A 217,553-nucleotide genomic window follows, 5' to 3' on the forward strand; every position below is an offset into this window, starting at 1 on the left:
ATCTATTCTATGATAGAAACGGCAAAAGCCAATGAACTTGATCCACTTAAATATCTGAGCTTCCTTCTGGAGCATCGTCCTGATGCTGAAATGTCAGACGAGGAATTGGAACAATTTGCCCCGTGGAGTAAATTGGCTCAGGAAACTTGTAAATAAAATGTAGTGAAATACTCGCATGTCTGGCATCCTAGCGCGGGGTGTCAGATTTCATTTATAGGATACGCCCTAAAACTATGCGCTTACTATCCATATAAGCTTCTTGCCATCCAGCAATTTTACTTCTGAATATTTTCCAATCCTTTTCTGAAAATTTGTTCATGCTTATTATCTCCTACATTACATCCACTTCTACACTTTAATATACCTTCTTCTTTTTGTAGTTCCAATACAAGCTAATAACTCCATATTTACCAATTCATTTAATAACTGCCTTGTCCTAGGACCTTTTAAACCTATTTTTTCTGCTACCTGCTCTGTACTATATTCAACCCCAGCATCCATATAGGTTAAAATCTGCCTCTGCCTTTCTGATAAATCTATTACTTTCATTTTTTTTGAATCCGCTGATTTTTCTGCTGAATCTGCTGATTTTTCTGCTGATTCATCATCAGATTCCTTTTCCATCTTCATCATAAGTGTAACCTGATCAAGATTTGTGTCTTCAATCAATTCCGGTTTTATCCATCCTTCCGACTTCCACACATCAAGAATCGTTGGAAATCCCGAACCCGCATTATCACCAAATCCAACCAGTCTAAGCATAGTCTGCATATGTGGATTTCTTGATTTTGAATTACCGCCTCGGTAAATATCTTCAAGTGGAAGTTTCAGAATTCCTGGGTTTGTAAATTCAAATGCATCTGACTTTTCCTGTATTTTCTGTTATCTCATAGTTTACAAATGCTGATTGAAGCACCTCCTGTAATCGCTTACTCTGTGCATTATTTAAGTATGGTAACATTCCTTGAATAATGTCCGTAATTAAATTTTGTTTCATAGTCATTCTTCTTTGAAATTATTTTGGAGAACGACTAGCAACGGCAGTTCTTTTATTGCTCCTGCCGTTGGTAGGAGTAAATATCTACAAATTCTCAGCTTTGTATATCACATAGCCTTCATAATAATAGCTATAATCTATACCTTTCATATAAACTTCTCTATCATTAACTTTATCTGTCAAAGCCTGTTTTAAAATATATTTTATTTCAATATCTCTAATTGGACTTCTTTCCATTGCTAACAGATAATCTTCCTTATCTACAAGACTCCAATCAATAACTTTGTTCAACTCTTTCTTCAGAATCAAATCAAGCCATATCCTGGTGCTTCTCCCATTACCCTCTCGAAAAGGATGCGCTATATTCATCTCAACATATTTTTCAACAATTTCATCAAATGTTGATTGTGGCATCTTCTCAATATTCTCGATTGCAGCCTGTAAATACATCACCGGAGCAAATCGGAAGTTGCCTTTAGCAATATTTACATTTCTCACTTTTCCCGCAAAATCATATATCTCACCAAATAAATATTTGTGAATTGCCGCAAGTATCTCAAAAGATCCTGCTTTATATTTATTCAAATATCCATTTTCAAACAACTCCACTGCTTTTTTCTTACTTATCTTTTCTTCCATCCTTGCTAGTTCTGTGGAGTCTGTGATATTAAGCTTATTTTCTAAAACCATATTTTTCCTTTCATCAGTGTTAAGCATTGACTAATAAACACATTATACTCCACACACATCAAAACAACAATTTATTCTCTGCCTTTTTCCGCCCCGCCAGATATCTGTGCCGGTATTTCAGCTCTGCATACTCTGTGATCCGTTTCATATAGACTGCATCATAAGCTCCGCCTACAGCACCAACCACTGGAATCCCCTGTAAGAACTTCATATAGAGAAGCTCTTTTGACAAAGATCCCGCTGTTTGTTCGATCTGCTCCTTATCCTGATATTCTTCCGGCAGCATTCCGTTTCTGATAAATTCATTTACTTTCCCGTCAATCTCACAAAGTGTATCCCCATAGGATACTGCTCCCCGGATCAATAATAAGATAAAATATTTTTCTTCCCTGGTTTCGTAGCTGTATCCATACTGCAGGGCAGTCTCGTAAATATTCTTTAAAATCATCCCTGTAAATACCGGAATATCCGGCAGACCGATTCCCAATACGCCCATCCCGATTCCAGCCACACCGGATAGCAGTAAATTCTTCGTTCCCGTATCTCTTGCCTTTTTAGAAAAGGAGCGCAGGGATTTGGAATTCTGCTTTACATCCGCCGTATACTGCCGCACCTGATAATCCTGCTCCAGTTTTGCCCGCTGATACGTCTTTTCAATAACCCTGGTTCCTTTCTCGAAAATCAGAGCAAATGCCTTCGCAAAAGCAGTATCCAATGTTTCCTGAAGTTTCGGCGGTATCTTTTCCTCCAGTTTTTGATTCAGAATGTTCTCCCTTTTCTCAGAACGCTTCTGAAGGAATCTCTGCTCCTGTACTTCCAGCTTTTCCCACTCTTTCTGAAGCGGCGTCCTTTTATCAAATAATCGCATCTTAATACACCTCCGCATTCATTCGATTTTTCACATCAGCAAGTATCTTTTCTATCCGGTTGATGGCATCATCCACCTGTTCTCTTGCATCTGTAATCTTGCTCTGCACCATGTAATCTGCCACCAGCCCGTCCAGAAAGAAATCCGCAAAGGAAAGGAAGCTGCCGATTTCCATGCGCAGATCCAAGGAAACCTGCACATCTCTTAATTCTCTCTGAAAACGCTGAATATCGCTTTTCGCCTGTTCCATCAACGCAGATGCGTCATTCATTTTAGAATGCTTCACAAGGTCACTGATAAAGCCTCCTCCAAGCATATCAAAAATGCCCCAGTTTCTCGCACTTCCCAACTTATCCCTTGCTGCGTAAAGGGTCTGAAGTACCCGCTCCCCTGCCTGTACTGCTTCCTGCATTTCCCGTTTCATCGTAAGCGATGAATAACACACCGCCTACCCAAAACAGTAAACGACTACCATTTACTTTAGATTTTCCCTGCTATCTACATGGCAGGGGAATTCTGTTTTCCGGGACAGTGGACTCCACATCAATGATCCCCGAACACTGCTCTTTGATAAAATCACTCCATGGCATCAGCTGTTCTATACCTGCGGACGAGTTCATATAATCCGTCATATACAGCAGTACCATATAGAGATATTGGAAAATATTCAGATTGTTTGCTTTTGCTGTTTCCACAATGCTGTACATTACCGCACTTGCCCCAGCTCCAGCTTCTGATGTATCCACGATTAGCCTGTCTGTCTCCGGAATCATACATGATTTCTTTCTCAGCCTTGTGACAGTATTATAAAACGTATTGATAGAGATATCATTCTGCTCACACCAGACACGGTCAGAAAATCCACTGCTGCGACATTGCTGAATCAATGACAGCCATTCTTCGTCTGTTCTTCTCTTATTACGCATAAGCTGCTCCTCCTGTTAGCTAAAGTAGTTAAACACCGTAAACGGCTACCTTTGCTTAAGAAAAGAAGAGTGATACGTCCGCATCCAGATCTGAAAATAGATAAAGTAGTCATTTACTGTTTATTGACTGTATTATCCCAAATCTTCAATTAAATTTGGAACGGTATGTTATTCATCGCTTACGTTAAAAATAATGATTCAGCAACAAGAATTTTTCTGGATAGAGCAACCTCTCCGCCTCATTTGTAAAAGTAAATTCATCCCTATCTAAAACATGGAATCAACTTATTCCTAACTCACATTCTAATTCTCTATCTTGGCTCTTTCCTGTTTGAGAAACAGATATAATGATGTTCTAGAAATTGATCAATGTGACTCAGGAGAGCTTAATTATTTTCTTCCGCATCCTCTATAAGTAACCTATCCATAATAGACTTGGCTTCGTTAACATATTCATTTTTTCCCCAAACCTTTTGATCCCCTACCATGTAAAACCTATATTTTGCCCTGGTAGCCGCCACGTTAACGATATTGCTATTTACGAAACCTTTTACAGCATATCTATTTTTCTGCGACTCATCACATCCGAGAACAAAAATCACCTCGTTTGCCTCTTTTCCCTGAAATTTATGAACTGTACCAATATTATCATATAACCATTCATCAAGAGATGTACTAACCCCTAAAGCAGAGTTTTTGTTTCTAGTTGCATATGTACCAATTGCCTTCCGTAATCCACTCACCACAGTAGTAAAAGGAGTGATAATATAGAGACTTGGCTTGGTGTCAACCTGCATTTTTGATATCTTAATTGCCTTCTGGAAAGAAACATTTACCATTTCGCAGACAACATTACCTTGTTCAGCTACATAATGATCTCCATGTCCGTTTTCAACCCCAGTTACATTTATCCACTGCGATTTTTCGTAAATAAAAGACTCAACCTTACCATCTGATGGTGGCAAGGTTTGTTGCTTCATAATTCCATTGTATGAAATACGATTCGATATTTCATACATAGGAGAAATACACCTTCTATGTACAAGCAGCGGACATCCAACCCAATCAGGATAATCCGTTCCGTTATCATAGGAAGTACCAAAAGGATTCATTATATCCGCACAGCTTTGTACCGATAATGACTTGTTTTTATAGTTTGCAAATACAGGTTCTGAATACGCCTCTTTCAAGAGCTTAAGATCATCTGTTACCACTGGCTCCACTTGCTTTGGATCGCCTACTATTATAGCTTTCCTCGCTCTGTATAATGCACCAACAGCCATCTGCGGTTGAGCCTGCCCTGCCTCATCTATTACAAGTGTGCCTATGCACCCCGGTGTTTTCATATCTCTTAATAATCTTCCAACGGAAGCAAACGTAGAAGATATAACCGGTGTAATCAAGAACAATGTCTGGAATAATGAGGCTATCATCGCTTCTCTATCCTGCTTATGGAATTTGATTCTATCTGTATCATTTTCTGTTCTAAACCCCCAATATTGACCTAAAATACACAAATTTGTTCTGCACGACTTAGAACTTAGGACAAACTCCTTTGTCATTTGAAGGGCTAGATAAAATAATTTTTCCCTTTCTCGATTAAATTCTTCCGTAGACCATGGATTAGAAATCTGCGCTTTAGTAGATACTTTATCATTCTTAGAAAGAACATCCTCAATAAATGTATCATCCAGAACTTTGCCTGTCTTCATATCTCCAGCACTAAGATATTCCCTTAAGTCTCTTTCGCATTCTGACTTGGCTGCTTCAGCTCTGACTTGTGCATTATTAATTTCTCCCTTCAACCGAAGAATTCTCATCTGAGTAGTAGACTTATTTCCCTCTAGCTTTTTGAGTCTTTCCTTTGACTCATGTAATCGTTGTAAAGCATTATCTTTATCAATACGGTATTTTTCGACTTGCGCTCTTTCTACGCCAATTTTATGTGAGGCTTGATTAACAGCAATCGTGCATTCTTGTGCCTTCAATCTAAAGCATTCAGCCAAATCAAGCGCAGATTGATATTTGCTTTTTCTAAAAATTTTTGTAAAGAAACCGACAGAATTTTCCACATCTAAAGCTTGTTTCTTATAACTAATTTCCTGTTCTGACAAATCTTTCATCCTTTTCTCAGACTCTTTTAATTTGAAATCAGCTTCTGAATATAATGTTGTAAAGTTACTGAGATTGTCTTCTTCTTTTTTTATTTCAGTATTTGTATAAACTATCTGATTTTCAAAAGACTTAATTTCCTCATCACAACAAATAATCAAAGAAATATTTTTAGCTCGTATTTGCTCAAAAGAAGCACATAACTGATGTGCTTTAAGAGAAATATCGCCGTAACTTTTTAGTTGACTTTGAAGAGAACTAACTACTTCCAGTTGTTTAGAAAACGCATCTCTGGCTTTTCTATATTCAGGAATTCTGTCTTCAATGTCAGCATTTTTTATCATGAAGTCCTGCAAAATTGGATTCAGAACATCATAGTAAAAACCACTTATGTTAGATTTTTTACCAAGTGGAGCAGCAACCATTCCCCATGCATCTGCATCCTTTTCTGCATTTCCAAAAAATTTCTTTGCATACCCAGTGAAATATATCTCTGGGTATTCACCCTGTCGCTTAGTATCTTTTTGATAAACGTTTAATTTTTTCTCTGTTTCAGAAGTAGAAAACATCTTACAGATCGTTCTTAATTGTTGAGCCTTCTCCGGACTATCTGGCATATTTCCGTCAGAAACAATTTTTAAATTATCAAGAATCCCTTTTTCAAGAGGGAGTTCCTTTGTTATATTTTCTACAGCCGTATTATTGCTGGATGTAACAAGCACTCCAAAGTCAGCAATATGTTCATCTTTGAACCTAAACCACTTCGGATAATACTGTGCATACGCCCCATTCAATTCGCCACACACAAACTTCACACCTTCAAAGGCATCATCCGGTGTATCGTATTGGCTGAGAGCTCTGGCCTTTTCAACAATATTATTTGCAATAATCTCTTTTAATAGTGTCGTCTTACCAGTTCCGGGCGGACCATTCACAGAAAAAACATTCCCACTTTCTTCAAATATTCCTCTCTGCCGGTTTGATATTGCTATATTTATAGCAATCTGCTGCATTAACGCAGGCATATACCTGGACGGCCATTTACCAAGAGGAGCATTCTCCATGTTGAGAATTTCGGCTATTTCCTTATAAAATACCTCTTTATCTTTAGGTCTGACGAAATCATGACGTTGTCTTTCTTCTAAGACATCATGAGGTGCACAGATATAATCAATTAGGTTAGACAACATACCTGTTGAAAAATCATCTTTTCCTGCTTCTATGGATTCTTTGACCATCTTCAGATCATTAGAAAAGAAATCATGGCTCAATCCCATATAATTATCATCGTCGTATTTATCTTTAGCTTTTGAATTCTTAAACAACTGATATTTAAAACCATTTCTTTCCTCAATCACATTCTCCGGGAAAAATTTTCCATACATTTTAACAATTTCAGAATGTATACTCATAATTTTCGAAGCTACTATAGCATCATCAGCAAAAACTGGCATACCTTCCGAATTCACCTTAACAGACGCCTCCTCTATAGCCTCTTGTTCGTTGAAATTATCTGATTCAAAGAACTCCCTTTCCAACTGTTCTATCGTATCAGAATACGCCCTACTTGATAACAGATCAGATAGTTTTCCGTTTTGTTTTCCTTCTACCTGAGATATTGCCCATATAACAGTAGAGAGAGAAAGTGAATGTTCTACATAAGCTCCGTTCGTAGTGCACTGAAAACTAAGTATTGGTATATACTCTGAATTTCTCTCCTCCTGCTCTAGCTTTGCACCAAGTTCCTGAGCAAGTTTTTCTATGCACGCCTGTCTAGACACCCTGCCAATATAGAATGTCAGATTTCCCCAAATCGTCATATCACATTCCTTTGCTTGATTCACAATTTGAGAATATATGTCAGATTCGCTATTTACAAGTTCAAAAACAGAGATTTGCCTACGCTTATTCTTTGTAGACTGATCAGCTTTTTTAAATGTTTTTAATGCTCGAACAAGTTTGGATTCTTCAGTACATACATCATAAGAGTCCTGCCCCAAGAACTCAATCGCAAACCAATAATCCAACACCTGACTAGCTATCTCTTCGTTTGCCATAATATTCCATCTCTCCTTATTACCAATTTCTTTATGTCTTAATCAATACTGATTCCGCCACTAAACGCGAAAGATTCCTCATATGTCACGTCAAATGTTTCTGCTATTTTTCATCAGACTAATCGATAGTATGTTTATTCTCTATGTGTGCCCGAAAATCTATTATCTTAGCGGGCGCCCTCTTTGGCACTATACCTATCCTTTCCATATCCAGATGAAATAACTCGAATGGATGCCCATACGCATCAAATCCTTCGGGCTGACATATATCCCTTTGCAGGCATACTTTAAGCACAATCTCCAATAGCTAAATTTTTCCACCATTACCACAAATACTTTGCAATGTCCTTTGGTAACATTCTATCTATTTCATTCGCCTATCGCAAATTTTGTAGAATGAAATTTCAGTTTCGGCTCTAAAAACATTACCATTTTATTACCACCTTAGAAGCACGAAGTCCGCAAAGCCTTGATTTTACTGGCTTCGCGGACTATAAATGTACAAAAATATCTACTCAAACTCGCAAAGTTTGATGTGAATGATATTGTTTTTCATTGATTTTCTATACATATTTGTATTGCAAATATGTGTTTTTGTTCCTATTCTATTTCGTTCAAATCGAATGTAGTACCATTTTAGTACCGCAATTTTCGACTCAGCTTTCGATCATTTATGAACGATTTTTTATCATTATAAATGGTTCCGTTGGCTTGAAAATGATTCTTTACCTCTTTTTTCCCTGATTTGGCGTGCCAATTGACACTACCCAAAGCAATAAGTTCATAATCCCTTTCCAACCACGATTTTATTATAGAATCCATTTGGGTAAATTACAAGAAACATTTTCACTTATACTGAAATCCTTATAAAACAATGCATATCCGCATCACTGCCAGCACTGCAAAGCCACTTGCAAAAAACAACAGTAAAATAACAGTACCAAACGCCTCAATTTTCAAATCTACAATGTTTCTTTTGACATTTATTATGTGGAGAATCCTTTTTCTCTGTTGTTGTTAGTACCAAGAAACATAGTGGGTTCCGATGGCTTTCAGTGGGTATTGCAAATAATGCAACAGCCAAGTAACACTTACAATTTCCTCTCTACCTTTTGCAGCTCGTCCAATAACGCACTTCTTCTAGGATACGTTGCCTTAAATTCATCCACAAGCAGCTTGGCAGTAGCATTTCCTTTCCACTTAATCAACTGTAATAAGTCCTTACATACTTTCTTATATAATCTTCTATCTGTTGCCTGCGCACATTGTTCTCTTATGTAATTTGCACACAATTCATAAATTTCATTCGGATAATCCATTACAAGAAATTGAGCATAATAGAACAAATTATATGGATTTTCTGTAACGGCTTCTAATAGCAACTTCTTTTCGTTTTCCTCAACCAATACAGACCGATAACATACTGAATATTTGCATTGCTTTAATTCTTTAAGTATAATTGGCTTCTGACTTTCCCATGTTCCCAAGCTTTGGTACAGCCGCTTTAAAACATCCCAGAATCCTGCATTCCCCAGGAACAATATTTTCTTTGCCTGCTCAATCTGTTTATCTGTTATGCCTGACTGCACATAAACATCAAACAGTATATTATTCCAATCCTCCGGAATGTTTCTGTAAAAGCGACCGTCCTCTTTCTTTATCTGTTCAAGGCACAACTTTTCTGCTTCGTTATAATTCCTCGCATCTGTTGCATCTTTAACTGCAATTATGCGTATTTCTCTTATATGTAGATTTGCATATAACTCGTCCTTAACTGCGTCTGCCCCCTTTAAATGTCGATGCAATTTATAACGTAAAATTGTATCTTCCTGCCTTTTGTATTCCGGCGTATAATCATTCTCAATATCTTCTAAGAATACATCCAAAAGCTTTTCCAATTTTACTGCCAACTTCTCATCACACAAACAAACCGCCTTTCCCAATAATTCATAGCGCCATGAGTCCCAGCCGTCAAATGCTTTTTTCTTTGCTTCCTTTATAATCAATGACAGCGCATGTTTTCTCATTGCTGCATCCAGTTTGGCAATTGTCTGTGTAGATAAATCTATTAGTTCAAATGCACGCATTATTACATCCGTCAGCATACCGGAACTGCTATCTGCACAAGAAGCCAATTTCACGCCCGAAACAAGCACATATGTATCTGCCTCAAGAGATTCCTGATATCTTTCCCGCTTAAAAGCATCTTCGCACATATCCAATACATCATGCATATCCATGCAAATATTATCGCAACTGTGCCAGCCAATAAATCCTCGAACCGTATTGCACTTTATCGATGCGTTAATTGTCATCTTCGCAACTTCTAAAATATCATTTGTCCCAGCCATACCTATTCCTCTATCTCTATCCCGAACCGTTCACACCAGTCTCTTGCTATTTGCTCATAGCAATCATCCCTGTACTTATACCATTTCTCCTGAAGGTCAAAATCGTACAGCCTATCCTTAAATCTACGGAATGCACCCTTGCCTCTAATTGCTACATCCAATGCGTCCTGTGCTCTTCCAGCCGGTAAGTCATAAATAAATTCTTCCATCATCCGATATTCATTCATATCATACTGCCGTGGCAACGGGATATAATCTTCAATAAAACCCTCTTCGATATCTTCTATCAAATCAGGATCCGTTTCTCCATTAACCATACCATCAAATATCATCAGGATTTCTTCATTTTTCGTGTCATAATAATATTCCATATCCATTCCGACACCATCAAGTGCCTCGAGAACTTCTTGTAATTTTACTTTCATGTGTACCTCCTGCTGTTGTATTATCGAATTTTTGAGAAAAAACGACTTACGAGTGATGAACTGTATAATAATGCTTTCCATTCAAAAACACGTAATTAGCGCCAACGCAAAAATTGTTCATCTGCATCATTAGCCAATGTGCCGGCAAATCATAATCGTCAATCAATTCATCTTCCTCATAACCATCCTGAATATCATCAGCCGTCGGAGTTCTATGTAATTTAATATCTGATTGAAACCCAATATCCCAATCATCGAGAATAAATCCTTTTCCCACAGCTCAGACTCCGTCAAACCTGTTAATTCGCATAATTCTTTCTCTGTATCAAAAGCAATTAAGTTTACCATATTTCAATTTCCTCCAATACCATTTGAGTATAATTTTTAACTCGGCATCTATCTCGACACTGACAAGTTAAACAAGTACATTGCAAAGTCACGTATTTCAAGGCATTTTGGATACTTTATCTTTTAACTCGGCATTTAATTCGGCATAGCCGAGTTAAAACAACAAGTTAAATTAGTGTATACTTCGCATACCGGCCCCCATTAGCTAATTTTATAATGTATTCCTTTTGCATTTTTTCCAATGTACGTCTAGCCTGTTGCTCACTAAAGCGTTCCTGTGGGTTACAAACATTAAATAATTCCATTATTATTTAGCACCATTAATTAAAGCGCATATGTGATATAAAATTGTATTCTTCCCATTTCTTTTATGAGTTGTTTTTACTACTCTTATGCTTGAATACAGAATTTTATACTCTTTACATTTTTCATCTAAATCAACCATCGGGGAACGCCACTTACGTTCTTTCATATAAGTAATATAATTAGTAATAAATTTATCAAAATCACTAACTGTAACATAGTTTAAAATTATATTGATATCATTTCCCAAAACATCATAATCAAATATCTTATCTAGATGTGTGTCTATATATTTTTTACTTAAACAGGATAAATTCAGTGCTTCTATAAGTGTGTATGTCTTTCCCTCTTTAAAAATAGAAATGTCAACTTTTCCTGCATCCTTTCCTTGTGGCGATAATCCATGTCTTGTTTGATCTCTTACTACATATCCCTTTTCATCTAACAGATCTCTTACATATGTGTTCCTTCTATCTTCTGATGCATCATAATAAATCTCATTAGAGATAAGTTTTGCACAAACTAATATAACATCCTTTACAATATCATTCGTTAATGTAACCATTTCACCCTTATTGCCGATTTTCTCCCATATAGAATCAATTCTATATTCTATTCCCATCTTTTTTTCTAACATCTCTTTAACATGATTTTTTATTTGTGGTATATCCGATGGATTTGTAAAGAATTGTTTTTTCCATTGTCCTATTTTTTTTAAATCTTTTCTTATTTCTTTATCTTGAATCTGGTCTTTTTTCTCTAAATATGTACTTTGCCCAAACAAAACTGACTGTATAGCCTCTTTTTCACTACATCCAAGTCTACACGCTCTCTCATTCAAGAAATCATACAATTCAAAATACATTCGCTCCTGCTTGAAAGGTAACAGTTTCTCTTCAAGTTTTTGTTTCTGCTTCATTAAGTTCTCTTGTTCCAATACACGTTGCTTTAAAAACGAGTACATATCTTCACTGTGATTTAATGAAACAACACTATAACAATTTCTTTCTAAATTCCAAATGAATAAAACCGGAAGTTGTTCTTCTCTAATATCATACTTCCTTATAAATTCAGTAACCGACTGAGAATGCTTTTGTTTCCAATCTATATCAGCTGCTCCATATGTATGAATATAAAAATCTTCTTTTCTATTTGCTATTCGTTCTTCATTAATAGTTTCAACGTAAGGACACATTGTGCCTACATAATTTTCTTGTCCTTCCGTATGAAAGAAAGAATTATTTTCCAAACTAGCTCCAAGTGAAAATACAAACAAAACATTGTCATATGTCAAATCATTAATTGATGCCCAATCTTCTTCAATATGCTGATATAACTCCTTAGCATCAGCATGACGCGCTATCACCGAAATAACCCATTTGTAATTTTTTCTTTTTGCTCTCGGAATTATTTTATCATAATACTCTACTAAACTTAGTTCCGTAATGACCATTTTAAGTCCTCATTTTCTGTCATTGTATTTCTGCAAGCATTTTGCAAGCATTTTGCAAGCACGCAAAACGGGAGTCCGCTTAAATAGCGGGCTCCCGTACTTTATACGTTACTCAAACTCGCAAAGTTTGGTTTGATTCTGGTTGTTTTAATATGGTTATCTATACATTCTTGTATTGATAGTCCACATCTTTTCTACTCATTATTTTTCATTCCACACATTTTTAGCACCAATCCAGTACCATTACATTCTTTCATTATTGTGTGTAGTTCCGGTGGCTTGCAGGTTTGTGTTTTATTCACAGAATAATATTCTATCGGTTTGCTTGTCCACCTACGAAAATTATAATCTGCAACCGCTAATTCTGCAATAAGAAATTTTGTGGTACTAATGGATAGCATCATCCTTTTCCATATCATTCATCAATTTATCAAAATCACTTTCATATAGTGAATCCTGTATAACTCTGTATTTCTCAAATTCGCTTTCTGCAAATTCCTTTGCAATAGCTGCTGTTACTTTCCCTTTATCCTGAAGTACTTCTGCATCATTAAATCTAAGAAATGCGTCAAGCTTTGTTTTCCAATCTTCCATAGTCATAGGAATATGTCTTCGTGCCTGTCTTGTTGCATAATCAAGATACATTGTCACAATCTCATTTAATTCTGCAAGTTCTTCTTTTCCTAAGTAGTTTTTTGCAATTGACACATCTGTTTTTACTATTTTACCATCAGGCGCATTTTTCCATGATTTAAGTCCCATATGTTTCTTATTATGATCAGCTCTTGCCACTATCACTTCTGCTGCTGTATTACCATGAACTGCATAATGCATCTTATTCTGAACTGTTGCATAAAACTCTCTTGTCACCTGTGAATTCTTATCATAATCAACTGCTGTTGCATATATATCTGTGATTTTTTGGTAAAATCTTCTCTCACTTGCTCTAATTTCCTGAATCTCAGCAATAAGATGCTCAAAATAATCTTCGTCGAAAATCTGTCCATTAATCAATCTGCTTTTATCAAGAACATAACCCTGCTTTGTAAATGTATCCAACACTTTGGTTGCCCATGTCCTGAACTGTGTTGCCCGTTCTGAATTAATGCGATATCCCACAGCAATAATAGCTGCTAACGAATAAAATTTATATTTGTATGTTTTTCCATTGTCGGCAACTTGTGCAAAATTTGCACAAGTTGAATTTTCATCTAATTCTCCCTCTTTAAAAATGTTGCTCAGATGTTTTGTAACCACACTTCTATCTACATCAAAAAGCTGTGAAATTGCCTTCTGCGTAAGCCATACATCGCCATTCTGAACCCTAACTTCTATTCCGTCTTCTCCTGCATCTCGTGTGAAAACCAAGAAATCAACAGTGCTATTTCTTATCTGTAATTCTTTGCTCATAAAAGCATTCCTTTCTCTAGATTCTATCAATACATCTCTATAAAACATTTTCCCCGGTTTCTTTCAAATATCAAGAAGGGAATTTCTGCTTTTGCCAGCATACTATTATTAACTGGAACATATTCATAATTTTCAATATCTGGTATACACTTTATAGCTTTCTTTTTATCTATACCATATAGATTATTTTCACTGCTGTTCCATAAAGCCTTAATCTTCAAAACAACACATTTTGTTTGAACCATCACCTTATATTTTTCAAGCCTGCTTTTTTCTATCTCCTTTGATTTATCACCATAAGAAATAGTAATATATCTGGAATTGGATTTTATAATGCGAACATCTCCATTCCTTACTGCCTCTTTAGGGAATCCCAAATCTTCAAAAAAACTATCATAATCTGTAATGCATTCTGGGAGTTCCATTTTGACTGCATAACTGCTATTTATAATATTCTGTATATCCTTATCATCGACCCTGAACATATAAATATTCCATCCCGTGCTATCGCCATCATCATCTAATATTGGAATAGAACCATAAGGATTAAACATATGTAAATTAGACAAATCATCTTTTGTTGGCTTTTTAAATTTGACTATTTCAAATGTTATGCTCATAAATGTTCTCCTTTTCCGTCGCTTTTTTCGTCACTTTTTTAGCGACGAATTATTTTATACATCTTGCTTTTCGTCATTGCAAACTAACTTCTTATGCCCAAACAATTGTTTTAACAATTCTTTTGCGCTAATGGTTAGAACTGCGATTAGTATCTATGTACCTGGTAAAATCAATTACCTTTGCAGGCTTTCTCTTAGGAATAATTCCTAATCGTTCCATGTCTAATTTAAAGAGTTCACTTGGATATCCATATGCATCGAATCCCTCTGGCTGACAAATATCTCTGTTAAGATACTCACTCAGTTCCCACTGATATTTTGTATCTTTCTCCAGTTTCTTATCAAAATACTGCGCATCCGTTACCATTCTATTAATGCCGCCAACCGATTTCTTCCCATGTGTCTTTGTCACAATCATATCGCCTGACATTTTAAAATATTGTGCTATCTGTTCTTCAGAATATCCCATTTCCTGCATCACGCCATGGATCACGCGGCTGATATACATTGCATAGTAATTCCAGTTTCTTGGTTCAATATCTGTCATTGCTATTGTATAACGATTACTGGCATTTACAATAAACAAGACATTTCTTCCTTTTATTTTCGTCAAATGTGTGTCCCAGCAGAACACAAGTGAAACACCTTTGCTTTCTGCAATCTTTGTGGTTTTTAGTCGATCTTGAACTGCCTTTGTTGCACCAATCTCCATATGTATCACCTGCTCATTTCAAGTATTCTCTTCACTTCCAGCTGTAATTCATCACTAAAGTCTGATAAATCATCATATGTAATTACTTTCAATCTAATAAGACGAACGATATCCCATATCACCTCTGACTTACTCATCTCCATGATAACTCCCGGATGACGCTTATCTTCTTTTATCCGTTTTTCAAGTTCCCAGAATTTCTCTGATGCAGGCTTTTTATCATCATTCAGAAAATTTGCATACTCTTTAACAAGACCTTCCATATAATTTTCCTGCCAGCCTGATAATCTTTCTCGAAATAATTTCCAATCCTTTTTGCTTATGTTCATGATTTTGAACCTCCTCAGTCTCATGTTAGTCTCAACAAACAATTTCAAAAATGAGACTGTCTTGAGACTACAACTTTATAATTTACCTGCAAATACCAATTTTTATCGCATTTTGCTATATCATAGAGTCTCACTCAGTCTCAAATCTCGTGAGACTTCGTTGAGACTAACTTTGAAATATTCGTTTTTCAGAAAACTCTTTAAGCGTCTCTCACGCTTTAGAAAGCTTCTTCTTTGGCAATTCATCTGCTTTATAAGGAAGCTTTGCTGTCTCTATCCTTCAAACAAATCACCTATTATATATTTGCCCCACTTTACATTTGACAGCATGTCCTGATTATCAACCACATAATCAAACGCAACGAAGTATTCATCTCCATCTTCAGTCTCCAAGTCTATTAATGCATCCAGTAAACCCTGATTGCTCCATTTACTCTCAACTACAAGTTCATTGTCAAAAAAAGCTGATTAACTAATTTCTAGAAGTGAAGTCCTGCACCGATATCCTCTGTCCATAAATATCTCATATCACAACTCCTCTTCCAGTGTTATCCTGTTATTATCAAACTTCAGCACCTTAAAGCTCTTATAAGATACATTGAGTCCGTCACAATTTCGTAGAAAAAGCATATACTGATTAGACAACTCAAAATTAATGAATCTCCTGACATCATCATTAATCATACAATCTGCATTATCTATCACAATAAAACTATCTCTACACTGTTTGATTGCTTCTAAAAAATCATCTGATTTGTAGTTAAATAGCTTGATTGCTTTGTATTCGTCTGTCAATCTTATATCTTCCAGCATTTCATAAAGTACTGTTTTACCTGTACCGCTATCTCCACCAACAAGAGTAATCCTGTCATCAAATGTCAAATCATATGAAAATGGAGCTGCTTTAAATGTTATATTCTTATAAATCATCTGCTTCTCTCCTTTGATACTCCTTACTCCACCAAGCATTATATCCTCTGCCACCGGTAACTATATCAGAATCATTAAATCTGATTTTGGCATCATCCGGAATATCAAAAAGCGTTGGTCTTGACATATAAATCTTAATATTATCCATAGTAAAAATTATTTTAAGAACATTCGGTCCACATTCCTCAACATTTACCACCTTATCGGGGTGCTTCACAATATTAAGCAATGTCTTGCAGCCTGATGATAAATTTCGGATCGTACCTAAGCCATATTTTGTTTCTATATGCTTGTCTGGTGTCAGCTTCGCTTCATCCACTTGTTGAATCAAATCAATTTCTTTTTGTGACATATCTTCATTACCTGTATTCAAGTTGAAGTACAAGTCATTGTAAAAAATCCAGTCTTTTGAATCTTTCCTCTCCGTATATATATCTATCATTACACTGTTCTCCTTCTGCAATATATGTTTAGCATCTGATTTTCCATATCTTACTTGGATAAGGCTTTGAATCAAATTTTCATATAGATATATTCCAGTATACCACACATAAATAAACGGTCCCAGAAGATCTCTTAAAATATCCTGGAGCCTTCTTCATTTACTATTGAAAAATAAATCCTTCTATATTTTATTAAAAAAAAATTATTCAAACTCTTTTTTGGGTTCAATTTTTCACATAAATCTGCTGTGAATGTTGTTTTATATCACTGCTTTAATTATACATCTTTCTAGCATCTTCTAATGCAATTTCTTCAAACAACAATTTTCTTAATTTACTTTGAATACTCTCCAAATACTCCTCTTTTTCTTTCATAAATGTATCTCGTTCTGCCGACAATTTATTTTATAGTTTCATTTCCAATTCTAAGCAATTCCATTCTTCTCCCATTACAGTATACTTTTCTATTTCATCTTGAGATACATCCTCAAAACCTATTGCCTTATAGCAATAATAAGCTGATTCATTATTCTCAAAAACACCTAATGAAACTTTATTAGCACCAAATATTTCTTTAGCATATTTTAAGCCTAATTTCAGCATATTTTTTCCATATCCCTGCCCACGTTTTTTCGAATCAACAATTACAAAGCCAAACCGTAATTCCTCATAAAATTCATTCGGTCTTCTCATGGTAAAAAATCCCACTATCTCATTATCATCAATAGCAGTAAATGCCATAAGATTACTTACCATATTGAACTGCTCCGCAGAAATTGGATATTCACCTAAAACTCCTGCTGTCCATTTATAAAAAGCATTCTCTCCCTTTATCCACGACATAATTATTTCTGCATCATTTTTATTGTATGGTCTTAATCTTAGCATATTTACATTACCTCACATTTTATTATTTTCCTTTTCATATCCACTCTAGCCATAGCACCATACTGCAAAACGCATCTTGGAGTTGCATGTCCAAAATTCACATTGTAAACAATCGGTAAATCCGGATCATTTACTACCTTCACAAGAATATCCTTATATTCTTCGTAATATTCCTCATCCTGTGGCTTTCCAACCAGAACTCCGCTGACAACATCAAATACCCCCTTCTTTTTAATCATAGCAACTTCTTTTTCAAACTGCTCTGGCACCGGTTTTTCTTCACAGGTTTCAATAAAAAGAATCTTCTCTTTCCATTCCGCTATATCAGGAAACAGTCCATATTTTTCACATACTGCTTTTTCGTTTTCATATCTCGTTGTTGTCAAAATATCATATAAACTCTCTAAACACCCACCTAACAATCTACCCTCAAAGTAGTCTTTTCCTTGTAAAAGCTCAAATCCATGCTCTTCTTTATGTGAGATTCTCTCTGTCCCAACTGCCTCTTTTGAAAAATCAGTTCTTTTCTGATACCATATTTCACTTGATGTAATCTCACGATATTCATTTCCTTCTATATAGCTTTCAAATGCCTTCTTACTATATGGCAGCATTTCATCAGAGATTTCTGCTAAGTCGCATATAAAATTAGGTCCATAATATGTAGATAGTCCCAGCTTATAAAACATCAAATGATTAATCGTAGTATCTGAAAAACCCGTGAACAATTTTGGACTCTTGTGAACTGCATCAATAAATTCCTCATCCTCTAGCAAATATGGCAAAAGTCTGTAAGTATCATCGCCGCCTATTGCACATATAATGCCAGCAATTGAATCATCCATAAAAGCATCTTTTAAATCTTTTGCCCTTGCTTTGGGATTAGCCTTCAAATATTCAATTCCTTTTAGCGAATTTGGCATAAACGATGTTTCTAAACCATATTCCCTTAATCTCTTAACACCGATTTCAATATTATGACTACAAAATGCTTCACCTAGCATTCCACTCGATAAACTCACTATTGCAACTTTATCACCTTTTCTTAATTTCTTTGCATATTTCATAACTGGTCTCCTATAAAAAATTCAAAATATCAGATAGATTATTAACTTCAATATCAGCTTTTTCACTCTCATCTGTTATATTCCACAAACTTCCTAATCCCTGTTTTACCCATATAGTTTTCATACCCAACTGTTTTGCGGGTACAATATCATTATCAATACGGTCACCAATCATGACTGCATTCTCTGGCTTACAACAGCTTCTTTCCAATGCAATTTCAAATATGCGCCTATCAGGTTTTGAAACGCCTTCTTCTGCTGATGCGATAATCAAATCAATATATTTTCGTACTCCAAGATTTTCTAATCTCTCAGAAGTTCCTAATGATTGGTTTGCAATTACACCAATTTTATAAATTCTACTTAACTTTTTCAAACAATCTTTAGTATCTGTATACAGCCTCTCGTATTGCGATTCCCATTTAGGTAATTTCACCCCCAATTGCCTTGCTACCTCTAAATCTCCTTTTTTGTTTTCTTTATAAAACGACATGGCATATTTATTAATTTGCTCGTAAGTTAAACCTGATAAATCCGCTATCCTTTTCATCCTGTCTTCATAAACTTTGCTTTCATCAACCAACGTCGAGCCAACATCAAAAAACAGCCATTTTATTTCTTCCTTCTTGGGCAGAAATCCTCTTTTCCTTGCTTCTTCCAGCAGTTTGGGTTGAATTTCCGGATAAGTCCAATTAATCGGTAGTTCATCCATAATTGCTATTTTTTCAATTTCACTGTGAAGCTCTTTTTCAAATGTATATATATCTGAGAAGAATAATTTTCCAAAAGTCTCCATTCCATCGAAATTATCTGGTGCAGTCACAGAATATATACAAATTGGAGTAATATCAAAAGTTATTGCTCCTGTTTCTTCATATAGTTCTCGTTTGGCTGTTTCAAGAATATCCTCACCATCTTCTCTATGCCCTCCCGGCACTTCATATGTATCTCTTTCTTTATGCTTGCAAAATACCCACTTGCCGTTACTCTGTGAGATAATTACTGCAAATTTCAATAGTTCGTCATTAACTGTATCATAAAATCTTACTTCCACCATATTTCCTCTCCATGTACATATCTATAATATTTCATTCTCAATAAAATCCGCAATTCCCTCTTCATCATTTGAACCAATTACAATATCCGCTCTCTCTTTTACCTCATCAATCGCATTCCCCATTGCAACACCTGTTCCACATAATTCAAGCATTCCGATATCTGCATAATCATCTCCAAATGCAATAATTGAATCTGTACTAAATCCACATACTTCCGTAATCTTCATAATTGCGTTTTCTTTCGTCACATTCTTTTTTGTAAACTTGTACCAAAATCCATCAGAGAAACGAATACAATCACAATCAGAGAGACTTCGAGCTAGCTTATCTGCCTTATCTTGATTAAATATCTCAACACACATTTTTAATGAACATTCGTTAAAATCTGAAAAATCTGTATAAATACTATCTCCCCAACTCTTATCTAACTTCTTAGGATCTATTTTATAATTCCAATAATGTGCATCTATTGTATCTATCGTAATTTCGCAATCATTTCCACAAATATTTCTTGCCATGTCAATCATCACATTAGTTTCTTCTTCGGAAAATTCTGCCCTATAAATATATTCTGTTTTGTATTTTACTAATGCCCCTCCACTCGATATTAAAATATCGGGCATCAATTCATTTAAAAATACCAAAGAGTTTTGCTCACTTCTGGAGGTAGAAACACCTATCAATATATCATTTTCCCTGCATTTTTTTAGAGCTGATAACGTTCTAGTTGATATTGTTTTGTCACTCTGTAATAAAGTTCCGTCTAAATCAAGTAAAAGAAGTTTGCATTTCTTCATATCATTTTTTCCTTTTCATTCATCTCAATAATTACATTTGCATCAATTACTCTCCCCACAAATAGAGCCAAACTAGAGCCATTTGATAAAACAAATGCCGGAAGCCCGCATAAATTACAGGCTTTCGGCATTTCAATCCGTTATTCAAACTCAATCGTCCCAGGCGGCTTACTGGTAATATCATAGAAGCAGCGGTTTACCCCCTTCACTTCATTGATAATCCTGCTCATAACCTTCTGTAACACCTCGAACGGTATATTGGCAGCTTCCGCTGTCATGAAATCAACCGTATTGACCGCACGCAGTGCAACCGCGTAGTCATACGTTCTCTCATCGCCCATGACACCCACGCTTCGCATATTGGTGAGCGCGGCGAAATACTGGTTTGGCATCCACTCCGGTGCCTCTCCATGCTCTTTGCGGTATTCCTCTACCGCGGCATCCACTTCCTCACGGTAAATGTAATCGGCATCCTGCACGATACGAACCTTCTCTGCAGTTACCTCACCGATAATACGGATACCAAGTCCCGGTCCCGGGAATGGCTGACGGAAGACAAGTTTCTCAGGGATGCCAAGCTCCAGACCCGCTTTGCGGACTTCATCTTTGAAGAGGTTGCGCAGCGGCTCGATGATTTCCTTGAAATCCACATAATCCGGGAGACCGCCGACGTTGTGGTGGGACTTGATCACTGCGGATTCTCCGCCAAGTCCGGACTCTACCACATCCGGGTAGATGGTTCCCTGTGCCAGGAAATCCACGGCTCCGATCTTCTTTGCCTCTTCCTCGAAGACACGGATGAATTCCTCTCCGATAATTTTACGTTTTTTCTCCGGTTCTGTCACACCGGCAAGTTTTCCATAATAACGCTCCTGCGCGTTGACACGGATAAAGTTCAGGTCAAACTGTCCGTTCGGTCCGAAGACCTCCTCAACCTCGTCTCCTTCGTTCTTTCGGAGCAGACCGTGATCGACGAATACGCAAGTAAGCTGTTTTCCGATTGCACGGGAAAGAAGTCCTGCTGCAACAGAAGAATCCACACCTCCGGATAATGCAAGGAGAACCTTTCCATCACCGACTTTTTCACGGATCTCTTTGATTGTATGCTCCACGAAAGAATCCATGCGCCAGGTGCCGGCACATCCACAGATATTTCTTACAAAGTTGTGAAGCATCCTGCTTCCCTCTACGGTATGCAGTACTTCCGGATGGAACTGGATTGCATAAAGTTTTTTCTCCGGGTTTTCATCTGTCGCTACCGGACAGTCAGCAGTATGTGCTACCACCTGAAATCCCGGTGCCGGCTTGGAAATATAATCAAAATGACTCATCCAGCAGATGGTAGATCCTTCTGCCGAATCCGTTGCCACTCCCTCAAAAAGCGGAGAAGACTTGTCCACGAACACTTCCGTTTTTCCGTACTCACGTACCGGTGCCTTTTCTACTTTTCCACCGAGGATATGATTCATCAACTGCGCACCATAGCACAGACCGAGAACCGGGATGCCAAGTTCAAATAATTCTTTCGTGTATGTCGGGGAATCTGCCTCATAGCAGCTGTTCGGGCCGCCGGTGAGGATAATTCCCTTTGGATTCATTGCCTTGATCTGTTCGATGTCGGTACGGTAAGAATAAATCTCACAGTACACATTGCACTCGCGGACGCGGCGTGCAACCAGCTGATTGTACTGACCACCGAAGTCAATGACGATGACTTTCTCCTGATCCATATTGTGTTTCCTCCTGTTTTCTAAAATGCATTTTTGCATTTATGTGGTGCATTTTTCAAAAGTACACCATTTTTCTACCATTATAATAAAGCCCCTGTGATTTTACAAGTCACAACCTCACGTTTTCTCGTAAAATGCAATCACATCCGCGTAAACTTTTTCATTTTCTTTCTCATTCAGTATTTCATGGCGCATATGCGGATAGGTAATTGTGGAAATATTGGAAAAACCTGCCTGTTTCAGCGTGTCCACACTGTCTTTGGCACCTTTTTCATACCCGGTGCACGGATCTTCGCTACCGCGGATCATCAGAATCGGTAATGCCTCATTTACGTCCCGGTAATTTGACACCTGATGCATGGCTGTAGTCAGCATATACAGATCGTGAAAAGCGGAGACGCTGAATCCATGCCCACAATACGGATCTTTCAGATATGCCTGTACCACCTGCTCATCGGAACAGATCCAGTCCGCTTCGGTTTTTGCATGTTTTACCTGCTTATTAAAATTTCCCACTGACAGTTGCTGCACCAGCTTGGAATGATACATCGGTCCACGCGCCCTTGTGAGCAAATTCGTCAGGAAAAACCCTATGCGGATAATCTGTGTTCCCGGATAATTCGGGAATCCGCTCAGTACCACCTTTGCGTAACTGTGTGACTGGGTACAAAGCAGATTCCTTGCAATGATGGTTCCCATGGAATGTGCAAAAATCATCACCTTTTCCGTTTGAAACCGCTCCCTGATATATGCCGTGATCTGTACCTGATCCGACAACAGATAACGGTCACCGTCTTTTTCTTTAAAGAACCCCAGCTTTGGAGCATGTTCCCCATGCCCCCGCATGTCCGATGTCACCACCGTAAATCCCGCCTGCCACAGCTGTTCAGCGAAAGCCTCATAACGCTCCTTATGTTCCTCCATCCCATGAATGATCTGAATGTATCCCCGCGGATGCTCACGTTCAAATACCGCCAGACTCAGCGCGTAACCGTCGGACGCTTTCAATACTATATTTTCCATTTATATCCACTTCTCCGTTCGTACTTTTAAAACCAGTCCACATCTGTTCCATGTTCCAACTGTTCCGGTGTCATCAAAGACACGGCATCAATAAACCAGTTGCGAAACGTCATCGTCCCTCTCTTTTGCGCGGTCATTTCTTTCGCCGCAAGTTCTCCTGCAATGCCAGTAAACGCACAGCATGCCACTACACTCTCCACCGAATTTTCCGCACTTAAAAAAGCACCAAGCATCACGGTGGACATACAGCCGCTTCCCGTAATCCTTGCCATCATCGGGCTTCCATTATGACACCGGTAGACGCAGCTTCCATCCGTGATCAGATCAGTTTCTCCGGATGCGACAAGAATCATCTGATTTTCCTTTGCATACTGCTTCATCAGCTCCGGCAAATCCGTTTCTTCTGCTTCCGCCAGCGCATCCTCGGCTGCATCCACCCCAGTAACCGTTCCACAGTTGTGCAGCAATGCCTGTATTTCCGAATAATTTCCCCGGATACAGGTCGGATGGATTATTTTCATCAACTCCAGACATTTTTCACGCCGATAGGAAGACCCCGACACCCCGACCGGATCAATCACGATCGGATGTCCCAGCGCATGCGCCCGCTTTCCGGCAGTCTTCATCGCCTCATAATCCGAGATGGCCCCGAAATTACAGATCAGTGCCGCTGTACCTGCCGTGATCTCTTCCACCTCACAGGGATGGTGTGCCATCGTCGGTGACGCACCTGCCGCCAGAAGGATATTCGCACAATCGTTGACCGTCACGGCATTTGTGATACAGTGGATAATCGGACGTTTCTGTTGTATTTTCTCATAAATTTCCACCACTTTTTCCCCGGAAAATTTCATCACAGTTTCTCCCGTCTTTGTATTTCACCGTCCAGAATTCCTGCCTTTTTCATTGGAATGGTCACGATAATTGCAATGATCGTACCACCACAGGTACTGATCAAAAACGGCACTACAAATGTAAACAATGCCGCTGCTTTATTCCCCATAATCAGATACGCAATCGGATAAGAAAGCATTCCGCCGATGATACCGGTTCCAAACACTTCTCCCACATATGCAAACGGAAGCTTTTTCCCATACTGGTAAAGTAGTCCTGCAAGCAGTGCACCACACATACTTCCCGGAAATGCCAGTGGGCTGCCAAGCCCTGTCAGATTACGGATCAATGCCGCCATAAAAGCCTGTGCCAGCCCCCACCATGGTCCGACCGTTACCGCGCACAGTACATTCACCAGATGCTGTACCGGCGCACATTTTGAGCCCAATACCGGGAAAGAAAACATACTCCCGACCACAGCCACCGCCGTGAAAAGTGCCGTCAATGTCAATTTTTTTATCTGCAGATGATTCTTCATTTTACTTTTTTACTCCTCTTTTGTTTCCTTTATATGATCTGTTCTACAAGTTCTCCAAGATGCCGGGTGCCTGTCTCAATATCCTCGCAGGCAAAAATGCCGCTGACAACTGCGACACCCGCGATGCCTCTGCCTTTTAACTGCAAAACATTCTCTGCCGTGATTCCCCCGATTGCCACAACCGGAATTTTCACGCTGTGGCAGATTTCTTCCAGCAGCTCGTGCTTCATCGGAATGGCATCCTTTTTGGTTGTAGAGCCAAACACAGCACCACTTCCCAGATAATCAGCGCCTCCCGCTTCTGCGGCTTTCGCCTGTTCCACGGTTTTTGCCGTCACACCAATGATTTTATCCGGTCCGAGAATCTCACGCGCGTGCGCCAGTTCCATATCGGACTGTCCGATATGAACCCCGTCCGCGCCGACTTTTGCCGCCAGTTCCACATCATCATCCAGAATGAGTTTCACCCCGTAACGATGGCAAAGTTCCAGCAATTCTTCTGCCTCCTTCTGCACATCCGCTTCCGGAAGTTCCTTCTCACGCAGCTGTACCAGAGTGGCGCCACCTTCCAGTGCTTTCTCTACCTGCTCATATAATGTTTCATTGCCCAGCCAGGTGCGGTCGGTCACCGCATAAAGGCGGAGCTGTTCTTTTTTCATATTATTCACTGTTTTTTCCTCCTGCATGTTATCCCATTATAACACGCACGACAGGAGAAAATCTATACTGCATGCAAATGTGCATATTTTTCCTTTGTTGCCATTCCTCCGCGGATATGACGTTCGGATTTATTCACATCAATAATCTTGCGGGTTTCTGCCGCAAGTGCCGGATTCACCTGGCACAGCCGATCCGTGATATCCTTGTGAACGGTCGATTTTGAAATCCCGTAATGTTTGGCAGCCTGCCGCACAGTTGCCTTATGTTCAATGATATAGTTTGCGATTTCCACGGCTCTTTCTTCAATATAAGCTTTCAAAAAAATACCCCTGCATTCCTGTGTTTGTACAGTTTATGCAAGGATATGTTTGCTTATTACTTACTTCCCACAAAGACTCTTCTGTCACAACCTGTCCCACAACAGTTCCATCAGGTTTGACTCCAAAATAAAGTTTCCTTTTCAATACCAAGATTCAAATCAACACCTGCCTTCACGCATATAATTAAATTATATACTGCTTATAATGATATGAGGTCATATAAAGCAAATATTCTTGTCTATGTCCCATGACGAACTGAATAAGAGGACATATGGCAAAAAAATAGCCGTCCATGTCCCATGACGAACTAAATAGAGGACATATGATAAAAAAGTGCTCATTTATGTCCTGTTAAACAGATCCTGTGGGACTTTTTCATGCGCTTTTTCTACATATGTCCTTTTACCAACTTCTCTCGGGATTTTTCAATGCACTTTTTCTACATATGTCCCTTTGCCAATTTTTCCCGGGATTTTTCAATGCACTTTTTCTACATATGTCCCTCCGGCAACTTTCACCGAGACTTTCTGGCTTACTTTTTCTCTATATGTCCCCAAAACACAAAGAAACGCACAAGAAAAAGGAATGTTCCCACACAGAAACATTCCCTCTTTCATTATGTATTTATTTTTCCAGTTTTGTCAGTTCATTGCTGTCCACATCCGCCGCATGACCGCCCTCATTATGGCTTGCTGATCCGTTCTCAAACCACCATGCCACACCTGCGGCCAACACAACAACTGCTACTACAACTACGATAATGACTTTTTCTAACATGAAATTTTCCTCCTGAACTCTTTGAAAATGGTCGCTTATTTCAAAGAGTCAGAAGCTTTTTCCCCGTCCTGCCAGTGTATGTATGCCATGATCCACGCATGGCTGCGCACAAATATGTTTTCGATACGGCAGGATGCCAGATAAATCCGGGTAGCATTCCCGGCAAATCCGCTTGCAAGTCCTGCCCACAAAATGATGTTGCGTTCTGCATTCAGCCGCGTGACCCGTGCACTGACGGTCAGACGCGCCTGTTCGGACTGTGTCAGTTCGGAACGTCCGAGGATATCAAGGAAGGAACCCTGCTGCCGCTCCATCGTATGTACCGCAAGATGATCCGGCTCCGCCTGCGTGATATCGTACATATTTTGCACTCCATAGCTCTGCTGCACCGCAAAAAAACATATGACAACCGCCAAAAAGATGCCTACACACCTCATCCGGCTTTTTTGTATCCGCATGATTCCCTCCTTTCCCGGGCATGCCCGTGTTATGTAATCATTCCATCACTACTTTGTCAGTCCAGCCTTCTTGCGAAGCAGGTGATACAGCCACTTGCCCTCGTCACTCAGCTCACTTTTCTTGAAACCGCTGACTTTCGAACAGCTGCTTTTAATAATAGAAGAAGATTCCTGTTTGTTTGACAGATTCCATGCAATGTAGCTGACACCATATTCATCCATCGTCTGTACCCAGCGGTCTGCCTCTTTTTTGTCAATGGCTCCGTTTCCGGAAGCATCACAGATTCCATATTCCGTGACAAATACCGGAAGTCCTTTGTTGATGGCTGCGGTCATTTTATTGCGCAGATCTGCTTTGTGTGTGGCTGCATAAAAATGCAGCGCATACATGATATTATCCCCCTTGATCGGATCTGCTGCCGCCTGATCCACATCCTGTGACCAGGTCGGTGTTCCTACAACGATCACCGCCTTTTTGTCATTTTTGCGAATGGTGGAAATGACACTCCTGGCATAGGATTTGATCTCTTTCCAGCTTGTTCCGTTATTCGGCTCATTGCAGATCTCATAAATCACATTGTTGTAACCCTTAAATTCCCTGGACATTTCCCTGAAAAAGGCCTTTGCTTCTTTCTTATGGGAATTCGGATTTCCATCGCTTAAGATATGCCAGTCCACGATCACATACATTTTATGTTTCTTTGCCAGTCTGACTCCCTTTTTAATCAGTTTCTTTAAGTCACTGCGGTTCTTTGCATCTCCACTGCAGTATCCGTTATACTCTTCGGTATACATGGCTAGGCGCACGACATTTGCTCCCCATTTATCATGCAGCTGGGCAAAACACTTGTCATTGACGTACTGCGGATACCAGCTCAATCCATGTGTGCTGACTCCGCGAAGCTGTACTTCATGCCCCTTTTTGTCCACAAGTTTTGTTCCTTTGACGTGCAGCCTGCCTGCCGATGCGTCATAATACGTTGTTGTTTTTGCCTCTGCTATTTGCAGTCCCCCTGTCAAACACAATCCCAGCGCAAGCACACATACCAGTGCAAACCCACGCAGGATTTTTATTTTTTTATTAAAAAAATACATGTTCCACTCCACCCTTCTCCGACGGAAACAGGCGGCTCCACGTTCCATTGGACCGCTGTAACATTCTTAATCAATCGCTGTAACCTTGTAATCTTTCTCTTCTACCGTTTTCTTTAATACATCATCTGCCACTTCCGTGGATGAGGTCACAACGGCAGTGCCAGCCTCATGGCTGACTTCTGCGGATGTTACTTCCGGAAGTGCCTCTAGTGCTTTCTTTACGGTTGCCTCACAGTGTCCGCACATCATTCCTTCAATATGCATTGTCTTTGTCATTTTTGTTTCCTCACTTTCGCTTATTTTCATTTCTGTCGGTTTTGCTGCCGGTACAGCCTTTTTATTTGCTTTTCCATGTACGGAAAACAGGTTCAGCCGTAATGCGTTGGTCACGACACAAAAGCTCGATAAACTCATGGCTGCCGCGCCAAACATCGGATTTAATTTCCACCCAAATATAGGATACCACACTCCGGCTGCAAGTGGAATCCCTATTACATTATAAAAGAATGCCCAGAACAGATTTTCATGGATGTTCCGCAGCGTTGCCCGGCTTAGGCGGATGGCCGCCGGAACATCCCGCAGACGGCTCTTAACCAGGACAACGGATGCCGCATCGATTGCCACATCGGTTCCGGCACCGATGGCGATTCCGGTGTCTGCACGCGTCAGTGCCGGTGCATCGTTGATACCGTCTCCGACCATGGCAACTCTGCCGTGTTCTCTGAGTTTGCGGATCTCCGCCTCTTTTTCTTCCGGCAGAACACCTGCGATCACCTCGTCCACTCCTGCCTGTGCGCCGATGGCTTTTGCTGTGCGCTCGTTGTCCCCGGTCAGCATAATGACTCGGATTCCCATCTCACGCAGCTTAGCTACCGCCTGCGGACTGTCCTCTTTGATCGTGTCTGCTACGGCAACCAGACCGGCACAGGTATGGTTTTTGGCAAAAAGCAACGGTGTTTTTCCCTCTTCTGCCAGTTTCTTTGCCTGTTCTGTCATGGCCACGTCCACGCTTACCTTCTGCTGCATATAAGAAACACTTCCACCCAGCAGCAGATCTTCTCCGCGCACTGCGGAAAGTCCGTTGCCCGGCAATGCCTGAAAATCGTGCACTGCAGTATTGGAAATACCGCTTGTCTTTGCGTGCTCCATAACTGCCTTTGCCAGCGGATGTTCACTGGAACTCTCCAGATCCGCGGCAAGCTGCATCAGCTCCCGCTCCGTATATTCCTTTGCTGGGAGAATGTCCGTCACACGCGGTTCCCCGGTTGTGATTGTACCGGTCTTGTCCAATGCCACGATCTGCGTTTTTCCTGCATTCTCCAGTGCCACGGCATTTTTGAACAGGATTCCGTTTTTAGCTCCCATGCCGTTTCCGACCATGATCGCTACAGGTGTTGCAAGTCCCAGCGCACACGGACAGCTGATAACGAGCACGGAAATGCCACGCGCCAGTGCAAACCCGACGTCTTTTCCGGCAATCAGCCAGACGATGATGGTGATCCCTGCAATGATGATGACCGTCGGTACAAACACACCGGATACTTTATCGGCGATTTTTGCAATCGGCGCCTTGGTGGCTGCCGCATCCGACACCATTTTGATGATCTGGGAAAGCGTGGTGTCTTCTCCCACACGGGTTGCCTCACAGCGCAGGAACCCGGACTGGTTCGTCGTTGCCGCGCTGACGGAGGAGCCTTTCTGTTTGTCGACCGGAATACTCTCTCCGGTGAGTGCTGCCTCGTTGACCGCACTGCTACCTTCTATAACAATTCCATCGACCGGAATATTTTCCCCCGGACGCACGACAAAGATATCCCCCTGCCGCACTTCTGCAATTGACACGGTAACTTCCTGTCCGTCCCGCACCACCGTTGCGGTCTTCGGTGCCAGCCGCATAAGGCTCTTTAAGGCATCGGTTGTCCTGCCTTTTGCGTGGGATTCGAGCATTTTTCCGACGGTGATGAGTGTCAGGATCATTGCCGCAGACTCGAAATAAAATTCATGCATGTAGCCCATGACCGCGTCCATATCGCCGCGCACCTGCGCTCCGGTCATGGCAAACAGGGCATACGTACTGTATCCAAACGATGCTCCGGCGCCGAGTGCCACCAGTGTATCCATATTTGGTGCGCCGTGGAGCAGGCTGGTAAAACCGCTCACAAAGAACTTCTGGTTGATCACCATGATGATGATGGTTAAAAGCATCTGCAACATTCCCATTGCCACATGATTGTCTTTCATGGCAGCCGGTACCGGCCAGCCCCACATCATATGTCCCATGGAAAAATACATCAGCACGACAAGAAAGATGACCGATGCGATCAGACGCTTGCGCAGTTTCGGTGTCTCGTGGTCTTTTAATGCTTCTTCCTCTTCTGCTGCGGTCTGTTCTTTTTTTGCGCCTTTGGGTGCTGCGCCGTATCCGGCTGCGACAACTGCATTTACGATTTCCTGATCGGTTGCCGTGCCTTCCACTCCCATGGAGTTGGTCAGCAGGCTGACAGAGCAGGAAGTCACACCCGGCACTTTGGAGACGGCTTTTTCCACGCGGGCGGAGCATGCCGCACAGCTCATGCCGGTCACTTCATATTGCTTCATAGTTGCCTCCTACATTTCTTACTTCATTAATTTTTGTAACATCGTTACTAATTCGTCTACTTTATCGTCCTCGCCGTTTCGGATGCCATCTGCGACGCAGGTACGGATATGTTGTGCCAGCAGGACTTTATTAAAACTGTTGAGTGCCGCATTGGCAGCCGCTACCTGTGTGATGATATCCGGGCAGTAACAGTCTTTTTCTACCATGCCTTTGATGCCGCGGATCTGTCCTTCAATGCGGCTCAGGCGATTGATCATATCTTTCCGTTCCTTCTCGGAACGCTCTTTTTTCTTACAGCATTCACAAGTATGTTCTTTTTCCATTCGGATTATGTCTCCTCTCTCTCCGATACCCTGTATGGGTATCCTTCTGCATCGCATTATATACCCCCTGTGGGTATTATGCAAGAATTATTTTTCTCAATAAAAATGAGTGTCTTCCGGTTTTTGGAAAACACTCATGTATTATTTATTATTCCTCTATGGATACAAAAGGAAATTCTTTTGTGAGATTTCGATCCATCTCCATCATATGCAGAAGACGGCTTGCTGCACCTGACGGATGATTGATTCCAGATTCCCATGCCTCCACAGTCTTACAGGAAACACCAAGATAACTTGCAAATGTCTTTTGCGACATTCCGGTTTCGTTACGAATCTTCTTTACTTCGCTGGCATTGTATTCCTTAACAGGAACAACTGTCACGACACGGCGCGGAAGTTTTTTTTCTTTACTTTTTGCATCCTCAATGGCTTCCTGTAATCCAGCCACAATACTTTCATATACATCGCTCATATTATTTCTTCTCCTATAACTTCAATTTCAATTGTTCAATTAAACTTTTGATACCATTACGTTCAGCTTGCGACAGATTTTCTTTTTCATTTTTAGAATACACGGTAATCAAATAAATAACCTCTTGAACCACAAAATCCACATAGCAAACACGGGCACTGCCACTTTTCCCTTCATTTGCAAAAGGAATTCTGATCTTTCGAAGTCCTCCTGTTCCCTTTATTACCGGATGTAAATCAGAATTTTCCAGCAATTCTAATTCCAGCTTTCTTAAATCTTCATCCTTAAACCCAAGTTTATCCCAATTCCTGGAAAATTCGCGTGTCTGTATAAATGTTCTGACCATCTTTTCTCCTTTACATTACCCTATTCAATAGTAGTATGTCAAGTTATCATGTAACCCTTCATTCTGTTTTTTAAATTTCATGGAGTCGTGGGAGAATCCCCCGTGATTTGTTCCTGTTGACATTTACTAATATAATATTCAGAAACAATATAACTTTATGAAATAACATTATCAAACACGTTTTTACCTGTCAAGAACAATTTCTATTATTTTCTCCAAAAGTGTGGTATGCTCTGTCATAGATTATATTTAAATGAGGAAGAAAACATTGAAAAAATTAGTACAAAGATTATTATTCGGAATCGGCATCCTATCCCTTGGCATCACGTTCACCGGTTGTCATGCCAGCCATTCACAGACGGATTCACAGAAAACTATTTCCAGACAGACAGAACCGCAGGCCGGACCAACAGAAACGGAAACTTCTTCCACGCTTTCTCTGATTGACGCTTCCGGCATGACATTAGAAAGCCGGATCCACACATCGGACGGTTACACAAGAACCAAAGAAGCCGACGGAAGTCTTGCAGAGTTTTTGCGAAACTATGCCATGGAGCCTGATCAAAGTCCCGTTCTATTATATGACGGCAGTAAAAAACGCAATCAAAAGGCTCATGTTGCCGTATTTGATCTCCCACTTGAACATGAGGATCTCCAGCAATGCGCGGATTCCGCCATCCGGGTATATGCAGAATATTTTTGGAGTACAAAGCAATACGATCGCATTGCTTTTCATTTTACGAATGGATTTGACGCCCAGTATACGAAGTGGGCAGACGGTTACCGTATCCGTGTAAACGGAAATAATGTAAGCTGGATCAAAAGTGCACAGCCGGACACTTCCTACGACAGTTTGAAAGACTATCTGCGTATCGTTTTTTCTTATGCCGGTACCGCCTCCATGGATACCGAAGCACAGCCGATCCCGCTATCTGATCTGCAGGTGGGAGATGTGTTTTTAAAAGGCGGAAATCCGGGGCATGTTGTGATGGTCGTTGATCTGTGCGAAAATGCAGACGGCAAAAAAGCCTTCCTGCTTGCACAGGGATATATGCCGGCACAACAATTTCATGTATTAAAAAATCCGGCGCACGAAGATGACCCATGGTATTATGAAGATGAAGTCACCTATCCGTTTCACACGCCGGAATATACCTTCCAGAAGGGAAGCTTAAAACGATTAAATTATGGGATTACCCACACTGCTCCTGAATAAGCCTGTGGATTTCCTCTGTGTCTTTATCCAGTGCCACTTCCAGTTCCCCATACAGCAGATTCTCTGCCAGTTTAAAATAACGCCCATCCACCGCCGTAACTTTTCTGCCCTGCCGGACACGCTCTTCTTTCCGGTCGCAGATCAGTTTGATGATCCCCACCAGACGCTCCGGATCATTGCTGGTGATAGTACAGTTTTTTAGAATCTGTATCTGAAAAATCCAGATGCACCAGATCCTTTACCTCACATACTCCGTTTGCAGCTTTGACAATAAATTCTCCTATCTGATACAAGATAATTCCCCCTTTTCCCTGTATTTCTATTGTACCACAAGGAAAAGAGGGCATTCAAAGGTCGAATTCAACGAAAATTTCTCATTATGAGGTTGGGGACGTTGCACAATTTTTCAAAATCTGTCTCACTTTTGAAGCTGCTGCAACACGGGCTTTCTTTCCCTTATCGATCTGCGTAAGTACCTCTGACCACGCATCATACAACCGATCTAAGTCACCATTCTTTGCATTTTTCCACTGTGTTTCATCGGACTGTAAATTTTCCAGATACCCTTCAAACTCAGACACCATCTGTTGAAGATCATGTTCCTTCCATGATGCCCCATAACTTGTTGTTATATACGCGTTTACAGCCTCACGGCAATACCCAAACGCCACCCCGATCCTAAAATCTTTTTCGTCCGGCTCACATGTTTGTAAATATAAAATCTCCTCCTGTATGTGTCCCAGAATACCCTGAAACATCTGATCCTCTGTCGTTTGGTTCCATACAATCTGGGCGTCTTTGTTCCGTATCACCCTGTACTGATAAACATTTGCTGATACGGATACTATGCATACCGCAATTGTGATTACCAACGCAATTTTTTTCTTCATCTTATCCCTCCCACCAAATGAAAATCTTCCATTTTGATATGCCCTTGCTATCACATAGGATGGTTCATAAAATGCACTACAATTATAATTATCATATTTCCTCTTCCAGTGCATAGTCTTTTATCCAGTCATCTTCTACTTTTAGCGGATTTTCACAAAATCTGGTAATACTGTAGCATTTTTCAAACAGAAAATCAATCGTTTTCCTCACCTTGGTTGTTTTTGGACGGTAACTATAAATTTTCATGTTCTACTATGAATAGTACCCACAATTTCACGTAAAATCAATGTAAATGATTTATAATGTTGAACTCAAACGTACATTCCGGGTCACTACAGTGGTATTTTGGCTTAAAATGGGCAATCTTAAGAAATTACGAGAAAAGAAAAAACTTTCACAAGGTCAATTATCAATCAGATCCGGTGTAAACCTTCAAACGATAAAGGCGTACGAACAGCGTACTCGCAACATCAATCATGCACAGGGAGATATTTTGAACCGACTGGCAAATGCTTTGGATTGTGCAATTGAGGATCTGTTAGAAGATGATCCTGCTTCGAGGGCATAAGAAAAGGACCACCTCATCACTGAGATGGTCCTTAAATAGGCAATTATACATTTACGTGTTTAGAAGAAACAAAACGTTTCTTTCCAGCTTCAAACTGTTCTGGGTACATTCGCTGTACCACGGATTCATCCACATTTGCAACAAGCATGTTATACACTGCTTCAATATTGCTTTCATTCCTGCTTTCATTCCTGATCCGTTTTGCTTCATAATCAAGTATTTCTCCACCCATAACAGAATCAACTCCTTCCTTCACGTTATCGTATTTATTGGTTAATGATTGTGCTACCTTGTCACACATTGCTTTGATTGCAGATTTTTCAAATTCCGATATTTTGCCTTGTTGAACCAACGATTCCAACTGATCCCACAACTTAAGATATGTATTTTTCATATCTTCAATCAACGCATGATCTTTTTCCATTTTTTCAAGTGAGTAATTGAAAAAATAAAACGGAATTAAGAAAAACAACTTCTTACTAAGCATATCATCCAAACTGTAATCTTTGATCTTTACAATTGGAATTTTATAGCTTACAGTTCCTCCAGGTGTATTTACCACAATTTCATGGGAATCTGGTGTACTATCATTGCATCTTAAATATAAAATTCCAGATGCAGGCATTGTGAATACCGTTTTTGAAACATCTGATTCTGCAGTAGTAATTGCAATCTGCGTCGAATACTCAAAAATCCGTACCGTCATTGTGCCGTCTACGCTACTTTGACATTCAATGTGATACCGTCTTGAGTTACCGATTGTAAAATTTGAATCTGTGATTCGCTTTTCATCGGCTCCTGTTGTGATAAACACTTCATTCTGATACAGTTCCACATTCTCTGTTTCCTGCCAATTTTCTCCAAACATTTCGTTTACCAATGGGACAATCAATCGTTTACAGTCCGTCAGTAATGTGCGAAATGAGTCATCATAAGGTGTTCCATAATTGCTCATATCTTAGATATCCTCTCTTTCCCTACTTAAGTAGAATTATAATTTTATCTATATAAACAGGGAAAGTTTGGGCATCCCTGATTGTTTTCAGGGAATATCCCTTATTCATTTAGTCTTTATCAGACTTTGTTGTATATGCAGCCACGAGCATCTGCCGAGACTACATTTCTTGTACTATAATACTTTTACTTTACACATATATTATAGCATATGCCGTGAAATCTGCAATATACATTCACCGGCATTCAGACTTCAAGACCGTATCGGTATCTACAGACTCTTTTTCCTCGACTCAAACTTAATACATATTCATTATAAGGCAGAACGCGTGTTCTTGCAAGAAAAATCCTTTTCAACTTCTCCATTCGTTTACTCTATTGATAATAGTATGAACTGGTTTTTTGTCGCATTTCGACTTCTCAAGGTAAATGCAAATTTTTAATCCTTTTTGCATTTACTTTGAGAATAAGTCCTAACATCATTAGATGCCATGAGCTTTGCCCTTGATTTAAGCGGCAATTTTGAATTTTGTTCATAATAAAACAGGCACAAAGTAGAGCCAAAAAACCTATTTTATGCCTGTCATACTAAATGCAAACCTATTTTGCATTAGGTTTGCAAATTAACCTTTTTTTCATAAACATTACCTCTTTTATGTGCAATTATTTAACATTAATTCCGCAGTGTCGTAAATCTACAACCGACACGTTCTTAACTTTAAACGTATATTTATGAATACCTTTTTTAATTACTTTATTTGCCGGGGATCTGTACTGATAAATCAGTTTACCCGGACAGGAAGCATAGGTATAAAACGGATAAGCCAGATCTGCTCCCATCGTATTTACAGTATATCCCTTTACAATAATGGTATTTCCACTGTAGGAAAGAGATTGGGTTACAAACTTGATTTCATCTTCTTCATAGTCGCTCAGCTTGGTGCTGACCTTCAAGGAATATGTATTTGCCTTTGGAGACACTGCCTTACTCGTCTTTGCATCATTTTTGTTTTCGATCATTTCGACTTTCGCCTTATATTTTGCCGAACCTGCTCCTTTTGCCTTATAAGTAAATGTGTATTTACTTGTGGCAGCACTTGTAAAAGTCTTGATCTTTTTTGAGCCTTTATAAACATAAATTTTGGAAACACCACGGACTCCTGCACCGCCATTATTGACATCCACCTGAATGCCAGCCTGATCCGCAGACATCTTCGTCACTTCAATCTTCGGCTCTTTTTTTACGACTGTTTTATACACCGGTTCATCCGTAACGGTGATTTTTGCTCTAACCTTAAGGCGTGGCAGCGTTTTCACATTCTTGTTTTCTTCTTTTATATAGCCATACTGTACGGATACCTCTTCGCCAGGCTTTGCGGTCTGTCCTGTAATAACGGCTGATTCACTCCGATTGATCGTCTGACTCATTAGTGCCGGTCCAAAATCAGCAAACCAGGTTAGTGTAACCGGGCTTTCCGTAGTCACATACATACCTACCCGGATAACTTTATCCGTGTCATTTTTTACAACAAATGTATCCGGTTTCTGTCCGATATAAATGTATCCGGTAGTATTTGCTTCACCAAATATTACACTGCCACTTTTTGCTTCTGTAAGTGTGTAAGTTACCTTATTTGCATCCAGATCCATTTCGAAGTTCTTTGCAAAAACAGGCTCTGCATGACAGATTACCATGACCAGCATAAGCATACATGCTGCTATCCCCAAATGCAGTAACCTTCTTCCTTCCATTTGTGTTTCCTTAAATTGTTTCATCATAACCAGTCCTCCTTTTTCGTCCATTTACTTTAAAATTATTTATATGCATAGTAGATAAATTTTGCAAGTTCCACGCGTGTAACGGCATCGTCCGGTCTGAATTTATGATCACCATTGTCTTTGATGATGCCCTTGGACTCGGCCCATGCTACTGCATCCGCATAAAATACCCAGTCCTTGTAATCCGTAAACGTTGATTTTTGGGATGCTTTCGGTGCACCGATGCTCTGCCATACGTAATACAGTGCATAGCCACGCTGGTAAGCATATTTTCCTTCAAAGATTCCGTACTCAATCAGCCCCTTATCCACTGCCCACAATGCAGCTTTATAGTAACTGTCCGTACTCTTGACATCCGGAAAATGATTTAATGCTTTCGGTGTCGGAGATCCGTTTGCCTTGTACAAAGCGTTAAATACATCACCCTTGGTGCAGATTGCCTTGGAATAAAATTCGTTCTTGCTGGTAGGCTCCATGATCTTGTTTTTTACCACCCATGCAACTGCCTTAGCATCGGCAGCATCCACATCGGTGTACGAGGAGGTGGAAGATGCATTTTTAATCTTGATCTTCACGGTCTTTGTCGCATTCAGATTGATCGTATAGCCGCCCTTTACTTTTTTCATATAGTTTGTATCAAGTGGCAGATACGATTTCACACCTGCCTGATCCGTACAGATCAGATATTCGCCAGCCATTGCCTCCTCATCTGCAAAAGTGGTCTTTCCGGTGCTTGTTGTGTAGGACTTGATCTTCTTACTGGAAGATGCAAAGATCTGCACTGCCTCTGTCTCATAAGTTCCAACGCCCAGATACTGATAATTTTCCCGTAAAATGTTTGCCTTATGACTGGCACTGTTCATCCATCCACGCATCGCAAGCTGTGCCGTAACCTTTTTTGTACATTTGTACATATTCTCACCGAGTCCGGTATTCTTAAAAGAAGACGGAACGGCAGTCTTGTAGCTGGTTCCATTTGGTCTGGTATGTGCTGGCTGTGTATTGTTGACATTTTCCTTTGCACGGACTGCGGTTGCTTTTTGCAATGCTGCCGGCATGGTAAGAAGTTTTTTCCCTTCCTTTGCACGCTCTATATTGGTCAGCCGCAAAATGTTCCATTCATCCTCAGAAACGGCAATTCCTTTTTCCGGCCGGTTGTTTCCCAATGTCGGAATCACTTCATTGATATAAAGTTCCCTTGTCTTTCCATCCAGTGACAGATTCAGATAGGCTGTAACGCCTCCCTTACTTTCATAAGTTGCATCTACCTTGCGGAACGATTTCCACTCTGCTTTGGTTCCGTTTTTTGCTGCAGCAGTAATTACTTTCATGACCTGTGCTTTGGTTGTTGTATTGGTCATATTCATTTTGCCGGCTGCTGAACTCATTGCCCCCCAGTCTTCCTCGAGTTTTTCCTCTGTCGTACCCACATTGTCTGCTTTTACGGTCATCTGCGGTAGGATGCAGATCATCATAATAAGTACCAGTGCCAGACTGCACAAATTTTTTCCTATTTGCAGGATTATTTTTTTCTTTGCTTTCATATACATTCCTCCTATGCTTCTTTGTTGTTCTTTAAGATCAGCCTTTTATGTTTGTTTGAGTATGTCCAGTATTTGGAAGAAAGCTTCGGGCAGTTTCCGAATGTGATCGAAGATACTTTTTTGGCTTTGGACTGATATGGTTTCCAGGATGTGCTCTCCGATCCGCTTTTTTTGCCGGAACCGGTATAATAATTATCATAGACCGTCACACCGTCCAAGTAGCTGTATCCGGCATTTCCGGCAATCTCACCTTTGTAAAGCGTTTTGCCTTTTCCTGAGATTTTACCGGTATTATAATTGCTGTAACCAGAATAAAACTCTGCCGCGATACCACCGACCAGACCATTTCCGGTCAGGCTTACCGCTCCGGTATTATAACAATTTTTAAGTTTTGTTCCGGCATAGCTTACACCACCCACACAAGCCGTTCCGCTTGTCAGCTTAACTGTAATTTTTCCAGTATTATAGCATTCACTTGTTCCATTTCCGGTGCCAACGCCCTCAACCCTGATCGCTTTATCAAGCGAGTAATCCGTACAGGCACCTTTATAGGAAATATTTCCCGTGTTATAGCAGCGGCTGGCTGCTTTCCCTGACGAACTGAACACACCGGCTATCGTTGCCCTTGTCGTTGATTTTTTACCGCCTTTATTTGTCACTGAGATATTTCCGGTATTGCTGCATCCTGTAATCTTTTTTCCACACTTTTTCCCTTCGGGTTATTCTGCATGGCGATCAGATCCTGCTCTGAATTGATCGCTGTCTCCTGTGCCGCGTATACGGTCTCTGTTCCTGTCTGTACATGCAGATTAGCCGGAACATTGGTACATACCAATGCCAGTGCCATCACAAAAGCTGTCATTTTTTTCATAAGCATTTCCTCCGTTGTGTCCATTTTTCAGACGATCTGGCACATCTGGTCTGATGTGCATTCACTTTTGGAATATAGTACCACATTTTAAAAAAGTTCTGCTGTTAATTGCGCGAATTACAGTTATTTCGACATGAACGATTTTAAAATGCCGTCATTTATGGTTTATTGTTATGAAAAAAACAGGGAACACCTCTGCTTTATGCAGGGTGTTCCCCATTTTTCTCTATAACAGCCACTTCATCTCCGCGAAAAATTCCCGCAGCATATTGTTCGGCAGATATTTTGGTGTGGAATCCGCCGCAATTCCACATACATCGGAAAGTCCGTACTTTTTGGCAATCTGTAAGGCACGGAATACATGAAAATTGTTGGTCACAATGCCAACAGATGCGCCTTCTTTCATCAGCTTTTTACTGTTCGTGATATTCTGCTCGGTTGTCTGCGATTTATCTTCCGGCAAAATCCGCGCAGTATCAATTCCTTTTTCCTGCAGATACCGTGCCATTCCCTCTGCTTCAGACCACGGCTCGTTGCTTCCCTGTCCTCCGGAAACAATGCAGACCGTGTCCGGGTTTTCATTCAGATATTCCACAGCCTTATCCAGACGATATTTAAGAACCGGACTCGGACCATCCTTTCTCACCTGTGCGCCAAGTACGATAATATAGTCGAGCCCCCCTCGTCCATCCGCGTGCATCTGGCTGATCACACAGCCCTCTACGATACAAAACACAAGCAGTCCGATACAGACAATCATTCCTGCAAAGATTTTTATCGGATGCGGTGCCTTTTTCCACACTTCCATGTACACGGAAATTCCAAACAGAAACACCACGATCCCGATGCCAATCCATATAAGGAAAAAAGCTGTGCCGGAACCGGTCGCATGAACCATTACCGCATAAATCACACTCAGGATTCCAAGCAGTAAACATATCCAAAATACCATCATATTCTTTTTCATTTCTCCATCCCTTTTCACTCCGCTAATACCGGATATGAAAGCCATTTTCCTGTTCATCCGGTGGTATGTTTTTCCGATCCATTCCGGTAACATCAATATATCTGTCCTGTTTCAGCTGTTGGATGATCTGGTCAATTTCTTCCGGCAGACCCTGCAATTCGGCACTGACCGATCCGTCGTATTCATTCCGTACCCAGCCAGTCACACCGTAGTGCTGTGCCAGATGGGACAGGCGGTAGCGGAAACCTACGCCCTGCACGTATCCGGTAAAGCGGATATGTTCCCTTTGTTTTTCTGCCATTTCGTTTTCTCCCTATATTTCTTTGCGATAGCTCTGATACAGCTTTTCAAATGCAGAAAACGACCGCTCGATCATATCATAATCCACACAGTAGGACACACGCGCATAGCCCGGACAGCCAAATCCCGTGGCAGATACAATCAGAAGATCCTGCTCCTTTGCCCGCTCACAGAAAGCATCTGCATCCGGCTCCAACGCCTTGACAAACATGTAAAACGCGCCCTGCGGCTTGAAACATTCATACCCAATCTTTGTCAGACCATCGTAGAGCAGATCACGGTTTTTCTTATACAACTCGATATCTCCGGTATTCCCTACACAGGCAGCGATTACTTTCTGGAACATGCTCGGTGCACAGACATAACCCAGTGCACGGCCGGCTCCGGCGATGGCTGCATAGACGGTCTTGCTCTCAGTCACTTTGTCTGGCACAATCACATAGCCGATACGCTCGCCCGGCAGTGACAGGGATTTGCTGTAGGAATAGCATACCAACGTGTTGTCATAGTATTTTGTCACATACGGCACTTCCACGCCATCATACGCGATCTCGCGGTATGGTTCGTCCGCAAGGATAAAGATCGGTGTACCGTTTTCCTCAGATTTCTTTGTCAGAAGTGCAGCAAGTTTCCGGATCGTCTCTTTCGAATAGACAGCTCCGGACGGGTTGTTCGGGGAGTTGATGATCACGCCTTTGGTGTGTGCGCTGATGGCTTTTTCCAGGGCTTCAAAATCGATCTGGAAATCGCTGGTGTGAGGCGGTACCACAACAAGTTTCGCTCCGTTGGCTTCCACAAACACACGGTACTCCGGGAAAAACGGTGCGATCGTGATGAACTCATCTTCCGGTGAAGTGGTAAGTGCACGGAAACATACCGACAAGGATGCGGCAGCTCCCATGGTCAGGTAAAAATTGTCTGCCGAAAACGCAGTCTCATACGTCTTGTTCAGGTAATCTGCGATTGCCTGTCTCGTCTCGATATCTCCCTGTGCAGAAGTATATCCGTGTAAGGAAATGGAATCCAGTTTCTGTGTCAGGTCACGGATGGTCTCATTGACGCAGTCTGGTGCCGGTACGGTCGGGTTTCCAAGGGAAAAATCATAGACATTTTCCGCTCCCACAACTGCTGCGCGCTGCTTGCCATACTCAAATAATTCACGGATTGCCGAACGCTGGCTTCCTAATTGATACATATCTTCTGCTACGAACATTTTATTTTCCTCCTCATATAATCAGGTGTCTTTATTAAAATTCAAGGCTTTTCAACCTTTTATATCTCCTGTTTTTCCAGTTATTTTTACAGATAATTTCTTGTTCTTTGTATTTTTAATGACATTGTATGTAGATTCTTCAAACTTATCTCTTCTGACTTGCCAGATAATTTTCATACTCCAGCCGGCTCAGCCGCTCGATCTCCTCCCGGAGATTGTCCGCCGACATGCGAAGCGCCCCCTGACTCATGACCGTAAGCTGCTCCAGCCCGTCATTTGTCGCAACCGTGACACGGTACTTGTGCCCGATCTCATGCACGGTGCGCTCGATAAATGCATCCGCGGTCTCATCGGTTTTCGTGTAGACCACATCCAGATTGTGATATTTGCTTTTGGCACCCGGATGTTCCTTGCGCTTATAGGCATCAAACACCACCAGCACCGGACAGCTCTTGTATCCCTGATAATTGCTTAAAATATCCAAAAGCTTGTCCCTTGCGGAATCAATATTGACACGGGAAAGTTCGTTTAAGTCTTTCCATGCAAAAATAATATTGTAACCGTCCACAATCAGATATTCTTCCTGCGGTCCCTTCGCCGGATAGATCGGATTGCCTTTTTTATCATATTTTACCACATTCGGCTTCGGCGCATCGGATTTCTTTTTCAGCCACTTGCGCCGTTCCTGATCTTCCATATCTTCGCGGCTCATGCCAAACTCGCGGGCATAAATCTGCTGCAGCTCCTGATCTAACTCCCAGCCGGTCTTGCCGGAAGACTGCTGCCGGTGCACCGGACCAAAACTCTGCCCGTCGGTCTCATAACTGCGCCCGTCCGCAGGTGTCTGGGTTTCCTCCTCCGGCACAAACTGCCGCGGCAGATGCATATAATCATCCACCTGATCCCACGGCACGATAAATCCGGCACCATGCGCACAGAATACCGATCCGGTCGGATTTGCCGTATCCGCTTCACTGTCGTATCCGGTTTCCGCGATCACTTCCTCACTGTTGTGACAGACATCATAACCGGAAAGTTCCAGTGTCAGATGCCCGAGTCCACGGGTATATGCATGTACCTCACTGCTGTAGTCCTGCATCGTTGCGACCGGAACTGTGCCCTGCAGCACGGCGTAGTCCATGCCGTTTCCGGTGCCAAATTCCGGCGAATCAAACTTGCCTGCACGCTGCTTTAAGTCGGTCATGGCACGGCCGACCATCTCCTGCGGTACTTCAAGCGTAAATGCGTATACCGGTTCCAGCAGTACGCTTTCCGTGCTCTTTAACCCCTGCCGGATCGCGCGGTAAGTTGCCTGCCGGAAATCACCGCCCTCGGTGTGTTTGATATGGGCGCGTCCGCTTAAAATCGTGATTTTTACATCGGTGAGTGCTGATCCGGTCAGTACGCCCGGATGTTCCCTCTCCATAATATGTGTTGCGATCAGCCGCTGCCAGTTGAGGTCGAGCACATCCTCACTGCACACGCTCGCCACCTCGATTCCGCTGCCCGGTTCGCCCGGCTCCAGCAGCAGATGCACTTCCGCATAGTGGCGCAGTGGCTCAAAATGTCCCACACCCTCCACCGGCTTTGCGATCGTCTCCTTATATACAATGTTGCCCTGTCCAAAGACAACCACAACACCAAAGCGCTCTTTGATCAACTGCGTCAGAACTTCGATCTGCACCTGTCCCATCATCTGCGCATGGATTTCCTGCAGTTGCTCATTCCAGAGGATATGAAGCTGTGGATCTTCCTCCTCAAGCTGCTTTAATTTTTCCATCATCTCCACGGCATTCACTTCGTCCGGCAGATAAATCCGGTAGTTAAGCACCGGCTCGAGTACCGGCACACTGCTCTCCTGCTGCGCGCCGAGTCCCTGTCCCGGTACGGTTGTGGTAAGTCCGGTCACAGCACAGACTTCCCCGGCCTCCACCGCCTCCGCGGTCTCAAATTTTTCTCCGGAATACAGACGGATCTGGTCAACTTTTTCCTCCAGACCATCATAGGAAATCCGGTCTTTGACATGCAGCGTGCCTCCGGTCACTTTCAGATAGGTCAGCCGCGCTCCTTTTGTATCTCTGCCGATCTTGTATACACGGGCGGAAAATTCGTTTTCATACTCCGGTGTCCTGTGATATTTTGCAAAGCCTGCAAGCAGTTCTTTCACACCCTTCACTTTGAGTGCCGAGCCATAGTAGCACGGAAACAGTTCGCGCTTTGCCACCGCATGCGCCAGATGCTCCTCTGCAATGCTGCCCTGATCCATATACTCATCCAGCAGTGCTTCGCTTCCCATCGCAGCTTCCTCGAAAAATGCTTCTCCGCTGTCCTGTGTAAAATCCACACATCCATCGGACAGTTCGGTTTTTAACTGCTGCTGCACGACTTCCTTGTCCGCCCCCGGCAGATCCATCTTGTTGACAAACAAAAAGGTCGGAATGTTATAGTGCTGCAGGAGTCGCCAGAGTGTCCGCGTGTGTCCCTGCACGCCATCGGTTCCGCTGATGACAAGAATTGCATAGTCGAGCACCTGTAACGTGCGCTCCATCTCCGCGGAAAAATCCACATGCCCCGGCGTATCCAGAATTGTCAGACCTATTGTCTGTTCGCTATGCAAATTTTCATCCGTCATTTGCAGCCGAAGCCGCGCCTGCTTGGAAAAAATTGTTATTCCACGCGCCCGCTCCTGCGCATCCGTATCCAGAAATGCATCCTGATGATCCACACGCCCCAGCGCACGGATCTGCCCGGTGGCATATAACAGTGCCTCCGACAGTGTGGTCTTTCCGGCATCGACATGCGCCAGCAGACCGATATTTATATTTTTTGCGGGATTTTTTCTGCCCATAAAAAAAGCCCCTTTCCATGTATCATAATCCAATAGATTTATGATAGCACAGAAAGGGGGAGAAGTCACGAATCTTACACCGTCGTATTCACTCCATTGATCGTGGCGTGCTCATCCTCGCCCATCGGGATCACCAGACATTTCTGCCCATTAATCACCTGTGACTTGATCTGCGATGCCTTCTCCGGCTTCACGCGCAGTACCACATCATACGTCTTTGTCTCAGCGATATAATTGTCGATTTCTTCCTGCTTTTCAATCAGCTGGGAGGTGCGCTCCGCAAGCGCCTCGTCCTTTTCGGTAAGCTGCACGGTCAGTGTGCCGACCTGATCCTCGAGTGCCATTTTTTCCACACGCAGTTCATTCTGCACAAGCGCCTTGGAGTCGATCACATTCTCTGCTGCAGGCGGTTTCTCGCCAAATGCCTCATCCACAGACTTTTCGATCTTTGCAGCCTTTTCCTCGCTGATCTCACTGTCTGCAAGAAGCTTTGTGACCACTTCCTTATCGAGCAGGAAAACATCTTCGTCATCGTCGTGTGTCTCGGCATATTCATCGATCATATCACTTAAATTCTGCTGCAGATCCAAAAGCACATCATCCGTGTGCTCATCCTCTGCGCCAAGCACGTTTCGGACGATGGAATGGAATGCCATCTTCTGCTCGGTTGCAGTGCGCTCAATGCCGCAACCCAATCCGTTTGCCATAAATTCAGAATGTGGCTCCTTGGTATTTTTCGTGTAAAACAATGTCGAATGGATATCCGTACTGCGGTCATTGAATGCCGGGAATAAAAATGCAGTGTCCACAGCTCCTACCACCCAGTCGCGCACGCGCGGCCCGATCCGGTGCTCCTCCTCGAGAAAGCCAAGCCCCGGCTTTGACAGATCGACCGGACAGATCGCACAGATCAGATATTCGTACACTTCCTCGGACTCATCGAGATTGTTATTGTCACTCGTCCGGCTCATCACATCGTATGCATCGTGAAACAGCACGATCAGATAATTTCCGGCATGATCATACGTGTCGATTACCAGATCATAAAAGGTATCCAGCAGATTTTCATCTTCCAGCTTCGATGCGCGCAGTGCCATCAGAATATGCTGACGACCACCCACTTCCTCTTCCTCAATCGGAAACTTCAATTCCAGAAGGTTATTTCCGATGGTTCCGGACAATGCCTTATTTGCAATTTCCAGATATTTGTAAAATTCATCTTCTTCCAGATTCAGAAATGTATTTCCAAACTTACAGACTTTATTGTGATTTCCGTCAACGTAACAGCCACACACGCGCGTAAACGTTGCCGCCTCTTTCTTGAATCTTCTTTTTAACTCCAGGACTTCCTTTTTATTCATTTCTTGGATTCCTCTTCCCTGATTTTCTCTTTCAGTTCCTCAAACAATGAAAGAAACTCTTTCTCCACATCAGCCATCGGCTGAAATTCATAGCTCGGTGTGCTCACCATAACCGGCTCCACCGAATACATTTTTTCATCCATAAAATGAAGGAACTCATAATACAGGCAGCTGTCATCAATGTTCGTAATCAGTTCTGCCTCTTCCCCCTCCGGCACATATCCCAGAAATTTAGTGTAGATCATATGCTGCAGCTGTTCTTCGATCTGCAGATACATCGTCATGTTTTTCTTGACCGGGCGGGTAATGTCCGCCAGATAAGCTTCACTTCCATCGTGAAGCAGACAGGCAAGTGCCGTCTGTGGCAGATAGTTTCTCGCAGTTGCCTCATGGCAGCACTGGATGCAGTGCTGACCTACAGAAAAAAACTGCGGGAAATGCCCGTTTGCCCGCGTCATCATCGACAGGGCATGTGCAATATCCTCAATTCGTATTTTATCCTCTTCCGGCTCAAAGGTATTAAAGTCAACCTTTGAAAATGTTGTCAGACAATCCTTTTTCATCTGTACTCCCCCATATTACACGCATACATCAAAGATGTATGGCATACGTGAACCTTTACCAGCTAAGTACTTCATGGCCATCCTCAGTGACAAGAACCATGATCTCCCACTGTGCAGATGGCATTCCATCCTCGGTGTATACTTCCCAGTCGTTCTCTTCGTCAATGAAAATCTCCACACCGCCCATGTTAACCATCGGCTCGATGGTAAAGATCATACCTGGAGCAAGCACCATCTGGGTTCCTCGTTTGGAATTATAACCAACCCACGGCTCCTCATGAAATTCCAGGCCAACACCGTGGCCGCCAATTTCACGTACAACGGTATACCCGTTAGCATAAGCATGATCGTGAACTGCCTGACCCATATCACCCAAAAAACCCCAGGGCTTTACTTCCTTAAGTCCAAGTTCTACACATTCTTTCGTTACCTGAACCAGTTTCTTTTTCTCCGGGCTTACTTCCCCAATGCAGAACATCCGGGAAGAATCGGAAAAATATCCGTTCAGAATGGTAGAACAGTCTACATTGATAATATCCCCCTCTTTTAAGATCACCTTCTCGGAAGGAAATCCGTGACATACCTGCTCATTCACTGAAGTACATACACTGTATGGATATCCTTCGTAGTTGAGCGGTGCCGGAATACCTCCCATGGAAGTGGTCATATCATAGACAATCTTATCAATTTCCGCTGTATTCATTCCTGCGTGAATGTTCTTTTCTATGTAATCAAGTACTGCTACATTGATTTTGGCACTCTCCTTTATCCCTGCAATCTGATCCGGCGTCTTGATCAGGTCATGTGTCGGAACAACGTGACCCTCCTGTGCCAAACGTGCAAGTTTATCATCGAAAGCCGCATGACACGCCTTATATTTCTTGCCGCTTCCGCACCAACATGGATCATTTCTTCCTAATTTTACTGACATTTTTTAATCTTCTTTCTTTTTATTATTGTATGTGACATTTCCAAAACTCACACGATTCCATACTTTAGCATTCACTTTGTATTTTTGCTTTTTCAAAAGCTTCTGATAGGAATCCTCCATATACGCATAATCGTCATAGGTACGGTTATGCAGCTGTGCATACACCTCCTGATATTTCTGGGCGTATGCAATTCTTTGGATCGTCTTTTTTGCATCTTTTCTGGAAATCCCCAGTGCCGTTTCCCCCTGACGTTCCGTCAGATCCTCCCAGAAATCCTCCAGTTTATTGTCCATATGTTTTTGGTCATTGTCATCCAGTGTAAGGCCTTCCTCCATGGCCATCTGATAAAAAAGTTCATCATGAAGTGCCATCTGCATCGCATTTTTGCGTGCAACGGCATTCATAAATCCCCCTTCTACGCGCATACTCCAGTAACGGTTCGGATCATCCGGATCGTATACCAGTGCCTCCTGCTGAATCTGATATTCCTCATATCCGACATAAAATGCCATGTCTCTGAGGGTCAGTTTTTCACCATTGATCTGCGCTGCCACTTCATCCAGAGACTCCCGGTACACAAGCGGCCTTGCATTCGTCATGCTATTATTATTTCTCATGAGCATCACAAGCACAACTGCAATCAGAACAATGGATACCAGATGTTTTGGTCTCATCAAAAACTCCTATACCAGTCTGCGTATTGCGGTGATCGTGTGACAGTTCACCGGACGGCTGTTTGTAATGCCGGCTCTTGTTGACTGCGCCTCCACGATATTTCCGTTTCCAATGTAAATTGCCACATGTCCCGGATATACCACGACATCTCCCGCCTGGATATTCTGATAAGACACCGGCTGTCCCACACTCTTAAATGCCTGGGAATACCGTGGGGTACTGATTCCAAAATGTGCATAGACCTGATGTACAAATCCGGAACAGTCAACCCCATTGGTCAGACTGTTTCCTCCCCATACATATGGGTTTCCGACAAACTGCTGCGCATAAGCCACAATATCCGCACCGCCCACATTTGTTGTCTGTGAAGGATTGCAATCCGGATCTTTCAGATAGGAATCGCTTGCAATTCCACCACTGGCACCGGTACCTCCACCGTCATAGGTGTTGGCATTGGCACGCGCTGCCGCTGCCTCCTGCGCACGGATAATTGCCTCCTGTTTGGAAATTGTCTTTTTATAGTCCTGCGCCTGCTTCTGTGCTTCTGCCAGCTGCTGCGCATAGGCATCTTTTTGTTGTTCGAGCTTTGCCATGAGGGTTTTCAGTTCCCCCTGCTGGGTCTGATACTTATCCTGCAAAGCAAGCAGACTGTCCATCTCATCTGCCAGCTGCATCGTCCAGTCCTCAACCTTCTTTACCGCATTCTGATAAGAAGTCATAAGTTCCCTGTCAGATTTGTACAGATCGGTCGCATATTCAATACGGTTTAACATATCGGAAAGTCCATTGGACTCCAGAATGGCAGACCAGATGGAATTATCCGTACTGTTCTCATACAGATACTGAATCCTGAGCTTCATGGCATCATACTGGTTCTGTTCTTCTTCCTTTGCTTCTTCCAGCTTTTTGTTTGCCTGCTCCACTTCATTCTGCTTGTCCTTAATATCCGACTTCAGCTGTTCCTGCTTGGAAAGAAGTGTTTTCATCTTGGCTGCGGCAGCAGTGATGCTGTCTTTTACATCCGACTGACTGTCTTTGATATTTGCAATATCGCTGTTTTTTGCTTTCAGTTTTTTCTTGTACGCATCACGCTTCTTTTCTGCCTCGGTCTTTGCATACACATTCGGCACCGCACACGCACCTGCGGTAAGTGACCCGGCCAGAACAAACACCAATACTGCTGCACAAATCTTATTCTTTGTTTTTACATGTATTTTCTTATGCATATTATGCCTCCAGACTTATCTTCCATGGGAGTGCTCCCATACCTTCCTTTATTGTGGCACAAAATACATATTTTTTCTACTGGTTTTTCTTACTAATTAAGGAAAAATTCATAAATTTTTTCAAAAACAGCCATTAATTCCGCAAATCAGCATTATTCATTAACCAGACCGTACTCAGTTTTCCATCTTCCCCATATTGTGCCTGCAGGCTGGTATAATATCCCTCGTCTTCAAAATACCACTCATAGGACGTATAATTGCTCATGCTCACATAATTTGTCAGTTGATATCCCAATACCTGTCCAAAATCATCCGGCTGACTCTCAAACCCCAGATCCCCTACCAGTTTCAGATCATTTTTTCCCACCGGTGAACCCGGATTTAATGTAAGTCCTCCAACGATTCCCTTTTCCGGCACAATATCCTTATCTGATGTATTAAAAATAAAGATCGTCCCGCGGTAAGTTCCATCCTCCTCATAGTATGCATAACCATCAGATTCTCCCGGCTTAATCTTTTTCTCTTCATCGTTACTGATGGTAAATCCGGCTTTTTCAAACTCCGAAAATTTACACGGAATCGAAAACTCGTTTCCGGAAAGGGCGAATGTATGAAATCCATGCACATAAGACACATTCTCCCCATTCAGATTCTTAAATTTTCCATCCGGCGTCTTACTTTTTGAATCTGCCTCAGCATCTTTGTGGGAATTTTCAGAGGTATGGGAACTGTCATCGTCCCGAATCGTCTGAATTGCCTCACGAATCAGACCCACAGTACGGTTGTCGGACTTTAAATACATTCCCACGATTCCGAAGATTGCAACCACACCCAGAACAATCACAACAATTGCGATGGCCTTTTTGACTCCCGAATTGTCCTTGACCGGATTTCCCTGCGCATCAACCTCACTTTCTCCCTGCTCCCGTTTCGCCCGGCAGTGTATTTTTTCGCGCTCCGCGCGCTCGTATTCCCGCTGGCTCCAGCTCTTCTTTGGCTGATCATCCAGCCGCTGTCCGTCACGCGAATAATACACCCCGTTTAAGTTATATCCCCCCGATGGTTTCTGCTCCGGTGGTGCATAGTCCTGAAATTTCTTTTTTCTTTCGTTTTCCATAACTTTCTCCTTTTGACGCTTTCTATCATCAATTCTAACATTCACTCACTTTCTTTACAATGAGTAACTTATCGCCCTGCTGCACATCTGCCGATTTGAGTCCGTTTGTCTCCATAATTTCTGCCTCGGTAGTATGAAAATGTCTTGCAATGTCCCATAATTGTTCTTCTTTTTTAACAATATAGCCAACAATTCCCGGCTGCTTCATCAGTTCCACCGCGTCTAGCGGTTCCTTATGGATATCCACAATTTTTTCCATGCACACTTCCTGCTGTACAATTGTCTGCAGGGAAATAACCGCCTTGACCTCAAATCGTTCGTTATCCAGCAGATTCACCGCAAGCTGATCAATCGCCGGCTCGATTTCATAAGAAATATCTTCCGTGTGCCCTTTCATGCCGGGAACATCAACAATCTGTGTAAACGGAATCTGTTCCTGCGTATGTGCAATCGGAAAACTGTCATCCGTCGTTGCATACAAAATATCAACCGTCAGGATTCCTTCTACCTGTAACCCGTTTTCCACCGGTTCCACATGATCCATCTCTGCATGCCCCTCAAAAGAACACAGCTGTAAGATCCGTTCCTGTTCTTCCGCCAGCTTCATCTGTTCAGAGATCCGCAGTTTTGCTTCATTTTTAATCAGCAGTTTTTTTGCACAGACCATTTCTTTCTGTGGCACAAGATTTGTTTCCAGCGAATAGACATCTGCCAGAAGTTCCACATTCCTTTCTTCCCACAGCTTCATTTCCACATCCATGGAAAGATTCAAGCTCAGCGCCCTCATTTCGCCATCATAATCTTCTGCCGGTTCCACCTCATATTCTTTCGTCTGGCAATGTACCCAGCAGACCGGCTGTGTTCCGGTCATTCCCCCTTCTATTGATTCGGAAAACGGAACCATCGTTTCATACCACTCCATTTTTCCTTCCGGACTGCTGTACAATACATTCACATACGCTTCTCCCTGAATCTGCATCTGCTCCCCGGTGCAGATCACCTGCCGGTTACGCACTTCCACATAATCATAAAGCAGATGTCCGATATTCGGACTGGACTGTGGCAGTGCAATATCACTGTGCACACGCAGGATATCCTTTTTCGCGGATGTCAGTGCCAAAAGCTGCATCGTCCGGCTTTTCTGCTGAATATCCGGATCATTTTCAACACCACTTACAATTTCTTCTTCCACCGGCACCTCACACACGGCATGAATGCCAAGCAGAGCACGCACGGCAAGCTTTCTGGAATTGATGGCACTGATATTCAGATCCTCCAGATCTCCGCTCAGATTGACGGTATCGCGTTCTTCCACCTCATCCATAAAAATTTTTTCTCCGAAATTTATACTGTCCGTAAAAGATTCCAGCCGGTTATCTTCACTGCGGTATAACACGACAAAACGCAACTGTCCGGTAACCCACACCGTCTGGCTGCTCACCTTGACATCCTCAAAAATAACAGAACCCCTGGTATGTATAATGTTCAACAGATCCGGTTTGTTGTCTTTTACAATACAGTCATCATCCAGCGTAATCTGGGTAAACGCCTTGCTCCTTAGTAAATTCTGTCTGAACAGCTGTCTCTTCAATTCCAAAACAAAAAAATCCCCTCTCTTTGAAGTAAGTATACTAATACTTATTCAAAGAAAGGGAATTTTATTCATTCCTAACAAAGTTTCATTCGAATGTCCTTTGTAATAATATCAGTGTAACTGAATGACAATAACTGTGGAGGATTTTCCTCTCGCTCGTCATCTACAAGTACTGTAAAAACGCTTGGATATGCGCCCTGGATAACGCCTTCCTGAATATCTACCTTGTTACGTCCACGGTCTAACTGAATTTTCACTCTGTTACCGCGCTGCCGATGAACGGATGCCCGAACCTTGCTAATCTGTGCCTGTTCCATTGTTGCCTCCTCCATTTGAGTTGAATATTCTAGAAAATACTATATCTAGTAGCTTTAGTATAGCAGAGTGTTAAACTTTTTACAATAGTTCTTAAGTACCCTATTGAAACAGTACCTCTTCCTCCCGCAGTTCCAGCTTCAATACAATAAACGGATAACTAGGTGCTTTTGTCACCTCTTCTCCGTTTTCCGGTCCCTGCAGTCTCGTCTTTACACAGATGGCGGTATCACTCAGATAACAGTCTTCCACGGAGATGCTGTATCCTCCGGTCTCCTGTATTCCATAACCTCTGGCAACGTATAAATATTCATTATCGCTGTATGTAAAACGGAAATCCCCCTCCTTTTTTTCTTCAATCTGTTGTCTTAAGGCTTCCGGAAGTTCTTCCTCCTTTGTCACGGTAAACTCCAGATCCTTTACCTTCTCCTCACATTCTTTTCGCACACACCCGCTCAGCAGCATAAGCACCCCCAGCAAAATGATCATCAGGATATACTTTCTTTTTTTATCTTTCATGGTTGACCACTCTATTTTCGTTCTTATGCTATCCTATGCAGCGGTCGTGCGATCTATTCTTTTGTATTTTTGTGTTCCTGCAGCATTTCATGAATCACATTCTGACAGTATACACCGATATGTTTCTGATCTTCCTTGGAAAGCTCCGAAAGAATAATCGGTTCTCCATACGTCAGTTTTACCTCTGTACTGTGCAGCCACGGAAAATGATTTTCAAAAATATCTGCCGTCCCGGTAAGTGCCATCGGAATAATCGGGCATCCCGTCTTCTGTGCTATTTTAAAAGAACCGTCCTTAAACGGCAAAAGCGTCGTTGCATCCTCCCGGTCACGATTTCTCGTTCCCTCCGGGAAAATACAGATAGAAATGCCGGACTTCACCTGATCGATAGCGGTCAGAATGGTCTTAAGTCCCTGCTTTAAATCCTTGCGGTCAAGAAACAGACAATACAGACGGCGCATCCATATTCCCAGCAGCGGAACCTTATTGACACCATCTTTGGAAATATACCCGGTCAGATTCGGACACTGTGCATAAGTAATGACAATATCAAAAATGCTGCGGTGATTTCCAATATAAAGTACAGCCTGATCCGTTGGTACATGTTCTTTTCCCTCAACAGTCAGATGAACCCCCGCCAAAAAAGATACACAGCGCAGTCCCCACTGCACAATCCGAAGCTGGCTGATATCGGCTGCATGTTTATCAAATTTTGCGATAATCCATTCGATTCCGAGAACCGGCAGTCCAAGAATCAAAAATAAAAAAACATAAATGACTACGATAATTGTCCGCATTTTCTTCCTCCATAAAAAAAGCCTGAAGCATTTCATCTTCAGGCTTTTTCACTTTTTGCTTAAACCTGGAACGTTGACAGTGCATCCAGCAGGCTCTGGGCCTTGGTCGTAAGACTCTGGGATGCTTCATCCAGATTCTTGATTGCATCCAGCTGCGTACCTGCTGCCGAATGTACCGATGAAGAACATTCTGCCGTCTGGGTGGACGCATCGGAAATACTCTCAATTGCACTGAGTGTCTCGTTTCGTGCACCATTCATTTCCTGCACATTATTCGAAATCGTCTGCAGTGCCTGAATCAGCTGCGCTACAAGCTGGTCAATCTGTTTAAAGGAATTTGTGGTATCCTCTACAACGGAAGACTGGGAAGAAACTGCATCTTCCGCCTGTCTTGCGATATTTACCACTTCTCCCGTCTTGGAAACGATTTCATCTACAATGGAAGAAATCTGGGAAGAAGAAGCAAGACACTGATCGGCAAGCTTTCGGATTTCTTCTGCGACCACAGAAAATCCTCTGCCGGCATCTCCCGCACGCGCTGCCTCAATGGACGCATTCAGGGAAAGTAAATTCGTCTGTTCCGCAATATCATTGATCGCAGAAACAATGTTGCTGATGGATTTTGATTTTTCTTCCAGTTCCTGTATTGACTGAATGACATTTCTTGTAATGTTTGCAGTGGTCTCGGATGTCTGCGTAAGTGTCTGTACAGAAGATATACCGGTGGTAATGGTTTCTCCAGTTGCAGAAGTAAGTTTTCCCAATTCATCTGCATTGGAGCTTACATTATTAATCTTTCCCGATAAGGAATCCATCTGACTCATACAGTTATCGGAACCGGTATCCAGTTTGTTCACACCACTCTCAATCTCTTCAACTGCACTCTGAATATTCTTAGAGGTTTCAAGGAATGTTCCGGATGCCTCTGCCACATGAATTGCCGCTTCTCCAACCTGCTGACTCACATCATTGACATCCAGAATCAGCGATTTCATATGCTCTACGGTATCATTGACACCATCACACAGTAAACCAAACTCATCTTTGTGCTTTGCGGAAAGATGAACCGTAAGGTTTCCATTGGAAACTTTGCGCAGCTGACGCAGAATATATTTGATGGTTCCTGTCATCTGACTCGAAAGGAATAATCCAAGTGCAAGTGCGATGATCATACAGACAATCACAAGTACGGTTGTCAGCTGTTTGATTCCGGATGACTGCTCAAGCAGACGGTCAGAAGGAATCAGTGCCGTAACCATAAGATCTCCGGCTGAAAGTTTACTGTATACAAACATGTATGACTTTCCATTAAATGTAATCATCTGGTTTCCGGAATCTTTTTTCCCGTTCAATGCTTTCTTATAAAAACTTGTACCGTAAATCAGTGCTTTTTCCGTCTTGACGGATTCATCGGAATAAAACTCTTTTCCATCCGTATCCGTAATTAATGCTACATAGCCTCCCTTTCCAGGGTCCAGTGACTGCATGGCGGAACGGATAAAGGAATCACTGATGTTTATGATCATCATGGCCGGCTGATTGTTCATTTTTTTGGCAATTCGCAGACAGTAGGAATCAATTCCCAGATCCAGTACTTTATCCGAACTTTCATCTGCCCCGAAGAAAAACCAGTTTGTTGCACTTTCGCTGACCAGTTTTCCCTGATCGCATCCGACATAGTCCGTATAAACATTTCGGTCACGAACAATTCCCTGACAGTCAATCGTACGCTTGTTGTCCGCGATAATATAGGCTCCCTGAATCTTGCTGTCGAGTGCCATCTTATTGCGCAGTCTGCTCTGATAGTCTTTGCGCACGGAGCTCTCATCATACACCTCCATCAGTCCTGCAAAATACTTACGCAGATCCGACTCGGTCAGATAGGTCTTAAATTCGTCCTTCTCACTCGTGATAACCAGATTGATATACTGCTGCATCGTATCAGCAGTCTGCTGTACAGATTCTTTGTATGTATCCACAATGGCATTGGAAGCGTTATTGTAAGAGGTAATACCAAGAACCAGCACACCTATCACCGGGATTAAAAAAGCCCCAACCAGCCGCATCGCAATGCTGCGATAGAATGGGATTTCCGATTTTTCCCTTTTCTGCCCACCGGGTGACGCTTTGATGTTTATCTTTTTTTCCTTCCGGGAAGCATTGTCACGTTTCGGTATTTTCTTTGTTTTCTCTTTTTTGACCTTTTCTTTCTTTAGTTTATTTACTTTCTGCTCATCGTTTTTTTTCATATTGCATACGCCTCCGTTAATTCAGACGATTCCTCCCCGCCTATAATATAGATAATATACTACAATCTGACAAAAAACTCAACTTGAAACTACTATAATTTGTTATACTTTACTATTTTAACACAGCAATACTGCATGCCGGCATCTCCAGTTTCCCATCTTTCAGCTGTACCGTCTCTTCTTTCAGTGTCAGGCTTCCCTCCAGGTTCATATTTTCAAGTGCTGTTTTCTTCAGGTCAACCGTACCGTTTCCTTCCCCAAGATTATACACAATTCCGATGGTACTGTCCTGATACGTTTTCGTGATTGCCGCCTGTGAATCTTTACACAGACTTTCTACTTTTTCTATGGTTCCCCTTGCAATTTCCGGATTCTGATTCCGCAGACGAAGCGCATTTTTATAGTAACTTAAGATAGAATCCTTATCCTTTTCCTGTTCATCTTCTGCCGGAAACGGAGATTCAATTCCAGCATCCATATCTGCCGGTCCCTTTGTCATTCCTGTGGTGTCAGTTTTTGACCACACCATCGGAATACGCTTATTTTCATCCTTTGTTCCGGAACTGTTCATGCCAATTTCTTCCCCATAATAAACAAACGGACTGCCGTTCATTGTCATCAGGAGACCTGCTGCTGTCTTAATCTTATCCGGATCATTCACCAGCGTATTGGCAATCCTTGCCATATCGTGATTGGACAAAAACGGTGCATCAATATAATCCGGATTTTTTTGGGAGAAATCATTCTGATATTTCAGCATGGAATTCACAAGGCTTACCGGATCGCCCTTTCTTACCGCATTGACCAGTGCCCCTTTTGCCGTTCCCGCATCAAAATTGAACATGCTTGGTGTTCCACTCGCATAATAATCCGCAATGACATTCTCACTCGCCCACACTTCGGATACCATATAAAACTGTGGATTTTTTTCTTTACAGTATGTGTACAGTTTATTTAAAATATCACAATTCGCATTGGTTGCATTTTCTTCATAATGCATGGCCGCATCCATCCGGAAACCATCCACACCGAGATCTATCCAGTAATCCGCAACTTCTTCAAATTCCTTCTGTACTGCCGGGCTTTTCAGGTTCAGATCCGGCATTTCCGACCAGAAGGATCCCTCATACCACCAGCTGCTGCTTCCCGGCACTGCATAGTAGGTTGTTCCCTCCTGCTTGTCAGAAAAATGATAGTAATCCACATACGGACACACTGTATCGTCCGGTTTTTCTCCTGCCTTCAGACCGGCAAGATACTCACATGCCTGTGTAAACCATGGATGCTGGGAAGAACTGTGGTTCATTGCCACATCAATGATCAGCCGGATACCTTTTTCATGACACGCACTTGCCAGCTCTTTAAAATCATCCGCCGTACCATATGCCTCGTCCACCGCTTCGTAATCCGTTGTATCATATTTATGATAGGTTGGGGAAGGCATGATCGGCATGAGCCAGATTCCGTTGCATCCCAGATCTGAGATGTAATCCAGCTTTTCTTCCACACCCTTTAAATCCCCCATGCCGTCCCCATCACTGTCATAAAAGGAGCCGACAAAAATTTCATAGTAATTACGGTAATTATCATCCATAATATTTAATTTTGCTTCCTGTGTACCGTGCCCCGAAATACAGCCTGCAAGCACCCCGGCAAAAAGCACCAGCACAACAACTGCCGACAAAATTCTTTTTTTCATAACCTTTCCTTTCTTCATCGGATGAAAAAACCGGCGGTCAAACGACCACCGGCTTTCTATCTTTCATCATTAACCCTTTACAGCGCCTGTCAGACCATCTACATAGAATTTCTGCATAAATACGAAGAGAATAGAGATCGGAATAGACACAATAACTGCGGCTGCAGCCCATCTTGTAAACCATCCGTTTACAAACTCTTTCTCCAGCATATTGTACAGGAGAAGTGATACCGTCCAATACTTATCCTTTGGTCCAACAATGACACGTACAAATACGAAGTCAAGCCATGGAGCAAGGAATGCCGTAAGGATCGTATATACAACGATTGGTTTACTGAGCGGAAGGATGATCTTGTAAAATACCTGGAACTGATTACATCCATCCAGAATCGCTGCCTCTGACAGAGACTTTGGTACCGTATCAAAGAATCCCTTTGCGATATAAAATCCAACACCAGATCCTGCAGAATAAATCAGAATCAGAGCGATACGAAGCCCACTTCCCTCGGTCAGTCCAACTGCTTTTAAAATAAAGTATACTGCAACCATGGACATGAATGCCGGGAATAATCCAAGGATCATTGCCAGATTCATAAATGCTTTACGCATTCTAAAGCGCAGTCTTGACATACAGTAAGATACACTCAGCACAAATACCGTAGAGATCAAACATGAAAAAACGGAAATAATCAGCGTATTTATAAAAGCTCTCGGGAAGTTCAACAATGTTGTCTCCGTAAAGAGTCTCTTATAGTTATTAAATGTCAGTTCTTTTGGGAAGAAATATGCGGTATATGCACCACTTTCCCCTCTCAAACTTGTCATGATAATCCAGAAAATCGGGAATAACCAGATCACTACCAGGATGGCAAGGATTATATGTACCAATGAATTTTTTGCAATTTTCTTTGCCCGGCCAGCGGTCATAGGGCGTTTGCTTACTTTTGCACTGCTCATTACATGAATCCCTCCTCATCTTTGTATGCTTTCGTATTTCTGTAGGTGACTAATGCCACAATAGAAAGAACTACGAATGTTAAGATACCAATCACGGCACCGATGTTGTAATACTGATAATCGACGGTTAACTTGTACAGCCATGTTACCAGCAAGTCTGTCTTACCTGCGGTCTCTCCGACTGGTGTAGGCTTTCCTGCAGATAACAGATAGATAACGTTAAAGTTATTGATGTTACCTGTGAACTGTGTAATGATATAAGGTCCCATAATAAACATAATATATGGCAATGTAATTTTGCGGAAAATCTGTGCGGCATTGGCACCATCAATCTTGGCTGCCTCATACAACTCTGCCGGTACATTCTGCAATACACCGGTAACCTGAAGCATGGTATATGGAATACCAACCCAGCAGTTAATTAAAATAACCGATACACGCGCCCACATCGTATTGGTCCAGAATGGAAGCGGATTCTGGATAAGTCCCCACTCCATCAGCAGGTTGTTGATCGCCCCATGTTCCTGAAGCATCTGTCTCATAACCAGTAAAGATACAAACTGTGGTACTGCAATGGAAATAACAAAACAGGTACGCCAGAATGCTTTGCACTTTGTCTCTTTGCGGTTGATGACAATCGCAAGGATCAGTCCCAGGAAGTTACATAAGAATGTTGCACATACTGCCCAGACAATGGTCCATCCTAAAACCCTCCAGAATGTCTTGCCTATCTTTCCGCCAAGTCCAAGTACCGTCTTAAAGTTCGCCAATCCAACCCAGTCAAATAAGGTCAGATGCTTGTTGATCGTAGAATAATTGGTAAATGCCATTGGAATCATGAATAACAATGGTAAAACTGTAAAAATAAGAATTCCCATCAATGGGAGAAACATTAATGTCTTGTATAAATTTTTATCAAATAAACTTTTGACATCCTTGCCAAAAGAATTGATTTCTTTCCCCTCTTTTGCGAGGCACTCTGCCATATATGCGCTTCTTAAATTTTCAGCCCACATATAAATAAATAAAAGAGTGATCGCAATCGTAGCAACACCGTATAACAACAATAATACGGAATTGTCACCCTGTACATACTCATATATCTGTTTCTGTTCATTAAATACCTCTTCCTGTTTTCTCCATCCTAATGAAGGAAGCATGGAAAGATAATATGCACCTGCATTGACCATAAACATAATATAGCCAATCTCAATTGCCAAAAAAATTAAACCTTTGATAATCTGCTTGTGGGCGATGTTTCCCAATCCCATTATAAGCGCTGATAACTTAACTGCAGCCCCGCCCTTCGTAAGCGCATTGGATACAGTGTACGGTGTAGCGAAGTCCGACTTCTTTTTGTTTGCACCTATCATACTTATCCTCCCGGCACATGTTACTCTATGCCATATTTATAGACTCATGTATTCCAAGATTCCGGGGAATCCCCAGAACCTTGGAATTGTTTCTCTGTCTTTTCCTTTTGGAAAAAGATTACTCTGTAAGTGAGCTGTTTAACTGCTCGTTTAATGCTTCTGTCTTTTCCTTAGCATTGTCTGCTGTGATCTGTCCTTCAGCACCGTGTACAAATGCATCACCGAATGGTGTAGCTGCATCCCAGTAAGCCTGCATTGGGATGATTGGCTGAGCGATAGAGCAATTTGTTGCTACGTTTGCCAAAGCTGATGCAACTGCATCCTTAGCAACTTCTTCGTTAGAAACAAGGTTTGTATTAACAGGAGCCTGCTTTCTTAACTCAAAATGCTTTAACTGTGCGTCTTCGCTTCCTAAGTATGCAGCAAGCTTAACAGCAACTTCCTGATTCTTGCAGTTCGGGTTAACACCAATAGCCTTAGAACCAAGGAATGCCTTCAGCTGGCAGTCTTTTCCGTCAACGTTGATTGTAGGAAGGGCTGCAACACCAACGTTCTCCTCACCAAGGTTCTTAACTACTGCATCATAATTCCAGTTACCATTGAAGTAAGCATTTACAGATCCATCCTTTAATCCGGCAAGACCAAGGGATCCTTCGTTATTGTCCATTACGAAATTCTTGTTGTTGAATAAGTCAACAATGTACTTTGTTACTGCTACAGCGTTGTCTCCGCCGAAGTCATATCCCTTAGATGCATCTGTACCATCTCCGAAGATTGTACATCCGTTTGCTGCATAGAAGGAAGCAAGATACCAGCCATTGTCAAATGGGAAAGAAACTTTTCCTTTCTCAAGCATTGTATCAAGGCTCTTTACATCATCTTCTGAGAAGACTCTCTTATCATAATACATAAACCATGTATTTGGTGTATAAGGAACACCATAAATATCTCCGTTGTATGTAACAGTTGCTGCCATAGCTTCTGGGTTGGAGCTCTTAACATATTCTGCTACATCTCCACCGAGCTTTGTTAATGCTCCGGCATCAACCAGATCAGCAATCTGGTCATTTGCAAACATGTATACATCCGCTGCACTTGCAGGATCCTGTAATACGGTGTCTTTTGCATCAGACTCTGAACATGTTACATATTCATATTTAATGTTCCACTCCGGATGTTCCTCGTTAAATGCCTCACACTCTGTCTTTAACCATGCCCCCTGTGCATCATCCTGATCCTCGGAAGGTCCCATAACAGTAAGTTTTACATCAACCGGTTCTGCTGACTCGGAAGTGCTTCCACTGTTTGCTGCCTGTGTTCCATCATTAGATGCTCCGTTGTCCTTGCTGCCGCATCCAGCGAACATTGTAGCTGTCATTGCTGCGACAAGCATTGCTGCTAATACTTTCTTTTTCATCGTTTTCCTCTCCTTTTTCAAAAATGATAGTTCAAAAGTATCTATATAAAACGCCTCTGCGCTCTATATCGTAATTTCTGCGTCATCTGCGGTATACCGCCGCAAGATTCCGTATCCACGCCCGACGGCTTTCCGCGAGCTGTTCTTTGTTCAATCTCCACCGCCAGTTATAACCCACGGTAGACGGTGCATTCATTCTTGCCTCGTTCCCGAGCTTCAGCAAATCCTGCATCTGTATGACCGCGATGTCTGCAATACTTGCATATGCACACCGGATCAGTGCATCCGGGATTTCTTCCTGACTGCTGATGTTGAGATATTCATACAGATAAGCCAGTTCATATTCTGTCTTGTCCCTGAAATATCCTACAATCGTATCATTGTCATGCGTTCCCGCGTATACCACTGTGTGGCTTCCCGGATAATTATGTGGCAGATGTTCATTGGACGGATCTCCGTCAAATGCAAACATCAGAACTTTTGTGTCCAGCCACCCTGTCTTTGCAAGGAGTTTTTTCACTCCCGGTATCAATGCCTTGCCGCCGTAATCATCGGCGATCACTGTTGTTCCATTCAAAACGGAATTCAAAGCGTCGGTCAGTTTGCGCCCCGGTCCCTTCATCCACCGTCCGCCTGAAGCATCCGTGGCATCTTTCGGAACCATATAATTTTTGACGAACCCGATGAAATGATCCATCCGGATTACATCAAAGAGCTTTGTACTGATCTGCATTCTTCGTTTCCACCAGGAAAACCCATCCTCCTGCATGAGAGGCCAGTTATACAGTGGATTTCCCCATACCTGACCTGTTTCGGAAAACTTATCCGGAATTGCAGCTGCCACATAAGCAGCTTCGCCATTCTCATCCAGTAAAAACTGTTCCGGATGCATCCAGGTATCCACGCTGTCCTTTCCCACATAAAATGGTACATCTCCGATCAGCTGGATTCCTTTGCTGTTGGCATATTCCCTAAGTTTTCCCCACTGCTGGAAGAACTTATATTGGCAAAACACCCAAAACATGATGTTATTATACATCTCTTTTCGGCACTTTGCAAGCGCAACCGGTTGTTTTTTTTGAATATTTTCCGGCCAGCTCTGCCAGTTCTGGTTTCCATTGGATACTTTCAGTGCCATATACAGTCCATAATCTTCGACCCAGTCCCTGTTTTCTTCTACAAACTGCTGAAATTCCGGTTCGTGTTCGTCAAACCGACCAAATGCTTTCTGCAGAACCAGCGTCCTGTTTTCAAAGAGTGCTGCATAATCAATGGCAGATTTCTGTGTTCCCCAGTAATAGTTCCGGATTTCCTCCGGCGTCAGAAGCTTTTCTCTGGCAAGCTGATCCAGATCAATCAGATAAGGATTTCCGGCAAATGCCGACAAGCTCTGATATGGGCTGTCCCCAAAACTTGTAGGTCCGACAGGAAGCACCTGCCAGTACTTTTGTTTCAGATCCACCAGCAGATCCACAAAATGGAATGCTGCATCACCCAGAGTGCCAATACCATACTCTGACGGTAGGCTTGATACTGCAAGAAGGATTCCGGAACCTCTTGCTACTTCTTGTCCTTCCAAGATTCTTCACCCCGTCTTTTAAATCACGAATTCTCCTTCGGATTATTGGAAAAACCATCTAAAAATCTTTTTGGATTGTTTCGTGTTTTTTCGTATCTGTCTTAATTTTAGTTTCTCTACGTCATTTTGTCAACGATTTTGCGTTTTCGGACACCATTTTCCCCACTTTTCACGTATTTTATATTGTGTTTTTGTACATATTCACAACACTATTGCTCTGTTTTTTCGAAACTTTTTTTGAGAAAGAATTGCACAGTTTCCCAAACTGATTTATAATCATTTAAACATAAGGAATCACAGGAGAAAATATATGGCTACAATCAAAGATATTGCCAATCGTCTTGGAGTTTCTGTAAGCACAGTCTCCAAAGGTTTAAACGGCGCAAGTGACATAAGTGATGAGCTGCGGCAGATGGTTCTCGATACCGCTGTGGAGATGGGATACAGCACCAAGCGTTCCAAGAAAGTGGAAAACCGCAAGCTTTGCATTTTCATAGAAAACATGAATTACGAAACAATTGATGAATTCGGATATGACATAGTTCTCGGTTTCAAACAGAATGCGTTCCGCCGCAAATGGGATGTTGATATTCTCCCCATCACCCCGGCATTTCAGGAAGAGGAAAAATACGATACCTTTCTGTTGAAAAACGGCTATTGCGGAGCCTTTCTGATGGGTCTTGCATTGCATGATTCCTGGATCAAGCAGCTGGAAAACACTACCATGCCAACTGTGCTTTTTGACAATTTCATCTCTGGAAATCCAAATGTCTGCTATCTTGGAACCGACAGCTACGAAGGCATCACCATGGCAGTAAATCATCTGGTTAATCTCGGGCATAAAAACATTGCATTCTTAAACGGTTCCTTATACTCACTGGTTTCTGACCAGCGGCAGGAGGCCTTTGAAAGTGCTATGGCTGCTGCCTCACTTCCTGTACAGAAGGATCTGACAGCTTACGGCTACTATGTATCCGACAGTGCCAAATATCATGTTCCCGGATTTCTTTCCGCCGGTGCCACTGCCGTGGTCTGCGGCAATGACCTGATTGCCAAAGGTGTCATTGACGAATGTACGAAGCGCGGATTCCGCGTGCCGGAAGACGTCAGTGTTGTTGGTTTTGACGACATATCCATTGCTGCCACTTTTGACCCGCCGCTTACCACAATCCGTCAGGAACGCAACGAGCTTGGCCGTTGTGCTTACGATATTTTAAATTCCCTGATCCATCACATTCCGATCAGCAAAACGCTGCTGCGTCCTAAGCTGATCGAGCGTGAATCTACTGCGCGCTGTGCGCACCGCGACTGACAATATTTTATTATATTATCCGCATAATTGCTTATGCTTTATGCGCATTCTTTTTAAGATTTTCCAACAATACCTTATTTCATTTTTTAATAATCTGCACAAAAAAAGACCGACACAATGTCGGTCTTAAAAGAATGGGCAGAGGTGGATTCGAACCACCGAAGCAATTTGCAGCAGATTTACAGTCTGTCCCCTTTGGCCACTCGGGAATCTGCCCATTTCCATCAGAATGCGAAGCACTCTGACAATTTGGAATTATAGCATAATTTTTATTCTGTGACAAGTCTTTTTTCTTTTATTATTTATCCAGTGCCACCGGATCCCAGCCGTAATCTTTGTAATATTGGATGTCTAGATGATTCTGCTTTACATAATCACGAAGCATTTTTATACGAATTTTTTTATGTGCCTCCGCGGTATCCATCAGTTTCTGCGGATCTACCTGATATCCTTCGCAGAATTCACGAATACTTGTGCCATAGTAAGATCCGTCCCCTGCCACTTCTTTATCCTTAAAAATATAACTGCCATTTCCATACGAAACAAAATGTAACCGTGCAGGCATTTCACTTCCACTGTCACTCATCAGCGTATTTCCGTTCCGGTAGTATGTTTCCCACCAGAAATTCCCAAAAATAAACAGATCATTTCCGGTTCTGACTGTTTTCACAATGACCGGCTCCGGCACATAAATATAAATTCCACCGTTTTCCAGATATTCATACTCGTTTCTGTTTTTAATCATGTAATCACAGACAAGTTTCATAATTTCATCGTCTCCCTGATAAGCAAATTCCGGCAGTCCTGTATGCTGCGTATTCTCTTCCGTCGCAGTTTCCGTCTGTATCTCATCAGAATACGTCTGTACCAAAAGCTTTTCCTTCGAAATTTTCTCCGTGTCATCCGCCGGGCAGGAATACAGTTCATAATCATCTCCACCGATAATAACTAAAGCACTGCGGTACTGTCTGCCAGCCCTATCCGTCCATACAATACACTGCTGACTGTAAACGCCCGTTTCTTTCCCATCTTTACCGGAATTTATCAGACTGTTCCAGTAGTCCCCGTCTGCCATACCAGAAAATGTGTCCAGGGAATTTTCTGCGGAAAACGTTTTCCACTCCCGGTAAACCAGTTCCAGTTTTCGAACATCCTCCGTCACGGAAAGCGCGGATGATACATCAGTCTTTTTAAGATCATACACATACATCTGCGTTGGCTGCTGTTCCTTTTTCTCATTAAAAATATATATCGTGTCTTTCTGCAGCAGCGCACGGGTATGGATACTGTCGGTATTAAAATAATTGCAGTCCATTGCCTGCAGATCCAGTGCCGCCAGAAGCTTTTTTTCCTGCCGTTCATATACTATCAGTGCGCGTTCATTGGCAAATACCACATATTTTTCAGAACATCCTGCCAGTTCCGGTGCATACACTTCATTTTTCAGCTTCAATCCTTCGTCTGCCGTTTTCTTCTGCTGTACCGGAAGTCCGCAAAATTCCCGGATAGAATCCAATAATGCACCATCCGTTGCGGCATTGACACCTACGCCGGTCAACAGGCAGACTGCAATCACACAGGTTCCGGCCAATGCCGCTGCAAATGTTTTCCGGCCATGTGGCTGCCACCCGAATCGTATGACCTGCTTCCGCTTCTGTCCTCTTCCTGAAATTGTACTCTGAAGCCGGTTCCACATCTGCTCTTTCCGTTCCTGATCCGGTGACGTCTGATCAATCGTATATTTGAAAATTTCTTCCCATTTTTCAGGATCACTCATCATTTTATTTTCCCTCCCTTTCCCAATTTTGTGGAATCTCCCCTGCTTTTTTGAGCTCTTCTTTCAATTTCCTGCGTCCTGCAGCAAGCTGCGTCTGCAATGTACTTTCTTTTCGTTTCAGAATCGCAGTCAGTTCCCGTATGGAATAGCCTTCATAATAATACAGATACAGCAGAATCCGGTATTTTGGTTCCAGCGACTCCAGTGCCAGCCACACAACATTTTCCATATGGTTTTCCGATGCAATACCCGGTTCCGGCATCTCTTCGAGTGTACCGCAATGTTTCCGCTCATAACTTTTTAGTACATCTTTGCACTGATTTTTCGTTGCGGTCAGAATCCATGCCGTTTCATGATCTGTGTCCCGGAAACTTATTTTTTTCTCCCAGACTTTCAGAAATACCATCTGTACCATGTCTTCAGCATCACTTTGGCTGCCCAGCATAACCAGCGCCAGTCTATAAACACGATTCACCTGTCGGTTATATAATGCCTGAAAATCTTCCATTGGAGTGTCATTTGTTTTTTTCATGCCTGCCCTCCTGTTTCCAACTATTATATACACGATTCATCATGGGGAAATATCTTTCAGAATAAAATTTTTGAATAATTTCAGATAATAAAAAAGACAGCTTCGAACGCTGCCTTTTAGGAGAAGGTATTTTTACTATGGGGTATAGCAAAAACTATATATAATGTATTGGGGGGTTTTTACGGTTATTATAATAGCATGAACCCCTGCGAAAGTGTGCACAAACCTCACAAAAAGTATGACTCGTTTTTGGTTATTTTGTATAAGTGAAAACAAAATAAAAAAGACAGCTTCGAACGCTGTCTTTTTAGGAGAAGGTATTTTTACTATGGGGTATAGCAAAAACTATATAATGTATTGGGGGGTTTTTACGGTTATTATAATACCATGGACGGCCGGATAAGTGTGCACAAAGTCGAAAAAAGTTCCTGCGTTTTTCTGGTCAGTTCTACGGTACTATATTCCCAGTTTTAAGAAAAAATACGAAAAATTGCACAAACGCGCAACCGTTTATTCCTGTTTTTTGCACATGTGTTTCCTGTGGGTTATTTTCATACCCAATTTGCATCCTTTCCCGAATGTGGTCGTACACGATGCACTTTATAAAATAAAAAAGACAGCTTCGAACGCTGCCTTTTTAGGAGAAGGTATTTTTACTATGGGGTATAGCAAAAACTATATAATGTATTGGGGGGTTTTTACAGTTATTATAATACCATGGACGGCCGGATAAGTGTGCACAAAGTCGAAAAAAGTTCCTGCGTTTTTCTGGTCAGTTCTACGGTACTATATTCCTAGTTTTGAGAAAAAATACGAAAAATTGCACAAACGCGCAACCGTTTATTCTCATTTTTTGCACATCTACTTCTTTATAATTAGTTTTACATGTATAAAAGAAAAGTCCCATAAACGCATCGTTTACAGGACTTTTCCTTTTTATTTGGAAATATACAATTAGCAAACACCCTGAGCAAGCATAGCATCTACTACCTTCTCAAATCCGGCAATATTAGCACCTGCCACATAGTCTGTCTTTCCACCAACGGTTGCATTGTATCTCTTAGCAGCATCGCTGATGTTAGCATAAATAGTCTCCATGATTCCCTTAAGCTTTCCGTCAACTTCTTCGAATGTCCAGGAAAGTCTCTCAGAGTTCTGGCTCATCTCAAGTGCAGATGTAGCAACACCACCGGCATTGGCAGCCTTACCACCTACGAAGAGAACACCGTTCTCCTGAAGATACTTTGTAGCCTCAAGAGTTGTAGGCATGTTAGCACCCTCTGTTACAGATGTAACACCGTTAGCAACGAGCATCTTGGCATCCTCAATGTCTAACTCGTTCTGAGTCGCACATGGAAGGGCAAGATCTACTTTGTACTGCCATACACCATGCTCACCGTTCTGCTTTGCATGATACTCAGCAGATGGCTTAGCAGCTGCATACTCTGTAAGACGTGCACGCTTAACTTCCTTAACATCCTTAAGAAGAGCAACATCAATTCCGTCTGGATCATAAATCCATCCGGTAGAATCAGAACATGTTACAACCTTAACACCTAACTCCTGTGCCTTCTCGATTGCGTAGATAGCAACGTTACCAGATCCGGAAACTGCTGCTGTCTTTCCCTCAAGGCTCATACCATGATCTTTCCATAATGCGTTAGTAAGATATAACAGACCATATCCGGTAGCCTGTGTACGTGCAAGAGATCCACCATAGGTAAGACCCTTACCAGTCAGCACACCTTCGTATGATCCACGAATTCTCTTATACTGTCCAAATAAGAAGCCGATCTCTCTTGCACCTGTTCCGATATCTCCGGCCGGTACGTCAACGTCTGCTCCGATATATTTGCAAAGTTCTGTCATGAAGCTCTGGCAGAATGCCATGATCTCTCTATCAGATTTACCCTTAGGATCGAAATCAGAACCACCTTTACCACCACCGATTGGAAGTGTTGTAAGAGAATTCTTAAATACCTGCTCGAAACCTAAGAACTTGATAATACCCAGGTTTACAGAAGGATGAAGTCTTAAACCTCCCTTGTATGGTCCAATGGAATTATTGAACTGTACACGGAAACCTCTGTTAACCTGAACCTGTCCGTTGTCATCTACCCAAGGAACACGGAACATGATCTGACGATCCGGCTCTGTGATTCTCTCAAGAATCGCATTCTTTCTGTATAATTCCTCATTTGCATCGATCACAGGTCTTAAAGAATCAAGAACCTCTGTTACTGCCTGTAAAAACTCAGGCTGATCTGCGTTTTTCTTCTTTACTACTTCGAGTACTTCATCAACATAACCCATTTCTCTATCTCCTTAATATTAATTTTTAACGTCCGGAACCAGTAAAATCCCGAATCGTCATGTTCTGATCATAATCTGTTGCCTGTTTCTACAACAACCTTTTTTATTGTAACGAAAAATGCAGGATTTTGCAATAGAAAATTCTTTATTATTGTAATTTTCTACCACTACGGCGTAATAAAGCGACTTTTTGAGTATAAAATGAAACAGGGCGATTCAAAACTTGCATTCTGAACCGCCCTGTTATAACACTAAATAAGTATATATTTTATTTATCCCTGCTTATTTTCGACCAGTCAACAAATTCAGATTCCTCGTCCGTATCATAGTAGGTCAGTTTAAAGTAATCCACCAGTTTTGCCAGGGCAAAGACAAGTATCTCTTTTTCAGAATCGTTCATCTCATCCGCAACATTTTTAATCATCTGGCGGTGAAACTGTTCGTGATGATAATAGGCAGCTTTCCCTTTATCTGTCAGGCGCAGCTTTATTACTCTTTTATCCCGCGTACTCCGTTCCCGGACAACATATCCTTTCTCACACAAGGCATCCATTGCTTTCGTGAGTGTGCCTGTTGTAACGGACATCAGTTTTGCAACGGTTTTCATATTTCGCGGCTCATCAATTCCCACTGCCTCAATAATATGCATATCATTATAACTAATGTCTTTAAACTCTTCTGTGATCAGGCTTTTCGCCTCAATTTCCAAAATATCCTTGAATAATTTTACAAGAAGATCATTTAAGGTCTCTTCCAGCGTCATGTTAAACTCCTTCATGATCTGGTGTGACCTACCACTCGACTGCACATGCCCCCCAGGTAAGTCCGGCACCAAATCCAGCTAATACGATTTTATCGCCCCCGCTTATCATACCATGTTTGTGGACATTATCAAGTAAAATAGGTACGCTTGCGGCCGAAACATTTCCACACTTCTGTAAATTACATGGGAATTTTTCCATTGGCTGATGCAGACGCTTTGCCACTGACTCAATAATCCGGATATTTGCCTGGTGAAGCAGAAAATATTTTACATCTTCAATTGGAAGTTCTGCCTGTTCAAGTGCTTCACTGACCGCCTTTGGAACCGTGCGCACGGCAAACTTATAAATCTCTCTCCCATCCATCTGGGTGAACGCATAATGCTGTGCACCAAGCTGGCGGTAAAGATTATTCACCGGACGGTTCTCACAATGCAGTGCCATGCCACCGGCTCCGTCTGATCCCTGCACCATGGAAAGCAACTGGCTTCCTTCTGCACTAACTACAGCAGCTCCGGCTCCATCCCCGAAAAGCACACAGGTACTGCGGTCTGCCCAGTTCATCATTTTTGACAGGGTTTCTGCCCCGATAACCAGTGCATGTTTGTAACGTCCGGTACGGAAATAGGCATCCGCCGTAGCCAGTGCAAATAAAAATCCGGAACATCCCGCACTCAGATCAAATGCCGTTGCACTTTTTGCTCCAATTGCAGCCTGTACTTCACATGCCAGCGATGGAAATATGTAATCCGGGGAAATTGTTCCCGCGATGATCAGATCAATTTCACATCCGGATATTTTTGCATCTGCAAGCGCCTCCTCTGCCGCCTCTACCGCCATGGAAGTCGTTGTCTCTTCCACCGCAATATGACGCATGCCGATCCCGGTGCGGGAACGAATCCACTCATCTGAAGTGTCCATAACCTGAGCCAGGTCATCATTGCTTACAACTTTTTTCGGAAGCGCACTTCCGGTTCCTAAAAATTTCATTTTATGATTCTCCTCTATGGAACAATTAGAACTTTCTGAAGCGATCATACCGCTCCTGTGCAAACTGTTTACCACTCTTGTGATTCTGTGCACGTAAAAATTCTTTCATATTTCCTTTCATCCATGCCGCAATCGAAGTCAGCGCATCGTCATCAGCTCCGCCATACTCCGGAATCACCTTATCCACAACAGACAGTTCTTTCAGATCCTGCGCCGTGATCTTCATGACCGTTGCCGCTTCTTTTGCACGTTTTCCATCCTTCCAGAGAATGGAAGCAAATCCTTCCGGAGAAAGAATCGAATAGGTGGCATTTTCCATCATCCATACTTCATTACCAACCGCAAGGGCAAGAGCTCCGCCACTGCCGCCTTCGCCAATCATCAGGCAAAGAATCGGCACCTGGATTCCGGACATTTCATAAAGGTTTCTTGCAATTGCCTCACCCTGTCCGTTCTCCTCGGCTTCTTTTCCCGGATATGCGCCGGATGTATTTACAAAAGTAATGATTGGCCGATTGAATTTTTCTGCCTGCTTCATCAGACGGATTGCTTTGCGGTATCCTTCCGGCGAAGGCATACCAAAGTTGCGTTCCTTGCAGTCCTTTAAATCTTTTCCCTTATGCACCCCGATCACGGTTACCGGCTGTCCATCCAGATAGGCAATACCACCGACAATTGCCGGATCATCACGGAAATAACGGTCTCCGTGCAATTCCATGAATTCGTCAAAAATCTGCCCCATATAATCGACAGATGCCAGACGTTTCATCTGACGTGCCGCCATCACTTTATCCCACGGTTCTAACGGTCTGGAAAACGTATTTCTCTCGCGCATCAGTTCGGTCGGCTCATAACGGTCATCGTCATGTGCCGGATCAAAGTTTGCATAGCCTTCGGTCGGACGATGCAGACGAAGAATTTTCCCCAGCGTATCTTTTAACTCTTCACGCTCTACAATTGCATCCACAAATCCGTGTTTCAGCTGAAACTCAGCTCTCTGGAATCCATCCGGAAGCTTCTCCCCGATGGTCTGCTCAATCACACGCGGCCCGGCAAAACCAATCAGCGCTCCCGGCTCTGCAAGGATAATATCTCCAAGCATTGCAAAACTTGCGGTCACACCACCGGTTGTCGGATCTGTCAGAACCGGAATATAAAGAAGTCCTGCATCCGAATGCCGTTTTACAGCTGCAGAAGTCTTTGCCATCTGCATCAGGGAAATAATTCCCTCCTGCATACGTGCACCACCGGAACAGCAGAATAAGATCACCGGAAGTTTCTGTTCCGTTGCCTTTTCCATTGCACGTGTAATTCGCTCACCGACAACGTGCCCCATACTTCCCATCATGAAACGGGCATCAATCACACCGAGAACTGTCTTCTCTCCGTTGATTGTACAACTTCCCATGGTTACGCCTTCGTTTAACCCGGTTTTTTCCTGTGTTGCGGCAACTTTTTCTTCGTATTCCGGGAAATTCAGCGGATTTCCGGTCTTCAGATCGTTGTCCCAGGTTTCAAAAGTTCCTGCATCCGCCACCATACGAATACGGTTTTTGGTGCGGACACGGAAATAATATCCGCACTCGTAGCAGACATATTTATTTTTGATGACACGCTGTTTATCCAGTTCTTTTTTGCAAATTTTACAGGTAACGGTCTCTACAACAGGTGCTGTTTCCTTTACCTCTTCCTGCTTTGGCTCTTCTGCCTGTGTTTTTTCTGGTTCTTCGTTGTGATTTACTTTGATATATTTTTTATTAAAAAACATTGCCTTTCCCCTATCCGATTGCAAATGTCAGTTCTGCGGAACATGCCAGTTTTCCATTTACTTTTGCTGTTGCCTGCCCCACACCGATCGGTCCCTTCACCTTGATAATTTCGGTTTCAAGCACCAGAGTATCCCCCGGAACAACTTTCTGCTTGAATTTTGCTTTATTGATTCCTGCAAAATATGCCGTCTTTCCTTTCCATTCCGGCTGCGAAAGAATCGCAACCGCACCGGTCTGTGCCAGTGCTTCCACGATCAGCACACCCGGCATAACCGGATTTCCCGGAAAATGACCGGCAAAAAACGGTTCATTGAAAGTTACATTTTTCTTTGCTACCGCGCGCACGCCCGGCTCCACTTCTTCCACTGTGTCAATCAGCAAAAACGGATGTCTGTGCGGCAGGATTTCCATAATTTCCTGTGTTGTCATACTCATAGCTTCTACTCCTCGTATTTGCGAACCAGAAGACTTGCGTTATGTCCGCCAAATCCAAGAGAGTTTGACAGTGCATAGGTAAATGACTCGTGGGATTCTTCTTTACAGTAGTTCAGATCCATCTCTTCATCCGGTGTCTCATAACCAACTGTACGGTGAATGTATCCTTCTTCCAGCTCTTTGACACAGGTGATAAATTCAACCGCACCTGCGGCACCAAGAAGATGACCGATCATAGACTTTGTAGAATTGATCTTAATGTCCTTTGCATGATCCCCAAACAGTAACTTAATGGCACGGGTCTCAAAAAGATCGTTGTGATGCGTTGCAGTACCATGCGCATTGATGTACGTGATCTCGTTTTTGTCTACCCCCGCATCCTCGATGGCATTCTGCATAGCGCGTGCTGCACCCGCACCGTCTTCGAGTGGGGAAGTAATATGGTAAGCATCTGCAGAACATCCATATCCCACAACTTCTGCATAGATTTTTGCGCCTCTTGCCTTCGCATGCTCAAGTTCCTCAAGAACAACAATGCCGGCACCTTCACCCAATACAAAACCGCTGCGGTTTTTATCGAAAGGAAGGGAACATTTTTCCGGATCATCGGATGGAGAAAGTGCCGTCAATGCACCGAATCCGGCAATCGCACATGGACATACGGCTGCCTCGGTTCCTCCGGCTACCATGACATCTGCCTCTCCGTACTGAATGCTGCGGAACGCATCACCGATATTATTCGTACCGGTCGCACAGGCAGTTACATCATTGGTACATTTGCCCTGCAATCCCAGCTGGATAGAGACATTTCCTGCTGCCATGTTTGAGATCATCAATGGAACGAAAATCGGATTGACTCTGCCTGGTCCTTTTTCCACAATCTTTGTGTACTCACGCTCGATTGCCTGAAGACTTCCAACACCGCATCCAACAGCTGTACCACAACGGTAAGCGTCCTCTTTTTCCATATCAAGCCCTGCATCCGCAACGGCTTCTTTTGCAGCTGCTACCGCATACTGTGCAAACAGTTCCATACGCTTTGCTGCCTTAAAATCCATATGCTCTTTTCCGACAAAACCTTTGACTTCTGCCGCAAGATGTGCTTTATATTCACTTGCATCAAACTTCGTGATAGGACCAAATCCAATCTGTCCGGCATGGATTCCTTTCCAGAATTCTTCCACGCTCAGACCAATCGGTGTGATTGCTCCCATTCCCGTCACAACGACTCTTCTCATTTTCCTTTTCCTTTCTTTCTATCAGGTTCCTTAAATGGCCATACCACCATCTACAGAAAGTATCTGCCCGGTAATATAATCCGACTCCGGTGATGCAAGAAATGCAACTGCATGCGCAATATCCTGTACCTGTCCGGCTCTGCCAAGCGGGATCTGTTTTTTTAATTCTTCCTGCGTCTTTTCCGGCAATACTGCGGTCATCTCTGTCTCTACAAATCCGGGAGCAACCGCATTGACGCAGATTCCTCTGGATGCAAGCTCCCTTGCAACCGATTTTGTCAGACCGATCACGCCCGCCTTGCTTGCTGCATAGTTTGACTGTCCCGCATTTCCAAGGATTCCGGACACCGAAGAAATATTGATAATTTTTCCGGCACGCTGCTTTAACAGATAGCGTGACAGATGACGGATGGTATTGAATGTTCCCTTGAGATTGGTATTGATCACAGCATCAAAATCGCTTTCCTTCATGCGCATCAGCAGATCATCCCTTGTAATTCCGGCATTGTTCACCAGAATATCCATATGCTTATATTCTTTGATAAGGGATTCTATCATCTCCTGACATGCTGTAAAATCAGAGACATTGCAGCGAACACTCACGGCATCTCCTCCGGCCGCTTTGATTGCTGCAACCGTTTCATTAGCAGCATCTTCGGAACCATTGTAGTTCACCACAACAAATGCTCCGCGTTTTGCCAGCTCCAGCGCAATGGCTCTTCCGATTCCCCTGGAAGCACCTGTAACAAGTGCATTTTTACCGGTTAACATATTTATTGAAATCCTCCATTTTGTCGATGTTGCATGTGGTAACATCGCGATTGATCTTTCTCATGAATCCGGAAAGGCTACGTCCCGGTCCGATCTCCACAAATTCCTCTGCTCCATCTGCGATCAGGCGCTCAATTGTCTGCTGCCAGCGCACGGAAGAAGAAACCTGACGTACCAGATAATCCTTAACGTCTGCCGGATCTTTGACATAATCTGCAGTCACATTGGTCAGATACGGAATCGTGATCGGCTGAATCGTTACATCTTCGAGTGCCTCCCCGAGTTTCTTTCCTGCTTCTGCTAAAAGTGCAGAATGGAACGGGCCACTGACTTTAAGCGGAACCACGCGCTTTGCTCCGGCTTCCTTGCAGGCATCTCCTGCCTCACCTACAGCATCTGCTGCTCCGGTGATAACGATCTGTCCCGGACAGTTGTAATTTGCAATGGAAACAACTTTGTTTGTTTTTGCAGCGGTTTCCTCACAGATTGCTGCGATCTTTTCCGCATCCAGTCCAAGAATTGCAGACATACCGCCGCCTACCGGATATGCCTGTTCCATATAAATACCGCGCTTGCGGACAACCGCAAATGCATCCCGCATTGTCATCGCTCCGGATGCAATCAGCGCACCATATTCGCCAAGGCTTAAGCCTGCCGTAACGTCGCAGCCAATTCCCGCTGCTTTTAATGCTGTATAAATAGCCGCCTCGGTTGTGAGCATACAGATCTGTGTGTACTCTGTAATGTTCAGCTTATCATTTTCTTCAAAGCAAAGAGCTGCCACATCCAGACCTGTCACTTCATTTGCCAGATCATAAACCGCTTTTGCTTCCGGCATGGCGTCGTAAAACTCTTTTCCCATACCAATATACTGAGATCCCTGTCCAGGGAACATAAATACTCTCTTCACTGTCTTCTCCTATTTCTGTCCCAATAACTTTTCGGCACCACGCATAACATCCCGGATAATTTCCGCACAGGTCTCTTCTTTTTTTACCAGACCCGCAGACTGGCCTGCCATAACGCTGCCGTACATGACATCGCCCTCGACAACTGCTTTGCGCAGTGCTCCGAGTGTCATCTGCTCCAGTTCTTCGAACGGTGCACCTTCTTTTTCTTTCTTTAAGTACTCGCGGGTCATTTTGTTACGAATAACGCGAATCGGATGGCCTGTGGACATGCCGGTCACTTCACTGTCAATATCTTTTGCTTTGACCACGCGCTGCTTGTAATTTTCATGAACCGTGGATTCTTTTGCAACAACAAAACGGGTTCCCATCTGTACTGCCTCTGCGCCAAGCATCATAGCTGCCGCAAATCCACGTCCATCTGCAATTCCACCGGCTGCAATGACCGGAATGGATACTGCATCTACTACCTGTGGTACGAGTGTCATCGTCGTCTGGGCACCGATGTGTCCACCGGACTCCATTCCCTCAGCGACCAGTGCATCCGCACCGCCACGCTCCATCAGCTTTGCCAATGCCACGCTTGCCACAACCGGGATTACTTTGATTTTGGCTTCTTTCCACATGCTCATATATTTGGCCGGATTGCCGGCGCCGGTTGTTACTACCTTAACGCCTTCCTCCACAATTACTTTTGCAATCTCATCCGCTTCCGGATTCATCAGCATGAGATTTACTCCAAACGGCTTGTCGGTTTCTTTTTTTGCTGCCTGAATCTGCTCACGCACCCAGGAAGCCGGTGCTCCACCTGCTCCGATGATGCCAAGTCCGCCGGCATTGGATACCGCACTGGCCAGTTCATGTGTTGCGACCCATGCCATACCGCCCTGAATGATCGGATATTCGATTCCCAGAAGCTCTGTCACTCTTGTTTTCATAGCTTATGCCTCAACACCCTTATTTTTCATATAATCAATGACATCCTGAACGGTAAGGATCTTCTCTAAATCCTCAGAAGGAATCTCTACACCGTACTCTTCTTCCAAAGCCATAACCAGCTCAAACAGATCTAAGGAATCTGCCTCAAGATCCTCTTTGAAACGGGACTCTGCGGTGATAGAATCTGCGTCTACGTTTAACTGGTCTGCAATGATTTCTTTTAACTTTTCTAACATAATGGGTTCTCCTTTTACTGTCTTCAATTTTGTTTGATTGCGAAATAGTTTGATTGTCAAACAGTTTCTTAGTCAAAGTATATGCAAAGATAGTTTGATTGTCAAGATATTTTTTCAACAGGGTAATGATAAAAGAGTACAAAAAAGCACAGCAAACACTTTCTTCCTACACGAAAATGTTTGCTGTGCATATGGTTCTGTTTTTTGAACTTATCCGATAATGAGTTGCATTGCCCCGTATATTCCGGCATCATTGCCAAGCTGTGCCAGTTCAAAGCGGGTATCACGACATGCATGGAAGCAGCTTTCCTTAAAGTGCTTCTGGATCGTATCGATTAGAATCTGTCCGGCTTTGGACACACCACCACCGATCACGATAACTTCCGGATTGGTCACGCATGCAATATTCGAAAGGGTTGACCCTAAAATTTCTCCCACTTCATCTACCAGTCCAAGAGCTACTTCATCGCCTTCTTTTGCCACATCAAAAATGTCTTTCGCAGTAATATCTTTATAATCACGAAGCTTTGTCGCATCCTGTGTTTTGGCAAGTTTACGTTTTGCCATGCGTACAATACCAGTCGCAGAAGTATACTGTTCCAGACATCCATACTGCCCACAGTTACAAGGCTCTATCTCATCATGATTTACGGTAATGTGTCCGATTTCTCCGCCTGCACCGTTATATCCGGCAACCACATGTCCGTCCACGATAATTCCACCGCCGACACCGGTACCAAGCGTTACCATGATGACATCTTTACTTCCTTTTCCACCGCCCTGCCACATTTCGCCAAGACCTGCAACGTTCGCATCATTTCCGACTTTTACTTTCAGACCTGTCTGTGCACCGAGTTCCTCCGCAACATTGATCACTCCCCAGCCGAGATTGACACACCCGTTAACAACGCCATCACTCCGCACAGGACCCGGAACACCGATTCCCACACCCTCTACATCACTCTTACTGATGCCTTCCTGCGCCAGTTTGTTATCAATCGCCTGTGCAATATCCGGCAGTACTGCCTTTCCGTTATCGCTGGTATCTGTCTTGATTTCCCATTTGTCAAGAAGCTCTCCGCTTGTCTCAAAAAATCCCATTTTTACGGTGGTTCCTCCCACGTCTACGCCAAATCCATATTTCTTCAATTCCTGATTCCTCCTTGATCTATGTGATATGTATTTTTCTTCTACCCCATGTATCTATATTCTACCATATTCCGGAATTTCTGCCTAGTATCGATAAAAAAAATCAACCGATGTATCCATAAATACATCGGTTGCACTGTTTTATATATGTTTATTGTACGTTTCCACCACCGGTATCTCCACTCTCTCCGGTATCACCGCTATTATCCGTGGTTCCGCTATTGTCCGGTTTATTGGTATTTTCTCCATTTTCCGGCGTATCAGTGTTTCCTCCGCTTTCTCCGGAATCGTTGTCCCCACTATGTTCCGGTTTGGAATTGTTATTCTGATCACCGGCATTGCTGTCGTTATTGTCCGGCTGGTTATCATTTTCGGAGCTTCCGTCCGTTGTATTATCTTTCTGCTGGCTCTCGGAAGTCTGCTGGTCATCCGTCTGGTTTTCTTCTATCTGGTTTTCTTCGCGCATCTTGTCGTGTTCTTCCTCTTCCTGCTTCTGCTGATTTTTAAAATCATCCGAAAGCTGAGCATAAGGAAGGAAATCAAGCGAAGATAATCCCTCGTGGGCCGCAGACATATATGCTTTCCAGATCTGTGCCGGATATGTGCTTCCACTCAGATTGGAAATGGCTTTTGGATAATCACATCCCACCCAGACTGCGGTTGTATAATATCTGGTAAATCCGCAGAACCATCCATCTTTGTGATCGTTTGTTGTACCCGTCTTTCCGGCACACGGCATATCGGCAAGCTTTGCAGAACGTCCGGTTCCACTGTCCATAACGGAGGTCATGATATCCGTCATCATCCGCGCCGCATCCTGCTTATAAACCGTTTTTTCCGTCAGGCTGGACGTATAGACTACATTTTCGTCAGAATCCACAATTGATTTTACACAGGTCGGTTCCCTGTAAAGTCCGTCATTTTCAACCGCTGCATACCCGGATGCCATCTCAAGTGGAGAAACACCTTTGGTAAATCCACCAAGAGATGTGGCGAGGGTATAATCTCCGTCCTTGATCTGTGCAAAATTCATATTTTTTAAATACTGCAGGCCTGCTTTTGGTGTCAGTTCATCATACAGCTGCCAGGCAATCGTATTAATGGAATGTGCAACCGCATATCTGAGCGGAATCTTTCCGGCATATGTATTGTTTGCATTCGACGGTCCGTCTTTTAGTTTATGGTCATCCACAACGGTATCCGGAGTATACCCGCGCTCCAGCTGCGGAGTATATACCAGCAATGGCTTAATCGAACTTCCCGGCTGACGGTAACTCTGGTATGCACGGTTTAACGTATAATTATCCGAATCCTGCTTACGGCCGCCCACGATTGCCACAACATATCCGCTGTTGTTATCAATTGATACTGCTGCCGCCTGCATCTTGTAAGTTCCGTCTTTGGATTTGTCTTTAAATCCTTTCAGGGTATCATCAATGGCAGACTGCAGTTCCTTTTGTTTTTCCATATCAATCGTCGTATAGATTTTGTATCCTCCGGAAAACAGTTTCTTCTGACACGCACTGTAAAGTTCGTCATATGCTTCCCCATAAGACTTCTTTTCCTTATCCGAATCAAAATAATATTTAAACTGGAAACCTTCCTGTTCCATCAGTGCACGGGTTGCGCAGTCATACGTGTAAGTGTCAATCGAACTGTTAATTTTCTCCGTGTCACTCTTTTTCGGCCGGTTCAGTGCAATCTCTTCTTTGGTTGCCTCATAATACTCTTCCTGGGAGATTTTCCCGTCATCCCGCATATTCTTTAAGATCAGATTCCGCCGGGTAATGGTATTGTCCGGGTGTGTCACCGGATCATAATTGGACGGGCGGTTCGGGATCGCACACAGATACGCGGTCTGCGATACATCAAGATCTTTCAGTTCACAGTTAAAATATCCATGACAGGCAGCGTCAATTCCGTAATAGCCGTTTGCAAAATACACGTTATTCAGATAAAATTCCATAATTTTATCCTTACTGTAACGTTTTTCGAGTTCCCACGCAAGAAACATCTGCTTCACCTTGTACTGCCACGTCTGTTTCGGCTGCATATAAATCAGCTTGGCAAGCTGCATGGTAATCGTACTTCCACCCTGCGTACCACCCTGCGATTTTTTCAGTTTCGACATGACTGTGGCTTTGACCGCGCGCACAAGTCCTTTCAGATCCACACCGTTATGCTGGTAAAACTTCTTGTCCTCAATACTGATAATCGCTGCGACAAAATTCTTTGGAATATCCTCGTATTTGACATACTGCGCATTCTTGTCTCCCCTTCGTTCAGAGATCAGTTTTCCGTCTTTATCAAAAACGGAGCAGGTCTGTGAAGGGATAAACGTAGAATCGTCGGAAGCAGATACTTCCTGCACTGCCTCACGGCGCATCTGCTGTATCTGATCCGCATATCCGCCAAAATAGTAGTATCCAAAACCTGCCAGCACAACAAGCATCAGCACGATCTGCAGCTTTATGACAAACCAGAAAAAGCGATGCTGCTTTTTCTTTCTTTTCTTTTTCTTCTTGGTTGACATATACTCTCCTCCATATTTATTTTGGAAACATACATCATACATTTTATCTCTTTTGGACAGTATATGCAAATTATCTTTTTATTAAGATTTTATTATTTTCACTGTTCCATATTTTTCCCCAGAAAATTTGCAGCTGTGGCAGACAATGCTTTCAACAGTCCAAGTGTTTCCTTTTGTCCGCTGTTATCTGCCAGAATCACAGCACCCTGACAGTCTCCATTGCACAGAATACTTGAAAGCACAATTCCCTTCGGAAGGGTTGACATTGTTTTTTTTGTAATGGAGCAGGCCTGTTCTTCTCCTGTTTTCACAACTGTGCTGCGCTTTTCAATCATTTCTTCCATTTCTTCGCTCAGCTGTTCCCCCTCAACTTCCTTTTTCCCGGTTCCCGCTGCTGCGATCACATATTCCCGATCCGTAATGCAGACCAGAGCCTCTGTGGTCTGTGCCAGTGCCTGTGCATAACTTCGTGCAAACTCGCCCAGTTCCCCAACCGGTGAGTATTTTTTGAGCATAATTTCGCCCTCCCGGCTTGTAAAAATCTCTAGGGGATCCCCCTCCCGGATGCGCAGTGTCCTGCGAATTTCTTTCGGAACCACAATTCTTCCCAGATCATCGATTCTGCGCACAATTCCAGTTGCTTTCATATGATAAATTTCCTCCTGTTTTCCAGATTACTTTCCATATTCATGTTGTATGGGTAGTATGCCGGAATCCCGGAAAAATTATGCACAGAAAACAAAGCATTTTACTTGAAAAAACGTTCATCCCGTCATACAATAGAATTAGCATTCACCTAGGAGAAACGTATTATGGATTATAATGAAAATGAATTTAAGGCCAAGGCCAATATCAAAGCCAGACGCATCTGGCTTGTATTTGCCCTTCTTCTTAGTGCAAACTACGGCACAGATGTATCCCAGGGTGGGTATCCTTCCACAAATTTCATCATTTTTTTAATACTGTGCTGGGTTCCTTTTTTTGCCGGTGATCTTCTTTTGCGCATCAGGGGAAAGGCTGATGACCGCTATCGGTATGCGCTTGTCGTCGGTTACGGTATTTTTTACACGTTCCTGATCTGCACCACCGATTCACCGATTGCCTTTACCTATATTCTTCCGGTTGTCAGTCTTCTGGTTCTTTACAAAGACCGGAAATTTATGGTGGGATGTGCAATCGCCAATATCGCCAGTGTCATTATCAGTGTCATTTATCATCTGGTCGTTCTCGGTCAGAATACTGCAACGGACCAGAAAAATTATCAGCTGCAGATTGCCTGTCTCCTGCTCTGTTATATCGGCTATATCATGTCTATCCGCCATCTCATCGAATCCGATGGTGCCCTGACAAACAGTATCAAAGCCGATTTAAAACGGGTTGTTACAACTGTTGAACAGGTTAAAACCGCCAGCAATACCATCATGGATGGAATCACCGTTGTCCGCGAACTTGCCACGGAAAACAAACATGGTTCTGACATTGTCGTAGACGGAATGAACAAACTGACCGACCATAACGGCCAGCTGCAGTCCCGGACAGCCTCCTCGCAGGAAATGACAGGAGATATTAATTCCCAGGTACAGAATGTTGTTTCCATGATCAATGATATGGTATCCCTGACTGCGGAATCCGGCAAACATGCAAAAACAAGTTCCGTTGATCTGGAGAGTCTGGTACAGACTGCCGGAACGATGGCAGATCTGTCCAATGAGGTAGAACATATTCTGGACGCTTTCAAGGCAGAATTTGAAACCGTAAAACAGGAAACTGGAACCATTGACAGTATTTCCAGCCAGACCAATCTGCTGGCACTTAATGCTTCCATTGAAGCTGCCCGCGCAGGGGAAGCCGGAAAAGGATTCTCCGTCGTTGCAGAACAGATTCGCAAGCTGAGTACCGAAACCAAAGATTCTTCCGGACAGATCAGCGAAGCACTCTCGCGACTGGATGAAATTTCAGGAAAAATGACTTCTTCCATTGAAGAAACCTTAAAACTTATTCAGGTCACTCTGGAAAAAGTAACCCAGACCGGTGAAAATGTAAATAAAATTACACAGGATTCTTCTCTTCTGGGTGAACACATCCAGACAATTGATTCCGCCATGAAAGAAGTGGAATCTTCCAATCGTCAGCTGGTAGAAAATATGGAACAGGTATCTTCCATCGTGGAAACCATGACCACATGCATCAGTGATTCCGATGAAACAAGCAAACGCATGCTCAGCAAATATGAGGAAAGTGCTTCCAACATCAATAACATAGAAAATGTAATTCAGGAGCTGATGTGTGAACTGGGCATCGGTGGTTTCATGGGTCTGGATGATATTCATGCCGGTATGAAAGCAAAAGTTATTCTTCCAAAACATCTGGAACGCATGGAGTATCACGGAGAAGTCAGATCTGTTGCGGAAAATAGTATTTCCCTGATTTTGTCTGACAATCCACAGTTAAACGGATCCGAAACCTGTAAGGTTCAGGTCACGGTTGACAATGTTCTCTACTGTTGGGATCAGGCGCAGATACAGGCTGACACGGCATCCGGTTCCCATGCCTATGTATTGCAGCTTTCCGCACGTCCGGAAATCAAAAACCGCCGGAAATACCCACGGGCAGATGTGTCCAATCCATGTACCATCACGCTGAAAGATTCCGACACAACGTTCTCCGGTCAGCTTGACAATATCAGTGCCAATGGATTTGCATTTCTGATCCGGGATCCGTTTTTCATGGATCACAAACATGCAGATGTTGCTATCGATATCCAAAATTTTGCCCTTTCGGATCAGTCCCATCTGGAAGGACATGTCATCCGGTGCTCGGATGATGAAGGTGTATATATTGTGGGATGTCAGATGCCGGAAGACAATTATGCAATACGCAATTATGTAGATTCCCTTCTCGGTCAATAAATAAAACAGGGAAAACTTCTATGATTCCATAAAAGTTTTCCCTGTTTTCTTATCATTTAAGCTGTCAGCAAAAGTTTTTCAAACTCTTCCTTTGGAAGCGGTCTCGAATAGTAATATCCCTGAATACTGTCACACTTCATCTGTTTGAGGAAATCCACCTGTTCTTCTCTCTCAACACCTTCTGCCGTAACGCACAATCCAAGTTCCTTTGCAAGTAAAATCGTATGTTCCAGCAATCGTTCCCCACTGAAATCCCCGATGTAATCAATCAGACTTTTGTCAATTTTTAACGTATCGAAACATTTCATGTTCAGTGTTGCAAGGGAAGAATACCCCGATCCAAAATCATCTACAAGTAATGGAAAACCATTATCATGGAACTTATCTGCCAGCCCCTTGATATTGTCATTGTCAATTGCTGCGCTCTCTGTAATCTCAATCGGAACCAGATGGGTTTTTACTCCGATTTCATCAGCGATCTGCTGATACCGGCTGACCACACTGTCAAAATACAGACTCGCCCTGGACAGATTGATGGATACCGGAATAATCTCCTTTCCCTGTTTCTGCCATTCTAACTGTTGCATACATACTTTTCGGAAAACATACTCATCCAGAACTTTTATCAGTCCGTCTCTCTCAAACAACGGAATGAATTTGCCGGGTGGAATAACATTTCCCTTTTCATCTCTCCAGCGGATCAGACCTTCTGCCCCTACCATCCGCTCTGTTTCCGGATCATATTTCGGCTGATACCACACCTCAAAACAGTTATTTTCCAGAGAATGTTTAAATTCATCCTCCATGGCTTTATCTTCAAGCATGCGGATCGTATCTTCATGGCTGTAAAACTGATAGCTGATATCTTTGCGATCCTTGATCTGATTCTTGGCAAAATTTGCTTCGCTGTATACCTCTTCCACTTTGGAATCCGGTTTCCACTTCGTCACTCCAAAATAAGGGATCAGCTTCGGAACCTTCAGTCTTTCCGACAATTCTGCCAGTATGGTCTCCAGCTGCTGTAACTGCCGGATCGTCTTTTCCCGATCCTTTCCACTACTGTAAATCACAAAACGGTCTGCATTGATATGTCCTGCCAGATCATCTTTTTCCAGTATCCCCTGAATACACTTCCAGATTCCTTTGAGTGTTTCATCCCCTTTGATAATTCCACAGATCGAATTGATAATTTTAAAGGAGTGGATGTCCATGGACACCAGATATCCCGGTTGCCGGAAATCCCGGATTTTCTTCTTAAAACTTTCGTAATTATTTCCACCGGTTACACTGTCCACATATGCCATGCGCTCAAGTTCCCTCTGTTTTTCGGAACTGATATCGGAAAATCCTGCTACCATCCGGTGCAGCTGTCCTCCATCCGATGTATTTACAAATTTTGCACGGCAGTATTTTACTTTCCCATCCCGCACAATCCGGTAATCATACTGATATGCTTTTTTCAGGCTCAGCTGCTTACGGAGATTTTCAATGGAGGTCTCATACAGCATTGTCTCACGGTCTTCGGTAAGGACAACCTTCCCCACATATTCTGCCATGATAGCTTCATATCCCGGAATTGCCTTAAGCGTATCATTGAGCACAGAGCGCACTGCGGAGTTCACTTTATATGCATATACCTTATCATGATCCACATCTACATAATATACACTGTTAAAATTGCTTCCCAGTGCCTGAATAATCTCATTCTGGCGTGTGTCTGCCCTGATCTGTTCGATCAGGCCCAATACATATTCCGGCTGTTTCTGTGAACCGCCCTGAATCCCACCCATAGAGATCTGATATACCACGTCTTTTCCCGAAGACTGAATCTTTGCACTTACCGTCTTTGCGCCATGGTCAATATCCTGAAACAGTTTTAACAGTTTTTCTTTTTCCATAATTCTGTCCATGAGGATACTATGCTCCAGATCCGCAGCATTCTCAACGATTCCCATGTGACGGGCTGCAAACTCTGATGGTCTGATCCTGTGTTCTTTGGGATAATAGTAAAAAAAATACTTTCCCCATTTTGCCAGAATCTCCTGAATCTCTGTTGATATATCCCTGCACTTCTTCTGATCGATTTTTTCTACCATAGGCCTGCCTTTCCCTGGTAAACTGTAAATATTGTCTGATTATTTCTGTACAAATATACTATAGCATAAACTATTTTCCTCGTAAAGGTAGTAAATTTTCACAAAAACACACGAAAAGCGCATGCAACAGAGATGTCACATGCGCTTTCCAACTACACAGCATTCGCTTATGTTCTATTTTATTTTACGGTTTCTACCTTAATCACATTCGTATTTCCTACTTTGCCATTGATCAGACCACCGGTCAGAACAACAGCATCTCCGGTCTGTAATGAAAATACTTCTTTTGCCTTTTTCATTGCATGGTAGAACATAACTTCCATCGAACTGAATTCCTCGCAGAGAACCGGAGTTACGCCCCAGCTTAAGTTCAGTTTCCGCCATACCTTCTCGGAAGTCGTCATTCCGATGATATCTACCGGACAACGGAAACGGCTGACCATACGTGCGGTAGTTCCGCTGAGTGTACTTGCGACAATACATTTTGCCTGGACATCAACTGCCATCGCACAGGTTGCATGCGAAATAGCATCCTGAATGCTTCTGGTCTCAAAATCAGAAGTGCGGAAACGCTTGGTATATTTGATCTGGGATTCTGTATACTCAGCAATCTCTGCCATGTTCCGCACGGCATCTACCGGATATTTACCGGCAGCTGATTCCCCGGACAGCATGATCGCGGATGATCCATCGTATACCGCATTTGCCACATCGGAAAGCTCTGCACGTGTCGGACGCGGATTGTGAATCATGGACTCGAGCATCTCGGTCGCGGTTATGACACGTTTTCCGAGCATACGGCACTTACTGATCAGATACTTCTGAACCGCAGGCACTTCCATGCCCGGGATTTCGACTCCGAGATCTCCACGGGCAATCATGACACCATTGGCAATCTCACAGATTTCTTCAATGTGCTCCACACCCGAACGGTTCTCAATCTTTGCAATAATATCAATATCTTCGCCGCCGTTCTCGTCAAGGAATTTACGCATATCCTCGACATCTTTCTTTACGGAAACAAAAGATGCCGCAACGAAATCCACGTCGTTTTTGATACCAAACAGCAGATCTTTCTTATCCTGCTCGCTCAAAAATGCATGATCCATGACCTTGTTCGGGAAATTCATGCTCTTTTTATCCGACACCTCGCCTCCGACAAGAACCTTACAGATGGCATCCGGTGCTTTCAGCTTTTCTACTTCCAGAATAATCAGACCATTGTTGATCAGGACATGATCTCCCACCTTCAGATTGTTGATCAGGTTTTTGTAGGTTACGGAAACTCTCTCCTGATTTCCCACAATATCATCCGTTGTCAGTGTAAATGTATCTCCATCTTTTAACGTGATCTTTCCGTTTTCGAAGGTTTTGATCCGGTACTCCGGTCCTTTGGTATCCAGCATGATCGCAATTGGAAGACCTAACGCCTTACGCACTTTTTTGATCGTATCAATCTTCTTCTGATGTTCCTCATGGCTTCCATGGGAAAAGTTTAATCTGGCTACATTCATGCCGGCTTTACACATCTGTGTCAGTACAGATTCGCTTTCGCTTGCAGGTCCGATGGTACAAATAATCTTTGTTTTTCTCATAATGCTTGTTCTCCTGTCTCTATCCAAATTTTTTTGTATCCCCTGAGTTTCATTCTGTCACACACAGACGGGATTTGCGCGGATATACCGCCCGACGATCAGCCGACGCGCCGGTGGAACAAGAAATTTGGGCTTCGAGGTCAGAATTCTCTGTACCAGCAGCCACTGCTGTGTCATATGGCTCACCGGAAGGAAACGAAGCCCGATTCGCCTGACTTGCGGAACAACGGACGGTTTCCCTTCCCTGAGCACTGTCTGGGAAATGCAAAACTCTCCTGCATCATTCAGGTAATCCTCCGCCTGCCGGTTATGCATACTGCTGCTAAGCACATTGACCTTCTGCTGCATTCCACAGGCATCTGCTACATTCATCTCCACCGGCATGCGAAGCACAAACGCCGCAATGACCACAGCGGAACAGATCAGCACAATATGATGTTTCTTTTTGGTCCGTTTTCCGAAGTGCTTATGCATTTGCAATCACATCTGCCAGAGCTTCCATCGCTGGTAGGTCGGACTCTTTCATGGCGGAACGGATCGTTACCATCGGCTCCACAATGGTAATATTTTTCATGGTTTCCAGAATTCCCTTCATCGTTCTTCCGGCCGTCGGTCCCCAGGTACCGTTCTCAATAATACCTACGGTACGGTTCTGGAATGCCTTGGACTGTAAATGATGCAGGAAGTCCTGCATACATGGGAATACACCGCCATCGTAACTTGCTGCTGCAAGAACCATACGGTCATAACGGAACGCATCTTCCACAACTTCTGCCATATCATCACGGGAAAGATCCATGACAGAAACTTTCTCTACTCCTTTGGCACGCAGCATCTCAGCAAATTTCCGTGCTGCTTTTGCAGTATTTCCATGGATCGATGCATATGCTACAAGAACACCCTTATCCTCCGGCTTATAGCTGCTCCAGGTATCATATAATCCAATGTAATAGCCAAGATTTTCATTTAATACCGGACCATGCAGCGGACAGATCGTCTGGATATCCAGTCCTGCTGCTTTCTTTAACAGTGCCTGTACCGGTGCACCGTATTTTCCTACAATATTAAAGTAATATCTTCTCGCTTCACAGGCCCATCCTTCCGGATCTTCATAATCCAATGCGCCGAATTTTCCAAATCCGTCTGCAGAGAATAAAATCTTTTCACTGCTCTCATAAGTTACCATCACTTCCGGCCAGTGTACCATCGGTGCCATATAAAAATTCAGCGTATGGGTACCGAGAGACAAAGACTCTCCTTCTGCCACTGTAATTTTATGGTTCTCATCCACCGGAAGCTCGTCAAAAAACTGTGGAAGCATGTGAAATGTCTTGGCATTTCCCACCAGGGTCACTTCCGGGAAAAGCTCTACCAGACGTCCGATACTTCCGGCATGATCCGGCTCCAGATGGGAAACTATCAGATAATCCACTTTCCGTCCGTCTAATGCGGCCAGCAGATTTTTCTCCCACTGCTCCACACCTCTGGTGTCTACCGTATCCATTAAAGCCACTTTTTCATCCAAAATCAGATAAGAATTATAAGATACACCATGCGGAACCACATACTGGCTCTCGAACAGGTCAATTGTCTTGTCATCTACTCCGATATACTTTACTGCTTCTGAAATTGTTACACTCATTTTTTCTCCCTCTCTTTTTGTTTTTATTTATGTATTATGATGCATACATATCATTTTCTTCTTCACGCGCTAAATCCTCCGGACTCATATAGCGGCGGAACAGGCGCTCTAAAATAAAATCAAATACAATCGATGCAACTGCCGGAATCACCACAAGCAGTACCGGTATAATATAAATCGACAGAGCCGATGCAATCAAAATCACCAGCAGCAGCAATGCCCATGGCAGATGCCTTATCATCAGCAGAAATGCATTTTTCAATGTCTGCTTTACGGTATTTTCAAATCTTGCAATATATGGGAATAAAAATGCGCTCCACATAATCGCAACAGCAATCATAATCAGAAAGAAATAGAAAAATGCGCCCTTCATACTGCCGGTTTTTAATACCTGATAGGTGATATAGGCATCACAGCCCAGAACAATCATAACGGCCAGCCATATAAGATATGGCAGTGTTGCAGCCTTAAAGTTGTCCCTGAACGCTCCGAAAAAGGTTCTTGTGGTATATCCGCGGTCACCGCGGATGGATTTATGTACCGTGTAATACAACGCGGTGGTCGATGCCCCGATCGTAAAAACCGGAATGCAGCAGATCACCCATAAAATGCTGACCCACACGCAGTCCACAAGTTTTCCCAGCATCTGAAATACAATATTATCCCAATTAAATTTCACGCTTATTCCTCCAGTCGCCCAATAATTTCTTCTGCGATTTCTTCTTTTGTTTTTCCATCCGTAGCTACGAGAATGTCTGCAGCCGCCTCATACTTTGGCCGGCGTACTTCCATCAGTTCAGAAATGTATGCAACATTCATATGACCGTTTAAAAGTGGACGGTCCGTACTGTTTTTTACACGTTCGTATATGGTCTGCGGTGTTGCCGTAAGAAATACAACGCTTCCCCCATCCCGCATGCAGTCTACATTTTCCTGTCGCATTGCCACACCGCCTCCACAGGATACGATTGTCGGCTCCTGCTGATTTAGTGACTGGATCAGTTTTGTCTCAAGCTCCCGGAAATAAAGTTCTCCGTATGTTTCAAAAATTTTGCTGATCGGCATTCCCTGTTCTTTTACGATACGCTCGTCCATCTCCACAACCGGATAACCCAGCTTTTGCTTTATCGCACGTGCAATCGTGCTTTTACCAGCTCCCATAAAACCGATCAGGAAAATATTTTTCTTTTCTTTATTCATGAAAAAATTTCTCCTTCACTTCTTCTACCGGCATATCCATACCTGTATATAACCGGAATGCGGCCACTCCCTGCCACAGAAGCATTCCCTTGCCTCCAATGCAGGTACATCCTGCTTCTTTTGCTTCCCGCAACAGTTTTGTCTCTGCCGGATTATAAACCGCATCACATACAACCAATCCCGGGCGAAATGCAGATAAATCTTTTACCACACTCTGGTCATCCATCGGTTTCATACCAACGATCGTCGCATTTGCAAAAATGTCACTGGATGTGATCTCCTCTGTCATCTTTGCCGTATCCGCAATGTCATATACATTGACAACAATTCCCGGCACTGCTTTTCGGATCTTTTCTGCGGTCTGAAGAGTACGCTCAAAAAATGCATCCTTAATATTGAAAATCGTGATCTCTCTGGCTCCATCTAATGCACATTGTACCTGAATGGCTGTCGCAGCTCCGCCACCGCCTGCGACCGTGATCTTTTTTCCTTTAATATCTACGCCATGGTCTTTGAGGTTGTGTACAAAGCCTTCTCCGTCCGTGATATATCCGGTCAATCTGCCGTCATCGTTTACAATCGTGTTTACAGCTCCGATAATCTGTGCTGCCGGAGACAGCTCATCCACATACTTTGCCGCCTCGGTCTTATCCGGCATCGTCACATTGATTCCACGCATATGAAACAGTTTCACCGCGTCAAGTGCTTCTTTTACCTGATCTTCTTTTACATCAAATGCAACATATGCATAATCCAGCCCCAGCTTTGCAAAGCTGTAATTGTACATTGCCGGGGAACCGGAATGTCCTACCGGCGAACCGATCAGTGCAAGTAACCCTGTATGTCCTGAAATTCTTTCTTCCATCTTTTTTCTCCTGTCCTTGTATGTTGGTTATATGATACCATAACTTTTAAATTAAGTACAACAATTCCAGTGGCCTTTGAATAAGTACCTGTGCTCTGTTTTTACGAAGGAACTCCGCATCGCGGAATCCCCACATGACCGAAACACATGGAAGTCCCGTGTTTTCCGCGGTCTGAATATCCACCTCGGAATCTCCTACATAAATGGCCTTCTTCGTGTCCGTTTTTAAAATTTTCATGGCTTTTTGTACCATATCAGGTGCCGGTTTTTTTGCCACACCTTCCATCTCACCGATTGCCGTAGTCATATAACCCCGGAAAAAACGTTCATCCAATTCTTTTACTGCCGAGTCCAGCTTATTGGATACAATTGCTGTCTTCACTCCGCGCGCCTTTAATTCAGTCAAAAGATGCATGATATCCGGATATGGCTTTGTATGATCCAGACAATGCTCCCCGTAATATTTTTTAAATTCCGCAAATGTCTCTTCAAACTTCGGGTTTTTCTCCCCATCCGGCACGGCACGCACCATCAGCATGCGCACCCCGTTTCCTACATATCTGCGCACCTGATCCAGCGTACAAGTCGGCATATTCTGTGACTCCAATGCCGCGTTGGTAGCGTTTTTTAAATCTTCCAACGAATATAACAAGGTTCCGTCCAGATCAAAGATCACACTTTTTTGCTCTTCCTGCTCACCGGAATCCCGATAGATTTCTTCAAACAGATCTTTACGCATAATCCGGATATTGTTGATCGTATCACTGCTGTCAACCATGTAATCTCCAACCCGGCCAAGTGTATACTGTTCGTTTTCATCTTTATCCCGGAACAGTTTTACCTTGCGCGCCAGCCTGCGTGCACGAACAATTGTAGTTCCCTTTGGCACGCAGACCTTTGCACATTTCATCGGTTCTACGATGATTCCTTTCTCTACATCTTTGATGGTAGGTTCATACTCTGCATTTCTCAGATCAAACTTCCAATCCGTGTAAATCCGGAATTCTTCCATAAAAGCCTCTTCATTACGAAAGAAACATTCCCCTTTCGGTCCAATGATAAAAACAATTCCTGCTTCCACTGTAGCTTTCATATCTCCCTGCAGAGTCCGCACAGTCACCTGCGTTCCCTCCGCAAAGAGATCCGTTGCCCGGACATATCCCCACGGAACGGAGCGTCTGCAGTACGTCTTTACATCCTCTGCCTCTATTCTGCAATCCTGTGCATACACAATATCGGTATTTCCCATATAGTCCCGCATACGCTGCTCGATAACAGATTTAATACCCGAAGCTGCCGGCTGTTCATGTCTTCCCTGTGCATCATACTCCATGCGCGGTGCAAAATGATGTTCTTTGCAAAACTTTAAATATTCCTGTGTCATCAATTCCATCGGAATCAGGCCACCCGCTTTTTCCAGATGTCCTCCGCCGGAACCAATTCCTTTGCACAACTCTGCCGCAAGTTCACTCGCCTTGACTTCTTTCACACAGCTTCTCACTGAAAACTTCACACCTTCTGGTTGCAGATTAAATGCCACACAGATATCAATCGCATCCACTTCCAGTACCAGATCGGAAATCAGTCCGAGAATATTCGGATCACACTGCCCCACTTTTACAATCGCGGCACGAAATTCTTCTACATAATCCGTATGAAGAAGTGCTGCTCCAGCAACTTCCAGTTCTTCCAGCGAAAGATTGGCATTGCGGAGTTTCCTCATGATTGCCGGGTCAAAGTTTGCCTCGTCACGCAGATCCCGGTCTAGCGGATGTACAATTTCCGTCAAACTTCCAGTATCCGTATATAATCCATAATACAGTGCTGTTGACAACTCACGATTACCCCGTACATCAAATCCTTCTGTTTTGAGCATATTCCAGACCAGTGTCGAGCACGCGCCCAGATTAGAACGCACCTCGGAAAGCTCTGGTAATTCCGTGCAGATCCGGTGATGGTCAATTACAGCAATATGTTCTGCTTCAAACACTGCAGAATTTCCGGAATGGTACTGGCAGTCCACCATCACCAATAACTCTGGTTTGTGCAGATAATCCACATGCTCGATTGGTATTTTCAGATCCCGGATCAGCATCACCAGATTCGTTTTCCGGATCACATTCTGCCCTCCGTAAATCAGACGTGGTTCTTTTCCTTTGGATTTCAAATACAGATAGACCCCAAATCCACATGCAATGGTATCTGCATCCGGATTGTCATGGCACTGTATTACAATATTGTCATACGCTAATAACTCACTCAGTTTCATCTTAATTCCCCTTGCCTGATTGTTCTACTTGCTTTTTAGATTATATGGGAAGAAAAAGCTGCTGCGGTTCTTTTTGTCAAACATCGAATTATATTGCAACATATGATACTTTTCAATCCATTCTTTTTCTTCTCCCTCGGCCTCATCGATATGCAGGTAGCAGCCTTTACTCTTGGAATAATAGCCTCTGGAATTGATGGCTGGAACAACCTCCTGCATATCTGCCAGAAACTTATTGTATGCCGGAAGCTCAATTCCAGCCCGTTCCAGTGCCATGGTAGACAGATAATCAAGACTGGTAATATCTACCGTTTCTTCCGGTGTATCATAATTGGTCCAGATAAAAAACGGAACTGTGTACAGTTTTTCCAGCTCATCTTCCGTCAGCCCTGTGAGTCCTTTTCCATTCAGAATCGGATAAAAATTACTGTTTAAGCTTGGCTGATGATCTCCAAAGAAAATGATTTCTACCGGATCATCTACCTTTGAAAAATAACTGATCAGGTTTTTTACTGCCTCATCACTCTCGTGTACCAGGGACAGATACTGGTTGGCATCCGTATAAGAACGTCCAACTTTATAATAATTCTCCGGAAAATTGTCATAGGTTTCCGTATAACCACCGTGGTTCTGCATGGTAATTCCCATAAAGAACAGTTTTTCATTATTTTTACGGTTTTCATAACGCTTGATAATCTTATCATACAGTTCCTGGTCGGTAATATATTCCCGTAGGATCTTTGTCTGGTCAAAATAATCAATAAAGTGCATTTCGTCAAACCCGATATGCGGATACACCAGATTCCGGCTCCATCCGGTTTCATAATATGGATGCATGGCAATGCACGTATACCCGTCATCTTTCAGATTTGACACAATCGTTGTCGGAGTATCACTGATATACTGCTGATAAACAACGGATCCCATCGGAAGAAATGCCATGGAATTTCCGGACATAAATTCCCACTCCGAATTAGGAGTCTTCGCGCCAAATACCGACGAAAGTGCATATCCCTTCGTTGTATTCTCTTTCAAAGAATCGATAAACGGTGTGAGCGGCATGTTGGTCTGCAGATCCCCCAACACACTCAGATCGGAAAACGATTCATTCATAATGGCAATGATCGTCGGATTTTTTGCTTTTTCATTTGTTGTGCTGTAATCCTTTTTATCGGATTGATAGGTTTTCTCCAGTTCTTTGATCTTATCTTTGGAATATCCTTCCGGAGCAGAAATAAAACTGTCACGAATCCCCAGTACGTAATTCAACAGATATCCATTGCGATAAGTTCCCTTCTGTTCCCACGTCTCTGTGTTTACATCATAAGCATTTGCTGCAATGATCACACAACTTAAGGCAATCGCCATCACAGAAATTACCCGCATCTGAATTTTTCCGGTAAACCGGACATGCCATTTGCGGACAAAAGCAATAAACAATGCTGCCAGAAAGATCACATATACTCCACGATCGTTCAATTGCAATTTATAATTTCCTGCCACACTCAGACCGGTTCCAATGGATCTGATATCGGAAAACGTAAATTCATTTCCGCGGAACAGATATACAAAATAGTCTACAAATCCAAACGAAAGCAGCGACACATGGGCAATGATGCAGGTCAGCCCACTGTTGTTCGTAAAAATCTGCACAACAAAATAGACAATCAGACAGCAAAGCACATTTAAAAAGAGCTTCTCGTACGTTGTCCTCGTAAAGTTTTCAGGATCAAGCAGCATATACTGTATCGAAAAAGTGGTGAGACAGGAACCTCCGATAAACAGAATCAGTGTCCAGAGCCACGGACACCGGTCATCCAGTTCCAGATGCAGACTTTTTACCAGATAGTACAAAAATCCATATGCGATCAATGCAACGATGGAAAAATCAATGGTCACATACATTACGACTGCCAATATAATTGCAATCGCCGCCCATATGTTATTTTTTTTATCGTATTGAAGTTTGATTTTAAATTTTGGTTTCATGCCATTACAATACAACAAAATTCCCGGCATGTAAACCGGGAATCCTGTCTGAAATCTTAATTTTGTGTGAATTATGTTACTGTTCACAGGTTACCCTGCGAACAGTAACCGAATTATTTCTTTTTGAAGTTTGTGTATCCTTTCTGCTTATATGGATGTGCAGCCCAGAGTTTATCTGCTGTTTCTTCCCAATCCTTTGCGTAATCTACGCACTTTCCACACAGATGCTCAACCGGCTCCTCCTGTTCTACATCTGTAGAATGAGCTCCGGTCTCATGAACCATCTTCTGTAAAATCTCCGGATTCTCAAGCATCGGACATGGACGAAGCATGTTTTCGTTGAATGGCTGGTTATCACGGTAAGCCATAAACAACGGCTGCTTCAGACACTCAAGCAGGGATTTCTCGCGGATGTTTGCTCCAGAGTAGTGAATAAATACACATGGCTCTACATCACCCTTCGGGTTAATATGACAGTAGTTACGTCCTCCGGCAATACATCCTCCAACATATTCTCCATCGTTCTGGAAATCCATAACGAAGATTTCTTTTCCACCTTCAAATCCACGAACTTCACGCAGTCTGTGGTAAATATATTCTCTCTGCTCCTTGGTCGGCATCAGTTCCGGTGAAGCCTTCATTCCTACCGGCATCAGATGAAAATACCATGCGAAACGGCTTCCATGCTCGATCAGAAGATCAAAGAACTCATCACTGGTAACCGCATCCATATTCTTGCTTGTATAACATACACTGTTTCCAAAGATCAGTCCGTTCTCATGTAACAGATCCATTGCGTGAAGGACTTTATTGTATACACCTTCACCGCGGCGGAAATCGTTTGCATCCTCAAATCCCTCAAGGGAAATAGAAAGAGAAAGGTTTCCTACACGCTTCATATCCTCGCAGAATTTCTCATCTACAAGTGTTCCGTTTGTGTAGCAATGGAATGCACAATCATTGTGCTTCTCACACAGACGGATGATATCAGCCTTGCGCACCAGTGGTTCTCCACCGGTCATCATATAAAAATATACGCCCAGTTCCTTACCCTGTGTAACAATGTTGTCTAACTCATCAAATGTCAGATTTAATTTATGACCATACTCTGCTGCCCAGCATCCTGTACAATGGAGGTTGCATGCACTGGTCGGGTCCATAAGAATGAGCCACGGAATATTGCAGTTCTCAATTTCTCTCATTTTACGAATCTTCTTGGTTCCTGCAAACGCTGCCTGATATCCAAGATTCAGTGCTGTCATCTTGGCAACATGCGGATCTGTCTCATCCAGAAGACGATTCACATAACGCATCCACTTGCTGTCCGGATTCTGAATCATTTTCTTTGCGCCTTCGTATGCCTCAGAACGGAAATTGCTTCCCATAAACTTCTGTGCGAGGTTTACAATATTGAGCAAACCTTTCTCTCTGTCCTTATTCAGACTCTTTAACGTAGCATCGATAGCGAGCGAAAACGCCTGTCTTTCTGCCGCATCTTTTAAACTTGCCATTTTCTTACTCCTCCGTTTTCTTTCTTGTGTAAATAAATCATAAGATATTTCATCCATTGGAAGTATAGTTGTTTTTCCACCGAATGAACATATTCAATCACAAAACCATGTATGTTTGCAATATACAATCTTCTGAAAATGTCTAAAAAAACATGATTTGTGCATTTTTCCAACGATTTTTGGATATAATTTTTGTTGCAGACTCAAAACGTAGTTTTGAATACTACGTGACATTATACCACTATCTTATGTAAAGTCAACATAAAATATTTACATCTGCTGAAAATTGACCGAAGCAATAAAATATACTATAATGCTGTTGTTTCTTTAAAAAATTGATTATTTACTGAAGATTGGAGTGATTGTATGCCGGGTTTTACCACCCACTATCTGTTTGGCGTAGACGCATGCAGACGTCTGACCTCCACATCCATGCACAATATGATCCGACGCGATCACAGCGCATATGCACTTGGTCTGCAGGGACCTGATCTGTTTTTTTACTATCTTCCCTCTTACCTGATGCATCGAAAAAATATTGGAGATCTGGCACATCGCAAGGATACTGGCCAGTTTTTTGCCAATCTGCTGCAAAGCCGCAAACTTTTTGCAGGGAAAAAACATTCCCTCTCTATTGCAGACGCTTACATCTGTGGATTTATGGGTCATTACACACTGGATTGTACGATTCATCCCTATGTATATGCATTTACAGGCTATAATGCCCAGACCCCACCTTCCAATACGGAATATTTTGGTCAGCATGCTTATTTCGAAACGGAACTCGATTCCGAACTTTTATATGAGAAAAAGCATCTGTATCCTTCCCAGTTTCATCAGAACGCAACGATTCGTCTGACGACGCTCCAGCGGAAAGTCATTGTGCGAATGCTGTGTTACGCATACCGGAACACCTATCCGGATATTTCCGTGAGTGAACTTTTCCTGAGCGGTGCACCATTCTGGATGAAACTTGGAACCCATTTACTGAATGATCCAAGCGGACAAAAGAAAGTCTTATCCCGTCTCATCGAGAAAATTTTCCTTGGACGTGCTTTTTTATCACCGATGGTTGCCAGCGATTATTATCGTTTTATACAGGACCCGATGAACCTCAAACATCACACCTGGATTCATCCATGGACAAAGGAATCTTCCAATGCCTCTTTTCCGGAGCTCTATGAACAGGCTGAGAAAATTTATCATAAACGTCTGGTTGATTACGCACATTTGCAGCACTCTGGTTTCCCGCAAAAAGAAACCGCACGCTTTCTATCCGCGTACGGTAATCTTTCGTTTCTGAGTGGTCTGCCTTGTGATGAATAAAAGAGTTTCTTCCTATTATATAAGAGACATATGATTATAATATAATCTGATTTTGGAAATCCGCAATCTGCTGACAGATAATTTTCATCAAACGCGTGCGTGCTTCCACGCTTGCCCAGCCAATATGAGGAGTGATAATCAGCCTTTCGCTGTCTTTGATTTTGCGAAGCGGATTATCCTTCCGCATTGGTTCTGCGGAAAGGACATCCAGCCCCGCACCCGCGATTTCTCCGGTCTCAAGCGCATCCGCCAGATCCTGTTCCACAACAATCGGTCCTCGTCCAAGATTCAAAAAAACTGCAGACGATTTCATTTCCCGAAATGCTTCCCGGTTCATGAGTCCCCGCGTATTTTTATCAAGAGGTGCATGAACAGAAACAATATCTGATTGTTCCAACAACGCATCAAATTCCACACGTTCATATCCCTGCTGAGAATTCTTACCGGAAGTGGAATAATAGATCACCCGGCATCCGAATGCCTTTGCAATATCCGCCACACGTCTCCCGATATTTCCCAGACCAATGATTCCCCAGGTTTTTCCGCTCAACTCATGAAACCTTTTCTCAAAATGGGTAAACATAACATCTCCCACATATTTCTCCGATTTGACATACTGATCATAATACGCAAGCTTTTCCCAAAGATAAAACAGCATGGCAAACGTATGCTGGGCTACGCTTTCCGTGGAGTATCCTGCGACATTACGCCATTCTATGCCACGGCTTTTTAAATATTCCTTATCCAGATTGTTTGTTCCCGTTGCCGTCACACAGACAAGTTTCAGTTTTTTTGCTTTTCCAATCGAATGCTCATTAATCTCCACTTTGTTTAACACGATCACGTCTGCATCCACGGTCCGTTCCAAAGCTTCTTCTGTAGTGGAAAAATTATATGTTACCACCTCTCCCAGTTTTTCAAATGCAGACAGATCAATATCATCTCCAATTGTTTTTGCATCCAAAAATACGATTTTCATTTTATCCTCCTACCCTATTCTGATTCCAAAAGAAAAAGAGGCTGCCTTTTCTAACATCCTCTTCCCCTTTACATCCTGTATTTATATCTATGCAATCGAAAATGCATAGACCGTTTTTGTATCATATGATTTTCCGGCTTCTGTCAATGGTGTTGTAAAATTTGGCTCATTGATGGAATTTGGAAAATACTGTGTTTCCAGACAAAAAGCATCCCGCTCTTTGCATACTGCTCCGCCCTGCACTTTCTGTCCCTGAATGAAATTCGCCGTGTAAAGCTGCATACCGATACAATCCGTAATCACGTCCATCTTTATGCCACTCTTTGTACTGTATGCGGTGGCAATCTTTTCAAGTCCGGCGCGTTCCTTATCCAGAACAAAATTATGATCGTATCCATGGCCGTAAGAAAGCTGATCATTTGCCTGCTCAATATCTCTGCCCATCGGCTTTGCTTCCCGGAAATCAAACGGTGTTCCATCCACCGAAGCAATCTCACCGGTCGGAATGGATTTTGCATCAATTACCGGTGTGTAATGAGACGCGCGGATCTGCAGAATCTGTTCCATGGCACTGCCGCTTCCGGCACCATTCAAATTGAAATATGCATGATTTGTCATGTTAAAAATCGTTGTCTTATCCGCTGTTGCATGATATGTAATGGAAAGTTCGTTCGCTTCAGTTACTTCATACGTTACTTTCATAACTGCATTTCCCGGATATCCCTGCTGACCTTCTGCATCCTTAATTACAAATGTAATTTTGTCTGCCGTCTGTTCCTCAGCATCCCACAGACGTCTTGAAGTCGCCTGTGAACCACTGTGCAGATTATTTTCATTATCGTTTTTCTCAAGCTGATAGGTAACTCCATCGATCACAATTTCCGCATTTGCAATACGATTGCAGTTTCTTCCAACAACTGCTCCAAAACTGGCCATCTGCTGCTGATAAGTCTCTGCATTTTCATAACCAAGGACCACATCTGTATTTTTTCCGTCCTTATCTTTTACCACAAGTGATACAATGGATGCTCCAAAATCTGTAATCTGTGCATACATCCCCTTCGTATTGGAAATAGTATAAAGTGTTGCCTCTTCTCCATCTGCAAGCTTTCCAAATGCTTTTCGTTCCATAACTGTAATTGCCTCCTGAATTCATCTACTCTGTTCCTGTCTATATAAAATATTTTACCTTGTTTGGGTTAAGAAGTAAAGAACAAGTGCCGATGTAAATAGTAAAAATATAGAAATTATAACCTTTTTAAGAAAGGATGTTTATTATGTCCACAAAAGTTTCCTCTGGGGTATCATTATCCACGAATTATTTTTTAAGAAACTTCTATACAAATAATCAGAAAGCAGCCAAAACCTCCGGTCGGTCCGGTTACAGTAATGTGGAGCTTTCCTACGAAGACAGCCGTGCTTTAAACAGGGCTGCCAAGCGGCTTTCCAAAAGTGATTTTGGTTCCGACACGGATGAGAAAGACGATGATCTCAATGATACATCGAAGGCTGCCATTGAAGCCTTTGTGGATACTTACAACTATACGGTCACTTCCGGGAAATCCAGTTCCGACTACGAAACCAAACGTTATGTCAAGCAGCTTAACACGCTGAGTAAAAAACACGCAGACGAACTGGAAGATTTAGGTATCACGATAAACAGTGATGGCACTTTGGATCTCAACAAAGACCTTCTGAAAACCGCCAATAATTCCAAGGCACGAAAGCTGCTCTCTTCGGATCAGGAATATCCGCAGAAGCTCGTCAAGCTTTCCCGTAAGATGAATTCTGCTGTACAGGAGAACATTATGTCCTTGATCAGCACGCAGAATATGCATATTGACATCTCCTTATAAAATGCCAAGCAAAAGCAGGTGATACGGTTCGTATCACCTGCTTTTGTTATTTCACTGTTTTTATAGGAACTCATCTTCTTTTGGCCAGAGATCTCCCTCATTTAATCCGTGCTCAGTCAGCCAGCTGTCCTCCACAGAAAAACAGGTTTCTTCTTCTTTTTCATTAATCAGAGTCACTGACACCTTCGGCCGCTGCCCTTCTGCCAGTTCCTCACACCCATACTCTCCGTCAAAAATGTGCTTGATCTTCCACATATGACACTCCTTTTTTCCAGACATTAAAAGATTTTTCTAAAATCGAACGCTTTCTATTGTACCACATGTTCCTTCACAATCACAGTTGTCAGATATCCTTTTGCCTGTTCCAGTTCATCCAGGCCACAATACACCTGTTCATTCTCCATGCCGCAATTGGATATTCCATAAATGTCCTGGTGCACTCTGCTCTCTTTATCCTGCATCGATTCCCGGAGCACCCGTAATAACTCTTCGAGTTTTTTCCCGGATTTCATATAAATGCGTGTACCGTGAAAACCGAGTGACTCACGCACGTCATATGCCGCCGGGATAATATGAATCTCCTCGTTTTTTTCTCCCAGGGAAATTCCCAGTCTTGCCGCTACTGCACAAAACGACGGCACACCACTTACGATCCGCGCCTCCCAGCCGGCATCTGCTGCACATCTGTGCATATACATATAGGTAGAATATACTCCAGGATCTCCAATTGTGAGCATTCCTACCCGCAGTCCCTGCCGGAGATAATCTTCCATGGCATCATAAATCCGTTTGTGTGCCAGTTCCAGTTTCTGTGCATCTTTGATCATCGGAAATGGCATGCAAAGAAGCGGCATATCTGCAATTTCCGGACAAACCTGCTCCACGATCCGATACGCATAACATTCCTCTTTTGACACTGCCGGAAGCACAATGAGATCACAGCTGCGAATCGTTTCCAATGCCTGTATGGTCATAAGTTTCGGATCTCCCGGTCCCACACCGATTCCATAAAGGATACCCGGACGATTTTCTGTTGTTAAATCACAAAATAATTTTTTCGTTACCTGTCGCAAATGAGTCAGATACACATCCCGGACAGCCGGATACTCCCCAATTCCCCGAATCACACATTCCGGCTGGTATCCGGCCGTCTGCAATTTTCCGGCAAAGGAATCCGCATCCGGCTGCTCCCCGTCCTGCATGCCGCCTGCCATATCATTATTTGCATGGTCTCCCGCCACCAGCATAAACGGTGTAAGAAGCACTTTCCCGTTCTGTCTGCTCTGCAGCCCGGACTTCATCCGTGCAATCACGTCTTCAATGGTAATACTTCCCTCCACTGTTGCGATATAGATTTCATGCTTTGCATAAGCACGCAGCGACTGTTCCATCATCGCATAACTGGCATCTGCCGCATGTTCGGTTCCATGCCCCATCAAAATCAATGGGAAATCTCCCACCTCTTCCTTCAGCGACTCCCACAGTGCTTTTGCCACATCCTCATAATCCTGCGGTTTTGCCAAAAGCGCATCGGCAACTGCAATCTGTTCGAAAGCACCGGCATATTTTTTCGCCGCTTCCTTGAGTCTGTGATTTTCAATTCCGTCAATCACATGGGTAGGAAATACAGCTACATGCGTCACTCCCTGTTTTTTCATACTTTCAAGAGCTTCCGCCGGACTCTTTGCTTCTATATGCTCGCGCTTTTTCATTGCGTTACGCACAATCGTACTCGAGACAGCTTCCTCTACCACGGCATCCGGATACAATGCCCGGACCTGCCGCGTGATGGCTGCAATATTTTTCTGCCGGGTATCCGGATAGGTTGTTCCAAAACTCACAATTAAAATTGCTTTTTTCATGTTATTTTGCATTCCTCTCTCTGTGATATAAGCGTGCTGCCTGTACAAAGTGTTCCACAAATGCCGGATTGGACGGATAATACAAATGTGGATAACCCCACCAGTTTCTGTCGTCCTCGTGGATACATGTCCAGGATGTTCCGCTTACCGGTTTGACCGCCACGCAGCTTTCTCCATTGTTATCACTGTCATAGTAATGAAATTCATGTGCACGGACAGGTTTTCCCGCCAGGAAATGGGACGTCTGTTCCATCACATTTACATAGCCAAAACGTACAAGTTTTCCCCGGTTATGACAGCTGCCCGTTATGACCCCTGCCATCGGCCAGTTTTCTCCTTCTTCATCTGTCATGGATTCATGCAAATACATAAACCCGCCGCACTCTGCCACGGACGGCATACCATTTTCAATTGCCTCCCGGATGGAATTGCGCATGGAGACATTTTCTGAAAGCTGCCGGGCACACAGCTCCGGATAGCCTCCTCCCAGAAGAAGCGCATCCGCTTCCTCTGGAATTTTTTCCTGTCCAAGCGGCGAAAACCAGACGAGTTTTCCACCATACGCTTCCAGAAGCCGCAGGTTATCCTCATAATAAAAACAAAATGCCTCATCTTTTGCAACTGCAATAACCGGACATTCCTCCTGCTGTTTTTCCTTTTTCTGTAAAACCCCTTTGTCTTTTCCCGGTTCCTGTAATTTAGGCAGTTTCGTTTTTCCGTCCCGAAACGCATGTAAAAGTGCCCAGCTTTGCAACAGCTGCAGCATCCGATCCAGATCTGCGGTCTCTTCAAGTTTTTCCGCAGCCTGATTGACCTGCTTGCGCAGACCTTCCATTTCCTGTGGCATTTTCAAACCCAGATGCCGGCTCTCCAGATGCAGATTTTTCTGTACCGGAAAACATCCCAGCACCGGAAGGCCCAGTTCTTTCTCAATCACCGGCGTCATTGTCCGGCAGAACCCTTCCGATGTGCGGTTTAATATCACACCAATGATCCGGTGATCCCTGTCATACTGTAATATCCCTGCCAGAAGTGCCACCATCGTGCGCCCCATCCCACGGGCATCCAGCACAAGCACAACCGGCAGATCCAGGGTCTGTGCCAGATGATAGGCGGAGCCCTCTTTTTGTGTGCCTCCTAGGCCATCGTATAATCCCATGGCTCCCTCGATCACCGAATAAGAGAAGCTCTCCCGGTCATATCCATACAGTTCCCGGATCTGATCTGCCCCTGAAAAAAACGTATCCAGATTGCGCGACGGTACACCAATCACCTGACGGTGAAACATGGGATCAATATAGTCTGGTCCGCTTTTGAACGCACGAACTGCAAATTTTCTGTTTTTCATTGCTGCCAGCAACGCACAGGTGATTGTCGTTTTTCCACTGCCACTTTGCGGCGCTGCCAGTACCATTCCACTGTGTAACATAGTTCTCTCCTCATTATGCCATCGTCAGCACACAGATATATACGGGGTTCTCAGCCTGCATCAGATGATAGGTTCCCACGGTTTTTGCCCTGCTGACCTGCACCTGTATGATTTCTGTCTGCATCTGCCCGGCAGCAAGTTCTGTAATCTGAGCCACAGTTTCAAGACTTATGGCATTGACAACCACACGTGTCCGTGGATTCTTCTCCCAGATGACATGCAGAATATCCGCAAGGCGTCCACTGCTTCCCCCAATAAATACATGTGTCGGAGGTTCCAGGGATTCCAATATTTCCGGTGCTTTCCCATCCACCGGAATCACATTTGCCAGATGAAATTTTTCCAGATTCCGGCGCAGAAGCTGCTGTGCTGTGGCTTTTTGCTCAATGGCGTACACACGAATCCCCGGACTGCATTTTGCGCACTCCACTGCAATTGATCCGGTACCGCTCCCCACATCGTATACCACAGCATCTTCCGTCAGGCCAAGTTTACATAAGGAAAGCGCGCGCACTTCTTCCTTGGTCATCGGAACTGTTTTTTCCCCTTCCACGACACGCAAAAATGATTCATCGGACATTCCTGGAACAAGACGTCTTTTTTGCACATTTTCATTGCATAATAACAGGGTATACAGGCCCTCTTCTTTTGTATTTTTTGCCTCTTTGCACGATAATTCGCGGATTTTTTCTGCGTCGTAAGAAAGCTGAAACCCAGCAATCATGCGGGTTTGCGTCAATTTTTCTTCTTCTATCCAGCATCCGATCCGTCGGACATCCTCCACCCCGGAAACCAGCAGAAACGTCTTGGGAAAATGCCGGATTGCATCGAGAACGAGCTCTCTGGTCTCCGCGGTATCCTTTTTCCCATGAATACTTAAAATTTTTGCATCCTGCCAGGCAATTCCTGTTGCCGCAGAGAGGTAGGAAACGGATGAAATTCCTGGAAAAATACGAATTTTTTTGTAATTATTTTTATTTAATTCTGTTTTTATTTTTTCTGTTCCACTGTAAAATCCAGTATCTCCGGAAAATAATATGGAGACTTTCAGTTTCTGGCCATCCATTTGGGATTCCTTTTGTCTTAAAACCGGTAAAATATCTTTTGCGAGATAAAAAGGATAGGTTTCCTTACTGTTTTCCACCACTTCGAGCATCCGTTCTGCCCCAAAAACCACATCAGACTCTTCCAGCGCTCTTTTTGCTTCCTGTGTCAGTGTCGCTGCACTCATACCGATGCCAATCAGGGAAATTTCCACCTCCGGACAACCGGAAATCGTATGTCCAAGCAGACGGGAAAGTGTTTCGGTTACCTGTGCATAAGACATTCCCTGTTCCTGTTCCTGTTTCCCGATCACGCATGCCGTAATACCTGCTTTCTGCGCTGCCGCAAGTTTTTCCTGAAATCCGCTGTGCGCACCGCTGGCTTTTGTAACCAGATAGCGGATCGAAAACTGATGGATCATTGCCAGATTCATTTCCTCCGAAAACGGGCCCTGCATCGCAAGAATCTGCTTTCCGCGGATACCCGCCTTTTCACAGAGACCGATACTCTCCAATCCGGGAAGCACACGCACAAACAAACGCTCCTTCAGGGGTGCAAATACCGCCAGCTCTTTGCTTCCGGTTGTCAGAAGAATGTTTCCGGATGTGTCCGTAAGTGCCTGGACACAGCTTTCATAATCGGCAAACACATGCACGGTTCCAGCGCGCTCTTTCATGCCTTCGTTTTCCGGTATGCTACAGATTCCATCGTCCATTCGCCGCTGGAGCCGCAGATATGGAATTCCACTTCCTTTTGTACTCTCCCGGATGTTGGCAGACACTTCTGTGGCAAACGGATGCGTAGCATCCACGACTGCCGCATAGTTGTTCTGTCCGTTTTTTTTCAGCAGGGCGCGCATTTCCTCTACGTCCAGTCTTCCTACACAGACCTTCACCCCGGCAAGTTCCGGCATGACCATCTGACCGTATTCGGTTGCTACATGCACATCACAGGCAATATGTGCCCGTGAAAGTTCCTGTGCGAGAAGACGACCTTCCGTTGTTCCCGCATAAATTAACACTTTCTCTGCCATCTTATTCCTCTTCCCCGTTTTCTGCTGCTATATATGGTATCCTCTCGGTGTCACAAGCTTTCCATCAATAATTTTTGTCTGGGAATTCCCGATAAATACCGTGGTAAACATGTTCACCGGTGTATGCACCAGTTCCTCCATGGGAAGTGTTACGGCTTTCGTATCATCGCGTCCGATATTTTCCACATACCCACAGGCACGCTCCGGTTCCACCCCGTGTTCCATCAGAATTCTGCAGGCACGCTCCAGATAGTCTGCCCGTTTATGGCTCGACGGATTATAAATTGCCATTGCAAAATCTCCCTCTGCCGCTGCAATCAGCCGCTTTTTAATCCTCTCCCACGGGGTGAGAAGATCACTCAGGCTGATCACGCAAAAATCATGGTTGAGAGGAGCCCCAAGCACTGCCGCACCGCTGCTTGCTGCTGTTATTCCGGGAATTACTTCAATGATACAATCATCATATAATTTTCCGATTTCCAGCATCAGGGATGCCATCCCGTAAATTCCGGCATCTCCGCTGCAGATCAATGCCACTTTTTTGCCTTCTCTTGCCTTCTCGAAACACATCTGGCAGCGTTCCCGCTCCTGCCGCATCGGTGTAGACAATAATTCTTTGCACCCGAACCGTTCCCCAAGCAATTTCAGATATACGGTATAACCGATGATCACATCACTGGCTTCTAACACCTGCATGGCTTCCTGCGTCATCATATTTTCCTGTCCCGGTCCCATACCGACCACATAAATCCGGTGTTTCATTTCTTTCTCCTTCCTTTCATTTCACGCAAACGCCTGTTTCACACAAACTGCAATACGATTTTCTCCCGTTTTGCCACGGCAATTGTCACGCCATCCATAGCCTGCTTATGTATCAGCAAACTACCTCCGTCTGCTGCAGCGACCGCAGCACGCTCACACACATTATCCACTCCCACTGTCTGAGCCACAAACGCGGATGCGGTGAAATCACCCGGCACTTTTTTCAGTTCTCCGGCAGAAAAAACGACAAACGGTACCCGCAAATGCTGTGCCAGTTCCTGCAGACCGGGTTCTTTTTCCTTCACATCAACCGATGCCAGGGCATAAATATCATCCAGGTCTATTTCTCTGCTATCCACCATTGTTTTTATCATTTGTTTTATCTCGTTATAACTTTTATTTTTTCTGCATCCCATGCCAAGTACGGCTGTTTTCGGAGCTAAAACAAGCGTTTTACGGTCTTCCTGTGGCTCTTTTTTTGTAATCCACACATCCACAGCATGTTCCGCCTGTGCTTCGTTCCACGAAATCAGCTTTACTTCCTTTGGCGGCTGTAATTCTGCCATCTCCTCCGGGGACATGCATGCCGGGTCTACCGCCATCACAATGATTTCGCCCTGTAACAGTTTTCCAGACACATGCCGGATCGCTTCGGGGTTACACACCCGCAGGCCATTTTTTCTTGCAAACACATCAACGGCAAAAAGCCCATTCACGTCTGTTGCCGTCGTCACAACCGCAGCGGAATGCAATGATTCTGCGATCTGCTGCGCCAGTTCATTGGCACCACCCAGATGTCCGGACAACACCGGAATCACAAACTGTCCGGCCTCATCCAGCACCAGTACCGGACTGTCCACGGTTTTGTGGCGGATCAAAGGTGCGATGGCCCGTACGGCAATCCCGAGAGCTCCAATGAAAATCACGGGAAACTGTTGTGCAAAAGCCTCCTCCAGAAAATCCGGAAGTGACCGGTTTCCTCTTTCTCTTATCTGTATCTTTGAAACCGCAGGGTGACCACCGTAACGGCTCTGCCAAAATCCATACGAAACAGAAAGTGAAAGTTCTGTGATTCGTGCCACAAGCTCTCTTCCACGTTCCGAAAACCAGGTCATATACAGGATCATTCCGGTAACTCCTTTCCCGCATGGATGTTACACATTACTCCCTCATTTTCTACAGTGTTTTGGGTTTTCGCCTTGCGGAATTCGGTTGTAAAATCCGGCGCGTAGAGTCTGGAGCGCGTATAATGCTGATTTGATATTACATCTCCGACCAGCACCAGAGCGGTTTTTGTAATATTATGTTTCTTTGCCACCGCCGCCAGCTCCTGCACAGTACAGATATATGCTTCCTCGTCCGACCAGGTTGCCTTGTACACCAGTGCCGCAGGTGTATCCGGCTCATATCCACCATTTACAAGGCGCCGTGATAATTCCTCCAGCATTCCGGTACTCAGATAAATTGCCATGGAAGCATGGTGTGCGGCAAAACTCTCAATACTCTCCTTTTCCGGTACCGCCGTCCTTCCGGCCATCCGGGTGATGATCAGTGACTGTGACACATCCGGAAGGGTATATTCCAGATTCAGCGATGCCGCTGCTCCAAAACAGGCACTCACACCCGGACAACTCTCATACGCAATCCCCTTCTGATCGAGAATATCCATCTGTTCCCGCACCGCTCCGTATATACTGGGTTCTCCCGTATGAAGTCGAATCGTGATTAAATTATTTTTTTCTGCCTGTTCCATCACCGAAATAACCTCTTCAAGTGTCATTTTGGCGCTGTTATGAATCTCACAGCCCTCTTTTGCATAATCGAGAAGCTGTGGATTGACCAGCGAACCGGCATAGATGATGACATCTGCTTTCTGCAGCAGACGCATTCCCCGCACAGTAATCAGATCCGGTGCTCCGCTTCCTGCTCCGACAAAATAAATCATAGCAACCTCCTGAGTAATTCTTCTGCTTTTGCAGTCATCCCAAGCAGCCCGTAGGTATTGGAATAGACAATACAAGCAATCTGTAACCGACCGGCCGCACGTTTTTTCAGATAGAAATCAATTTTTTTCATGATATCTTCCATAACATCTTCTTTTTTACCTTCGGCATCAATAAACGCAAGTGCTTCCTCGGTTGTGACGCAATCTAAAATCTTCTTTAAACATTCTAAAGATACATTTTCACGGATGCCGGCTGCCGCTAAAAGTTCCATCCGACAATCTCCCTCATGGGAATGGGTGTTCATAATGCCTCCCGCCACCTTAATCAGTTTTCCAATATGTCCGGTCAGAAGCATTGCACAAAATCCCAGTTCCGCCGCCATATCGATCGTCTCACCGATAAAATTACTGCATTTCACACTGCGGTCAAGATCATATCCATAGGTCTGCTGCATGAAATCCAGTCCATAATTTCCCGGTGAAACCGCCGCAATATTCCTCCCCTCTGCACGCTGCTGGCGGAGTTCCACACGAATGGTCTCCTTAAGTGCCTGACTGCTCATCGGTTCCACAATTCCTGTCGTTCCCAGTATTGAGATTCCCCCGACAATCCCCAGTCTTGGATTAAACGTACGCTCTGCAAGTGCTTCCCCATCCGGCACGGAAATCAGAATATGCAGCGTTCCGTGAAAATCACAGAGCCGGCACACTTCCTGCACTTCCCGGGTGATCATTTCCCGCGGCACATGATTGATTGCGGCATTGCCTACGGGCTGATCCAGTCCGGGTCTCGTCACACGGCCCACACCCTTTCCTCCGTCAATCTGCAGAAGTTCTTTTTCTCCATCCCCACGGTTGTCCGCGGTGACCGTGGCACAGATTTTACTTCCGCTGGTCACATCCGGATCATCGCCGCCATCCTTGACCACAGCGCAGGAAACCTGAGATTCCCCGCGCACGATATCCGTCACTTCCGCGGTGTATGGAATTCCTTTTGGGGTCTCAATCGTTATACAGTTTTTTATTTTTCCCGTCAGAAGCATATATGCCGCAGCCTTTGCAGCAGCGGCAGCACAGCTGCCGGTTGTAAATCCGTACCTCACACCAGATACGCCTCCTTCTTTCCTTTATACCGGCCGGATCTGATATAACAGTGCGTTTACGATTGCTGCCGCTACATTGCTGCCGCCTTTTCTACCGCGGTTGACAATATGTGGCACATCTGTTTTTAAAATCAGTTCTTTTGCCGCCTCTACATTTACAAATCCCACCGGAACTCCAATAATAAATGCAGGACGCCAATCACTTTTCTGCATCAGTTCATAGAGCGAAATCAATGCCGTCGGCGCATTTCCCACGGCAAAAATTACAGGTTTGTCAATATTTGCTGCATGTTCCATGCTGACCGTCGCACGTGTCACCTGCCGCGCCTTTGCCTCCCGCGCCACATCCTCATCTGCCATAAAACAATGCACCGTTCCTCCAAATTCCCCTAACCGTTTTTTGTTGATGCCTGCAAGCGCCATATTGGTATCCGTGACAATGTCAGCGCCACCTGCAATCAGTTCTTTGGCAATCTGCACGGCATGGGGAGAATACGTCATCGTCTTTGCATAATCAAAATCCGCACTTGTATGGATCACGCGCTTTGTCACCGGCTCCTGTTCCGGTGGAAGCACGATACCACGCTCCTTTAGTTCTTCCCCTATGATGGCAAAACTTCTTTTTTCAATCTCTCCCGGAAGAACATATTCAATGTTTTCCATAACGTTTTTCTTCTCCTTTCTTCTTTATATCCAGCAATGCCTCAATCAGTTGTACATTTTCCGGATGACCTTTTACGGCAATTCTGTAAAAGTCCTGTCCCAGTCCTGTATAGTTTGCGCAGTTTCGGATCAGAATTCCTCTTTCCAGCAATAATCTGTACAGTGGAATTTGTGTTTTCAGCAACAAAAAATTAGCTTCCGAAGGAAAAATTTTCATTTGATTTCCAAATATTTTTGTTAACTCGTGTTTTAAAAAGTGCTTTTCTTCCTGAATCAGCCCAATCGTATTCTTCAGATACTTTCTACGACTCCAACCAGGAAGCGAATCATTCAGAATGTCCATGCCGATCCGCTGCGCAACCACAGATACATTCCACTCCGGCAGCTGATGCGCAATTTTTTCACAGATATCTTTCTGCGCCAGCAGATACCCCAGCCGGATTCCCGGAATCGCATAGATCTTTGTATATGCCCGCACGACAATCAGATGCGGATATTTCCGGATCCAGGAAACATATCCTTCCGTCCCCGTGAATGCAATGAAACATTCGTCCAGCACCACAGTAATCTGTTTCTTTTCACACACGTCAAGAAGCGTCTCCAAAAGAGACGCTTCCATTTTGTTCCCCACCGGATTCGCGGGGTTCGCCAAAAATAATAAACCGATTCCATCCAGCTGCCTGCACAATGACTCCATCTGTGCCATATCCATGGCAAAATTATTTTCTTCCCGCAACGGAATACTGCATATCTCGGCTCCCACTGTCTGAGCCGCCCAGGCATATCCCGAAAAAGAAGGAGCCAAAATGCCCACCCGCTTCGGGCGCAGTGCATGCACAATCGCAACAAATAATTCGGATGCTCCGTTGCCACACACTACTTCTTCTGTTGAAAAACCATAAAGTGCTGCAAGCCGTTCCCGCAACAGCACATTGTCATACTGTGGATAACGGTTGCTGTGAACAGCCGCTTCCGCCATCCGTTTCTGCAATATCTCCGGCAGCGGCAGCGGATTGGTATTTACAGAAAAATCATATGTGATCTGATTTTGATAAATATCCCCACCGTGTGCGGCCACCGTCATGCTGCGTGTTCTCCTTCTTTCCTGTTTTCCCGTATCTGCATTACTGCTTTACTTCTTATTTTACTACAGGAATTCTTTGATTCCAAGGGAAAATCACACAAACCATTTTTTATTGTAGATCTCCAGCCAGCTCCTGCATCAGATGATGTACCGTAGTGATCTCATGAATCCGCCCCGTATTCGCCCCACAGAATACCAGACCGTTTTCCACATCCCCGCGCACGGCATCGATCAATGCTTTCGTAATACAGTAAGGAACTTTCTGCGGACTGCATTTTTCCAGACAGTTGTAACATTTACTGACTGGCAGCTTTGCGCGCTTTACACGGTCGATAAACTTATTACGCAGTGCACGTCCCGGCATACCGACCGGGCTTTGGATAATCTCGATATTTTCCTCACTGGCGTGAATATACGCCTCCTTGTATGCCTCCGATGCATCACATTCTTCGGTTGCGACAAAGCGGCTGGCAATCTGCACACCATCCGCGCCGAGATCCAGCGCATGCGAAATATCTTTCTGATCAAATATCCCGCCGGCCACAATGACCGGAATATTTTTCTGATACCGCTGTTCGTATTCCTTTTTGCAGTCGATAATCTGCCGGATCTCTCCGTCAAAATTAATGGCATCCATATGTGCCAGCTGTTCATTGGAAAACCCCAGATGCCCGCCGGCTTTCGGTCCCTCCACTACAATAAAGTCCGCCGTGCGGTCATAGCGGTGCGCCCACATCTTCAATATCAGCTGGGTTGCACGCTTCGAGGATACAATCGGAGCTATCTTTGTCCGGCAGGTTCTGCTGACAAACTCCGGCAGATTCATGGGAAGCCCGGCTCCGCTGATAATCACATCTGCCCCTGCCGCAACTGCTGTCTGGACATGCTCTTTGTAATTCTTTAATGCAACCATAATATTGACACCCACAAGTCCGTTTCCACAGGCAAGCTCCTTTGCTTTCCGGATATGTTTTTTGATGGCTTTTAAGTTACAGCCTGCCTGATCATTCTCGAAGCCTTCTTCATCGTAGCCGATCTGCGCAGTAGAAATGATACCGACACCGCCCTCCTTTGCCACAGCTCCCGCCAGATGACTTCTGCTGATTCCTACCCCCATGCCACCCTGGATAATCGGAATTTTTGCAATCAGATCCCCGATCTGCAGTTGTTTCAACTTTGATGTATATGTGCTTATCATGCACGTTTCCTCCATATTTCAAAATTGTTTGACAATCAAACATTTTTCAGTATATGGCAATGTGGTTTCTTTGTCAACATGTATTTGTTTTCATTTCTTTTATACGTAGTTTTATTTACTACTTCCATATCTGATATTTGTTCTAAATGCAAAAACCGTGGGTTTCCGATTTCACTGAAATCCTGAAAACCCACGGTATCCGGCATGTCGTCTTATCCTTTGACAGCCCCCACAATTCCGTTTGCAAAACTTTTCTGCAGAACAAGGAAGAGGATGCCCGTCGGAAGAGAACAGATGAGTACTCCGGAAAATTCATTTTTGGCACGCTGTATTTTTTCGCATAGAAGTTCTGCTGTTTCTGCCGCCCGTTCACTCCCATGCGCAATCGTAACCGCATACATGCAGTAATAGGATGCGGCAAATACCTTTTGCAGTTCTTCTCCTGTTTTTGTTTCCCCGAGCAGCAATTCTTTGAGCAGTTCCTCCGCGGTTTCCCCGGTCATTGCATGATCCGGATGCCAGCCGGGAATCCGCGCTGCCGCTTTTTGAAGCACGCCAAGAAGCTCATGCGGTGTGAGGGTTGGCTTTAAGATATAATCCACCACCCCCTGCATGAGCGTCTGCTTTACATATTCAAAATTATCGTATCCACTGAGAATGATCATCTGGATGTGCGGATAGCGGTGATGTACCGCCACCGTAAAATCGACACCGTCCATCAGCGGCATTACAACGTCACTGATAACAATCTGTGGCTGAAGCTTTTCGATCTGATCCATGGCATCTTTGCCATTTGCAGCTTCCCCCATAGTAAATATCCCCCCAAAACGTCCTTATCCTCTATCGTGCATTTGCCGGCTCCACGTTGACCGACTTTCCTTTGATCTTTACATTTTTCATGGCTTTTAATACATCTTTTCCATACTCCTGCGGCACCTCGACAAATGTGTAATTATCATACATGTCAATTGCCCCCACAAGTTTGCCCGGAATCTTTGCCTCTCCGGCTACAGCCCCGAGAATATCTCCCGGGCGGATCCGCTGGCTCTTTCCGATGTTAATGAACAGACGTACCATCCCTTCCTCGGCTCCGGTATCTCCTGCTAATGCATCATCAAATTCGTGATCCTCCTTTGATAATTCCACTCCGCCGATTGCCTGTTTTAAAAACGCAGCTGCAATATCCATCGCTGTATAATCAGAGTTGTTCACCTGCTGCTCTATCAGTTCGATCATATCGCGCAGATCTCCGTCCTCGATAATCTGTCCGATGCCGTCAAGAATCTTATCCGCCTTGATCGCTGCCACATCATCCGAAGATGGGATTGGCTGCGCCTTGATCTTTGTCTTGCAATAGCGCTGGATCTCTTTGAGTTTGTATACTTCCTTGCCCTTAACGAAATTAAACGCTTTTCCGGTACGGCCGGCGCGTCCGGTTCTTCCGATCCGGTGCACATAATATTCATTGTCCTGTGGCAGGTCATAGTTGAATACCGCTTCAACATCATCCACATCAATTCCACGCGCTGCGACATCGGTTGCAATCAGGATATCTGTTTTCCCATTTCGGAATTTTTTCATCACTCGGTCACGCTGCACCTGTTTCATATCGCCATGAATTCCCTCGGCTGCATAGCCGCGTCCCTGTAACTCCGATGCCAGTTCATCCACCATGCGCTTGGTATTACAAAATACCAGTGAAAGCTTCGGATTATAGTAATCCAGCAGGCGTGTCAGCACTTCCATCTTATCATTTCTGCGCACATCATAATAATACTGGTCAATATTCGGAACCGTCAGTTCTTTCTTCGTCACCTTGATCGTAGTCGCATCATGCTGGAATTTTCTTGTGATTTCCAGAATCGGCTTTGGCATAGTTGCCGAAAAAAGTACTGTCTGCCGGTCTTCATCCGGGATATAGGATAAAATTGTTTCTATATCCTCGCGGAATCCCATATTAAGCATCTCATCCGCTTCATCCAGCACGATCGTGTTAATATAATCACAGCGAATGGTTTTGCGGCGCAGATGATCCATCACACGCCCCGGTGTTCCGATGATGATGGTTGCCCCACCTTTTAATGCCTTGATCTGACGGGAAATATCCTGCCCTCCATAAATGGGAAGCACTTTGATCCCATGCATATATTTTGCAAGTTTCCGGATTTCTTCCGCGCTCTGGATGGCCAGTTCTCTTGTCGGAGAAAGTACGATTGCCTGCGTTTTTTTATTATTTGGGTCCACTTTCATCAAAAGAGGGATTCCGAAAGAAGCTGTCTTTCCGGTTCCGGTCTGTGCCTGACCAATCACATCTACCCCACTCATCACAACCGGAATCGCCTGTGACTGGATAGGTGTTGCCTCTTCAAATCCCATCTCTTTGATTGCCCGCAGAAGCTGCGGATATAACCCTAATTCTTCAAATTTAACTGTTTCCATTTTCATCCTTTTCTTTTTGCCAGGTTTCGACTGCCATGCCGTTACAATGCGGTTCCCATGGTCACGTCTTCAGTTTCATCAAGCCCCCCTACACAATAATTGTTCCGGCTGAATTTCTTCACCCGGTAAAGCATATTATCTGCTGCATGCAAAAAATCCCAGCTGCGGTTTCCCTTGCGCGGGATTCCCCAACAGATTCCCTGCGAAATCGTCACTACCGGAAGTGCCTTGGAAAACCGGTGTTCTATTTCTAATGCAAGTACACGTCTGCGCAACTCTTCTGCAAAGGAAACAGCCTGTTCCCGTGTCACATTCGCATAGATAATGACAAACTCATCCCCTCCATACCGTGCACAGAATCCTTCCGCTTCCTCCACCAGATTACGGATCGTATTTGCGATACTTACCAGACACCGGTCTCCTTCCTGATGTCCGTAATTATCATTATATTCCTTAAAATAATCAATATCGAGTATTTCCATCGCAACCGGAATATCATTCTCCTGCGAATAGGCAAACACCTCTTCTGCATAATCATTCAGACGGAACCTGTTTGCCATACGCGTCAACGGATCCTGCTCGGAACGCTCCTGTAATACAAGATTCTTTCGTTCCGCCTTCATTCTGGCTTTGCGCATATTCTCCAGATTTTTGCGCAACGTAATCATACTTGAAAGCATGTTGCGCGTCACTGCTTCGTTCCGTTCAGACAATTCATAGTAAAGCCCGGCAGCCTGCAGATATTCCGCATTCTGGTTATGCTTCCGGTAAAATTTCATCTTCAGGGACAGAACTTTCAGCTGCAGATTAATGATCTTAAAATTCACCACCTGTGGTTCGATTACTTCAATGATACGCCAGAACGATTCATCCTGGTCCGTTTCCAGCAACACCAGACAGCAACGGTAATAATCCGAAAAAAAGTCCAGCACCGTCAGATTATCCGGAAGATTCTGATGGATCATCTGAATACTCTCATTCCGCTTCTGTACATCTCCCATCTTGTGATAATAAATTACATCCACGATGTCGATAAACAGCCGGTCTGTAAGGGCAACCTGTTCCCAGCCATCTTTATGCAGATACTCCAGATATGGTTTTGCTTCCTGTAGACGATCCTGCAGGATCAGACATTCTGCCATATTTCCATAAAAAGCATACATATAAAAATTATACTTTTCATCCTTCTGTTTTGTCTGCAAAATCTGATAAGCTTCTAAAAAAGAATTCTCGGAATCTACATAATGCCCACACTCCAGATACAATAACCCCATATTGATCAGAATCATAATCTTTTGCATTGGAAGATCATATGTATCACTGTCCTTAAGACCATTCATATAATAGTCAAGCGCAAGCGATGGATTTCCTCTGCTCATGGATGCGATTCCCAGAAAATTGTAACAACGCACCACAAGTTCCCATTCCTCTGCACGGTCCAGATACGTCAGTGCCTCTGTCATCATATGGAAAAAATGTGCTCCGTCATTTAATTCATAATAGATTTCCCCACCATAAAAGAAACCGAATCCCATCAACTTTGGATCATCTGTTTTTCGTCCATACGCTATGATATCCCGACAGCATTCCAACACCACGTCCGCATTGGTTTCCCGATTTTCCAGAACTGTATGAATCCACTGTTGTACGGTTGTATTGTACTGGTTAAATTCCATATTTTATCCCTCTTAAGCTGAGATACCTCTTGATTATGTACGGTTTTTTCGCATAAAGCTCCAAAACCGTTTACATTTTATTGTATTAGAAAAAACTATGAATGTCAATCCAGCGTATCCATCGCCATCTGCGGAAGATATTCTTTCGGATCCACAGCTTTTCCATCTTTTTTCAGCTGAAAATAGACGTTACTGCCTTCGGTTGTATAATATTTTGTCGGCTCACTGACATATCCCAGCACCTGACCAGCTTCCGGCGTATCCCCTTTTGCAAAATTCAGTTCCTTCAACTGTCCGTAAACCGCAGCATATCCGTCACCCAGATCCTGTATCACCGTACATCCGGTTTCTTCATTTTCCTGAATATCCGTTATTTTTCCCGTTGCCATTGCAAACACTTTATCATTGACATTGCCACTGATCACCATGGCAGGATTGCATCGGTACTGCTCTAACGTGGGAAAATAAATGGTGGAATCCATGCTGTAATCCAGAAGAACATCTCCCTCAATTGGCCAGACCGCAGAACTCTTGTCAAAATGCTGTGTCACGGTGGCTGCTGTCTCTACTGTTTTTTCTTCGTCCTGTTTCTTCTCTTCCTCCTGCTGTGTTTCTTCCTGTTTCATTTTTTCCTGCTCTGCCAGCTTTAACGCCTGTTCTTCCGCTTTTTTCGTTGCATCTTCCACACTTATTTCCGGTTTCACTTCATAGGAAGCCGGTGCCTCCTGCTGGGTCTGTGCCGCAATTTCCTGTTCTGCTTCCCTGCGTTCTTTTCCTTTATCCGTGGCATATACACTGACAAATCCAATCACTCCCGCTACCAGACACGCGACAGTAGCTATATACTGTTGTTTTCTCATTTGGCTTACCTCCATCATCATTTCGTTTTATGGTCTTTGATGATAGTATGGACTGCCCACGCTGTTTTTATACAGCACTCCTGTGATCATAAATAATATTGGAGAGCTGTGCAAACTGCTCTAAAGAAAGTGCCTCTCCACGAATATTAACCGGTACGCCAAGTTTCTCAATACATGCCTGCAGTTCTTCTTTCGGAAGACCGAATGCACCATAATTGGCAAGCCCGTTTGCCAGTGTTTTCCTGCGCTGATTGAACGATGCCCGGATCACCTGAAACAGCAGTTTTTCGCTTTTTACGGTAACCGGCGGCTCACTATGACGTGTCAGACGGATCACGGCACTGCCGACTTTCGGCTGCGGCATAAAACAGCTTGGCGGAACATTGACTACGATTTCCGGTTTTGCGTAATATTGCACCGCCAGGGAAAGTGCGCCATATTCCTTGCTTCCCGGTCCTTCCTGCATACGATCCGCTACTTCTTTCTGTACCATGATCGTGATACTGTCGATCGGCACATGGCTTTCAAACAATCCCATGATGATCGGAGTCGTAATGTAATACGGAAGATTTGCAACGACCTTGATCGGTTTCCCGTTATTTTTTTCTTCCGCAAGCTTTGAAATATTTACTTTTAAAATATCTTCATTCAATACATCAACATTATTATATTCCGCAAGCGTATCTTTTAGAATCGGAATCAGATTGGTATCTATTTCCACTGCCACTACCGCGCGTGCCGCCTCACAGAGATATTGTGTCATGGTTCCGATTCCCGGACCGATTTCCAGCACAAAATCATCCTTTGTGATCTGCGCAGCTTCTATAATTTCCTCTAAAATTCCTGTATCAATCAAAAAATTCTGTCCAAATTTTTTCTGAAAATTAAACTGGTATTTCTGCAATACTGCAATCGTGTTCTTAGGATTTCCTAATGTAGCCATGTTATTCCTCTCTTTCTATAATCGAAAAAGAGCTGCCTCCGTGGTTTAAGAGACAGCTCTTCGTTTCGTTTTATTATGTGATTAGCCCTGAGAGATTGCTCCAGTTGGGCAAACACCAGCACATGTACCACAATCAACACAACTATTTGCATCGATCTCGTACTGAGAAGCACCTGCAGAGATTGCTCCTACAGGACACTCGCCTGCACATGTACCACAGCTAACGCATGAATCAGAAATAACGTATGCCATAATAAAATCCTCCTTATGAATAATGATCATTATTGCCTTATTGGCTTAATGGTATTCTAGTACAAACCCGTCCAAAGCGCAAGCATTTCGGCAAATGTATTTAATTTGATGCATGATCATAAGAAAAATTTTATCGTTCCAGATTTGCAAACTTCGTGTATTCCGGCAGCCATGCGAGGTTCACCGTACCGATCGGACCATTACGCTGTTTGGCGATAATGATTTCTGAAATTCCTTTCAGTTCAGTATCCTTGTTATAATAATCATCACGATAAATAAACATCACGACATCGGCATCCTGCTCGATCGCTCCGGATTCTCGCAGATCGGAGAGCATCGGACGATGATCCGGTCTCTGCTCTACTGCACGGGAAAGCTGGGACAAAGCAAGCACCGGTACATTCAGTTCACGGGCAAGTGCTTTCAGGGAACGGGAGATGTCCGAAATCTCCTGCTGCCGGCTGTCTGTACTCCTGCCGGACCCAGACATCAACTGCAGATAGTCAATGATGATAAGTTTCAGATCATGCTCCAGCTTATATTTACGGCATTTACTGCGCATCTCGGAAATACTGATTCCTGGCGTATCATCAATGATCAGTTCGGAATCCCCTATGATTCCGGCTCCTTCGACGAGTTTCGCCCAGTCAGCATCCGACAGATTACCGGTACGAAGTGCCTGTGCATCTACACGGGATTCCAGGGAGAACAGTCGGTTTACCAGCTGCTCCTTCGACATTTCCAATGAAAATATCGCCGTGCACATGTTTTCATGAAATGCCACATACTGTGCAATGTTTAAAACAAACGCTGTCTTTCCCATAGACGGACGGGCTGCAATCAATACCAGATCCGATGGCTGTAATCCCGCTGTCCGGTAATCCAAATCAATAAACCCTGTCGGTATTCCCGTAACATTTCCGTCCTGCTGTGACGCTTTTTCAATCTTTTCCAGTGCGTTCATGACAACCTGACGAATCGGCACATAGTCTCCACCGGTACGGCTTGACAACAATGCAAAAATATCATGTTCGGTCTTATCCAGAACACTTTCGAGCGATTCTTTGCCCGCATAGCACTCATTCTCTATCTCTTCCGTGACCCGGATGAGTTTCCGCTTCATGGAATTTTCTTTTACAATATTACAATAATATTTGACATTCGCGGATGTCGGAACCGCACGCACCAATTCTCCAACGAATTCCAGACTGGAGACTTCCTGTGGTACATCCTTTTCCTTGAGTTTATTCTGCAGTGTAACCAGATCCACCGGCTGTCCGCTGCTGTACAATTCGATCATCGCATCAAAGAGAATTCCATACTGCTTGTGATAAAAATCTTCCTGCAGAAGGATCTCCATGGCTGTGACAATGGCATCCTGATCCATGATCATGGAACCAATGACCGACTGCTCGGCTTCCAGACTGTTCGGCATCACCCGCTTGATCAGCGTTTCTTCCAAGCGAACTTCCTCCTATTCCTCAACAACCTGAACACGCAGTGTTGCGGTTACCTTTGGATGAAGCTTCACCGGAATCTCATAAGTTCCAAGAGCCTTGATGGATTCGCCCAGCTGCATCTTCTTTTTATCCAGATCCAGCCCTGCCTGCTCTTTTGCAGCCTGTGCAATTTCCTTGGTGGAAACAGACCCGAAAATACGTCCGCCCTCACCGGATTTGATCTTTACAACAACTTTCTTTGTTCCGATCTCTTCCGCCAGTTCCTTTGCGTGCTCTAAATTTTCAGCTGCCACTTTGTCTGCATGCTGATTCTGCAATTTGAGGTCATTCAGATTCTTTGTCGTTGCCTCTACTCCAAGTTTCTTCGGCAGAATTGCATTGCGTGCATAACCGTCACTCACATTTACGATTTCGCCCTTTTTCCCAAGAGCTTTCACATCCTGTAATAAAATTACTTTCATTCCTGTATATCTCCTTCTTCAAGCATTTCATCAATGGTCCGCATAATGGCATGTTTTGCCTCGGAAATCGTACATCCCGTCAACTGTGCACCAGCCACATTCAAATGACCGCCGCCACCCATTCGTTCCATGATTAACTGTACATTGATCTCATCAATGGAACGCGAACTGATGTATATTTTTCCTGCGTACTCTGTCAGCACAAAAGATGCCTTGATTCCTATAATATTGAGCAGCTCATTTGCTGCCTGCGCGCCGACAATCGTCGGACTTTCCACGTCCTCACTCGGACAGACAGAAATTGCAAATGCCCCACGGTATACTTCCGCATGACGCACTGCCTCCGCACGGGCTTTATAGCATGCCATATCATTTCGCAGCATTTTACGCACACGGGTCACTTCTGCCCCGGAGCGTCTGAGATATGCTGCCGCCTCAAATGTACGGACACCTGTTTTGGTCATAAAGTTATTGGTATCAATCAAAATACCTGCATAAATGCAGTCTGCCTCTGCCGGAGAAAGCTTGAATCCCTCCTGGAAGTACTGTAAAACTTCTGCTACCATCTCACAGGCAGAAGACGCATACGGCTCAATATAGGACAGAAGCGGATTTTCAATCACTTCGCTGCCCTGACGGTGATGATCAAACACAACGATCGTATCTGTGCGCGTGAGCAGTTCCGGGCACTCCGTATAACTTGGCCGGTTGGTATCTACCACCATAACCAGGGAATTGCGGCTTACTTCCTCGATTGCAATCTCACTGTTGATAAACATGTCTTCCGGATAGCCTTTTTCCGGAGTAAAACATTCCATAAGCGGCCGGATGGAAGTTGTTGGCTCATTGATCACGATCTGTGCCTTTTTTCCAAGCACACGGGCTGCACAGAAAATTCCAATTCCCGCACCAAGGGAATCGACATCTGTCAGGCTGTGCCCCATGATAATCACGTTCTCACGGCTCTCAATAATTTCATGCAGCGCATGTGCCTTGACCCTCGCTTTTACACGGGTGTTGCGCTCCACCTGTTTTGCCTTGCCGCCAAAATATGCAATATCCTCACCATTTTTGACAACGACCTGATCCCCGCCTCGTCCGAGTGCCAGATCAATTGCCGCACGTGCCTGCTCATAGTTTTCGTTATAAGAAGTCCCCTTGATCCCGACACCGATACTCAGCGTGACCGCCATCTCATTGCCCACTTTGACCGTCTTGACATCTTCAAGTACACTGAACCGGTCGTCCATAAGCTTCTGTAAATATTTATACTTAAATACCACAAAATACTTGTCTTTTTCAATTTTGCGGACAAGCGCATCCATCTTTGAAAAATACTGGTTCACTTTCCTGTCGACAAGGGCAATCAGAAGTGATCGCTTCACATCCTCGATACTGTCAAGTGCCTCGTCATAGTTATCAATGTAAACAAGTGCCGATACCTGTTTCTGATCCAGATTCTCCTGTCTGCAGTGCTGCAGTTCCGTCTCATCAAACAGATACAATGCCGTCAGGAATTCATCGGAACCTTTCACATCAATTTCTTTACTCTCCTCCATGATATCGTCAAAATAAATACGATTCAGGGAAATCCGGAAAATGCGCTCCTTTTTTTCAATTGTTATATCCTGTGCATCCTCATGTTTCTGAAGAAACTCACGGGTAATATTGGAAAAAAGGGTTGTAATTGATTTATGATAGTTTCTCCCCACTCCCGTCAGTTCGGAAAAACGTTCATTCACCCAGAGAATTTTCCCCGTATAATCCAGCAGCGCATATGGAATTTCAAACTCATTCAAAAGCTTTTTTTGTACCGTTGCATACTGTGTGGCAAAATTGATAATTTCATTTGCAAGCCGGGGTCTGGTATTATAATATAAGCCCAGTTCCAGTACAAAATAGACAGCAATAAATACCGTCAGCAAAAAGCCTGCCGTCACATCGTAAAAATAAAGCCCCACATCTGCGAGTGTCATCGGGATCGTCAGCCACAATGGCCAGCAGAGATATGATCTCAGTTTTCCCTTAAACCGAACCTTTGATTTCATTTACGCTCCTGTTCTTTCCACATCATCGCCCAACTGTGGAATATACCCCCACATCAATAATCTATAGTATAACATTTTCCCTGTGCAAAATAAAGACCTTACTGAGATAACAAAAACTGCCCCATTTTCATGGAGCAGTTTCGTCCAATGCATCACAGATGTATCTGTGTTATCCGTTTTCTTTTGCAATTTCCACAATGGATTTGCTCAGTCCTGCAATCCCCTGAATATCCGATGGGATAATAATCTTGGTTGCCTGACCGTCTGCTGCCTTGGCAAATGCCTCCAGACTCTTAATCTGAAGTACCGCATTATCCGGAGCAGCTTCTTTGAGCATACGCAGACCATCTGCATTGGCCTGCTGGATCTTTAATGTAGCCTCTGCCTGACCTTCTGCCTCTTTGATGGTTGCTTCCTTCTGTGCCTCGGCACGCAGGATTGCAGCCTGTTTTTCAGCCTCTGCATCGAGAATTGCAGACTCCTTATTTCCTTCTGCAACCAGAATTGTAGATTTTTTCTCACCTTCTGCACGCAGAATGGCTTCACGCCGCTCGCGCTCTGCCTTCATCTGTTTCTCCATGGCATCCTGAATTGCCTTTGGCGGAATAATGTTCTTTAACTCCACACGATTTACTTTGATACCCCACGGATCTGTTGCCACATCCAGCGTTGCACGCATCTTTGTGTTAATGGTCTCACGCGATGTCAGTGTCTCATCCAGTTCCAGATCACCAATGATATTACGAAGCGTCGTAGCAGTCAGATTTTCAATTGCCATGATTGGATTTTCCACACCGTATGCATACAGCTTTGGATCCGTGATCTGAAAATATACAACTGTATCAATCTGCATTGTTACGTTATCTTTTGTGATTACCGGCTGTGGTGGGAAATCAACCACCTGTTCCTTCAACAATACCCTTTTTGCAATACGGTCAATAAACGGCACCTTAAAATGCAGCCCTACCGACCATGTGGTAAGATACCCTCCAAGTCTCTCCACAACTACCGCATGCGCCTGTGGAACAATTTTCACACAGTTCACAATAACGACCAATGCAATGATCACTACAATGAGAATTACAACAGGCATAACTTTTTCCTCCTTTACCTATACCTTTTCTACTATAAGTTTGACACCACTGATTGCCAGAATTTTTGCTTCTTCTCCCGGTTCAATGATCTCATTATCATTACGGGTACGCACCGTCCACTCCTGTCCATGAACAACTGCCATCCCGGTCTGATCCATATTACTGACGCGCTCGGAAATCCGTATATTTTCCCCAATCAGGCTATCCGCGTTTGTTCTTTGCATTTTGGCATTTACATATTTACGCGCCCACGGTCTTGTCGCAGCAAGCAAAAGAATGGATACCACTAAGAATACCAGAAACTGCACCACCGGATTTACCCCTGCCATTGCCATAACCAGTGCCGCAAGTGCACCTGCGGCAAACCATATGCACGTTAGTCCGATTGTTGCAAGTTCTCCCAGAACAAACACAATCAAAAGTACTATCCAAAGCAATTCATACGGATTCATCGCTCTTATAATTATCATAGACTCTCCCTCTTTTCTGCCACTTTTTTATTTTGGCGAATGCACAGAATACATACCGGCATTTTCCATCCGGATCACAAATGCTTTTGCAAATCCGGCTGCTTTTGCATAATGCTGAATCTGTGGCTGTTGCACCAGTTTTAAGTCCCATCCATGCATCTGCACGATTTTTGACACGATGGAAAGTCCAAGTCCGTTTCTCCCATCGCTTACCCGCGCTTTGTCCCCACGCGTAAAAGGATCAAACAAATGCTGCGCCTGTTCCTCTGGAATCAAAATTCCGCTGTCTGCCACCAATACATAAATCCGCTCCAGCTCCCTATAAGCAAACAGTCCGATTCTTGTTCCCTTTGGATTGTGCTGCATGGCATTTGTCAGAAGGTTTGTCACTACACGGGATAACTGAAGTTCATCCGCCCAGACCGGTATCGTTTCCTCCGGAATATCTGCTGTCAGTGTCATTCCGTTTTCTTCCATCTCTGCATACAGCATTGCCGCATTTTCTCTGAGAAGTTCACACAAATCAAGCATTTTTCCATTTAATGCAAACCCTTCACTATCCAGTTTTACATATTCAAACAACAAATTGATCAGATTTCCGATCCGAACCGATTTATTCTGGATGGCGTTCAGATATTCCTGCTGTTTTTCCGGTTCCTGTACCATATGATCCGCCAATGCTTTTGCGTAACCGGATACGGTCGTGACCGGTGTCCGAAGATCATGTGCGATATCGGAAAGCATCAGATTCCGCTTGCGGTCAAACTCTCTCTGCTGCTGTTCGCGCTCCTCCTGGATCTGATGAAACTCCGCCATCACAATCCGCGCGAACGTTATCGCACCCAAAATATAAGGAAGCAGCATACACACCATTAACAGCAGAAGAACCACAAACAGCAGGATGGCTTTCCATCCTTCCATCTCCTGTACGACGACGGAACTCCTTGTCGCCGGAAGTGCATTGCCCAGCCAGTCCTGTAATCGTTCCCCTGTCCACTGCATCATTCCCTGCAGCGGTGATGGCAAAAGCATCCGGACGGCATTTACTATCAGCAATAACAGAACACATATGATAAAAATAAACAGATCCGTCTTTCCAACGGATGACTGCCTCTGGTAATCCGGGAAAAAAACTTTCATCACCACAGGCATAACCGCCTGGCTGATCAAAAAACTGATCAGCGACTGTGCAACTGTCACCAGTACAAGGATATAAATAAACCGTTTGATCAAAAATGCCTGTAAATCACGCATTGCTATTTCTCCAGCCGATAGCCCAATCCGCGGATGGTTCGAATATAAGCTGCCGGGTCTTCATCAAGTTTTGCCCTCAGCTTGCTGATGCAGACCATAATATTATTGTCTGCAACCACATAAGTGTCACCCCATCCCTGTTCATAGATCTGTTGTTTTGTAAACACTTTTCCCGGATGCTTCATAAATAACTCCATGATCCGGTACTCTACCGAAGTCAGTTCAATCGGTTCTCCATTTTTTTTGAGTACGCAGCCTTCCGGATCCAGTTCCAGATCCCGGACGGTCAGTATATTGGATGACAGTTCCGCTGTCCCCAGCGCATAAAACCGACGGATATTTGAATTGACACGTGCTACTGCCTCCAAAGGATTGAACGGTTTTGCCAGATAATCATCTGCCCCGAGATTTAACCCCAGAATCTTCTCGGAATCCGCATCCTTTGCCGAAAGTATCATAACGGGAATATTGCTTGTTTTACGTAATTCCTGCAACACATGGTATCCGTCCATCTCCGGCATCATAATATCCAGCAGACACAGATCCACATGTTCTTTCTTCAGCAGTTCCAGTGCCTGCTTCCCGTTTTCTGCCTCAATAATCTGATAATTTTCATTTTCCAGATACAGCCGGAGAAGCGTCCGTATCTCCGGCTCATCATCTGCAATTAAAATCGTATAATTCATACATTCTCCTGCCGGAAAGGTGAATTCACCGGATCCTCCTGCTGTGTAAATCCGTTTGAACCAGCCGGGTTTGCATAGCACAGTGCCTCATACAGTGCGGCATGTGTTGCATTCACATATGGTGACACATAAAAGATTGCAAGAATTCCAAGTGTCAGTCCGGATAAAATGTACCATCCGATAAAGGACAGATCCAAAACAAATGCTTTCCATTTCTGTCCCTGCATCATACGCTTGCTTTCCGCAAATGCCTGCTCTTTGGTCATCTGCGGGTTATCTGCCAGAAGGTACGGAATCATCATATATTCATATGCTTTTACAATACCCGGAATGATAAAAAGCAATGACCATAAAACCGTAAACAGATCACGGAAAAACATTGTCTTTGCAACATTCCTGTAATTATTGTCAAATCCATATCCAATGTTCCCAATCTGTGCCGGCTCGTTTAAGTTGCGGATAAAGAATCTCCTGCACCCAACCTCCAACGGATTTATGATAAATACATCAACCAGAAGTATAAGGACAAAAATCACCAGAAAAACAACTATGAGTATGCCGATGGCGATCGCTGCTGCGACCATACCGCCCATCATTCCCCTGTTTCCTGCTTTCAGTCCGTCCTTAAAGCCTTCTTCAAGCCCAGCCTCAAAATCGCGTAGTGAACCATCATCACTGTCATAACTGCTGTCATAATCATAGGAACTGCCTGCCTGATTATCCGATCCATGTAAGGAACCGGTTGCACTGCTGATGTTGCCCGAAGCAGCTCCGCTTCCCCCTGCAATCAGTGTCAGCAACAGGCTGATCAGAATACATTTCCAATAATTTCGTTTAAATGTTGCTTTCGCCCTTCCCTTTAATTGTGCGCGACTCCACATATCAAATTCCTCCATTTCCTTTTGATGATATCATCATAACACCAAATCCTTATCTTAAAAATCGCTGCACCTTAACGTTACCTTAACAACGTGTATTTAATTTGCCTGTTTCTTCTTCGGCAAAAGAAGGCTCAGCAGAAGGGAAACAACAAACACTCCTGCGTAACCAGTCCGACATTCTGGCTGAACGATGTCAGTGGCAGGCATCCAAAGCATCCGGAAATTGCACTGGAAAATCCATCCACAGCAAGTGAGCCCTGAAGTTCCTCCATTTTAAGGTCACGTCCAAGTGCTCCGGTACACACAGCAGTTGTCGCGCCAGTTGTCTCTGCTGCTGAAACCAGAAAGACAATCGCAATGGTTAAGAAGGATCCAAGATTAAATACCGGCTTATGGCTGGTGAAAAACACAAGTTTTGGAATGCTGAAAAATCCTACCTGGTCAATGGTCTCCTGAATTCCGGAAAAATCCACCATAGGTGCAATCCCTGCAACCGTAAATATAATAGAAAGAATATATCCGAAAATAAGTCCCACCAGAATATTCAGATTCTTATAAACACCCTTTAACACATATCTTGCCACCAGACACACGATAAGGGTCAGGGCACCTACCAGCAGATGATACCATGCCCCGAACCAGAGCTGCACTGCAGACGATCAGGACGGGTGCCAGATTTGCTACAAACATGGCAAGCACATGTTGAAGGCCAAACGGAATTGCTTTTCTCATGTATAGACAAAAACAGTTTATCATCTTATTGCCCATAGTGTCAAACAGGATTTCCCGGTTGCGGTATAATTATCATCTGTGCTATACTATGAACAATTAGCGTGTGAAAGCGTACAAAAGAGGAGGATTTATTTATGACATCTGCACAAATATGCATCATGATTGCCATTATCGTATACCTTATTGGTATGATCTATATTGGTTTCCGATGTTCCAAGAAAAACAACAGTACTGACGATTTCTATCTGGGTGGCAGAAAACTCGGTCCTTTCGTAACCGCGATGAGTGCCGAAGCTTCCGACATGAGCAGCTGGCTTCTGATGGGACTTCCGGGCGTTGCTTACCTCACTGGAATTTCAGATGCCGGATGGACAGCAATCGGACTGGCTGCTGGTACATACATTAACTGGCTGATCGTTGCCAAACGTATCCGCCGCTATACGCACACCTGCAACAATTCCATTACCATCCCATCGTTCTTCAGCAACCGCTATCGCGATGAAAAAAAGATGCTGCAGGTCATTGCTGCTATTTTTATTGTTATCTTTTTTATTCCTTATACGGCCTCTGGATTTGCCGCATGCGGAAAACTTTTTTCCAGCTTATTCGGGGTAAAGTATCTGACCGCCATGATCATCAGTGCTATCGTAATTGTGGCATACACGACACTTGGCGGATTTCTTGCTGCTTCCACAACGGACTTTATCCAGAGTATCATCATGTCGGTTGCTCTGATTGTAGTTCTGATCTTTGGTGTAGAAACTGCTGGCGGTATCGGTGCCGTTATCCACAACGCCTCCGAGCTTCCGGGATATCTCTCCATGACACTTTCCTATGATGTAAACACCGGAAAGGCCGCTCCTTACAGTGCCCTGACCATTGTTTCCACTGCCGCATGGGGACTTGGATATTTCGGTATGCCGCATATCCTGCTCCGCTTTATGGCAATCGAGGATGAGAAAAAACTGAAACTGTCCCGCCGCGTTGCAACCATCTGGGTCGTAATCTCCCTGTTCGTTGCCGTCTTTATCGGTGTGATCGGTTATACCATGAGCAAAGTCGGCGCACTGGAGATGCTGACCGGATCGAATTCCGAAACCATTATCGTAAAAATTTCCGCCCTGCTCTCCCAGCACGGTGTGATATTTGCCCTGCTTGCGGGTGTGATTCTCGCCGGCATTTTAGCTTCCACCATGTCCACTTCGGACTCGCAGCTGCTGGCTGCATCTTCTGCGGTTTCTTCCGACATTCTCGGTGCTTTCCGCAAAGATTCTTCCAACAAAAACGGAAGCATGGCAGCCGCAAGAATTACACTCCTTGTAATTTCTGTCGTTGCCGCATTCATTGCCAGAAATCCGGACAGTTCCGTATTTGCCATCGTTTCTTTCGCCTGGGCTGGATTCGGTGCCGCATTCGGACCGGTTGTTCTGTTTTCCCTGTTCTGGAAACGTACCAACAAATGGGGCGCACTTGCCGGTATGGTCTGCGGGGGTTCCATGGTATTTATCTGGAAATACCTGATCCGCCCGCTCGGTGGTATCTGGAACATCTATGAACTGCTTCCTGCATTCCTGATTGCCTGCGCTGCGATCGTAATCGTCAGTCTGCTGACACCAAAGCCTTCCAAAGAAATCGAAGAGGAATTTGACCGGGTCGCACAGATGAAATAAATCTTTTAACTTTGTATACCAAAAATGTCGGTAGATATCTGACAGATATCTACCGACATTTTTAATTCTTATTTTCAATTATGCTTTGATCCTAGCGGCGGATCTTTACAGACTTCACACTGCTGTATGGACTGTAATACTTTGTTCCATCTACAGTAACATAGCTGCGGATCTTGTAATAATAAGTTCCTTTGGTGAGTTTTGCCCTTGTATAAGACTGCATCTCACCATCTTTTGTAGCCGCAATCTTCTTGTATCCATAATCATATGCTCCCTTGGAGCGGTAGATTTCATAGCCGGTAACGGAAGTACCTGGCAGCCATGTGATACGGACTTTTGATCCGTGTGCACGCAATCTTGTGATAACCGGCTTCTCCGGCTTAATAATAAAGCTTGTCTTTGCAGATCCCGTATAATTACCAGTTCCCACTACCATAACAGCAGCTTTTCCCGGTGCACCATTGTCACTATAATTCAGATAGTAATCCGAACCTTCTTTTAAAACAATGTTATTTAATGTAACGGTAACTTCCGGTTTTACGGAAGATCCCGTATAACTTTGTGTTGCAATTTTGCTGATCACTGCATTTGCAAGATTATTGGATGAAACCGTTGTATTTCCGTTTCCATGATTTACAATACGGAAATAAACTGTTCTGCTTCCATAATAATTTCCGATTCCGTTAATTGTTACGGATGCTGTGCCGATATTGCGGTTGTTGCTGTAAGTAAGGGTATAATCTCTTCCCTCATACAGATATCCGCCATTCAGCCATACCGATACAGACGGACGGATATCATATCCGGTGTATATCTGGTCAACGATTGTACCAACGGAAGCATTTGGAATATAGTACGAATAGGTATTGCTGCTGTTATTGGTTCCTGTTACCTGAACCGGAATCTGCAGAGGAATTCTTCCATCCGGACGGTTCAGTGTCAGTGTTGTAGACCCTGTCGAATTTGCGACCAGTTTTGTTCCGCTGATATAGGCAACCGCAGTATTGGATACATACATATTCAGCCCCTGTACAATCGGGCAGTTTGCATTGCCTGGCCAGTGATTCGATACCTTAATGTTTTCATAGCATCCGGATAAATCTTTCGTCTGTCCGACAGACATCTGGATATAGGTTCCAATAGATGACGGAACAACAATCTGGTCAGAAGTAATATTGCTCTCTGCAACCTGAAGATTAGTTACGGTTGTTGTCTGGTTGTTCGGTGTTGTATAGGATGTTCTGGTTACCGTGTTGGCAAATTCCTCTACCCAGTAATGGTAGCCATTGTAATATACATGTCCGATTCCGACAGCTGTAAACTGGCTGTTTAACATATTTCTACGCTGTTCCTGTCCGGAATAATTTGCATTGTCTTCCCGCATTGCGTTGTGAAGTGCAGATGCTGAAGAATAATTCACACCGATATTCTCTGCATAAACTCCCGCATAGACACCGTTTTCACTGTAAGCAGTATAATAATTTGTGCCATTTGGTCTGGTGTGTGAATACGAAAGTGCAATCTCTGCTGCACGTTTCATGGCTACCTGCTCCAGTGCATAGTCGTAAGTAAGCGGCTGCAGATTATTACAATATGTCTTCGTGTAATTGTTTGCATCCCAGTACCATGCATCGGATAAATTTCTGCGCATACTGTTGATCATGCCATAGACATTTCTGGCATCCGTCTGTCCGTATGTAACCTGAATACTTACGTTCCGTGTACCGGTTGTTGCAGCCATCACATTGCCCGCATACCCCAGTGGAAGCAGTGAAACAATCAGGACAAACGCAAGCAGACGCCTGAGTACATTGTGCGTTTTGGTTTTTCTCATAATCTTGATCCCTTCCTTTATTTTAAAATTTTGTTATCCCTATTGTACGCTTTTTAGCGGCTTCCCGCAATGATAATTTCATAAAGTTTGCTTGACAAGCATAACAGAAAAGCTATACTCTAATTAGCAAACAGGTGGGTGCGCAACTCGTTTCTGCGGGCTGTCGTTTTGTCGGGGACACCGTTCGCAATTTCTAGTCTGCCTAAGAGGGAATCTTCGAAACGTTTATTACGCCCACTCCCCATTTGTCTTGATATTTACTTTATTTTCAATATGTCACTCTGTGACTGCGCAAATAGAACCGTGGGCATGCTTATTCGAAGCTTCCCTCTAAGGCAGACACAAAATCGCTCAGACGGTGTCCCCGACAAAACGACAGCCCGCAGAAACGAGTTGCGCAATCACCAATCTAATTAGCAGATGGAGAAGGGAGAAATGACTGACTATGACATATCAGGAATTAGTTTCAAAATTAAAAGATACTTATCAGGAGAAAGATGCTTCCAAAATCAGTGAACATCTTGCCATCCAGTTTAACATACAGGGAGAAGCCGAAGGTGCCCTGTATCTGGAAATTGCAAACGGACAGCTTCATGTTGAACCATATGAATATTACGACCGTGACATTTTAGTCACAACTTCAGCTGCTGATCTGCTTGCACTCGCGCAGGGCAGCCTTGACATTCTCGAAGCTTACCAGAGTGGGAAAATTTCTGCGGAAGGAAATCTTGCAAAAACATTGCTGTTAAATGAAATTGTCACCGGTTCATCCGAAGCTCCGTCACCAGCGGAATCTGCTCCTGTGGAAACTTCGGCATCAGCGGAATCTGCTCCTGTGGAAGCTCCGGCACCGGCTGAATCTGCTCCTGTGGAAACTCCAGCTGGCGAAAATACTCCGGCTGCAAAACCATCCGTTAAAGCACCACGCATGTCCCGGAAGAAAAACAGAAAAAGACATAAATAATCTGTAAACTTCCTTGTGTTTTTCAGACAGCATGTTATGATAATTCATAACATAAGGTTTTTGATATAGGAAAGGAGTGAAATATATGTCTTTTTTAAACAACTTAGGACAAAAGATCAGTGATGTGAGCCAGACTACCATTAAAAAAACAAAAGATCTGGCAGATACTGCAAAATTAAACTTAAATATCTCCGAGGAAGAACGCAAGATTGATACTGCATACGAACAGATTGGAAAATGGTATGTGGAAAAACATCGCGAAGATGCCGAAGAAGATGTAAAAACCTGGCTGGATGCGATTGCTGTTTCCGAAGCCAGAATTAAGGAATGCCGTGAAAGCATTCACCAGATGAAAGGTGTAGCGATCTGCCCATCCTGCGGTGCAAGCGTGGATGCCGATGCTGCATTCTGCAGTGCCTGTGGACAGAAAATGCCGGAAAAGCCAAAGCCGGAACCGGTTAAGGAAGAGGACGTCGAGGTGATTCCTCCGGAACAGCCGTCTGAGGAACCAGCTTCTGAGACCGTGTCGGAAAATGCTTCCGAAACCCCGACTAAAGCCTCTGCACCAGATGCTTCAACCGAAGCTTAAAACAGACATGGAAAACAAAAGGAGCTGTCGTGCCGCCGATATTCGCTGGTGCGATAGCTCCTTTTCTAATTTTATTAAAACGAGCTGCGCAATCTCTACTGTTTATACAAACGGGTTATAAAACCGGCTGCCATCATGATAGGTAATCACAAGTGCAACCACGGCAAATCCAAGCACCAGTGCAATACACAGATAATCATTGCGCTGTAACTTTCTTCCCATATACCAGGTACGCTTTTTGTACTTCCCATACCCACGCAGCTCCATCGCATTACTGATTGTATCAATGCGGCCGATACTTGTAAAAATGAGCGGAAAGATGATAGATGCCGTACTCTTTATACGGCTCATCAGCTTTGCCTTCCCGGACATTTCTATTCCACGAGCCTCCTGCGCATTTTTAATTTTGTGGAAATCATCCTGCACATCCGGAATATAACGCAGTGCAATTGCCACCGCATATCCGATGTTGTAACTGATTCCAATACGATTTAACGACGCTGCAAACTCCGACGGATTGGTGGTCACGACAAAAATGAACACCGCCGGGATAATTGTAAAATATTTCAAAATAATGTTCAGCTCATAAAACAGCTGCTCAGCGGTAATCGGATAATGCGCCGAAAGCTGCCAGAGTACATGCTTTGTACCATAAATTTTTGTTCCCTGATCCGGTGCAAAAATAAAAATGGCAAGCACATTGATGACCAGAAAGAACATAATGAACTTAAAAATAGAACCGACCTGTTTCCACTCTGTTTTTGAAATCTTAAACAGGATCAGACTAAGAACCAGCATCACGGCGAGTACACGGGTATCATAAGTAAGCATGCTTGTGATGGACCATGCCAGAAAATAGATCAGCTTTGTGACACCACACAGCCGGTCCATCCAGGTATCTTTTTGCTCATAGGTCAATAACTTTGCCATTACCGCACCGCCCTTTCGTAATTGATAAACCGCTGCACGAACTGGGAAGGATCTTCAATTCCACATTTGACCGCCATCTCATAGAGAGATGTCTGCTTGAGATATGCCGGAGCCGTGATGGTTTCATCCGTCAGCACTTTCGCCGGCGTATCAATCGTCAGCAGCTGTCCATCCGCCACAACAATGGCGCGGTTGGTATATTCCAGCATCAGATGCATATCATGCGTAATCATGATAATGGTCGTTCCCTGTGTCTCATTGATCGTCTTTAAAAACTCCATAATTTCCGTATAATGGCGGTAATCCTGCCCCGCTGTCGGCTCATCCAGAATCAGGATCTCCGGCTTCATGACAAGAATGGATGCAATCGTCACACGCTTCTTCTGCCCGAAACTCAATGCTGAAACCGGCCAGTTCCGGAACTGATACAAACCACAGATTTTCAGTGTCTCATACACACGCTCACGAATTTCTTCTTCTGGAACCCCACGCACCATCAGACCAAGCGCCACTTCCTCATAAATCATGGGTTTTGAAATCATCTGATTCGGATTCTGCATGACGATTCCGATATGCTCCCCACGCTCTTTGACCGAAAGCGGTGAGATATCTTTTCCATTCAGTTCGATTTTTCCGTTGCTTGGCTCGAGGAACCCACAGATCAGATTGGAAAGGGTTGTCTTTCCGGCACCGTTTTTCCCGACAATGCTGATCATTTCCCCTTTTTTCACATCAAAGCTGATATCCGAAAGAATCGCCTTTCCCGGCTGATAAGAAAAATGCAGATGATCCACGTTGAGCACCTTTTCCTCTGCTTCCTGTTTCTGCGGAATCTTCGTTGTCTCAAACCATTCCCGGACCTGCGCTCTGTACGGCTCAAAATTCATGGTCTCCACATGCTGTGGATGATCTTCTGCCGCAATCGTACATCCGGCATGTTTCAGTGCCGTGACATAAAGTGGCTCGCGGATTCCCTGTTCCTTCAGGATATTTCCAGCCAGCAGATCATCCGGTTTCATATCCGCCACAATCGTTCCCTCGCCTACCACAACGATACGGTCCACGTCTTTATAAAGCACATCCTCAAGACGATGCTCGATGATCACGATGGTCTTCTTCTGTTCCTTCTGGATTCGGTCGATCAATGCAATGGCTTTCTTTCCGGTCGCCGGATCAAGATTGGCCAACGGCTCGTCAAACAGCAGAATATCCACATCATCGATCATAACCCCCGCCATGGAAACTCTCTGTTTCTGTCCGCCGGACATCTCCGATGGTGCATGATGCAACAGTTCTTTTACCTCTACAGTCTCTGCCACATCGTCTACTTTGCGAAACATCTCTTCCTGTGCCATACAGTCATTTTCCAGCACGAAAGCAATATCTTCCGCAACCGTCAGACCGATAAACTGTCCGTCCGTATCCTGCAACACGGTTCCGACCATCTTGGAAAGTCCGAAAATCCCAAGGTTTTTCGGATCTTTTCCCTCGATTTTTAAAGTTCCGGTACTGTCTCCTTCATACGAAAAAGGGATCAGTCCGTTGATACAATTTGATAATGTCGACTTCCCTGATCCCGATGGTCCAATGATGAGCACCTTCTCTCCGGGATAAATTTTCAAATTGATATCCCGGAGTGTCGGCTCCATCTGTGACCGATATTTAAATGTAAAATTTTCAAATTCAATAATCGGTTCCATACGTTTTTAGTCTTCCTTTGTAAGACTTGATGATTTTGCTCCAATCTTTGTATATCCCAGTCCGAGTAATGAACCAAGTACACCCACAATAATAATATTGGCTACAAACGCAAATACGCCCTGTGAGAATACTTTCTTTGCAGGCTCTGCATAAATGAGAATATCAAGCACCGGTGCAACAACGATCCATGCAATTGCATTTGCAACCACCTGAACGACATTAAAAAGAACTACTTTCTTCCTATTAAACCCACCGGCCTTAATCTCAAAGCTCTTTGCGAATAAACCAACTAAAATTCCAAAGATCGCATCTGGGAATACCCAGCTCCACCATACACCACCGTAAAACAGTGCATCTCCGAGTGCATGTCCCAGCAGACCAATGATTCCTCCGACAACCGGTCCAAACACTGCTGCAAGAAATGCCAGCACTGCTGCACGTGGCTGCATGGATGTATTCGGGATAATTCCCAGCGGAATCTGCACTTCTGTCAAAACAATGAACAATGCGGTTCCGATACCGGTTGCTACAACTTCTTTGATTCCAAATTTTTTCATAACAAGTTCCTCCTTTGTTTTTTCAGTACCTTATTATTTATGATAAACGCACAAATGTCAAGTTTTTCGCCCTTTTTCTTTCCAGCTTCCCCTAACTTTTTGCACCTTCTCCGGCAAAGTATTCCTTCACCAGTTTAACAACGACACCGGAAAGCAAAAATACTGCGATCAGGTTCGGAATTGCCATGAGTCCGTTAAACGTTTCCGCAATACTCCACATCAGGCCCAGATCCATGGTCGCACCCACAATGGCAACCAGTGCATACACCAGCATGAACGGCTTATTGACACGGGAGCCGAACAAAAAATCGATGCAGCGCGTCCCGTATAATCCCCATCCGATAATGGTGGAAAATGCAAAACAGCACATGGCAACCGCAGTAAAAACAGATACCCAGTTCCCGTATGTTGCGGTAAATCCACTGATGGTAAGTTCTGCTCCTGCCGCCTGTCCGTAACTGACCGGAACCTGGCTGCACAAAATAACCAGCGCGGTAAGCGTACAGATCACAATCGTATCTACAAACACCTCGAAAATTCCAAAAAATCCCTGCTTGACCGGTTTTCTCGTGTCTGCACAGGCATGTGCAATTGATCCCGTGCCAAGTCCTGCCTCGTTGGAAAAAATTCCACGGGATACGCCCTTTTTCATACTCATGAAAAAGCTGCCGACCGCGCCGCCGGTCACTGCTGCCGGATGAAATGCCCCTTCTATAATGGAAGCAAATACTGCCGGAACATGACCGATATTAAATAAGATCACTCCCACTGCCAAAACAATATAGATTAATGCCATAAACGGTACCAGCTTTTCTGTCACCCGTCCAATCCGCCTGATACCTCCAAGCAGAATGAGTGCGATCAGAACCGCCAGAATGATCCCGACTACAAGGTTAACAGTCGGCACCGCATCTTTTGAAATGACATGATAATTCATTAATGCCGTATTGATGGCTGTGGTAATCGTATTTACCTGTGTGGCATTCCCTGTTCCGAATACGGTCAGTACGCCAAACGCGGAAAAGAGATACGCCAGCCAGTGCCAGTGTTTTTTCAGTCCGTTCTTAATATAATACATCGGACCGCCGACCAGATCGCCATGCACATTCTTTTCACGGAAATGCACCGCAAGCGTCACTTCTGAAAACTTCGTACACATACCGAGAATTGCGGAAATCCACATCCAGAACACGGCTCCCGGACCACCGATGGCAATCGCCCCTGCCACACCGGCAATATTTCCCGTGCCGACCGTTGCCGCAAGTGCCGTACACACCGCCTGAAACGGTGTCATGGCTCCATCCGATGCCTCACGCTTCTTAAACATGCGGCCGAAGGTCACTTTCATCGCGTATGGGAACTTGCGGATCTGTAAGAACCGGGTCCGGAAACTCAATACCAGACCAACACCGATGATACAGATCATTGCAGGAACACCCCAGATGAAATTGTTGACCGCACTATTGATTGCTTCAATTGTGGATAACATACGTTTCTTTTTCCTTCCTACGTGAATAAGCGCGTGTTTTTTGTAAAACACGCGCTTGCATTATAGCACAATTTTTGCATTTTCTCTACAATGGAATTGTGGAAGAGGATATTTCCCACGGAAGTCCTTACGGTGGTCCTTATTCCCCCGCTCGTGCAGCCGCCCCCACCACTTTCTGGCCTTATCAGGTATGGTCCTATCAGGCCGATAATGCCTCCTACACCCAAATAGGTTTTGTGACCGACTGGAATAAAAAAGAATGGGCAGACAGCATTGACGGATTTTCCTCATTCCCGGATTCCGCTGATAAGGATCACGACGGTATCGTATATCTCCTGACAAATGCCAAAGGGAAAAAAACCGCCATAGATGCTGCTGACCTGAAAAAGTGGGTGGATTCCTACCGTAAAGGTGCAAAAGAAATTCCCATCACCTATCAAAGGCTCAAATAATGGCAATTATGATTGTGTATCAGGATCACTGGCTGCGTACCGCCCAACGCATCTTCGTGGATCGTGCCCGTCCGTTCTGCGCACACTCCTGCGCGGACGGACGCACCACATCCTTTGCATACTCCGAATAAATACCTGCGCGACAGCCTTCTTTTAAAGCACGCTTTACCAGCTTGTCCTCCCCGGAATGGAATGTCAGAATCGCCACGCGGCCGCCCGGTTTTAAAGCACCCGGCAGTTTTTCCATAAATTCATAGAGCACCTCAAACTCGCGGTTGACATCAATGCGAAGTGCCTGAAACGTCCGCTGACAGGTCTTTTTGATGGTTTCTTTTTTATCCTTTTCCGGCAGAAAATCGAGAGTGTCTTCAATAATCCTGCGCAGTTTTGTGGTGGTATCCACGCGGTGTCCTTTGCGGATCTCATCGGTGATCGCTTTTGCAAGTTCCTCACAGTACGGCTCATCCGAATTTTCATAAAGCATACCGGCAAGCTCGTCACGGCTGATCGTATCCAGACGCTCCGCCGCACTGATTCCTGCCTCCTGATTCAGCCGCAGATCAAGCGGTCCGTCCACTTTAAAGGAAAATCCGCGCTCCGGATTGTCTATCTGCATGGACGAAACGCCAAGATCTGCCAGAATAAAATCAAATCCACCCACTTCTTTTGCAATCTCATCGATCGTGCAGAAATTCTGCAGATGGATGGTCAGCATGTCCTCTCCGAATCCCTGGTCTGCCAGACGTTTTTTTGTCTTTGCCGACTCTGCCGGATCCACATCGGTCGCGTGGATGTGTCCCTGCCCCTGCAGCTGCTCGAGCATGGCTTTCGTGTGACCGCCATAGCCGAGTGTGGCATCAAAACCGGTCTGTCCCGGTTTGATCTGCAGGAAATCAAGAATTTCTTTTACCATAATGGAGATATGCATGCCTGCCGGGGTGTTGCCTTTCTGGATGACATGCGCGATGGTGTCTTTGTATTTTTCCGGCTGTAGTTCTTTATATTTTTCTTCAAATTTCTTCGGGTATTTTCCTTTATAATGCACACGACGCTTGTGCGGGGTCTGGTTTTCGTTTTCCATTTTTTATTCCTTTCCTCTCCTGTCCAGGTACAGCTCCTCTTACCATTTGCAAGGCAAAACTTTATATGAGGTTGCGAAGGTATTGTTTACAGAATAATCTTTGAGCAATAATGATTTCAAATTTAATCTGTTTTCTATGAATACCGGTACAATTGTTTTTCTACCAGTTTATTTCCTTCATAAACAAGCCGGAGTGTAAAAAAGCGGCGCTCGTCTTCCTCGATCAGCAGTTTTAAAAAGATGGCATCTCCTTCCCAGGTCGGAAGCGCAAGCACTTCTTTTTTGTCCATCCACTGCAGATCGCCTTCATTGCACTCGATCAGCTCCCCGGTAAAACCATCCGCGGTAAACAGGCACATTTCTTCCGGCTCCGGAGCTTCATCACTGATGAATGTGATCAGCCCGCGGAACTGGTAGGAAGTCAGTGTCAGGCCGGTTTCTTCTTTTACTTCACGTAACAGACAGTCCTCCGGTCCTTCCGTGCCTTCTGCATGTCCGCCTACACCAATCCACTTGTCTTTGTTGATGTCGTGCTGCTTTTTGGTGCGGTGGAGCATCAGGTATTTTCCGTCTTTTTCTATGTAACACAGGGTTGTCATTTTCATGGGATTTTCCTCTTTATTTCTCATATTTGTTCCATATGCTCCATGATAACAAAATTTGCCCCGTTTTTTCAATCGAACATTTCATATTTTGCCCCGTTTTTGATATATTTATTTTCTTTTTTTGCCCCGTTTTTAAATTCCAGCCGAGTTATGGTGCTCATTTGAGGTATTCTCCAATCCGGTCAATATTATAAAGCGGAATGTTTGTCATCCAGTCCTGCTCACGGAAATCCGACATGGAAGTCCGCACCGCATGCTGCGGATGATACTTCTCACAAAAAGCCCGCAGACTTTTTGCCCGCAGATTTTCCTCTGCTTTCACCTCTACCGGAATGACCGATCCGGGTGCCTGCAGCATAAAATCAATTTCACCCGTAGAATTTGCGGTTGTGTAATAATATGGTTTCACCCCCAGTTCCGCTATCATCTGCTGCAGCACATACTGCTCCGTCAGTGCCCCTTTAAACTCTGTAAAAATCCGGTTTCCATCAATGATAACGCTTGCATCCAGATCTGCCATGGCAAGCAGAAGCCCGACATCAAGCATATAAATTTTGAACGCATACAGATCCATGAAATCAACTTTCCCTACCGGAAAAGAAGTTCCCTTATAAAACGTTTCATTGTGCGTCCTCCCTGTCAGTGGAATTTATATGTAGCATTCCTTATTACTTTATATCATATTTCTTTATGGCAGAGCCGTCAACATTTTTAAGGACGTATTTGTGTTATGGTGCTACACTTTTCAGGACGTATTTATGTGATAGTGCTACACTTTTCAGGACGTTACTGTTTGCATAAATGTGGAAGGTTTTTGTTGCATCTCAGGCATTTAAATGCTATACTTATCACAAAGCAAATACATATTTTTCCATAGCTTGGGCGGACAGTACCTGGCGAGCCGTCTATATCATATACTTTATTTTATCATTTCAAATTATCCCGGAAAGTCTTGCTTTTAAAATTCAACTTTATTTTAACTTAATTTTGTTATAAGCAGGATTTGTATTGATATGGGATGTGTTGTCATACAGATTCTGTGGCTTACACAAGGAGGAAACTGTATGGCAAACAAAGAATACAAAAGTGATGTGTTCAGCATGCTTCTTCAGGACAAGAAACGTGCAATGGAAATTTATAACGCGATTAATGGAACGGACTATGATGATCCAGAACTGGTTGAAATGACAACTTTGGATGACAAAAGCTTTTCGCTTACCGTACGGAATGATGCATCATTCATTCTTGATGCGAATCTGAGCCTGTATGAGCATCAGTCGACCTATTGCCCGAATATGCCACTGAGGGATCTGCTTTATTTTGCAAGCATTATACAAAAACAAATCAAAGCTCAGAAACGTGATATTTATGGTGGAAGAATCTTAAAGATTCCAGTGCCCCATTTTGTCGTGTTTTATAATGGAAAAGAAGATGCGCCGGATCAGTATGATCTCCGTCTTTCTGATGCATTTGAAAAAGAAACCAAGAATCCTGAGATAGAATTGGTCTGCCATGTTTACAATATTAACAATGGGAAAAATGTTCCATTGCTGTCAAAATGCCAGACATTGCGTGAATATATGTATTTTGTGGATATGGTGCGGAAAAATAATGAAATCAGTGGAAATCTGGAAGATGCCATTGAGAAAGCTATCAACCAGTGTATGGAAGAAAATGTGCTTAGGGATTTTCTGGCTCAACACAGGGAGGAGGTAATGCACGTGATGACATTAGACTATACATTTGAACGACGGCTGGAAATGCAGCGCGCCGAAGCAATTGAGGATGGCGAAAGGATCGGAAAAGAAATCGGGAAAGAGATCGGGAAAGAAGAAAAATTGTCAGAGCAGATTCGTAAAAAAATTCAAAAAGGCAAACCTCTGGATCAGATTGCGGACGAATTGGAGGAAGTGCCGGAAACCATTCGTCCTTTATACGAAAAAATTAAGCAGGAAATGCTGCAATAAAATAAGGCAGTTTCCGAGGAGGAAATGAGTTTTTATCGTTCGTTAGCTGAATGATATGCTTATTTACAAAATTGAATATTGCTTACCTTCAAGTTTATTGTGTCAGGCACCAATTGTCCAATTGTTCTCTATTTCTATTGATGCAGCCACTTATGCGATGGTCGGATTTGTCACAGGTATACTACTCACAAAATATCTGCTTTGGTATGACGATAGAGTTAAGTAATTCTTAATATGAGGGGCTTACCTTGCCCCTCTATCCTTATTCTGTAACTACAATCATAGTTCTATTTTTCAATCCCAAGCACGGTATTGGCCTGCTCACCCTCCATATATTCAAATGTGATGGTATCTCCTACACCATAACGCACGATATCAAGGTAATCTACTACCGATACATCGTAAATATCGGAATCATTTTCGAGCAAAATATATTGGTGCGTATTTCCTTCTACCACTGCATCGGTGATTTTTGCAATCGTACCGGTTGCTTTCTTGACACTGTCGCTCTCTTTTGTTTCCGCATTGACACCATTTTGCTTCATCAGTTCCATATAGTTCTTTTCGCATTCACTGACAGAATCACCGGTTGCTACAATCTGATATTTCTGCACATTTACCATCGCATACATTTTTACCAGACCAGAATCATCCTTTAATGCAATGAAATAGGTCGGCTCATTTGTAATGTTTAATAACAGTGGGAAGGTTGCTGTATAGCCAAGGTTTTGCACCTTACCTTCCGCAGAGGACATCGCAGAATCTTCAATTGCGCCTTCTACCTGATAATATTTTGTCTCCATCGTTCTCTCATTCATCAGGACGAATCCAACGTTGGACTGATCACTTGTGATGGAGGTTACTCCGGTATAAACCCAGACATCATCATTCATTGCAAGGTAATTATAACCGTTCGTGGTGGTCAGACAATCCTTCTGTCCTAACACACTGTTGATAAATCCATGTTTTAAAGATCCATAATAATCATAAAGCTGTACCAATAAATCGGCAGAATAAACACGGTCTACCCAGCTTGGCACATCTTTTACCGCATAATCAGTGCACTCACCTGTCACAGCATTACAAAGCACAACTCTGCCGATGGTCTTACCTCCAAACAGACCAATCTTATAATCTGCAACACTGCAAATCCAGTAAGGCGTACCCTCCTCATCAATCTCAAAACTGATATCATCGAAAATATAGGTCGGATAACGAAATCTTAAATGACGCTTTAAGTTTCTATGAAAATGGTCATATGGCGTATATTTCATGCCTTCTGACAAACGAACCAGCTCCGTATCCTGCGTTGCCATATCAATCTTAATATAGGCTGGAATTCCTTCCTTCTGGTTCGTCAGCCACTTGATGGTATCCGCATAACGGAGCGGTGTCACACGGACCGGTTCCCCTTTGTAGTTAATCTGGGAATAAAGTTCACTGACTTCAAACTGCGACGCCATATCAACAAGACTACCCATCTTACGATTTCCCAGAATGGATGCTGAGTCACGATCTAACAGTGGAATCTGGTCATAAGAAATCTGTTTGATATCCTCGGTAAATTCCCCCTCTTCCACTTTTAAAAGTTTCTGATATTTTGCTGCATTGACAATCGGTGAGGACAAAATGGAGCCTGCCACATAAACCGCCAAAAACAGTAAAAAGACAATCACTCCAATCTTTAAACCTGTATATTCCTTAATAAAGGACAGTTCAATCTTGCTTTGTCCTGCTATCTTTGCCTTTCTTACAATATAAAGCACGAAAAGCACCGCCAAAATCAGAAAAATAAATTTCCAGGTTTCTGTTGCATGAATGTTAATTGCCGGAAGTGAAACATAATAAAAAATTGCAACAGCGATTACCACCAACAAAGCAATCACCAGTTTGACTTTCATCATTCCTTTCATCACGAATTCCCCTTTCGTTCGTTTGGTCGAAGCTGATATAAAAATTCTTCAAAACATACGCCATCTTGTTCCGGTATCAACAAGTTTATTGTGTCAGGCACCAATTGTTCCAATGTAAAACGTTTCATCGTGCGTCCTCCCTGTCAGTGGAATTTATATGCAGCATTTCTTATTGCTTTATATAATATTCCTTTATGGCAGAGCCGTCAACATTTTCAAGGACGTATTTGTGTTATGATGTTACACGTTTCAGGACGTATTTGTGTTGTCATATCACACGTTTCAGGATATGATTCTATCATGAAAGTAGGAACTATAACCTTACAAAGTTTCTGCTTTTGCAAATAACCGGTATGCTCTTGCAATTTTATTTTCCAAGTTCTATGATAGGCAGTTAGAAAGACAGGGTGATTTTATGCAGATCAGTATTCTTTTAATGGAACAGATTTTTGAGCTTTTTCTCATGATTCTGATGGGATTTATCATTGTAAAGGCGGGAATTGTCAAGGAAGAAGACAGTAAGGTTTTATCCAAAATCGTACTGTACCTGATCATTCCATGCGTGATTATAAACGCTTTTCAGGTGGACTATACTAAAAAAACCGTAAATGGTCTTCTGATCGCGCTTGCTGCATCCGTATTGCTTCAGGTGGTTCTCCTGCTTGTCGTTTTCGTGATGGGAAAACTGTTTTCCTTAAATGAAGTGGAAACAGCTTCTATCTATTACTCCAACTCCGGCAATCTGATTGTTCCTATCGTGACATTTGTTCTGGGACAGAAATGGGTGCTTTACGGATGTGTCTTCATGAGCGTGCAGCTTGTTTTCCTCTGGACACACTGCAAGAAAATCATAAGCCGTGAGTCTTCCTATGACTGGAAAAAAATCATTCTTAACATCAATATGATTTCCATTGCCATTGGTGCCATTTTATTTTTCACCAGAATCCGGCTGCCGGAACTCATTACAAATACCATCTCCAGTGTTGGAAATATGATCGGGCCAGCCAGCATGATTGTAACCGGAATGCTTTTTGCCGGAATGGATTTAAAAGCAATTTTTGCAAATAAACGTGTATATTTCATATCGGCTCTCAGAATGCTTGTCATTCCTTTGATTGCACTGTTTCTCATAAAAATCAGCCATCTTGCCACACTGTCTGCAGATGCTCAAAAGATCATGCTCATTGTATTTCTCGCAGTAATCACCCCATCAGCATCCACCGTTACACAGATGTGTCAGGTGTACGGAAACGATGCACACTATGCCAGCGCAATCAACGTAGTGACCACGCTGTGTGCCATTGTGACCATGCCTTTTATGGTGCTGTTGTTTTCCTGTATTTAACGGTATATTTTCGCTTTTTTCTGCAATACCGGATAAAATCATACCATAAAAAGACAAGCACAGCCCCGATAACGATCGCTTTTACCACAAGCGGCATATGCCCGTCACCGAATCCAAACTCCACAATAAAAAAAACACTCAGTGCGATCCACAGTGCAAACCATACCCATCCAAACAGCTTCTGATTTTTGACCTTACAAAACAGAAACTGAAAAACCGGATCGCCACTCACTTTATAAAACTCGCTGTACTCCGAAAAATCACCGACAAGTTCCTCCAATTGCGCAAAGCTATGTCCCTTTTTCTCTTCTTCTTTTACATAGTTGAGGTAAAAATCAATATTTTCGCCATCGTAGGCATGATCTGCTGCAAGTTTCCGGCACAGGTCGATGGAACCCTGTATTTCCTGCTGCTTATTTAACAACTCCTGCAACTGCTGCCGGACAAGTTCCTCAGAAACTGCCGGATCATCCAGCATCGAGGCAATTTTTTCGATGGGCATATTCATTTTCCGATATAAAATGATCTGTTTTAACCGCCGGATATCCTGTTCACTGTAATTGCGGTATTTGCTCTGGTCATTCCGCTCCGGTTCGAGCAGCCCCTTTCTTTCATAAAAGCGGATATTGCTGATGGTTAATCCGGTCAGTTGCGCTGCCTGTCCTATTTTCATCTGTCCCGTTCCTCCTTCTATAATATTTGAAAATACAATTATCTCTTTCCCGCCTCACGCCGTGCCTGATCTGTAATTTCTTCTGGAAAATCCAGCAGTTCCATCAAATCTATGGCATTTGTTTTCCCGACGATCCCACGTCTGATTTTGTATGGAAAAACGATATCTTTTTCATGAACCTGACTGTCAAAATAATAAGTGTCGTATCGCTTTTTCAGGGCATACACCAGCTCCAGATCATGTGTAGCAATCAGGAGAAAGCCCTGTTTCTGCACCATGTAGGATAAAATGGCATTGGATGCCGCCAGACGCTCACGCGTGTTCGTCCCTTTTAAAATCTCGTCAATCACAAACAACATGGGCTCACCCGTTTTCAGTTCATCAAGCATGCGCTTTAAATATTTAATTTCGCGCATGTAATAACTCTCTCCCTGCAGCACATCATCCCGAAGTGCCATCGAGGTCATCACCTGTATTGCAGGCATTTTCATATTTTTTGCAACACAGGTATTGATCGTCTGTGCCAGAATCACATTGATGGCAACCGCTTTCATAAATGTCGATTTGCCAGATGCATTTGCCCCGGTCAGTACCACACCTTTTTTCAGGACAAAATCATTCGGGATTGCATCTGCCATAAGAGGATGACTGATTTTCTCCACACTGATTGCGCCATCACTCTGCAATGACGGACAACACCATTGCGGCAGGCTTTTCCGGAAGGATGCGATCGCAATCTCCATATCGATTTCTCCTGCAAATGTATACAGTTGCATCGTCTCTTTTTTGCACGCGCGCAAAGTTTTTTGAATACGGTAAAATGCGACAACATCATGCAGCGTAATTCCCGCAATATAATCCCAGAGGATCCCCGTCACATCCCCGGATATGCTCTGGTATTTTCTAGTCTGCCAGCGCAATATCCGGTGGGATAATTTTTGAGTTTTCTCCAATGCATGCAAAATTTCCGGTCTGTCCGGTTCCAGTTTTTTTACAATCCAGTTGCAAAAATCAAAAAGTTCTTTCAAACTGGATACCATAAACAAATTTCCCTCATATTTGCATTTTGTATGCAGATAAATAAGCAGATTGACTACCGCCACAACAAGAAAACCAGTTGCCCACAAATTACTTCGCAGCAAAATTGCCCCGATCAGGCAAAAAGCCAGCAGTCCCTGCAAAAAATACAATATTGCACCGGGAATGACCAGTGGGTTAATTTCTTCCGTCAGGAAAAACGGCAGATAACAGCTTTCTTTCTGCTTGCCGATACGCATGAGTTTTTCTTCTATCTCTGTACGTATGGATTCCCGGCACGAAAAAAACGAAATCCTCTTTTCCATATCCTCACAGGACTGCCGTGTCTGCATATTGTGCAGGCGATGGTACAGAATCTGCTCTCCCATATACGTCCGGGTATGATTGATCCGCGCAAATACACGATCCATCTCCAGGTCATTCCACGTAACGGTATCCACGCTTCCTGCACTTTGCCATTCTTCCTTCTTTACGTCCTGCACCACCAGCTCTTCATACATACGGATTTCGCGCATGCGCTTCTCCAGTGATTCCCACGCTTCCAGCTCCATTGGATTTTTCCCGAATTGTGCTTTTATTCTGTTTCTTCTTTTTTGCTTTTTTCCAATCACCCAGTTCATGATTTCCACCTCAATTTTTAAATTCTGGCAGAACTATAAACCATGAACCAGGGTGAGAGTCAAGGGATTTTTACCAAAAAGACCGTTTCTGTGCCGTATAAATGCAGCGGTTGCCATTGACCAGAAATGCCACCAGGCAGACCGCAAAAAATGCAAGCCCATTTTCCACACCAAATACTTCCATTCCGATCAGAACCGGAGCCAGCAAAGTATTGGTTGCACTTCCAAACACTGCCGCGTATCCAAGTGCCGCGCAGACTATCGGTGGCAATCCTGTCAGGCTTCCCAGCACAAAACCAAGCGATGCACCGATGGAAAAAAGCGGTGTCACCTCTCCGCCCTGAAACCCGATCGACAAAGTCAGTACCGTAAAGAGCAGCTTCAAAATCCAGTCAAACATATACAGTTCTCCCCCAGAAAATGCCTGCGCGATCAGATTGGTTCCAAGTCCGCAGTACCGTCCGTTCCACATCAGAAAAAGAAACACCGCCAGTGGGATCGACACAAAGCCGATTCTCTTGTATGGATTTTCCAGTACGTTTCCCATAAACTGTTTTACTTTTTGCAAAAGCACCGCAAACAGCCGTCCCGTCAGACCGAACAAGATTCCAAAAAGAATCAGATATGTCACCGTCTTTGTGTCTGTCAATGACAGGGTCTGCGAAAGAAGAACCGAAAATTTTTCCAGCCCCAGCGCATGCGAAGTTGCAGATGCCGTAAAAGACGCAATCGCTGCAGGAAGCAATGCGGAATATGCCATACTTCCACTCACCACTACTTCCATCGCAAAAAAGACTGCTGCAAACGGAGTCTGAAAGAGGCCTCCAAATCCGGCTGCCATTCCCGCAATCAATACTATCCTGCCGTTGTCCGGGAAGTGGAATCTGCGGGCAAACGCATGGGAAAGTGTGGCACCGATCTGCACGGCAACGCCCTCGCGCCCAGCACTTCCGCCAAACAGATGTGTGATCCATGTACCGGCCATGACAAGTGGGATGAGTGCCAGTGGAATCGACTCCCGCTTTCCCTGCCCGGCTTCCATGACAAGCGTCATTCCTTTTGCCGCCGTCTCATTGAAATGCCGGTATAACCAGACGATCCCAAGCCCTGCCAGCGGCAGAAACGGCAGCAATACAACTACATGCGCCGAACGAAAATCTGTAATAAAAAGTAAAACACGACCAAATACCGCGTCAATGGCACCAATTGCAATGCCAAGGAGCAGCGCAGATAGCGCATACAAAAATGTTTCTTTTGCTTTTTTCTTTAATCCCTGTAAATCATGTGACGGATTCATGGTTTTCCTCTTCTTTCATAATCCCTTTTTCGTCTCTTACATGCGACATATGAACAATTGATTTACTGCTACATCCATCCTGCATCAATCCTTCCCCTGCACATCCTCAAAATCTTACAGCAAATAAAAAAGCCGATGGTCTCTGCGATCAAACAATCGTAGAAGTCATCAGCTTATCGTTCAGCAGTTCAGGGAAATTCCCTTGGGAGAACTTCATTCCCATTGACAGATTACTCCTTTTCCCATAAAAAATCAAGGAAAAAAAATTTGGGACCACATGTTACAATCTGCTGCTTTTGTAACTTACATCCCGGATTTTTCATTGCTACAATAAGGGTATCATGAATGTATGCAAAGGAGACGATTACAACTATGGCAAACAGAATTATGTTAAATGAAACATCTTATCACGGCGCAGGTGCAATTCAGGAGATTGCAACCGAGGCAAAAGCACACGGATTCCAGAAAGCTTTTGTCTGCTCTGATCCTGACCTGATCAAGTTTGGTGTAACAAAAAAGGTAACAGATGTACTGGACAAGAATGGTCTTGTGTATGAGATTTATTCCGATATCAAACCAAATCCAACCATCCAGAATGTCCAGCACGGTGTACAGGCATTCAAGGATTCCGGTGCCGACTACCTCATTGCAATCGGCGGCGGCTCTTCCATGGATACTTCCAAAGCCATCGGTATCATCATTGCCAATCCGGAATTTGAAGATGTGCGCAGCCTTGAGGGTGTAGCCCCGACCAAAAAACCATGCGTACCGATCATCGCTGTTCCGACCACCGCTGGTACTGCGGCAGAAGTTACCATCAACTACGTCATTACCGATGTGGAAAAGAAGCGTAAATTTGTATGTGTTGACCCACACGATATGCCAATTATCGCAATCGTAGATCCTGAGATGATGTCTTCCATGCCAAAGGGACTTACTGCTTCTACCGGTATGGATGCCCTGACACACGCCATCGAAGGATACACTACAAAAGCAGCCTGGGAAATGACAGATATGTTCCACCTCAAAGCCATTGAGCTGATCTCCAAATCCCTGCGCAGTGCCGTTGCAAACGAAAAAGAGGGACGCGAAGGCATGGCACTCGGCGAGTATATCGCAGGTATGGGATTTTCCAATGTCGGACTTGGAATCGCACATTCCATGGCACACACACTCGGTGCTGTCTATGACACTCCACACGGTGTTGCCTGTGCAATGATGCTCCCAATCGTTATGGAATACAATGCCGACTGCACCGGTGAAAAATACCGCGAGATTGCACGCGCCATGGGTGTCAAGGGTGTCGATGAAATGTCTGTGGACGAATACCGCAAGGCAGCGATTGATGCCGTACAGCAGCTTTCCGTCGATGTCGGAATTCCGACCAAACTGGAAGCACTGAAGGAAGAAGACTTACAGTTCCTTGCAGAATCCGCACATGCCGATGCCTGCGCACCTGGAAATCCAAAAGATGCCAGTGTGGAGGATCTGAAAGCACTTTTCCGCAAACTGATGTAATTTCTTGCAATTCAATATAAAGTGGACTGTAAAAAGTCACTGATGAAAGAAACGCCAGTTCCGGCAAATACCGGTTCTGGCGTTTTAAATTATAGACAAAGTGGAAGCGTTTTACAGCTTCTTTCTATATTAATCCCAGTTTTTGAAATACTTCCCTCAGCCGCACAGGCATGGATTCGGTCAGCGCATGTGCCAGCTCTTCTGGCGTACATTTCCGATACCCGAGCACCCACTGCACCGTCATATAAACCGAACCAAGGCAATACATTTCCAGTTCAAACTGCAATTCGGTGGAAATCTTTCTTCCTGTCCGGCTTTCGATCTGCTTTGTGTAAAACTCCTGAATCAGTTCAAAATCATGATCTCTCAGGCAATTCTGCTGATCATTTTTGAATGCCGCCCGAAAAAACAGCTGCTCCATCTGAATGTATTCAAATTTGTTGACAAGGCTCTCGTAGACGGTTCTTCCTTCCCCCATGTGCTCAAATGATTCCAGCAAAATCTTATCAAAATACCAGTTGATCAGATCATATTTATCCTGAAAATTCCGATAAAATGTCTGACGCGTCAACCCACAGGTTTCTACAATTTCTTTTACGGTTATTTTTTCTACCGGTGCAGTGCGCATACATTCTTTCATGGCATTTGCCAGTTTGTAGCGCACACCGTCATTCTGCTTTTGTGGTTCCATGTTTCCCCCAGTCTGGCAAGTTTTTCTTTTGGTTTATTATTGTCTATTATACTATATCTGCATAATTTTTTCATCTATTCGTTTTCCTTTAAATTGCTGGTTTACTGCGTGGTCTGGAGCCTTTGGGGTTTGGCAGGAGGGACGGATTTGCGGGGATTGTTCTAAATATAAGTTTTTTCAATGCGACGGAAGAAGGGGGGACATTCTCTTTCTACAGAAAAATTTGCAAGTTAGCGCCGATATTGATTTCAGGTAAGTTTGACAAATATTTTACTTTTATGCCATTAGCGTTATGTGATGGAACTACGGCGCAGTTGCAAATTTGTTCTTCCGAAAGAAATGTCCCCCTTCTTCCTGTTGGCTGGAGATAATATAATTGAGAAACATATTTCCGCAAATCCTGTCTGTGGAACAAATATAAGGGCACCAGAACTTGCAGTTAAAGGCGCTCCCGGAAGGAAATGCATACAATGAGTGTTTACAGTAAAGTGATAAATGTTTGGGAAGCTTGACTTGCTAATAAGTGGAAATTTCATTGCCGGTATTTTGTGAAACAATCGTTCTATTGAAGCCTTTATATGATCGGGCATTATAAACTTATAAATAAAGGATGGGTTCTATATAATTAAAATTCATAGGAAAAATGCCATCGTGGTATCTATGCCAATAACATTCACGTAAAAGATACCATTGCGGTACCTATACGCTGAAAATTTAACATTCAGATACCGGAAAGTCTCTATAGATCAAAAATTGCTTCTTTAGGTACCGCTTTTTCTAAAAAACCGGTATCTGGAGAAACAATTTTTACTATATAGGTGACATTTCCTGATTTTAAACCTTAAAATTTCGGAAAACCGTCACCTAAAACTTTAATTTTTCATCTATAGATACCCGGCCTTATCATCAAGTGATTTAACAGGGTATTTTTATGTTTATTCCAGTTCATGGGATTCGTAGCTCCTTTTGAGGCGTCCCCTTAACTGCAAGTTCTGGTGCCTTTATGTTTGTTCCACAGACAGGATTTGCGGGCATCATTCTTTTTCTTATAGTTTTCCAATCCACAGGAAGAAGGGGGACATTTCTTTCGGAAGAACAAATTTGCAACTTGCTCTAGCACTCACAACCCATAGTGAATTGCGTAAACTGAAAAACTCTACTCCACGTACCTGAAACCAACGCCAGAGCTAACTTGTAAATTTTTCTGGAGAAAGAGAATGTCCCCCTTCTTCCGTCATATCGAGAAACCTTATACCCAAACCAACTCCCCCACAAAATCCGTCCCTCTGAAAAACAAAAGGCTCCAGACCCCGCTGTTAAACAGCAATTTAAATGATCAATGCAAAATATCCCCAATCCCATATAAGTTCCGCAAAACTATTCTCCAGATACTCGCGGATATCCTCATCCTCATACCCGGTCATACGAGAAATCACCACCATATACTCCCGCACCATCTCATAATCGAGTGCCTCCTCTGCTGGTATCCCATCTGCATCCAGACACCATTTCAAAAACAGACTCTGCCGGATTGCCGCATATGCAATCGCAATCCACTGCATCTGCAGCACCATGTGCTCCAGATTATCAGCTTCTTCCGGTTCCGTCTCAAAATTCTCTGGCAAAATCAGATCCGAAAACACTTCGTTTCTGAGGAAATTACGAAGCAACGGTTCATACGATACAAATGCATTCTGGAACTGTCTCCACCGATCCCAAAGCTGTCCTGCCTCATTTTCCCCCTTAGTGGCATCCATATCTTCTCCCACATGGATTCCCTGCCTTCCGAAAATTTGGGAATAATATTCTGCCTGTGTAATCACAGGTGTCAAAAACTTCTCATACAGTCCCTCTTTCCGGTAATTGACCGCCAGATCCTGCAGAAGTTCATTGCATTCTTCCCAGGTTTCCAGCGAAGAGATTGTGCTCTTTGCCTGTGTGATTGCAGTGCGCAGTTGCAGCAGTGTCTCCGGAGAAAAATATTCTTCCACCAGTTCCGGTGTGATGGGCTGATTTTTATACAACTCCAGCAGAATATAAAAACTTTCCAGCAGAGCCTCCTCGATAGAAACCGTATGATCCCCCAGTAACGCCAGAATATGTTCCCGGATCAGAAACGCCATTTTATTTTCGTCTTTTTCCACACACATGGTATGTTCCGACACATTTGTCCACGTGTTTTCACTTGAAATGTCAGCATTGCTGTGCACGACCGATGGAAACGTAATCTCTTTATGCCGCCACAGATCAATCACCGCCGGACACCCCGGCATCAATGTATCTTCTTCATGATCTGCAAACCGGTGCACTTCCCGTGGAAATGTCGTGCAGGTTTCCGAGAGAATCGAATCCCCATACGCCAAAACCAGACGGCACAGTTTGTCTTTGGCAAGAAATGGGCATCGATGCTCCTCGTCCAGCCGGATAACCCGGATTCCATCTTTCATACAAGTATAAGTGCTGAGATTTTTCCCACAATTTTTTGAATCTCCAGATACCTGATCCAACGACTGGCTTTTTGCGCATCCCGGCATCGTATCCGGCGGAAGGACTTTCTTCCATCTGCGGTTCGTATCCGCATCCACCGCAATCTTCCACTCCTGACAGCAGGTAATCGGACACTGGCCGGCAATGCAGCCGAATTCATCATAATAATCCGGACGGATTTTCTTTCGTTCTGTTTTCATATATCCTCATTTCTACATATGCTTGTTCAGTACTCTCCATGCAATTGCATAGACAATAAGAAACAGACAGATCATACACGACATCAGCTTACTGATCATCGGATCATACAGTCCTCCAAAAAGAAAGGCAAAATACATTACAATCAGAAGCACAAACGCTGCCATCCTTAACGCACGCGACCCAATCTCAATATTTCTCTCGTCCGTTACCTGCAGTCTTGCTTCCTTTAATTTCTCTTCGTCTTTCATCAGACGCTTATTGCGGATCAAAAAAACAATTCCAGAACATATAAGCCCCACACCGATCCCACAATATACACCCAGCATATAATCGTCTACTTTCATCTTTCCTGAAAATTCCATATAATAAGCGGCTGCCGCACTGATTATGCCAAGCAGAATCAATCCCAGCAGGCATTTATTTTTCGCCTGCAGCTGCTTGCGGAATTCCTCATTGTTTGTCACTTTACTTCCTGAAAATAAACAAAATCCCTTCATATGTTTTCATCCTCCTGATCAAATATAAATAATTCCTCAATGGTTACGTGAAAAAACTGTGCAAGTTTGTGTGCCAGCACTAAAGAAGCTTTGTATCTGCCTCCCTCCAGGGATATGATCGTCTGTCTGGTCACATCCACAGCATCTGCAAGCTCGCTCTGGGTCACTCCCAGCTCCTTGCGCAGATCCTGAATTCTTGTTTTCATGCTTCCCCTCCTCACGGAAATTTTTGTCAAGTTTGCTTTACACCACGAAGTATAGTACACTTTACATTGTATGTCAAGTGTATTTTACATTTTCATTTCAGAACGAAGCAAGACTTTGAAAGTTTTTATTGAACAGTAACAGGCAATTGGTATAAACTGTGTATATATCGAAAATAAAGGAGAACCTATGAAATTAGAAAATTACGAAGTGCATCTGCCAAGCTATTCCATCGGCGATCACATCTACGATAAAATCGGACCGGTCTGTGAATCCTACGGAAAAACCGTGCTTCTGATCGGTGGCAGACGCGCACTTAAAGCAGCGGAAGAAAAGATCCGCACTTATGTAGCAAAAACAAACTTAGAAATCATCGGTGTCGAACGGTACGGCAGTGACTGTACCTACGAAACCGTGGAAAAACTGCGACAGCTTCCCGTCTATCACAAAGCCGATATGGTCTTTGGTGTGGGCGGTGGAAAAGCACTAGACACCGTAAAATGTCTGTGTATCACTGACGATAAGCCGGTCTTTACGTTCCCGACCATCGCCTCCAACTGTGCAGCCTGTACTTCGGTATCCATCATGTACAACGAGGACGGCACATTCTTAAAACCAAACTTTTTTGTACGGCCTGCCATGCACGCATTTATCGACACGGAAATCATTGCCAAAGCTCCTGCACAGTATATGTGGGCGGGCATTGGCGATACCTATGCCAAATACTATGAGGCAACCATCTCTTCCCGTGGGGAACAGCTGGAACATTTCACCTCCCTTGGTGTAGCATTAAGTGTCATGTGCCGCAATCCGCTTCTGGAATACGGTGCCAAAGCACTCGAGGATCATAAAAAAGGATTATGTACCTACGATGTGGAGCAGGTTGTCCTTGCCATCGTCGTGACAACCGGAATTGCCTCCATTTTCCTGACGAAAGATTTCACCCCGGATTATAACAGCGGACTGGCACATGCCATTTTTTATGCGCTGACCAGTTATCCGGTCATTGAAGAAAAACATCTGCACGGAGAAGTCGTGGGATTCGGCGTTCTGTTTGCACTGCTTGTCGACCAGCAGTACGAGGAATTTGAAAAAATTTATACCTTAAACCAACAGCTGCAGCTTCCGACCTCCCTGGAACAGATTGAGATTACGGAAGAACAGTGGGAGGAAAGTATGGACCGCATCCCGGAAATGTCCGATATCAGACATTACCCATATAAAGTAACAAAAGAAATGCTGGCCCTTGCAATGAAGCAGCTGAAAGAACAGGAGGGAGGCAGACTGATAAATGAATAAAAAATCTTCTGCCGGCACCGGCACCTATTCCATCATTTTTGGTGTTGCCTTTGTCTGGTTCACCACGCATTTCGGCGGCGGATTTGCTTCCGGCGCCCAGATTTACAGTTACTATGTACGGTTCGGCATCTGGTGTCTGATCATGCCTGCACTTGCCATGCTCTATAACGGTATCTTTTTTGCCTACGGCATGCGCTTTGCCAGGAAACACGAAGTGTACGATTACCGCTCGTACAACAATGCATTTTACGGAAAATTCGCCCCTGTTTTTTCCAACCTGTTTGAAGTGCTCTATATCTGCGTCATGTGTGTCGCTCCCGCTGTTGCCTTTGCAACCGGCGGTGCAACATTAAGTACACTGACAGGACTTCCGTATCTGCTGTGTACCCTGATCATCGGCATTTTCATCTTTATCGTTGCCATTTTCGGCACCGACCTGGTGCGCCGGGTAGCCTCCGTGCTTTCCATCTGCATCATTGCCGGGCTTCTGATTGTATACATTCCGAATATCATCCACGGATGGTCTGCCATCCGCGCAACCGCACAGCAGATGACAACATCCACACAACCATTCGGAAAGGCACTTTACTCCGCATTCCTTTACGGAACGTTCCAGTTGGCAAACATTGCGGTATTTGTCCAGCACGCCAAAGTATTCAAAAAACCGGGCGATGCAGTCAAAAGCATGGGGCTCGGCTTTCTCATCAACGCGCTGATGATGACGATGGTCTGTCTTGGAATTATGACCGTTTCCACAAGTCCGGATATGGCAGGCACCAGCGTGCCGACACTGCTTATGGTACAAAAAGGCATCGGCAAAGGATTTATGACACCGCTCATTTCCATTCTGATTATCCTCGGTGCCGTATCCACAGCGGTAAATATGGTTGCCGCCATGGTGAAACGTGTATCCGACGGACTTAAAAAACGGATCCTGTCCGGCAAAAATGATGTATCCGATGGAACACCAAAAGCAGAAACTCCGGACATAAACACCAGAAAACGCATCTCCTCCCGTGAGATTATCATCGCACTGATCTGCTGTCTGATTGATTTTGGCATCGCACAATTCGGGCTTCTGACACTGATCCAGAAAGCTTACAGTTTTCTGGCTTACCTTGCCATTCCGGTGATCCTTGTTCCATATATCATTCACATGATTGTGACACGAATGGATTCCAAATAAAGCAAATGTAGGAAAAAGGTCTTATTGACGAAAAACATCTTTAGATGATACGATACCTCCATATCAATAAAAAATATGGAGGTTTTATTTTATGAAAAAGTTAAAGAAACAATTTCTGGCAGCTGTGCTTACCGCAGTTATGGCAGTATGCGCTTTTGCCGGCACTACTCCTGTAGCGGCAGCAACCCTTTCTGCCAAGCAGTACATCAACAAAATGGCGAAAGCCACAGAAAAATTGAAATCCTATGAGATGAAAATGAACATGGATATGGACATGTCGGTTCAGGGAAAAACCACATCCACCAAAACCACGTCAACAACGATTGCTTTTGCCAGTCCGCTGAAAACCAAAACCGTTATGACGATGACAATCCCTTCCAACGGTAAGGACACAAAAATAAAAGTAATCTCCTACACAAAACAAAAAGGCAACAAACTGTTGCAGTACACCTCTACGGATAACAAAACCTATGAAAAATCAACACTGGATTTGTCTGACTACTCCGATATGCTCAGTTCTGTACAGACCACAGATATGTATTCGGATTTAAAAATTGTCAAAAACAGCGTAACCGTCAACGGAAAATCAACCGTACAGATTCAGGCACGGCTGAAGGGCGAAGATATTGCCGGTCTTCTTGCACAACTTGGACTTAACGGAGATAACACACAGGGAACATCTTCTGATTACAGTTCTCTTTCTCCGATTACCATCTCTCTCTGGATTGATAAGAAGACCTATTATCCGGTAAAACAGACGATCGACATGAAAGACTTCATGAACGAGTATCTTAGTTCTCTTGTAGCGGATTCCGATATGTCCTACTCCAAGATTAAGACATCTGTTACATACAAAAACTTCAACAAGGCAACTAAATTTTCACTTCCGAAAGCCTGCAAATAAATGAAAGAAATGAAAAAGTTGGAATAACGACCGATTCGTTATTCCAACTTTTTTACTTTCCCTGTGTACAATTCGCTGCATCAATGGCAATGACAAGCATCAATGCCGGAATCTCATCTTCGGAATTTAAAATATTAATCGTATAGGTATCTCCCCAGTGGAACAGTTCCTTTGAAATATGCACGACTGAACTGCAGCCCGCATACACATCATAGTCCCAGGCGAGGAAATCTCCCTCACAACGCCATCCGTTATAATCAATTTCATAACGCGGTTTGAAAAACGTAAATTCCTTTTGAATATTTCCAAATTCACGTCCACCGATCACAATATCAAACGAAGGAAGAAGCGTAAAAAGACGCTGCTTGATCATACCGATTTCATTTCCGGAAACATCAAATACATGGATCTGGTGCCCCAGCCGAAACAATTCTGCTTTTACAAAATACTTTTTATTTCCCGCCTCATCATAGACATCATAGGTATCCGTCCATGAAAAAACACGCTGTTTCATCAGTAATTTCATATTCTTTTTCCCTCTTTCTTCTTTTTTCCGATCTGTGGCAACGTAATATTTACCCCAAGTACCAGTTTCACAAGCCAGACAAAAAACAACAGAACAAGAATCGGTATTACACAGGAAGTCACCAGCATTACCGCAATCGCTTCTATAAACCGGTTCAGTGTATTTTCCAGATTTACTTTTGCTCCGGTCACGGTATTCTCAACTTTGTCCACTAGTCCCGACCAGAAACTACTTTTCCCACCGTCATCGGAACTGCTGCTCTCCTGACTCTGTGTATCCGCCTCGCCTTTGATCTCATCCGTTGCCTGTTTTGCTGATGCAATGGTATTTTCCATGGAAGCTCCATATGTCGCATCAATCAGATCCGCAACCCTGACACTTACCGGAACTACCAGATAAATAGTCAGCCCAAACAAAACCAGCTTACAGGCAATGGTCCTGCCCAGATCTTTTTTGAATCCAAAACAAAGCGACAACAAAATACATCCAATCGGAATCAACAGTTTAAATGCTGCCAGCCCCGTAATGGTAACCAGATATTTTTCAAGGTAGATTGCACAGACAACAATCAGAAAATACGAACTCAGATCGGCCAGTTTATCCGCAATCGGAGTACCGGCATCTCCCGGAATAAGCGTAATTGCGGCAGAAGCAGCTGTTGCCGCTGCCGTCAGTTCCAATGCAGTTGTCTTTTTGTCATCCAGTGATTGAATCGCGTGTGCATTTATCTTCATAGTTGGAGATGCTGTATATTTTGCAATCACACAAAATGACAGAAGTGCACACAAAAGGGGAATCAAAATCGATACAATCCACCGGATTCTCTCCCTCTGTTCTGCCTGTTTGTGGTTTCCTGACTCATCCATTGTTCTTCCTCTCTTTCTGGTCTACGATCCCGAAGGAAGCCGCACGATGCGGGTCTTTCCTTCCTTCTTTGCGTGCATCAGTACCGGCATGTGTTTTTTGCGGAGTGCATGCACCACTGGATAGGCTGCAAACAGATCTGCCGTAACATAAACCGCTTCCGGTTTATACTCGAGTATTTGTTTTACAAAATCTTTGATATACGTTTTCCAATCTTCTTTTTCCATTGCAACTTCCGCATACACGCCCTGTTCTTCCAGATCCGGAAGAAGCGGAAGTGTCATGTGACAGATCTGTGCATCGGTCATATCCGGAATCTGCCTGAGCAATTGCTCTGTTTCTTCTCTCTCGCAATTTTTTGTCTCCTGTGCCTCTCCGGCATCCCACAGACACACAATCACCGGCTTTTGCTCATATTCTTCCAGACTGATCTCACATGCCCTGATGGCATCCGCCTCGTCTCCAACCGTCATAAGAAATCCGCCCTTGTGACAGAATCCTGCGCTGGCAAGCCCGGTAGCCTTTTGCAGTTCTTCATTTTCAAGCCCCAGCCATTGCTTTGGAAAACTGCATTTGTAATTCATGGAATCCGGTTTCTTCTGTGGCTGGATACAATATCCGCCACGATTTGACGGAAAAATAACAAACGCGATATCTGTCTCCTTCAGCCGTTTCTGACACGGAACAAATTCGGAAAGGACAAGAATCCTTGTATCTGTCAGATCTTCCCGTGCACTTAATACTTCCTCGATCTGTGCATCTGCCCGTGCATCCGCACGATAACGCGCAAATTTATTTTCCAGAATCATTCCTGCCATCTGTACCGCCCGCTGAAATTCTTTGGTCAGACCACGGGATTTTTCTTCCGCAGTCAGCGCAGGCTCAGCAGATATGCTTTCTTCTTCCTTCTGTATGTTTTTTTGTGCGTCCCACACCGGATTAAAGTTTCCGATCAGTGTCGCAAGTTCATTCTTTTCTCCGGTATTATCATTGTTATCCAACGGCTGCACAAATTCTTCATCAAACCGCTGCGCTAACGTTTCCCCTAAGATTCCGCTTCCGAGTTCTTCCCAGAGCAGACCAAAGGCGGCATACGGTACTCCATTTTCACGCACACGGCTGTCTCTCTGGTGATGATCATACCGCCCTCTGCCAATATCAAATACAATCCCATCATATTCTTCTGGCACACGGTTTCCTCTTGTGATTGTAATCTGCGGATTCAGATACAACAATAATGCGGATGAAAATACATCATCCGCATGAAATTTTCCGCTATGTGTAAATGCTTTTGCATTCGGTTTTTTGATCTGTTCTAATAATCCCATCTTGTCTTTCTACTCTTTTTTATTTTCTGTAATTCCCCACTCTTTTTCCATATAATCTCTGCCCATGCCTCCACCGACATCCCCGCTCACATTGCGGAGTGCAGCCATACATACGCCTCCAAGCGCACCAACTACAAGAATCCCCAGTAACATCCACATAAAAATTCCCCCTCTCCGAAAATGATATGTTTTCTTCAATATATTACACCTGTGTGATGAAGTCAACTCATTTCACAAAAAGGGGGAAAATGTGTACCTGAACAGCATGGTGTTCAGGTGCTGAGTGAACAGTAACAAATTATGAATCGATTCACACTTTTCCTTGCAGAGATTCAAAAGATATGTTATTCTATGTATAGAAAAAGGGAAAGCTAGAGAAGCGGCTTACCCCAATAATTAAAAATCTGTTTTAACAACAGCCGTCATTATTGCGAGTAATGGCGGCTATTTTCGTTTTCCCTTGAAAATCGTGTAACACAATCCAACAAGGGCGCAAATGAATATCCCTATCTGAATCAAATCAGAATATGTAACATACATTGGCAACGCCCTCCTTTCTTTCGTCTGGAGGGTTAGCCCCTCCGAAAAAGAGGGTAAGCCGCCCGGCTCTCTAGTTTCCCATGTATCTATACTATCATTTTAGAAAAAGTCTTTCAATCAAATTCTAACCTGATTGTCTTTTTATTCGTTATTGTTACTCTCTGATTACATAGAAATCCGCTGGAAAGGAGGGCTAAGCCATGAGTATTGTCGACTTTATAGCAGTGGTAAGTTTCGGCCTAACCTGCTTTGGTCGTGGATATACCTTTGGCAAAGATAACAATAAGCCACAAAAATAGCCGCCATATTACAACTCTATTTCCTCCACCTGAATCTTCTGGTTTACCATCCCCTGGCGGCTGACCAGCAGATACACCTTTAAATCCAGCTGATCTTTTGCAATTGTAAATGGCTCCTGCCGCACAATTTCTACATATGCGCCCGTCTTTTCCAGTTCTTCCTTCCGTGCGTTTGCTTTTTTCAGGCACAGTGCCAGCCGTTCCTCTCCGCTTTTTCCAAACAGGCGTCGCGGATAGATGGCCGTCTCCTTTTTGATCGTTTCCGTAAGTGTTTTCACAAAGCCAAAATGAATGCTATGGTGCAGGACGTGTGCCACCCACCTGGTTACAATTGTTGACGGATGTCTGCGATAAAAGCGAATCCAGCCAACCAGCAGCCAGTCTTTCGCCTGCTTTGCCAGCTGCTCCATCACATCCAGTCCCTGCAGGAAAGACTCTTTCGGCATCTCATGTGGCACCATATACGGTTCCGGTGCAGCACAGTAAGAACAGAAATTAAGTGCCGGGACATCCGCCAGATGAACCAGATGCTTTTCCCCCTCACTGCAATAATTTTCCCCCAAATAGGTATACTTGTCCCACAGCACTGCAATCCGAAATTCCAGCTGACGCAGATTTTCATACCGCGGAACCCAGAAATGTGCAATCTCTCCGTAGTTATATAGATTTACTTCCAGCTCCAGCTTCTGATAAAACAGGGTAATAACACTGTCTCCCTGCCGCACCCCAAGCACATACCGGTCCTGATCCCGGTCATAAGAGGCATCCAGTTTCCCTTCATAATCCTTTTTGTATGTGCCTGTGAAGATTGCTTCCCGAAAAACAAGAAAACTCTCCACGGTATCATTCATTTGATAAACCAACCGGATATCCTGCTCTGTTGTATTCGCTGTATGATCCTCCGGCAATAAAAGTTCAAATTCATTTTGCGCAAGCAGTTCCTGCAGCATTTCAAATGTTGTCACGTTTTTCTACTCCCTGATCCATTGCTAAGCCTATGATACTCTAATGGCTTCTTTCCTGTCAATCATCCCATATTTTTTCAACAAAAAAACATCTGCTTTCTATTTTTTAAAAGAAAACAGATGTCTTTTCATCCTTATCTCCTATCGATCGCCCGCACGGAATTTCCGTCATTTAGCTTCACCGGAAAACGATACGAATAATTTCTTTCCTGCCAGTTCTCATCCTCCATCATCCGCAAAAGATTTTTGGCCGTAATCCGCCCCAACTGATACTTCGGATGCACAGCCGATAGTAATTTCACTTTCTGCTCCTGCTGCAGCTCCGCATCATCAAAAGATACCACCGAGACATCTTCCGGAACGGAAAGCCCGCGATCTGCCAGAAATTCCATATAATATCCGGCGACTTCATCGTTGTATACAATCATTGCGGTACAATCCTTTGTCCTGCGATACATCCGGAGCATTCCCTTCTTGCTGAGCTTTTCATCCATATCTTTCGTGGAATACCACCGCACACAATCATCATCGAATTTCATGCCATAATCGGAAAGACACTGGATAAATCCTTTATAGCGCTCAATTCCCTGCATATCATCATATTTAAAAATTCCACCAATCCGGCGATGTCCGTGTTCGATCAGTATCTTTGTCAACTCGTATGCCGCTCTGGCGTCTTCCATCTCTACGCTGTCAAACAGCTGATTTTCATAATGATTATGGATAAAAAGCGTCGGTATGTTGCGCTTTCGAATTTCTCTGAACAGGCGGATATTTGGATTGGGAAACGCGGACCGCGAACCTTCGATAATCAATCCGGAAACATTGCTTTTTATCAGTCCTTCCAGATAAAGTGCCTCATCATTCAGACGGTTTTTGGTTACCGCAACCTCAATCCCATATCCCTTTTCTGTCAGCGCAGATTCAATTCCATCATACACCTGCGGAAATAAATAATCGGAATAATAACTAAGGAGCAGACCAACCCGTTGACGCGATTCGTTCTCGGTACTGCCTTCATAAGACACGTACGTTCCGCTTCCGCGTACCCGGGTGATCAGCCCCTCATCCTCTAACTGTTGGAGAGCTGTGCGCACCGTCTGCCTGGAATAACCGAATTTCTTCTGCAGAATGGTCTCAGACGGAAACTTATCCATATTTTTAATTACGCCACTGGTGATTAACGTATGTGCCCAATGATATAATTTCTGATATTTCAAATTATCCTGTTCTGTATTACGCATAGCCTCTCCATTTGCCTTTTTATGTTTTTACTTGATAACCTGAATAGACTCACGATCTGCAAATACTGCAACGAAGATCAGGAATACAATACCCTGAATGAGCTGCATCATCTGTGTAGAGAATCCCATCATAGTTAATCCACTGTTTAATACGATGTAAAGTAATGATCCGACAATAATATTCTCGAAACGAACCTTTGCACCACCGGAAATTGGCATTCCACCAAGTACCAGTGCGATCAGGATCTGTGTCTCTAACTGGTTTCCACCGGAAGATGTTACCGATCCGACTTTGATAACATTGATAAATGCTGCAAATCCTGTAATGGCACCTGCGAGTACATAAATCAGGAATTTCATCCGGTCTGTACGGATACCGGAAAACATAGCTGCTTTCTCACCGGCACCGATGGCCTTTAAATAAGTTCCGAACTTTGTAAAGCGGAATGCCACAAATCCAATGGCAAGTATCACAACCGTGCAGGCAACTTTCAGTGCTGTGCTGTCATAATTGATCAGCTTTGCAGATCCGGCTACCGGAGCGTTGGTTGTCAGGTACTTGATAAAACCACGGAATAAGAACATGGTACAAATTGTTACAATAAAGGATTTGATCTTACGGTTTACATAGAAATAACCGTTAATCGCACCGATTGCTGCTCCGGCTGCAATACCACCGATAATCGCCAATGGAATGCTGTATTTTGAGAGCATACATACTACAATGGAGGAAATACCAAGAATAGATCCCTGGGAGAAATCCAGACCACCCATTGTCATAATGAAAAATACGCCCATCGCAGAAATCATCGTCACATATACCTGTGAGAGTACCAGTGACATATTACCCATCATTCGAAAATCTGTCAGGAAATTGAATAACAGGAAAATAACCACCAGTCCTACAATCGGAAGAAGTGAACGGATCAGCGACATTTTTGATGCTTTTTTGAGCTGCTGCTCTTTATCGTTTGTATTTACACTTGCTTGACTTCCCATAGCTGCCTCCTTATACCATCATCGTAATCAGACCATTTTCATCAAGGTTCTGGTCACGCTCAAGTTCTCCGCTGATCTTGCCGTCTTTCATGATCATGATGCGGTCACACATACCGATCAGCTCCATCAATTCCTCGGAGATCATGATAATGGATTTTCCATTTTTTCTCATCTGATTCATCAACTGGTAAATATCCTGCTTTACCTTGATATCAATGCCTCGTGTCGGGCTGTCGAGTACGACGATATCGGAATCTTTTCCGATCCATCTTGCCAGAACGACTTTCTGCTTATTTCCACCGGACAGGTTGGAAACGAACTGGTTGACATCGACCATCTTAACGGACATCTGCTTTGCAAATTTGTTTGCAAAATCTTTTTTCTTCTTATCGCTGATCAGATGTGCCGGTCCGGACAGTTCATCCAGTGACGGGAGACAAATGTTATCTCCAATGCTCTGATTTAACACAACCGACTCGTTATCACGATCCTTCGATGTATATGCAATGCTGTGTTTGATTGCGGTCGGAATATCGTTGATCTGGGTTCCATCTGCCAGCTCTACGGTTCCTTCCCTGTCATAGGATGCACCAAAGATTGCTTTACCGATCTCATGCATACCAGACTCGGAAAGTCCACCAAATCCAAGGATCTCACCTTTGTGCAGATCAAAACTTACATTCTCGATCAATCCCGGAACGGTTACATCCTTTACCGAAAGTACGACTTCATCGGAAACTTTCTCCCCGTAATCGCTGCGGTAGTAATCGCCCGTTACTTCACGTCCAACCATGAGTTTCTTTAAATCATTTTCGTTGACATCTTTACTCTTTACGGTATCAATGTATACACCATCACGGAGAATGGTGATTGTATCGGATTTCTCAATGATCTCCGGGAGATCGTGGGAAATAAAGATGACGGTGTTGCCGCTCTTTCGGATACGCTCCATATGTTTGTACAGTTCTTCACGCCCCTCCTGGGAAAGCGCTGTCGTTGTCTCATCAATAACAACGATCTTTGGATTAAAGTAGGTTGCCTTTACGATCTCTACGAGCTTACGATCCTCGAAGTTGTAAGAGTCGATCATATCAGCAGCCTTGATTCTTTCAAATCCATACTGCTTTAACAGCTCTGTTGCTTTTTTGTTCATGGCATTTGTATTTTTGATGCCACAGTGTACGAACTGATCCTCATGACCGAGGAAAATATTCTCTGCAACAGTCAGTCCGGACAATGTACCAAGCTCCTGTACAATGATGGAGATTCCTTCATTGTTTGCTTCTACCTGATTCTTTGGATGAACTTCCTTGCCATCCAGAATAAATGTACCGCTGCCAATGCTGTAAATACCGGTAAGCATGTTGGTCAGGGTGGATTTTCCGGAGCCGTTTTCTCCGATCAGTGCATGAACTTCTCCCTTGTTAACGTTAAAGGAAACGTTCTGTACGGCTTTTGTAATACCGAAGTTCTTGCAGAGATTTTTTACTTGTAATCTTACTTCACTCATTGCTGTCTTCCCCCTTTCATTACTTGACGATCTCGCCCTTTGTAGCCTTTGTTGTCAGAGTAATGATAATAAGCAGTGCAAGTCCTGTGATCACATCCTGGATAGCGGTTGGTGCTCCAAGAGCAATGAAACCGAAGAAGATGATGTTGATGACAAACTCACCGATGATAATTGCCGGAAGTGGCATTCCGTATTTCTTAAATGCCAGACCAAAGAAACATCCCATGGTCGGTACGAAGTTTCGGCTCATAGATGCCATTCCGGTAACGGCTACCATGGAAGATCCGTAACTGATGGTCAGGATCGCCATAACACCGAGGAATGCACCACTTAAAATAAATGCAAGAACTTTATACTTATTTACGTTAATACCCATGTTCTTGGCAACAAACTCATCACTGCCGATAGCATAGGTGTATGTTCCAATTTTTGTGTAATTTAAGAATATGTAAGCAACGACACATGCCACAAGTGCAAGGATGATATCCCAAGGCATCTGGCCAAATGCACGTAAATTGGATGGAAGTGTCTGCTCTACGCCGCCTGCAATGTAGTTTGCCAGAGACTCATAGATCAGTGCAAGTCCTGTTGTTACAATCATGGACGGGATACGGAGTTTTACATAAAACATACCGTTTAATGCACCGACAATTGTTCCTGTTAAGATACATCCGACGATCAATCCGAAATATCCGAGATTAAAACGGGTGGCGAATACACACCCAACGATTGCGGAAAGCATGATATTTGCGCCAATGGAAAAGTCGAACATTCCCATTACCATTACAAAGTAGAATCCTACGGCACCAACAGTTGCAATCAGGCTGGCCTGAAAATAGTTAAGCATATTGCCGAAAGATCCAAAGTTATGCGGCGAAAGTATTTTAAAGATGGCCCAGGAAAGCACAACCAGACCGAGCAGGATCAGATACCCCATTGCTTTTCCCGAAAATTTTTTCGTAGTACTCATATTATCTACCTCTTTTTGTCAATTCTGATAAACGTCACATTGATGGAAAAAGGTGGCGCCGCAAGCAGCGCCACCCCTTGTGGTTATTGTTTTATTTACCCGCACGTGCTGCTGCATCTTCAATAGATACGCTCTGTGCAGTAATTCTTAAGTCTTCCAGACTCAGCTTAGACATATCAACCAGTTCCTGATCAGTATATGGAAGCTGATCTACGAAATACTTCTCATAATTCTTGTAATCATCTGCAGATGATACATACAGATATGGGAATGGAACATCTTCGAACTTACCACCAAAGTCTTTGTAGTTACCCTTTACTGCATTGTATACCATCATGAATGCGATCAATGGATCACAGAAATGTCCTCCGGACTCACCAGCCATGGAACCATTCTCAAGTCTGTCTCCAAGGTCTGGAAGGAAGTCTGTAGAAACGATGTCGATATCTGCGGTCTTTCCGGCACGCTCAACTGCTGCGATTGCACCCTGGAGAGGATCTCCACCACCACCTGCTGGAATAAGTGCATCCAGGTTTGGATCTGCTGCCATCAGAGCTTCTGCTGCCTTAGAACCACCTTCGGAAGTTGTTCCTGCGTACTGTGGCTCAGAAAGCTTTGCCTGATCATCTGGATGTTCTTCGTTCCACTTATCTACGCCAGCTTTATAGCCTTCCCATCTGCCGAGCCATGTAGCATCTCCCTGCTCCCAGCCGATCAGACCAATGTTTCTGTCACCTTTGTTTAAAAGAATGTTTACAAGTTCTTCACCGTTTGCCGGCTCATCCTCGTGAACAGCTCCGATATAATAATCAGAATCTTTTGCTGCCTGATAAATATCTGCACTGTTTTCCTGACTGATAACACGGAAGAACTGTGCCAGATATACTTTATTGTCATTACAGGTCTTAATTGCGGAAGTCATCTCTGTATCAGATGAGTTACAGATGATAATTCCCTGACATCCTGCTGCTGCCAACTGCTCAACAGAAGCGGTAACTTTCTCAGATACATGTCCCTGATCCACATACTGTACATCGACATCCAATGCCTTTGCTGCCTCATCCAGAATCTTCTTACACTGAGAACCAAGTACATCGGTGGATGACCAGATGGAAACACCAATCTTAATCTTTCCGGATTTGTTTGATGATGTACCTCCCTGTGTGGAAGATCCTCCCCCGCCGGTTCCACAGGCTGTCATACCAATTACCATTGATGCTGCCAGGATCGTTGCAGCTACCTTCTTTAAAATTTTCTTCATACGTTGTCCTCCCTCTACTTTGATACGTATTTGCTTTTTGTAATTCTAATTATAGACGGTCCTCTCCTGTTTTTCAATAAAATACAACAATATTTTTTCGTAAAGTTGTATTGTTATATTGCAATTTAACTGTTAAATTTTCTATTTTTCATACGATTATGTGCATTTTGACTGGTTTTCATTTTATTTTTCCTTTGTTTTACTGTCGTTTTGTGCGTTTTGTGTATTTTATTCTTGATTTCTTTCGCTATTGCAATACAACTTGCTTCATGTACACACTTGTACGTTTTCATCTCATGAACACCTGCCATTAAATACAACTGTCTATGTGCAAAGAGAGGCACGACATTGCACTTTCCCGGCACAAATGCTATGATTGAATCACCAAACAGAACAATATTGTATAAAGGAAAGGGAGATGCATTATGAAGGTAATGAACATTGAAAACCCACAGGAGTTTTTGAAAGTAATTGACAGTTGTTCCGGACAGGTTGAGCTTGTCACTGCTGACGGTGACCGCCTGAATCTGAAATCAAAATTATGCCAGCTGGTATCCTTATCTACCATTTTTGAATCTGCTTCCACCATCCCGGAGATGGAAATCATCGCACATGAAGCAGAGGATTCCAGAAAGATTATGGATTACCTGATGCGCGGATAAAACGTTAGAACAATACCAATAAAAAGGAGTATGAAAAACACCGTTGTTTTCATACTCCTTTTTCTTATTATATATGTCTTATATCTCTGACCTGCTTCAGACAAAAATCCGATTAGATATTTAACAGATCACTGAATACTTTCAGTGCTCCGTCTGTCTCATGTGCAAGTACGCGCTTTGCAAGAACTTTACCAAGCTGAACACCTTCCTGATCGAAGCTGTTGACATTCCATAAGAATCCCTGGAACATGATCTTGTTCTCAAAGTGTGCAAGCAATGCACCGAGTGTCTTCGGATTAACCTGCTCTCCGATAATAATAGAAGATGGGCGTCCACCCTCGAAATTCTTGTTGCGGTTTTCATCTTCCTTGCCGCATGCAAAAGCAACGATCTGTGCTGCTACGTTTGCGCAAAGCTTCTGCTGGCTTGTGCTGTCCTGAATGACAACATCTGTGTCAAGCTGGTTATTCTTAAATCCAACAAACTGCAGTGGTACAATATCGGTTCCCTGATGCAGTAACTGATAGAAGGAATGCTGTCCGTTTGTTCCAGGCTCACCGAAAATGACAGGACCTGTCGGGTAATTTACAGGCTCTCCAAAACGGTTTACGGATTTACCATTGGACTCCATATCTACCTGCTGTAAATGTGCCGGGAAACGATTGAGTGCCTGTGAATATGGAAGCACTGCGGTGCTCGGATATCCCAGTACGTTGCGCTCATACACACCGATCAGTGCATCCAGCATCTCAGGGTTCTTCAATACGTCTTTTTCTGCGGAGAGTTTATCCTCTGCTGCAGCACCATCCAGAAACTGTGCAAATACATCCGGTCCAAATGCCAGGGATAATACAGCTCCACCAACGGCTGATGTAGAAGAATAACGTCCTCCGATGTAATCATCCATAAAGAATGCTGCCAGATAATCATCACTCTTTGCCAGCGGAGAAGTCTCACTGGTAACTGCGATCATATGCTTAGAAGCATCCAGGCCTGCTTTCTTTAACGCGTCCTTAACGAAAGACTCATTGGTCAGTGTCTCAAGTGTAGTACCTGATTTGGAAACAAGTACGAAAATAGAATGGGCAACATCTACAGAATTCAATACAGCGGCTGCATCATCCGGATCTACATTACTGATGAATTTTGCTTCCATCTTGAATGTGTTGTTTTTCTTTGCCCAATTCTCAAGTGCTAAATACATAGCGCGGGGACCCAGGTCACTTCCACCGATACCGATCTGGACAACTGTTGTGAATTTTTCACCAGCAGCGTTTGTAATCTCACCAGCGTGTACCTTATTGGCAAAATCAGCAATTCTCTGCTGCTGCTCCACATAGAATTTACGCTTATCCACACCATCTGCTACAACGGCTTTTCCAAGCTGTCCACGGGTCAGCTGATGAAGAACCAGACGGTTCTCTCCGGTGTTAATCACTGCACCATTGTAAAGCTCCTCAAATTTTTCGGAAAGCTGTGCTTCTTCTGCAAGCTTAACCAAAGCTTCCAGTACATCATCATCCACCTGCTTTGCAGCATAGTTGTACACCAATCCCTCTGCCATTGGAATACTGTAATTTTTCACACGCTCTGCCCCGTTCTCGCCAGACATTACTTTTTTCAGATCTATGCGACCTGTTTTTGAAAGGTTCTGAAAAGAAGCAAGGGTATCCAAGTTGTCCCAAGTAACCATAATAGATTCCTCCTATATGTTCTTTGTTATTTTATTCCTCAACCTTACTGATTATACAATGTAATTTCCATGAATTCAAGTATGGATAGTATGTGAAAAATGCGCTTTTCTTTTTCTTATACTGTGATATAATTCTTATAGATGTTTTGGAACGGCATATGTTTATTGGGGGATTACATATGATTCATAAAAAAATAGGGGCGTTTATATTTCAGGATGTACAAAATCCAAATGAGACAAAAACCACTGCTGTGACCCTGCGTCTGTACGCACTGATTCTCAGCGTTTATTTTCTTGTCCTTTTTTGTGTCTGCTGCTTTCTTCGGGATGTTCCTTCCTCCCTGCTGACGCTCATCTGTGGCATTTTATATGTATTTGCTTTCCGGATTACCTATCTAAACCATACACATTTTGCTTCCATTTTTTCACAATTACTGACGTTATTGTGGATTACTGTATTTATACAGAGATTTGGGTGGGACTGCGGTGTACAGCACTTCCTGTTTGTACTTCTCGTATTAAATTTTGCAGTCAGTTTCCACCGCATACGCACTAAAATTTTTGTTGGAATCTGCACATGTGCTTACCGCCTGCTTTTGTATGCCTATACACGGTATCATCTGCCGGTCATCCAGCTTTCCACAGATGCCAGTATCTGCATACAGACCATAGACACTTTGTTTATTTTTGCAGAACTGATCACGGTTATGATTATTTTCACCCAGAATTCCCAGCAGATGGAACACAAGCTTATACGTTACAATCTGGAACTAGAACATATCGCATCCACAGATCCCCTGACCGGGCTTTTCAACCGTTGGCAGATGTATAAGCGTCTGGAAACATGTATTTCCAGATACACTCAGCATAAATTACAGACCCTGACTGTTGCCATGGGGGATATCGACTTTTTCAAACATGTAAATGATACTTACGGGCATGATGCCGGGGATGAAGTTCTCCGCACACTTTCCAGGTTGTTTTGCACGGTAATAGGCGAAAAAGGAGAAGTCTGCCGCTGGGGCGGAGAAGAATTTCTGTTTGTATTTCCCGGCATGGATATGGACGAGGTTCAGCTTTTGATGTCTGACCTTCTGGATGATATCCGGCACACTCCTGTATTATACGAACGCAAACTGATTCATGTAACCATGACATTCGGAGTCGAAGAATTTGGCAGAAATCATACCATGGAATCTGTCATTCAGGAAGCCGACCGCAAGCTTTATCTCGGCAAAGAGAGTGGGCGGAACCGGGTGATCTACTGATTTTATGCCATCTCACCCACCCGGTGGATTTCCGTTCTTTTTCTGAGGAAATCCAAAAATCTGTCACATACGACGGTATATACAGATCCCATCACATTGAATATAATTCGCAGTGCCACTGCCGTACCTGCACCGAATAACCCCGATGCGATCGACAGTGCGCCAAACGTATTAAATACGGTCTGCCATGCATATCCTGCAGAATAACCCACACCAATTCCACCGATCATCCCGATATACGGATACATGGATTCCGGTAACACATGATACAAAATAAGGAAGATCATGCACCCCACAATATTAAACGGTCCCCTGCGTTTTGCACGCTCCACACTGTCCTCATGAAATGGAAGACATACAGACATGCAGGCGATTCCCGCCCACATGGCACGCGGCCATCCGAGCAGTGACACAATCAGCAGTGCCGAAGAAACAATCAGTGTCAGCTTAATATACCACCAGTTCCGCGCGGAACGTACATCAAATTCCCGGAACAGATCCAGGAATGTCCGGCGGTATGGGCGGTTTTTCTGATTCTTATAAAATACAGCCATGCAGATTCCCATACCAATCAGCAGACTGATCACACGCAGCACATAGGCATGTCCACTCACATCATACCCCTGCAAAAGCAGATATCCAAGGACAAACGTAGACTGGTTTGACATGATCACATTGTGGCATCCGAAAATCATGAGAATCAGAATACATGCCACATTCACAAAAAATGCCGGAACCGGATGCATCATATTGGTAATTCTCGGTCCTGCGATTAAAATTCCAAAAATTCCCGCAATACAGAGCAGCCCATGACTGGTACGCACCCCGAAATCTGCCTGCCGGAGCACAAGTACTGCCAGCAGCACAACCACTCCCGGTACACTGTTATCTGCACCGAATATTTTACTAAACAGTGTAACCACAGCGACGCAGAATGCCATAACAAGATAGACTTTAAAATTATAGATCAGGATATGTCTGCGTTTTTCTTTTTTGTCTGTTGTGTTTTTGATCAGCTGTTTTGAGCCAACTGAACTCAGTTGTAGTTCCTGGTAAAAAGTCATCGTCTGATTCCCCCTCGTTTTTTTAATAAAAAAGTACGCTGGCTTTGTGGTGCAACGATATCACAAAGCGTAGCGTACTATACCTCGATTTTTAAAAAACGTCAAGGATACGTCCTGTTTTTTTTAGATTTTGTTTAGAATTATTTTAGATTTTTCCCATCTGAAAAAGCATTTCCCACTTTTTCGCCCAGCACATAATACTCATTGTTGAACGGATCAAATGTGATCGGCTGTACTTTTGCCACATCTACTTTTCCGTCGGTCATTGCAGCTTCATCCACACTGACATTGACAATCTCCGCTACCAGTCTGCAGCTTTCCGGATCATAACTTTTTACTTTGCACTCTGCGCAGACTGCCAGTTCATTGATGATCGGAGCGTCTACATTTGCACTTTTTTTCACGGTAAAACCTGCTTTTTCCAGTTTGCCTGCCACATTGTTTGCAGACACAATTCCCACATAATCACAAGCTGCCACATGCTTTGCATCGGCCATGCTTACGGTAAATGCCCCGGTTCTCTGGAAATTCTTTGTTGTCTTATGTCCGGCACTGATGCAGAAAGAAATCTCGTTTCCTTCACTGATTCCGCCCCATGCTGCGTTCATTGCATTCGCCGTGCCGTCCTCATTGTATGTTGCGAGAATAAATACCGGCTGTGGATAGGTGTATGGTTTTGCTCCAAAATCTTTTCTTGCCATATTAATTCACTCCTTTTCGTGCTCTGTTTTGAATTATTTGGAAGGATGAACTCCTTCCTCTGTTTTATACCTCACATTTTTGCAGGAATCAAGAGGGGGCAGGACATATACAGGTTTTTTGTGGGATTATGTCCCACGGCTTTTGCTTCTTGGGACATATGTAGATTTTGTGAGCAATTATGTCCCATAACTTCTGGTGTCTGGGATATATAGAAGATTTTTCCGGAGCTATGTCCCTCTTTCTTGGACACACGGGACTTTTTCTCCTGCTTTTTCGCTATATGTCCCTCTTCTTTAGACTTACGGGACTTTTTCCTCTGCTTTTTCTTTATATGTCCCTCTTCCTTGGACTCGCGGGACTTTTTCCTCTGCTTTTTTCTATATGTCCCTCTTCTTTAGATTCGCGGGACTTTCTCCCCTGCTTTTTTACATATGTCCCATCTAGGTTCTGCAATAGCATGAAATGAAGGTGATATACTTTTATATGCCCCAAAATTATATAGCTAAATACAGTTCGCACTCCAAGATTTCACACAGGCAAAAATGGCATTTTATATAATTATATCTCTGCACATACTTTGCCAAGTTTTTTTGCATATTCATAAAGCTGCCTATTTTTTTCATTATAAGGACCAAATTCTGTCAATGCGCAAATGCAGGCATCACAGTCATCGAGCATCTGTTTTGCCCGCAAAAAGGTTTCTTCCGAAACCGGAAAGAATGCTTTTTCCGAAAAAACACAAGCGGCAAGTGCAGATGCCGCTGCGTACTCCACATCATTTTCCTGCAGAATGCCTGCTGCAAACGGAATATTCTGCCGCTGCAGGCGGTTGTAAACCGCAAGCCCTGTTCCACCACCGCCAATCACAAATACCTCCGGAATTCCTTCCGGTCTTTCCATAAAAACCTGTCCGGTCTGCGGTTCAAACTGCTGTGGCTTTACACCGTACAACTGCTGCACGTAGTTCCCGGAAAAGATTTCCTCCGGTGCCCCGACCCGGTCAATACGGTCCCCTTTCACACACGCAATGGTGTCCGAAATTTTCTGTGCCAGATCCAGTTCGTGCAATGACATGATAACTGCCAGATTTTTCTTCCGTGCCAACATGCGGATGGTTGTAAGAATGTCCAGTTTAAATCCCATATCCAGATAGGAAGTCGGTTCATCAAGAATCAGAACCTGTGTGTCCTGGCAGATCGCCCGCGCCAGCATAAGTCTCTGCCTCTGCCCATCACTGATTCTCCGGAAATCCTGCTGCTGCACTTCCCCGGCATGCACCAGGGCAATCGCCTCGTCCACCTTTTTCCAGTCCTGTTGTGAGAGGATACCAAGCCTCCCCGTGTATGGGTAGCGCCCGGTTGCCACCACATCTCTGCCACTTAACAGTTCCGTGTGGATGCGCTCCGTCATGACCATCGAAAGATGTCTGGAAATTTCACTGTCCGTCAGTTCCCTCATGGATTCTTTTCCCAGAAAAACACTGCCGCCAATGGTTTTAAGCTGTTTGGTGATGGTCTTTAAAATTGTCGATTTTCCGGAGCCGTTTGGTCCGATCAGTGTGAGGATTTCCCCTGGCCGGACACCCAGATTAATATTTTTAATCAGGGGAATCCGGTCGTATCCTACGGTCAGATCACGCATCGTAAGCTGCTCGGCATCGTTTGGTATATCTTGCGCAGGAAACTGCCCTGACTCTTTTAGCATATTCTGCCCGTTATGTTGTTTTCCGTTTTCTTCTTTCATCACTTTCCAATTATTTTCCATTTGCATTTTTGTGTCTGCTCATAGTAACTTTCTTCCTGCCTTTGCGTCCTTATCCGTTTTGGCTTTCTGTCTGCACGTTATTTTTCTTCCACGATTCATCACATCTGCTGCTTTCGCAACATTGCCGCAATTACCACCGGCACTAAAAATACCGCCGTCACCGAACTGATACTGATCTCCGTTGGTGCAAACACGGTCCGCGCAATCCCGTCACAGAACAGCGTAATCACTGCCCCGCCGAGAAAACATCCCGGAATTAGAATAATCGGTTTTGCCGTGTGGGTTGCCAGTTTAATCAGATGTGGCACCGCAATTCCGACAAACGAAATCGGTCCGGCAAACGCGGTCACACATGCCGACAGCAGACTTGACAGTAAAATCAGTGCAATGCGCAGTACTTTTACATTTACGCCCATATTTCTGGCATAAGATTCTCCCATCTGATAGGCACTGATCGGTTTTGCAAGCCCGAAGGTAATCACAACCGTGATTCCAACAATTATGACCATGATGCGAATGTGCTCCCAGCTCATACCGGAAAAACTTCCCATTGACCAGTTGTGAAGATTGACAATATTGGAATCGTCCGCAAACGTCACACAAAAATCCGTAATCGCCGAACAGATATAACCAATCAGGATACCGCACACTACAAGAAGCGACATATTCGATACCCGAAAAGAAATCAAAAGAACAAATCCCATGGCAAGCAGTGAACCGGCAAATGCAGCTACCACCATTCCAAGGGAACTGACCATAATCCCTTTTTCCAGAAGAAAGATCATGGTCAGTGCCACGACAAGTTTGGCTCCGGAGGAAATCCCAAGCACATACGGTCCTGCAATCGGATTCTGGAAAAAACTCTGCAGCAGGAAACCGGATACGGAAAGTGCCCCTCCGAGCAGAACTGCAGCAATGATACGGGGCAGACGGATTTTCCAGACAATCTGATACAGTGTGGAATCCGGCTGATGTTTTGTCAGCACGCCCAGAAAATCAAAAAAAGACATTTCCACACTTCCGACACCGATATTCCAGAAAAACAGAATTGCCAGCAATAGAATAATCACCACAAAAGAAACCAGATAGCGGAGCGTTCTGTTTGTTTCTGTCCCGGAATTATTCTTTTTTTCTTTTATTTGTGATCTCATATTCTGCTCCTCATGCATTACGACAATTGTTATTATTTGTACATCCGTATGCCCCGGCTCACTACAATTTCTTCAAAAACCGGTATGTTCCATCCCCTTCTCCCGTCAGAATCTGATTCAGATCCTCGATAAAATCACAGGTTCCGGTAGACTGCTGGTAAAAATTGCTTCCTGTTGTATATACCTGTCCACTTTTTACCGCCTGAAAATCCGCAAACAGGCTGTTTTTCTTTACCAACTCATCAATGGACGTCAATTCCCCCTCAATGGTTCCGTTGTAGATCAGCACATCCGCATCAATCTCCGCAGAATAAAAATCTTCCATCTGCATTTTCATCGTGGAAAGTGCATTTTTTTCTTCATCCGTATAATTTCCGAGTGAATAGGTACCGCCTGCAAGTCCGATCATCGCAGAGACATAGTCGTTTGGCTTGCGCACAGTGATCGTCCCGTCCGAGGAAACTGCAAAAAATGCCACCTTTTTCCCGGTACTCTTTTTTTCCATAATCGGTTTCACACGTTTTACCTGTTTATTAAAATAGTCATCTGCCTGCTGTTGTTTTCCAAACAGAATACCAAACAGTTTGATCCATTCCAGCCGTCCCAGCGGATGCTTTTCATAACTGGAACGCTCGACCATCACCCGGATGCCAAGTTCTTCGAGTTTTTCCTTTACTTCCGGATTGTGCGTGACCATCGTATTTTCAATGGCAAATGTGCAGCCACCCTGCAACAGCTGTTCGTAATCCGGCGCACTGTATTTTCCGGCATAAACCAAAGAACCGTCTGCCATGGCATCCTTCGCCTGCTGCACATACCAGTCGTCTTCCTTCAATGCGGTGTATGCAACGTGTGACAGCCCGCCGGTCTGACAGATCAGATCCATCACCGCAGACGATACAAGGTACACATGGTTTAACGGCTGCTGTAAAACGGTTACATCCTCCGGTACATCCGCTGGCACCGGAACCCCTTTCGGAATAAGCAAAAAACGACCGTTGTCCACGATCGTAATCAGCTTATAATTTCCATATTCATCGATCTGAAACTGATCGGCATAGGACAATTTTACCTGCCCGGTCTGTTTCAGCTCTTTAAAACTTACATCTTTTGCAAAAGAAAATGTCAGGGTGTAATCAATCTCATGCGGCTGGCTCATGGCTGTAGTGTCTCCTACTACATCCATCGTACACGGAACTCCGGCAATTGGAAATGTAAACGTTGAATTCCCGCCCTCGTTCTCATTTGTATATTTTTTTCCATCGACCAGCATGTAATCGTAATAGGTACTGCTCCAGACTATGGTTGCATATGCCTGTCCGTCCGTCACTTTTACTTTTGCTTCAGAATCTACGGAAGCTCTGCCGCTTCCGCCTTCCAGTTCTACATTTACGGTGTATTCTCCGTCTTCCAGCGATGTGTCCGGTTCCGCGGTGGCAGTCTGCGTTTCCGCGGCATGCTGCACCTGTTCTTTTTCTGCCGTAGAACCACAGCCGGACAAAACCGACACACACATACAAAGGGACACGATAATTACCGTTAATTTCCTGCTTTTCATACTTTTTCTCTTCGACCGGATGATTTCTCCGATCCATCCTATCTGTTTTCCTGTAACTTCTGACACATGTACATCATTTTCAAATACGATGTACCGGAATTGCCGCCGTCTGGCAGACAACTCACATTTTATTTTTTCTGTGCATCTGATACACTGACTTTATGATCATACCAGGTTCCCTTGGTTCCAAGAATTGCAAGGTCAAACTCTTTTCCAAGTTCTTCTACCGGCACGTCAAATCCGTAAACTTCCTCTGTCGTTCCATCGCTGTATTTTACTTTATCTGTCGTTGGCTGTAACAATTCTGCACCGTCTTTTTCTGCATCTTTTGCACTTCCCAGAAACAGATTTACGATTTTCTTGGATACCAGACGAATATGAATGGTCATCTTTTTGTCTTTTACGGTAAGGGTTCCACATCCATTGTCTGCTTCATTGACATGAAACATCCCACTGTCGGTATTAAACTTTGCGGTATAAGTGCCGTCCTCCAGCGCGGATACCGCGCTGGAAGAAGCAGACTTGGAAACTTTTCCAAGTGACTCAATTGCTTTTTTTGTATGCTCTACATAAAGTTTCTGGACAGCTTCAATCTCACCAAGTCCGGCAATCTGTGTGTCAACACTGTCGAAATTGCCGCTTGCAGTGAACTGGCTCTTCCAGGAATCGTCATCGTCTCCTGCCATGTCATTGTTTGCATGATCTCCGGCAACAACCATGAGTGGACGAAGAATAACTTTCTTGTAACCTGCGTCCTTAACTGCCTTGATTACATTTTCACAGGAAGTCTCTTCCGGCTTCCCCTCTACGGTTCCGATAAAGACATTGTCATAACCAAGCTTATCCATCTGTGTAGACATCTGGCTGTAACTTACCTTTGCAGAATGGGAAGTACCGTGTCCCATGAATACAAATGCAGTACCGTCCTTCTTTGCGGCATCCAGTGAATCGTATCCTGCGGTCTTTACTGCTTCTGCTGTAATATCTTCTGCAACTGCCTTCTTGTCATCGTTGATCACTGTTGCATCATCACCAACTTCGCCAAGCAGCGGTTCCGCAACGACAACTTTTTCAAACTTATCCTTATATGCATCCAGCTCTCCGACAAGTTCATCATACTCTGCCCCATGCATCAGGTGTGTCGGCTGGATCACCAGATTCTTTACCCCGTTATCGACCGCTCTCTGTAATGCCTGGTCTACGTTGTCGATCTTCTCGCCATCTCTTGCCTGTACGTGATTGATAATGATCTGTGCGGTAAATGCCCTGCGGACTGCCCAGTCCGGATTTGCTGCCTGAATGGCTTTTTCCACACCACTGATATCTGCAACACGGCTGTCATTAAAAGATGTACCAAAGCTTACGACAAGGATTTCGTTATCTCCGATATTATCCTGATTTAACGGATCATCCTTGGAAGCATCACCGGTATCTCTGCCGAAATAATCCGGATCTGCATTTTCACCGGAAACAAGTGCTTTCTGTGCATCTGTCAGCTTGTCCCATGCTTCTTTTGCAGCAGCACACTGCTCATCGGTTTTATCTGTTCTTTCCTGAACATAAATAGCATCAATTAATTCTGCTACCTCATCTGCAGCTGCCTGATCGTCTTTTGCAGACTCTGTACCCTGCGAATTTTCTACCTGATTGTTGTCTTTGCTGTCTTTGTTTCCGCATCCGGCAAGCATGCCTGCAGCCAGTACACATGTCAGAAACAATGCAAGTGTTTTCTTTCTCATAATTCTCTCCTTTTTGAAATACAGCATAGGCTGCATTTCCTGCATACACCGCATCCACCCTGACGGATTTCTCATGCGATGTATTCTTTGGGTTGACGGGTTGCTTCATCTCATAAGATCACGCATCATCCAAAGTGCCAAAAGAAAAGCCCCACCCGGAACATTCCGAAAGGAGCAATCAACCCATGCAAAAAGGAACTGTCTGTGGACGGCTGTCCCACACAGTTTTCTGTAACATGCAGTACGATCAATGACTCGTGATCTGAAAGTAAAAACTTTCTGTACCAGATCATTGGCAGGTTTCCTGGCTCATAGATCATCATAACATGCTTCGCCTTCCCAATGCAGTTGCATCAGTGGCATCTGAAATGCAGCCTAAGCTGCATTTCCTACGTACACCGCATCCGCGTCAGCGGATTTCTCATGCGGTGTGCTCCTTCTTGAAACGCAGCCTAAGCTGCATTTCCTACGTACACCGCATCCGCGCCAGCGGATTTCTCATGCGGTGTGCTTCTTGCAGTTACTCCCTAATCACAGTGACGAGTTCGTACAGGATTTGCACCTGTTTCCCTTTTACCCTGCGCATACAAGCCCATATATCCCATGTAAAGCGGCTTTATATGACAGGCACCAACGATCTTCTTTATGAAACTTTTTACATATTAGCATATTGCGCGTTTATTTACAATGCGAAAATTACGTCTTTTCCGTTTTGATCCGGCACACCACTTCCGCTCCAGACTCCGCGTGGTTGTAAAAACAAAGCATGCCGCCCTGCTCTTTTAAGAATTTTTTTGCGATCGCAAGACCAAGCCCCTGATGCGTCCGGTCATGCCGGCTGGCATCCCCGCTGTAAAATTCCTGATCTGCATAGATGAGATCCTGCTCCGAAAAACCCTTTCCAAAATCGCGGACGGTTGCAGTCAGATACTCCTGCCCCTCATACACTTCCATCTGCAGGCGCACCACGATCCCGCGCGCCCGGTCTGTGTGTTCCACCGCATTGCTGACCACATTTTTCCACGCTCTGCCAACCGGTCCTGGCTTGCAACATACATTCCCACACAGGGAATCCTCCTGAAAATCAACCGGAACTTTTTCCGCTGCCGCAATCTGCATGGCTGCTTCTTTGAACTGCTCTTTCAAACGCGCACAGGTGACTACTTCTGTCTCCTCTGCGCGGTCACGTCCATACAGCAGTTGCCGCATATGCTCCAAATACTGCTCCATGCTGCCCACATTCGCCAAAATAGCATCCGTACACTCCCGGTTTTCCGCAGACAAATCCGTCTCCGCCAAAAGCTCGGCATTTCCTTTGATGACAGTAAGCGGTGTCTTGATATCGTGTGTCAGTGCCGCAAGCTGCTCTTTTTTCTGCTGCTGTGCGTCCCACTGTCTGGTCAGCGAATCTTTTAATGCTTCTTTCATGCCGGAAAGTGAGGACATCACATCGTCAATCTCCTTAATCTGCGATGGGCCGGTTTCAAACTCCAGATCATTTTGTCCAATTTTTTCCGTAACTTCGCGTAGCTGCCTAAGCTCCCGTTTTAATTTTTTTGCAAAATGGCCGGACAACAATATGGCGTGCAGGAAAAACAGCACCACGCCAAGCACCGGTGTCAGTATCTCCAGAGATGGAACAATGCCGTTTAATTTATCGTACGCATACCTCATATGCAAATCGTATTTTACAATACAGATATCGCCGCTGTTCTGCTTAATATAGCGGTAATACTTTCCCATGGATGCATACTTACTGCCGTTTTTATACCCCTGCCATGCCCTTTTCTGCGCGTCTGCCGAAAAAGTTCCGATCTTAAACCGCCCCATCGCATCGTAAATCCCGTATCTGCATCCATCCGGAATCAGGGCTTCCACATCTGTCCCCGCAGCCTTAATTTCTTCCGTATGGTCCGTCAGTTGCAGCTCCGCATAATTGGCAGGCAGCGTAAATCCTGTCATGGGACTGAATACCAGAAGCACCAGACAGAACATTCCGATTCCGAACGTATCCAGACAGAATAACGCCGCAAATTTCAAAAACAGCCCGGTCAGTGTTTTTTGTCTTCTTTTTTTCATTTCCATCGATAGCCGATCCCCCAAACCGTTTCAATCGGGTTGATCCCGAATTTCTGAAATTTTGCACGAATATTTTTTACATGCTCCGTAATTGCGGAACTGTTGCTGTCCCCGTCAAATCCGAATACATGCTCTAAAATCCGTTCTTTCGAAAATACCTGTCCGTGGTTTAATGCCAGGAATTCGCAGATCGTATATTCCGCCTTTGTAAAAACAAGTTCATGTTCCTGCACATAGATTTTTCTCTCCTGCATGGAAAAACGCACCTCCCCGATACAGATCGTATGCGTTTTTTCCCTGTTTTCCCGCCGGATATGTGCAGCAACTCTCGCCCGCAGTTCCCCGATCCCGAACGGTTTTGTGATATAGTCATCCCCACCCGCGCCAAGCCCGGTCATTACGTCTTTCTCTTCGGTTTTTGCCGTGAGAAACAGAATCGGACAATCCACTTTTTCGCGGATTCTGCGGCACAGATCAAACCCGTCTATGCCCGGCATCATCACGTCTAAAAGAATGAGCTGGTATCTGCCCAGTTTGTCTTCCTCCAGTTGCAGCGGATCTTCAAGTGCCGTCACCTGATACCCTTCCCGCAAAAGTGCTTTTTTGATCACAGCTAAAATTTCCCGGTCATCATCAATTGCCAATATCTCAGTCATTGCACTGCCTTCCTTCATATTTATGAAACCATACTCCGATTATGACACACATCAGAAACAAGAGCAACAGACAAAACAACACACGTTTCCCGTTTACGGGATCATTGCAGTACCGAATGCCCCTTGCACTCCACGTAGCCGGAAAAAACTGCCATCTGCCCTCCCCAAGCCCGGTGAGAAACAGGGCGGACACCACCGACTGCGCCACGCCCACGCACTGGGATACGGTCTTTGGAAAGATCAGATTCAGGAACAAATGCTCCAGATACAACGGCACACTTCCGAAAATCAGTGTCCCCGTCAGCCGCACATACCGCATGCCAATCCCCTCTTTTCCCAGTAAAAAATGATACCCGGCAGCAAAAAGAACTGCTGCCCCGAAAATTGCAAGAAACCCCATGCCAAAAAGAACCACGCCCTTTACAACAAACCCTTTGCCCTTTACTTTGTAGTTCCCGAGAAATACCTGAAAATGATTCTGCTCCTCAAGTCCGATATTTCCCGCACACACAATGCTCACCACAAACGGAAGCCCGATACCGATCAGTTCAAAATATGCCATGGTCTGTCCCATGGGATTTCCTATGGTCCCGCGATAATAAAACAGCATGAAACCAGCGATGATAACCGGCACCGCCACATGAAACGGAATTAAAAAAGTATGCTTCATTTTCAAAAGTTCCGCCCGAACACTTCCCATCACACGTTTTGTCATTCTGCCACCTGCTTTCGAAACCATGTTCTGCCTGCCAGCCAGAATACCAGAAACCACAGAAGTGCGGCAGGAATTCCAATCAACAGACCACTCACTCTGCCGAGTTCCGGAGAATAGGTCACCTGCCCCGGCTCAAACGGCAGTCCGTTTGGCATCACTTTGATCACGACACACATCAGCCGCGATGTGATCGCTCCCGGAAACAACGCAAACCACGGTTTTAACGATACCGACGTAGACAAAATACTATAGATTCCAACATGGATCACAAGCATCAGAAATGTGCTTATTTTCTGTGCAAGAAGCAGGCAGAACGGAATCTCCCAGAGTGTGGTAAGCCACAACACAATTCCTGCCAGTATCTGTGCCGGAATCGGGATTGCCTGCCTCATCTTCAGATTTCCCACGGATTCCAGCAGCATCTGCCCCATCATGGAAAACAGCGTAAGTCCAGCAACTGCAACCGCCGACATCTTTATTCCGACAAGGATTTTTGCGTCCCAGATCTGTTCCATGCCGCAGGGCAGTGACCATATCGTGTAATTCTTTTTCTGTTTGTCCTTTTTCCCGATGATGCTGCACAAAATGCCCAGAAACGCCGGATACAGCCCGATGTACCACCAGTTGTACACATCAACGGAAAAATAGGAAGAGGTCAGCCAGAATGCCAGCAACGCCGTAAACACCGGCATGCCGAACGTAATTGCTGCCACGGAGGTATGACGGTATTTTAACTGTTCCGCCTGAAAATAATGTTTCATGATTCATTCCCTCCTTTTGCGACAACCTTCATAAACAATGCCTCCAGATCCTGCTGTTCCTGCAGTTTTCCTTCAAATCCCACCGTTCCCTTTGCAATGATCCCGATGTAATCGGCAGTCTGCTGGATTTCACTTAAAATGTGGCTTGAAATGATCACCGTAATGCCTTTTTGCGGGAAACTCCGGATCAGTGCGCGCAGCTCCTGAATTCCAAGTGGATCTAACCCGTTGACCGGTTCGTCAAGTACCAGCAGTTTCGGATCATTCAAAAGTGCCAGACCGATGCCAAGCCGCTGCTTCATTCCAAGTGAAAAAGCCCCTGCTTTTTTCTTTCCCGTATCCGTCAGGTCGACGTTTTTGAGTACTTTCTGAATTTTTTCATCCGGAATTCCAAGAAGAAGCGCGCGCACTTTCATGTTCTCCCACGCCGTCAGGTTTTCATAAATGGGCGGTGTCTCGATCAGCGCGCCAATATCCGCCAGATCTGCCCGCGTCCACTTATGCCCCTCAAAATAAATTTCACCGGACGTAGGGTTTAACAATCCGGTGATTGTTTTCAACAGCGTGGATTTTCCCGCGCCGTTTGCCCCCAAAAGTCCGTATACACAGTTTTTGGGGATTTCCATTGTAATGTTTTTCAGAACGCTTTGTCCTTTAAATTCTTTTGACAGATTTCTGATTGTGATCATATTCTGTTGCATGTTTCATCCTCCTCTTGATTTGTAAAATCAGTATAAAGGAGAATTCTAAGGAATTTATAAGGATCTTTTTATTTTATCTGCAGTTTTAAAAATGCCTGTTTCACTGCAATCTCTGTATCTGCAATTTCCGGTGCAAGGGCCTGTTTTAAGATCTGATCCAGTCGTTCATCCGTCATATCCGATCGCCTCCAATTGTTCTTTTAACAATGCTTTTGCTTTGCGCATCCGGGTTTTTACGGTACTTAACGGGATATGTAAGCATACCGTAATCTCCTGCATGGTCATTCCGCGGAAAAATTCAGGTAAACCGGCATCCGGTACTTCTCCGGAAGTGCCGCCACAACTGCCTGAACTTCCTCGATTTCCGCCTGATTTAACATCTGCTGCTCGGGCGTTTTTTCGTCCTCACACGCGCCGGACAAACCGCCCTGTTCCATGTATTCTTCAAGACTGCTCTCCGGAAGAATGCGGTTTCGCACGGCGTATTTTTTCTTTTTGTTTTTCCACAGCAGGATTGCTGTCTGCATGGCATAACTTTTTATATTCTGCGCCGCATCAAGCTTTTTTTGCTTTTCCAACAGCTTTACCATGGTGTCCTGATACAGTTCGTTTCCACGCTCTGTACTCCCGGCATTCATCCTGCAGAACCGCAGAATGTCTTTTCCATGTTCGGTGACAAACTGCTCAAATTCGTGCTTATCCATCCCTGATCCTTTTTCTCTCTTAAATCGATTTAAGGGGTTTGCCCTTACACTTTTATATTGTCCTGAACTGGCAAAAAGGTTTTATTTATACTATAATAATATCCTGAATCATCAAAAATGTCTCCGTTTTATTTTTCAAACATACTTAATTAACGACAAATAGAAATTTCCATAATAGAACTTGCAGTTAAGGGGCGCCTGGAAAGGATATGCGAATCCCATAAACTGAAATAAACTTAAAAACACCCGGTTAAATCACTTGATGATAAGGACTGGTATCTATAGATAAAAAATTAAAGGCTCAGGTGACGTTTTTTCGAAATTTTAGTGCTTGAAATCAGGAAATGTCACCTATATAGTAAAAATTGCTTTTTCAGGTACCGCTTTTTTCGAGAAAGTGGTATCTGGAAAAGCAATTTTTGATCTATAGAGACTTTCCGGTATCTGAATGTTAAATTATCAATATATAGGTACCGCAATGGTATCTTTTACATGAATTTTCTTCCGGGAGTGACTTTAACTGCAGGTTCTGGTGCCTTTATATTTGTTCCACAGACAGGATTTGCGAAAATATGTTTCTCAATTATATTTTCTCCAGCCAACAGGAAGAAGGGGAACATTTCTTTCGGAAGAACAAATTTACAACTTGCTCTGGCACTCACAACCCACAGCGAATTGCGTAAACCGAACAACTTTACTCCACGTACCTGAAACCAACGCCAGAGCTAACTTGTAAATTTTTCTGTAGAAAGAGAATGTCCCCTTTTTCCGTCACATCGAGAAACCTTATATTTAGAACAGTCTCCCCCCGCAAATCCATCCCTCTGAACAGACCGCGCAGTTAAACAACAATTTCAAATATCACTATTTTTTCCCGTACATTGTTTCCGTCAAACAGATCTCTGCAATCAATTTCATCGGAAAACAACAATTCCTCTACGGTCATCAGATAAGCTATGTATTCATCGGATGGATAATAGAAAAACAACTTTACTGTTCTCCTGTTTTCATAATAAGAATTCAAAATCCGGGCAATTACTTTTTTCAGCAGTTCCAGCGAAAAAGGATTAAAAAAATAAATCCGGTCCACCGTTTCCGGAACTGTATACCGCTCCGCATTTGCAAGTGCAAATAATTAGAAACTAAAGCACATCTTTAATTAACTTTCCTGCTTCCTTATCAACAATAACTGTTACATTATTGTGTAACTGTAAGATTGAAGCTGGAACCTTTGGAGTTACCGGACCGAAGAATGCATCTCTTATAATCTGTGCTTTCTTCTCACCATTTGCAATTAATAAAATATGCTTTGACTGCATAATTGACTTAATACCCATTGTAAATGCCTTTTCTGGAACTGCTTCACCTTCATCGAAAAGTCTCTGGTTAGCATCAATTGTGCTCTGTGTAAGCTGTACACAATGAGTTGTTTTTTCAAAAGATTCACCAGGTTCATTAAAACCAATGTGTCCGTTTAAGCCAATGCCTAAAAGCTGCATATCAATATTTCCAAGCTGTTTCATAATACCTTCGTATCTTGCACATTCAGCTTCTTCGTCTTCAGCCATACCATTTGGAAGATATGTATTAGACTTCTTAATATTGATTAAATCAAAGAGGTTAGTATCCATGAAATATCTATAACTCTGCTTATGATCACCTGTTAAGCCTTTGTATTCGTCAAGATTAATAGTACTTGTCTGTGAGAAATCAATATCTCCCTTGTTGTACCATTCAACCAACTGCTTATATGCGCCAATTGGTGTTTCACCTGTAGCCAATCCAAGTACTGCGTCAGGTTTCATAATAACCTGTGCGGATAAATAATTAGCTGCCTTTCTGCTCATATCTTCATAATCATTAGCTATTATAATTTTCATTATTTTCCTCCTTGCATATTAAATATGTATTGAAATAATAAACTCCCTTTTTATTATTAGAATGTTTATTTTTATTTGCCCTGGTCAACTAAGAACTGGATAAATCTGTCTACTCCACCGCCTAAAATCTGAATCTTTTCAGGTCTTACACCTTCTAATGAAGAAACATCGAAGAAATCTCCTTCTTCTGTCTTAGGTGTAAGCATAAAGCTGTCACTTCCGTAAAGACCTTCCTGAATTCCTACGAATTCATCTCCCCAGAAAGAACAATCTTCTGCTTCAATGCCTTCTTCCTTAAATGATTCAAGGATTGTATCTACGTTGTTACTCTTACATGAAATACCAACTTCAAGATACTTAGCATCACATGTTGCGGATACCTTAAGGCCGAATTCTTCTCCAACCTTTTCTGATAATGAAACTAAATCCATAATTCCATTCTTTAAACCATGTTCTTCTAACATAGCCTTTAACTGTGACATTTCATCTTCCTGCATAAATAACTGATCTCCACGTTCATTTTCTACCTGTAAATCAATTTTGCAGTAGTTTGGTCTTGAAAATACAACATCAGTTTTGAAGTTATATTTTTCAAGTAACTCTCTGTGGATTTTGTAGCATACATCATGAATCTTTAATAATCCTTCTGTGTCAGGTATACAGTCAGCGAAAATCTCCGGCTGACCGTTAACCATCTTATAGTTGTATGCTCCTCTGCCCAAACCTAAGTAAAGGTTTGAAGCTTCCTCTGGAGTGAAATGTTCATGAATTTTTCCACTGGCAATTTTGTCATATGTTGTACCACTTACAATTACAAGCTTTACTCCACTTGCAAGTAAAGGCTTCATAGCTGCAACAGCTTCCTCAACAGGAGCCTGTCTTGACATTACGGCTGTTCCGTCCCAGTCGAAAAATATTGCCTTATATTTCTTGGACATATTCTTCTCCTCGTATTATATAGTAGTAGTTTTTATAGACCCTCTCCAAGGTCTTTACAACTATTAGGTCATAGTCCATTCTTTACCTCTTCTGTAGGTTCGACTATGATATATAAGATGCTGTGGATTGGTTTTATTTCTCCTACCACTTGATGGTTTTAGGAAGGCTCCAACCACAGTCTCTTTGTTCATTTGTTAATCAGTTAGATACCGCATGACGGTTTATTTAGAACGAGGTTACAATCGCAAGGAGCACCCTGTGGTTCTAAAACAGCATTAATACATTTCAAAGGAGATTTATTATGATTTACATAGGAATTGATGTTGCAAAGGATAAGCATGATTGCTTTATCACCAACTCTGATAGCGAAGTGTTGTTTAAAGCATTTACCATCTTCAACAACTTAGATGGTTTTAATGATCTTTATCAAAAGATTGAATCCGTTATGGATGATGTGACAAAAGTAAAAGTAGGACTGGAAGCCACTGGACACTATAGTTACAATCTCCTTGGATATCTCATTGATAAAGGTCTGCCCACCTATGTTATCAATCCGTTACATACAAATCTGTACAGAAAAAGTCTAAGCCTTAGACAGACGAAAACGGATAAAGTAGATGCCCGCACGATTGCTTCCATGCTCATGTCTGATGTGAACTTAAAGTCCTACTCAGACACATCTTACCACAACGAAGAGTTAAAGTCATTAACTCGTTATCGTTTTGATAAAGTAAAAGAACGTGCCAAGCTAAAAACTTCCGTTTCAAGACTGGTCTGTATCTTATTCCCTGAATTAGAAAAACTTGTACCAACACTTCATATGGCATCTGTTTATGCATTGCTTTCTGAATTTCCCAGTGCTAAACATGTAGCTACTGCACACCTTACCAGACTTACAAATCTTCTTTCCGAATCTTCCAAAGGTCGATATGGTAAAGATACTGCTATTACTTTCAGAGATTCTGCAAGAGCTTCTATCGGCTCAAATATGCCAGCCAAATCTCTTGAATTGAAGCACACCATCAAACTTATTCAGGAACTTGATTCAGAGATTGATGAAATCGAAAATGAGATTAAAATCATCATGGATGAAATCAACTCTCCAATTCTTAGCATTCCTGGAATCAACTATCGCATGGGAGCTATGATTATTGCCGAGATCGGTGATTTCAATCGTTTTGATTCTCCTGATAAGATCTTAGCTTATGCCGGCTTTTCGCCATCAACATATCAATCCGGACAACTAGATGGTGCCTACGCACATATGGAAAAACGTGGCTCCAGATACCTGCGATACGCTTTGTATAATGCCACCAAATATGTCTGCCACTGGGATCCAACATTTGCAGCCTATCTTGCTAAAAAACGAGCGGAAGGTAAACATTACAATGTTGCCATATCACACGCTGTAAAAAAATTGGTTCGAGTGATTTATCATCTTGAAAAAACAAAGCAGCAATACATAAAAGCAGCTTAAATCTTTCTAATTCAATACTCCTTTTTTGAGCACCTATCACGATGCTCTTTTTGTCATACAGTTTCAAGGTTCAAGGAACTCTAACTGAGTTCCAAATATATCTAAAATACATTTCTGTACTTTATTCAAAAAATATCATTTTAAGGCTTGACTTTTAATAGTTAGTCTTCTTATCAGTCTTTGAGGAATCTTTGGATGTATCTTTTGCGTTTTCCGAGTCATCTGTTTCTTCCGGCTCCTCTGTTTCTTCCGGCTCCTGCGTATCCTCCGTATCATCGTCCAGGTCATAGATATCTATATTCATTGTCTTTTTCCTTTTATCATAACTCAGCGAGAGCGTATATCCATCTTTATTCTCTGCATCATATGAATCTTCCGTCCCATAATAATCCACATTAAATCCGTTTTCCTTACATGCATTTATATAATCTGCAAACTGTGATTTCGACGTATTAAAAACGTCAATTTCAAAAGAATCTTCTGCATCCAATACAATTTCTCCGTATTTTGATTCCGGAACAGGCAACGATTTTACCAGCGTACTTGTCGGCCAATGATACTCTGTTTCTTTCGTCTTCATAGCATTACAACCACTAAGATTTCCCAAAATCATTATTCCACAACACATTACCATCATTAATCTTTTTTTCATTTCTCTTTGTCCTCCCTTTTTTGATCCTGCTTCATTTTTCTCAACACTGCTATATGATCCATATAGGTCTTTTCCACAGTGTTTTCCTCTGTCGGAACCGGTAACATTCCATTTTGCTGCACATATGAAATAAATTCCATCTGCCCGTTCAGCTGTCTGATCTGTTGCCTTAGCCCTCGGATTTTCTTTTCCAGATACTGATTTTTTTGTTTCTCCGAAAGCGTCAGAAGATCTTTGATTTCCTTCAGATCAAGCCCCATTGCCCGATACACCAGAATCTCCCAGAGACGTTCCAGTGCAGCGTCATCGTACAGTCGATAATTGTCTTTCGACCGCTGGGCAGGCAATAGTCCTTCATCATCATAAAACTGCAAAGTTCTCTTGCTCACTCCTGCCAGCCGGCTCACTTCGTTTACTTTTTTCATTACGGCCTTTACCTTTCCCCGTACTTTTCAGCATAAACTATCACGCATACGTGACCGCAATACTGATTTCCAGAAATGCCATTTCTTGGGTTTCATAAAGGCCTTTGAAAATTTTGCGAGGTAATATTTCCGGAAATAAAAAAGTTCTGGAAAACATCTGTTTCCCAGAACTTTTTATCCTTTATTATTCATTTTTCTTACAAACCTGCCGGATCAGCTGAATCAGTGCCACCACTGCCAATGCTATATGCCCATAATCATCACAAGAAAACCCGTCTTTCTTCTTAAAAGCCCAGATTTTCATCCACCAGAATAATCTGAAACCGTCCTTTGACCCTGCTGAATCGGGTTGTCAGAATCTGACAGCAGATGCACTGTGGACTTTTACAGTCAAAACAGCTTCCGTTTTTGGAACATGGTGTGTCAATGCCAAATCGCTGTGCATTAATCGGTGCCGCCTCATTCCGCGCACGGTGCAGGGCGTCTTCCTCGGATTTTACGACTTTGTTCATACCCACAATCAGCAGAACATGCTTTGGTCCATAGGCATACGCAGCCACACGATTGGCATTTCCGTCAATATTGATAAACACGCCATCCTCGCTCATGGCATTGACACTGCCCAAAAAATAATCCGAGCTGAATGCTTTCCGCGCAACCTCCTCTTTTTCCTCCGGGGTTTTTACTTTATCCCGGTCATAAAATTCATAATCACCGTTGGAAACGGCATCGTAAAGACCACACTCCTTTACAGAAGTTGCACCGCCCATGTTGATACTGCTGCCCTTCGGGATCAATTCGAGTGCTTTCTTTACAGCCTCTTCTTTTGTCTCTACATAATATGCTTCCATGTTGCGGGAATTAAGTGCCTCCACAACACGCGCTCCCAGCTTCTCATTTCTCATTTTCCTTACGTCCATTGTGTAAACCTCTTTTCCAAATAGCTACGCTATGATTTCATACTGCATCAGCTCATATTTGAGTCTGCTCCCCTCCATAATTTCCGGTGGAAGCAGTGCCCGTGCCACAAGTTTCAGATCATCACTTTCAATATCTGTCCTCTTTAAATTTGCATAATCGCCGTCAATACTGACAACTTCATAATACCATGTTTCCATATGTCACCTCCATTTTTAATCTCACAGGCTGCTTAACGGTGCTACATGAATATGATGTTTTACATATTTGTTGATCCCCTGTACCAGTCCGTCCGCAAGTTTTTGCAATTTCCTGTCACTATGATCCGAACACTGGTTGCCCAGTTCAATATCAACGGAAGGAATTGTACTGTACGAAGTCTGCGTCAGATCAATCTCCGTAGCACCGGTTCCGTTTATTTTAATCTTTTGGGAACGCAGCCCTTTGATCAGTGATTTTCCCAATGCGTCATGTTCTTCCCAGTAAGATGCAACCGGACGCATTTTTTTGAGTTTTTCGGGAACAGAAGCATAAAAGCATCCTTTGTCGTAAGAAAGTCCATCGCTGTCCCAATGCAGCGCAATATGACAATCCGCTACATTGTTACATATGACGGTACGCGCCACGTTATCCAGCTGTACATCCTTTCCATCCCGGACCATGAGCACATCATACCCCTCTGCCAGCAGTTTCTTTTTCAGAATCCGTGCCATACGAAGCGTCACATCACGTTCTGCCGTTCCGTCCCGAAATGCCATTCCATCTGAAACCGCCACTGCTTTCACAGAGCCTGCCGCTGTCGTTCCTCCGGTCACCTTTGCAGAGCCATCCGGATGACACAGCGTTTTTACCGATGAACCGCCTTTCGTCCCATGTCCCGCATTGACTGCAATCACAATGTCCTTCCGGTTCTTTTTCGCCTTGTACATAACGGCATAGCCCGATGTAATTCTGGCATGATCCGCATATTTCCAGGAAGAGTCCAGATAAATTTTCTCCTTCCCCTTCGCATATCCGCATATCGGGAAACTGATGACCATCAAAAATACAATTAGAAATACTATCCCCTTTTTCATATACACTCCTCTTTCTAAACATTCGACAGTTTTTATCCCCCTGTAGGAGCAAAATATCTTTTCACTGTCTTTACTCTACCTCATTTTTTATGGTAACACAAGATAAAATCCCCGTGTCGTTGCATTTCAGTGCCTTTAAGAGTATCATTACCATGATACGAATTTTAGGAGGCTAAATTTATGAAATTAAAAACAAGACAAATCACTGTTACAGCAATTTTACTCGCAATCTGCATTGTAAGCCAGTTTTTCAAAAACCTGAATGTATACATCACAGGCCCGATCATCAATGCCGCTCTGATTTTAACCACGGTATACGCTGGTCTGGCCTGTGGCATCATTTTAAGCGTGATCACTCCAATCACTTCCTTTTTCATCACCGGAAGCCCGATTATGGCAGCCATTCCTGCAATGTTCCCATGTATTATGATTGGAAATATCATTCTCGTTCTGGCAGTTGCCCTGCTCCGCAGTAAATTCGGTAAAAAAGCCGGTTTGCCCGTATCCATTGTAATTGGCGCTGTATTAAAGGCTCTGTTTATGGGAATTTTGATTTCTCTTATCATTCTGCCGAATATGCTCCCGGCAAAAATGCAGCCAATGTTACATGTCCTGCAGCTTCAATTTTCTGTCACACAGTTAATTACCGCTCTGATCGGCGGGGTATATGCTATCATCATTCTTGCGGTACTGCGTAATACCTCTCTTGGTGAGCAGGCGTAATCCCACACTACATAAATTAACGCCCCGGCAGCTACAACTACCGGGGCGTTTTATGTACCTCTCCAAAGTACCAGTTCTTTTTATTTTCTTTGTTTACTCTACATTTTTCAAAGCCTGATCCATCGGAATCTTCTTGATTCTCTGGAAATCAAATACCATAACAATCAGATATCCGATCAGCACAAATCCAAACATTTTTGCATAACCAATCGGTGTTACGCGAAAAGTGAACCAGCCGCTGTAGGAAAAGAGCATCATCCGCCATGCCGCGGCCATAACAAGTGTTCCAAGAATCACACTGATGAGATCCGCGATTACAACCACAATACTCGTCGAAAGCAGATACAGACTCGCGATCTCTTTGTTTTCGTATCCAAGGATTTTTGTCATGGAAATCGCATTTTCATTCTTCTCAATAATCAGTTTCGTCAGAAGATAGATCATAACCGCAGCCAGAAGAATACAAAGAATCTGGAAATAATTCATGTACGATCCCATCGAATGGTCAAGCTGATCTGCCATCTTTGTAATATCTCTTATCGTGATGGTCGTTGCAATATTTTCCTCATCAATATCTGTAATCCTGCTGTCGGATAAAAATCCACTGAATTCATTTTCCTTTAAGTCAAATACTTTTCCGTAATTGTCAATCGACATAAAAAGCGCAAGACTTTGGGACTTGTCATAAAATCCCGCAACTTTAAACTTGTAAGATTTATTTTCATACTTTTCATCCAGCGATACGGTATCGCCAACGGTAAGTCCATACTTGTCAGCAAACGAAGTGGAAATATAAACTTCATTTTTCTTGAGCGAACTTAACTTTTTGATCTTTACATAGTTGCTGTTGTCCGCGATTCCATATACCGAGATCTCCTCATCAAGCACATCACTCTTTTTTACGAGTGAGGTCATGTTAAACTTTTCGGCATCTTTGTTTTCCGTTGTAATCCGTTTATTATCGTCATCTTCATAGGATTTAAGCACATACTGGTATTTTGCAAACATCATGCCATCCGTGTTGCTCTTATAATAATCGAGCGTATCCGGCATGCCCACTGCCATGGCAAGCATGACCATGATAAAGAAAATACCGACAAATAAAATCAGGTAATTTGTGACATTCTGGAACATGATCCGCAGGCGGAACCGGCCAAAAAAGCTCCATCCCGGCAGACGCATGGCTTTTTTATTCTTTGTCTTTTTCAGGTCATGACGCAGAAACTGCAGTGGTGTATGCTGCATCATGCGCACGATCACGATCAGGTTGACAACCAGCATCAGGATCACCGGAACCACCGTAGTCTTAAAGAATGCATCCGGATTCCAGATCGTGTAATACGTTGGCAGACTGTAACTGTTGTAATACATCGATACAACAATATTTTTAAACACCGTATAGCCGAGTATATTTCCGACAATCGCAGCCAGCAGTGTTACAATAACCGGCATGGACAGATAGTGCCGCACCAGCTCTCCCTTCGTGTAACCGGACGCGCGCAGCGTTCCGATCGCGGAGGACTCTTTTGCAATCGTATTGCTGATCGTCACGGCAAAGATAAATGCGATGATTACCACAAGGATATCCAGCAGCACACCGCCCATGGCTTTGTCCGATCCCATATCATCGGTTGCAAAATTAATCGCCGGATTGCCATATTTCGGTGTGTAATCTTCGAGCTCATTGTCCGCAACAACCACCTGTGTGAGCAATGCACGCATAAAATTATCAGAGCTTGTTTTTTCCCCGGCCTCATCCGCAGGCTCCGTTTCATATTTCCATGCATAAGTATAGTGAATACTCTTGTGCAGCCGGTCGAAACCGTCCTGTGTCACCATTGCCACATCAAATTTCAGTGCATCAAACATCAGATCTGTGGTCTTTTCATGTAAGGTGGAGTAATTGACATACGCAAGCAGTCCCACAACCTTATAAGTCTCTCCGGAAACTGTGACGGTATCTCCCACCTTTATTCCGACATTGTCGGCGTGCATACGGTCAATGGCAATTTCATCCGCCTTCTGTGGGAAACTTCCCTGCAGCATACATGCCAGGTTGATATCCTTTGTCTTTGCAAATACGCGGATCGTTCCATCCTTTTTCCCGTCGTTATTATAATCTTCTTCCTCATTTCGGAAAAAGTTTTCATACAATGTTGTCTTTGTTGCCTTAAAATCCGCTTTTTCACCTGTCTCAATTGCCGAAAGCAAGGTGGCATCTGCCTGTTTTTTTAACTCAAAATGACCGTCTTCCTGTTTGTATTTTGTCACGCCTTCGTTTGCCGAAGTAATCATACTCTCGTTTGCCACATACATACCGGACACAAAGCCGATCGTGAGCACAAGAAACAGGAATACAACCAGATATTTTTTCCAGTCCCCGATCAGTTCTTTCGGTATTCTCCTGATCAGGGGATTTTTGATTTTTTTCATAGCAGCCCCCTTACCATTCCAGATCTTCCGCGGATACCTTGTTTGTATTGATGTCGTTGTGGCGCACCGCACCGTCACGGAGCTTGATCACATGGTCTGCCATATTTTTGATGGCCTCGTTATGCGTTACCATAATGATCGTGTTGCCGTATTTTTGATTGACCTCCTCGATCAGTTTTAAGATTTCCTTGGACGTATTGTAGTCAAGTGCTCCCGTTGGCTCATCGCAGAGCAGGATATCCGGATTTTTTACAATCGCACGGCCGATGGAAACACGCTGCTGCTGGCCGCCGGACAACTGGTTCGGCAGTTTGTAGCGGTGCTCGTAAAGTCCGAGCGTATGTAACAGATCATCAATATCAAGCGCATTGTCTGACAGATACGCTCCCACTTCGATGTTTTCCTTCACGTTTAGATTTCCAATCAGATTGTACATCTGGAATACATAGCCGAGATGCTTTCTGCGGTACTGTGTCAGCTTTTTCTCACTCATATCCTCTAACTTATCGCCGTTGATATTGATGTAACCGGAATCGGCGTTATCAATGCCTCCGATGATATTGAGCAGTGTGGATTTTCCGGAACCGGATGGTCCTAACAACACACAGAACTCCCCTTTTGCAACGGAAAAATTCATGCCGCGCAGGACTTCCTGACGCGTCTGTCCGCTTCCGAATCCTTTCTTTAAATCTACAATTTCCAAAAACTTCTTTTCTTCTTCTGACATAGAAACTCCCTTTCTTTTTGGTTTTATTTTTCATACTAATATTAGTTTTATCTAACCTCTGGTTCTTTTTTTAGGTCTCCCGCAAAAAGCGAAAGACCTGTGCTTCTTTTCTAAACCTTTTGTCCAAACGCGGACGATCTGTGCTTCTTTTCCCGACCTTCCGTCAAAACATGCGGACAGCCTACGGTCTGACGAGTCCGTACCAGCCTGCCAGCAGATATTTTACGCCTTTTTCCGCAAACCGCAGTGCTTCTTCCTCGTCATCCATGTGCGTTACCATAAATATAAACATATCGATCTGTGAATGGGACATCCAGTGTACAACGCTTTGTTCCACCATCGGCACATGGTAAGCTTTGCACATCGCTTCACAGATAAATGCATTGTGCTCATCCATCTGGTCGACCAACCGGTCCGGCATATGTTCCATGCTTGATCCCTGCGCTTTTGTCAGCACTAAAAGCACTTCATCCCGGTAGGTGTACAGTTCATGGACAACCTGTGCGACTGCTTCAAAATCGCTGCTGTCATCATGCTCTTTTGCCTTGCCGCTCTCCATCTCCCTGACTTCAAAAGAAAAATGCTCCCGCAGAATTTCATTGAGCCGATCCATAAAATTTCCTACCACCTCACAGAACAGATCGTCCTTGTCCTGAAAGAAAAAATACAGTGCCCCTGTGGTCACACCCGCCTTCTGGCAGATTCCGCGGAGAGACGCCCCCACAAACCCTTTTTCCATAAATTCTTTTTTGGCACATTGGATCAGGTGTATCTTCGTCTCGCTGTCATGTATTTTTTTTCCTGCCATGGTACGCTCCCTGTAAATAAAAATGTAACATAACGTTGTTATGTTAGATAACACCGTTATGTTACATCATTCCCATGTCTATGTCAATAGAAAAACTTATGCATTTTTCTGTTTGTGTTTATCATAAGCTGCAAACATGCCGGCAAGCAGTGTTCCGGAAATAGAATGCCAGGTGCAGGAAACTGCGCAGATGATCGCAGACTCCGGTGTTGCGGAAAACTGTGCGGTCGTTGTGGCAAGGTTTGTTGCCAGTCCCGCATTCTGCATGCCAACTTCGATGGCAATGGTTCTCTTTTTGGCGGTATTCATGCCAACAAGTTTTCCTGCTCCATAACCAAGCAGATAACCAAGTCCATTGTGAAGAAAAACAGCTACAAAGATTACAGCTCCGGACTGGAAGAACTTCGCGCCCTGGGAAGATACCACACCACCGACAACACACGCCAGCCCCAGTACTGCCACACCCGGCATAATTTTCTGTAACTCACTGAACATTTTCTTTTTCCCCAGCAGATAGTTTAAAAGGAAGCCCAGTGCTACCGGAAGAATAACCGTTTCCACAATGGAAACAAGCATTGGCAGTGCCTTGATGGAAATATTGGTTCCGCTTGCCAGAAGAGAAACCATAAGTGGTGTCATGATCGGGGAAAGAATCGTGGATACGGTTGTCATTCCCACGGAAAATGCCACATCTCCACCACAGAGATACGACATGATATTGGATGACACGCCGCCCGGACAACAACCTACCAGAATGAGTCCCAGTGCAATGCCGGCAGGAAGATGCAGCACTTTCGTCAGTGCGAATGCCAGAAACGGCATAATCAGATACTGTGCCAGTGCACCAACACAGATATCGAATGGTCTCTGTGCCAGAATCTTAAAATCCTGCGTTGTCAGTGTCAGACCCATACTGAACATAATAATACCGATGATGATCGACTGACTTGTAAACTTATTGGAAACCGGATCGGTAAATAACTGATGGTTTACCCATCCCATCATTTCCGGAACGATAAATGTTACTACCGCAATTGCAATTACCACAATTGATGTGTAGTCCGATAACCATTTGCTGAGTTTTTGTAGTGCTTTCATAAACTTTTCCTCCTTGGTCTGTTCACTGAAAAACGAATTCAGACATTAAAAAAGCCCCTTCCCAGATACTACTCTGGAAAGGGACGAATAAAATCCGCGTTACCACCCTGATTCCACAGAAAAACTCTGTGACACTTCACATACCAACATATGCTATCCCATAACGGAGGAAACCGGCGAAGTTTACTCACAGTTGTCTGCTTTCAGCCCGCTTCTTAGAGAGGATCATCCATATCCGGCTACTACCTGTTCGCACCACCCACAGGCTCTCTGAAAATAACGATAAGATACGATGCTGTTCTCGTCAACGAATTTCGGTGAACAATATTTTCTTTATGTTGCCTATTATAGACTCCTGACAAAATATGTCAAGAGAAAAATTTTCCATCATCTGCTTTTCTGATTGACCTCCACGTTTGTTCTTATGGACCATACATTACATCTTTTTCTCTATATGTCCCCACAACTTTTCATCAGTCTTTTTCAAAATGCTGGTAATCCTTCGAATGTGTCCAGTCCCCACCCCAGGTAAATCCATATCGGGTAAAAAGCTTGTAACACAGATCATCGTGATCGATCTTGTGCGGAAAATCCCCACTCCGGTCAACATACGCTTCTGCGTTTGCAGGCTCAATCGACAGCTTTCCGTTGACGGTTTTTACATAGGGGTTATAAAGTGTATTGATGTCAACTGCCATGCCCAGACCGTGTTTTGAGATTGTTGTCGTGTGGGAAATGAAACGGAAATTAAACGCAGAGGAATTGTTATCGCTCATGGATGCCTCATCATCCGCATCGTATTCATCCACCAGCCGGACTTTTTCAATGGGATATTCTGCCTCATACAACTGCCTGAAAATGGCAAGGACATCCTCTGCAATGGCTTTATTTACCACAAGTTCTCCCTCTTTTGTCTGACCGTCAAACCCCATGTGGAGCACATGAAGATAGCGGAGATCTTCCCGCGGTACGGTACAATCTGCCTTGTATGATTTTCCCTGCATCTTCTCAAAAATGTCGTCCGGGATTTTGGAAATGTAGAACGCTTCCTCTGTGATACTTTTCCCGGTACGGTCCGCATTTTCAACACTTTGTTCTTTCTGCGTATGATCCGGTTCGTTCATGTTTTGTTTTTTCTCACTCAGTTCTGTCCCTGAAGTCCTGTGATCCTGTTCTTTTTCACTGTTCTCCTGATCCGCAACCTCAGACTTTTTTGTGCTTGATTTTTCCGGATGCCGGATCAGACGGCTTCCGGTTACGACTGCGGCGGCTGCAAGTAACACGGCCGCAGTAATGATCATTCCTTTTTGTTTTTTCACCAGTTTCTCCTTACTGACACGTTTCCCTTTTCTGTAAACATAAAAATTCATCCGCTTCAACATGATAACACCGCTAAGCCTACGCTATCGAAAAAAGTGTCATGTGAAAGCCCGAAGGCCGCATTTCTGCACGGATGAATTGTGTATATTTTAGCACTGATTTTTGGGATTTGCTATATTTTCATAACAAAAAATGCATTTTTCTTTTAATGCACCCTCGAAAAATAATCCATCAGAATTCCCTTAATATGATTATACCTTCTGGCATAAGAATTCTCCACCCGTATAATCTCCATATTGTGTGCCTCACAGATGGCATTTTTCTTCCGGTCGCGCTCCTGCACCACCGCATCCTCAAAATGCTCTTTCCCGTCAAGTTCGATTGCCAGAACCGGCAGTTCCTTTTTTCCCTGCTTTTCGTACACAACAAAATCAAAGCGCCCCATATAAAACAGATCATCATATGTCATGTTGTCCTGAAACACCTGCGATATGGCAACTTCTTTGTGAATCACATACTTACTCTGGGAAAGCCAGATATTTTCGAGCGCATGCGTCAGGTTTTCAAGAAATGCATTTTCGGTAGCAGTAGAAAACGGCTGGATGCCAAGTGCACGGGAACTGATATGTTTTTCCGTGATCTCTGACTTCCCGTTGGTTTTGATGTACTGCGCAAGTTCATAAAGATCATCGTCTGCCTGTCCTGCATGCAGACGCTCCAGTTCTTTGCTGTCTGCGAGCAGAACAAGTTTGTCTTTCGCCCGTGAGGTTGCAACATTGATCAGTTCCTTATTGTTTTTCAGCCACTGATAGGTACCGGCATTGGTGCGGTCGGACAGTGCCGTGGAAAAAAGCACCACATCCTTTTCATCTCCCTGAAAAGCATGCACCGTTCCACAGACTAAATTTTCGAGGTGGTTTTCTTTGATCGCCTGCTCGATCAGTGCCCGCTGGTTTACAAACGGTGTGATCACCGCGATACTTTTGTCCGTGTTCTGCTTCGCGTATGCAATGACCTCGTCTGCTTCCGCCGGAGATGTATTTTTGATCTCGGCACGATCGCTTTTTACATCTACATAGACAAGCGGCTCCGGCTCTTTGCTTTTTGAACAGATCTGCAGTTTGGAATTGTAATATTTTTTATTGTTAAATCCAATAATTTCTCTGTTGCAGCGGTAATGGCTGCGCAAAAGCACTTCATCACTCACCGCATCACATGCCAGATACGTTTTGTAAACCGAATTCTTTCTGTAATCATATTCTTCTGCCACATGATATCGCCGTCGCAGCTTGCGGTTGGTCAGTTCTCCGAGCAGAATAACCGGATTCAGCTGCTGCGGATCTCCCACAAGCATCAGTTTCTCTCCACGGATAATCGGGACAAGAGAGATCGCAACGTTACACTGGCTGGCCTCGTCCATAATAGTCATGTCAAACAACGGCTCCGGTTCCCCGATCTTATGTGCCGATATGCAGGTAGTGATAATGATTGGAAAAACACGCTGCAGCTTCTTTACATTTTCGGATTTCTGCATGTATTTGTTGAATGCCCGCGCCTGTGTCTCTGGATTTTCTCCAGAATCTAAAATCTCCCGCAGTTCCTGATATTTGGGTTCTTCGAGTGTCTTGATATAACGCGCAGACGTATAAAATAAATACTGATAAAATTCTTCTTCGTTGCGGTCGAGAAGCTGCAGAGCATCCGAATCGGAAATTTCGCCAATCTGGTGGATTCTCTGATCGAGCCTCTGCATCTGGTATCCCTGCAGGTCCATCTGAAACGGGAGCAGGTTCATGGCATTTTTGATATGTTCCTGATATTCCATCAGATGCGAAAGTGTCTCTTTCCGCTCCTTTAAATCCAGAATTTCCTCATACTCTTTCAGTCTCGCAGAAAGACGTTTTGCACGGTCAACCCGGTCATCCTTGCGCTTATCGAGCGTGGATGTATATATTTTTACGGTCTGCACCTGATTGCGCAGGCGGTTGATGTAGCTGATTGCAGCTTTAACTTTGTCTATATTTCCAAGCCGCAGTACCGGAAACGGAATGGTCTGTCCATGGTACTCAAGATGTGTCAGTTTTTCAAATACATTGTCGATTGGAACGTTATTGTAGGACGCAAATAAAACGGTCGTATTGTTAAAAAACGCCGTTATTATCGTGTTGATGATCGTATTTGTTTTTCCCGTGCCCGGTGGCCCCTGTATGTAGGCAAGCGGATATTTCATGGCGTTGTTGATCGCCAGCAGCTGATCCAGATTGATGTTCTGATTGATCAGTGCAATCGGATACGCCTTGGTGCGGCGCGGCCGTTCTAACAATTCCCCGAAGAAGGCTTTGACTGGATAAGTAACCTGCTGCTTTTCAAACATATCAAGTATGGCTTTGTACTCGTCATGCAGATTCAGCACTACATCCATCCCAAGCCCCAGCACATACGGCATATCATCTACGACCGGCTTTTGCCCGCCATGACCGGTAATCGCATCTTTGATTTTTTCCAGATTGTTTTCAAAATCTTCCAGCAGTTCGTACTCGTCCGCATCCAGAAATTTACGCGCATTTTCTGTCTGTCCGTCAATGCCAAACTGTGTGCAGACTGTGATATCTTCATCCGGCTGAAACACTCTGTTTTTCACATCAAGGTTCAGGTTCCGGTATGCCAGAACATATAGCCCCTTCGCCGTGTGAATACTCAATACATTGAGTGCCAGTTTCTTAATTCTTAAATTGGTGCTCTTTTTCTTTTCGTGAGACAGGGAATACTGGAAATTTGACACGACCTCCTGAAACTGCTGATCGTTAAGTGCATACCGTCCGTTTTTCACACGATCCCCATCGATATAATGGATCAGATCATAATCGGTGATGTAAGGTGTCGTATCCATGCGGTTACACAGTTCCAGATAATTTAGTATTTTCAGATTTGCAGAGCTGGAAAAAATAGTTTTATAACGCTCCGGATGCATCTCGATATCTTCGATCAGCTGCCTGTTTTCCGGACAGTACGTTCCTTCAAGGACTTCCGTGGACAGAATGGAATCCACAAAAATTTTGTCATATTCCCCCAGTGTATACATTCCGAGGTGCAGACCATCTACTTTGAGGGTACGTTTTGCCGGATCAAGATCACGGATTCCAATCCAGTATTTTGTAATCTGATCCGCTTTGTTCCGATATTCGATTTTCAGCCACTTTCCCTCATGAATCGCCCGGAAAATGTCCCTGCAAATCTGATTCATACTATGCTCCGTCCTGTTTTACATGATATCTCTATCATTCATTATGATGTTCGGACAGAACCTTTGTCAAGCAAATCCTCAATTCCCCTTGCTGCTCAAAGGATTACTTCTTGTTTCAAAAAACTGATTGTTATCTATGCGTGCGCGGTTTTTGTCGTTGTACATACTGCTCTGCCGGATTGCGGCATTTTCTTTTTCCTGTTCCGGTGTGTTCTCCGCAAAATGTTTTGGTCCTGCGGTAACCGGATCTGCATCCGTTCCTACAAGCATCGCTGATTTATCCGTATAATTTTTGGGTTTCATGACATACCTCCAACTTTTTTGTTAGTATGTCCGTTCTTTATCCTCTCCACTCTCGTAAGTAAAAGTTTGTAAAAACTTCCGTAACCGTTCTGTCTTCGGATTCTCGAAAAATTCTTTCTTAAATCTTCTTCTAATGGAATATCGTACTCTTTCTCAATTATATTTAGCTTCCCGCTTTGTGTAAGACTCTTTGAAAGCAATGCCCTCAACAGACGATGTAATTCATGCTTTTCATCCTGACGAGGTAACTTCTTTGCCAATCCAATCAAAACAATATTAAGCATATCCTGCTTAATATCATCATATCTTAGTTCCTGCCTTTGAATACTTTAACGCTTCCTTGCAATATACAGACTGATTTACAATCCAAATCAGGCACACTACAAGAGAAGGTAAGAATCCTATGCCCAAAACAAGTGCACTTCTGCTAAACTGTTATTCATAACCAAACCTCAACCTCCTTATCAAACTTGAATTTATCGATTTCTTTATTATCTAATCTGTTAGTAATCTATCCAACAGCATCTGCCTATTATTTATAAACATTTCTGTTACCTGGTAACTCTCTGTATCCTCATATTCGCACAGATGTATGCGTCCATTATCAAAACAATAGATATCTGCATCTGGTATTCCTAACAAAATTGGCGAATGCGTAACTATAATAAACTGTGCTCCCTCTTTTGCACATCTGTATATTTGCATCAACAATGTAAGCTGTCTCTGCGGCGATAATGCAGCTTCTGGCTCGTCAAAAAGATACAAGCCATTTGGATTCATATTATTCTGTGCTAATGCGAGAAAACTCTCTCCATGTGATTTTTCATGATATTTAGCAGAAGGATGTGTAATATCTGCATATTCTTCTTCCTGCGTTGCAACATTATAAAAGCTTTCTGCCCTAAGAAAATATCCCCACTTTTCCTTCCGATAGCCTTTGGCAATTCTTATCGCATCACACAACTCTGAATGTGTATCATGCGTAGAAAAAACATAATTCTTCGTTCCACCCTCAGGATTAAAACCATGTGCTACGGCAAGTGCTTCCAATAAAGTTGATTTACCGCTGCCATTTTCCCCTACAAAAAAAGTAATTGGTTTGTTAAAATCAAGTTTTTCAACTCCCTTAAAAGCCCTGATTCCCTTCAGATAACTATCCTTATCAATTTTATCCCAATCAAATATTACTCCTTGTATGAATTGATCATTCACCTAATCACCTCCTTGTAAAAAACACTTTCTAATCCCCATCTTCTTGCCCTTTAGACAAGAAGCATTCTTCACCTTCAGTTCGGTCAATCTCGATTTGCATTCCCATTCATTTTAATAGAGCTTTGCACCTGCTGGAATGTGGTCATCAACCATCTCAGTTCCTGCTTCTTGGTCAAATGGTTATAGAACTGCACCACATCAGAATACTTAATCTCTGCTATATTTCGCTTTCCAAGTGTATCCCGGATAAATCGGTCATACATATAAAGATAATTGCTCTTGGTCGTTGGTTTCAGATTGTTTTTGAGACTCATGTAGCTGTCAAATACAAAATTTACTGTAGCCTTTCCGGCAACATAAATATCCAGACCGTCCATCTGATCTTTCATGAGCTGTGCTTCTTTTTCCCGAAGTGTTACAAGGTCTTGTGCATAAACATATTTACGTCTTCCGATAGGATCCGTATAAGTATATACATATCTCTCGTCTGAACGTCTCTGTGATTCACCTTTCCGCAGAACTCTGCCCCGCAGATCTTTTCTTGTCTGTGCCATATTCAGTTTTATTCTACAAATCCGACAGTGAAATTCGGTCGTAAGCGCCATTTTTCTTATCTTCCGGATGTGGCTCCAGTCCGATAATTGTAATATCTTTCTGGTCTGGTCCATAAACCCAGTACATCCTCATTGCGCCACTGGTTTTATTTTCCAGATATGATTGCCTCACTTTCATTCCATAACGTCTGGATAATGGCTCTATTTCATGGGTTTGAAGACTCGGATAACCCGGATCAGCCGACAACAGCTTTAAAGCCTTTCCCCATTTTTTATACAACTGTTCTTCCTTCTTTTTTATATTACCGGAACGATATTTCTCCTGCAGATCTAACCAAAGTTCCTGCATTTCAGGAATTCCCATTCGTATATTAAAATTCATCTCTTATTCCTTTTAAAAATCTGACAGGTCAATAGCCGGGGAAACATCGCCTCTCTTAAAGTTACTTACTGCACGATCCATATCTGCCAGAGTTCTGGCTGAAATGCTCTCTGGCACTGCCAGTTCCCGAGGTTCCAGAATAATGCAGCCATTTCCGTATTCTTTGACATTATAATACTGATAAGCAGCTCCTCTGAGAGTAATTCTTTTTTTGTTATCCAGATGGGCAACATAATCTTTTATTGCTTCCATTATCAACACCTCCTACGCAAGCATTTGTGTGGGAAATCCCACCTCTTGTTATTATAATACGCTTTTCTATATTTTCTGTCAATCTACCTTTACTTACTCCTGATACTTGAAAAATGGTATCGCCCATGCCATCCTCCGCAGTCTTATAAATTACATTGAATGGTTCGATATCTTCCATTGTCTCTATCTTATGGGTCTGAAGATAATTGATGGATTTTGCAAACTCTTGTAAGTTGGAGAGATTCTTCCCTCTCCGTTTCATCTCCGCATAGAAATTTGGGAGCAGTGGTCTGCCCTGCGTTTTCTTATCATAATAATCTTGCAAGCTTTCCAAAAGTGTCGGATTCTGCCTGCGATCCAGTTCGTCCTTCATTTCCTCATACGCTGTCTTCATCCACTGAATGGATTCTTTCAGAGAAATAAACATCTGGTTGAACTGCCGGATAGCTCGGTTCAGTTCCCCAATCACAGTTTTAATTCCCTTTTTCTCCATTGCCCGGACTTCATACCCTTCATGGATCGTCGGAATCAGATCAATTCCCTGCTCTTTGTAAGAGCGGTGATCAATTCTTGCTGCCATGTGACATTCCCGGAATTTTTCGTTCACTTTCTCTGTCCAAGCTCTTCTCCATTCCTTTAAAAGTTGTCTGTAAGTTCCTGTACTTTTTGTTTCTCTGTTTGATTATCTGCCATAGATTACCTCCATTTTTGCATGACAAAAGGCAGCCCACAATGGACTGCCCTAATAAAAGAAAAAGTAGCAAATCGTTTAAAACCATAATTTTCATAAAAAGAAAGCAATTTTTCTTTATTCTCTGCTTCCACAAATGCTACCATACCACCAACCTGATACTGTAAAATCTGTGTTTGCCTGATTGCTGCTTCGAGCAACTCCTGTCCTGTTATTCTTCCTTTTGCCTTATCATTAAAATTCTTTCCGAGCTGGGCAATCAGATAAGCTGCTAAATTATAAGTCTGCTCACTCTTATCTATTTCGCTAAACCTTAATCTGAATTTCTTTCCTTTTGCAAAAGGAGTGAATAAAGCCTTTCCCTCTTATTCACTCCCTCATATACATAATTTGTTTAAGAAATTACTGCATTCTGTCTCCTGTATGTATCATTATCTTTCTGGCTTAACTGCCCCTCAATCTGAGCCAGCTTTTTCTCCAATACCTTAGCCTTTTCTTTGTCTCCCGCCGCAGCCTTTATCTGCTGTTCAAGCTGTTTCTTTTCCTCTTTGAGCTTCTCAATCTCTCTGTCAACATTATCTGTATTTGTCGTACATTTCTCTGCCTGTTTCGCTGGCTCCTCCTTTGGTTGAACATCTTTCGCCTTTGCCGCTCTCTTAGGATCATCATACATCACTTTTGGATTACCGTTTTCATCCTGTCCTAAACGATACAGACCACTGGGCTTGCTGCTGGATTTTTCACTGCTGATATACTCGTCCTTTGGAATTGGAACCCCCTCACTTTTATCTTCCGCCCTCTGCTCTTGTGAAGTTCTTTTTACTTTATCCTGCTCTGTCTGTGCCCTTTCTAAATACTCATTTTTGTAATCCTTATAATTACCGCTTATTTCCATTGACATAAATCGTCCTCCTTTACTTTGTTACAATTAAATATACCTACAATTTTCTATTCGTCATTCATATAGCTGTTTTTAACAAACTTGTTGTGAAATGCTTTCTGATTGTTGCGGAATGATTAAAAGAACACTTAAAGTAAATTTTTCTCCATCTGTTCTTACTTCCATAGCTCCATGATATTTTTCTGCAACTGCTTTTATGTTGGCAAGTCCGGTTCCGCTGCGAAGGCTCCCTCTCCCACTGTAACTATTACTTATTTCAATCAATAGAAAATCACCCTGCACTTTTCCCGTTACATGAATATATTTTTGTTCGTCATGGTTCATTCGATTGCAGGCTGAAATAGCATTATCTAATGCATTAGAAAAAATAATACAGAAGTCAATATCAGCAATTCCACATGGATATGAAGCAATAAATGAACATTGCACCACTATCTGATTGTTTTTAGCTATTCCCAATTTATTTCCAATCAGAATATCAAGTACAGGATTATTAGTGCTTACCGGAAATGACATATCCGCTGTTAAATTTTCCATATCACTCATATACTTCAATGCGGCATCTATATTCCCATTCTGTACCAATTCTTTGACAATGGATATATGATTTTTCACATCATGCCGAAATGATTTTGTTTTCTCATAACGTATTTTTGCTTCCTCCACATACTGATTCAAAGAATGTTTTTCCAATTCTAACAGTGATAACTCTCTGCTTAATTTGAAACTTTCCATCAATTTTTTGTAAGAAAACATGATACAAAACAGACTGGCTATCCCTAATATCTGTATAAACAGTATTGGAAATGGACTTATGCCAGGTAAACTGCCATCTGCTTCTATCGTAATGGTATCTCCATAAATATTTAAACTAATATATTCACTCGCTAAAAAAATCAATAAAGTCGGTATTAAAATCATAAGAGCATATTTTGTCCTAACTGTTTCATCATATAAAAAATATTTATTTATAACCTGATAACACAAAACAGATGTAACAAGAGCTATAATGCTACTTATTATCATAAAGAAAAAGCTAACTGCTTTAGGGTTCTCCAAAAATAAAAATGGAGATAAAATACACGATACCGAATTAGAAATTCCATAGCATAAGTGCATTATTTCAATCATTACAACCGCATATAAACCGACAAATATATTATATGTTTTACATATAAAAAATCCACCTGCCATCAACAGCAGAACATATACCAATAACTCCATAATACTGCCATCCGTAAAAATCCTAATAACAGCAATTCCAAAAATAGCAAACAATATATAATAAATAAACTTTACCTTTTTCTTAAGAAATCTGGTAAAGAAATGAAAAACTGTCAACATTTCAATGCTTCCCATAACATATACATTGAAAATATCTAATCCATCCATTCTTTCACACTCTCCGTTCCTTCATATATTTCAAAACAACACTTGAAAATTCTTTGCTCCGTAAGCGTGATACCGGTATCGTCTGATCATTTATCATATATGCCATTCCATTTTTATAACTTTTCAAATAGCTCAAATTAATTAAATAACTTCTATGACATTTGAAAAATCTCCCATCCAGTTTTGTTTCAAGATTTTCAATTTTGTCATAGTAATCAATAACTTCTCCCAACTTTAAATGCAGATATATTTTTCTGTCTATAATTTCACAAAAAACGATGTCATCAAAGGAAATAATATTGCTCTCGTATCCTTTCTGAACAAGCAAGTTTGCTTCATTGGCATTTTGCATGGAAGCAAATAATCTCTCCATTTTTTTGTCAAAATATTCTTCTTCAATTGGCTTTACCAGATAATCATATGCCTGCACTTCAAAAGCCTGAAATACCATTTCCTTTAAAACGGTTATAAAAATCAGGTAGCCTTTATAATTCTTACTACGCAGCTTTCTTGCAGTTTCCATACCATCTATGCCATCCATTTGAATATCTAAAAACAAAATATCTATACTTTTGTTGTATCTTAGTAATTCCTCGCCACTCCAAAATTGTGAAATTTTTATTTCTACATTTTTTCTGTGAAAAAAATCAAGTGCCAGCTTTTTAACTTTATCTGATATGTATTTTTCATCATCACAAATTGCAATGTTAATCACATGACCACCTCTTTTCTTAAATTAGTTATTTTAGCATCTATCATCAAATGAAACAATTATAATGCTTTGGAATGTAATTGTAATGTTGTGTAATGCCGAATAGCTCAATAAGTATATAAACGAATCTAAATTTCTCGCTTAATATCGTGTGAATTAATTTTATCTATCCTTAACCTTGCCTGTTCCCTCTGTACCAAAACTATAGTTTTCCAAACACCGACACACCCTTTGGGAGTGTCGAAAACAACCATAGCAAGCACTGCCTGTGTCATGACACAGGCGAAATTTTTCACATTCAGCCTGCCGACTGAACGGAACAAATTTCCATAGGGAAGTATCCCTAATCTTAATCAGTATCTCGGACGAACCACGCCGCCTGATGCTGCACAGGAGCAGCTGAAAAAAAAGAATACTCCAAACCTGTAAATGCGCAAAAAAATAGAGGTGCGCAAGACACCCCTATTTCCTAAACCTCTTGCAAAATCTGCAATAGTGGTTTATAATCAGGTTAGAAACCGAAGGATATTAGCGTGTCCAACGGTTGCACAATCGGAAACTTATAAAGCGTTAAGTTTATTAACGGATTACAGGCTATCCTCTATTGCGAGTAGAGGATAGCCTTTCCGTTTATTTGCGGTTATGTTTATTGTCTATGTATGTCAAGGCTGCAAATACAACCAATAAAAGCGTAAGCACTTCTAAAGTATCCATACCGACCTCCTTTCCGTCTCCAGAAAGGACAACCGCAAGACTATCCCTACTTGCTCTAATCTGACTGAAAATATTATATCATTTCGTGTCGAATAATACCAGCACCACTTACGATATTTCCTCTGCCGGTTCCAATACCACCCCGGCAAATTCCTCATCGCTCATGTTCTGGAGCTTTCCTAACACCTGCTCTGCAAGCTCCTCCATATCGCTGTCCTTTATGTGCGGCATTACCCGTCTGAGGTCCTCCATCAGCTCTGTCTTGCTTCACTGGCATTGATCATGTCAAGCAGGGTGGTAAAATTCTGTTCTTCCTCCACACACTCATACCAGATATATCCGATATGGGCTGTGTAGTAGAGCTTTTCGGCTTTCACCCAGAAATCTTCACCGGATTGCAGTCTCTCTCCTTTGGTGTTTAAGATAATTGTGTTTACGAGTTTCAAAATGTCCTTTTCACTCCGGATATAAGCGAAAGGATTGTAGTGCATTGATTTTTTAAAGTTAGTGGTGTTCAGGACTTTGACTTTGTACCCGTTCTTTAACAGCATTTTTCCACACTCTACAAGCACCGTTCAATGACTGCGTTTACGTCCTCTATCTTCATCACAAGACCATCAAGAACAGCCTGTTTTTCCTCAATGCGTTTCTTCTGATTCATGATGATAAAATCCTGCTTCTCCAGATAGCTTGCACCGCCATACACCGGCTCAACATCAATCGTCAGTCCATGATTCTGACAGATGCTGATAAATAGTTTTCTGCACTCTTCATCAAAAACCATCTTCCGGTTATTGTACTTTCCCTTTTTCTCATTCGGCTTCGGAAGTTCAAAGCCAAGTTCTTCCAATGCCTTATCCTGTTGGGGACATAATTCTCCATACTGATTCACAGCATCAAATACATGCCGTTCATGAATATGTGGTGTTGCTTCATCAAGATGCAAAGCCCAGTCCAGTATATGAACATGGGAACCATACCGTCTGTTAAATTCCTCGAAATATTCTGCACTGACCTGTGCAAGCACATCAGCAGACACCGCACCATCCATGTTTCCAAGCTGTAATAAAGTTTCTTCCGGACACGTTTTATTATTTTCAAGAATAGCATCAATCGTTTTTACTCGGTCATAGTGTCTTGCTTTCCGGTTTCTCTCATTCTGACCGTCCACATGGTCTGAATATTTCTCAACATAATATGCTTTTTCTATTTCCGTAAAAGTGAATCTCGCCCGCTCGTCCTTATCATTCTGCAGGCTGTACCCCTGATAACAATCCCAGTACACATTCATCTTCGTTCTCTCTGCGTCAATATGCTCACTATTTTCTACATCAATTCAGATGCTCTGGACACTACCTCGTTGTAATCCTGACCATTCTCGATTGCCTCGAACATGGCACTGAGATTTGCATTCACACCGATGTGACTGCCCTCCGGAGTGACGCTAATTGCATCATAGGAAGCATTCAGCTTCTCAACGTGATGCTGACTGAGGTTTGCATCAATACCATGATCAGCAAGTGCCTGGTGAAGATCCTCTTCGATTCGTTCTTTGAACTGTTCATAATACATAGTTTTGTTTTCCTTTCTGTTTTTGATTTGGTTAATCCGGATCGTCACCCGGAATTGCAGATATGAAAAAAGCGCCAGACTCGCAATCTTCTAATTACGAGCTGACGCTCTCTACAATGTCCATATTCAATTCTTCTGCAAAAGAAAAACAAACGTGAGGTCCGTCACCACTCCGGTGATTTCGTTCACGTTTGTCTATGATAATAATATCAGCCTTTAAAATGCATTACAATCTACATAGCCTCTACATTTCCTCTACAAATTGTATTTCAAAGACTAAATTCTAAAAATATCCATTTTCGGCACGTCGTCTTTCTAGGTCAGAATCATATACATATCTTTGTGACATTTTGAAAAACACATCAGCAGTCTTCGGGTACTTAATGCTCAAAAAATCTGCATTATCTTTGTAATCTTCTGCAATGTCTTTCTCTGCCCTACCTGCTGAAGGACTAAATATTCCTCTTTTATTGAACAACTCACATCTATATTCACTCAGTAAAGATTCATCCCCATATTCCTCTATAATCTGGCACACTGCTTCACATGGATAATGACCATCAGCTGCTTTAGGTGCATATACAAACAACCTTCCTAACACATATCCAAACATTTCTTTTTGGTGATTCGAATCAAGTATTCGTATCAATTTATCTACCCACACCTTAATCTCATCATAACTAACAGTGCCATTTTCTTCACATGGACAAAACTTTGCCATATCAAACAACCTATGTATTACCTTCGCATAATTACGAAACTCTTCTGTCTTTCTTTCTTCGGGATCATCACCATCATGTCTAAATATAACTGAGACCATTTCTGCATACATTTCAGGATCGTGCTTTATTTCCTTTTGAAAGCACTTCATATCTTCCCAGTCCAATAGATAAAAGAATGCAATCTCAATATGCGCTATCTTTGCACATTTATCTCGATCTTCAATGCATTGCTCCTGTAATGGCTTTAGTAATTCTTTTAAATAATGATCCGTCATCGAATTATTACTTCCTCGTTCCATCACATCAATCCGTTGCATTTTTTCAAGCAATTGCTCTGGTGTAAGATTTCGATTTTCATGGAATCTATACAATAAATCCAAATACGTATTAACTGTTCCATACTGCTGGCACTCTGCCACTGCCCAATCCATATTATTAGATGAAAACCATCGAAAATCTTTCCAAAATGCACGTTTTATTTCTACTGAAGCATTATCGACTAATGGTTTCTTATCTGTATATAAAGCTTCGATTCTAAATAGTATAATTCTAAAATCATCATCTAACTCTACGCACTCACTTAATTCGTTTACATTAGTATATACATCAACTCCTCTGCGAGCCAATCCTTCAATGTATTCTATTGCCATCTCATGTTTACTCTGGCACTTATATAGTGATGCGAATACATTTTTATCAAAAAAATCATCAGCCCAATAATCCGACAATACTCGACCTAGATAGGAAGACTTCTCCTGCGCACAGAGCTTTGATAATAATTCCAGGCTATAATTATTTTCTTTAAACTCGTTTAATTTTTTGACAAGGAGATCTTTTGTTTTGCTTTCGTTTATATCTCTTTTGTCATCCACATCATAAGGAACTGGATCCAGAATAATACCATCATACGAAGGTCTAAATAGATATTCAAAATCATATTCTTGTTGGGTGAAGTTTATTGAATCTAGTATATCAAGCATCTCACCAATCAAATCTTCGCCCATAGCCCATTCAGCTGACGCAAAATATCGATGCTTATAAACCAGTCTTCTGATGTTATTCTTGATTATCAGCCTTTCATCATCGTCCATCTGTGCAATTTCAAATAATAATTTTTCCTTAATCTTCTTTCGAATATCTGGTTCAACTTCATCATATATATTTAACAGATCATTCCACCTTTGGGGTTTAAAATCAGTTGCTTTTAAAAGAAGGTCTATATATCCCAAATTGGTGTCATACATCTCTTTTCTGGTTATTGTGTCTTCTTCCACATGATTTCTATATTTAGGTGCATGTAAGTCGCCAAAAATACTTGCATGTCCTGTTGGTAGTGCTCCAAAAATATGGCCCCATGCATTTTTATCTTTTGCTAATGCCTTAGCTGCAATCTCTATTTTGTCATTACTTTTGCTAAATGCTGAAAAATTATGCCACGGGCATAGTAATTTCCCAAAGATATCCTTTGGTGAATTTGATTTGTATTCAAAAGATAAATTATCAAGATATAGAAGCCATGAATATGCACGTGATGCGTATTCTCTCTGTACAAGGAACTCCTCAACTCCCCACAAAATCTCAATATAATCATTCCTGCCGAATAAGAAATCAGATGATTGATTTTCAAACAGCTCCATTAGACCCGTAGGATTAATTTGTTCTTCTTCTAGCTTATTAAGCACACTATTCGGTGATACCTCACATAAATCAACAAAAAAGTTTGAAATATAATGCCACTGTTCTGAAGTTTGGATATATCCCAAAATTTTGCTTACTAAAGAATCTAACTGAACTTGGCAATTATTATCTTTTTTATAGTAAGCCTTCATAATAAGACTACGTAACATCCCTTTTCTTATTACTGCAGACCAAAAGAATTTTTCTCCTTTAAACTGTGCAACAAGCTTTTCTTGAGATGAATATGTGAATAGTTTTTCTGCCTCATTTATAACTTCAAGAAGAACATCCTTAAATTTATTCCAGATCTCACTATCATTATCAACATCAATATAATCCCATGCATTTTCAGCACTTGCCAGATAATATTCCTTTGTTGAATTGATATCTACGATATGAATAAATGGATCTTCATCCCTAGCATATTCCTTTATCTCTGAAATAAAATCTTGATACTTAATGCCACTTAAGGATTCTATAACTGCCTTGTCACCATCACAATCTGTCCATTGGCCTATCAATAATGCTGTTTCCTTAATATTGCGATGTAATCCATTTAACCATCTAGGCTCTTTTAAATATGCTCCATTAAACAATTTCTTCTTTAACGGTATAAATAGGCCATGAGTCTCTGATACTAATTTATTGGCTTCATTTATTCCCATCCCCGCTCTCTGTAAAGATGCTGATATTGTAGAGTATGTACGTGGGCGTAAATTTATCTCCCCTTTAATAAATGACGGAACACGTTCAGTAAATACAAATATATTAGTATTATTAGGAATGGCTACAATTTGATCTGAATAAAACCATGGTATATAAATATTTCCAGCATCCTTTATCTGAAGTAAGCTCTTCCAGTCTTCTTCATTCTTCACTATGAATATTGGACGATTTTCTCCTTGCATCCATAATTCATTTATTGTGCAATAGATAGCTTCTTCTTTGCATCGCGCTTTTATCGCTATAACTTCATCATTTTTCTTACTTTCAAGTGCTTCCTTAAATGTATCGTCATCCACATTAAAGAAGTCAAAACCTATCTTAGGATCAGTAGTTTGACGCCTGATATCTAAATCAATCGCATCAGCTGATAATATCTCTAAATGTCGACTTTGATATATCTGAAGTTCATTTCTTAATCTCTCAAATTTCTCTGCTAACTCCTTAAAGCTTTCTTCCTGCTCTGCTTTCCATTCAGCTTGATATGCACGATCATATTTGTCTGGTGCAACCACCGGAAGTTGCCCCATAATTGCAAATAGAATTGCGTTCGCATATGACAGAGCCATGCCGTGCGGGATTTCATATTCTTTCATGATTACCATCAATGAATTGAGTAGCCTATCCTTTAATTTATATCCTGGTTCATCCTTCAATTCATTGGCCAGCTTTGTCATATTCTCCTTTGAAAGCACGTTGGCCATATCATCAAATAATTGATCTGCATCATTTTCATAATCAACAAAAAATTCACCCGTATTAATGAATAATTGTTTTATATCTTTTGCTGTTTTAACCTTCTTCAGTAGGCTTTCACTCGATGAGAGAAATAGTTCCGTTCCCCCTGCTTTTGCTAGTTCCACTAATGCTGTCTCGATTATCATACTTTAGTCACTCTCCTCCGTTTTTATTCTTATCCCTTATGGTACTCCTCCAACATTGTCCTTAACTTCAATAATTCCTGCCGGTTAAACTTCTCCAGTTGTTCTCTAAATGATGCCGCTTTCATCTGCTGATATTCTCTGATGTACTTATCGCTATCCGGACCATAATGGATCTCACACGTAAAATGTGGTTCCTTATACTGATTTGGATGAGGATTCTTCTCTTCCATCTATATCCCACCTTTCACCGATCTGATCATCTGATAACGATTTCTTAGCTCTTATGATCCCTTTCACAAGGATTCCTCCACAGATCACGATTCGTAAAGCCCAGTAAACTACCATAAATCCGACTACTGCAGATGGAAATGTCTGTTCAATGTACTTCTGCCATAAAAGCTCTGCTGGGATTGCAAGTATGAAATAGGCCGCAATGGCATACATCAGGGTCGAAATAATGATTCCAGCAGGAACTGGTTTCTCTTCACTTGCATACTTACTGGAATTAGTAGTAAGGAATACAAGGTTACCAACCAGATAAACCAATGTAATAAACACACAATAGCCAATGGAATCCGGCTTCATTGCATCAAAAATAAACATACTGATGATGCCAACCATAATCTCACTGAAGCAAAGCGCAGCTGCCCTTCCGGTCCACTTGATCCGCATTAGAGCAGCAATGATTACTTCAACGATTATCAGAATCACACAGTAATTCATAAATGGATGATCCGGTACAATCGTAAGCGCATAGTTTTAGGGCGTACCCTATAAATGAAATCTGACACCCCGCGCTAGGATGCCAGCCATGCGAGTATTTCACTACATTTTATTTACAAGTTTCCTGAGCCAATTTACTACACGGGGCAAATTGTTCCAATTCCCCGTCTGACATTTCAGCACCAGGACGATGCTCCAGAAGGAAGCTCAGATATTTAAGTG

201 protein-coding genes, 1 tRNA gene, 5 pseudogenes, 2 riboswitches and 1 other annotated feature are annotated in these 217,553 nt (G+C 43.3%); of the genes and pseudogenes, 21 read left to right on the forward strand and 186 right to left on the reverse strand.

Going from position 1 to position 217,553, the window contains the following annotated elements; genetic code table 11:
* The first annotated feature begins 9 nt into the window (after nucleotides 1-9).
* Nucleotides 10-156 (forward strand): transposase domain-containing protein, encoded by a 147-nt coding sequence (locus tag M72_RS18260; RefSeq protein WP_261291830.1) that lies wholly within the window; start codon nucleotides 10-12, stop codon nucleotides 154-156.
* Nucleotides 157-348: 192 nt separating this feature from the next.
* Here the strand turns inward: M72_RS18260 and M72_RS17700 are convergent, their stop codons facing one another.
* From M72_RS17700 to M72_RS11410, 33 genes are all read right to left on the reverse strand, one after another.
* Entirely contained in the window at nucleotides 349-876 is a 528-nt protein-coding gene (locus M72_RS17700; RefSeq protein WP_082413896.1) for an ATP-binding protein, read from the reverse strand.
* Nucleotides 877-1,081: 205 nt separating this feature from the next.
* Nucleotides 1,082-1,687 (reverse strand): protein adenylyltransferase Fic, encoded by a 606-nt coding sequence (gene fic, locus M72_RS11250; RefSeq protein ID WP_055068411.1) that lies wholly within the window; start codon nucleotides 1,685-1,687, stop codon nucleotides 1,082-1,084.
* Between the two features lie 58 nt (nucleotides 1,688-1,745).
* Nucleotides 1,746-2,555, reverse strand: a complete 810-nt coding sequence (locus M72_RS11255) for an EcsC family protein (protein ID WP_055068289.1) — start codon at nucleotides 2,553-2,555, stop codon at nucleotides 1,746-1,748.
* A 1-nt stretch (nucleotide 2,556) separates the two neighbouring features.
* Nucleotides 2,557-2,967, reverse strand: coding sequence for a hypothetical protein (locus M72_RS11260; protein ID WP_226948083.1), 411 nt, complete (start codon nucleotides 2,965-2,967; stop codon nucleotides 2,557-2,559).
* An 82-nt stretch (nucleotides 2,968-3,049) separates the two neighbouring features.
* Nucleotides 3,050-3,481, reverse strand: coding sequence for an IS66 family insertion sequence element accessory protein TnpA (gene tnpA, locus M72_RS17705; protein ID WP_226948084.1), 432 nt, complete (start codon nucleotides 3,479-3,481; stop codon nucleotides 3,050-3,052).
* A gap of 386 nt (nucleotides 3,482-3,867) precedes the next feature.
* Nucleotides 3,868-7,650, reverse strand: coding sequence for a DEAD/DEAH box helicase (locus M72_RS11270; protein ID WP_055068291.1), 3,783 nt, complete (start codon nucleotides 7,648-7,650; stop codon nucleotides 3,868-3,870).
* A 1,091-nt stretch (nucleotides 7,651-8,741) separates the two neighbouring features.
* A complete protein-coding gene (locus M72_RS11280; protein WP_055068293.1) occupies nucleotides 8,742-10,001 on the reverse strand; it encodes a hypothetical protein in 1,260 nt (419 codons plus the stop codon).
* Between the two features lie 2 nt (nucleotides 10,002-10,003).
* Entirely contained in the window at nucleotides 10,004-10,426 is a 423-nt protein-coding gene (locus tag M72_RS11285) for a UPF0158 family protein (RefSeq protein WP_055068294.1), read from the reverse strand.
* 46 nt (nucleotides 10,427-10,472) lie between these two features.
* Nucleotides 10,473-10,703 carry a hypothetical protein gene (locus M72_RS16895; protein WP_138345255.1) on the reverse strand — a complete coding sequence of 77 codons (231 nt, stop codon included), beginning with the start codon at nucleotides 10,701-10,703 and terminating at the stop codon, nucleotides 10,473-10,475.
* Nucleotides 10,704-11,081: 378 nt separating this feature from the next.
* Entirely contained in the window at nucleotides 11,082-12,530 is a 1,449-nt protein-coding gene (locus M72_RS11295) for a hypothetical protein (protein ID WP_055068296.1), read from the reverse strand.
* A gap of 387 nt (nucleotides 12,531-12,917) precedes the next feature.
* Nucleotides 12,918-13,940 (reverse strand): virulence RhuM family protein, encoded by a 1,023-nt coding sequence (locus M72_RS11305; RefSeq protein ID WP_055068298.1) that lies wholly within the window; start codon nucleotides 13,938-13,940, stop codon nucleotides 12,918-12,920.
* 26 nt (nucleotides 13,941-13,966) lie between these two features.
* The gene (locus M72_RS11310; protein ID WP_055068299.1) at nucleotides 13,967-14,560 is read right to left on the reverse strand and encodes a hypothetical protein; all 594 of its coding nucleotides are present in this window, start codon (nucleotides 14,558-14,560) and stop codon (nucleotides 13,967-13,969) included.
* A 127-nt stretch (nucleotides 14,561-14,687) separates the two neighbouring features.
* On the reverse strand, nucleotides 14,688-15,272 hold the full coding sequence (locus M72_RS11315; RefSeq protein WP_055068300.1) for a DUF6933 domain-containing protein: 585 nt from the start codon (nucleotides 15,270-15,272) through the stop codon (nucleotides 14,688-14,690).
* A 5-nt stretch (nucleotides 15,273-15,277) separates the two neighbouring features.
* Nucleotides 15,278-15,601: a hypothetical protein gene (locus M72_RS11320; RefSeq protein ID WP_055068301.1), complete on the reverse strand. Its 324-nt coding sequence runs from the start codon at nucleotides 15,599-15,601 to the stop codon at nucleotides 15,278-15,280.
* A 528-nt stretch (nucleotides 15,602-16,129) separates the two neighbouring features.
* Nucleotides 16,130-16,531, reverse strand: a complete 402-nt coding sequence (locus M72_RS11325) for a hypothetical protein (protein ID WP_055068302.1) — start codon at nucleotides 16,529-16,531, stop codon at nucleotides 16,130-16,132.
* Nucleotides 16,521-16,973, reverse strand: a complete 453-nt coding sequence (locus M72_RS11330; protein WP_055068303.1) for a DUF4869 domain-containing protein — start codon at nucleotides 16,971-16,973, stop codon at nucleotides 16,521-16,523. The genes M72_RS11325 and M72_RS11330 overlap by 11 nt, the downstream gene beginning before the upstream one ends.
* 406 nt (nucleotides 16,974-17,379) lie before the next feature.
* Nucleotides 17,380-17,862 (reverse strand): GNAT family N-acetyltransferase, encoded by a 483-nt coding sequence (locus M72_RS11335; protein ID WP_055068304.1) that lies wholly within the window; start codon nucleotides 17,860-17,862, stop codon nucleotides 17,380-17,382.
* Nucleotides 17,863-17,864: 2 nt separating this feature from the next.
* Nucleotides 17,865-18,929, reverse strand: coding sequence for a S66 family peptidase (locus M72_RS11340; RefSeq protein ID WP_055061100.1), 1,065 nt, complete (start codon nucleotides 18,927-18,929; stop codon nucleotides 17,865-17,867).
* A 10-nt stretch (nucleotides 18,930-18,939) separates the two neighbouring features.
* Nucleotides 18,940-19,986 (reverse strand): HAD-IA family hydrolase, encoded by a 1,047-nt coding sequence (locus M72_RS11345; protein WP_055068305.1) that lies wholly within the window; start codon nucleotides 19,984-19,986, stop codon nucleotides 18,940-18,942.
* Between the two features lie 21 nt (nucleotides 19,987-20,007).
* Nucleotides 20,008-20,784, reverse strand: a complete 777-nt coding sequence (locus M72_RS11350; RefSeq protein WP_055068306.1) for a Cof-type HAD-IIB family hydrolase — start codon at nucleotides 20,782-20,784, stop codon at nucleotides 20,008-20,010.
* A gap of 140 nt (nucleotides 20,785-20,924) precedes the next feature.
* The gene (guaA, locus tag M72_RS11355) at nucleotides 20,925-22,514 is read right to left on the reverse strand and encodes a glutamine-hydrolyzing GMP synthase (protein WP_055068307.1); all 1,590 of its coding nucleotides are present in this window, start codon (nucleotides 22,512-22,514) and stop codon (nucleotides 20,925-20,927) included.
* 117 nt (nucleotides 22,515-22,631) lie between these two features.
* The gene (locus M72_RS11360) at nucleotides 22,632-23,537 is read right to left on the reverse strand and encodes an alpha/beta fold hydrolase (protein WP_055068308.1); all 906 of its coding nucleotides are present in this window, start codon (nucleotides 23,535-23,537) and stop codon (nucleotides 22,632-22,634) included.
* Nucleotides 23,538-23,563: 26 nt separating this feature from the next.
* A complete protein-coding gene (thiM, locus tag M72_RS11365) occupies nucleotides 23,564-24,391 on the reverse strand; it encodes a hydroxyethylthiazole kinase (protein WP_055068309.1) in 828 nt (275 codons plus the stop codon).
* Complete coding sequence (gene thiW, locus M72_RS11370) at nucleotides 24,391-24,909, reverse strand: energy coupling factor transporter S component ThiW (RefSeq protein ID WP_022045215.1); 519 nt, start codon at nucleotides 24,907-24,909, stop codon at nucleotides 24,391-24,393. The genes thiM and thiW overlap by 1 nt, the downstream gene beginning before the upstream one ends.
* Before the next feature lie 29 nt (nucleotides 24,910-24,938).
* Nucleotides 24,939-25,568 carry a thiamine phosphate synthase gene (gene thiE, locus M72_RS11375; protein WP_055068412.1) on the reverse strand — a complete coding sequence of 210 codons (630 nt, stop codon included), beginning with the start codon at nucleotides 25,566-25,568 and terminating at the stop codon, nucleotides 24,939-24,941.
* 62 nt (nucleotides 25,569-25,630) lie between these two features.
* Nucleotides 25,631-25,888 carry a sporulation transcriptional regulator SpoIIID gene (spoIIID, locus tag M72_RS11380; protein WP_022045217.1) on the reverse strand — a complete coding sequence of 86 codons (258 nt, stop codon included), beginning with the start codon at nucleotides 25,886-25,888 and terminating at the stop codon, nucleotides 25,631-25,633.
* 625 nt (nucleotides 25,889-26,513) lie between these two features.
* Nucleotides 26,514-26,666 (reverse strand): hypothetical protein, encoded by a 153-nt coding sequence (locus M72_RS17205; RefSeq protein ID WP_022044902.1) that lies wholly within the window; start codon nucleotides 26,664-26,666, stop codon nucleotides 26,514-26,516.
* Nucleotides 26,667-26,701: 35 nt separating this feature from the next.
* Nucleotides 26,702-27,124, reverse strand: a complete 423-nt coding sequence (locus tag M72_RS11385; protein ID WP_055068310.1) for a hypothetical protein — start codon at nucleotides 27,122-27,124, stop codon at nucleotides 26,702-26,704.
* 48 nt (nucleotides 27,125-27,172) lie between these two features.
* Entirely contained in the window at nucleotides 27,173-28,219 is a 1,047-nt protein-coding gene (locus tag M72_RS11390; RefSeq protein ID WP_055068311.1) for a glycoside hydrolase family 5 protein, read from the reverse strand.
* Between the two features lie 66 nt (nucleotides 28,220-28,285).
* On the reverse strand, nucleotides 28,286-30,817 hold the full coding sequence (locus M72_RS11395) for a heavy metal translocating P-type ATPase (protein ID WP_055068312.1): 2,532 nt from the start codon (nucleotides 30,815-30,817) through the stop codon (nucleotides 28,286-28,288).
* 18 nt (nucleotides 30,818-30,835) lie between these two features.
* A complete protein-coding gene (locus tag M72_RS11400; RefSeq protein WP_022044898.1) occupies nucleotides 30,836-31,141 on the reverse strand; it encodes a metal-sensing transcriptional repressor in 306 nt (101 codons plus the stop codon).
* A gap of 148 nt (nucleotides 31,142-31,289) precedes the next feature.
* Nucleotides 31,290-31,613, reverse strand: a complete 324-nt coding sequence (locus tag M72_RS11405; protein ID WP_022044897.1) for a helix-turn-helix domain-containing protein — start codon at nucleotides 31,611-31,613, stop codon at nucleotides 31,290-31,292.
* 13 nt (nucleotides 31,614-31,626) lie between these two features.
* Nucleotides 31,627-31,959: a type II toxin-antitoxin system RelE/ParE family toxin gene (locus M72_RS11410; RefSeq protein WP_022044896.1), complete on the reverse strand. Its 333-nt coding sequence runs from the start codon at nucleotides 31,957-31,959 to the stop codon at nucleotides 31,627-31,629.
* 268 nt (nucleotides 31,960-32,227) lie between these two features.
* Between M72_RS11410 and M72_RS11415 the strand changes: the two genes are divergently transcribed.
* Nucleotides 32,228-33,175 carry a DUF4846 domain-containing protein gene (locus M72_RS11415; RefSeq protein ID WP_022044895.1) on the forward strand — a complete coding sequence of 316 codons (948 nt, stop codon included), beginning with the start codon at nucleotides 32,228-32,230 and terminating at the stop codon, nucleotides 33,173-33,175.
* Here M72_RS11415 and M72_RS11420 read toward each other — a convergent pair.
* The 3 genes from M72_RS11420 to M72_RS17210 all read right to left on the reverse strand — a co-directional run bounded on the left by M72_RS11420 (nucleotide 33,153) and on the right by M72_RS17210 (nucleotide 34,312).
* Complete coding sequence (locus M72_RS11420) at nucleotides 33,153-33,335, reverse strand: hypothetical protein (protein ID WP_055068313.1); 183 nt, start codon at nucleotides 33,333-33,335, stop codon at nucleotides 33,153-33,155. The two genes, M72_RS11415 and M72_RS11420, sit on opposite strands and share 23 nt — an antisense overlap.
* A 217-nt stretch (nucleotides 33,336-33,552) precedes the next feature.
* The gene (locus M72_RS16905) at nucleotides 33,553-34,065 is read right to left on the reverse strand and encodes a hypothetical protein (protein ID WP_055068314.1); all 513 of its coding nucleotides are present in this window, start codon (nucleotides 34,063-34,065) and stop codon (nucleotides 33,553-33,555) included.
* A 91-nt stretch (nucleotides 34,066-34,156) separates the two neighbouring features.
* Nucleotides 34,157-34,312: a hypothetical protein gene (locus M72_RS17210; RefSeq protein ID WP_156337573.1), complete on the reverse strand. Its 156-nt coding sequence runs from the start codon at nucleotides 34,310-34,312 to the stop codon at nucleotides 34,157-34,159.
* A 46-nt stretch (nucleotides 34,313-34,358) separates the two neighbouring features.
* Here M72_RS17210 and M72_RS11430 point away from each other — a divergent pair, with 46 nt between their 5' ends.
* Nucleotides 34,359-34,634 (forward strand): helix-turn-helix domain-containing protein, encoded by a 276-nt coding sequence (locus M72_RS11430; protein ID WP_055068315.1) that lies wholly within the window; start codon nucleotides 34,359-34,361, stop codon nucleotides 34,632-34,634.
* 43 nt (nucleotides 34,635-34,677) lie between these two features.
* Here the strand turns inward: M72_RS11430 and M72_RS11435 are convergent, their stop codons facing one another.
* The 25 genes from M72_RS11435 to malQ form a co-directional block, all read right to left on the reverse strand.
* Entirely contained in the window at nucleotides 34,678-35,589 is a 912-nt protein-coding gene (locus M72_RS11435) for a hypothetical protein (RefSeq protein ID WP_055068316.1), read from the reverse strand.
* A gap of 662 nt (nucleotides 35,590-36,251) precedes the next feature.
* Nucleotides 36,252-37,367, reverse strand: a complete 1,116-nt coding sequence (locus M72_RS11440; protein ID WP_055068317.1) for a hypothetical protein — start codon at nucleotides 37,365-37,367, stop codon at nucleotides 36,252-36,254.
* A 35-nt stretch (nucleotides 37,368-37,402) separates the two neighbouring features.
* Nucleotides 37,403-38,911 (reverse strand): CAP and S-layer homology domain-containing protein, encoded by a 1,509-nt coding sequence (locus M72_RS11445; protein WP_055068318.1) that lies wholly within the window; start codon nucleotides 38,909-38,911, stop codon nucleotides 37,403-37,405.
* Nucleotides 38,912-38,922: 11 nt separating this feature from the next.
* Nucleotides 38,923-39,570, reverse strand: coding sequence for a hypothetical protein (locus M72_RS11450; protein WP_055068319.1), 648 nt, complete (start codon nucleotides 39,568-39,570; stop codon nucleotides 38,923-38,925).
* On the reverse strand, nucleotides 39,567-39,782 hold the full coding sequence (locus M72_RS11455; protein ID WP_055068320.1) for a hypothetical protein: 216 nt from the start codon (nucleotides 39,780-39,782) through the stop codon (nucleotides 39,567-39,569). Before M72_RS11455 ends, M72_RS11450 begins: the two co-directional genes overlap by 4 nt.
* A 226-nt stretch (nucleotides 39,783-40,008) precedes the next feature.
* Entirely contained in the window at nucleotides 40,009-40,749 is a 741-nt protein-coding gene (locus tag M72_RS11460) for a YdcF family protein (RefSeq protein WP_055068413.1), read from the reverse strand.
* Nucleotides 40,750-40,771: 22 nt separating this feature from the next.
* Nucleotides 40,772-41,050: an acylphosphatase gene (locus M72_RS11465; protein WP_055068321.1), complete on the reverse strand. Its 279-nt coding sequence runs from the start codon at nucleotides 41,048-41,050 to the stop codon at nucleotides 40,772-40,774.
* A gap of 12 nt (nucleotides 41,051-41,062) precedes the next feature.
* Nucleotides 41,063-42,262, reverse strand: coding sequence for a pyridoxal phosphate-dependent aminotransferase (locus M72_RS11470; protein WP_055068322.1), 1,200 nt, complete (start codon nucleotides 42,260-42,262; stop codon nucleotides 41,063-41,065).
* A 145-nt stretch (nucleotides 42,263-42,407) separates the two neighbouring features.
* Nucleotides 42,408-45,110: a translation factor GTPase family protein gene (locus M72_RS11475; RefSeq protein WP_055068323.1), complete on the reverse strand. Its 2,703-nt coding sequence runs from the start codon at nucleotides 45,108-45,110 to the stop codon at nucleotides 42,408-42,410.
* A gap of 74 nt (nucleotides 45,111-45,184) precedes the next feature.
* A complete protein-coding gene (locus M72_RS11480; protein ID WP_055068324.1) occupies nucleotides 45,185-46,471 on the reverse strand; it encodes a DUF4317 domain-containing protein in 1,287 nt (428 codons plus the stop codon).
* Nucleotides 46,468-47,034, reverse strand: coding sequence for a hD domain protein (locus tag M72_RS11485; protein ID WP_022046997.1), 567 nt, complete (start codon nucleotides 47,032-47,034; stop codon nucleotides 46,468-46,470). Before M72_RS11485 ends, M72_RS11480 begins: the two co-directional genes overlap by 4 nt.
* 55 nt (nucleotides 47,035-47,089) lie before the next feature.
* Nucleotides 47,090-47,965 (reverse strand): methionyl aminopeptidase, encoded by an 876-nt coding sequence (locus tag M72_RS11490; protein ID WP_022046998.1) that lies wholly within the window; start codon nucleotides 47,963-47,965, stop codon nucleotides 47,090-47,092.
* Nucleotides 47,966-47,968: 3 nt separating this feature from the next.
* Complete coding sequence (locus M72_RS11495) at nucleotides 47,969-48,640, reverse strand: hypothetical protein (protein ID WP_055068325.1); 672 nt, start codon at nucleotides 48,638-48,640, stop codon at nucleotides 47,969-47,971.
* Nucleotides 48,641-48,649: 9 nt separating this feature from the next.
* Nucleotides 48,650-49,867, reverse strand: coding sequence for a C40 family peptidase (locus M72_RS11500; RefSeq protein ID WP_055068326.1), 1,218 nt, complete (start codon nucleotides 49,865-49,867; stop codon nucleotides 48,650-48,652).
* 133 nt (nucleotides 49,868-50,000) lie between these two features.
* On the reverse strand, nucleotides 50,001-50,984 hold the full coding sequence (locus M72_RS11505) for a hypothetical protein (protein ID WP_055068327.1): 984 nt from the start codon (nucleotides 50,982-50,984) through the stop codon (nucleotides 50,001-50,003).
* 34 nt (nucleotides 50,985-51,018) lie between these two features.
* Entirely contained in the window at nucleotides 51,019-52,581 is a 1,563-nt protein-coding gene (locus M72_RS11510) for a DUF3794 and LysM peptidoglycan-binding domain-containing protein (protein WP_022047002.1), read from the reverse strand.
* 71 nt (nucleotides 52,582-52,652) lie between these two features.
* A complete protein-coding gene (locus M72_RS11515; RefSeq protein ID WP_022047003.1) occupies nucleotides 52,653-52,895 on the reverse strand; it encodes a Veg family protein in 243 nt (80 codons plus the stop codon).
* A gap of 100 nt (nucleotides 52,896-52,995) precedes the next feature.
* The gene (locus M72_RS11520) at nucleotides 52,996-53,412 is read right to left on the reverse strand and encodes a protease complex subunit PrcB family protein (protein ID WP_055068328.1); all 417 of its coding nucleotides are present in this window, start codon (nucleotides 53,410-53,412) and stop codon (nucleotides 52,996-52,998) included.
* 53 nt (nucleotides 53,413-53,465) lie between these two features.
* Nucleotides 53,466-54,209, reverse strand: coding sequence for a lysophospholipid acyltransferase family protein (locus tag M72_RS11525; RefSeq protein WP_022047005.1), 744 nt, complete (start codon nucleotides 54,207-54,209; stop codon nucleotides 53,466-53,468).
* Between the two features lie 59 nt (nucleotides 54,210-54,268).
* A complete protein-coding gene (locus M72_RS11530) occupies nucleotides 54,269-56,458 on the reverse strand; it encodes a methyl-accepting chemotaxis protein (RefSeq protein WP_022047006.1) in 2,190 nt (729 codons plus the stop codon).
* Nucleotides 56,459-56,570: 112 nt separating this feature from the next.
* Nucleotides 56,571-58,157, reverse strand: coding sequence for an alpha-amylase family glycosyl hydrolase (locus tag M72_RS11535; RefSeq protein ID WP_022047007.1), 1,587 nt, complete (start codon nucleotides 58,155-58,157; stop codon nucleotides 56,571-56,573).
* A gap of 69 nt (nucleotides 58,158-58,226) precedes the next feature.
* Nucleotides 58,227-59,114 (reverse strand): sugar ABC transporter permease, encoded by an 888-nt coding sequence (locus M72_RS11540; protein WP_022047008.1) that lies wholly within the window; start codon nucleotides 59,112-59,114, stop codon nucleotides 58,227-58,229.
* Nucleotides 59,114-60,487: a carbohydrate ABC transporter permease gene (locus M72_RS11545; RefSeq protein WP_022047009.1), complete on the reverse strand. Its 1,374-nt coding sequence runs from the start codon at nucleotides 60,485-60,487 to the stop codon at nucleotides 59,114-59,116. Before M72_RS11545 ends, M72_RS11540 begins: the two co-directional genes overlap by 1 nt.
* Before the next feature lie 118 nt (nucleotides 60,488-60,605).
* Complete coding sequence (locus M72_RS11550; RefSeq protein ID WP_022047010.1) at nucleotides 60,606-61,904, reverse strand: extracellular solute-binding protein; 1,299 nt, start codon at nucleotides 61,902-61,904, stop codon at nucleotides 60,606-60,608.
* An 82-nt stretch (nucleotides 61,905-61,986) separates the two neighbouring features.
* Nucleotides 61,987-63,483, reverse strand: a complete 1,497-nt coding sequence (gene malQ, locus M72_RS11555) for a 4-alpha-glucanotransferase (RefSeq protein WP_022047011.1) — start codon at nucleotides 63,481-63,483, stop codon at nucleotides 61,987-61,989.
* Nucleotides 63,484-63,793: 310 nt separating this feature from the next.
* Between malQ and M72_RS11560 the strand changes: the two genes are divergently transcribed.
* Nucleotides 63,794-64,795: a LacI family DNA-binding transcriptional regulator gene (locus tag M72_RS11560; protein ID WP_055068329.1), complete on the forward strand. Its 1,002-nt coding sequence runs from the start codon at nucleotides 63,794-63,796 to the stop codon at nucleotides 64,793-64,795.
* A gap of 135 nt (nucleotides 64,796-64,930) precedes the next feature.
* On the opposite strand, the gene M72_RS11565 is transcribed toward M72_RS11560, so the two are convergent.
* The 16 genes from M72_RS11565 to M72_RS11640 form a co-directional block, all read right to left on the reverse strand.
* Nucleotides 64,931-65,012: transfer RNA gene (locus M72_RS11565), tRNA-Tyr, on the reverse strand.
* Nucleotides 65,013-65,093: 81 nt separating this feature from the next.
* Complete coding sequence (locus M72_RS11570) at nucleotides 65,094-66,575, reverse strand: hypothetical protein (protein WP_055068330.1); 1,482 nt, start codon at nucleotides 66,573-66,575, stop codon at nucleotides 65,094-65,096.
* 1 nt (nucleotide 66,576) lies between these two features.
* Nucleotides 66,577-67,104: an RNA polymerase sigma factor gene (locus tag M72_RS11575; protein ID WP_055068331.1), complete on the reverse strand. Its 528-nt coding sequence runs from the start codon at nucleotides 67,102-67,104 to the stop codon at nucleotides 66,577-66,579.
* A gap of 954 nt (nucleotides 67,105-68,058) precedes the next feature.
* Complete coding sequence (gene gdhA, locus M72_RS11580) at nucleotides 68,059-69,417, reverse strand: NADP-specific glutamate dehydrogenase (RefSeq protein WP_055068332.1); 1,359 nt, start codon at nucleotides 69,415-69,417, stop codon at nucleotides 68,059-68,061.
* A gap of 268 nt (nucleotides 69,418-69,685) precedes the next feature.
* Nucleotides 69,686-70,180, reverse strand: a complete 495-nt coding sequence (locus M72_RS11585) for a MarR family winged helix-turn-helix transcriptional regulator (RefSeq protein ID WP_022046891.1) — start codon at nucleotides 70,178-70,180, stop codon at nucleotides 69,686-69,688.
* A gap of 28 nt (nucleotides 70,181-70,208) precedes the next feature.
* Nucleotides 70,209-71,168 (reverse strand): beta-ketoacyl-ACP synthase III, encoded by a 960-nt coding sequence (locus M72_RS11590; RefSeq protein WP_055068333.1) that lies wholly within the window; start codon nucleotides 71,166-71,168, stop codon nucleotides 70,209-70,211.
* Nucleotides 71,169-71,193: 25 nt separating this feature from the next.
* The gene (locus tag M72_RS11595; RefSeq protein WP_055068334.1) at nucleotides 71,194-72,936 is read right to left on the reverse strand and encodes an acetyl-CoA carboxylase carboxyl transferase subunit; all 1,743 of its coding nucleotides are present in this window, start codon (nucleotides 72,934-72,936) and stop codon (nucleotides 71,194-71,196) included.
* A gap of 10 nt (nucleotides 72,937-72,946) precedes the next feature.
* Nucleotides 72,947-73,372 (reverse strand): 3-hydroxyacyl-ACP dehydratase FabZ, encoded by a 426-nt coding sequence (fabZ, locus tag M72_RS11600; RefSeq protein WP_022046888.1) that lies wholly within the window; start codon nucleotides 73,370-73,372, stop codon nucleotides 72,947-72,949.
* 5 nt (nucleotides 73,373-73,377) lie between these two features.
* Entirely contained in the window at nucleotides 73,378-74,610 is a 1,233-nt protein-coding gene (fabF, locus tag M72_RS11605; RefSeq protein ID WP_055068335.1) for a beta-ketoacyl-ACP synthase II, read from the reverse strand.
* Nucleotides 74,611-74,640: 30 nt separating this feature from the next.
* Nucleotides 74,641-75,381: a 3-oxoacyl-[acyl-carrier-protein] reductase gene (fabG, locus tag M72_RS11610; protein ID WP_055068336.1), complete on the reverse strand. Its 741-nt coding sequence runs from the start codon at nucleotides 75,379-75,381 to the stop codon at nucleotides 74,641-74,643.
* The gene (gene fabD / locus M72_RS11615; protein WP_055068337.1) at nucleotides 75,368-76,276 is read right to left on the reverse strand and encodes an ACP S-malonyltransferase; all 909 of its coding nucleotides are present in this window, start codon (nucleotides 76,274-76,276) and stop codon (nucleotides 75,368-75,370) included. Before fabD ends, fabG begins: the two co-directional genes overlap by 14 nt.
* 24 nt (nucleotides 76,277-76,300) lie before the next feature.
* The gene (gene fabK / locus M72_RS11620) at nucleotides 76,301-77,227 is read right to left on the reverse strand and encodes an enoyl-[acyl-carrier-protein] reductase FabK (protein WP_055068338.1); all 927 of its coding nucleotides are present in this window, start codon (nucleotides 77,225-77,227) and stop codon (nucleotides 76,301-76,303) included.
* Nucleotides 77,228-77,230: 3 nt separating this feature from the next.
* A complete protein-coding gene (gene acpP / locus M72_RS11625) occupies nucleotides 77,231-77,464 on the reverse strand; it encodes an acyl carrier protein (protein WP_022046883.1) in 234 nt (77 codons plus the stop codon).
* 210 nt (nucleotides 77,465-77,674) lie between these two features.
* Nucleotides 77,675-78,613, reverse strand: coding sequence for an ROK family glucokinase (locus M72_RS11630; RefSeq protein ID WP_022046882.1), 939 nt, complete (start codon nucleotides 78,611-78,613; stop codon nucleotides 77,675-77,677).
* A gap of 151 nt (nucleotides 78,614-78,764) precedes the next feature.
* Nucleotides 78,765-81,146 carry a PBP1A family penicillin-binding protein gene (locus M72_RS11635; RefSeq protein ID WP_055068339.1) on the reverse strand — a complete coding sequence of 794 codons (2,382 nt, stop codon included), beginning with the start codon at nucleotides 81,144-81,146 and terminating at the stop codon, nucleotides 78,765-78,767.
* Between the two features lie 98 nt (nucleotides 81,147-81,244).
* On the reverse strand, nucleotides 81,245-81,793 hold the full coding sequence (locus M72_RS11640; RefSeq protein ID WP_022046880.1) for a stage V sporulation T C-terminal domain-containing protein: 549 nt from the start codon (nucleotides 81,791-81,793) through the stop codon (nucleotides 81,245-81,247).
* A gap of 165 nt (nucleotides 81,794-81,958) precedes the next feature.
* Between M72_RS11640 and M72_RS11645 the strand changes: the two genes are divergently transcribed.
* Nucleotides 81,959-84,055, forward strand: coding sequence for a methyl-accepting chemotaxis protein (locus tag M72_RS11645; protein WP_055068340.1), 2,097 nt, complete (start codon nucleotides 81,959-81,961; stop codon nucleotides 84,053-84,055).
* A 56-nt stretch (nucleotides 84,056-84,111) separates the two neighbouring features.
* On the opposite strand, the gene M72_RS11650 is transcribed toward M72_RS11645, so the two are convergent.
* From M72_RS11650 to M72_RS11695, 10 genes are all read right to left on the reverse strand, one after another.
* On the reverse strand, nucleotides 84,112-86,151 hold the full coding sequence (locus tag M72_RS11650; protein WP_055068341.1) for a putative bifunctional diguanylate cyclase/phosphodiesterase: 2,040 nt from the start codon (nucleotides 86,149-86,151) through the stop codon (nucleotides 84,112-84,114).
* A 179-nt stretch (nucleotides 86,152-86,330) separates the two neighbouring features.
* The gene (pyk, locus tag M72_RS11655) at nucleotides 86,331-87,746 is read right to left on the reverse strand and encodes a pyruvate kinase (protein WP_055068342.1); all 1,416 of its coding nucleotides are present in this window, start codon (nucleotides 87,744-87,746) and stop codon (nucleotides 86,331-86,333) included.
* A 57-nt stretch (nucleotides 87,747-87,803) separates the two neighbouring features.
* Nucleotides 87,804-88,220, reverse strand: a complete 417-nt coding sequence (locus M72_RS11660; RefSeq protein WP_022046876.1) for a hypothetical protein — start codon at nucleotides 88,218-88,220, stop codon at nucleotides 87,804-87,806.
* Nucleotides 88,213-89,388, reverse strand: coding sequence for an FprA family A-type flavoprotein (locus M72_RS11665; protein WP_055068343.1), 1,176 nt, complete (start codon nucleotides 89,386-89,388; stop codon nucleotides 88,213-88,215). Before M72_RS11665 ends, M72_RS11660 begins: the two co-directional genes overlap by 8 nt.
* A gap of 34 nt (nucleotides 89,389-89,422) precedes the next feature.
* Nucleotides 89,423-90,067, reverse strand: a complete 645-nt coding sequence (locus M72_RS11670; RefSeq protein ID WP_055068344.1) for a YesL family protein — start codon at nucleotides 90,065-90,067, stop codon at nucleotides 89,423-89,425.
* A 2-nt stretch (nucleotides 90,068-90,069) separates the two neighbouring features.
* Complete coding sequence (locus tag M72_RS11675; RefSeq protein WP_055068345.1) at nucleotides 90,070-90,588, reverse strand: shikimate kinase; 519 nt, start codon at nucleotides 90,586-90,588, stop codon at nucleotides 90,070-90,072.
* Entirely contained in the window at nucleotides 90,581-91,453 is an 873-nt protein-coding gene (gene aroE, locus M72_RS11680; protein WP_022046872.1) for a shikimate dehydrogenase, read from the reverse strand. The genes M72_RS11675 and aroE overlap by 8 nt, the downstream gene beginning before the upstream one ends.
* Before the next feature lie 46 nt (nucleotides 91,454-91,499).
* The gene (locus M72_RS17860; RefSeq protein ID WP_055068346.1) at nucleotides 91,500-93,722 is read right to left on the reverse strand and encodes an HAD-IA family hydrolase; all 2,223 of its coding nucleotides are present in this window, start codon (nucleotides 93,720-93,722) and stop codon (nucleotides 91,500-91,502) included.
* A gap of 24 nt (nucleotides 93,723-93,746) precedes the next feature.
* Nucleotides 93,747-95,711, reverse strand: a complete 1,965-nt coding sequence (locus M72_RS11690) for an LTA synthase family protein (protein ID WP_055068415.1) — start codon at nucleotides 95,709-95,711, stop codon at nucleotides 93,747-93,749.
* Nucleotides 95,712-95,824: 113 nt separating this feature from the next.
* Nucleotides 95,825-97,222, reverse strand: a complete 1,398-nt coding sequence (locus M72_RS11695) for a radical SAM/SPASM domain-containing protein (protein ID WP_055068347.1) — start codon at nucleotides 97,220-97,222, stop codon at nucleotides 95,825-95,827.
* Between the two features lie 366 nt (nucleotides 97,223-97,588).
* Here M72_RS11695 and M72_RS11700 point away from each other — a divergent pair, with 366 nt between their 5' ends.
* The gene (locus M72_RS11700; RefSeq protein WP_055068348.1) at nucleotides 97,589-98,548 is read left to right on the forward strand and encodes a zinc dependent phospholipase C family protein; all 960 of its coding nucleotides are present in this window, start codon (nucleotides 97,589-97,591) and stop codon (nucleotides 98,546-98,548) included.
* A gap of 34 nt (nucleotides 98,549-98,582) precedes the next feature.
* Here M72_RS11700 and M72_RS11705 read toward each other — a convergent pair whose 3' ends face one another.
* Together M72_RS11705 and M72_RS11710 are read right to left on the reverse strand one after the other, a co-directional pair.
* A complete protein-coding gene (locus M72_RS11705) occupies nucleotides 98,583-99,527 on the reverse strand; it encodes a D-2-hydroxyacid dehydrogenase (RefSeq protein ID WP_055068349.1) in 945 nt (314 codons plus the stop codon).
* 87 nt (nucleotides 99,528-99,614) lie between these two features.
* On the reverse strand, nucleotides 99,615-100,658 hold the full coding sequence (locus tag M72_RS11710; protein WP_022046866.1) for an aldose epimerase family protein: 1,044 nt from the start codon (nucleotides 100,656-100,658) through the stop codon (nucleotides 99,615-99,617).
* Nucleotides 100,659-100,804: 146 nt separating this feature from the next.
* Between M72_RS11710 and M72_RS11715 the strand changes: the two genes are divergently transcribed.
* Nucleotides 100,805-101,383 carry a hypothetical protein gene (locus M72_RS11715; protein ID WP_055068350.1) on the forward strand — a complete coding sequence of 193 codons (579 nt, stop codon included), beginning with the start codon at nucleotides 100,805-100,807 and terminating at the stop codon, nucleotides 101,381-101,383.
* 60 nt (nucleotides 101,384-101,443) lie between these two features.
* Here the strand turns inward: M72_RS11715 and M72_RS11720 are convergent, their stop codons facing one another.
* The 26 genes and pseudogenes from M72_RS11720 to M72_RS11840 form a co-directional block, all read right to left on the reverse strand.
* The gene (locus M72_RS11720) at nucleotides 101,444-101,638 is read right to left on the reverse strand and encodes a hypothetical protein (RefSeq protein ID WP_055068351.1); all 195 of its coding nucleotides are present in this window, start codon (nucleotides 101,636-101,638) and stop codon (nucleotides 101,444-101,446) included.
* A gap of 53 nt (nucleotides 101,639-101,691) precedes the next feature.
* Nucleotides 101,692-103,245: a precorrin-2 C(20)-methyltransferase gene (gene cobI / locus M72_RS11725; protein WP_055068352.1), complete on the reverse strand. Its 1,554-nt coding sequence runs from the start codon at nucleotides 103,243-103,245 to the stop codon at nucleotides 101,692-101,694.
* Nucleotide 103,246: 1 nt separating this feature from the next.
* Nucleotides 103,247-104,674 carry a cobyrinate a,c-diamide synthase gene (locus M72_RS11730; RefSeq protein WP_055068353.1) on the reverse strand — a complete coding sequence of 476 codons (1,428 nt, stop codon included), beginning with the start codon at nucleotides 104,672-104,674 and terminating at the stop codon, nucleotides 103,247-103,249.
* Between the two features lie 13 nt (nucleotides 104,675-104,687).
* Nucleotides 104,688-106,751: a bifunctional cobalt-precorrin-7 (C(5))-methyltransferase/cobalt-precorrin-6B (C(15))-methyltransferase gene (locus tag M72_RS11735; RefSeq protein WP_055068354.1), complete on the reverse strand. Its 2,064-nt coding sequence runs from the start codon at nucleotides 106,749-106,751 to the stop codon at nucleotides 104,688-104,690.
* A 27-nt stretch (nucleotides 106,752-106,778) separates the two neighbouring features.
* Nucleotides 106,779-107,513: a precorrin-3B C(17)-methyltransferase gene (gene cobJ / locus M72_RS11740; protein ID WP_022046860.1), complete on the reverse strand. Its 735-nt coding sequence runs from the start codon at nucleotides 107,511-107,513 to the stop codon at nucleotides 106,779-106,781.
* A gap of 38 nt (nucleotides 107,514-107,551) precedes the next feature.
* Nucleotides 107,552-108,640 (reverse strand): cobalt-precorrin 5A hydrolase, encoded by a 1,089-nt coding sequence (locus M72_RS11745; protein ID WP_055068355.1) that lies wholly within the window; start codon nucleotides 108,638-108,640, stop codon nucleotides 107,552-107,554.
* Complete coding sequence (cobM, locus tag M72_RS11750; protein ID WP_055068356.1) at nucleotides 108,637-109,458, reverse strand: precorrin-4 C(11)-methyltransferase; 822 nt, start codon at nucleotides 109,456-109,458, stop codon at nucleotides 108,637-108,639. The genes M72_RS11745 and cobM overlap by 4 nt, the downstream gene beginning before the upstream one ends.
* Entirely contained in the window at nucleotides 109,455-110,561 is a 1,107-nt protein-coding gene (cbiD, locus tag M72_RS11755; RefSeq protein ID WP_055068357.1) for a cobalt-precorrin-5B (C(1))-methyltransferase CbiD, read from the reverse strand. The genes cobM and cbiD overlap by 4 nt, the downstream gene beginning before the upstream one ends.
* Before the next feature lie 24 nt (nucleotides 110,562-110,585).
* A complete protein-coding gene (locus tag M72_RS11760) occupies nucleotides 110,586-111,224 on the reverse strand; it encodes a precorrin-8X methylmutase (RefSeq protein ID WP_055068358.1) in 639 nt (212 codons plus the stop codon).
* Entirely contained in the window at nucleotides 111,211-112,308 is a 1,098-nt protein-coding gene (locus M72_RS11765) for a pyridoxal phosphate-dependent aminotransferase (RefSeq protein WP_055068359.1), read from the reverse strand. Before M72_RS11765 ends, M72_RS11760 begins: the two co-directional genes overlap by 14 nt.
* A gap of 109 nt (nucleotides 112,309-112,417) precedes the next feature.
* Nucleotides 112,418-113,506: an NAD(P)H-dependent flavin oxidoreductase gene (locus M72_RS11770; RefSeq protein WP_055068360.1), complete on the reverse strand. Its 1,089-nt coding sequence runs from the start codon at nucleotides 113,504-113,506 to the stop codon at nucleotides 112,418-112,420.
* Between the two features lie 212 nt (nucleotides 113,507-113,718).
* The gene (locus tag M72_RS11775) at nucleotides 113,719-114,315 is read right to left on the reverse strand and encodes a response regulator (RefSeq protein WP_022046852.1); all 597 of its coding nucleotides are present in this window, start codon (nucleotides 114,313-114,315) and stop codon (nucleotides 113,719-113,721) included.
* A 31-nt stretch (nucleotides 114,316-114,346) separates the two neighbouring features.
* On the reverse strand, nucleotides 114,347-115,945 hold the full coding sequence (locus tag M72_RS11780; protein ID WP_022046851.1) for a DEAD/DEAH box helicase: 1,599 nt from the start codon (nucleotides 115,943-115,945) through the stop codon (nucleotides 114,347-114,349).
* A 41-nt stretch (nucleotides 115,946-115,986) separates the two neighbouring features.
* Nucleotides 115,987-117,621, reverse strand: coding sequence for a tetratricopeptide repeat-containing diguanylate cyclase (locus M72_RS11785; RefSeq protein WP_022046850.1), 1,635 nt, complete (start codon nucleotides 117,619-117,621; stop codon nucleotides 115,987-115,989).
* A 104-nt stretch (nucleotides 117,622-117,725) separates the two neighbouring features.
* On the reverse strand, nucleotides 117,726-118,481 hold the full coding sequence (locus tag M72_RS11790; protein ID WP_022046849.1) for a M23 family metallopeptidase: 756 nt from the start codon (nucleotides 118,479-118,481) through the stop codon (nucleotides 117,726-117,728).
* Between the two features lie 67 nt (nucleotides 118,482-118,548).
* Nucleotides 118,549-119,424, reverse strand: a complete 876-nt coding sequence (gene rsmA / locus M72_RS11795; protein WP_022046848.1) for a 16S rRNA (adenine(1518)-N(6)/adenine(1519)-N(6))-dimethyltransferase RsmA — start codon at nucleotides 119,422-119,424, stop codon at nucleotides 118,549-118,551.
* A gap of 81 nt (nucleotides 119,425-119,505) precedes the next feature.
* A complete protein-coding gene (locus M72_RS16520; protein WP_022046847.1) occupies nucleotides 119,506-119,676 on the reverse strand; it encodes a DUF362 domain-containing protein in 171 nt (56 codons plus the stop codon).
* A gap of 130 nt (nucleotides 119,677-119,806) precedes the next feature.
* Entirely contained in the window at nucleotides 119,807-121,138 is a 1,332-nt protein-coding gene (gene dnaB / locus M72_RS11800; RefSeq protein WP_022046846.1) for a replicative DNA helicase, read from the reverse strand.
* Between the two features lie 12 nt (nucleotides 121,139-121,150).
* Entirely contained in the window at nucleotides 121,151-121,597 is a 447-nt protein-coding gene (gene rplI / locus M72_RS11805; RefSeq protein ID WP_022046845.1) for a 50S ribosomal protein L9, read from the reverse strand.
* The gene (locus M72_RS11810; RefSeq protein ID WP_022046844.1) at nucleotides 121,594-123,645 is read right to left on the reverse strand and encodes a DHH family phosphoesterase; all 2,052 of its coding nucleotides are present in this window, start codon (nucleotides 123,643-123,645) and stop codon (nucleotides 121,594-121,596) included. Before M72_RS11810 ends, rplI begins: the two co-directional genes overlap by 4 nt.
* Nucleotides 123,646-123,814: 169 nt before the next feature.
* Nucleotides 123,815-124,738 (reverse strand): SPFH domain-containing protein, encoded by a 924-nt coding sequence (locus M72_RS11815; RefSeq protein WP_022046843.1) that lies wholly within the window; start codon nucleotides 124,736-124,738, stop codon nucleotides 123,815-123,817.
* 18 nt (nucleotides 124,739-124,756) lie between these two features.
* Nucleotides 124,757-125,209: an NfeD family protein gene (locus M72_RS11820; RefSeq protein WP_022046842.1), complete on the reverse strand. Its 453-nt coding sequence runs from the start codon at nucleotides 125,207-125,209 to the stop codon at nucleotides 124,757-124,759.
* A gap of 27 nt (nucleotides 125,210-125,236) precedes the next feature.
* Complete coding sequence (locus M72_RS11825) at nucleotides 125,237-126,463, reverse strand: sensor histidine kinase (protein ID WP_022046841.1); 1,227 nt, start codon at nucleotides 126,461-126,463, stop codon at nucleotides 125,237-125,239.
* Between the two features lie 2 nt (nucleotides 126,464-126,465).
* Nucleotides 126,466-127,149 carry a response regulator transcription factor gene (locus M72_RS11830; RefSeq protein WP_055068361.1) on the reverse strand — a complete coding sequence of 228 codons (684 nt, stop codon included), beginning with the start codon at nucleotides 127,147-127,149 and terminating at the stop codon, nucleotides 126,466-126,468.
* On the reverse strand, nucleotides 127,146-128,030 hold the full coding sequence (locus M72_RS11835; RefSeq protein ID WP_055068362.1) for a DUF975 family protein: 885 nt from the start codon (nucleotides 128,028-128,030) through the stop codon (nucleotides 127,146-127,148). Before M72_RS11835 ends, M72_RS11830 begins: the two co-directional genes overlap by 4 nt.
* Before the next feature lie 161 nt (nucleotides 128,031-128,191).
* Nucleotides 128,192-128,668 (reverse strand): annotated as a pseudogene (locus M72_RS11840) (solute carrier family 23 protein); the annotation flags it as partial.
* A gap of 228 nt (nucleotides 128,669-128,896) precedes the next feature.
* On the opposite strand from M72_RS11840, the gene putP reads away from it, so the two are divergent.
* Nucleotides 128,897-130,432 (forward strand): sodium/proline symporter PutP, encoded by a 1,536-nt coding sequence (gene putP / locus M72_RS11845; RefSeq protein WP_022046837.1) that lies wholly within the window; start codon nucleotides 128,897-128,899, stop codon nucleotides 130,430-130,432.
* Between the two features lie 91 nt (nucleotides 130,433-130,523).
* On the opposite strand, the gene M72_RS11850 is transcribed toward putP, so the two are convergent.
* Nucleotides 130,524-132,266 (reverse strand): CAP domain-containing protein, encoded by a 1,743-nt coding sequence (locus M72_RS11850; protein WP_055068364.1) that lies wholly within the window; start codon nucleotides 132,264-132,266, stop codon nucleotides 130,524-130,526.
* Between the two features lie 445 nt (nucleotides 132,267-132,711).
* On the opposite strand from M72_RS11850, the gene M72_RS17385 reads away from it, so the two are divergent.
* Together M72_RS17385 and M72_RS11860 are read left to right on the forward strand one after the other, a co-directional pair.
* Nucleotides 132,712-133,230 carry an SCP2 sterol-binding domain-containing protein gene (locus M72_RS17385; RefSeq protein WP_082413900.1) on the forward strand — a complete coding sequence of 173 codons (519 nt, stop codon included), beginning with the start codon at nucleotides 132,712-132,714 and terminating at the stop codon, nucleotides 133,228-133,230.
* Nucleotides 133,231-133,315: 85 nt separating this feature from the next.
* A complete protein-coding gene (locus tag M72_RS11860) occupies nucleotides 133,316-133,819 on the forward strand; it encodes a zinc ribbon domain-containing protein (protein WP_022046834.1) in 504 nt (167 codons plus the stop codon).
* A gap of 102 nt (nucleotides 133,820-133,921) precedes the next feature.
* On the opposite strand, the gene M72_RS11865 is transcribed toward M72_RS11860, so the two are convergent.
* The 4 genes from M72_RS11865 to M72_RS11880 all read right to left on the reverse strand — a co-directional run bounded on the left by M72_RS11865 (nucleotide 133,922) and on the right by M72_RS11880 (nucleotide 138,496).
* Nucleotides 133,922-134,749 (reverse strand): energy-coupling factor transporter transmembrane component T family protein, encoded by an 828-nt coding sequence (locus M72_RS11865; RefSeq protein WP_055068365.1) that lies wholly within the window; start codon nucleotides 134,747-134,749, stop codon nucleotides 133,922-133,924.
* On the reverse strand, nucleotides 134,749-136,449 hold the full coding sequence (locus M72_RS11870) for an ABC transporter ATP-binding protein (protein WP_055068366.1): 1,701 nt from the start codon (nucleotides 136,447-136,449) through the stop codon (nucleotides 134,749-134,751). Before M72_RS11870 ends, M72_RS11865 begins: the two co-directional genes overlap by 1 nt.
* A gap of 6 nt (nucleotides 136,450-136,455) precedes the next feature.
* Nucleotides 136,456-137,007: an ECF-type riboflavin transporter substrate-binding protein gene (locus tag M72_RS11875; RefSeq protein WP_022046831.1), complete on the reverse strand. Its 552-nt coding sequence runs from the start codon at nucleotides 137,005-137,007 to the stop codon at nucleotides 136,456-136,458.
* A 91-nt stretch (nucleotides 137,008-137,098) separates the two neighbouring features.
* Nucleotides 137,099-138,496 carry an alanine/glycine:cation symporter family protein gene (locus M72_RS11880; protein ID WP_055068367.1) on the reverse strand — a complete coding sequence of 466 codons (1,398 nt, stop codon included), beginning with the start codon at nucleotides 138,494-138,496 and terminating at the stop codon, nucleotides 137,099-137,101.
* A 98-nt stretch (nucleotides 138,497-138,594) separates the two neighbouring features.
* Here M72_RS11880 and M72_RS11885 point away from each other — a divergent pair, with 98 nt between their 5' ends.
* Entirely contained in the window at nucleotides 138,595-138,948 is a 354-nt protein-coding gene (locus tag M72_RS11885; RefSeq protein WP_055068368.1) for a hypothetical protein, read from the forward strand.
* A gap of 25 nt (nucleotides 138,949-138,973) precedes the next feature.
* Here the strand turns inward: M72_RS11885 and rsmH are convergent, their stop codons facing one another.
* The 3 genes from rsmH to M72_RS11900 form a co-directional block, all read right to left on the reverse strand.
* On the reverse strand, nucleotides 138,974-140,029 hold the full coding sequence (gene rsmH / locus M72_RS11890; RefSeq protein ID WP_055068369.1) for a 16S rRNA (cytosine(1402)-N(4))-methyltransferase RsmH: 1,056 nt from the start codon (nucleotides 140,027-140,029) through the stop codon (nucleotides 138,974-138,976).
* 134 nt (nucleotides 140,030-140,163) lie between these two features.
* On the reverse strand, nucleotides 140,164-140,634 hold the full coding sequence (locus tag M72_RS11895) for an NUDIX hydrolase (RefSeq protein WP_055068417.1): 471 nt from the start codon (nucleotides 140,632-140,634) through the stop codon (nucleotides 140,164-140,166).
* Between the two features lie 157 nt (nucleotides 140,635-140,791).
* Nucleotides 140,792-141,208, reverse strand: a complete 417-nt coding sequence (locus tag M72_RS11900; protein ID WP_055068370.1) for a DUF4143 domain-containing protein — start codon at nucleotides 141,206-141,208, stop codon at nucleotides 140,792-140,794.
* A gap of 490 nt (nucleotides 141,209-141,698) precedes the next feature.
* Between M72_RS11900 and M72_RS11905 the strand changes: the two genes are divergently transcribed.
* Entirely contained in the window at nucleotides 141,699-142,601 is a 903-nt protein-coding gene (locus tag M72_RS11905; RefSeq protein WP_055068371.1) for an RpnC/YadD family protein, read from the forward strand.
* 287 nt (nucleotides 142,602-142,888) lie between these two features.
* On the opposite strand, the gene M72_RS11910 is transcribed toward M72_RS11905, so the two are convergent.
* The gene (locus M72_RS11910) at nucleotides 142,889-144,505 is read right to left on the reverse strand and encodes a hypothetical protein (protein ID WP_055068418.1); all 1,617 of its coding nucleotides are present in this window, start codon (nucleotides 144,503-144,505) and stop codon (nucleotides 142,889-142,891) included.
* Nucleotides 144,506-144,929: 424 nt separating this feature from the next.
* Here M72_RS11910 and M72_RS11915 point away from each other — a divergent pair, with 424 nt between their 5' ends.
* Complete coding sequence (locus tag M72_RS11915) at nucleotides 144,930-145,859, forward strand: AEC family transporter (RefSeq protein WP_055068372.1); 930 nt, start codon at nucleotides 144,930-144,932, stop codon at nucleotides 145,857-145,859.
* Here the strand turns inward: M72_RS11915 and M72_RS11920 are convergent.
* The 3 genes from M72_RS11920 to M72_RS11930 form a co-directional block, all read right to left on the reverse strand.
* Nucleotides 145,831-146,532 (reverse strand): MerR family transcriptional regulator, encoded by a 702-nt coding sequence (locus M72_RS11920; protein ID WP_055068373.1) that lies wholly within the window; start codon nucleotides 146,530-146,532, stop codon nucleotides 145,831-145,833. The genes M72_RS11915 and M72_RS11920 overlap by 29 nt on opposite strands.
* Before the next feature lie 38 nt (nucleotides 146,533-146,570).
* Nucleotides 146,571-148,190 (reverse strand): MutS-related protein, encoded by a 1,620-nt coding sequence (locus tag M72_RS11925; protein ID WP_055068374.1) that lies wholly within the window; start codon nucleotides 148,188-148,190, stop codon nucleotides 146,571-146,573.
* A 70-nt stretch (nucleotides 148,191-148,260) separates the two neighbouring features.
* On the reverse strand, nucleotides 148,261-149,487 hold the full coding sequence (locus M72_RS11930; RefSeq protein WP_082413901.1) for a chloride channel protein: 1,227 nt from the start codon (nucleotides 149,485-149,487) through the stop codon (nucleotides 148,261-148,263).
* A 152-nt stretch (nucleotides 149,488-149,639) separates the two neighbouring features.
* Nucleotides 149,640-149,717: riboswitch (Fluoride riboswitch) on the reverse strand.
* Nucleotides 149,718-149,859: 142 nt separating this feature from the next.
* Here M72_RS11930 and fucO point away from each other — a divergent pair.
* Entirely contained in the window at nucleotides 149,860-151,005 is a 1,146-nt protein-coding gene (gene fucO / locus M72_RS11935) for a lactaldehyde reductase (protein WP_022046819.1), read from the forward strand.
* 124 nt (nucleotides 151,006-151,129) lie between these two features.
* Here the strand turns inward: fucO and M72_RS11940 are convergent, their stop codons facing one another.
* The 4 genes from M72_RS11940 to M72_RS11955 form a co-directional block, all read right to left on the reverse strand.
* A complete protein-coding gene (locus tag M72_RS11940; protein ID WP_055068375.1) occupies nucleotides 151,130-151,696 on the reverse strand; it encodes a TetR/AcrR family transcriptional regulator C-terminal domain-containing protein in 567 nt (188 codons plus the stop codon).
* Nucleotides 151,697-153,024: 1,328 nt separating this feature from the next.
* The gene (gene fliB / locus M72_RS11945; protein WP_055068376.1) at nucleotides 153,025-154,383 is read right to left on the reverse strand and encodes a flagellin lysine-N-methylase; all 1,359 of its coding nucleotides are present in this window, start codon (nucleotides 154,381-154,383) and stop codon (nucleotides 153,025-153,027) included.
* A gap of 12 nt (nucleotides 154,384-154,395) precedes the next feature.
* Nucleotides 154,396-154,881 (reverse strand): hypothetical protein, encoded by a 486-nt coding sequence (locus M72_RS11950; protein ID WP_055068377.1) that lies wholly within the window; start codon nucleotides 154,879-154,881, stop codon nucleotides 154,396-154,398.
* On the reverse strand, nucleotides 154,878-155,087 hold the full coding sequence (locus tag M72_RS11955; RefSeq protein WP_022044877.1) for a helix-turn-helix transcriptional regulator: 210 nt from the start codon (nucleotides 155,085-155,087) through the stop codon (nucleotides 154,878-154,880). The genes M72_RS11950 and M72_RS11955 overlap by 4 nt, the downstream gene beginning before the upstream one ends.
* 187 nt (nucleotides 155,088-155,274) lie before the next feature.
* On the opposite strand from M72_RS11955, the gene M72_RS11960 reads away from it, so the two are divergent.
* The 3 genes from M72_RS11960 to M72_RS11970 all read left to right on the forward strand — a co-directional run bounded on the left by M72_RS11960 (nucleotide 155,275) and on the right by M72_RS11970 (nucleotide 158,474).
* On the forward strand, nucleotides 155,275-156,384 hold the full coding sequence (locus M72_RS11960; protein WP_055068378.1) for an iron-containing alcohol dehydrogenase family protein: 1,110 nt from the start codon (nucleotides 155,275-155,277) through the stop codon (nucleotides 156,382-156,384).
* The gene (locus M72_RS11965; protein ID WP_055068379.1) at nucleotides 156,377-157,570 is read left to right on the forward strand and encodes a YkvI family membrane protein; all 1,194 of its coding nucleotides are present in this window, start codon (nucleotides 156,377-156,379) and stop codon (nucleotides 157,568-157,570) included. The genes M72_RS11960 and M72_RS11965 overlap by 8 nt, the downstream gene beginning before the upstream one ends.
* 91 nt (nucleotides 157,571-157,661) lie before the next feature.
* Nucleotides 157,662-158,474, forward strand: a complete 813-nt coding sequence (locus M72_RS11970; RefSeq protein WP_022044880.1) for a DUF6612 family protein — start codon at nucleotides 157,662-157,664, stop codon at nucleotides 158,472-158,474.
* Between the two features lie 52 nt (nucleotides 158,475-158,526).
* Here the strand turns inward: M72_RS11970 and M72_RS11975 are convergent, their stop codons facing one another.
* From M72_RS11975 to M72_RS12015, 10 genes are all read right to left on the reverse strand, one after another.
* Nucleotides 158,527-159,000: an LURP-one-related/scramblase family protein gene (locus M72_RS11975; RefSeq protein ID WP_055068380.1), complete on the reverse strand. Its 474-nt coding sequence runs from the start codon at nucleotides 158,998-159,000 to the stop codon at nucleotides 158,527-158,529.
* Nucleotides 158,997-159,866: a hypothetical protein gene (locus M72_RS11980; RefSeq protein WP_055068381.1), complete on the reverse strand. Its 870-nt coding sequence runs from the start codon at nucleotides 159,864-159,866 to the stop codon at nucleotides 158,997-158,999. Before M72_RS11980 ends, M72_RS11975 begins: the two co-directional genes overlap by 4 nt.
* A gap of 21 nt (nucleotides 159,867-159,887) precedes the next feature.
* Nucleotides 159,888-161,192: an MYG1 family protein gene (locus M72_RS11985; RefSeq protein WP_055068382.1), complete on the reverse strand. Its 1,305-nt coding sequence runs from the start codon at nucleotides 161,190-161,192 to the stop codon at nucleotides 159,888-159,890.
* A gap of 9 nt (nucleotides 161,193-161,201) precedes the next feature.
* On the reverse strand, nucleotides 161,202-161,351 hold the full coding sequence (locus M72_RS17215) for a hypothetical protein (protein ID WP_022044884.1): 150 nt from the start codon (nucleotides 161,349-161,351) through the stop codon (nucleotides 161,202-161,204).
* A gap of 688 nt (nucleotides 161,352-162,039) precedes the next feature.
* Nucleotides 162,040-162,996: a DUF3878 family protein gene (locus M72_RS11990; RefSeq protein ID WP_022045507.1), complete on the reverse strand. Its 957-nt coding sequence runs from the start codon at nucleotides 162,994-162,996 to the stop codon at nucleotides 162,040-162,042.
* 134 nt (nucleotides 162,997-163,130) lie between these two features.
* Nucleotides 163,131-164,240, reverse strand: a complete 1,110-nt coding sequence (locus tag M72_RS11995) for a GntR family transcriptional regulator (protein ID WP_055068383.1) — start codon at nucleotides 164,238-164,240, stop codon at nucleotides 163,131-163,133.
* Nucleotides 164,241-164,267: 27 nt separating this feature from the next.
* On the reverse strand, nucleotides 164,268-165,239 hold the full coding sequence (locus M72_RS12000; RefSeq protein ID WP_082413902.1) for an ABC transporter permease: 972 nt from the start codon (nucleotides 165,237-165,239) through the stop codon (nucleotides 164,268-164,270).
* 10 nt (nucleotides 165,240-165,249) lie between these two features.
* Nucleotides 165,250-166,749, reverse strand: coding sequence for a sugar ABC transporter ATP-binding protein (locus M72_RS12005; protein ID WP_055068384.1), 1,500 nt, complete (start codon nucleotides 166,747-166,749; stop codon nucleotides 165,250-165,252).
* 19 nt (nucleotides 166,750-166,768) lie between these two features.
* Complete coding sequence (locus tag M72_RS12010) at nucleotides 166,769-167,719, reverse strand: ABC transporter permease (RefSeq protein ID WP_022045503.1); 951 nt, start codon at nucleotides 167,717-167,719, stop codon at nucleotides 166,769-166,771.
* Between the two features lie 91 nt (nucleotides 167,720-167,810).
* Entirely contained in the window at nucleotides 167,811-168,980 is a 1,170-nt protein-coding gene (locus tag M72_RS12015) for a sugar ABC transporter substrate-binding protein (RefSeq protein ID WP_022045502.1), read from the reverse strand.
* A gap of 425 nt (nucleotides 168,981-169,405) precedes the next feature.
* Here M72_RS12015 and M72_RS12025 point away from each other — a divergent pair, with 425 nt between their 5' ends.
* Nucleotides 169,406-169,642, forward strand: coding sequence for a hypothetical protein (locus M72_RS12025; protein WP_022045501.1), 237 nt, complete (start codon nucleotides 169,406-169,408; stop codon nucleotides 169,640-169,642).
* A gap of 112 nt (nucleotides 169,643-169,754) precedes the next feature.
* Here M72_RS12025 and M72_RS12030 read toward each other — a convergent pair whose 3' ends face one another.
* Entirely contained in the window at nucleotides 169,755-171,335 is a 1,581-nt protein-coding gene (locus M72_RS12030) for a glucose-6-phosphate isomerase (RefSeq protein ID WP_022045500.1), read from the reverse strand.
* Between the two features lie 179 nt (nucleotides 171,336-171,514).
* Here M72_RS12030 and M72_RS12035 point away from each other — a divergent pair, with 179 nt between their 5' ends.
* Nucleotides 171,515-172,603, forward strand: a complete 1,089-nt coding sequence (locus M72_RS12035) for a GGDEF domain-containing protein (protein WP_261291826.1) — start codon at nucleotides 171,515-171,517, stop codon at nucleotides 172,601-172,603.
* Between the two features lie 2 nt (nucleotides 172,604-172,605).
* Here the strand turns inward: M72_RS12035 and M72_RS12040 are convergent, their stop codons facing one another.
* From M72_RS12040 to M72_RS12115, 16 genes and pseudogenes are all read right to left on the reverse strand, one after another.
* Complete coding sequence (locus M72_RS12040; RefSeq protein ID WP_055068386.1) at nucleotides 172,606-173,667, reverse strand: FUSC family protein; 1,062 nt, start codon at nucleotides 173,665-173,667, stop codon at nucleotides 172,606-172,608.
* Between the two features lie 140 nt (nucleotides 173,668-173,807).
* A complete protein-coding gene (locus tag M72_RS12045; protein WP_055068387.1) occupies nucleotides 173,808-174,368 on the reverse strand; it encodes a flavin reductase family protein in 561 nt (186 codons plus the stop codon).
* Between the two features lie 559 nt (nucleotides 174,369-174,927).
* Nucleotides 174,928-176,010, reverse strand: coding sequence for an ABC transporter ATP-binding protein (locus M72_RS12050; RefSeq protein ID WP_055068422.1), 1,083 nt, complete (start codon nucleotides 176,008-176,010; stop codon nucleotides 174,928-174,930).
* Between the two features lie 221 nt (nucleotides 176,011-176,231).
* Nucleotides 176,232-177,284, reverse strand: coding sequence for a FecCD family ABC transporter permease (locus M72_RS12055; RefSeq protein WP_055068388.1), 1,053 nt, complete (start codon nucleotides 177,282-177,284; stop codon nucleotides 176,232-176,234).
* Nucleotides 177,285-177,345: 61 nt separating this feature from the next.
* The gene (locus tag M72_RS12060; protein WP_261291827.1) at nucleotides 177,346-178,908 is read right to left on the reverse strand and encodes an ABC transporter substrate-binding protein; all 1,563 of its coding nucleotides are present in this window, start codon (nucleotides 178,906-178,908) and stop codon (nucleotides 177,346-177,348) included.
* A gap of 473 nt (nucleotides 178,909-179,381) precedes the next feature.
* Nucleotides 179,382-180,581, reverse strand: a pseudogene (locus M72_RS12065) (sirohydrochlorin cobaltochelatase); the annotation flags it as partial.
* A 125-nt stretch (nucleotides 180,582-180,706) separates the two neighbouring features.
* Complete coding sequence (locus M72_RS17220) at nucleotides 180,707-180,874, reverse strand: hypothetical protein (RefSeq protein ID WP_176694790.1); 168 nt, start codon at nucleotides 180,872-180,874, stop codon at nucleotides 180,707-180,709.
* Nucleotides 180,859-181,193, reverse strand: a riboswitch (cobalamin riboswitch). (Overlaps the previous gene by 16 nt.)
* Before the next feature lie 84 nt (nucleotides 181,194-181,277).
* Nucleotides 181,278-182,666: a sensor histidine kinase gene (locus M72_RS12075; RefSeq protein WP_055068390.1), complete on the reverse strand. Its 1,389-nt coding sequence runs from the start codon at nucleotides 182,664-182,666 to the stop codon at nucleotides 181,278-181,280.
* Entirely contained in the window at nucleotides 182,657-183,316 is a 660-nt protein-coding gene (locus tag M72_RS12080) for a response regulator transcription factor (RefSeq protein ID WP_055068391.1), read from the reverse strand. Before M72_RS12080 ends, M72_RS12075 begins: the two co-directional genes overlap by 10 nt.
* On the reverse strand, nucleotides 183,309-184,055 hold the full coding sequence (locus M72_RS12085; RefSeq protein ID WP_082413903.1) for a lantibiotic immunity ABC transporter MutG family permease subunit: 747 nt from the start codon (nucleotides 184,053-184,055) through the stop codon (nucleotides 183,309-183,311). The genes M72_RS12080 and M72_RS12085 overlap by 8 nt, the downstream gene beginning before the upstream one ends.
* Nucleotides 184,028-184,792 (reverse strand): lantibiotic immunity ABC transporter MutE/EpiE family permease subunit, encoded by a 765-nt coding sequence (locus tag M72_RS12090; protein ID WP_022045480.1) that lies wholly within the window; start codon nucleotides 184,790-184,792, stop codon nucleotides 184,028-184,030. The genes M72_RS12085 and M72_RS12090 overlap by 28 nt, the downstream gene beginning before the upstream one ends.
* Nucleotides 184,789-185,493 (reverse strand): lantibiotic protection ABC transporter ATP-binding protein, encoded by a 705-nt coding sequence (locus M72_RS12095; protein ID WP_055068392.1) that lies wholly within the window; start codon nucleotides 185,491-185,493, stop codon nucleotides 184,789-184,791. Before M72_RS12095 ends, M72_RS12090 begins: the two co-directional genes overlap by 4 nt.
* 281 nt (nucleotides 185,494-185,774) lie before the next feature.
* Nucleotides 185,775-186,197, reverse strand: a complete 423-nt coding sequence (locus tag M72_RS12100) for an RNA polymerase sigma factor (RefSeq protein ID WP_243130518.1) — start codon at nucleotides 186,195-186,197, stop codon at nucleotides 185,775-185,777.
* 841 nt (nucleotides 186,198-187,038) lie between these two features.
* Complete coding sequence (locus M72_RS17225; RefSeq protein WP_176694791.1) at nucleotides 187,039-187,185, reverse strand: hypothetical protein; 147 nt, start codon at nucleotides 187,183-187,185, stop codon at nucleotides 187,039-187,041.
* Between the two features lie 154 nt (nucleotides 187,186-187,339).
* Nucleotides 187,340-188,077: a glucosamine-6-phosphate deaminase gene (gene nagB / locus M72_RS12110; protein WP_055068393.1), complete on the reverse strand. Its 738-nt coding sequence runs from the start codon at nucleotides 188,075-188,077 to the stop codon at nucleotides 187,340-187,342.
* Between the two features lie 71 nt (nucleotides 188,078-188,148).
* Nucleotides 188,149-189,015 carry an HAD family hydrolase gene (locus M72_RS12115; protein WP_055068394.1) on the reverse strand — a complete coding sequence of 289 codons (867 nt, stop codon included), beginning with the start codon at nucleotides 189,013-189,015 and terminating at the stop codon, nucleotides 188,149-188,151.
* Nucleotides 189,016-189,317: 302 nt separating this feature from the next.
* Between M72_RS12115 and M72_RS12120 the strand changes: the two genes are divergently transcribed.
* A complete protein-coding gene (locus tag M72_RS12120; RefSeq protein WP_015516751.1) occupies nucleotides 189,318-190,493 on the forward strand; it encodes an IS110 family RNA-guided transposase in 1,176 nt (391 codons plus the stop codon).
* A 154-nt stretch (nucleotides 190,494-190,647) separates the two neighbouring features.
* On the opposite strand, the gene M72_RS12125 is transcribed toward M72_RS12120, so the two are convergent.
* The 5 genes from M72_RS12125 to M72_RS12145 form a co-directional block, all read right to left on the reverse strand.
* Nucleotides 190,648-191,145, reverse strand: coding sequence for a DUF6591 domain-containing protein (locus tag M72_RS12125; RefSeq protein WP_055068395.1), 498 nt, complete (start codon nucleotides 191,143-191,145; stop codon nucleotides 190,648-190,650).
* Nucleotides 191,142-191,570, reverse strand: a complete 429-nt coding sequence (locus M72_RS12130) for a MerR family transcriptional regulator (protein WP_022046225.1) — start codon at nucleotides 191,568-191,570, stop codon at nucleotides 191,142-191,144. The genes M72_RS12125 and M72_RS12130 overlap by 4 nt, the downstream gene beginning before the upstream one ends.
* 284 nt (nucleotides 191,571-191,854) lie before the next feature.
* Nucleotides 191,855-192,490: a lactate utilization protein gene (locus tag M72_RS12135; protein ID WP_055068396.1), complete on the reverse strand. Its 636-nt coding sequence runs from the start codon at nucleotides 192,488-192,490 to the stop codon at nucleotides 191,855-191,857.
* A 24-nt stretch (nucleotides 192,491-192,514) separates the two neighbouring features.
* Complete coding sequence (locus M72_RS12140; protein ID WP_055068397.1) at nucleotides 192,515-192,688, reverse strand: hypothetical protein; 174 nt, start codon at nucleotides 192,686-192,688, stop codon at nucleotides 192,515-192,517.
* Between the two features lie 21 nt (nucleotides 192,689-192,709).
* Entirely contained in the window at nucleotides 192,710-193,564 is an 855-nt protein-coding gene (locus M72_RS12145) for an N-acetylmuramoyl-L-alanine amidase family protein (RefSeq protein WP_082413904.1), read from the reverse strand.
* Between the two features lie 180 nt (nucleotides 193,565-193,744).
* Between M72_RS12145 and M72_RS12150 the strand changes: the two genes are divergently transcribed.
* The gene (locus M72_RS12150; protein ID WP_022046221.1) at nucleotides 193,745-194,287 is read left to right on the forward strand and encodes an ECF transporter S component; all 543 of its coding nucleotides are present in this window, start codon (nucleotides 193,745-193,747) and stop codon (nucleotides 194,285-194,287) included.
* Nucleotides 194,288-194,380: 93 nt separating this feature from the next.
* Here the strand turns inward: M72_RS12150 and M72_RS12155 are convergent, their stop codons facing one another.
* The 23 genes and pseudogenes from M72_RS12155 to M72_RS12265 all read right to left on the reverse strand — a co-directional run bounded on the left by M72_RS12155 (nucleotide 194,381) and on the right by M72_RS12265 (nucleotide 217,331).
* Entirely contained in the window at nucleotides 194,381-196,720 is a 2,340-nt protein-coding gene (locus M72_RS12155) for an ABC transporter permease (RefSeq protein WP_055068398.1), read from the reverse strand.
* 10 nt (nucleotides 196,721-196,730) lie between these two features.
* A complete protein-coding gene (locus M72_RS12160) occupies nucleotides 196,731-197,447 on the reverse strand; it encodes an ABC transporter ATP-binding protein (RefSeq protein WP_055068399.1) in 717 nt (238 codons plus the stop codon).
* 181 nt (nucleotides 197,448-197,628) lie between these two features.
* Nucleotides 197,629-198,255, reverse strand: a complete 627-nt coding sequence (locus tag M72_RS12165) for a TetR/AcrR family transcriptional regulator (protein ID WP_022046218.1) — start codon at nucleotides 198,253-198,255, stop codon at nucleotides 197,629-197,631.
* 96 nt (nucleotides 198,256-198,351) lie between these two features.
* Complete coding sequence (locus M72_RS12170; protein ID WP_022046217.1) at nucleotides 198,352-199,353, reverse strand: bile acid:sodium symporter family protein; 1,002 nt, start codon at nucleotides 199,351-199,353, stop codon at nucleotides 198,352-198,354.
* Nucleotides 199,354-199,429: 76 nt separating this feature from the next.
* Nucleotides 199,430-199,670: a binding site (T-box leader), on the reverse strand.
* A 156-nt stretch (nucleotides 199,671-199,826) separates the two neighbouring features.
* Entirely contained in the window at nucleotides 199,827-200,672 is an 846-nt protein-coding gene (locus M72_RS12175) for a M15 family metallopeptidase (protein WP_022046216.1), read from the reverse strand.
* Nucleotides 200,673-200,878: 206 nt separating this feature from the next.
* The gene (locus M72_RS12180) at nucleotides 200,879-203,917 is read right to left on the reverse strand and encodes an AAA domain-containing protein (RefSeq protein WP_022046215.1); all 3,039 of its coding nucleotides are present in this window, start codon (nucleotides 203,915-203,917) and stop codon (nucleotides 200,879-200,881) included.
* Between the two features lie 78 nt (nucleotides 203,918-203,995).
* On the reverse strand, nucleotides 203,996-204,220 hold the full coding sequence (locus tag M72_RS12185; RefSeq protein ID WP_022046214.1) for a hypothetical protein: 225 nt from the start codon (nucleotides 204,218-204,220) through the stop codon (nucleotides 203,996-203,998).
* Nucleotides 204,217-204,480, reverse strand: a complete 264-nt coding sequence (locus M72_RS12190) for a hypothetical protein (RefSeq protein ID WP_206541830.1) — start codon at nucleotides 204,478-204,480, stop codon at nucleotides 204,217-204,219. The genes M72_RS12185 and M72_RS12190 overlap by 4 nt, the downstream gene beginning before the upstream one ends.
* Before the next feature lie 235 nt (nucleotides 204,481-204,715).
* On the reverse strand, nucleotides 204,716-205,432 hold the full coding sequence (locus tag M72_RS12195; RefSeq protein ID WP_006856526.1) for an AAA family ATPase: 717 nt from the start codon (nucleotides 205,430-205,432) through the stop codon (nucleotides 204,716-204,718).
* A 152-nt stretch (nucleotides 205,433-205,584) separates the two neighbouring features.
* A pseudogene (locus M72_RS12200) lies at nucleotides 205,585-205,986 on the reverse strand (integrase DNA-binding domain-containing protein); the annotation flags it as partial.
* Between the two features lie 13 nt (nucleotides 205,987-205,999).
* A complete protein-coding gene (locus M72_RS12205; RefSeq protein ID WP_261291828.1) occupies nucleotides 206,000-206,350 on the reverse strand; it encodes a hypothetical protein in 351 nt (116 codons plus the stop codon).
* Between the two features lie 30 nt (nucleotides 206,351-206,380).
* Complete coding sequence (locus M72_RS12210) at nucleotides 206,381-206,620, reverse strand: hypothetical protein (protein WP_055068402.1); 240 nt, start codon at nucleotides 206,618-206,620, stop codon at nucleotides 206,381-206,383.
* Nucleotides 206,583-207,254: pseudogene (locus M72_RS12215) on the reverse strand (MobA/MobL family protein); the annotation flags it as partial. The pseudogene M72_RS12215 and the gene M72_RS12210, both read right to left, overlap by 38 nt.
* 451 nt (nucleotides 207,255-207,705) lie before the next feature.
* Nucleotides 207,706-208,212 (reverse strand): hypothetical protein, encoded by a 507-nt coding sequence (locus M72_RS12225; protein ID WP_055068403.1) that lies wholly within the window; start codon nucleotides 208,210-208,212, stop codon nucleotides 207,706-207,708.
* 72 nt (nucleotides 208,213-208,284) lie between these two features.
* The gene (locus M72_RS12230; protein WP_055068404.1) at nucleotides 208,285-209,604 is read right to left on the reverse strand and encodes a sensor histidine kinase; all 1,320 of its coding nucleotides are present in this window, start codon (nucleotides 209,602-209,604) and stop codon (nucleotides 208,285-208,287) included.
* A gap of 4 nt (nucleotides 209,605-209,608) precedes the next feature.
* Nucleotides 209,609-210,319 (reverse strand): LytR/AlgR family response regulator transcription factor, encoded by a 711-nt coding sequence (locus tag M72_RS12235; RefSeq protein WP_055068405.1) that lies wholly within the window; start codon nucleotides 210,317-210,319, stop codon nucleotides 209,609-209,611.
* Nucleotides 210,320-211,138: 819 nt separating this feature from the next.
* A complete protein-coding gene (locus M72_RS16530) occupies nucleotides 211,139-211,261 on the reverse strand; it encodes a transposon-transfer assisting family protein (protein WP_314733828.1) in 123 nt (40 codons plus the stop codon).
* A 26-nt stretch (nucleotides 211,262-211,287) separates the two neighbouring features.
* Nucleotides 211,288-211,605: pseudogene (locus M72_RS12240) on the reverse strand (type IV secretory system conjugative DNA transfer family protein); the annotation flags it as partial.
* Nucleotides 211,593-212,321 carry a plasmid recombination protein gene (locus tag M72_RS12245; protein WP_261291829.1) on the reverse strand — a complete coding sequence of 243 codons (729 nt, stop codon included), beginning with the start codon at nucleotides 212,319-212,321 and terminating at the stop codon, nucleotides 211,593-211,595. The pseudogene M72_RS12240 and the gene M72_RS12245, both read right to left, overlap by 13 nt.
* A gap of 35 nt (nucleotides 212,322-212,356) precedes the next feature.
* Nucleotides 212,357-212,602 carry a DUF5688 family protein gene (locus tag M72_RS12250; RefSeq protein WP_055068407.1) on the reverse strand — a complete coding sequence of 82 codons (246 nt, stop codon included), beginning with the start codon at nucleotides 212,600-212,602 and terminating at the stop codon, nucleotides 212,357-212,359.
* A 283-nt stretch (nucleotides 212,603-212,885) separates the two neighbouring features.
* The gene (locus M72_RS12255; RefSeq protein WP_055068408.1) at nucleotides 212,886-216,608 is read right to left on the reverse strand and encodes a dehydroquinate synthase/iron-containing alcohol dehydrogenase family protein; all 3,723 of its coding nucleotides are present in this window, start codon (nucleotides 216,606-216,608) and stop codon (nucleotides 212,886-212,888) included.
* Between the two features lie 29 nt (nucleotides 216,609-216,637).
* Nucleotides 216,638-216,838 (reverse strand): hypothetical protein, encoded by a 201-nt coding sequence (locus M72_RS12260; protein ID WP_055068409.1) that lies wholly within the window; start codon nucleotides 216,836-216,838, stop codon nucleotides 216,638-216,640.
* Complete coding sequence (locus tag M72_RS12265) at nucleotides 216,804-217,331, reverse strand: hypothetical protein (RefSeq protein WP_055068410.1); 528 nt, start codon at nucleotides 217,329-217,331, stop codon at nucleotides 216,804-216,806. The genes M72_RS12260 and M72_RS12265 overlap by 35 nt, the downstream gene beginning before the upstream one ends.
* Between the last annotated feature and the right edge of the window lie 222 nt (nucleotides 217,332-217,553).

Source organism: Roseburia faecis, assembly GCF_001406815.1.
GTDB classification, from domain to species: Bacteria; Bacillota; Clostridia; order Lachnospirales; family Lachnospiraceae; genus Roseburia; species Roseburia faecis.

What these genes read in the sequence shown, in the direction of transcription:
- M72_RS12160 (WP_055068399.1), bottom strand. Translation starts at nt 197,447, where the DNA reads ATGTCAGAAGAAGAAAAGAAGTTTTTGGAAATTGTAGATTTAAAGAAA.
- M72_RS11960 (WP_055068378.1), top strand. Translation starts at nt 155,275, where the DNA reads ATGAAATTAGAAAATTACGAAGTGCATCTGCCAAGCTATTCCATCGGC.
- M72_RS11345 (WP_055068305.1), bottom strand. Translation starts at nt 19,986, where the DNA reads ATGGTGGAAGTAAGATTTTATGATACAGTTAATGACGAACTATTGAAA.
- rsmA (WP_022046848.1), bottom strand. Translation starts at nt 119,424, where the DNA reads ATGGCTACATTAGGAAATCCTAAGAACACGATTGCAGTATTGCAGAAA.
- M72_RS12120 (WP_015516751.1), top strand. Translation starts at nt 189,318, where the DNA reads ATGATTTACATAGGAATTGATGTTGCAAAGGATAAGCATGATTGCTTT.
- M72_RS11445 (WP_055068318.1), bottom strand. Translation starts at nt 38,911, where the DNA reads ATGAAAGCAAAGAAAAAAATAATCCTGCAAATAGGAAAAAATTTGTGC.
- M72_RS11595 (WP_055068334.1), bottom strand. Translation starts at nt 72,936, where the DNA reads ATGTTTTTTAATAAAAAATATATCAAAGTAAATCACAACGAAGAACCA.
- M72_RS11785 (WP_022046850.1), bottom strand. Translation starts at nt 117,621, where the DNA reads ATGGAATTTAACCAGTACAATACAACCGTACAACAGTGGATTCATACA.
- M72_RS12155 (WP_055068398.1), bottom strand. Translation starts at nt 196,720, where the DNA reads ATGAAAAAAATCAAAAATCCCCTGATCAGGAGAATACCGAAAGAACTG.
- M72_RS12165 (WP_022046218.1), bottom strand. Translation starts at nt 198,255, where the DNA reads ATGGCAGGAAAAAAAATACATGACAGCGAGACGAAGATACACCTGATC.
- M72_RS17215 (WP_022044884.1), bottom strand. Translation starts at nt 161,351, where the DNA reads ATGTGGATGTTACTGGGGATTCTTGTAGTTGGTGCGCTTGGAGGCGTA.
- M72_RS17860 (WP_055068346.1), bottom strand. Translation starts at nt 93,722, where the DNA reads ATGAAACTGAGTGAGTTATTAGCGTATGACAATATTGTAATACAGTGC.
- rplI (WP_022046845.1), bottom strand. Translation starts at nt 121,597, where the DNA reads ATGAAAGTAATTTTATTACAGGATGTGAAAGCTCTTGGGAAAAAGGGC.
- M72_RS11585 (WP_022046891.1), bottom strand. Translation starts at nt 70,180, where the DNA reads ATGACGCTGGAAGAGACCTTAAATGATCTTCTTGTAAAATTATTCAAG.
- M72_RS12170 (WP_022046217.1), bottom strand. Translation starts at nt 199,353, where the DNA reads ATGAAAGCACTACAAAAACTCAGCAAATGGTTATCGGACTACACATCA.
- cobM (WP_055068356.1), bottom strand. Translation starts at nt 109,458, where the DNA reads ATGATTTATTTTGTCGGAGCAGGAAGCGGAGCACCGGATCTGATTACT.
- M72_RS12130 (WP_022046225.1), bottom strand. Translation starts at nt 191,570, where the DNA reads ATGAAAAAAGTAAACGAAGTGAGCCGGCTGGCAGGAGTGAGCAAGAGA.
- M72_RS11875 (WP_022046831.1), bottom strand. Translation starts at nt 137,007, where the DNA reads ATGAAAAAATTTGGAATCAAAGAAGTTGTAGCAACCGGTATCGGAACC.
- M72_RS11520 (WP_055068328.1), bottom strand. Translation starts at nt 53,412, where the DNA reads ATGAAAGATAAAAAAAGAAAGTATATCCTGATGATCATTTTGCTGGGG.
- M72_RS11590 (WP_055068333.1), bottom strand. Translation starts at nt 71,168, where the DNA reads ATGAAATTTTTAGGAACCGGAAGTGCGCTTCCGAAAAAAGTTGTAAGC.
- M72_RS11530 (WP_022047006.1), bottom strand. Translation starts at nt 56,458, where the DNA reads ATGAAAAAAAACGATGAGCAGAAAGTAAATAAACTAAAGAAAGAAAAG.
- M72_RS17205 (WP_022044902.1), bottom strand. Translation starts at nt 26,666, where the DNA reads ATGTTAGAAAAAGTCATTATCGTAGTTGTAGTAGCAGTTGTTGTGTTG.
- M72_RS11985 (WP_055068382.1), bottom strand. Translation starts at nt 161,192, where the DNA reads ATGGGATTATTAGAACAGATCAAAAAACCGAATGCAAAAGCATTTACA.
- M72_RS12150 (WP_022046221.1), top strand. Translation starts at nt 193,745, where the DNA reads ATGAAATTAAAAACAAGACAAATCACTGTTACAGCAATTTTACTCGCA.
- M72_RS11350 (WP_055068306.1), bottom strand. Translation starts at nt 20,784, where the DNA reads ATGAAGAAATGCAAACTTCTTTTACTTGATTTAGACGGAACTTTATTA.
- M72_RS11675 (WP_055068345.1), bottom strand. Translation starts at nt 90,588, where the DNA reads ATGAATAAAGAAAAGAAAAATATTTTCCTGATCGGTTTTATGGGAGCT.
- M72_RS11640 (WP_022046880.1), bottom strand. Translation starts at nt 81,793, where the DNA reads ATGAAAGCAACTGGAATTGTGCGCAGAATCGATGATCTGGGAAGAATT.
- M72_RS12085 (WP_082413903.1), bottom strand. Translation starts at nt 184,055, where the DNA reads ATGGTTTCGAAAGCAGGTGGCAGAATGACAAAACGTGTGATGGGAAGT.
- M72_RS11830 (WP_055068361.1), bottom strand. Translation starts at nt 127,149, where the DNA reads ATGAATTATACGATTTTAATTGCAGATGATGAGCCGGAGATACGGACG.
- M72_RS12255 (WP_055068408.1), bottom strand. Translation starts at nt 216,608, where the DNA reads ATGATAATCGAGACAGCATTAGTGGAACTAGCAAAAGCAGGGGGAACG.
- M72_RS11385 (WP_055068310.1), bottom strand. Translation starts at nt 27,124, where the DNA reads ATGCGGATACAAAAAAGCCGGATGAGGTGTGTAGGCATCTTTTTGGCG.
- M72_RS12140 (WP_055068397.1), bottom strand. Translation starts at nt 192,688, where the DNA reads ATGGAAACATGGTATTATGAAGTTGTCAGTATTGACGGCGATTATGCA.
- fic (WP_055068411.1), bottom strand. Translation starts at nt 1,687, where the DNA reads ATGGTTTTAGAAAATAAGCTTAATATCACAGACTCCACAGAACTAGCA.
- M72_RS11315 (WP_055068300.1), bottom strand. Translation starts at nt 15,272, where the DNA reads ATGGAGATTGGTGCAACAAAGGCAGTTCAAGATCGACTAAAAACCACA.
- M72_RS12015 (WP_022045502.1), bottom strand. Translation starts at nt 168,980, where the DNA reads ATGAAGAAAATTTTAAAGAAGGTAGCTGCAACGATCCTGGCAGCATCA.
- M72_RS11965 (WP_055068379.1), top strand. Translation starts at nt 156,377, where the DNA reads ATGAATAAAAAATCTTCTGCCGGCACCGGCACCTATTCCATCATTTTT.
- M72_RS11490 (WP_022046998.1), bottom strand. Translation starts at nt 47,965, where the DNA reads ATGTCAGTAAAATTAGGAAGAAATGATCCATGTTGGTGCGGAAGCGGC.
- M72_RS17385 (WP_082413900.1), top strand. Translation starts at nt 132,712, where the DNA reads ATGACATATCAGGAATTAGTTTCAAAATTAAAAGATACTTATCAGGAG.
- M72_RS11715 (WP_055068350.1), top strand. Translation starts at nt 100,805, where the DNA reads ATGTCCACAAAAGTTTCCTCTGGGGTATCATTATCCACGAATTATTTT.
- M72_RS11665 (WP_055068343.1), bottom strand. Translation starts at nt 89,388, where the DNA reads ATGAGTGTAACAATTTCAGAAGCAGTAAAGTATATCGGAGTAGATGAC.
- M72_RS11880 (WP_055068367.1), bottom strand. Translation starts at nt 138,496, where the DNA reads ATGTTATCCACAATTGAAGCAATCAATAGTGCGGTCAACAATTTCATC.
- M72_RS11770 (WP_055068360.1), bottom strand. Translation starts at nt 113,506, where the DNA reads ATGATAAGCACATATACATCAAAGTTGAAACAACTGCAGATCGGGGAT.
- fabD (WP_055068337.1), bottom strand. Translation starts at nt 76,276, where the DNA reads ATGTTCCCTGGACAGGGATCTCAGTATATTGGTATGGGAAAAGAGTTT.
- M72_RS12210 (WP_055068402.1), bottom strand. Translation starts at nt 206,620, where the DNA reads ATGGAAGCAATAAAAGATTATGTTGCCCATCTGGATAACAAAAAAAGA.
- M72_RS11360 (WP_055068308.1), bottom strand. Translation starts at nt 23,537, where the DNA reads ATGGAAAATATAGTATTGAAAGCGTCCGACGGTTACGCGCTGAGTCTG.
- M72_RS11930 (WP_082413901.1), bottom strand. Translation starts at nt 149,487, where the DNA reads ATGAATCCGTCACATGATTTACAGGGATTAAAGAAAAAAGCAAAAGAA.
- M72_RS12050 (WP_055068422.1), bottom strand. Translation starts at nt 176,010, where the DNA reads ATGCGTGATCTGACCGTAGGATACGACCGGATTCCCCTGATTAAAAAT.
- M72_RS11255 (WP_055068289.1), bottom strand. Translation starts at nt 2,555, where the DNA reads ATGCGATTATTTGATAAAAGGACGCCGCTTCAGAAAGAGTGGGAAAAG.
- rsmH (WP_055068369.1), bottom strand. Translation starts at nt 140,029, where the DNA reads ATGGAAAACGAAAACCAGACCCCGCACAAGCGTCGTGTGCATTATAAA.
- M72_RS11810 (WP_022046844.1), bottom strand. Translation starts at nt 123,645, where the DNA reads ATGAAATCAAAGGTTCGGTTTAAGGGAAAACTGAGATCATATCTCTGC.
- M72_RS12025 (WP_022045501.1), top strand. Translation starts at nt 169,406, where the DNA reads ATGAAGGTAATGAACATTGAAAACCCACAGGAGTTTTTGAAAGTAATT.
- M72_RS12010 (WP_022045503.1), bottom strand. Translation starts at nt 167,719, where the DNA reads ATGAGTACTACGAAAAAATTTTCGGGAAAAGCAATGGGGTATCTGATC.
- M72_RS11400 (WP_022044898.1), bottom strand. Translation starts at nt 31,141, where the DNA reads ATGGAAAAAGAACATACTTGTGAATGCTGTAAGAAAAAAGAGCGTTCC.
- M72_RS11540 (WP_022047008.1), bottom strand. Translation starts at nt 59,114, where the DNA reads ATGAGCAGTGCAAAAGTAAGCAAACGCCCTATGACCGCTGGCCGGGCA.
- M72_RS12185 (WP_022046214.1), bottom strand. Translation starts at nt 204,220, where the DNA reads ATGAAACCCAAAAATTATACGGATAAATCAGCGATGCTTGTAGGAACG.
- M72_RS11820 (WP_022046842.1), bottom strand. Translation starts at nt 125,209, where the DNA reads ATGATAATTATAAGAGCGATGAATCCGTATGAATTGCTTTGGATAGTA.
- M72_RS11310 (WP_055068299.1), bottom strand. Translation starts at nt 14,560, where the DNA reads ATGAGCATAACATTTGAAATAGTCAAATTTAAAAAGCCAACAAAAGAT.
- M72_RS12225 (WP_055068403.1), bottom strand. Translation starts at nt 208,212, where the DNA reads ATGTCAATGGAAATAAGCGGTAATTATAAGGATTACAAAAATGAGTAT.
- M72_RS11410 (WP_022044896.1), bottom strand. Translation starts at nt 31,959, where the DNA reads ATGGTCAGAACATTTATACAGACACGCGAATTTTCCAGGAATTGGGAT.
- M72_RS11260 (WP_226948083.1), bottom strand. Translation starts at nt 2,967, where the DNA reads ATGCAGGAAGCAGTACAGGCAGGGGAGCGGGTACTTCAGACCCTTTAC.
- M72_RS12090 (WP_022045480.1), bottom strand. Translation starts at nt 184,792, where the DNA reads ATGAAACATTATTTTCAGGCGGAACAGTTAAAATACCGTCATACCTCC.
- M72_RS11570 (WP_055068330.1), bottom strand. Translation starts at nt 66,575, where the DNA reads ATGATGAGTGATCCTGAAAAATGGGAAGAAATTTTCAAATATACGATT.
- M72_RS11515 (WP_022047003.1), bottom strand. Translation starts at nt 52,895, where the DNA reads ATGGAACAGGCACAGATTAGCAAGGTTCGGGCATCCGTTCATCGGCAG.
- M72_RS16905 (WP_055068314.1), bottom strand. Translation starts at nt 34,065, where the DNA reads ATGAAGAAAAAAATTGCGTTGGTAATCACAATTGCGGTATGCATAGTA.
- M72_RS11435 (WP_055068316.1), bottom strand. Translation starts at nt 35,589, where the DNA reads ATGAGCAATTATGGAACACCTTATGATGACTCATTTCGCACATTACTG.
- M72_RS12115 (WP_055068394.1), bottom strand. Translation starts at nt 189,015, where the DNA reads ATGTCCAAGAAATATAAGGCAATATTTTTCGACTGGGACGGAACAGCC.
- M72_RS12135 (WP_055068396.1), bottom strand. Translation starts at nt 192,490, where the DNA reads ATGGACGTAAGGAAAATGAGAAATGAGAAGCTGGGAGCGCGTGTTGTG.
- M72_RS11465 (WP_055068321.1), bottom strand. Translation starts at nt 41,050, where the DNA reads ATGGCAGAAAAACAAAGGGAACATATCCGCTTTACCGGATACGTGCAG.
- aroE (WP_022046872.1), bottom strand. Translation starts at nt 91,453, where the DNA reads ATGGAAGAAAGAATTTCAGGACATACAGGGTTACTTGCACTGATCGGT.
- M72_RS16530 (WP_314733828.1), bottom strand. Translation starts at nt 211,261, where the DNA reads ATGCCGCACATAAAGGACAGCGATATGGAGGAGCTTGCAGAGCAGGTG.
- M72_RS11815 (WP_022046843.1), bottom strand. Translation starts at nt 124,738, where the DNA reads ATGCCTGTTGTAATTCTCATTGTAGTGATCATTGCATTGGTCGTTATT.
- M72_RS11505 (WP_055068327.1), bottom strand. Translation starts at nt 50,984, where the DNA reads ATGGAAAACGAAAGAAAAAAGAAATTTCAGGACTATGCACCACCGGAG.
- M72_RS16520 (WP_022046847.1), bottom strand. Translation starts at nt 119,676, where the DNA reads ATGGCATACGTTATTTCTGATTCATGCGTTAGCTGTGGTACATGTGCA.
- M72_RS11525 (WP_022047005.1), bottom strand. Translation starts at nt 54,209, where the DNA reads ATGCGGACAATTATCGTAGTCATTTATGTTTTTTTATTTTTGATTCTT.
- M72_RS12005 (WP_055068384.1), bottom strand. Translation starts at nt 166,749, where the DNA reads ATGAGTGAAGTAAGATTACAAGTAAAAAATCTCTGCAAGAACTTCGGT.
- M72_RS12145 (WP_082413904.1), bottom strand. Translation starts at nt 193,564, where the DNA reads ATGAAAAAGGGGATAGTATTTCTAATTGTATTTTTGATGGTCATCAGT.
- M72_RS11955 (WP_022044877.1), bottom strand. Translation starts at nt 155,087, where the DNA reads ATGAAAACAAGAATTCAGGATCTGCGCAAGGAGCTGGGAGTGACCCAG.
- M72_RS11340 (WP_055061100.1), bottom strand. Translation starts at nt 18,929, where the DNA reads ATGAAATATGCAAAGAAATTAAGAAAAGGTGATAAAGTTGCAATAGTG.
- M72_RS12205 (WP_261291828.1), bottom strand. Translation starts at nt 206,350, where the DNA reads ATGGGAATTCCTGAAATGCAGGAACTTTGGTTAGATCTGCAGGAGAAA.
- M72_RS11475 (WP_055068323.1), bottom strand. Translation starts at nt 45,110, where the DNA reads ATGGGCAGAAAAAATCCCGCAAAAAATATAAATATCGGTCTGCTGGCG.
- M72_RS11975 (WP_055068380.1), bottom strand. Translation starts at nt 159,000, where the DNA reads ATGAAATTACTGATGAAACAGCGTGTTTTTTCATGGACGGATACCTAT.
- M72_RS11895 (WP_055068417.1), bottom strand. Translation starts at nt 140,634, where the DNA reads ATGAAAATGACAACCCTGTGTTACATAGAAAAAGACGGAAAATACCTG.
- M72_RS11910 (WP_055068418.1), bottom strand. Translation starts at nt 144,505, where the DNA reads ATGATGAAAGTCAAACTGGTGATTGCTTTGTTGGTGGTAATCGCTGTT.
- M72_RS12125 (WP_055068395.1), bottom strand. Translation starts at nt 191,145, where the DNA reads ATGAAAAAAAGATTAATGATGGTAATGTGTTGTGGAATAATGATTTTG.
- M72_RS12000 (WP_082413902.1), bottom strand. Translation starts at nt 165,239, where the DNA reads ATGGGAAGTCAAGCAAGTGTAAATACAAACGATAAAGAGCAGCAGCTC.
- fabG (WP_055068336.1), bottom strand. Translation starts at nt 75,381, where the DNA reads ATGTTAACCGGTAAAAATGCACTTGTTACAGGTGCTTCCAGGGGAATC.
- M72_RS11575 (WP_055068331.1), bottom strand. Translation starts at nt 67,104, where the DNA reads ATGAAAAAAACAAATGACACTCCAATGGAAGATTTTCAGGCATTATAT.
- M72_RS11925 (WP_055068374.1), bottom strand. Translation starts at nt 148,190, where the DNA reads ATGAACTGGGTGATTGGAAAAAAGCAAAAAAGAAGAAACAGAATAAAA.
- M72_RS11970 (WP_022044880.1), top strand. Translation starts at nt 157,662, where the DNA reads ATGAAAAAGTTAAAGAAACAATTTCTGGCAGCTGTGCTTACCGCAGTT.
- M72_RS11730 (WP_055068353.1), bottom strand. Translation starts at nt 104,674, where the DNA reads ATGTTACACAGTGGAATGGTACTGGCAGCGCCGCAAAGTGGCAGTGGA.
- tnpA (WP_226948084.1), bottom strand. Translation starts at nt 3,481, where the DNA reads ATGCGTAATAAGAGAAGAACAGACGAAGAATGGCTGTCATTGATTCAG.
- M72_RS11460 (WP_055068413.1), bottom strand. Translation starts at nt 40,749, where the DNA reads ATGAAAAAGAATATGATGGTATTTTGGATATGTTTACTGCTTGGAATC.
- M72_RS11835 (WP_055068362.1), bottom strand. Translation starts at nt 128,030, where the DNA reads ATGTGGAGTCGCGCACAATTAAAGGGAAGGGCGAAAGCAACATTTAAA.
- M72_RS12230 (WP_055068404.1), bottom strand. Translation starts at nt 209,604, where the DNA reads ATGGATGGATTAGATATTTTCAATGTATATGTTATGGGAAGCATTGAA.
- thiE (WP_055068412.1), bottom strand. Translation starts at nt 25,568, where the DNA reads ATGAAAAAAGAACAGCTCCGCCTTTATGCGGTGACCGACCGCACCTGG.
- M72_RS11940 (WP_055068375.1), bottom strand. Translation starts at nt 151,696, where the DNA reads ATGGAACCACAAAAGCAGAATGACGGTGTGCGCTACAAACTGGCAAAT.
- M72_RS11745 (WP_055068355.1), bottom strand. Translation starts at nt 108,640, where the DNA reads ATGATCCTGTATATGACCTGGTTTTCGGAACGTGGAAGAGAGCTTGTG.
- M72_RS11285 (WP_055068294.1), bottom strand. Translation starts at nt 10,426, where the DNA reads ATGAAAGTAAAATTACAAGAAGTTCTCGAGGCACTTGATGGTGTCGGA.
- M72_RS17220 (WP_176694790.1), bottom strand. Translation starts at nt 180,874, where the DNA reads ATGATCTGGTACAGAAAGTTTTTACTTTCAGATCACGAGTCATTGATC.
- M72_RS11695 (WP_055068347.1), bottom strand. Translation starts at nt 97,222, where the DNA reads ATGGCAAGTTTAAAAGATGCGGCAGAAAGACAGGCGTTTTCGCTCGCT.
- M72_RS11775 (WP_022046852.1), bottom strand. Translation starts at nt 114,315, where the DNA reads ATGGGGGAAGCTGCAAATGGCAAAGATGCCATGGATCAGATCGAAAAG.
- M72_RS11995 (WP_055068383.1), bottom strand. Translation starts at nt 164,240, where the DNA reads ATGCGTAATACAGAACAGGATAATTTGAAATATCAGAAATTATATCAT.
- M72_RS11920 (WP_055068373.1), bottom strand. Translation starts at nt 146,532, where the DNA reads ATGAAAATAGGACAGGCAGCGCAACTGACCGGATTAACCATCAGCAAT.
- M72_RS11915 (WP_055068372.1), top strand. Translation starts at nt 144,930, where the DNA reads ATGCAGATCAGTATTCTTTTAATGGAACAGATTTTTGAGCTTTTTCTC.
- fucO (WP_022046819.1), top strand. Translation starts at nt 149,860, where the DNA reads ATGGCAAACAGAATTATGTTAAATGAAACATCTTATCACGGCGCAGGT.
- M72_RS11325 (WP_055068302.1), bottom strand. Translation starts at nt 16,531, where the DNA reads ATGATTTATAAGAATATAACATTTAAAGCAGCTCCATTTTCATATGAT.
- thiM (WP_055068309.1), bottom strand. Translation starts at nt 24,391, where the DNA reads ATGAAATTTTCCGGGGAAAAAGTGGTGGAAATTTATGAGAAAATACAA.
- M72_RS11480 (WP_055068324.1), bottom strand. Translation starts at nt 46,471, where the DNA reads ATGAATAAAAAGGAAGTCCTGGAGTTAAAAAGAAGATTCAAGAAAGAG.
- M72_RS11980 (WP_055068381.1), bottom strand. Translation starts at nt 159,866, where the DNA reads ATGGATGAGTCAGGAAACCACAAACAGGCAGAACAGAGGGAGAGAATC.
- M72_RS11270 (WP_055068291.1), bottom strand. Translation starts at nt 7,650, where the DNA reads ATGGCAAACGAAGAGATAGCTAGTCAGGTGTTGGATTATTGGTTTGCG.
- M72_RS11455 (WP_055068320.1), bottom strand. Translation starts at nt 39,782, where the DNA reads ATGAAAAAAATGACAGCTTTTGTGATGGCACTGGCATTGGTATGTACC.
- M72_RS11825 (WP_022046841.1), bottom strand. Translation starts at nt 126,463, where the DNA reads ATGCGTGATTTACAGGCATTTTTGATCAAACGGTTTATTTATATCCTT.
- M72_RS12245 (WP_261291829.1), bottom strand. Translation starts at nt 212,321, where the DNA reads ATGAATGTGTACTGGGATTGTTATCAGGGGTACAGCCTGCAGAATGAT.
- M72_RS11780 (WP_022046851.1), bottom strand. Translation starts at nt 115,945, where the DNA reads ATGGAAACAGTTAAATTTGAAGAATTAGGGTTATATCCGCAGCTTCTG.
- M72_RS11430 (WP_055068315.1), top strand. Translation starts at nt 34,359, where the DNA reads ATGATTTATAATGTTGAACTCAAACGTACATTCCGGGTCACTACAGTG.
- M72_RS11635 (WP_055068339.1), bottom strand. Translation starts at nt 81,146, where the DNA reads ATGTCAACCAAGAAGAAAAAGAAAAGAAAGAAAAAGCAGCATCGCTTT.
- M72_RS11535 (WP_022047007.1), bottom strand. Translation starts at nt 58,157, where the DNA reads ATGAAAAAAAGAATTTTGTCGGCAGTTGTTGTGCTGGTGCTTTTTGCC.
- M72_RS12075 (WP_055068390.1), bottom strand. Translation starts at nt 182,666, where the DNA reads ATGGAAATGAAAAAAAGAAGACAAAAAACACTGACCGGGCTGTTTTTG.
- pyk (WP_055068342.1), bottom strand. Translation starts at nt 87,746, where the DNA reads ATGAGAAAAACAAAGATTATTTGTACCATCGGACCTGCAAGCGAAAGC.
- fabZ (WP_022046888.1), bottom strand. Translation starts at nt 73,372, where the DNA reads ATGAGTATGACAACACAGGAAATTATGGAAATCCTGCCGCACAGACAT.
- M72_RS11760 (WP_055068358.1), bottom strand. Translation starts at nt 111,224, where the DNA reads ATGGAAAACATTGAATATGTTCTTCCGGGAGAGATTGAAAAAAGAAGT.
- M72_RS12045 (WP_055068387.1), bottom strand. Translation starts at nt 174,368, where the DNA reads ATGGCAAGAAAAGATTTTGGAGCAAAACCATACACCTATCCACAGCCG.
- M72_RS11645 (WP_055068340.1), top strand. Translation starts at nt 81,959, where the DNA reads ATGGATTATAATGAAAATGAATTTAAGGCCAAGGCCAATATCAAAGCC.
- M72_RS11305 (WP_055068298.1), bottom strand. Translation starts at nt 13,940, where the DNA reads ATGAGCAAAGAATTACAGATAAGAAATAGCACTGTTGATTTCTTGGTT.
- M72_RS11900 (WP_055068370.1), bottom strand. Translation starts at nt 141,208, where the DNA reads ATGGATCTGTATGCGTTCAAAATTTATATGCTTGATGTCGGGCTTCTG.
- M72_RS18260 (WP_261291830.1), top strand. Translation starts at nt 10, where the DNA reads ATGATAGAAACGGCAAAAGCCAATGAACTTGATCCACTTAAATATCTG.
- M72_RS11545 (WP_022047009.1), bottom strand. Translation starts at nt 60,487, where the DNA reads ATGATAGGTGCAAACAAAAAGAAGTCGGACTTCGCTACACCGTACACT.
- M72_RS11280 (WP_055068293.1), bottom strand. Translation starts at nt 10,001, where the DNA reads ATGGCTGGGACAAATGATATTTTAGAAGTTGCGAAGATGACAATTAAC.
- M72_RS12265 (WP_055068410.1), bottom strand. Translation starts at nt 217,331, where the DNA reads ATGAATTACTGTGTGATTCTGATAATCGTTGAAGTAATCATTGCTGCT.
- M72_RS11470 (WP_055068322.1), bottom strand. Translation starts at nt 42,262, where the DNA reads ATGTTCGTAGCAGAAGATATGTATCAATTAGGAAGCCAGCGTTCGGCA.
- M72_RS11495 (WP_055068325.1), bottom strand. Translation starts at nt 48,640, where the DNA reads ATGAGACCAAAACATCTGGTATCCATTGTTCTGATTGCAGTTGTGCTT.
- M72_RS11950 (WP_055068377.1), bottom strand. Translation starts at nt 154,881, where the DNA reads ATGAAGGGATTTTGTTTATTTTCAGGAAGTAAAGTGACAAACAATGAG.
- M72_RS11320 (WP_055068301.1), bottom strand. Translation starts at nt 15,601, where the DNA reads ATGAACATAAGCAAAAAGGATTGGAAATTATTTCGAGAAAGATTATCA.
- thiW (WP_022045215.1), bottom strand. Translation starts at nt 24,909, where the DNA reads ATGAAGAATCATCTGCAGATAAAAAAATTGACATTGACGGCACTTTTC.
- M72_RS12055 (WP_055068388.1), bottom strand. Translation starts at nt 177,284, where the DNA reads ATGAGATCACAAATAAAAGAAAAAAAGAATAATTCCGGGACAGAAACA.
- M72_RS11500 (WP_055068326.1), bottom strand. Translation starts at nt 49,867, where the DNA reads ATGCATAAGAAAATACATGTAAAAACAAAGAATAAGATTTGTGCAGCA.
- M72_RS12035 (WP_261291826.1), top strand. Translation starts at nt 171,515, where the DNA reads ATGATTCATAAAAAAATAGGGGCGTTTATATTTCAGGATGTACAAAAT.
- fabK (WP_055068338.1), bottom strand. Translation starts at nt 77,227, where the DNA reads ATGAAAACAAGAGTGACAGAGCTTCTGGGAATCGAATATCCGATCATT.
- M72_RS11560 (WP_055068329.1), top strand. Translation starts at nt 63,794, where the DNA reads ATGGCTACAATCAAAGATATTGCCAATCGTCTTGGAGTTTCTGTAAGC.
- M72_RS11295 (WP_055068296.1), bottom strand. Translation starts at nt 12,530, where the DNA reads ATGGTCATTACGGAACTAAGTTTAGTAGAGTATTATGATAAAATAATT.
- M72_RS11650 (WP_055068341.1), bottom strand. Translation starts at nt 86,151, where the DNA reads ATGGTAGAAAAAATCGATCAGAAGAAGTGCAGGGATATATCAACAGAG.
- M72_RS11395 (WP_055068312.1), bottom strand. Translation starts at nt 30,817, where the DNA reads ATGAAGCAATATGAAGTGACCGGCATGAGCTGTGCGGCATGCTCCGCC.
- fabF (WP_055068335.1), bottom strand. Translation starts at nt 74,610, where the DNA reads ATGAGAAGAGTCGTTGTGACGGGAATGGGAGCAATCACACCGATTGGT.
- acpP (WP_022046883.1), bottom strand. Translation starts at nt 77,464, where the DNA reads ATGTTAGAAAAGTTAAAAGAAATCATTGCAGACCAGTTAAACGTAGAC.
- M72_RS11710 (WP_022046866.1), bottom strand. Translation starts at nt 100,658, where the DNA reads ATGGAACGAAAAGCATTTGGAAAGCTTGCAGATGGAGAAGAGGCAACA.
- M72_RS11865 (WP_055068365.1), bottom strand. Translation starts at nt 134,749, where the DNA reads ATGGCAAAGTTATTGACCTATGAGCAAAAAGATACCTGGATGGACCGG.
- M72_RS11870 (WP_055068366.1), bottom strand. Translation starts at nt 136,449, where the DNA reads ATGGAACCGATTATTGAATTTGAAAATTTTACATTTAAATATCGGTCA.
- M72_RS12030 (WP_022045500.1), bottom strand. Translation starts at nt 171,335, where the DNA reads ATGGTTACTTGGGACAACTTGGATACCCTTGCTTCTTTTCAGAACCTT.
- M72_RS11860 (WP_022046834.1), top strand. Translation starts at nt 133,316, where the DNA reads ATGTCTTTTTTAAACAACTTAGGACAAAAGATCAGTGATGTGAGCCAG.
- nagB (WP_055068393.1), bottom strand. Translation starts at nt 188,077, where the DNA reads ATGAAAATTATAATAGCTAATGATTATGAAGATATGAGCAGAAAGGCA.
- M72_RS11765 (WP_055068359.1), bottom strand. Translation starts at nt 112,308, where the DNA reads ATGACGGTGGCCGCACACGGTGGGGATATTTATCAAAATCAGATCACA.
- M72_RS12100 (WP_243130518.1), bottom strand. Translation starts at nt 186,197, where the DNA reads ATGGATAAGCACGAATTTGAGCAGTTTGTCACCGAACATGGAAAAGAC.
- M72_RS12250 (WP_055068407.1), bottom strand. Translation starts at nt 212,602, where the DNA reads ATGTATTATGAACAGTTCAAAGAACGAATCGAAGAGGATCTTCACCAG.
- M72_RS11905 (WP_055068371.1), top strand. Translation starts at nt 141,699, where the DNA reads ATGGCAAACAAAGAATACAAAAGTGATGTGTTCAGCATGCTTCTTCAG.
- M72_RS12080 (WP_055068391.1), bottom strand. Translation starts at nt 183,316, where the DNA reads ATGACTGAGATATTGGCAATTGATGATGACCGGGAAATTTTAGCTGTG.
- M72_RS12095 (WP_055068392.1), bottom strand. Translation starts at nt 185,493, where the DNA reads ATGCAACAGAATATGATCACAATCAGAAATCTGTCAAAAGAATTTAAA.
- M72_RS11405 (WP_022044897.1), bottom strand. Translation starts at nt 31,613, where the DNA reads ATGAGCGATGTATATGAAAGTATTGTGGCTGGATTACAGGAAGCCATT.
- M72_RS11390 (WP_055068311.1), bottom strand. Translation starts at nt 28,219, where the DNA reads ATGTATTTTTTTAATAAAAAAATAAAAATCCTGCGTGGGTTTGCACTG.
- fliB (WP_055068376.1), bottom strand. Translation starts at nt 154,383, where the DNA reads ATGAAAACAGAACGAAAGAAAATCCGTCCGGATTATTATGATGAATTC.
- M72_RS11850 (WP_055068364.1), bottom strand. Translation starts at nt 132,266, where the DNA reads ATGAGAAAAACCAAAACGCACAATGTACTCAGGCGTCTGCTTGCGTTT.
- M72_RS11735 (WP_055068354.1), bottom strand. Translation starts at nt 106,751, where the DNA reads ATGGCAGAGAAAGTGTTAATTTATGCGGGAACAACGGAAGGTCGTCTT.
- M72_RS12040 (WP_055068386.1), bottom strand. Translation starts at nt 173,667, where the DNA reads ATGACTTTTTACCAGGAACTACAACTGAGTTCAGTTGGCTCAAAACAG.
- M72_RS17210 (WP_156337573.1), bottom strand. Translation starts at nt 34,312, where the DNA reads ATGAAAATTTATAGTTACCGTCCAAAAACAACCAAGGTGAGGAAAACG.
- guaA (WP_055068307.1), bottom strand. Translation starts at nt 22,514, where the DNA reads ATGGATCAGGAGAAAGTCATCGTCATTGACTTCGGTGGTCAGTACAAT.
- M72_RS12180 (WP_022046215.1), bottom strand. Translation starts at nt 203,917, where the DNA reads ATGAATCAGATTTGCAGGGACATTTTCCGGGCGATTCATGAGGGAAAG.
- M72_RS11335 (WP_055068304.1), bottom strand. Translation starts at nt 17,862, where the DNA reads ATGCTAAGATTAAGACCATACAATAAAAATGATGCAGAAATAATTATG.
- putP (WP_022046837.1), top strand. Translation starts at nt 128,897, where the DNA reads ATGACATCTGCACAAATATGCATCATGATTGCCATTATCGTATACCTT.
- M72_RS11790 (WP_022046849.1), bottom strand. Translation starts at nt 118,481, where the DNA reads ATGAGAAAACAACAGTATATAGCTACTGTCGCGTGTCTGGTAGCGGGA.
- M72_RS11660 (WP_022046876.1), bottom strand. Translation starts at nt 88,220, where the DNA reads ATGCATAAGCACTTCGGAAAACGGACCAAAAAGAAACATCATATTGTG.
- cobI (WP_055068352.1), bottom strand. Translation starts at nt 103,245, where the DNA reads ATGAAAAAAGCAATTTTAATTGTGAGTTTTGGAACAACCTATCCGGAT.
- cobJ (WP_022046860.1), bottom strand. Translation starts at nt 107,513, where the DNA reads ATGAAACACCGGATTTATGTGGTCGGTATGGGACCGGGACAGGAAAAT.
- M72_RS11700 (WP_055068348.1), top strand. Translation starts at nt 97,589, where the DNA reads ATGCCGGGTTTTACCACCCACTATCTGTTTGGCGTAGACGCATGCAGA.
- M72_RS11440 (WP_055068317.1), bottom strand. Translation starts at nt 37,367, where the DNA reads ATGATGAAACAATTTAAGGAAACACAAATGGAAGGAAGAAGGTTACTG.
- gdhA (WP_055068332.1), bottom strand. Translation starts at nt 69,417, where the DNA reads ATGGGTTATGTTGATGAAGTACTCGAAGTAGTAAAGAAGAAAAACGCA.
- M72_RS11485 (WP_022046997.1), bottom strand. Translation starts at nt 47,034, where the DNA reads ATGAAAAAGGATTGTCTGACAACATTTTCAAAGGTTGACTTTAATACC.
- M72_RS11705 (WP_055068349.1), bottom strand. Translation starts at nt 99,527, where the DNA reads ATGAAAATCGTATTTTTGGATGCAAAAACAATTGGAGATGATATTGAT.
- M72_RS11330 (WP_055068303.1), bottom strand. Translation starts at nt 16,973, where the DNA reads ATGATAGATATATATACGGAGAGGAAAGATTCAAAAGACTGGATTTTT.
- M72_RS12260 (WP_055068409.1), bottom strand. Translation starts at nt 216,838, where the DNA reads ATGGAAGAGAAGAATCCTCATCCAAATCAGTATAAGGAACCACATTTT.
- M72_RS11690 (WP_055068415.1), bottom strand. Translation starts at nt 95,711, where the DNA reads ATGAAACCAAAATTTAAAATCAAACTTCAATACGATAAAAAAAATAAC.
- M72_RS11550 (WP_022047010.1), bottom strand. Translation starts at nt 61,904, where the DNA reads ATGAAAAAGAAAGTATTAGCAGCAATGCTTGTCGCAGCAATGACAGCT.
- M72_RS11720 (WP_055068351.1), bottom strand. Translation starts at nt 101,638, where the DNA reads ATGTGGAAGATCAAGCACATTTTTGACGGAGAGTATGGGTGTGAGGAA.